Origin of the sequence: Mesorhizobium sp. B2-4-19 (assembly GCF_006441315.1) — a bacterium.
GTDB lineage: Bacteria > Pseudomonadota > Alphaproteobacteria > Rhizobiales > Rhizobiaceae > Mesorhizobium.
In genome coordinates this window covers 54,829-276,588 of the sequence record NZ_VFUV01000007.1, presented here as the reverse complement: position 1 = coordinate 276,588, position 221,760 = coordinate 54,829, and the positions used below count along the sequence as shown (strand labels likewise).

227 protein-coding genes and 2 tRNA genes (2 of these 229 cut by a window edge) are annotated in these 221,760 nt (G+C 64.4%); 112 read left to right on the top strand and 117 right to left on the bottom strand.

The annotated features are described in order from the left end of the window. Positions 1-28, bottom strand: partial view of a DUF262 domain-containing protein gene (locus FJ546_RS15290; RefSeq protein ID WP_140890095.1) — the beginning only. Its footprint begins 1,106 nt before the window's first position; 28 of the gene's 1,134 nt are visible here — the first part of the coding sequence; its start codon is at positions 26-28; its stop codon lies beyond the left edge, outside the window. Beyond that, on the bottom strand, positions 28-1,335 hold the full coding sequence (locus tag FJ546_RS15285; RefSeq protein ID WP_140890094.1) for a DNA methyltransferase: 1,308 nt from the start codon (positions 1,333-1,335) through the stop codon (positions 28-30). The genes FJ546_RS15290 and FJ546_RS15285 overlap by 1 nt, the downstream gene beginning before the upstream one ends. Before the next feature lie 258 nt (positions 1,336-1,593). Between FJ546_RS15285 and FJ546_RS31240 the strand changes: the two genes are divergently transcribed. Beyond that, positions 1,594-2,109, top strand: coding sequence for a hypothetical protein (locus tag FJ546_RS31240; RefSeq protein WP_181167943.1), 516 nt, complete (start codon positions 1,594-1,596; stop codon positions 2,107-2,109). A 363-nt stretch (positions 2,110-2,472) separates the two neighbouring features. On the opposite strand, the gene FJ546_RS15265 is transcribed toward FJ546_RS31240, so the two are convergent. The 3 genes from FJ546_RS15265 to FJ546_RS15255 form a co-directional block, all read right to left on the bottom strand. Beyond that, on the bottom strand, positions 2,473-4,113 hold the full coding sequence (locus FJ546_RS15265) for an ABC transporter substrate-binding protein (RefSeq protein ID WP_140890093.1): 1,641 nt from the start codon (positions 4,111-4,113) through the stop codon (positions 2,473-2,475). Between the two features lie 503 nt (positions 4,114-4,616). Further along, the gene (gene secB / locus FJ546_RS15260; protein ID WP_140890092.1) at positions 4,617-5,120 is read right to left on the bottom strand and encodes a protein-export chaperone SecB; all 504 of its coding nucleotides are present in this window, start codon (positions 5,118-5,120) and stop codon (positions 4,617-4,619) included. A 258-nt stretch (positions 5,121-5,378) separates the two neighbouring features. After that, positions 5,379-5,876, bottom strand: a complete 498-nt coding sequence (locus tag FJ546_RS15255; protein ID WP_140890091.1) for an FxsA family protein — start codon at positions 5,874-5,876, stop codon at positions 5,379-5,381. Positions 5,877-6,089: 213 nt separating this feature from the next. On the opposite strand from FJ546_RS15255, the gene FJ546_RS15250 reads away from it, so the two are divergent. The 4 genes from FJ546_RS15250 (at position 6,090) to FJ546_RS15235 (ending at position 8,939) form a co-directional block, all read left to right on the top strand. After that, positions 6,090-6,797 carry a Tim44/TimA family putative adaptor protein gene (locus FJ546_RS15250; protein ID WP_095775644.1) on the top strand — a complete coding sequence of 236 codons (708 nt, stop codon included), beginning with the start codon at positions 6,090-6,092 and terminating at the stop codon, positions 6,795-6,797. A gap of 126 nt (positions 6,798-6,923) precedes the next feature. Next, positions 6,924-8,024 (top strand): murein transglycosylase A, encoded by a 1,101-nt coding sequence (locus tag FJ546_RS15245; RefSeq protein WP_140890090.1) that lies wholly within the window; start codon positions 6,924-6,926, stop codon positions 8,022-8,024. Beyond that, positions 8,021-8,551 carry a Smr/MutS family protein gene (locus FJ546_RS15240; RefSeq protein WP_140890089.1) on the top strand — a complete coding sequence of 177 codons (531 nt, stop codon included), beginning with the start codon at positions 8,021-8,023 and terminating at the stop codon, positions 8,549-8,551. The genes FJ546_RS15245 and FJ546_RS15240 overlap by 4 nt, the downstream gene beginning before the upstream one ends. A gap of 19 nt (positions 8,552-8,570) precedes the next feature. Beyond that, on the top strand, positions 8,571-8,939 hold the full coding sequence (locus tag FJ546_RS15235) for a helix-turn-helix domain-containing protein (protein ID WP_019862229.1): 369 nt from the start codon (positions 8,571-8,573) through the stop codon (positions 8,937-8,939). A gap of 84 nt (positions 8,940-9,023) precedes the next feature. Here FJ546_RS15235 and FJ546_RS15230 read toward each other — a convergent pair whose 3' ends face one another. The 4 genes from FJ546_RS15230 to FJ546_RS15215 all read right to left on the bottom strand — a co-directional run bounded on the left by FJ546_RS15230 (position 9,024) and on the right by FJ546_RS15215 (position 12,086). Next, complete coding sequence (locus FJ546_RS15230) at positions 9,024-9,266, bottom strand: hypothetical protein (protein WP_140890088.1); 243 nt, start codon at positions 9,264-9,266, stop codon at positions 9,024-9,026. 167 nt (positions 9,267-9,433) lie between these two features. Beyond that, positions 9,434-10,048 carry a transglutaminase-like cysteine peptidase gene (locus FJ546_RS15225; protein WP_140890087.1) on the bottom strand — a complete coding sequence of 205 codons (615 nt, stop codon included), beginning with the start codon at positions 10,046-10,048 and terminating at the stop codon, positions 9,434-9,436. A 159-nt stretch (positions 10,049-10,207) separates the two neighbouring features. Beyond that, positions 10,208-11,485, bottom strand: a complete 1,278-nt coding sequence (locus tag FJ546_RS15220; protein ID WP_140890086.1) for a polyhydroxyalkanoate depolymerase — start codon at positions 11,483-11,485, stop codon at positions 10,208-10,210. A 232-nt stretch (positions 11,486-11,717) separates the two neighbouring features. Next, positions 11,718-12,086 (bottom strand): septal ring lytic transglycosylase RlpA family protein, encoded by a 369-nt coding sequence (locus FJ546_RS15215; protein ID WP_140890085.1) that lies wholly within the window; start codon positions 12,084-12,086, stop codon positions 11,718-11,720. Positions 12,087-12,395: 309 nt separating this feature from the next. On the opposite strand from FJ546_RS15215, the gene FJ546_RS31235 reads away from it, so the two are divergent. Further along, positions 12,396-12,572 carry a hypothetical protein gene (locus FJ546_RS31235; RefSeq protein ID WP_181167942.1) on the top strand — a complete coding sequence of 59 codons (177 nt, stop codon included), beginning with the start codon at positions 12,396-12,398 and terminating at the stop codon, positions 12,570-12,572. 71 nt (positions 12,573-12,643) lie between these two features. Here FJ546_RS31235 and FJ546_RS15205 read toward each other — a convergent pair whose 3' ends face one another. The 5 genes from FJ546_RS15205 to FJ546_RS15185 form a co-directional block, all read right to left on the bottom strand. Next, the gene (locus FJ546_RS15205; RefSeq protein WP_140890084.1) at positions 12,644-13,441 is read right to left on the bottom strand and encodes an ATP-binding cassette domain-containing protein; all 798 of its coding nucleotides are present in this window, start codon (positions 13,439-13,441) and stop codon (positions 12,644-12,646) included. A 7-nt stretch (positions 13,442-13,448) separates the two neighbouring features. Beyond that, positions 13,449-14,225, bottom strand: a complete 777-nt coding sequence (locus tag FJ546_RS15200; protein ID WP_140890083.1) for an ABC transporter permease subunit — start codon at positions 14,223-14,225, stop codon at positions 13,449-13,451. After that, positions 14,222-15,379 carry an FMNH2-dependent alkanesulfonate monooxygenase gene (gene ssuD, locus FJ546_RS15195; RefSeq protein WP_181167948.1) on the bottom strand — a complete coding sequence of 386 codons (1,158 nt, stop codon included), beginning with the start codon at positions 15,377-15,379 and terminating at the stop codon, positions 14,222-14,224. Before ssuD ends, FJ546_RS15200 begins: the two co-directional genes overlap by 4 nt. 91 nt (positions 15,380-15,470) lie before the next feature. After that, positions 15,471-16,442 carry a sulfonate ABC transporter substrate-binding protein gene (locus tag FJ546_RS15190; protein WP_140890081.1) on the bottom strand — a complete coding sequence of 324 codons (972 nt, stop codon included), beginning with the start codon at positions 16,440-16,442 and terminating at the stop codon, positions 15,471-15,473. A gap of 209 nt (positions 16,443-16,651) precedes the next feature. After that, the gene (locus tag FJ546_RS15185) at positions 16,652-17,689 is read right to left on the bottom strand and encodes a phosphatidylglycerol lysyltransferase domain-containing protein (RefSeq protein ID WP_140890080.1); all 1,038 of its coding nucleotides are present in this window, start codon (positions 17,687-17,689) and stop codon (positions 16,652-16,654) included. Between the two features lie 405 nt (positions 17,690-18,094). Here FJ546_RS15185 and FJ546_RS15180 point away from each other — a divergent pair, with 405 nt between their 5' ends. Continuing rightward, positions 18,095-19,264 carry an NAD(P)/FAD-dependent oxidoreductase gene (locus tag FJ546_RS15180; RefSeq protein WP_140890079.1) on the top strand — a complete coding sequence of 390 codons (1,170 nt, stop codon included), beginning with the start codon at positions 18,095-18,097 and terminating at the stop codon, positions 19,262-19,264. A 210-nt stretch (positions 19,265-19,474) separates the two neighbouring features. On the opposite strand, the gene FJ546_RS15175 is transcribed toward FJ546_RS15180, so the two are convergent. Then, entirely contained in the window at positions 19,475-21,478 is a 2,004-nt protein-coding gene (locus FJ546_RS15175; protein ID WP_140890078.1) for a PhoX family phosphatase, read from the bottom strand. Positions 21,479-21,751: 273 nt separating this feature from the next. On the opposite strand from FJ546_RS15175, the gene FJ546_RS31230 reads away from it, so the two are divergent. Next, positions 21,752-22,288, top strand: a complete 537-nt coding sequence (locus FJ546_RS31230) for a hypothetical protein (protein ID WP_181167941.1) — start codon at positions 21,752-21,754, stop codon at positions 22,286-22,288. A gap of 182 nt (positions 22,289-22,470) precedes the next feature. On the opposite strand, the gene FJ546_RS15165 is transcribed toward FJ546_RS31230, so the two are convergent. Both FJ546_RS15165 and FJ546_RS15160 read right to left on the bottom strand, forming a co-directional pair. Then, positions 22,471-23,133, bottom strand: coding sequence for a response regulator transcription factor (locus FJ546_RS15165; protein ID WP_140890076.1), 663 nt, complete (start codon positions 23,131-23,133; stop codon positions 22,471-22,473). After that, entirely contained in the window at positions 23,130-24,521 is a 1,392-nt protein-coding gene (locus FJ546_RS15160) for a sensor histidine kinase (protein WP_140890075.1), read from the bottom strand. Before FJ546_RS15160 ends, FJ546_RS15165 begins: the two co-directional genes overlap by 4 nt. A 171-nt stretch (positions 24,522-24,692) precedes the next feature. Between FJ546_RS15160 and FJ546_RS15155 the strand changes: the two genes are divergently transcribed. From FJ546_RS15155 to FJ546_RS15140, 4 genes are all read left to right on the top strand, one after another. Then, positions 24,693-25,031, top strand: coding sequence for a hypothetical protein (locus FJ546_RS15155; protein WP_140771065.1), 339 nt, complete (start codon positions 24,693-24,695; stop codon positions 25,029-25,031). 28 nt (positions 25,032-25,059) lie between these two features. Beyond that, the gene (locus FJ546_RS15150) at positions 25,060-25,770 is read left to right on the top strand and encodes a phosphatase PAP2 family protein (RefSeq protein WP_140890074.1); all 711 of its coding nucleotides are present in this window, start codon (positions 25,060-25,062) and stop codon (positions 25,768-25,770) included. 294 nt (positions 25,771-26,064) lie between these two features. Then, on the top strand, positions 26,065-26,343 hold the full coding sequence (locus tag FJ546_RS15145) for a helix-turn-helix transcriptional regulator (protein ID WP_010912541.1): 279 nt from the start codon (positions 26,065-26,067) through the stop codon (positions 26,341-26,343). 66 nt (positions 26,344-26,409) lie between these two features. Then, on the top strand, positions 26,410-28,146 hold the full coding sequence (locus FJ546_RS15140; RefSeq protein WP_140890073.1) for a SulP family inorganic anion transporter: 1,737 nt from the start codon (positions 26,410-26,412) through the stop codon (positions 28,144-28,146). Positions 28,147-28,200: 54 nt separating this feature from the next. Here the strand turns inward: FJ546_RS15140 and FJ546_RS15135 are convergent, their stop codons facing one another. From FJ546_RS15135 to FJ546_RS15125, 3 genes are read right to left on the bottom strand one after another with little or no spacing between them, the layout of a single operon-like run. Then, positions 28,201-28,827: a DNA-3-methyladenine glycosylase gene (locus tag FJ546_RS15135; protein WP_140890072.1), complete on the bottom strand. Its 627-nt coding sequence runs from the start codon at positions 28,825-28,827 to the stop codon at positions 28,201-28,203. After that, positions 28,806-29,198, bottom strand: a complete 393-nt coding sequence (locus tag FJ546_RS15130; protein WP_140890071.1) for a nuclear transport factor 2 family protein — start codon at positions 29,196-29,198, stop codon at positions 28,806-28,808. The genes FJ546_RS15135 and FJ546_RS15130 overlap by 22 nt, the downstream gene beginning before the upstream one ends. A gap of 53 nt (positions 29,199-29,251) precedes the next feature. After that, a complete protein-coding gene (locus FJ546_RS15125; protein WP_140890070.1) occupies positions 29,252-30,178 on the bottom strand; it encodes a LysR family transcriptional regulator in 927 nt (308 codons plus the stop codon). Positions 30,179-30,278: 100 nt separating this feature from the next. Here FJ546_RS15125 and FJ546_RS15120 point away from each other — a divergent pair, with 100 nt between their 5' ends. Next, on the top strand, positions 30,279-31,079 hold the full coding sequence (locus tag FJ546_RS15120) for an SDR family NAD(P)-dependent oxidoreductase (protein WP_140890069.1): 801 nt from the start codon (positions 30,279-30,281) through the stop codon (positions 31,077-31,079). A 117-nt stretch (positions 31,080-31,196) separates the two neighbouring features. Here FJ546_RS15120 and FJ546_RS15115 read toward each other — a convergent pair whose 3' ends face one another. Next, positions 31,197-32,051 carry a PQQ-binding-like beta-propeller repeat protein gene (locus FJ546_RS15115; protein WP_140890068.1) on the bottom strand — a complete coding sequence of 285 codons (855 nt, stop codon included), beginning with the start codon at positions 32,049-32,051 and terminating at the stop codon, positions 31,197-31,199. Positions 32,052-32,164: 113 nt separating this feature from the next. On the opposite strand from FJ546_RS15115, the gene FJ546_RS15110 reads away from it, so the two are divergent. After that, on the top strand, positions 32,165-32,965 hold the full coding sequence (locus FJ546_RS15110) for a helix-turn-helix transcriptional regulator (protein ID WP_140890067.1): 801 nt from the start codon (positions 32,165-32,167) through the stop codon (positions 32,963-32,965). Between the two features lie 8 nt (positions 32,966-32,973). Here FJ546_RS15110 and FJ546_RS15105 read toward each other — a convergent pair whose 3' ends face one another. Genes FJ546_RS15105 through FJ546_RS15095 form a run of 3 tightly spaced genes read right to left on the bottom strand, consistent with a single transcriptional unit; the run spans position 32,974 to position 35,244 of the window. Next, on the bottom strand, positions 32,974-33,774 hold the full coding sequence (locus FJ546_RS15105) for a lipo-like protein (protein WP_140890066.1): 801 nt from the start codon (positions 33,772-33,774) through the stop codon (positions 32,974-32,976). A 55-nt stretch (positions 33,775-33,829) separates the two neighbouring features. Continuing rightward, positions 33,830-34,774: a CHAD domain-containing protein gene (locus FJ546_RS15100; RefSeq protein WP_140890065.1), complete on the bottom strand. Its 945-nt coding sequence runs from the start codon at positions 34,772-34,774 to the stop codon at positions 33,830-33,832. Continuing rightward, a complete protein-coding gene (locus FJ546_RS15095; protein WP_140890064.1) occupies positions 34,771-35,244 on the bottom strand; it encodes a CYTH domain-containing protein in 474 nt (157 codons plus the stop codon). Before FJ546_RS15095 ends, FJ546_RS15100 begins: the two co-directional genes overlap by 4 nt. 90 nt (positions 35,245-35,334) lie before the next feature. Between FJ546_RS15095 and FJ546_RS15090 the strand changes: the two genes are divergently transcribed. The 4 genes from FJ546_RS15090 to FJ546_RS15075 are packed head-to-tail and all read left to right on the top strand — an operon-like array spanning position 35,335 to position 39,075. Next, positions 35,335-36,060, top strand: coding sequence for a CerR family C-terminal domain-containing protein (locus tag FJ546_RS15090; protein ID WP_140890063.1), 726 nt, complete (start codon positions 35,335-35,337; stop codon positions 36,058-36,060). Next, positions 36,057-37,010, top strand: coding sequence for an HlyD family efflux transporter periplasmic adaptor subunit (locus tag FJ546_RS15085; RefSeq protein ID WP_140890062.1), 954 nt, complete (start codon positions 36,057-36,059; stop codon positions 37,008-37,010). The genes FJ546_RS15090 and FJ546_RS15085 overlap by 4 nt, the downstream gene beginning before the upstream one ends. Next, entirely contained in the window at positions 37,007-37,927 is a 921-nt protein-coding gene (locus FJ546_RS15080; protein WP_140890061.1) for an ABC transporter ATP-binding protein, read from the top strand. The genes FJ546_RS15085 and FJ546_RS15080 overlap by 4 nt, the downstream gene beginning before the upstream one ends. 11 nt (positions 37,928-37,938) lie before the next feature. Then, the gene (locus FJ546_RS15075; RefSeq protein WP_140890060.1) at positions 37,939-39,075 is read left to right on the top strand and encodes an ABC transporter permease; all 1,137 of its coding nucleotides are present in this window, start codon (positions 37,939-37,941) and stop codon (positions 39,073-39,075) included. 111 nt (positions 39,076-39,186) lie between these two features. On the opposite strand, the gene FJ546_RS15070 is transcribed toward FJ546_RS15075, so the two are convergent. Together FJ546_RS15070 and FJ546_RS15065 are read right to left on the bottom strand one after the other, a co-directional pair. Next, the gene (locus FJ546_RS15070; protein WP_181167940.1) at positions 39,187-40,164 is read right to left on the bottom strand and encodes a threonine/serine dehydratase; all 978 of its coding nucleotides are present in this window, start codon (positions 40,162-40,164) and stop codon (positions 39,187-39,189) included. Positions 40,165-40,302: 138 nt separating this feature from the next. Next, positions 40,303-40,623, bottom strand: a complete 321-nt coding sequence (locus FJ546_RS15065; protein ID WP_019862259.1) for a hypothetical protein — start codon at positions 40,621-40,623, stop codon at positions 40,303-40,305. A gap of 174 nt (positions 40,624-40,797) precedes the next feature. Here FJ546_RS15065 and mbfA point away from each other — a divergent pair, with 174 nt between their 5' ends. Beyond that, the gene (mbfA, locus tag FJ546_RS15060) at positions 40,798-41,781 is read left to right on the top strand and encodes an iron exporter MbfA (protein ID WP_140890058.1); all 984 of its coding nucleotides are present in this window, start codon (positions 40,798-40,800) and stop codon (positions 41,779-41,781) included. 35 nt (positions 41,782-41,816) lie between these two features. Here mbfA and FJ546_RS15055 read toward each other — a convergent pair whose 3' ends face one another. Beyond that, positions 41,817-42,161, bottom strand: a complete 345-nt coding sequence (locus FJ546_RS15055) for an antibiotic biosynthesis monooxygenase (protein WP_140890057.1) — start codon at positions 42,159-42,161, stop codon at positions 41,817-41,819. Next, positions 42,158-42,490 carry an NIPSNAP family protein gene (locus FJ546_RS15050; protein WP_140890056.1) on the bottom strand — a complete coding sequence of 111 codons (333 nt, stop codon included), beginning with the start codon at positions 42,488-42,490 and terminating at the stop codon, positions 42,158-42,160. Before FJ546_RS15050 ends, FJ546_RS15055 begins: the two co-directional genes overlap by 4 nt. A 171-nt stretch (positions 42,491-42,661) precedes the next feature. On the opposite strand from FJ546_RS15050, the gene FJ546_RS15045 reads away from it, so the two are divergent. Next, positions 42,662-43,336, top strand: a complete 675-nt coding sequence (locus tag FJ546_RS15045) for a winged helix-turn-helix domain-containing protein (RefSeq protein WP_140890055.1) — start codon at positions 42,662-42,664, stop codon at positions 43,334-43,336. A 9-nt stretch (positions 43,337-43,345) separates the two neighbouring features. Here the strand turns inward: FJ546_RS15045 and ligD are convergent, their stop codons facing one another. The 3 genes from ligD to FJ546_RS15030 all read right to left on the bottom strand — a co-directional run bounded on the left by ligD (position 43,346) and on the right by FJ546_RS15030 (position 47,325). Beyond that, the gene (gene ligD / locus FJ546_RS15040; RefSeq protein ID WP_140890054.1) at positions 43,346-45,841 is read right to left on the bottom strand and encodes a DNA ligase D; all 2,496 of its coding nucleotides are present in this window, start codon (positions 45,839-45,841) and stop codon (positions 43,346-43,348) included. A gap of 12 nt (positions 45,842-45,853) precedes the next feature. Continuing rightward, positions 45,854-46,705 carry a Ku protein gene (locus FJ546_RS15035; RefSeq protein ID WP_140890053.1) on the bottom strand — a complete coding sequence of 284 codons (852 nt, stop codon included), beginning with the start codon at positions 46,703-46,705 and terminating at the stop codon, positions 45,854-45,856. 113 nt (positions 46,706-46,818) lie between these two features. Beyond that, positions 46,819-47,325, bottom strand: a complete 507-nt coding sequence (locus tag FJ546_RS15030) for a ferritin-like domain-containing protein (protein ID WP_140890052.1) — start codon at positions 47,323-47,325, stop codon at positions 46,819-46,821. Between the two features lie 398 nt (positions 47,326-47,723). Here FJ546_RS15030 and FJ546_RS15025 point away from each other — a divergent pair, with 398 nt between their 5' ends. Then, entirely contained in the window at positions 47,724-47,864 is a 141-nt protein-coding gene (locus FJ546_RS15025) for a hypothetical protein (RefSeq protein ID WP_140890051.1), read from the top strand. A 348-nt stretch (positions 47,865-48,212) separates the two neighbouring features. Here the strand turns inward: FJ546_RS15025 and FJ546_RS15015 are convergent, their stop codons facing one another. Further along, entirely contained in the window at positions 48,213-48,674 is a 462-nt protein-coding gene (locus FJ546_RS15015; RefSeq protein WP_140890050.1) for a RidA family protein, read from the bottom strand. Positions 48,675-48,895: 221 nt separating this feature from the next. Between FJ546_RS15015 and FJ546_RS15010 the strand changes: the two genes are divergently transcribed. Next, positions 48,896-49,264 carry a YciI family protein gene (locus FJ546_RS15010; protein WP_140890049.1) on the top strand — a complete coding sequence of 123 codons (369 nt, stop codon included), beginning with the start codon at positions 48,896-48,898 and terminating at the stop codon, positions 49,262-49,264. Between the two features lie 25 nt (positions 49,265-49,289). Further along, positions 49,290-50,534: an RNA polymerase sigma factor gene (locus tag FJ546_RS15005; RefSeq protein WP_140890048.1), complete on the top strand. Its 1,245-nt coding sequence runs from the start codon at positions 49,290-49,292 to the stop codon at positions 50,532-50,534. Between the two features lie 3 nt (positions 50,535-50,537). On the opposite strand, the gene FJ546_RS15000 is transcribed toward FJ546_RS15005, so the two are convergent. From FJ546_RS15000 to hrcA, 6 genes are all read right to left on the bottom strand, one after another. Beyond that, complete coding sequence (locus tag FJ546_RS15000) at positions 50,538-51,164, bottom strand: glutathione S-transferase family protein (protein WP_140890047.1); 627 nt, start codon at positions 51,162-51,164, stop codon at positions 50,538-50,540. A 141-nt stretch (positions 51,165-51,305) separates the two neighbouring features. Then, positions 51,306-52,286, bottom strand: a complete 981-nt coding sequence (gene cysK, locus FJ546_RS14995; RefSeq protein WP_140890046.1) for a cysteine synthase A — start codon at positions 52,284-52,286, stop codon at positions 51,306-51,308. A gap of 180 nt (positions 52,287-52,466) precedes the next feature. Continuing rightward, positions 52,467-53,084, bottom strand: coding sequence for a LysE family translocator (locus tag FJ546_RS14990; RefSeq protein ID WP_010912572.1), 618 nt, complete (start codon positions 53,082-53,084; stop codon positions 52,467-52,469). Between the two features lie 110 nt (positions 53,085-53,194). Beyond that, positions 53,195-54,562 carry a sorbosone dehydrogenase family protein gene (locus FJ546_RS14985; protein WP_140890045.1) on the bottom strand — a complete coding sequence of 456 codons (1,368 nt, stop codon included), beginning with the start codon at positions 54,560-54,562 and terminating at the stop codon, positions 53,195-53,197. 91 nt (positions 54,563-54,653) lie between these two features. Beyond that, on the bottom strand, positions 54,654-54,851 hold the full coding sequence (locus FJ546_RS14980; protein WP_013892036.1) for a hypothetical protein: 198 nt from the start codon (positions 54,849-54,851) through the stop codon (positions 54,654-54,656). Positions 54,852-55,024: 173 nt separating this feature from the next. Beyond that, positions 55,025-56,107 (bottom strand): heat-inducible transcriptional repressor HrcA, encoded by a 1,083-nt coding sequence (hrcA, locus tag FJ546_RS14975; protein ID WP_010912575.1) that lies wholly within the window; start codon positions 56,105-56,107, stop codon positions 55,025-55,027. A gap of 156 nt (positions 56,108-56,263) precedes the next feature. Here hrcA and rph point away from each other — a divergent pair, with 156 nt between their 5' ends. The 5 genes from rph to FJ546_RS14945 all read left to right on the top strand — a co-directional run bounded on the left by rph (position 56,264) and on the right by FJ546_RS14945 (position 59,738). After that, on the top strand, positions 56,264-56,980 hold the full coding sequence (gene rph / locus FJ546_RS14970; RefSeq protein WP_010912576.1) for a ribonuclease PH: 717 nt from the start codon (positions 56,264-56,266) through the stop codon (positions 56,978-56,980). 183 nt (positions 56,981-57,163) lie between these two features. Next, positions 57,164-57,574 (top strand): VOC family protein, encoded by a 411-nt coding sequence (locus FJ546_RS14960; protein ID WP_140890044.1) that lies wholly within the window; start codon positions 57,164-57,166, stop codon positions 57,572-57,574. After that, positions 57,574-58,236 (top strand): RdgB/HAM1 family non-canonical purine NTP pyrophosphatase, encoded by a 663-nt coding sequence (rdgB, locus tag FJ546_RS14955; RefSeq protein WP_140890043.1) that lies wholly within the window; start codon positions 57,574-57,576, stop codon positions 58,234-58,236. The genes FJ546_RS14960 and rdgB overlap by 1 nt, the downstream gene beginning before the upstream one ends. Then, positions 58,233-59,411 carry a radical SAM family heme chaperone HemW gene (hemW, locus tag FJ546_RS14950; RefSeq protein ID WP_181167938.1) on the top strand — a complete coding sequence of 393 codons (1,179 nt, stop codon included), beginning with the start codon at positions 58,233-58,235 and terminating at the stop codon, positions 59,409-59,411. Before rdgB ends, hemW begins: the two co-directional genes overlap by 4 nt. Before the next feature lie 3 nt (positions 59,412-59,414). Continuing rightward, positions 59,415-59,738, top strand: coding sequence for a low molecular weight protein tyrosine phosphatase family protein (locus FJ546_RS14945; RefSeq protein WP_140890042.1), 324 nt, complete (start codon positions 59,415-59,417; stop codon positions 59,736-59,738). A 64-nt stretch (positions 59,739-59,802) separates the two neighbouring features. Here the strand turns inward: FJ546_RS14945 and FJ546_RS14940 are convergent, their stop codons facing one another. Further along, the gene (locus FJ546_RS14940) at positions 59,803-59,991 is read right to left on the bottom strand and encodes a hypothetical protein (RefSeq protein WP_038650961.1); all 189 of its coding nucleotides are present in this window, start codon (positions 59,989-59,991) and stop codon (positions 59,803-59,805) included. Positions 59,992-59,998: 7 nt separating this feature from the next. Then, complete coding sequence (locus tag FJ546_RS14935; RefSeq protein WP_140890041.1) at positions 59,999-60,184, bottom strand: hypothetical protein; 186 nt, start codon at positions 60,182-60,184, stop codon at positions 59,999-60,001. Between the two features lie 154 nt (positions 60,185-60,338). Between FJ546_RS14935 and rsmI the strand changes: the two genes are divergently transcribed. Together rsmI and FJ546_RS14925 are read left to right on the top strand one after the other, a co-directional pair. Next, on the top strand, positions 60,339-61,268 hold the full coding sequence (rsmI, locus tag FJ546_RS14930) for a 16S rRNA (cytidine(1402)-2'-O)-methyltransferase (RefSeq protein ID WP_140890040.1): 930 nt from the start codon (positions 60,339-60,341) through the stop codon (positions 61,266-61,268). Continuing rightward, positions 61,261-61,638, top strand: a complete 378-nt coding sequence (locus FJ546_RS14925) for a YraN family protein (RefSeq protein WP_140890039.1) — start codon at positions 61,261-61,263, stop codon at positions 61,636-61,638. Before rsmI ends, FJ546_RS14925 begins: the two co-directional genes overlap by 8 nt. 147 nt (positions 61,639-61,785) lie before the next feature. Here FJ546_RS14925 and FJ546_RS14920 read toward each other — a convergent pair whose 3' ends face one another. Then, positions 61,786-62,592: an undecaprenyl-diphosphate phosphatase gene (locus FJ546_RS14920; RefSeq protein WP_140890038.1), complete on the bottom strand. Its 807-nt coding sequence runs from the start codon at positions 62,590-62,592 to the stop codon at positions 61,786-61,788. Between the two features lie 230 nt (positions 62,593-62,822). Here FJ546_RS14920 and FJ546_RS14915 point away from each other — a divergent pair, with 230 nt between their 5' ends. The 13 genes from FJ546_RS14915 (at position 62,823) to FJ546_RS14855 (ending at position 74,960) form a co-directional block, all read left to right on the top strand. Continuing rightward, positions 62,823-63,515 (top strand): glutathione S-transferase family protein, encoded by a 693-nt coding sequence (locus tag FJ546_RS14915; protein WP_010912586.1) that lies wholly within the window; start codon positions 62,823-62,825, stop codon positions 63,513-63,515. Continuing rightward, positions 63,496-64,650 (top strand): tRNA epoxyqueuosine(34) reductase QueG, encoded by a 1,155-nt coding sequence (queG, locus tag FJ546_RS14910; protein ID WP_140890037.1) that lies wholly within the window; start codon positions 63,496-63,498, stop codon positions 64,648-64,650. Before FJ546_RS14915 ends, queG begins: the two co-directional genes overlap by 20 nt. Further along, positions 64,647-65,567: an SDR family oxidoreductase gene (locus FJ546_RS14905; protein WP_140890036.1), complete on the top strand. Its 921-nt coding sequence runs from the start codon at positions 64,647-64,649 to the stop codon at positions 65,565-65,567. The genes queG and FJ546_RS14905 overlap by 4 nt, the downstream gene beginning before the upstream one ends. A 101-nt stretch (positions 65,568-65,668) precedes the next feature. After that, entirely contained in the window at positions 65,669-66,763 is a 1,095-nt protein-coding gene (mepA, locus tag FJ546_RS14900; protein ID WP_140890035.1) for a penicillin-insensitive murein endopeptidase, read from the top strand. A gap of 188 nt (positions 66,764-66,951) precedes the next feature. After that, the gene (locus FJ546_RS14895) at positions 66,952-67,977 is read left to right on the top strand and encodes a glucokinase (protein ID WP_140890034.1); all 1,026 of its coding nucleotides are present in this window, start codon (positions 66,952-66,954) and stop codon (positions 67,975-67,977) included. Between the two features lie 136 nt (positions 67,978-68,113). Further along, positions 68,114-69,973, top strand: coding sequence for an ABC transporter ATP-binding protein (locus FJ546_RS14890; RefSeq protein ID WP_140890033.1), 1,860 nt, complete (start codon positions 68,114-68,116; stop codon positions 69,971-69,973). After that, complete coding sequence (gene dapB / locus FJ546_RS14885) at positions 69,970-70,791, top strand: 4-hydroxy-tetrahydrodipicolinate reductase (protein ID WP_140890032.1); 822 nt, start codon at positions 69,970-69,972, stop codon at positions 70,789-70,791. Before FJ546_RS14890 ends, dapB begins: the two co-directional genes overlap by 4 nt. Before the next feature lie 41 nt (positions 70,792-70,832). Further along, positions 70,833-71,453, top strand: coding sequence for a 2,3-bisphosphoglycerate-dependent phosphoglycerate mutase (locus tag FJ546_RS14880; RefSeq protein ID WP_140890031.1), 621 nt, complete (start codon positions 70,833-70,835; stop codon positions 71,451-71,453). 142 nt (positions 71,454-71,595) lie between these two features. After that, positions 71,596-71,680: transfer RNA gene (locus tag FJ546_RS14875), tRNA-Leu, on the top strand. Between the two features lie 295 nt (positions 71,681-71,975). Beyond that, the gene (locus FJ546_RS14870) at positions 71,976-72,518 is read left to right on the top strand and encodes a cytochrome b (RefSeq protein WP_140890030.1); all 543 of its coding nucleotides are present in this window, start codon (positions 71,976-71,978) and stop codon (positions 72,516-72,518) included. 116 nt (positions 72,519-72,634) lie between these two features. Further along, positions 72,635-72,952 (top strand): hypothetical protein, encoded by a 318-nt coding sequence (locus FJ546_RS14865; protein WP_246686855.1) that lies wholly within the window; start codon positions 72,635-72,637, stop codon positions 72,950-72,952. After that, the gene (locus FJ546_RS14860) at positions 72,952-73,617 is read left to right on the top strand and encodes a response regulator transcription factor (protein ID WP_140890028.1); all 666 of its coding nucleotides are present in this window, start codon (positions 72,952-72,954) and stop codon (positions 73,615-73,617) included. The genes FJ546_RS14865 and FJ546_RS14860 overlap by 1 nt, the downstream gene beginning before the upstream one ends. Then, positions 73,617-74,960, top strand: coding sequence for a HAMP domain-containing sensor histidine kinase (locus FJ546_RS14855; protein ID WP_140890027.1), 1,344 nt, complete (start codon positions 73,617-73,619; stop codon positions 74,958-74,960). The genes FJ546_RS14860 and FJ546_RS14855 overlap by 1 nt, the downstream gene beginning before the upstream one ends. Before the next feature lie 7 nt (positions 74,961-74,967). Here FJ546_RS14855 and FJ546_RS14850 read toward each other — a convergent pair whose 3' ends face one another. From FJ546_RS14850 to FJ546_RS14840, 3 genes are read right to left on the bottom strand one after another with little or no spacing between them, the layout of a single operon-like run. Further along, positions 74,968-76,479: an RnfABCDGE type electron transport complex subunit D gene (locus FJ546_RS14850; protein ID WP_140890026.1), complete on the bottom strand. Its 1,512-nt coding sequence runs from the start codon at positions 76,477-76,479 to the stop codon at positions 74,968-74,970. Next, positions 76,476-77,198 carry an FAD:protein FMN transferase gene (locus FJ546_RS14845; protein ID WP_246686854.1) on the bottom strand — a complete coding sequence of 241 codons (723 nt, stop codon included), beginning with the start codon at positions 77,196-77,198 and terminating at the stop codon, positions 76,476-76,478. The genes FJ546_RS14850 and FJ546_RS14845 overlap by 4 nt, the downstream gene beginning before the upstream one ends. A gap of 24 nt (positions 77,199-77,222) precedes the next feature. Next, entirely contained in the window at positions 77,223-78,056 is an 834-nt protein-coding gene (locus tag FJ546_RS14840; RefSeq protein ID WP_140890024.1) for an FMN-binding protein, read from the bottom strand. A gap of 245 nt (positions 78,057-78,301) precedes the next feature. On the opposite strand from FJ546_RS14840, the gene FJ546_RS14835 reads away from it, so the two are divergent. Continuing rightward, on the top strand, positions 78,302-79,984 hold the full coding sequence (locus FJ546_RS14835) for a cyclic nucleotide-binding domain-containing thioredoxin-disulfide reductase (RefSeq protein WP_140890023.1): 1,683 nt from the start codon (positions 78,302-78,304) through the stop codon (positions 79,982-79,984). A gap of 62 nt (positions 79,985-80,046) precedes the next feature. Further along, the gene (locus tag FJ546_RS14830) at positions 80,047-80,355 is read left to right on the top strand and encodes a UBP-type zinc finger domain-containing protein (RefSeq protein WP_140890022.1); all 309 of its coding nucleotides are present in this window, start codon (positions 80,047-80,049) and stop codon (positions 80,353-80,355) included. Positions 80,356-80,446: 91 nt separating this feature from the next. Here FJ546_RS14830 and FJ546_RS14825 read toward each other — a convergent pair whose 3' ends face one another. Then, positions 80,447-80,929, bottom strand: a complete 483-nt coding sequence (locus FJ546_RS14825) for a DUF2127 domain-containing protein (protein ID WP_140890021.1) — start codon at positions 80,927-80,929, stop codon at positions 80,447-80,449. A 38-nt stretch (positions 80,930-80,967) separates the two neighbouring features. Between FJ546_RS14825 and FJ546_RS14820 the strand changes: the two genes are divergently transcribed. After that, on the top strand, positions 80,968-81,510 hold the full coding sequence (locus FJ546_RS14820; RefSeq protein WP_140890020.1) for a phosphatase PAP2 family protein: 543 nt from the start codon (positions 80,968-80,970) through the stop codon (positions 81,508-81,510). A gap of 71 nt (positions 81,511-81,581) precedes the next feature. Here FJ546_RS14820 and FJ546_RS14815 read toward each other — a convergent pair whose 3' ends face one another. The 3 genes from FJ546_RS14815 to FJ546_RS14805 all read right to left on the bottom strand — a co-directional run bounded on the left by FJ546_RS14815 (position 81,582) and on the right by FJ546_RS14805 (position 84,375). After that, positions 81,582-81,959, bottom strand: coding sequence for a YkvA family protein (locus FJ546_RS14815; RefSeq protein WP_140890019.1), 378 nt, complete (start codon positions 81,957-81,959; stop codon positions 81,582-81,584). Positions 81,960-82,083: 124 nt separating this feature from the next. Further along, complete coding sequence (locus FJ546_RS14810) at positions 82,084-82,263, bottom strand: hypothetical protein (protein WP_181167937.1); 180 nt, start codon at positions 82,261-82,263, stop codon at positions 82,084-82,086. Between the two features lie 96 nt (positions 82,264-82,359). Continuing rightward, positions 82,360-84,375, bottom strand: coding sequence for a transcriptional regulator (locus FJ546_RS14805; protein WP_181167936.1), 2,016 nt, complete (start codon positions 84,373-84,375; stop codon positions 82,360-82,362). A gap of 214 nt (positions 84,376-84,589) precedes the next feature. Between FJ546_RS14805 and FJ546_RS14800 the strand changes: the two genes are divergently transcribed. The 3 genes from FJ546_RS14800 (at position 84,590) to FJ546_RS14790 (ending at position 87,603) form a co-directional block, all read left to right on the top strand. Then, positions 84,590-85,678, top strand: coding sequence for a pyridoxal-phosphate dependent enzyme (locus FJ546_RS14800; protein WP_140890017.1), 1,089 nt, complete (start codon positions 84,590-84,592; stop codon positions 85,676-85,678). A gap of 13 nt (positions 85,679-85,691) precedes the next feature. Then, positions 85,692-87,179: an aspartate aminotransferase family protein gene (locus FJ546_RS14795; protein ID WP_140890016.1), complete on the top strand. Its 1,488-nt coding sequence runs from the start codon at positions 85,692-85,694 to the stop codon at positions 87,177-87,179. A gap of 67 nt (positions 87,180-87,246) precedes the next feature. Then, positions 87,247-87,603, top strand: coding sequence for a hypothetical protein (locus FJ546_RS14790; protein ID WP_140890015.1), 357 nt, complete (start codon positions 87,247-87,249; stop codon positions 87,601-87,603). 61 nt (positions 87,604-87,664) lie between these two features. Here FJ546_RS14790 and FJ546_RS14785 read toward each other — a convergent pair whose 3' ends face one another. Then, positions 87,665-89,179, bottom strand: coding sequence for a winged helix-turn-helix domain-containing protein (locus FJ546_RS14785; protein ID WP_181167935.1), 1,515 nt, complete (start codon positions 89,177-89,179; stop codon positions 87,665-87,667). A 231-nt stretch (positions 89,180-89,410) separates the two neighbouring features. Here FJ546_RS14785 and FJ546_RS14780 point away from each other — a divergent pair, with 231 nt between their 5' ends. The 4 genes from FJ546_RS14780 to FJ546_RS14765 all read left to right on the top strand — a co-directional run bounded on the left by FJ546_RS14780 (position 89,411) and on the right by FJ546_RS14765 (position 91,267). Next, on the top strand, positions 89,411-89,653 hold the full coding sequence (locus FJ546_RS14780) for a DUF1127 domain-containing protein (RefSeq protein ID WP_246686853.1): 243 nt from the start codon (positions 89,411-89,413) through the stop codon (positions 89,651-89,653). Positions 89,654-89,796: 143 nt separating this feature from the next. After that, positions 89,797-90,168, top strand: coding sequence for a hypothetical protein (locus tag FJ546_RS14775; RefSeq protein WP_140890012.1), 372 nt, complete (start codon positions 89,797-89,799; stop codon positions 90,166-90,168). 111 nt (positions 90,169-90,279) lie between these two features. Continuing rightward, a complete protein-coding gene (locus FJ546_RS14770; protein WP_140890011.1) occupies positions 90,280-90,906 on the top strand; it encodes a CDGSH iron-sulfur domain-containing protein in 627 nt (208 codons plus the stop codon). A 58-nt stretch (positions 90,907-90,964) separates the two neighbouring features. Then, positions 90,965-91,267: a cupredoxin family copper-binding protein gene (locus FJ546_RS14765; protein WP_140890010.1), complete on the top strand. Its 303-nt coding sequence runs from the start codon at positions 90,965-90,967 to the stop codon at positions 91,265-91,267. Positions 91,268-91,293: 26 nt separating this feature from the next. Here FJ546_RS14765 and FJ546_RS14760 read toward each other — a convergent pair whose 3' ends face one another. The 5 genes from FJ546_RS14760 to FJ546_RS14740 form a co-directional block, all read right to left on the bottom strand. Next, complete coding sequence (locus FJ546_RS14760) at positions 91,294-92,139, bottom strand: fumarylacetoacetate hydrolase family protein (protein WP_140890009.1); 846 nt, start codon at positions 92,137-92,139, stop codon at positions 91,294-91,296. Between the two features lie 191 nt (positions 92,140-92,330). Then, complete coding sequence (locus FJ546_RS14755; protein WP_140890008.1) at positions 92,331-93,062, bottom strand: SDR family oxidoreductase; 732 nt, start codon at positions 93,060-93,062, stop codon at positions 92,331-92,333. 190 nt (positions 93,063-93,252) lie between these two features. Further along, complete coding sequence (locus FJ546_RS14750; protein WP_140890007.1) at positions 93,253-95,625, bottom strand: aldehyde dehydrogenase family protein; 2,373 nt, start codon at positions 95,623-95,625, stop codon at positions 93,253-93,255. Between the two features lie 67 nt (positions 95,626-95,692). Then, the gene (gene deoC / locus FJ546_RS14745) at positions 95,693-96,739 is read right to left on the bottom strand and encodes a deoxyribose-phosphate aldolase (RefSeq protein WP_140890006.1); all 1,047 of its coding nucleotides are present in this window, start codon (positions 96,737-96,739) and stop codon (positions 95,693-95,695) included. Positions 96,740-96,922: 183 nt separating this feature from the next. Beyond that, positions 96,923-97,750 carry a ferredoxin--NADP reductase gene (locus FJ546_RS14740; protein WP_019862391.1) on the bottom strand — a complete coding sequence of 276 codons (828 nt, stop codon included), beginning with the start codon at positions 97,748-97,750 and terminating at the stop codon, positions 96,923-96,925. Positions 97,751-97,970: 220 nt separating this feature from the next. On the opposite strand from FJ546_RS14740, the gene FJ546_RS14735 reads away from it, so the two are divergent. The 4 genes from FJ546_RS14735 to FJ546_RS14720 all read left to right on the top strand — a co-directional run bounded on the left by FJ546_RS14735 (position 97,971) and on the right by FJ546_RS14720 (position 103,902). Continuing rightward, a complete protein-coding gene (locus FJ546_RS14735; protein ID WP_140890005.1) occupies positions 97,971-100,055 on the top strand; it encodes a hydantoinase/oxoprolinase family protein in 2,085 nt (694 codons plus the stop codon). Between the two features lie 16 nt (positions 100,056-100,071). Further along, positions 100,072-101,814 carry a hydantoinase B/oxoprolinase family protein gene (locus FJ546_RS14730; RefSeq protein WP_140890115.1) on the top strand — a complete coding sequence of 581 codons (1,743 nt, stop codon included), beginning with the start codon at positions 100,072-100,074 and terminating at the stop codon, positions 101,812-101,814. A 131-nt stretch (positions 101,815-101,945) separates the two neighbouring features. Continuing rightward, entirely contained in the window at positions 101,946-102,719 is a 774-nt protein-coding gene (locus tag FJ546_RS14725) for an ABC transporter substrate-binding protein (RefSeq protein ID WP_140890004.1), read from the top strand. Positions 102,720-102,771: 52 nt separating this feature from the next. After that, on the top strand, positions 102,772-103,902 hold the full coding sequence (locus FJ546_RS14720) for an aminomethyltransferase family protein (RefSeq protein WP_140890003.1): 1,131 nt from the start codon (positions 102,772-102,774) through the stop codon (positions 103,900-103,902). Between the two features lie 154 nt (positions 103,903-104,056). Here the strand turns inward: FJ546_RS14720 and FJ546_RS14715 are convergent, their stop codons facing one another. From FJ546_RS14715 to FJ546_RS14695, 5 genes are all read right to left on the bottom strand, one after another. Continuing rightward, positions 104,057-104,713: a methionine ABC transporter permease gene (locus FJ546_RS14715; RefSeq protein WP_140890002.1), complete on the bottom strand. Its 657-nt coding sequence runs from the start codon at positions 104,711-104,713 to the stop codon at positions 104,057-104,059. Next, the gene (locus FJ546_RS14710; protein WP_140890001.1) at positions 104,694-105,791 is read right to left on the bottom strand and encodes a methionine ABC transporter ATP-binding protein; all 1,098 of its coding nucleotides are present in this window, start codon (positions 105,789-105,791) and stop codon (positions 104,694-104,696) included. The genes FJ546_RS14715 and FJ546_RS14710 overlap by 20 nt, the downstream gene beginning before the upstream one ends. A 92-nt stretch (positions 105,792-105,883) precedes the next feature. Beyond that, positions 105,884-106,738 carry a MetQ/NlpA family lipoprotein gene (locus FJ546_RS14705; protein WP_140890000.1) on the bottom strand — a complete coding sequence of 285 codons (855 nt, stop codon included), beginning with the start codon at positions 106,736-106,738 and terminating at the stop codon, positions 105,884-105,886. 245 nt (positions 106,739-106,983) lie between these two features. Then, complete coding sequence (locus tag FJ546_RS14700; protein ID WP_140889999.1) at positions 106,984-108,471, bottom strand: aldehyde dehydrogenase; 1,488 nt, start codon at positions 108,469-108,471, stop codon at positions 106,984-106,986. Between the two features lie 55 nt (positions 108,472-108,526). Beyond that, complete coding sequence (locus FJ546_RS14695; RefSeq protein WP_140889998.1) at positions 108,527-109,975, bottom strand: APC family permease; 1,449 nt, start codon at positions 109,973-109,975, stop codon at positions 108,527-108,529. Between the two features lie 187 nt (positions 109,976-110,162). On the opposite strand from FJ546_RS14695, the gene FJ546_RS14690 reads away from it, so the two are divergent. The 6 genes from FJ546_RS14690 to FJ546_RS14665 are packed head-to-tail and all read left to right on the top strand — an operon-like array spanning position 110,163 to position 116,664. After that, positions 110,163-110,933: an IclR family transcriptional regulator gene (locus tag FJ546_RS14690; RefSeq protein WP_140889997.1), complete on the top strand. Its 771-nt coding sequence runs from the start codon at positions 110,163-110,165 to the stop codon at positions 110,931-110,933. Beyond that, positions 110,933-112,213 carry a Tm-1-like ATP-binding domain-containing protein gene (locus tag FJ546_RS14685; RefSeq protein WP_140889996.1) on the top strand — a complete coding sequence of 427 codons (1,281 nt, stop codon included), beginning with the start codon at positions 110,933-110,935 and terminating at the stop codon, positions 112,211-112,213. The genes FJ546_RS14690 and FJ546_RS14685 overlap by 1 nt, the downstream gene beginning before the upstream one ends. Then, entirely contained in the window at positions 112,210-112,878 is a 669-nt protein-coding gene (locus FJ546_RS14680) for an HAD-IA family hydrolase (RefSeq protein WP_140889995.1), read from the top strand. Before FJ546_RS14685 ends, FJ546_RS14680 begins: the two co-directional genes overlap by 4 nt. Positions 112,879-112,899: 21 nt before the next feature. Next, positions 112,900-114,249 (top strand): aminotransferase class III-fold pyridoxal phosphate-dependent enzyme, encoded by a 1,350-nt coding sequence (locus tag FJ546_RS14675; RefSeq protein ID WP_140889994.1) that lies wholly within the window; start codon positions 112,900-112,902, stop codon positions 114,247-114,249. A 37-nt stretch (positions 114,250-114,286) separates the two neighbouring features. Continuing rightward, entirely contained in the window at positions 114,287-115,594 is a 1,308-nt protein-coding gene (locus tag FJ546_RS14670; RefSeq protein WP_140889993.1) for an aminotransferase class III-fold pyridoxal phosphate-dependent enzyme, read from the top strand. Next, entirely contained in the window at positions 115,591-116,664 is a 1,074-nt protein-coding gene (locus FJ546_RS14665) for a phosphotransferase (RefSeq protein WP_140889992.1), read from the top strand. Before FJ546_RS14670 ends, FJ546_RS14665 begins: the two co-directional genes overlap by 4 nt. Here FJ546_RS14665 and hpaH read toward each other — a convergent pair. The 5 genes from hpaH to FJ546_RS14635 form a co-directional block, all read right to left on the bottom strand. Then, positions 116,629-117,435, bottom strand: a complete 807-nt coding sequence (hpaH, locus tag FJ546_RS14660) for a 2-oxo-hept-4-ene-1,7-dioate hydratase (protein ID WP_140889991.1) — start codon at positions 117,433-117,435, stop codon at positions 116,629-116,631. The genes FJ546_RS14665 and hpaH overlap by 36 nt on opposite strands. Continuing rightward, positions 117,432-118,301, bottom strand: coding sequence for a fumarylacetoacetate hydrolase family protein (locus FJ546_RS14655; RefSeq protein WP_140889990.1), 870 nt, complete (start codon positions 118,299-118,301; stop codon positions 117,432-117,434). Before FJ546_RS14655 ends, hpaH begins: the two co-directional genes overlap by 4 nt. 243 nt (positions 118,302-118,544) lie before the next feature. Continuing rightward, complete coding sequence (hpaD, locus tag FJ546_RS14645; RefSeq protein ID WP_140889989.1) at positions 118,545-119,525, bottom strand: 3,4-dihydroxyphenylacetate 2,3-dioxygenase; 981 nt, start codon at positions 119,523-119,525, stop codon at positions 118,545-118,547. Positions 119,526-119,540: 15 nt separating this feature from the next. Then, positions 119,541-121,058, bottom strand: a complete 1,518-nt coding sequence (gene hpaE, locus FJ546_RS14640) for a 5-carboxymethyl-2-hydroxymuconate semialdehyde dehydrogenase (RefSeq protein ID WP_140889988.1) — start codon at positions 121,056-121,058, stop codon at positions 119,541-119,543. A 12-nt stretch (positions 121,059-121,070) separates the two neighbouring features. Next, positions 121,071-121,457, bottom strand: coding sequence for a 5-carboxymethyl-2-hydroxymuconate Delta-isomerase (locus FJ546_RS14635; protein WP_140889987.1), 387 nt, complete (start codon positions 121,455-121,457; stop codon positions 121,071-121,073). A gap of 212 nt (positions 121,458-121,669) precedes the next feature. Here FJ546_RS14635 and hpaR point away from each other — a divergent pair, with 212 nt between their 5' ends. Beyond that, entirely contained in the window at positions 121,670-122,065 is a 396-nt protein-coding gene (hpaR, locus tag FJ546_RS14630; RefSeq protein WP_245438054.1) for a homoprotocatechuate degradation operon regulator HpaR, read from the top strand. Between the two features lie 31 nt (positions 122,066-122,096). Here hpaR and FJ546_RS14625 read toward each other — a convergent pair whose 3' ends face one another. Both FJ546_RS14625 and FJ546_RS14620 read right to left on the bottom strand, forming a co-directional pair. Further along, positions 122,097-122,606 carry a flavin reductase gene (locus tag FJ546_RS14625; RefSeq protein ID WP_027040919.1) on the bottom strand — a complete coding sequence of 170 codons (510 nt, stop codon included), beginning with the start codon at positions 122,604-122,606 and terminating at the stop codon, positions 122,097-122,099. A 6-nt stretch (positions 122,607-122,612) separates the two neighbouring features. Next, positions 122,613-124,157, bottom strand: coding sequence for a 4-hydroxyphenylacetate 3-hydroxylase N-terminal domain-containing protein (locus FJ546_RS14620; protein WP_140889986.1), 1,545 nt, complete (start codon positions 124,155-124,157; stop codon positions 122,613-122,615). 92 nt (positions 124,158-124,249) lie between these two features. Here FJ546_RS14620 and FJ546_RS14615 point away from each other — a divergent pair, with 92 nt between their 5' ends. The 8 genes from FJ546_RS14615 (at position 124,250) to FJ546_RS14575 (ending at position 133,357) form a co-directional block, all read left to right on the top strand. After that, positions 124,250-125,119, top strand: coding sequence for a helix-turn-helix domain-containing protein (locus tag FJ546_RS14615; protein ID WP_140889985.1), 870 nt, complete (start codon positions 124,250-124,252; stop codon positions 125,117-125,119). Positions 125,120-125,270: 151 nt separating this feature from the next. After that, positions 125,271-126,365: a transporter substrate-binding protein gene (locus FJ546_RS14610; RefSeq protein WP_140889984.1), complete on the top strand. Its 1,095-nt coding sequence runs from the start codon at positions 125,271-125,273 to the stop codon at positions 126,363-126,365. Further along, positions 126,362-126,976: an ANTAR domain-containing protein gene (locus FJ546_RS14605; protein ID WP_140889983.1), complete on the top strand. Its 615-nt coding sequence runs from the start codon at positions 126,362-126,364 to the stop codon at positions 126,974-126,976. The genes FJ546_RS14610 and FJ546_RS14605 overlap by 4 nt, the downstream gene beginning before the upstream one ends. Positions 126,977-126,995: 19 nt before the next feature. Beyond that, the gene (locus FJ546_RS14600) at positions 126,996-127,862 is read left to right on the top strand and encodes an ABC transporter permease (protein WP_172234600.1); all 867 of its coding nucleotides are present in this window, start codon (positions 126,996-126,998) and stop codon (positions 127,860-127,862) included. Next, complete coding sequence (locus tag FJ546_RS14595; protein ID WP_140889981.1) at positions 127,859-128,779, top strand: ABC transporter permease; 921 nt, start codon at positions 127,859-127,861, stop codon at positions 128,777-128,779. Before FJ546_RS14600 ends, FJ546_RS14595 begins: the two co-directional genes overlap by 4 nt. Before the next feature lie 34 nt (positions 128,780-128,813). Continuing rightward, positions 128,814-130,457 carry an ABC transporter substrate-binding protein gene (locus FJ546_RS14590; RefSeq protein WP_140889980.1) on the top strand — a complete coding sequence of 548 codons (1,644 nt, stop codon included), beginning with the start codon at positions 128,814-128,816 and terminating at the stop codon, positions 130,455-130,457. Then, positions 130,447-131,391: an acetamidase/formamidase family protein gene (locus tag FJ546_RS14585; RefSeq protein ID WP_140889979.1), complete on the top strand. Its 945-nt coding sequence runs from the start codon at positions 130,447-130,449 to the stop codon at positions 131,389-131,391. The genes FJ546_RS14590 and FJ546_RS14585 overlap by 11 nt, the downstream gene beginning before the upstream one ends. Before the next feature lie 208 nt (positions 131,392-131,599). Continuing rightward, positions 131,600-133,357 (top strand): ABC transporter ATP-binding protein, encoded by a 1,758-nt coding sequence (locus FJ546_RS14575; RefSeq protein ID WP_140890114.1) that lies wholly within the window; start codon positions 131,600-131,602, stop codon positions 133,355-133,357. Positions 133,358-133,369: 12 nt separating this feature from the next. Here the strand turns inward: FJ546_RS14575 and FJ546_RS14570 are convergent, their stop codons facing one another. The 3 genes from FJ546_RS14570 to FJ546_RS14560 form a co-directional block, all read right to left on the bottom strand. Then, positions 133,370-135,763 (bottom strand): glycoside hydrolase family 99-like domain-containing protein, encoded by a 2,394-nt coding sequence (locus tag FJ546_RS14570; protein WP_140889978.1) that lies wholly within the window; start codon positions 135,761-135,763, stop codon positions 133,370-133,372. Positions 135,764-136,019: 256 nt separating this feature from the next. After that, positions 136,020-137,306 carry a rhamnan synthesis F family protein gene (locus FJ546_RS14565; protein WP_181167933.1) on the bottom strand — a complete coding sequence of 429 codons (1,287 nt, stop codon included), beginning with the start codon at positions 137,304-137,306 and terminating at the stop codon, positions 136,020-136,022. A 22-nt stretch (positions 137,307-137,328) separates the two neighbouring features. After that, positions 137,329-138,204 carry a glycosyltransferase family 2 protein gene (locus FJ546_RS14560; RefSeq protein ID WP_246686851.1) on the bottom strand — a complete coding sequence of 292 codons (876 nt, stop codon included), beginning with the start codon at positions 138,202-138,204 and terminating at the stop codon, positions 137,329-137,331. Between the two features lie 361 nt (positions 138,205-138,565). Between FJ546_RS14560 and FJ546_RS14555 the strand changes: the two genes are divergently transcribed. The 5 genes from FJ546_RS14555 to FJ546_RS14535 are packed head-to-tail and all read left to right on the top strand — an operon-like array spanning position 138,566 to position 143,158. Beyond that, positions 138,566-139,774 (top strand): ABC transporter substrate-binding protein, encoded by a 1,209-nt coding sequence (locus FJ546_RS14555; RefSeq protein ID WP_140889975.1) that lies wholly within the window; start codon positions 138,566-138,568, stop codon positions 139,772-139,774. A 12-nt stretch (positions 139,775-139,786) separates the two neighbouring features. Beyond that, positions 139,787-140,566, top strand: a complete 780-nt coding sequence (locus FJ546_RS14550; protein ID WP_140889974.1) for an ABC transporter ATP-binding protein — start codon at positions 139,787-139,789, stop codon at positions 140,564-140,566. Then, positions 140,559-141,269, top strand: coding sequence for an ABC transporter ATP-binding protein (locus FJ546_RS14545; RefSeq protein WP_140889973.1), 711 nt, complete (start codon positions 140,559-140,561; stop codon positions 141,267-141,269). Before FJ546_RS14550 ends, FJ546_RS14545 begins: the two co-directional genes overlap by 8 nt. Before the next feature lie 7 nt (positions 141,270-141,276). Further along, positions 141,277-142,164 carry a branched-chain amino acid ABC transporter permease gene (locus FJ546_RS14540; protein WP_140889972.1) on the top strand — a complete coding sequence of 296 codons (888 nt, stop codon included), beginning with the start codon at positions 141,277-141,279 and terminating at the stop codon, positions 142,162-142,164. A gap of 22 nt (positions 142,165-142,186) precedes the next feature. Then, positions 142,187-143,158, top strand: coding sequence for a branched-chain amino acid ABC transporter permease (locus FJ546_RS14535; protein ID WP_140890113.1), 972 nt, complete (start codon positions 142,187-142,189; stop codon positions 143,156-143,158). A 76-nt stretch (positions 143,159-143,234) separates the two neighbouring features. Here FJ546_RS14535 and FJ546_RS14530 read toward each other — a convergent pair whose 3' ends face one another. From FJ546_RS14530 to FJ546_RS14495, 8 genes are all read right to left on the bottom strand, one after another. Next, on the bottom strand, positions 143,235-143,627 hold the full coding sequence (locus tag FJ546_RS14530; protein ID WP_140889971.1) for a lysozyme inhibitor LprI family protein: 393 nt from the start codon (positions 143,625-143,627) through the stop codon (positions 143,235-143,237). Between the two features lie 141 nt (positions 143,628-143,768). Beyond that, positions 143,769-144,749: a 2-dehydropantoate 2-reductase gene (locus FJ546_RS14525; protein WP_140889970.1), complete on the bottom strand. Its 981-nt coding sequence runs from the start codon at positions 144,747-144,749 to the stop codon at positions 143,769-143,771. A gap of 2 nt (positions 144,750-144,751) precedes the next feature. Then, entirely contained in the window at positions 144,752-146,278 is a 1,527-nt protein-coding gene (locus FJ546_RS14520) for an acyl--CoA ligase (protein ID WP_140889969.1), read from the bottom strand. Positions 146,279-146,380: 102 nt separating this feature from the next. Further along, on the bottom strand, positions 146,381-147,967 hold the full coding sequence (gene ggt, locus FJ546_RS14515) for a gamma-glutamyltransferase (RefSeq protein WP_140889968.1): 1,587 nt from the start codon (positions 147,965-147,967) through the stop codon (positions 146,381-146,383). Positions 147,968-148,015: 48 nt separating this feature from the next. Then, positions 148,016-148,816 carry an ABC transporter permease gene (locus FJ546_RS14510; RefSeq protein WP_140889967.1) on the bottom strand — a complete coding sequence of 267 codons (801 nt, stop codon included), beginning with the start codon at positions 148,814-148,816 and terminating at the stop codon, positions 148,016-148,018. After that, on the bottom strand, positions 148,813-149,736 hold the full coding sequence (locus FJ546_RS14505) for an ABC transporter permease (RefSeq protein ID WP_140889966.1): 924 nt from the start codon (positions 149,734-149,736) through the stop codon (positions 148,813-148,815). The genes FJ546_RS14510 and FJ546_RS14505 overlap by 4 nt, the downstream gene beginning before the upstream one ends. Next, on the bottom strand, positions 149,733-150,818 hold the full coding sequence (locus tag FJ546_RS14500) for an ABC transporter ATP-binding protein (RefSeq protein ID WP_140889965.1): 1,086 nt from the start codon (positions 150,816-150,818) through the stop codon (positions 149,733-149,735). The genes FJ546_RS14505 and FJ546_RS14500 overlap by 4 nt, the downstream gene beginning before the upstream one ends. 178 nt (positions 150,819-150,996) lie before the next feature. Beyond that, positions 150,997-152,037 carry an ABC transporter substrate-binding protein gene (locus tag FJ546_RS14495; protein WP_140889964.1) on the bottom strand — a complete coding sequence of 347 codons (1,041 nt, stop codon included), beginning with the start codon at positions 152,035-152,037 and terminating at the stop codon, positions 150,997-150,999. A 205-nt stretch (positions 152,038-152,242) separates the two neighbouring features. Between FJ546_RS14495 and FJ546_RS14490 the strand changes: the two genes are divergently transcribed. Beyond that, complete coding sequence (locus FJ546_RS14490) at positions 152,243-152,944, top strand: GntR family transcriptional regulator (protein WP_181167932.1); 702 nt, start codon at positions 152,243-152,245, stop codon at positions 152,942-152,944. Positions 152,945-152,973: 29 nt separating this feature from the next. On the opposite strand, the gene FJ546_RS14485 is transcribed toward FJ546_RS14490, so the two are convergent. Beyond that, positions 152,974-153,627: a glutathione S-transferase family protein gene (locus FJ546_RS14485; protein ID WP_140889962.1), complete on the bottom strand. Its 654-nt coding sequence runs from the start codon at positions 153,625-153,627 to the stop codon at positions 152,974-152,976. A 263-nt stretch (positions 153,628-153,890) separates the two neighbouring features. Here FJ546_RS14485 and FJ546_RS14480 point away from each other — a divergent pair, with 263 nt between their 5' ends. Continuing rightward, positions 153,891-154,448: an XRE family transcriptional regulator gene (locus FJ546_RS14480; RefSeq protein WP_140889961.1), complete on the top strand. Its 558-nt coding sequence runs from the start codon at positions 153,891-153,893 to the stop codon at positions 154,446-154,448. A 13-nt stretch (positions 154,449-154,461) separates the two neighbouring features. Beyond that, positions 154,462-154,986 carry a GNAT family N-acetyltransferase gene (locus FJ546_RS14475; RefSeq protein ID WP_140889960.1) on the top strand — a complete coding sequence of 175 codons (525 nt, stop codon included), beginning with the start codon at positions 154,462-154,464 and terminating at the stop codon, positions 154,984-154,986. 545 nt (positions 154,987-155,531) lie between these two features. Here the strand turns inward: FJ546_RS14475 and FJ546_RS14470 are convergent. Then, entirely contained in the window at positions 155,532-155,993 is a 462-nt protein-coding gene (locus FJ546_RS14470; RefSeq protein ID WP_140889959.1) for a cupin domain-containing protein, read from the bottom strand. A 108-nt stretch (positions 155,994-156,101) separates the two neighbouring features. Between FJ546_RS14470 and FJ546_RS14465 the strand changes: the two genes are divergently transcribed. Continuing rightward, the gene (locus tag FJ546_RS14465; RefSeq protein ID WP_140889958.1) at positions 156,102-157,649 is read left to right on the top strand and encodes a winged helix-turn-helix domain-containing tetratricopeptide repeat protein; all 1,548 of its coding nucleotides are present in this window, start codon (positions 156,102-156,104) and stop codon (positions 157,647-157,649) included. Positions 157,650-157,861: 212 nt separating this feature from the next. On the opposite strand, the gene FJ546_RS14460 is transcribed toward FJ546_RS14465, so the two are convergent. From FJ546_RS14460 to FJ546_RS14445, 4 genes are all read right to left on the bottom strand, one after another. Then, complete coding sequence (locus FJ546_RS14460) at positions 157,862-159,172, bottom strand: divalent metal cation transporter (protein ID WP_140889957.1); 1,311 nt, start codon at positions 159,170-159,172, stop codon at positions 157,862-157,864. 352 nt (positions 159,173-159,524) lie between these two features. Continuing rightward, positions 159,525-159,818: a helix-turn-helix transcriptional regulator gene (locus tag FJ546_RS14455; protein ID WP_140889956.1), complete on the bottom strand. Its 294-nt coding sequence runs from the start codon at positions 159,816-159,818 to the stop codon at positions 159,525-159,527. Positions 159,819-160,386: 568 nt separating this feature from the next. Continuing rightward, a tRNA-Arg gene (locus FJ546_RS14450) sits at positions 160,387-160,463 on the bottom strand. A 275-nt stretch (positions 160,464-160,738) separates the two neighbouring features. Next, complete coding sequence (locus FJ546_RS14445) at positions 160,739-162,226, bottom strand: HAMP domain-containing sensor histidine kinase (RefSeq protein ID WP_140889955.1); 1,488 nt, start codon at positions 162,224-162,226, stop codon at positions 160,739-160,741. A gap of 280 nt (positions 162,227-162,506) precedes the next feature. Here FJ546_RS14445 and rpmH point away from each other — a divergent pair, with 280 nt between their 5' ends. From rpmH to FJ546_RS14415, 6 genes are all read left to right on the top strand, one after another. Further along, a complete protein-coding gene (rpmH, locus tag FJ546_RS14440) occupies positions 162,507-162,641 on the top strand; it encodes a 50S ribosomal protein L34 (protein WP_008833937.1) in 135 nt (44 codons plus the stop codon). A gap of 14 nt (positions 162,642-162,655) precedes the next feature. After that, positions 162,656-163,009 carry a ribonuclease P protein component gene (gene rnpA / locus FJ546_RS14435; protein WP_027040889.1) on the top strand — a complete coding sequence of 118 codons (354 nt, stop codon included), beginning with the start codon at positions 162,656-162,658 and terminating at the stop codon, positions 163,007-163,009. A gap of 14 nt (positions 163,010-163,023) precedes the next feature. Next, a complete protein-coding gene (gene yidC / locus FJ546_RS14430; protein ID WP_140889954.1) occupies positions 163,024-164,838 on the top strand; it encodes a membrane protein insertase YidC in 1,815 nt (604 codons plus the stop codon). Between the two features lie 321 nt (positions 164,839-165,159). Next, complete coding sequence (locus FJ546_RS14425) at positions 165,160-165,378, top strand: hypothetical protein (RefSeq protein ID WP_140889953.1); 219 nt, start codon at positions 165,160-165,162, stop codon at positions 165,376-165,378. Between the two features lie 55 nt (positions 165,379-165,433). Beyond that, positions 165,434-167,404, top strand: coding sequence for a protein-L-isoaspartate(D-aspartate) O-methyltransferase (locus FJ546_RS14420; protein WP_140889952.1), 1,971 nt, complete (start codon positions 165,434-165,436; stop codon positions 167,402-167,404). Between the two features lie 214 nt (positions 167,405-167,618). After that, positions 167,619-168,179, top strand: coding sequence for a fasciclin domain-containing protein (locus FJ546_RS14415; RefSeq protein WP_140889951.1), 561 nt, complete (start codon positions 167,619-167,621; stop codon positions 168,177-168,179). A gap of 204 nt (positions 168,180-168,383) precedes the next feature. Here FJ546_RS14415 and FJ546_RS14410 read toward each other — a convergent pair whose 3' ends face one another. Genes FJ546_RS14410 through FJ546_RS14400 form a run of 3 tightly spaced genes read right to left on the bottom strand, consistent with a single transcriptional unit; the run spans position 168,384 to position 171,527 of the window. After that, entirely contained in the window at positions 168,384-169,931 is a 1,548-nt protein-coding gene (locus FJ546_RS14410; protein ID WP_140889950.1) for a DHA2 family efflux MFS transporter permease subunit, read from the bottom strand. Beyond that, entirely contained in the window at positions 169,928-171,223 is a 1,296-nt protein-coding gene (locus FJ546_RS14405; protein ID WP_140889949.1) for an HlyD family secretion protein, read from the bottom strand. The genes FJ546_RS14410 and FJ546_RS14405 overlap by 4 nt, the downstream gene beginning before the upstream one ends. Continuing rightward, on the bottom strand, positions 171,216-171,527 hold the full coding sequence (locus tag FJ546_RS14400) for a hypothetical protein (protein ID WP_140889948.1): 312 nt from the start codon (positions 171,525-171,527) through the stop codon (positions 171,216-171,218). Before FJ546_RS14400 ends, FJ546_RS14405 begins: the two co-directional genes overlap by 8 nt. Before the next feature lie 177 nt (positions 171,528-171,704). On the opposite strand from FJ546_RS14400, the gene FJ546_RS14395 reads away from it, so the two are divergent. The 3 genes from FJ546_RS14395 (at position 171,705) to yihA (ending at position 173,435) form a co-directional block, all read left to right on the top strand. Then, the gene (locus FJ546_RS14395) at positions 171,705-172,019 is read left to right on the top strand and encodes a hypothetical protein (protein WP_140889947.1); all 315 of its coding nucleotides are present in this window, start codon (positions 171,705-171,707) and stop codon (positions 172,017-172,019) included. 121 nt (positions 172,020-172,140) lie between these two features. After that, positions 172,141-172,779: a CatB-related O-acetyltransferase gene (locus FJ546_RS14390; protein ID WP_140889946.1), complete on the top strand. Its 639-nt coding sequence runs from the start codon at positions 172,141-172,143 to the stop codon at positions 172,777-172,779. Then, on the top strand, positions 172,776-173,435 hold the full coding sequence (gene yihA, locus FJ546_RS14385; RefSeq protein ID WP_019862432.1) for a ribosome biogenesis GTP-binding protein YihA/YsxC: 660 nt from the start codon (positions 172,776-172,778) through the stop codon (positions 173,433-173,435). The genes FJ546_RS14390 and yihA overlap by 4 nt, the downstream gene beginning before the upstream one ends. Here yihA and FJ546_RS14380 read toward each other — a convergent pair. Next, positions 173,432-174,166: a TetR/AcrR family transcriptional regulator gene (locus FJ546_RS14380; protein ID WP_140889945.1), complete on the bottom strand. Its 735-nt coding sequence runs from the start codon at positions 174,164-174,166 to the stop codon at positions 173,432-173,434. The genes yihA and FJ546_RS14380 overlap by 4 nt on opposite strands. Before the next feature lie 128 nt (positions 174,167-174,294). On the opposite strand from FJ546_RS14380, the gene FJ546_RS14375 reads away from it, so the two are divergent. Together FJ546_RS14375 and FJ546_RS14370 are read left to right on the top strand one after the other, a co-directional pair. Then, positions 174,295-175,482, top strand: a complete 1,188-nt coding sequence (locus FJ546_RS14375; RefSeq protein WP_140889944.1) for an HlyD family secretion protein — start codon at positions 174,295-174,297, stop codon at positions 175,480-175,482. A 72-nt stretch (positions 175,483-175,554) separates the two neighbouring features. Then, a complete protein-coding gene (locus FJ546_RS14370; RefSeq protein ID WP_140889943.1) occupies positions 175,555-177,150 on the top strand; it encodes a DHA2 family efflux MFS transporter permease subunit in 1,596 nt (531 codons plus the stop codon). Between the two features lie 120 nt (positions 177,151-177,270). Here FJ546_RS14370 and msrB read toward each other — a convergent pair whose 3' ends face one another. The 4 genes from msrB to FJ546_RS14350 form a co-directional block, all read right to left on the bottom strand. Next, complete coding sequence (msrB, locus tag FJ546_RS14365; protein ID WP_095773270.1) at positions 177,271-177,774, bottom strand: peptide-methionine (R)-S-oxide reductase MsrB; 504 nt, start codon at positions 177,772-177,774, stop codon at positions 177,271-177,273. 209 nt (positions 177,775-177,983) lie between these two features. Beyond that, complete coding sequence (locus tag FJ546_RS14360; protein ID WP_140889942.1) at positions 177,984-178,541, bottom strand: fasciclin domain-containing protein; 558 nt, start codon at positions 178,539-178,541, stop codon at positions 177,984-177,986. Positions 178,542-178,767: 226 nt separating this feature from the next. Further along, positions 178,768-179,490: an anti-sigma factor gene (locus FJ546_RS14355; protein ID WP_140889941.1), complete on the bottom strand. Its 723-nt coding sequence runs from the start codon at positions 179,488-179,490 to the stop codon at positions 178,768-178,770. After that, complete coding sequence (locus tag FJ546_RS14350; RefSeq protein WP_095788500.1) at positions 179,487-180,026, bottom strand: sigma-70 family RNA polymerase sigma factor; 540 nt, start codon at positions 180,024-180,026, stop codon at positions 179,487-179,489. The genes FJ546_RS14355 and FJ546_RS14350 overlap by 4 nt, the downstream gene beginning before the upstream one ends. Before the next feature lie 138 nt (positions 180,027-180,164). Here FJ546_RS14350 and FJ546_RS14345 point away from each other — a divergent pair, with 138 nt between their 5' ends. Then, the gene (locus FJ546_RS14345) at positions 180,165-181,661 is read left to right on the top strand and encodes an amidase (protein ID WP_140889940.1); all 1,497 of its coding nucleotides are present in this window, start codon (positions 180,165-180,167) and stop codon (positions 181,659-181,661) included. 162 nt (positions 181,662-181,823) lie between these two features. After that, positions 181,824-182,717 (top strand): acetylglutamate kinase, encoded by an 894-nt coding sequence (gene argB / locus FJ546_RS14340; RefSeq protein WP_038651183.1) that lies wholly within the window; start codon positions 181,824-181,826, stop codon positions 182,715-182,717. 31 nt (positions 182,718-182,748) lie between these two features. On the opposite strand, the gene FJ546_RS14335 is transcribed toward argB, so the two are convergent. From FJ546_RS14335 to FJ546_RS14325, 3 genes are all read right to left on the bottom strand, one after another. Continuing rightward, positions 182,749-183,147, bottom strand: a complete 399-nt coding sequence (locus FJ546_RS14335) for a RidA family protein (protein WP_140889939.1) — start codon at positions 183,145-183,147, stop codon at positions 182,749-182,751. Positions 183,148-183,311: 164 nt separating this feature from the next. Continuing rightward, positions 183,312-184,859 (bottom strand): magnesium-protoporphyrin IX monomethyl ester anaerobic oxidative cyclase, encoded by a 1,548-nt coding sequence (gene bchE, locus FJ546_RS14330; RefSeq protein WP_140889938.1) that lies wholly within the window; start codon positions 184,857-184,859, stop codon positions 183,312-183,314. Positions 184,860-184,969: 110 nt separating this feature from the next. Further along, positions 184,970-185,446, bottom strand: coding sequence for an Lrp/AsnC family transcriptional regulator (locus FJ546_RS14325; RefSeq protein WP_095788497.1), 477 nt, complete (start codon positions 185,444-185,446; stop codon positions 184,970-184,972). A gap of 139 nt (positions 185,447-185,585) precedes the next feature. Between FJ546_RS14325 and phhA the strand changes: the two genes are divergently transcribed. Next, positions 185,586-186,422: a phenylalanine 4-monooxygenase gene (gene phhA / locus FJ546_RS14320; RefSeq protein WP_140889937.1), complete on the top strand. Its 837-nt coding sequence runs from the start codon at positions 185,586-185,588 to the stop codon at positions 186,420-186,422. Positions 186,423-186,488: 66 nt separating this feature from the next. Here the strand turns inward: phhA and FJ546_RS14315 are convergent, their stop codons facing one another. Next, positions 186,489-186,893 (bottom strand): VOC family protein, encoded by a 405-nt coding sequence (locus tag FJ546_RS14315; protein ID WP_140889936.1) that lies wholly within the window; start codon positions 186,891-186,893, stop codon positions 186,489-186,491. Between the two features lie 102 nt (positions 186,894-186,995). On the opposite strand from FJ546_RS14315, the gene FJ546_RS14310 reads away from it, so the two are divergent. Then, a complete protein-coding gene (locus tag FJ546_RS14310; RefSeq protein ID WP_140889935.1) occupies positions 186,996-187,628 on the top strand; it encodes a TetR/AcrR family transcriptional regulator in 633 nt (210 codons plus the stop codon). A gap of 45 nt (positions 187,629-187,673) precedes the next feature. Here FJ546_RS14310 and FJ546_RS14305 read toward each other — a convergent pair whose 3' ends face one another. From FJ546_RS14305 to FJ546_RS14290, 4 genes are all read right to left on the bottom strand, one after another. Beyond that, a complete protein-coding gene (locus FJ546_RS14305; RefSeq protein WP_140889934.1) occupies positions 187,674-188,168 on the bottom strand; it encodes a MarR family transcriptional regulator in 495 nt (164 codons plus the stop codon). Positions 188,169-188,488: 320 nt separating this feature from the next. Then, on the bottom strand, positions 188,489-189,928 hold the full coding sequence (locus tag FJ546_RS14300) for a GMC family oxidoreductase (RefSeq protein ID WP_140889933.1): 1,440 nt from the start codon (positions 189,926-189,928) through the stop codon (positions 188,489-188,491). Next, positions 189,925-190,122, bottom strand: a complete 198-nt coding sequence (locus FJ546_RS14295) for a hypothetical protein (RefSeq protein ID WP_140889932.1) — start codon at positions 190,120-190,122, stop codon at positions 189,925-189,927. Before FJ546_RS14295 ends, FJ546_RS14300 begins: the two co-directional genes overlap by 4 nt. 185 nt (positions 190,123-190,307) lie before the next feature. Next, on the bottom strand, positions 190,308-191,069 hold the full coding sequence (locus FJ546_RS14290; protein WP_140889931.1) for a GGDEF domain-containing protein: 762 nt from the start codon (positions 191,067-191,069) through the stop codon (positions 190,308-190,310). A gap of 162 nt (positions 191,070-191,231) precedes the next feature. Between FJ546_RS14290 and FJ546_RS14285 the strand changes: the two genes are divergently transcribed. Next, positions 191,232-191,936, top strand: a complete 705-nt coding sequence (locus tag FJ546_RS14285) for a pyrimidine 5'-nucleotidase (protein ID WP_140889930.1) — start codon at positions 191,232-191,234, stop codon at positions 191,934-191,936. Between the two features lie 176 nt (positions 191,937-192,112). On the opposite strand, the gene FJ546_RS14280 is transcribed toward FJ546_RS14285, so the two are convergent. Continuing rightward, complete coding sequence (locus FJ546_RS14280; RefSeq protein WP_140889929.1) at positions 192,113-192,958, bottom strand: LOG family protein; 846 nt, start codon at positions 192,956-192,958, stop codon at positions 192,113-192,115. A gap of 225 nt (positions 192,959-193,183) precedes the next feature. Between FJ546_RS14280 and dapD the strand changes: the two genes are divergently transcribed. The 4 genes from dapD to FJ546_RS14260 all read left to right on the top strand — a co-directional run bounded on the left by dapD (position 193,184) and on the right by FJ546_RS14260 (position 195,744). After that, complete coding sequence (gene dapD, locus FJ546_RS14275) at positions 193,184-194,038, top strand: 2,3,4,5-tetrahydropyridine-2,6-dicarboxylate N-succinyltransferase (protein WP_140889928.1); 855 nt, start codon at positions 193,184-193,186, stop codon at positions 194,036-194,038. A gap of 72 nt (positions 194,039-194,110) precedes the next feature. Further along, entirely contained in the window at positions 194,111-194,473 is a 363-nt protein-coding gene (locus FJ546_RS14270; protein ID WP_140889927.1) for a DUF805 domain-containing protein, read from the top strand. Beyond that, positions 194,466-194,843, top strand: a complete 378-nt coding sequence (locus FJ546_RS14265; protein ID WP_181167931.1) for a DUF805 domain-containing protein — start codon at positions 194,466-194,468, stop codon at positions 194,841-194,843. Before FJ546_RS14270 ends, FJ546_RS14265 begins: the two co-directional genes overlap by 8 nt. A 127-nt stretch (positions 194,844-194,970) precedes the next feature. Beyond that, entirely contained in the window at positions 194,971-195,744 is a 774-nt protein-coding gene (locus tag FJ546_RS14260) for a hypothetical protein (RefSeq protein ID WP_140889926.1), read from the top strand. Here the strand turns inward: FJ546_RS14260 and FJ546_RS14255 are convergent. After that, entirely contained in the window at positions 195,647-196,717 is a 1,071-nt protein-coding gene (locus FJ546_RS14255) for a 2-dehydropantoate 2-reductase (protein ID WP_140889925.1), read from the bottom strand. The two genes, FJ546_RS14260 and FJ546_RS14255, sit on opposite strands and share 98 nt — an antisense overlap. A 125-nt stretch (positions 196,718-196,842) precedes the next feature. Between FJ546_RS14255 and dapE the strand changes: the two genes are divergently transcribed. Continuing rightward, a complete protein-coding gene (gene dapE / locus FJ546_RS14250; RefSeq protein WP_140889924.1) occupies positions 196,843-198,036 on the top strand; it encodes a succinyl-diaminopimelate desuccinylase in 1,194 nt (397 codons plus the stop codon). Positions 198,037-198,041: 5 nt separating this feature from the next. After that, on the top strand, positions 198,042-198,677 hold the full coding sequence (locus FJ546_RS14245) for a transporter (protein WP_140889923.1): 636 nt from the start codon (positions 198,042-198,044) through the stop codon (positions 198,675-198,677). An 85-nt stretch (positions 198,678-198,762) separates the two neighbouring features. Here FJ546_RS14245 and truA read toward each other — a convergent pair whose 3' ends face one another. The 4 genes from truA to def form a co-directional block, all read right to left on the bottom strand. Beyond that, the gene (truA, locus tag FJ546_RS14240) at positions 198,763-199,509 is read right to left on the bottom strand and encodes a tRNA pseudouridine(38-40) synthase TruA (protein WP_140889922.1); all 747 of its coding nucleotides are present in this window, start codon (positions 199,507-199,509) and stop codon (positions 198,763-198,765) included. A 118-nt stretch (positions 199,510-199,627) separates the two neighbouring features. Further along, entirely contained in the window at positions 199,628-200,134 is a 507-nt protein-coding gene (locus FJ546_RS14235) for an N-acetyltransferase (RefSeq protein WP_140889921.1), read from the bottom strand. Further along, on the bottom strand, positions 200,131-201,084 hold the full coding sequence (fmt, locus tag FJ546_RS14230; protein WP_140889920.1) for a methionyl-tRNA formyltransferase: 954 nt from the start codon (positions 201,082-201,084) through the stop codon (positions 200,131-200,133). Before fmt ends, FJ546_RS14235 begins: the two co-directional genes overlap by 4 nt. Positions 201,085-201,090: 6 nt before the next feature. Then, positions 201,091-201,621: a peptide deformylase gene (gene def / locus FJ546_RS14225; RefSeq protein ID WP_056573548.1), complete on the bottom strand. Its 531-nt coding sequence runs from the start codon at positions 201,619-201,621 to the stop codon at positions 201,091-201,093. A gap of 103 nt (positions 201,622-201,724) precedes the next feature. Here def and FJ546_RS14220 point away from each other — a divergent pair, with 103 nt between their 5' ends. Then, positions 201,725-202,996, top strand: coding sequence for a DNA recombination protein RmuC (locus FJ546_RS14220; RefSeq protein WP_140889919.1), 1,272 nt, complete (start codon positions 201,725-201,727; stop codon positions 202,994-202,996). 14 nt (positions 202,997-203,010) lie between these two features. On the opposite strand, the gene FJ546_RS14215 is transcribed toward FJ546_RS14220, so the two are convergent. From FJ546_RS14215 to FJ546_RS14200, 4 genes are all read right to left on the bottom strand, one after another. Further along, the gene (locus FJ546_RS14215; protein ID WP_140889918.1) at positions 203,011-203,823 is read right to left on the bottom strand and encodes a methyltransferase domain-containing protein; all 813 of its coding nucleotides are present in this window, start codon (positions 203,821-203,823) and stop codon (positions 203,011-203,013) included. A gap of 82 nt (positions 203,824-203,905) precedes the next feature. Continuing rightward, the gene (locus FJ546_RS14210; RefSeq protein WP_140889917.1) at positions 203,906-204,310 is read right to left on the bottom strand and encodes a GFA family protein; all 405 of its coding nucleotides are present in this window, start codon (positions 204,308-204,310) and stop codon (positions 203,906-203,908) included. Positions 204,311-204,385: 75 nt separating this feature from the next. Beyond that, a complete protein-coding gene (locus FJ546_RS14205) occupies positions 204,386-205,339 on the bottom strand; it encodes a cation diffusion facilitator family transporter (protein WP_140889916.1) in 954 nt (317 codons plus the stop codon). Between the two features lie 125 nt (positions 205,340-205,464). After that, positions 205,465-206,274, bottom strand: a complete 810-nt coding sequence (locus FJ546_RS14200) for a transglutaminase family protein (RefSeq protein WP_140889915.1) — start codon at positions 206,272-206,274, stop codon at positions 205,465-205,467. Positions 206,275-206,487: 213 nt separating this feature from the next. On the opposite strand from FJ546_RS14200, the gene FJ546_RS31915 reads away from it, so the two are divergent. Both FJ546_RS31915 and sugE read left to right on the top strand, forming a co-directional pair. Continuing rightward, a complete protein-coding gene (locus FJ546_RS31915) occupies positions 206,488-206,613 on the top strand; it encodes a hypothetical protein (protein ID WP_013891842.1) in 126 nt (41 codons plus the stop codon). Positions 206,614-206,812: 199 nt separating this feature from the next. Then, on the top strand, positions 206,813-207,127 hold the full coding sequence (gene sugE, locus FJ546_RS14190) for a quaternary ammonium compound efflux SMR transporter SugE (protein WP_127278272.1): 315 nt from the start codon (positions 206,813-206,815) through the stop codon (positions 207,125-207,127). A 113-nt stretch (positions 207,128-207,240) separates the two neighbouring features. On the opposite strand, the gene FJ546_RS14185 is transcribed toward sugE, so the two are convergent. Further along, entirely contained in the window at positions 207,241-207,669 is a 429-nt protein-coding gene (locus FJ546_RS14185) for a DUF6481 family protein (RefSeq protein WP_140889914.1), read from the bottom strand. Between the two features lie 221 nt (positions 207,670-207,890). Between FJ546_RS14185 and FJ546_RS14180 the strand changes: the two genes are divergently transcribed. From FJ546_RS14180 to FJ546_RS14155, 6 genes are all read left to right on the top strand, one after another. Beyond that, entirely contained in the window at positions 207,891-208,952 is a 1,062-nt protein-coding gene (locus FJ546_RS14180; protein ID WP_140889913.1) for an LLM class flavin-dependent oxidoreductase, read from the top strand. Positions 208,953-209,044: 92 nt separating this feature from the next. Continuing rightward, positions 209,045-210,214 carry an AI-2E family transporter gene (locus FJ546_RS14175; protein ID WP_140889912.1) on the top strand — a complete coding sequence of 390 codons (1,170 nt, stop codon included), beginning with the start codon at positions 209,045-209,047 and terminating at the stop codon, positions 210,212-210,214. A 71-nt stretch (positions 210,215-210,285) separates the two neighbouring features. After that, the gene (locus tag FJ546_RS14170) at positions 210,286-211,119 is read left to right on the top strand and encodes an arylamine N-acetyltransferase (RefSeq protein ID WP_140889911.1); all 834 of its coding nucleotides are present in this window, start codon (positions 210,286-210,288) and stop codon (positions 211,117-211,119) included. Further along, positions 211,116-212,117: an LLM class flavin-dependent oxidoreductase gene (locus tag FJ546_RS14165; protein ID WP_140889910.1), complete on the top strand. Its 1,002-nt coding sequence runs from the start codon at positions 211,116-211,118 to the stop codon at positions 212,115-212,117. Before FJ546_RS14170 ends, FJ546_RS14165 begins: the two co-directional genes overlap by 4 nt. Before the next feature lie 78 nt (positions 212,118-212,195). Further along, the gene (locus FJ546_RS14160; protein WP_140889909.1) at positions 212,196-212,990 is read left to right on the top strand and encodes an inositol monophosphatase family protein; all 795 of its coding nucleotides are present in this window, start codon (positions 212,196-212,198) and stop codon (positions 212,988-212,990) included. A 105-nt stretch (positions 212,991-213,095) separates the two neighbouring features. Next, on the top strand, positions 213,096-213,848 hold the full coding sequence (locus FJ546_RS14155; RefSeq protein WP_140889908.1) for a DUF5131 family protein: 753 nt from the start codon (positions 213,096-213,098) through the stop codon (positions 213,846-213,848). On the opposite strand, the gene FJ546_RS14150 is transcribed toward FJ546_RS14155, so the two are convergent. The 7 genes from FJ546_RS14150 to FJ546_RS14120 form a co-directional block, all read right to left on the bottom strand. Beyond that, positions 213,845-214,669, bottom strand: a complete 825-nt coding sequence (locus tag FJ546_RS14150; protein ID WP_246686850.1) for a three-Cys-motif partner protein TcmP — start codon at positions 214,667-214,669, stop codon at positions 213,845-213,847. The genes FJ546_RS14155 and FJ546_RS14150 overlap by 4 nt on opposite strands. 135 nt (positions 214,670-214,804) lie before the next feature. Next, a complete protein-coding gene (locus FJ546_RS14145) occupies positions 214,805-215,266 on the bottom strand; it encodes a MarR family transcriptional regulator (RefSeq protein ID WP_010912774.1) in 462 nt (153 codons plus the stop codon). Beyond that, complete coding sequence (locus tag FJ546_RS14140) at positions 215,263-215,847, bottom strand: amino acid synthesis family protein (RefSeq protein ID WP_140889906.1); 585 nt, start codon at positions 215,845-215,847, stop codon at positions 215,263-215,265. Before FJ546_RS14140 ends, FJ546_RS14145 begins: the two co-directional genes overlap by 4 nt. Then, complete coding sequence (locus FJ546_RS14135; protein ID WP_140889905.1) at positions 215,840-216,724, bottom strand: UPF0280 family protein; 885 nt, start codon at positions 216,722-216,724, stop codon at positions 215,840-215,842. Before FJ546_RS14135 ends, FJ546_RS14140 begins: the two co-directional genes overlap by 8 nt. Before the next feature lie 2 nt (positions 216,725-216,726). Continuing rightward, the gene (locus tag FJ546_RS14130) at positions 216,727-218,265 is read right to left on the bottom strand and encodes a 6-hydroxynicotinate reductase (RefSeq protein ID WP_140889904.1); all 1,539 of its coding nucleotides are present in this window, start codon (positions 218,263-218,265) and stop codon (positions 216,727-216,729) included. Then, positions 218,262-221,072: a molybdopterin-dependent oxidoreductase gene (locus FJ546_RS14125; protein ID WP_140889903.1), complete on the bottom strand. Its 2,811-nt coding sequence runs from the start codon at positions 221,070-221,072 to the stop codon at positions 218,262-218,264. Before FJ546_RS14125 ends, FJ546_RS14130 begins: the two co-directional genes overlap by 4 nt. Continuing rightward, positions 221,069-221,760, bottom strand: partial view of a xanthine dehydrogenase family protein subunit M gene (locus tag FJ546_RS14120; RefSeq protein WP_140889902.1) — the 3' portion only. 169 nt of this gene lie beyond the right edge of the window; 692 of the gene's 861 nt are visible here — the last part of the coding sequence; the start codon falls outside the window, past its right edge; it ends in the stop codon at positions 221,069-221,071. The genes FJ546_RS14125 and FJ546_RS14120 overlap by 4 nt, the downstream gene beginning before the upstream one ends.

Sequence of the window (221,760 nt, the reverse complement as noted above, 5' to 3'; positions counted from 1 at the left end):
CTGCAATTAAGTCCGGCTTATCGGTCATTAGGCAGCTTTCTCAAAACATAGGACCGCTTCTGTCGGAACTGATGGTCTACCATAAATCTTTGTGTGTCGATTCACGCGGGCCATCGAGCGACTGAAGCGAAAATCGTCCCTCCGCCCAAGCCGCAGGCCATGGCGACCACACATTTCAGTCACAATGGTCGGAAGATCGTTGTGCACGTCCTTATAATAAGAATCTTGCACGACTAGGCACACAATCCCACCTGGCCGCAGCGTGGACGAAATCCTACCGAAGGAACTGTCTATTTTGTCAAAGTAATCGAGGTGCGTGCTGTAATAGTAGGTCGATGACGCCTTTGAGTCGTGCTGCCGCACCCGATCCAAGAAACGATTGCAGGTCTCACCCCAGTCAGCGGATTGAGCTATTTTCTTAACCGGAACCCGGATGGAGCCGATCATATTGCGGCTAAGATCTTCGCGCGCCTCCGGCAAAATCGGCGCCAGAATCGCGAGCTCAACGCGCGTAGCGGCAGTGTAGTCGATCCTGGTGCAATATGGAGGCGAGGTCACAACAAGGTCCACACTATCAGGTTTCAAGCTAGCGCTGGTTGTATCCGCAACCTCGATGGCCCATCGGGGTGCTATTCCAGGTGTTTTTTCGCTGGCAGCAAGTTCATTGGCCATAGCACGCACATTGTCTATGAAGGCCGCAACTACTCCCACAGGGGGAACGGTGGTTTTTTGCTCCTCTGACTTCGGCTTGCGCATCCATGTCGGATTGGTTGATCGATGGACGCGGCTCAACGAACGACAAGCTGCGAAAAGTCCAAGATAGAGCGTAGCCGCAAGTCCAGAAATTCGGCCTATGGTTGCGCCATCAAGCGGAGCAATGCCACCAATAGTGCTTTCTCGGATCGCTGTCTCGATCTGGCGAATCGCTGTGGCAGTTTGAGGCGCAAACCATTCCTCCAGCGGGTCAGCGCCGGCTTCAATTGTAGGTCTAGGGCCTTGTCCGACCAACGCAAGCGCAAGAGGCAGCAAAGAGTCTGCTTCGCTGCAGGGGAGCATCCTTGCGCGAGCGATCACTACCATTACCGGATTAATATCGAGTCCAACTGCCTCATATCCAAGTCGTGATGCAACAAATGTGGTCGTGCCACTACCATTCCAAGGATCAAGTATTATCGAGGTGGGGGAAAGATTGGCACTCTCCAGGAGTCCCTTGACGAAAATTTCAGGATAGCCCGCATAGTAAGGGAAGAAACTCTCCCATCCAGTTTGCAGGCCCTTGTCGCGCTTTGGCGAACTGATTTGAAGTTTGCTGAACTGAAAAATCTTTAGCTCCATATGGCAATCGGGCCAACCAAAGACGCAGGCACGGAATCACAGCGAGTATCGTAGTCGCTGGCCTTTTTTTTAGGAATCCCTAGTTCGCCCAATTCTTGGCGTTGATGGCATATCTGTTCCTCATGTGTCTCCGAGGTCACTGGAAGGCGGTTCTTATCGCGCTACGCGGCAGCCCAGGGTTGGCGCATGCGCCCATTGCGACCAACTCTTTAAGATCACCCGGCCTTGAAGTATCCTCCGACATCGGGGAGACATCACATGCGCACCAACATCTCAGACACCGTCGCCTGTCTCGGCCTGGCCATCGGCGGCATCTTCGGCCTTGCCGGCACCTTCGTTGCCAGCGCTCCGCTCCGCGAATCCCTCTGGGCGATCGACGGCGTGGCGCTCGTCGTGGCCACCGCGTTGCTCACCATGAAATACCAGCGGCTCGGCAATGACTGCGTCGCCGCGGGCTTCCTGACCTTCCTCGCCGGCGAAAGCCTGCTTCTGGCCGGCAACGCGGCGGGGCTCGAGGCCAGCGTGCCTTCCTATGTTGGCGGCATCTCGCTCTGGGCGGCGGCCCTCATCATGGTCAGCGTGCCCTCCACTTTCGCGCTGTGGATGCGGTTCACCGCATTCGTCGCCGCCGCGCTGTTCTTCGCCTCTGTGGGCATGGTGCTGTGGGGCACGCCCCTGCTGCCAACCTCCTCGCCGCTGCCGGCGGCCGGCTATCCGTTCCTGGTGCTGACTTTTGTTGGGTGGATCTGGACGCTGGTGAGGGAGGGGCGGTAGACGCTGTCCGCCCGCCGTCAAAATCCGCGACAGGAAGACGAGCGTCGGCGCTGCCCCTCATCTGGCTGCCGCCATCTTCTCCCCGTAAACGGGGCGAAGGGGGCTGCTGTCGCCGCTTTCGCCAATCGCAGGCGTTGCAGGAAGGGCGCCGGCGTTGCGGCGGGCTCTCTCGCCCCGTTTACGGGGAGAGATGTCCGGCAGGACAGTGAGGGGCAGCGCCGACCTGCGATAGGTACGCGCTAGCCGGGGCTCTATCCTGACACGGTTTTGACTTCGCCGAGTGCGTCCCCCGCTCCGTCCCGGCTTCGCCGGGCCACCTCTCACCACTTCCGTGGGGGCGAGGAACCCAGGAATGGCGAAGTCTCACCCCTCCAACCAAACCTTCTCGAAGTGCTGCTCCAGCGCCTGGTGCTGCTCGCAGCCTTCCACGCCCTTGCGGTAGGTCCGGTACACCGAGCGCCAGTAGGGCTGGATGATGATGCCGCTGTCGCGCAGGTTCTTCTCGATGCCGGCCATGATCTCCTTGCGCGCCTTGGCGTCGGGGGTGGCGAGCGCCTTGTCGAGCAGCTCGTCGAATTCCTTGCTGGCATAGGCGCTTTCGTTCCAGGCCGCGCCCGATTTATACGCCAGCGACAGCACCTGCACGCCCAGCGGCCGTCCCAGCCATTCGGTGCAGGAGAAGGGGTATTTGCTCCAGTCGTTCCAGAAGGTGGCGGCCGGCAGCACGGTGCGCTTGATCTTGAGGCCGGCCTCGCGCATCTGGGCGGCGATCGCGTCGCCGGTGCTCTTCTGCCATTCGACGTCGACCGAGATCAGCTCGTATTCATGGTCCGGCTTGGCGGAGGCGGCGAGCAGCTTCTTGGCCTCCTCCACATCGCGCTTGGCCGGGCCGATATCGGCGTATTCGGGATGCATGGGGCCGACATGGTGGTTGTCGGCGGGCTTGCCGCGGCCGCCGAGGCCGAGCGCCAGCACGGCCGAATTGTCGACGGCGAGCTGGGCGGCGCGGCGCACCTTGATGTCGTCATAGGGCGCGTTGCCGATGTTGAAGCGGGCGACGATGGTCGAGCCGGTGGCGATCTCGGAATTCTTCAGCCCCATCTTGTCGGTCTGCGAGACGGCGTCGGAGGCGGTTTCGTGGTCGGTGTCGATCTCGCCGGATTCGAAGGCCGACAGCATGGCGTTGGGGTCGGAGCCGTAGTCGATCCACTGGATGCCATCCAGATAGAATTCGCCCTTCCACCAGGGCTTGTCCTTGCGCTTCACCGCGGCACCGGTCTCGGCGTCCCATTTCACCAGCTCGCAGGGGCCAGTGGTGATGGCCAGCGCCTTCAGGGGGTCGCCGTCGCCTTCATAGGAGCGGTGCATGATCAGCGCGGGGTAGTCGGCCATGCCGGCGATCAGCGAAATGTCGGGCTTGGGCAGGTTCAGCTTGATCGTGTAGTCGTCGACCTTCTCGATGCCGCCATCGACCGCCTTCTTGGTGTCGGCATTGACCAGCGCGCCCATGCGCGCGGCGACAGAATTGCCAGCCACACCCGCCTCGCACCAGCGGGTGAGGTTGTGGACGACATCGTCGGCGTTGAAGGCATCGCCGTTCGACCAGGTGATGCCCTTGCGCACATGCAGCGTCAGCGTCTTGGCGTCGTCGCTCATCTCCCATTTTTCGAGCAGCCAGGGCTCGAACGAAAAATCGGTGTTCCAGCGCACCAGATATTCGTTGCAGTGGCGGGCGACGTTGGACATTTCGACGCCGTCGAAGGTGCGCGGGTCCTTGAAACCCTTGACGTTCATGGCGACGCGCAAAGTGCCGCCCTTCTTCGGCTCGGCCGCGCGGGCCGGCGTCGGCGCGAGGCCGCCCAGGGCAAACGCGCCGGCGGCGCTGACGCCGAGACCGGCCATCAGCGCCAGATATTCGCGGCGGCTGATGCCGCCCTTTTTGAAATCGTCGGCGACGGGCTCGGCCTGCGGGTGCAGTTTGCGGTCGGTCAGCATGAATTTCATCGTCGTTCCCTTTGTCGTTGGTGCATGCCGCCCAAAAGTGCAGGGGTTTTGGGGTATGCACGGAAGCGGGCTCGTCCCGACGGATCGCCGACGCGGGGGCGGCTGCAACCGCCGGGTTTGCCTGAGGCGGCGATGATAGGGCGGGGTGACGTTGCGGAGTGTTCTGGAATCCGCATGAGTTGTGCACTGCTCCGCAGCGTGAGCCAGCTTCGTCATCCACGAGCGGAGCAGCCGCATAGCGGCGTCGCGGAGACCCCTGGAACTGCTCCGCAGCCCAAGGGATCCATGCCGCGACCTTGCCGACGGGCGCAGCGGAGCAGAATTCTGGACCGTGGCGACGCTTCCGGAGTCCCGCCATGGATTCCTTGGGCTGCGGAGCAGCTCCAGGGTCCGCGCCGCGTCGCTTCGCTCCTTGCTCCGCCAGGATGACGAAAGTGCGGGGCCGCAGCCAATAAAAAAGCCCGGCGCGAGGCCGGGCTTTTCAGAAACGAGGAGGAGAAGCCTCAGCTCACCTGGACCTTCGACGCGGCGGCCTGGTCCTCGGCGATCTTCTGCTGGAACATCTGCGCGAAGTCGATCGGATCGAGCATCAGCGGCGGGAAGCCGCCATTGCGGGTGGCCTCGGCGATGATCTGGCGGGCGAAGGGGAACAAAAGCCGCGGGCATTCGATGAACAGGATCGGCAGCATGTGCTCCTGCGGGAAGCCCGAAATGGCGAAGACGCCGCCATAGACCAGCTCGACATTGAACAGCACTTCCTGGTCGAAGGAGGCCTTGGCGTTCAGCGTCAGATTGACGTCGAACTGCTTGTCGGAGAGCGGGTTGGCGTTGACATTGACGTTGATGGCGATGCCGGGGGCCTTGTCGCGGCCGCGCAGCGAGTTCGGCGCGCCGGGGCTTTCGAAGGACAGGTCCTTCACATACTGGGCGAGCACGTTGAGCGACGGCTGCGTCGCGTTGCCGTTGCCGTTTGCTGCGCCGGTCGGCGCGTCATCATTGCTGGCCATGAGCCTTATATCCTTTTCCCCTGGGCAGCGTTGCTGACCGAATTGAAATCGGGCGTTCGCTACCATGGTCGGCATGACAAGACAAGGTTTGCCGCCTTGTGACGGGAGCGGACCCAGACTGCATCGAGATTCAGGTCAGGCCGAGGCGAAAAGGGTGGTTTCCGAGAACCGGAGCGGAGCGTACTTGAAGTACGTGAGCACCGGAAGCGCAGGAAGCCGCCCTTTGCAGACCGGCATCACCTGAATCTCGATGCAGTCTCAGTCGTCCTTCAGCCGCCGCCATGGCGAATTGTGGTCCGGGCCGCGCTTGAAATCGTCCTCGCGCGAATAGTCGCCGTCGTCGAGGTCGATGACCTTGTCGCGCGACCGGCGAAAACCGCCGCCGGAGAAATCGGTGGCGACGACGATGCGGCCCTTGAACCGGCGCCAGGCAAGGTCGCGCACCGGCGGCAGGAACAAGAGCAGGCCGATAATATCCGTGATGAAGCCTGGGATGATCAGAAGGATCGCCGCGACCACGATCATGGCGCCGTGGGCGAGATGGCGGCTGGGATCATGGCCGGCGTCCATCTCGGCGCGCACCCGCGCCATGACGCCGAAACCCTGGTGCCTGAGCAGAAGCACGCCGGCGATGCTCGAGGCCAGCACCAGGCCGACCGTCGCCAGCGCGCCGACCTCACGGCCGACGATGACGAAACCGGCGATTTCCAGCAGCGGCAGGGCGAGAAGAAACAGGGGAAGCAGCGAAATGCGCAAGTCTTGCCAGCCTTCCGGTCGTTGGTCGTTTCAATTGTTTTGGCCCTTGGCGGCCAATCGCCGCTGGCCCTGAGGCCGTTAGATAGGTATGCCTGCCTTTAATTTGAATGATTGCACCTTGCGTTCTATATGCTTTGAATGTTGAACGCTATGCGACCGCGGCCTGCTGGCCGGATGGTCCGGCCTACAGGCAGGGATTGATTGGCGGAAGATATGGGTTTCTTCGACTTCGGCACGATTTTCTTCCTGATCGCGGCGGTAGTGATCTTCTTCCAGCTGCGCAACGTGCTGGGCCGTCGGACCGGTAGCGAGCGGCCGCCCTTCGACCCCTACTCGGCGGCGCGCACCGAGAAGGACGCCACGCAGAAGCCTGAAAATGTCGTTTCGCTGCCGCGCAAGCGCCTGCCCGGCGAGCCGGCGCCGGCCGACGCCTATACGGCGATCGACGCCTTCGCCAAGCCCGACACCGATCTCAACAAGGGCCTGCGCGCGATCAAGGACAATGACCCGTCCTTCGATCCGAAGGGGTTCATCGACGGCGCCAAGATGGCCTATGAGATGATCGTCATGGCCTATGCCGACGGCGACCGCAAAACGCTGAAGAACCTGCTGTCGCGCGAGGTGTTCGACGGTTTCGTCGCGGCGATCGGCGAGCGCGAGGCCAAGTCGGAAAAGATCCAGTCCTCTTTCGTCGGCATCGACAAGGCCGACATCGTCTCGGCCGAGATGAAGGGCGGCGAGGCGCATGTCACGCTGCGCATCATCAGCGAGCTGATTTCGGCGACGCGCGACAAGGCCGGCACGGTCATCGACGGCGATCCGGAAACCGTGGCCGAGGTCAAGGATGTCTGGACCTTCGCCCGCGACACGCGCTCACGCGATCCGAACTGGAAGCTCGTCGCCACCGAAGAAGAAGACTGAGCCCCGATGCATGTCGCCCAAAAGTGCGAAGCGGTTTTGGGACAACGACTTGCATCGAAACCAAGACCCGAAGCGCGTCGCATGATTCTCTTCAAACACGACGCGCTTTAAGGCGACGGGGCTCCGGTGTCGCTATCGCCTCTCTTCATCGAAAAATCCTTTGACGACTTGCCCGGCTGGGGCGATGACGACCCCGTGCCGGCCTTCGAGGCTTTTCGCCGCTCCGCCTTCCATGCGCCGGTAAAACCCTATCGCAGCGGCGCGCTCGGCGTCGATTTCGGCGCCTTCGCCGCGGCCTATGCGCAAGCGCGCGCCGCGGCGCCCGCGAACCGCACGGAGGCGCGAACTTTCTTCGAGCGCCATTTTGTCCCCATGCAGGTCCGCGCCGAAAGCGGCGCCGGCCTCGTCACCGGCTTCTACGAGCCGCAGGTCGAGGCCTCGCCGGTGCGCACGGAGCGTTTCGTCGTGCCGCTATTGTCGCGGCCGGCCGATCTCGTCGATGTCGACGACGCCAATCGGCCCGACGGGATGGATCCCTATCTCGCCTTCGCGCGCCGGACGGCGGACGGACTGGCCGAGTATTTCGACCGTGGCGCGATCGAGCGCGGCGCGCTTGAGCGCCAAGGGCTGGAGATCGCCTGGCTGGCCGACAAGGTCGATGCCTTCTTCATCCATGTGCAAGGGGCCGCACGGCTCGCCATGACCGACGGCCGGCTGCGCCGCATCACCTACGCCGCCAAATCGGGCCAGCGCTTCACCGGACCCGGCAAGGTCTTGAGCGAGCTTAGCGAAATCCCGCTGGCCGAGGTGACGATGCAGTCGATCCGCGCCTGGTTCAAGGCGCATCCGCAGCGCATCGACGAGATCCTGCGGCGGAACCGCTCCTACATCTTCTTCCGCGAGGCTGAGGTGGAAGACGCCGCGCTCGGCCCGATCGCCGCCGCCAAGGTGCCGCTGACGCCGGGCCGCTCGGTCGCCGTCGACCGGCTGCTGCACACATTCGGCACGCCCTTCTACATCGTCGCGCCGACGCTGACCGCCTTCGACGCAAGACCGTTCCGCCGGCTGATGATCGCGCAGGACACCGGCTCGGCCATCACCGGGCCGGCGCGCGGCGATCTCTTCGCCGGTTCGGGCGATGCCGCCGGCGAGATCGCCGGCGTGGTGCGCAACGCCGCCGATTTCTATGCGCTGGTGCCGCGCGCGCTGGCCGGGGGCGCCAAATGAGCAAGCGTCCGGACAGGTTGAGCGAAGACGACCGGGTTCTGTGGAACCTGGTGGCGCGCACGACCAAGCCGCTCAAGGGAAAAACCTCTGTCGACATTCCCGACATCGCCATCGAGGCCAAGCCGGCGGTGCCGCAGCCGGCCCAACCCGCCGCCAGTGCGCCGGCTGCGGCAAAACCGAAAGTCCAGCATGTCACGCACCGGCTGGACGAGCCGACGCTGGACAAATTGTCGAAGGGCCGGCTGCCGATCGAGGGCCGCGTCGACCTGCATGGCATGACGCAGGACGAGGCCTATTCGCTGCTGTTCTCGTTCCTGCACCGGGCGCATGCCGGCGGCATCCGCTATGTCCTGGTCATCACCGGCAAGGGGTCGTCCTCCGGCGGCGACGGCGTGCTGCGGCGCGCGGTGCCGGCCTGGCTGTCGACGCCGGCCTTCCGGCCGCTGGTCTCCAGCCACGACCATGCCGCCCGCAACCATGGCGGCGCCGGCGCGCTCTATATCAGGCTGCGGCGGGCGCGCTCATGAGGATCGGGAGGCCGGGCGCATGACGCCGTTCGGCGAAAGGCTGCGGGCGCTGCGCCGCGAGCGCGGCGTCAGCCAGAAGGACATGGCCGCGGCGATCGGCGTCAGCGCAGCCTATCTCTCGGCGCTCGAGCATGGCAGGCGCGGCGCGCCGACCTGGACGCTGATCCAGAAGATCATCGGCTATTTCAACATCATCTGGGACGATGCCGAGGAGCTGGCGCGGCTGGCCGAAGCCTCTCATCCGCGTGTAAGACTCGATACGTCGGGCCTCAATCCCGCCGCCACCGAGCTCGCCAATCTGCTGGCCGAGAACATCGAGAAGCTCGACGAAGCGGAGCTGCGCCGCATCACCGCCTCGATCCGCGCCGCGCTTGGCCGACTGAAGTAACTGGTTCTACCGGAATTTCGCGACGGCCGGCCGGAGCGCAAAACAGGGTCTGCCGGCGGCAGCCGGCGGGCCACTGTGGTGGGATCAGGGCTTGCCGGCCGTGCTGCCGTTGGGGTTGCCGCCCTTGGTGCCCGGGTTGCCATGGTCGTGGCCATTGTTGCCGCCGCCCAGGCAGTCCGCCGCGCCGGCAGTGCCGCAACAACGGCCGGCCCAAAGATCATTGAGATTGGTGTGGGCGCAGCTGACCGTCTGGTCGGCCCTTGCGGATCCGCCCAGGGCCGAAACGGCAGCGACGGCGAGAAGGGTGTTACGCAGGAAGGCAGTCATTTGAAGTCTCCATGGTTGGGTTTCTGTCGTTCACGGCTGTGTGTCGCCGGGCGGACGGAAATGGTTCATGGAGAGGTGGAGAAATTTTCGAAGAGATGCGCGGCGGAAGCCTCCTCGCCTTCGTCATCCAGGGGTCTGCGCCGCCCCAACCAGGCGGCCGCAACCCGCTACTCCACCGACCCGACCAGCACCTGCTGACCACCGCGGATGGAGACCCAGCGGCCGGTATTGTCGATCGCCTGCCGCTTGAGGAAGCGGTAGCCGGTCTGGTCCCAGGCCTTGACCTTGTCGGTCAGATTGTCGAGCACGTAGTCGCCCTTGTCGGTGCGCACGGTCAGCACGGAATGGCCTTCGCCGTCGGGCTTGCGCACCACGGTGATGAGCAGATCGGCGAGCGAGATGCCCATGCGGGACAGCCGGCGGCGCTTTTCCAGAACATAGTCCTCGCAATCGCCGACACCCTTGTCGGGATAGGCCCAGACCTCGTCCTTGCCGTAAATGTCCATGTCGCTCATCGGCTTGACGGCGGCGTTGACCCTGGCGGTAATGCTGGCGAGCTTGCGCATCAACCCATTGGTCATTTTTGCCGGCGCCAGGTTGCTCGGACGGATCGAGCATTCGCCGGGGTGCTGCTTGCAGAAATCATAGTGGCCGATCGGCTGCGAGGTGATGCCCCCGGTCGCCATCGCTCCTGCAGCCATTGCCGGCCAGCTTCCCGTGGCTGCCAGACCGGCCGCAGCCACGCACAAACGCAGCCTTCTCGCCATTGTTGAGGAATTCATTGTCCCCGCTCACCCTGTTGTTAACGAAACGTTAAGGGCGATTGACAGTCCGTGTCAATTACGACGACGGACTGATTTGCGGCATGGTTACCCGCGGAGAGGGACAGCGTCTATTGTGCAACAGAATAGGCTCTGCAGCCGATTCTGCCCCGGAATGGCCTACCGCTTGGCGGTGCGGACCAGTTTCGGCTTCACCGCGACGCGGTTCTGGCGGCCATAGCTGGTGATGAAGTCGACGATGCGCGGCACGATTTCGGAGCGGAAGCGCGAGCCGTTGAAGACGCCGTAATGGCCGACCGCCGGCTGCATGTAATGCGCCTTCTTGTCGGCCGGAATGTTGACGCACAGATCCTGCGCCGCCTTGGTCTGGCCGAGGCCCGATATGTCGTCGTTCTCGCCCTCGACCGTGAACAAGGCGACGTTGCGGATATCAGACGGATCGATCCTGGTGCCGCGATGCATCATCTCGCCTTTGGGCAGGGCATGGCGCACGAACACGGTGTCGACGGTCTGCAGGTAGAACTCCGCTGTCAGGTCCATGACGGCCAGGTACTCGTCATAGAAGTCGCGGTGCTTCTCGGCATTGTCGCCGTCATGCTTCACAAGGTGCATGAAGAAGTCCTTGTGGGCGATGATGTGGCGGTCGAGATTCATGCTCATGAAGCCGGACAGCTGCAGGAAGCCCGGATAGACCTCGCGGCCGAAGCCGGGCACCGGCCAGGGCGCGCGCATGATGACATTGTCGCGGAACCAGTCGATGCCCTTTTCCTCGGCCAGGAGATTGACCGCGGTCGGGTTGCGGCGCGTGTCGATCGGGCCGCCCATCAGCGTCATGGTCGACGGCACGAAGGGATCGCCCTTCGCCTCCATCAGCGCCACCGCCGCCAGGACCGGCACGGAAGGCTGGCACACCGCCATCACATGGGTGTCGGGTCCCAGCGCATGGAACATCTCGATGATATAATCGATATAGTCGTCGAGATCGAAGCTGCCGTCGGCCAGCGGCACCATGCGGGCGTCGACCCAGTCGGTGATGTGGACATTGGCATAGGGCAGCATGGCTTCCACCGTGCCGCGCAGCAGCGTCGCATAGTGGCCCGACATCGGCGCCACGATCAGAAGCTTCGGATCCGGCTTGCGGCCGGCGGGAACGGCGCGCTCGAAACGGACGAGATTGCAGAACGGTTTCGACCAGACGGTCTTTTCGGTGACCTCGACCCTCTTCCAGTCGACGACGGTCTTGTCGAGACCGAAGGCGGGCTTGCCGTAGCGGCGCGTGCTGCGCTCGAACAGTTCGGCGCCCGCCGCGACCGAACGGCCCCATGGCGTGTGCGAGACCGGGTTCAGCGGGTTGGAATAGAACATCCGCATCGCATCGGCGTAGAGCCGGGCCGGCTGCAGCGCCGCATGGTTCAATTCGTAGAGATGGTAGAACATCGACAACCCCGCTGCTGCTGCGACCGAAGGGACGACGAGCAGCGCCGAGCCTCAAATGTCTCGCGGCGAAGTTAACAACTAATTGCTGCTATGCAATACGTCACGTGGCGTGACCAATGGTTCTTTCGTCCAAGGCGTTGCAAATCCAACCGGAACGGCCGAGCCGGCTCAATGTGCAGTGCCGAAATGTGTAGGAAATGTGTCCGGCCCTGCCGCCGGACACAGGCAAATTCTACACGCGCGCCATGCAGACCGAGGTATGGCCGGAACCGATGAAGCCGAGCTGGCCGGCGGCGCCCTTCGACAGGTCGAGTACGCGACCCCGGATGAATGGGCCGCGATCGTTGATGCGCACGACGACGCTGCGGCCATTGTTCTGGTTGGTGACCCGCAATTTGGTGCCGAACGGCAGCGTGCGGTGGGCGGCGGTCAACGCCGACGGGTTCATGCGCTCGCCCGATGCGGTGCGCGAGTGCAGCGCGTACCAGGAAGCACGGCCACACTGGCCGGCGGCGGCGGTTGCCGAAGTGGCGGAAGCACCGACCATCAGGCCAGCAGCGATCGTTACCGCGACAAGCGCGGTCTGGTTTAGGGTCTTCATATTTGAGGGATGGCTCCGTTTTTGACAGAGCCCAGCCGTTAGGTGCCAAATAAGGCAGGAAATGCGGCAAGCATCTGTCCGTTCCGTGGCGAGATCACACGTTTGGAGTCGGAAGGTAACAGTCTGTCAGGGGGTTTCCGGCGCGATTTGATTCATTTTCGACGATCTTCGGCCCGATATGCGAGATCGCTTGGACAAGATACCGGATTAATATCCAAGTAGAATTCGGTATGATTGGGCTCATTCCTTTGGCTCTTTCGTCACGGTCATGGCGCCGCGAACGATCGACTTGAAAAGTGAGATCCGTCAATGAGACTGACCAAAAATCTGCTGGCCTTGATTGTGCTGGCTGTCGGTGCGGTGTGGTCGCTGCAAGGCATCGGCGTGATCGGCGGCAGCTTCATGACCGGCCAGCCGCAATGGCTTTATATCGGTCTCGTCGCCATGCTGCTCGGCCTGGCCGGGCTGGTATGGGCGAACCGGTAGAGCTTCGGTGAGAGGTCGACAAGGTTGGCGCCCTTCCTCTCCCCGATCGACCTCCGATCCGCAAGACAGCCCTAGCCGAACAGCCGGTCCAGGATCGTGCCTTCGAGGCGGGCGAGCTCGGCCGAGCCGCGCCGGCGCGGCCTAGCCGCCGGTACCTCCAGGTCGAGCGCGATCCTGCCGGCGCTGATCACCACCACCCGGTCCGCGAGCGCGACCGCCTCGGCGACATCATGCGTGACCAGCACGGCGGTGAATTTCTGGGCGAGCCAGATGCGCTCCAGCAATTGCTGCATCTCGATGCGGGTCAGCGCGTCGAGCGCGCCGAGCGGCTCGTCGAGCGCCAGGATCTGCGGCTGGCCGACCAGCGCGCGGGCCAGCGCCACCCGCTGCTTCTGGCCGCCGGACAGCACCGAGGGCCATTCGTCGGCGCGGTCGGCCAGGCCAACCTCGCCTAGAATGTCGAGCGCGCGTTGCCTTGCGTCCTGGCCGGCAGCGATGCCGGTCAGCCCGATCTCGACATTTTTCACCACGCTGGCCCAGGGCAGCAGGCGCGGCTCCTGGAACATGAAGCGCGTGCGGCTGTGGCCCGCTTCCCCGGCGCCCAGCGTCAGCGATCCCGACGTCGGCTGGTCTAGCCCGGCCAGCAGCCTGAGCAGCGTGCTCTTGCCGCAGCCGCTCTTGCCGATGACGGCGACGAACTGCCCGGCCGGCACGTCAAGGTCGATGCCGTCGAGCACGATCTTGTCGCCGAAGCGTTTTTCCACGCCCTTGAAGGCGAAGGCGCGGCGGCCTTCGACAGAAATCGCCGGGCGCGCCGGCGCTGGCGCGGCGACGAAGGAACGGACGGAGGTCAGGCTGGCGGCTGGCATCGAAACCTCATCCGTTCTGGAAGGCGGGATGCCAGCCGAGCGACAGCCGCTCGAGCAGGCGGGCGAGGCTGTCGGCGAGCTTGCCGAGCAGCGCGTAGATCAGGATCGACAGCACGACGACATCGATCAGCAGGAATTCGCGCGCCTGCATGGCCATGTAGCCGAGGCCGGAACTGGCCGAGATGGTCTCGGCGACGATCAGCGTCAGCCACATGATGCCGAGCGCATAGCGCAGGCCGACGAAGATCGCCGGCAGCGCGCCGGGCAGGATGACGCGGAAGAACAGGGCGCGCCGGTCCATGCCGTAGACGCGGCCCATCTCGACCAGCTGCGGATCGACGCTCTGTATGCCGAGCAGCGTGTTGACGTAGATCGGAAAGAACACGCCGAGCGCCACCAGGAACAGCTTTGCTTCCTCGTCGATGCCGAACCACAGGATGACGAGCGGGATCAGCGCCAGATGCGGGATGTTGCGGATCATCTGCAGCGTGGTGTCGGTCAGGCCGCGACTGAGCCGCGACAGCCCGTTGGCAAGGCCGAGCGCGAAGCCGATCGAGCCGCCTATGGCAAAGCCAGCAAGCGCGCGCGCCGTCGAAACAGCGATGTTGCGGATCAGTTCACCCGAAAGCGTCAGCCGCCAGAAGGCCTCGGCGACAGCACTTGGCGCCGGCAGCACATTGGCCGGCATGACGCCTGCGCGCGATGCGGCTTCCCAGCCGGCGATCACCAGGACCGGCAGCATCCAGCCGATGGCATTTGCGTGGAGGCGCGCGGAAAAGTTCATGAGGAGGCCTGCAGGCGGGCAGCACCATGGAAGCCGACCGAGAATTCGTTGGCGATGTCGCGATGCGCCCGCTGCCGCCTGGTGCCGAGCCCGAGGCGCGGGAACAAGAGCTCGGCGACGCGGTAGGCTTCCTCCAGATGCGGGTAGCCCGAGCCGATGATGGTGTCGATGCCGATCGCCTGGTATTCGCGGACGCGCTGCGTGACCTGCTCCGGCGTGCCGACCAGCGCGGTGCCGGCGCCGCCGCGCACCAGGCCGACGCCGGCCCACAGGTTCGCCGAAACGACGAGCCCGTCGCGACGGCCCCCATGCAGTTCGGCCATGCGGCGCTGGCCGACCGAATCCATCTGGTTGAGGAAGCGGGCCTGCGCATTCTCGATCTGGGCATCGGTGACATGGCGGATCAGCCGGTCGGCGGCGCGCCAGGCTTCGTCCTCCGTTTCGCGCACGATGAAATGCAACCGGATGCCGAAGCGCAGTTTCCTGCCGCGCAGCGCCGCCTTCTTGCGCGCCGAAGCGAGCTTCTCGGCCACCTGCGCCGGCGGCTCGCCCCAGGTCAGATACATATCGACGAGGTCGGCGGCGAGATCCTGGCCGGCGTCGGACGATCCACCGAAATAGAGCGGCGGCCGCTCCTGCAGCGGCAGAAGGTCGAGGCGGCCGTTTTCGACGCGATAATATTTGCCGTCGAAATTGACGCGCTCGCCCGAGACGAGACCACGCCAGATGGTCAGGAATTCATGCGCCTGGGCATAGCGCTCATCATGCGGCAGGAAGACGCCGTCGCCGGCGAGCTCGGTCGGATTGCCGCCGACCACGACGTTGAGCCGCAGGCGGCCATTGCTCAGCCGGTCGAGTGCCGCGGTCTGCCGCGCGGCAAAGGTCGGCAGCGTCACCCCGGGCCGCAGAGCGACGAGGAACTTCAGCTTTTCGGTCAGCGTCGCAAGGCCTGTCGCGGTGATCCAGGAATCCTCGCAATTCTGTCCGGTCGGCAGCAGCACGCCGGGAAAACCGAGCCGGTCGACCGCCTGCGCGATCTCCTTGAAATAGCCGAACTCCGGCGGCCGCTGCTGCTCCTCGGAACCGAGATAGGAGCCGTCGCCATGCGTCGGGATGAACCAGAAGAAATCGAGCGGGCTGGCTGGCGTGGTCATGTCTGGCGCAGTCACGTGCGGATCTCCCTGGATACGTAGGCACAAACGGCAAAGGCGCCGGACGTTTCCGCCCGGCGCCGCACGAGAAGAATCAGTTGCCCGGCGCGGTCCACACGGCGTCCGAGATGCGGACCGCCTTCGGGATCAGGCCGAGCTTGTAGAAGCGGTCGGCGGTCGCCTGCTGGCCGGCGGTGATCTCGTCGGTAATCGGAAAGATGCCGAATTTGCTGCGGTTGGCGGCGATGGTCTGGGCGTCGAGCGGCACACCGGTCACCTCGTGCAGCGCCTCGGCCACCTTGTCGCGGTTCTGGTCGGCCCATTTCGCCGCCTCGCCAAGGGCGGCGATGGTGGTGGTGATGATTTCGGGATGCGCCTTGGCGAAATCCTTGTTGGCGAGGAAATAGGTGTTGACCTTGAGCACCTCGGCGGAGCGGGCCAGCACACGCGGCTGGTAGCGTGTTTCGGCAATGGCGAAGAACGGGTCCCAGACCGCCCAGGCGTCGATCTGGTCACTGGCGAAGGCGGCGGCCGCATCGGCGGGGCTGAGATAGACCGGCGTGATCTGATCGAAGGGAACGCCAGCCTTTTCCAGCGCGGCGACGAGCAGATTATGCGCAGAGGTGCCCTTGCCGACGCCGACGCGCTTGCCCTTGAGGTCGGCGACAGACTGGACCGGCGAGGCCGGCTTGACGAAGATCGCCTCGCCCTCGCCATTGGACGGCAGTGCCGCCGCATAGACGATGTTGGCGCCGGCCGACTGGCCGAAGATCGGCGGTGCGTCGCCGGTCCAGCCGGCGTCGATGGCGGCGACATTGAGCGCCTCGACCAGTAGCGGGCCGGCGGTGAATTCCACCCATTTGACGGTGACGCCCTTGTCGGCAAGCGCCTTCTCGATCACCTGCTGCTGCCGGGCGATCACCGGCAGGCCGGTCTTCTGATAGCCGATGTTGAGCTGCTTCAGCTCCTGCGCGGCGGCGCCGAACGACAGGCCGACGGTAGCGGCGAGCAGGCCGATGCCGAAAACGCGTCTGGTTAGATTGAAGCGCTTGGTCAGATTGAACATGATCCCTCTCCTTCGCTGCGGATCGGCGCCGGGAAAACGTCCTCGCCGGTTGGACGAGGGACAAGGCTAAGTAGATCTATAAATTTAGTAGAGGAATGATTTTGCGAATTGGCGCAATGGTGCGGAAATATCTTCCATCCCGGCATTCGTCGTTCGACGCGGCGCAGGAATGACGAATGAAAGGCTTTGGCCAGGGCCGCGCCGGGTCCCTAGATTGCTTTCACCAGCCGCAGCAGGCCCAGCATCTCGACATAGGTCCCCTTGCGGAAAGCGATGTAGACCGGCTCTTCCATGCCATGGAAGCGGCGCTTGAATGCCGCCTGGCCCTGCAGGTTGAACCTGCGGCGGTTGACCCATGGCGAAGAATAGGCGCGCTGAAAAGTGTTGCGCCAGAAATCGCTTTCGGCAAATCCGCTGGGGGTGACGTCGAGAAGCGGCGACAGGCCGAGCGTGACCACCGAAATGCCCTCTTCGCGAAACCGGTCGACGGCGAACTTGGTCAGGCCGATCTCGGCGTGCGGCGAGGCATCGATGTGCTTGCGCTTGAAGGCGGTGGTGTAGCCGATGACCTTGCCGTCGCGAAACAACGGATCGAAATCGAGCAGCGCGATGAGTTCGCCATCGGGGCCATGCAGGACGAAGCGGCGCATGTCTGTGCCGAGCTGATCGTAGAATGGGCGGTTGAGAAAACCCATCTCCCAGCGCTTGACGATGCGGTCGCCGCGCCAGTTCCCGGACAGCCGGGCGATTTCGTCGAGGAATACCGTCCGCTTGTCTTCCTCGAACGAAAAGCCCTTCTTCAAGAGCCAGCGCTCGGAATAGCGCACGGTCTCGTTGCGCTTGCCGGAAAAGTCGTGCTCGGGCAGGGCGAGGCGGGTGTCGATGCCCAGCCGGTTGATCATGTAGCCGAGCCCGGCCAGCACGCGCGCGGTCTCCTCGCCAATCTGCACGAACCATGGGTCGCCGGCGGTCTCGACGAAGCGCCTGATATAGTCGGGCCGCCGGGCCGGCGCCGCCACCGGATCGCCAAGCGCGAAATGATGCTTCATCTTGGTGCCGAAGGCGATGTAGCCGTCGGCGTCGCCAAAATAGGAAAGCTTGCGCTGTACGGCCGTCGAATAGGCGAGCGAGAAGTCGCCATGGCGACGGACCATCGCCAGCCGTTCGACATGCGTCAACGCCTGGCGCTCGACCTTGGGCGAGGCACCCTCGAGGATTTTGTCGAAATAGATCCGCAAGGAGGGCATGGTCCGGATTCCGCGTGCCGTCTGTGGCGCGACGTGCCTTTCGGCACGCCAGACGCACCACGGCGCCTTGATTTTTAACGGGAAGCCGAAATCGCGAGGTTTCGAATTCCTGTGTCGGTAACGAGATCCGCCAGCCCCTCGGAACTCGAATCAATCACATTGCCGCGACCTGATTATCGCCGATGCCGCTGATATGCCATATAGGGCTGCATGGTTTCGGACGGAAGCGGGCATTCCGTTCCATGTCGTTGGTTTAGCCGCATTTGCGCGATGGGAGTTGTTTGCGCACTGGCGGCGCAAGGCACTTGAGCGCATCGATCCGCTGTTTGGGTCTGCGCGCGATCAAACGGTTACAGCGTCCTGAGAGCTTGCAGGATGCGGCGGTTGAATGGATTTTGAGAGCGAATGGCTGATACGACACCCAGACCGAAGGGGGAGCAGGTGGCGGCGGTCGAGCCGGCGATTGTCATTGGCGCCGGTGCCGCCGGACTGGCTGCCGCGCAGGCCCTGATCAAGGCTGGCGTGCCGGTGGCGATCCTGGAGCAGGAGAGCCGGCTGGCCGAACCCTGGCATCGGCGGCACCCGCAGCTGCATCTCAACACCCATCGCGATCTCTCGGCGCTGCCCGGCCTTTCCTATCCTGGAGGCACGCCAGCCTTTCCACCCAGGAATGTCGTCATCCGCCATATGAACGATTTCCGCGAGGCGAACCAGTTGCCGGTGGAGTTCGGCGTCGCCGTCGAGACCCTCGTCTTCAGGGGCGACCATTGGCTGGTGCGCACCGGCGCCGGCTCGCGCCTGGCGCGTCATGTCATCGTCGCCACCGGCCGCGACAAGGAGCCCTTCACGCCGCAGTGGACGGGCATGCAGGCCTTCGCGGGCCGGATCATCCATTCGGCGGATTTTGGCGACGCCAAGTCCTATGCCGGCAAGAAGGTGCTGGTCGTCGGCGCCGGCAATTCGGGCTTCGATGCCCTCAATCATCTGGCCGGCGTGGATACGGCTTCTCTCTGGCTGTCGGCCCGCAATGGCCCCGCGCTTCTGCCCAAGCGCATCGGCAAGATCGCCGTGCACCGGCTTTCGCCGCTCATGGCGCGTTTGCCGATCCGCGTCGCCGACGCGGTGATGGCCGCGACGCAGCGCCTGGTTTTCGGCGATCTCACCAAATTCGGCATGCCGCCCGCGCCGTCGGGCGGCGCCAGCCGCCTGGCCTCGGACTACACCGCGATCGCCGCGGATGACGGCGCCGTCGACGCCATCAAGTCGGGCAAGATCACCGTGGTTCCGGCGATACGCGAATTCACCCGCGACGGGGTGATCCTGGCCAATGGTCGCCTGATCGATCCCGATATCGTCATTGCCGCCACGGGCTACCGCACCGGGCTGGAACGCATGGTCGGCAATCTCGGCGTCCTCGACGCCAAGGGTGTCCCGGTCTTCAATGGCGATGAAGCCGACCCGAAACTGCCCGGCCTGTGGTTCACCGGCATGCGGCCGAGCATTCGCGGCTGCTTCGCCAATGCCGTCATACTGGGCAAGGCCATCGCCAGGCGGATCGCCGGAGCCGGCCGTTAGAGCAATTTCAGGAAAAGTGTGAGCGGTTTTCCCGGGATAAGCGCGTAGCGCTTTCCCTCATAGACTGACTTCGACATGGCGGTCTCCTGACCGCGGAGGTAGGGCGCCATGTGTAAATTGCCAATCTTTCCCGGAGTTTGAATAGACTCCACGCCGCAGGAGGGACGGTCGCCAACCGAACCCCTCCCTCAAGATTCGCAAGGCCTGATATCACACTGCGATCTTGCCGCCGCCTTGCCTGGTGATGGCGACGACCGACGGCCGCACCGGCATTTCGGGCTTGAAGTCCGGCCAGCGCGTCGACGGATCCTCATAGTAGGACGGCCGGCCGAAACCTTCCCAATCCTCGCCGCCATCGCCCGGATGCTGGACGGCGACGAAGGCGGTCTGGTCGTCGGGCGCAAACAGCGGGCCGCACATTTCCGCGCCGATCGGCACGCGGAAGAACAGCTTCGAAGTTGCCCGCGCAGCCCCCTCCGTGTCGACCGCCCACAGGCCATCGGTGCGGCCGGTGGCCTTCGGGCCCTGGCCGTCGGTAGCGACCCACAGGCGCCCGGCCGAATCGACCGCGCAATTGTCGGGCATGCCGAACCAGCCATGAGCCGTCGTCGCCGTCGAGAAGGTGGCGCCGACATCGGCAACCGACGGATCGCCGCATTTCAAAAGCACTTCCCATTTGCCCTTGGTGGCCGTGAAATCGCCATCGGTCTCGGTGATCTCGATAATGTGGCCGAAGGCATTCTCGGCACGCGGATTGGCGGCATCGACCTGATCGGCCTTGCGCTTTGAATTGTTGGTCAGCATGACATAGACCTTGCCGTTGACACCATTGGGCTGGATGTCCTCTGGCCGGTCCATCTTGGTGGCGCCGAGCAGATCGGCGGCGCGCCGCGTCTCGATCAGCACGTCGGCCTGGCCGGCGAAGCCGTTCACGGCGGTCAGCGGCCCCTGGCCGAAGACGATCGGCAGCCAGTCCACCGTGCCGTCCTCGGCGAATTTGGCGACATGCAGCGTGCCCTCGTCGAGCAGGTCCTTGTTGGCGGCGTGGTCGTCGGCGCTGAACGTGCCCTTGGTGACGAATTTGTAGACATAGTCGAAGCGCTCGTCGTCGCCGAGATAGAAGACGACGCGGCCGTCCTTGGCGACGATGGATTCGGCGCCCTCATGCTTGAAGCGGCCCATGGCGGTGCGCTTCCTCGGCGTCGAATTCGGATCGTTGACGTCGACCTCGACGATCCAGCCGAAGCGATTGGGTTCGTTCGGCTCCTTGGCGAGGTTGAAGCGGTCGTAATGCGCGCCCCACTCGTAGGCGCCTTCCGGAATGCCGAGCCGCTTGTAGTTGGCGGCTTCCTTGTGGCCCTCGGGCAATTCGCCGGAGAAATAGCCGTGGATGTTCTCCTCGGCCATCACATAGGTGCCCCAAGGGGTGACGCCGCCGGCGCAGTTGTTGAAAGTACCGAAGACTTTCGTGCCGGACGGGTCGGCATTGGTCTTGACGCGGTTATGGCCGGCGACCGGGCCCGACAACGCCATCTCGGTGGTGGCGGTGATGCGGCGGTTGAGCTTGCCGTCGCGCACCACTTGCCATTTGCCGCCATAGTTGCGGATTTCGACGATGGTGCCGCCATGCGCCGCCATCTCGACATCGACCTGCTCCTTCGTGAGCGGCGCGACCTCGGCCTTCTTCTTCCCGTCCTTCTCGACGATCGCAACGATGCCCGGAAACATCAGATGCGGGTTGGTGTATTCGTGGTTGACGACGAGCAGGCCGTGCTCGGCCGAGCCGTCGATCGCGATGTAGCCGACATAGTCATTGTTGTAGCCGAACTGCCTGGCCTGCGCCTCGGCCGACTGTTTCGTCGGGTCGAACTCCGGCGAATCGGCAAACAGCGGATCGCCCCAGCGCAACAGCACGTCGGCGTCGTAGCCCGGCGCGACATGATGCTTGTCGTCGATGCCGGCCTCGAGCTCGTCGAATTGGAAGGCGGAACCTTCCGCGGCGCGGGCATCGTCGGCGGCGATCATGGCCAGCGGGCCGACGGTCGCGGCGATCGCCGAGACGGCGAGCGATCCCTTCAGGAATCCCCGGCGCGAGAACCGCGCCGCGATGATCTCGCCCATGGTGCGGTTGTCGGTGGGGTTGGTGGCCGGTCCTTCGTTTTCCTCGAGCAGGCTGGTGCGGAATCGGGCGTCGGGGGAGCGATGTTCGGTCACGATGGGCCTCTGGCTTTGGAGTGGGTGGAGCTTGTTGCCTGTTCGACCCCTACGCCAGGCCGATCACATTTTCGTGACATCATATAGGCCCGAAGGCTCAGGGCGAGGCGACTTGCCCGTGTGTACCTAGGACTTTGGTCCAATCTTGCGCTTGCAAAAGTCCTGGAGGACAAACGCAACGGTCGGAGGTCGCTTCCGGCCAATACATCTTTCGGCGATGTTGCTGGTTGCAACGTTGGGGTGGGCGCGCCGGCTCAATCGACGGAGATCAGGATGCGCGGATCGATCACGGCCCGGTGCTGCCGGCTGGCGCTCGTTTCGGCGGCGGCGCTGGCGCTGACCATCGTTCCCTATCGAATTGCCCTGCACGGCTCCGCCCCCGGAATCGACGCCGCATCAGCACAGGCCGGCGGCAACGGTGGCGGCGGTAATGGCGGCAACGGTGGCGGTGGTAACGGCGGCGGGGGCGGCAATGGCGGCGGTAATGGTGGCAACGGCGGCGGCGGTGGCGGTAACAGCGGCGGCAGCAGCAGCGATAACGGAAATGGAAACGGCGGCAATTCCGCAACGGCTGGCAGCGGTGACAACTCGCCGTCCGGCAAGGGTCAGAGCACCAAAGGCGCCGGCCATGTCAACGGCACGACCGGTGACAAGGTCGAGGTGAGCGGCAACAAGATCACGGTCACACATCCCGACGGCATCACCGAAAAGATCGAGAACGGCCGTTTCAAAATGAAGGATGCGCTGGGTCGCACGATCATCGACCGCCGGGCCACGCCGGCCGATGTCAGCCGTCTGAAAGCCTTGTGAAACTGGCCAGCAGGCAACGGCCGGTTTCACACGTCACCTCCGCCGCCCCGGCGGGGTGACCTTCCTTTGTCCAGCCCTTGCGCGGTCCGCAATGGCCTGGCTGTTGTTTGACGCAGTTCCCCGGGGGAAAGCGCCATGCGTTTTGCCCGGGAAAACCGTTTCACACTTTTCCTGGAGCTGCTCTAAGAGCGATTTCTGTCCCGGTCGCGGAACTCGCGCACCATGAGAGCCGCTTCAGTGCGGTTTCGCACATTGAGTTTGGACAGCACCCCGGTCATGTGGTGCTTGACCGTCTTCTCCTGCAGCTCCAGGCGCAAGGCAACCTCCTTGTTGCTGAGCCCTTCCGCCACCAGCCGCAGGATTTCCGCCTGCCGCTCGGTCAGTTGCCGCAGCCGGTCCGCCACGCCGTCGGCAGATTGCGGGGACTGGAGATCGGAAAGCAGCCGTGCCGACAGCGTCGGCGTAAGGTAACCCTCGCCGGCTGCCACATTGCGCAGGATGTCGGCGAGCGCGCGCGATCCGACGCCCTTGAGGATATAGCCCTGCACGCCTGCGTTCAGCGCCGTGGTTACATCGGCATTGGTCTCCGAAACCGTCAGCATGACGATCCTCTGCGCTGGATGGTCGGCAAGGATGCTGGCAACGGCGGACAGGCCGCCGCCCGGCATGGAGATGTCGAGCAGCAATATGTCAGGCTGCACCGTCGAGGCAATGCGTTCGGCATCCTGCGCTGTCGCGCCTTCGCCGACGATCTCGAAACCTCCGATCTCCGACAGGCTGCGCGTCACGCCTTCACGAAACAGCGGATGATCGTCGACGATAGCGATGCGGATAGCGCCAATCATGCTTGCTCCTCGATCGAAAGACTGATCACCAATCGCGTGCCTTGCGCTCCGGTCAAGGTCTCGAACTGGCCGCCAATGCTTTCGACCCGCTCCCTGAGACCGGCGAGACCCAACCCGTCGACCCGCGCCGGATCGAAACCCGGCCCGCTATCCGACACTTCGACAAAAAGCCTGCCATTCTTCATCCCGGCCCGCACCGTCTGATCCTTGGCCCGCCCGTGGCGATAGGCATTGTTCAGCCCTTCCTGCACGAAACGATAGATGCTGATCTTTTCGGAAGTGCCGAGATCAGGCAAATGCCTGGGCAGCGTGAGCAGCACGGACGTTCCCGTCCGGTGCTGATGTTCGTCGACCGCCATCCGCAATATGTCCGTTGCCGCGGCCGTTTCGATCTGCGGCAAGACCAGACCGGTGCAGATACCGCGAATTTCGCGCATCGCATCCTCCAGCGTCTTGCGGATCATCGCGACCTCGGTCGCGCGGTTTTCGCCCCAATGGCCGTCGCCGGAAAATACCGGGCTGTCCATGCGCAGCGCCGCCAGGGCCACGAGTTGCGCCGGTCCGTCATGCAGGTCGGCGCCGATCCGGCGCAAATATCGTTCGTTGAGCGCGGTGGCGCGCCGGGACGCCCGTTGCACACGCTGCCGCAAGGCGCTGTTTTGCGTCACCAGGCCTTGCAATTCCGACACCTGGCGGCGCAGCGCCCCGCGCTGATCGTCTATGGTGCGGCTGGCGCGCAGCACGATGCTCGACAGCAGCAGAAAAGCCGTCAGGGTGGTGCCGGCCACGATCAGCCAGCTCGACAGCAGGGCAGAGGCCAGCGTGGCCTTGAAATCGGTGGCGACCTCGAAGAATTCGGTGACGGCCACCACCTCGCCCGACCAGGGTTCGCGCACGGGATTGTAGATCTCCATCAACGGCACGCCCGCGGCCCGCTCCTTGCTTTCGGTTTCGTCGAACGTATCGAATTGGGCGGTGACGTTGCCCTTGAAGGCGGACCGCAGATCGTCGGTCAGATCAAAGCGGCGGCCGATCAAAGTTGCATCTTTCGCGTAGAGCACGGTGCCGTCTCGGCGCCAGAGCCTGAACGAGACCAGGCGCTTGCCGAGCGCGCCCTGGCCGAGCGTCTCGTCGAGCGCCTGCTTGACGGACTCGCTGAGCTGCTCGCTCTTGCGCAGGTCCGGCAGCAGCGGCGCGATCACGCTGTCGACATAGAGCGCCGTCGTGGCGGCCGAATTGCGGGTGACGCCGTCCCGGATCTGCGACGTCACCCAGGCACCCACCACCAGCATGACGGCCAGCAGGCCAAAGCCGCCGGCAACGAGGAATTGCAGGGCAAGGGAAAGCTCGCTCCAGCGCCGCGCCAAATTCTGCAGAATACGAATCATGGGCCCCTGATCGCCCTTAGATCGAACAAGCTGGGCGATATCGGCACATTGAGCCTCAGTCTTGCCGTTGCCAAGACCTTCGTTAGAACGAGGTCGCTTGACGTGTCGAGGCGCTTCGGAAACAAGGTCCGCGGCACATGCGGCGGCAGCCGCTTCGAGGGGGATGGGACGTTGAGTTTTTCGGGACTGCTGCAGCTTGGCTTTTCGACGGTGATCTTCCTTTTGGCGGCAACCGCCGCCAAGCAATGGGGACTGGCGCCGAGCCTGGGCAAGATCCTGTTGACGCTCGCGCTCTACTCGCTGGGCAATCTGATCATGCTGCGGCTGATCCGCGAATTCGGCATGTCGGTGTCGTTCAGCCTCTCGGCGGTCATCCAGCTGGTCTCGGTCAACGTCGTGGCGCTGGTGTTCTTCGGCGAGCGCGTCAACGCGCTGCAGGCCGCCGGCATCGTGCTGGCGATCGCCGCCGTGGCGCTGATCACGCTCGGGCCCTATCTGCAGGGGCGTTGATCGAGATGAAGATTGTGACACCGGCCCGATGAAAGACATCGCAAGCACCCTGCTCAACCGCATCGAATTCCCGGTGCTGCTGGCCGGCCTGATCATCGCCGGCGGCCTGTGGGGCTTCGTGGAGCTGATGGAGGTGGCGCGGGCATCCGCGCCGCACGCCTTCGACACCGAAATCCTGCTTGCCTTCCGCCAGGTTGGCCAACCGGCAATTCCGATCGGCCCATCGTGGCTGGAAGGCGCCATGCGCGATATCACCAGCCTCGGCAGCGGCAGCGTGGTGGTACTGATCACGACGGCAACGATCCTCTATTTGCTGTTGATCCGCCGGCCGGGGACGGCCCTTCTCATCTTCGTCGCCGTGGCCGGCGGCCAGGTGCTGTCGAACCTGCTGAAGGTCGGCGTCGACCGGCCGCGGCCCGAGCTTGTTTCGCATCTGGTCAGCGAGACGTCGCTTTCCTTCCCGAGCGGCCACGCCATGCTGTCGGCGGTGACCTATCTCACGCTCGGTTCGCTCGCGGCGCGCTTCCTGCATGGCAGGGCGACGAAGATCTACGTCTTGTCGCTGGCCGTGCTGACGACGGTGCTGGTCGGCGTCAGCCGCATCTATCTCGGCGTCCACTGGCCGTCCGACGTGCTGGCCGGCTGGTGCGCGGGCTTCGCCTGGGCGATGCTGTGCTGGCTGGCGGCGCGGGTGTTGCAGCGCCGCAAGGTGGTGAGCGACGATACCGACGGCGCCTGACTGCACCCTCGGGCTGCGCTCAGATCAATCGGTTGATGAGGTGTCCACCACAGCCTGCCAGAGCCAGAACCATCGAAAGCAGGCATGCCGATGTCATCAAGGTCTTGAAAATATTCAACCGCGTTACCCCCTGCCCAGATGGAAACACCCTAGCCTGCAATCCTCGGGAAGTATCGGAAAAAATGGACAATCAGGCGCAGGCGCTTATGCCTCAGACATTTATATTGATGCTTGAAACATCATGACAACGGTATTATACCTTATTCCTGCAGACTCAGACATGGGGTCCGGCCGATGATCACTGCCGCGCAGATGCGTGCCGCAAGGGCCTTGGCCGGCATCGACCAGAAGACGCTCGCCGAACGCGCAGGCGTTTCGCTTCCGACCATCCAGCGCATGGAAGCGAGCGATGGCGTGGTCCGGGGCGTGGTCGATACGCTGATGAAGGTCATCCAGGCGCTCGACGAGGCCGGGGTGGAGTTGATCGGCGAGAACCAGGCCAGCGAGCGCGGCGGCAGAGGCGTGCGCCTCAAACCCGCCGTGCCGCCAGATCCCAGGGCTGAGCCGGCATAAGTCGCGACGGCGACCGCCGACACTCCTGCCGACGATCCCGCCGCCTTCATGTGCGGAAGGCAGTCCATGGATCAGACACGGCAGGCAGTGCATCAACCGACCGATAAGTCGGCGTCGACTCGTGGGTCGGCCCGAGGGTCGGTAAGCCCGACATTTGCCGAATTGTTCACGCCCAAGCTGGTGACGGTCTGGCGCGAAGGCTACCACCTGCCGCAGTTCAAGGCCGACTTCATGGCCGGGCTGACCGTCGCCATCGTGGCGCTGCCGCTGTCGATGGCAATCGCCATCGCCTCCGGCGTGACGCCGGAGCGCGGCCTGTTCACAGCCATCGTCGGCGGCTTCATCATCTCGGCATTCGGCGGCAGCCGCTTCCAGATCGGCGGGCCGGCCGGCGCCTTCATCGTGCTGGTGGCGGCGACCGTCCGGCGCGAAGGCGTCGATGGATTGCTCCTGGCAACGATGATGGCCGGTGTCTTCCTGCTCGCCATCGGCTATCTCAGGCTTGGCACCTATATCAAATTCATCCCCTATCCGGTGACGGTCGGCTTCACCGCCGGCATCGCGATCATCATCTTCTCCGGCCAGATCGTCGAATTGTTCGGGCTTAGGCTTGCGGGGCCGGAGCCGGGACCGCTGCTGCCGAAATTAATGGCGATCGGGCAGGCCGCCGGCACGATAAACATCTCGGCGACGCTGGTGGCGGTGCTGACCATCGTCACCATTGTCGCGGTGAAGCGCTGGCGGCCGGGCTGGCCGGGCATGCTGATCGCCGTCGGGCTTGCCTCGTTGGTGGTGGCGCTGCTGGCGTTGCCGGCTGAAACCATCGGCACCCGCTATGGCGGCATTCCCCGCAGCCTGCCGTTTCCGACGCTGCCGACGCTCAGCATGGGCAAGATCGTCGCGGTGCTGCCGGACGCCTTTGCCTTTGCGCTGCTCGGCGCCATCGAATCGCTGCTGTCGGCCGTGGTTGCCGACGGCATGACCGGCCGGCGGCATCGTTCCAACTGCGAGCTGGTGGCGCAGGGTTTCGCCAACATCGCATCCGCATTGTTCGGCGGCATCTGCGTCACCGGCACCATCGCCCGCACCGCCACCAATGTGCGGGCCGGCGCGCATGGGCCGGTCTCGGGCATGCTGCATTCCCTGTTCCTGCTGGTCTTCATGCTGGTGGCGGCGCCGCTGGCCAGCTACATCCCCCTTGCCGCGCTTGCCGGCGTGCTGGCGGTGGTCTGCTGGAACATGTTCGAGAAACAGGCCTTCGCGACGCTGTTGCGCGCCTCGCGCGGCGACGCGCTGGTGCTGATGGCGACCTTCCTGATCGTCGTCTTCCGCGACCTGACCGAAGGCATCGTCGTCGGTTTCGCGCTGGGCTCGATCCTGTTCATCGACCGCATGGCCAAGTCGATCGCGGTCGAGGCGGATCTGGTGCAGGACGATGTCGCCGACATCGGCGGCCGCGCCTATGATGCCAGCGAGGCGAGCGACGTCGACACCGTCGTCTACCGCATCTCGGGCGCCTTCTTCTTCGGCGCCGCTTCCACCGTCGGCGGCGTGCTCGACCGCATTGCCGACCAGCGCAAGAATTTCATCCTCGACTGCTCGGCGGTGCCCTTCTTCGATTCGACGGCCGCCAATGTCATCGAAAGCGCGGCCCACAAGGCCAGGCGCGCCGGTGTGCGCTTCATCATATCGGGGGCCTCTGCGCAGATACGGCGCACCCTGATCAACCACGGCGTCAAGCGGCCGCTGGTGACCTATGCCGCTTCGATCAGCGATGCACGGACGCAACTGGCGGAGAAATGAGAGAGGCAGCCCCTTCGCAACCAGCATCCCTCAAGGGAGGAGGTCTGCCGGCCGTCATGGGTTGAGCGAGCTCGGACCGCTGACGAACGGGCTTCCCCTGACATAGAACCGCAGCAGCCGGTCCACATCCTTGGTAATGCCGATCCTGATGCCCTGCCCGATCTCGCCGGGTTTTTGGCCGTCCTTCGCCAGCCATACAGGCCCTTTCCGGCAGAGGTCGAGCCCGTCGAGCGACCGATCGATCCGCAGCGCCGCCGCCAGCCTGCCCGGCCCGCGCGCCAGGTCGCGCAAGCGCTCGACGCCGCGATTGCGCCGCATGATGGCGATGCCCTCGAGCGGTTCGAGCGCCCGGATCAGGACGCCGGTTCCGATTCCTTCCGCCTCGCTCGAGACATTCAGCATCATGGAGACGCCATAGGCGAGATAGACATAGGCGTGGCCGCGCTCGAGGAACAGCGAGCGGTTGCGCGGGGTCATCCCCCTGAAACCATGCCCGGCGGCGTCGCCGACGACATAGGCCTCGGTCTCGACGATGCGGCCGCTGACCATGCCCTCTGGCAAATCGCGCACCACCAGCTTGCCGATGAGGAAGCGGGCGAGCGCGACCGTCTCGCCCGGCAGCTCAGGACGGGCGATCGCCGGATGATCTTCCCCATGGCTCACGGCATGCGCTCGACCCATTGCGCGCGCGACGATCCCGGCTCGAGCGGATCGCTGAAATACTGGGTCTCGCGCACCACCTTGCCGTCGAGGAACTCCATGATGCTGACCGTGTAGGAGGGCCGCCCGTCATAGGTCAGGACATATTCGGTGACCCAGAGACCATCGGCGCCGGTGATCCGCCGCCCGCTGAAGCGCTTGCGGTTGGGCTGCGCGGCGCGGGAGGACTGGATGTTGCGCCGCCCGCGGATGCGCTCGCCCGATTGCGGATGGTCGAGCACCGCATCCTCCCGGTAGATCTCATGCCCCGCCTCGAAGTCACCGGCATCGGAGGCAGCCCAGTGACGATCCAGAGCCGTGGGGATGTCGCGGTCTTCCGCAATGTCTTCCATCGCAATCCTCCTCTTGATCACGCCGTCGATGGACCGTCGTGTTGGAATGCGCCTCACTCCATCGAAACCTTGGCTTGGCGCGAGACGTCCTCGCTACAGTGCATGAAATCAATGAATGCCCTGAATGCCGCCGAAAGCAGGCGCCCGCTGGGATAATAGAGGTAGAAGCCTGGAGACGGCGGACACCAGTCCGCCAATACCCGTACCAGGCGCCCTTGTGCCAGCTCCTGCGTAATGTTGCTTTCAAGCGTGCAGGCCAAGCCCATCCCGGCAAGCGCCGCCGCGACGGTCAGGCCTGCATCGTTCATCGTCAGGGGACCCGCTACCTCAACGTCCACCTGTTCTCCTGCCTTGCCAAACGGCCATTGATAAAGCACGCCGGACTCGGTCCATCGGTAATTGATGCAAGAATGCCCGACCAAGTCCTTCGGCATTCTTGGTATCGGATTGGACATGAAATATGTGGGTGACCCGACGATCGCGGTGCGAAAGTCCGGTGTAAGCCGGACCGCTACCATGTCCTGATGAAGCAATCCGCCAGGACGAACTCCCGCGTCGTAGCCGCTACCCACAATATCCGAAAGCTGGTCCTCGACGGTCAGTTCAACATGGATGGCGGGATAGGCGGTCGCGAAGGCGGGAAGCTTCGAAGCGACCAGCACCTCCGCCGCTACGCGGGGCAGGTTCAGGCGAATGGTGCCCGCCGGACGCTCGCTATAGATGCTCAAGCCATCGACGGCATCCTTGATTTCGGCAAATGCCACGGGCAGCCGGGCATACAGCGTTCGTCCGGCGTCGGTCAGGGATACACTGCGCGTTGTACGGTTGAGTAGTCTTGTCCCTACCCGTTCCTCCAGCGTGCGGATCGTATGGCTCAAGGCCGAACGGGAGAGATTGAGCTTTGAAGCCGCTCGCACGAAACTCCGCGTCTCGGCAACGGCGACGAACGCGATCAGTTCGGCAAAGTCGCTTCCTCTCATGATTGTTGCTTCCTGCTCAACAAGGCATGCCAATTATAGATCATTTTCCAACATATCCATCCCCACTACGTTTGAAACCGATCTCGAAAGGAGTTGGATGATGTTGGTAAAGTTGCAGGACAAGACGATCCTACGGAGCGACCCGGAAAGGTTCGCGGGCCGGGTCGTACTGGTCGCGGGTGCCGGAAGCGGAATCGGCCGGGCCGCCGCCCTCGCATTCGGGCGCCAGGGTGCTGAGGTGGCCTTGGTTGGAAGACGGGTGCCCGAACTTGAAGCGGTAGCGAGGGAGATCGCGGAAACGGGCGGAACGGCTATGGTCGCGCCGGCCGACGTCACGGATGAGCGCGCTGTGGAGAAAACGATCGGCACGGTCGTGGAAAAATTCGGCCGGCTGGATATCGCATTCAACAATGCAGGCATCACGGCCTACAAGCCGATCGAGGATCTGACCACGGATGACGTCGATCAGGTGCTTGCGACCAACGTCAAGGGTGTCTGGCTTCTCGTGAAGCACGAGGTTATCCAGATGCGCAAGCAGGGTCACGGCGGATCCATCATAAACACATCATCGGTCGCTGCGACTGGCGGCAACGTGAATCTCTCGATCTATGCCGCTAGCAAGGGTGCCTTGGATGCCATGGTTCGTGCGGTAGCACTCGAAATCGGCAGAGACGGTATTCGCATAAACAACGTCAGTCCGGGCGTTATCGATACCCCGATGACCAGCGTGTTGCCGCCCGAAGCGGTCACTGCGATCGGCGCGCATACTGCCCTCGGGCGCATCGGGCAACCGGACGATATTGCCGGTGCTGTCACCTGGCTGAGCAGTCCGGAGGCGTCGTACGTGACTGGCCAAAGCATCCTGGTGGACGGCGGCTACAACATCGGCGGCATGAGGTGACGGCTCGAGCGGTTCGTCTTTCACGGAAAGGACGAACCGCTCAGGCATCTGGTTTGACGCGAATGGACAGGGTCTCAAAAAGTTTCAAGGCGTCAGGCCTGGGTCATTGGCGAGCCCTCAGTCGAGCTTCAGCGCCGCGATTTCGCCCTCGTTCATCAGCGGCACGTAGAGGATCGACTTGCCGTCGGTGCCGATGTCGGCGCTGCCCGGCTTGAAATGCGCCACTGCTTCCGGCGCGCCGCCGGCCTTATAGCGGTAGAGCGTGCCGGTCATGTAGGCGGTGGCATAGATGGTGTCGCCAATAGCGATGACGCCGTCGAGGTCGGCGAATTTCTGCGCGCCTGGCAGCGGCGAAATCGCCTTGCTGGCGAGGTCGATGGCGAGCAGCCCGCCCGGCTCGGCAGTGCTGAAGTCGGGCCTGATGCCCTTGCCCCAGGAGGCGACGATCAGCCTGTCGCCGTCGGCGAAGACGCCGTTGGGCGAAGCCAGCAGCGCATCCCGGACGAACAGCTCCGGCCCGTCGCCGTCGACGCGATAGATCGTGTCGGCCAGCATGTCGCTGACATAGACCTTGCCTGTGTGGTCCGAGGTCATGTCGTTGAGGAAGACGGCATTCGGCACCACGATGCTGGCGATCAGCCTGCCGCTGGCGAGATCGACGACGCGGACCTTGGTGATGTCGGCGACATAGAGCTTGCCGCCCGATATCGCCATGCCCTTGGGCGCGTCCATGCCGTCGGTCCAGTGCTGGGTGATCGTCTTGCCGTCGAGGGACAGCACCGAGAGATAACCGTTGCCGTCGGCAACGCCGGGATTGCCTACGATGTTGGAGACGATGATGCGGTTGTTGGCGGCGTCGTAGAGCGCCGATTCCGGCTGTTCGAGGCCCGTGGCGCGCCAGAGCTCACCGGCCTGGGCGGCTGGTGCGGCGGCGATACCGATGGCGACGACAAAGGCTGAGAGGCGGTTCATGGCTGTTCTCCTGTGATGACAGGCCAGAGCTAGGATTTTCGATACTTTTCGGAAAGCCTGATTGCCGCTAGTATCGAATACCGATACGAAACCGCCGGCAAGAGGTGCATCCCATGAACGGTCCGATCTTCGAGGCGCTGAAGCGGACGCTGAAGGCCAAGGGCGTCACCTATCGCGGGCTTGCCGAACGCATGGGCGTTTCCGAGCCCACGGTGAAGCGCATCTTCCACGAGCGCAACTGCAAGCTCGACCGGCTGGTGGAAATCTGCACGGCCGCCGGCGTCGAGCTGGAAAACGTGCTCGGCTCGATGAACCGCGGGCCAGGGCCGGTCAACCACATCGCGCCCGAGATCGAGCGCCGGCTCGCCGGCCGGCCGGCGCTGCTGTTCATCTTCGTCATGCTGTCGGAAAAGTTCACGCCCGAAGGCATCATGCACTCGCAAGGCCTGAGCGAGGCCTCGATGTTCCTCTATCTGCGCGACCTCGAGGAACTCGGCCTGATCGCGCTCGGCCGGGGTCTTTCGGCAAGGTTGCTGGTCGAGACGCCGATCCAGTGGAATTTCGAAGGGCCGCTGAGGCCGCTGTTCGAGATGACCAACAAGAATTTCATCGGCTGGGCCATCACCCATATCGACAAGGAGGCGACTTTCGTCAGCTTCTCCAGGCGGATGCGGCCGGAGACGGCGGAGATGGTGCGGCGCGAGGCGGAGGAACTCGCCGAGCGCGCCAAGCTGCTCGCTCATCACGACCAGCATACGACGCCCGAGGACGGGCTCACCGGCTACAAATTCACGTTCGCCTTCGGGGCGACGCCGTTCCCTGCGATCATGCCGATCGGCCCGCACCCGCGCGATGCTGGTGCGCGCCCGCACGAGCAGCCCGCCGCGAAAGCACGGCGCCCGCTTCCAGCTTGAAAGGAATGCTATTCGGCCGCCTTCGTCTCGGCAGCCTTGTCGTCCCAGACCATCTGCCGGTAGTCGAAACCATATTCCAGCGTCGGCTTGACGATGCGGAAAAACGGCGACAGGTCGAAGTCGCGCGGCGTGTAGAGCGAGTGGTGGCGAATGTGCAGGATTTCCTTGCGCATATAGCTCGACTGCGCCGAAGCGCGGCCCGGCGCACGGGTGATCTCGGGCAGGATCGGGTAGTGGATCTGGCCATAGGCCTCGGCGATCAGCGAGGAGCAGATGGCCCGCGTCGGGTCGCCGGAGCCGAAGGCCAGCATGCGGCGGCGCCAGCGCACCGGCACCGGCGGCGTCGGGAAGAAGTAGCGCAACATGTCGAAAATGTTCTTGAGGTCGTATCTCAGGCCAAGCTTGCCGATCATGAAGGCGACGACATGATCGCGGTCCTCCGGAGTGAGCCCGCTCGCCCGGCAGATGCGGGTGTTGTAGCTGCGATAGCGCGACAGGGGTACCGCCACGCAGCCTGCGCCGAGCGTCACCTCGATCAGCCGCCGCCGCTCGGTTCCGTCCTCCGGTTCGGCCAGCGCGTCGCCGACATAGAAGGCCGCATGCGACCATGTCGACTGGGTGAGGTATTTGATCGCAGCCGAAATCTTCTGGTTGCCCTCGATCAGCAGGATGTCGCCCGGCTCCAGCGTGCGGCGCAGCGTCTCGGCGTCGGATGGGGTATAGGGCTCGTAGCCGGAGGATTCCTGCTGCAGCCGGCCGGCAAGCCAGCGGCCAAGTCGATCCAGAAGCGTGTCGCCGGGCTCGGTCATGGTAGGGCGTGACTAGCACGGGCCGGCGGGGGAGTGCCAGCGCGCCGGCGTTTGGTCAGCCGGCGGAAGCGCTCGTCTCGTCATGCGGCGTCGGGCCGGCCAGGTCGTCGCGCGCCTTGCGGGCCAGTTTGCGTGTCGCGCGCTTGGGGCTGTCGCCGAACAGCTCGGTTGCATCGGCGAGGCAAGTCTTCCGCGACTGCTTCTCCGAGCGCTTCAAGAGCTTGCCGAGAAGCTTTGTGTCCTCGAGCGGCCCCAGCGGCTCGTCGTCCGCCTCGAGCAGGGCGCGCATGACGAACAGATCATGCAGTTCGCCGAGCCGCTCGCCCAGTTCATCGACCGCCTTGCGCCGCGCCTTGATCGGCGTCGGCCACAGCCTGCCCAGCAGGGACAGGTGCATGCCATGCGTCTTGGCGGCCTTGCGCAAATCATGGAAATCATTGGCTTCGCCGCGCGCGCCGGCCTTGTCGAGCGCCTTTTTGGCGCGGCGCAGAGTGACGCGTGCGCCTTCGGCAAGCACGTCGGCCGCCTGTTCCGGCTGGTCGGGCAAGGCGAGGCTTTCGATCCGCTTCATGCCGTCTTCGCAGACAGCGGTCGCCGCGCCGATCGCTGCTTGGAGGCCGGCGCCTTCATGCAAATCGTGCTGACGGGCGACCAGCCTCTCGCGCACGGCGTCGAGCCCGCCATCGGCGCTCTCCTTGGGAAAAGCCGCCGCCAGCCGGTCGAGGGTCTCGATCAGCGCCGTTGCCTCGCGGGGAGCGGCAAGCAGCGCCGCCACGTTGCGATAGCATTGGTTCTCTGTCGTGCAGAATGTTTCGTCGCCGGAATGAACCAGCCGCAGCAAGGCACGCGCGCTCTTCAGCCGCTTGCGGCATTTGTGCAGCCCCTGTTCCGGCCGGCTGCGCGCCGCATCCAGATGCTGGAGCGCCTTGCCGATTTCCGCGGCAAGGATGCGCCTGACCTCGCCGGTCAGCGGCAGGCGCGGGTCGATGCGAAAGCTCATGCGGCGATCTCCGGTGTCCCCCCGAGGGCGAGCGACGCGTTGTAGAATTTCTGCTCGCCTGTCACTTCACGGCCGAGCCAGTCAGGCAGCATTTCGTCCGGCACATCTTCCGGAGTCTCGAGTTCGGCCACCACAAGTCCCGAGAGTGCACCGCCAAAGACATCGACTTCATAGAGATAGCCGCGGTGCCTAACATGGTGACGTGTCTTCTCGATGACACGTCCGATGGCGAAGTCCAGCATCTCCAGGGCATCCGCCAGAGGGATCGGATATTCGAATTCGTCGCGCTCGCGAGTGCCGCTGCCGAATTTGAGCGTCAGCTTGGCGGAAGCGCCGTCGCTGATGCGGATGCGGACGGTTCGCCCGGGCGCCGTGGCGAGATAGAACTGGAGGATGCCGATATCCGCCTCGGCCAGTTCCCGCCATGCGGTGCTGGAGACCAGGAACTTACGCTCGACTTCCTTGCCCATGGCCCCGCACTAAAGCGTTTGCCGCGGGCGATGGCAAGACAGCTCCGAACACAAGTTGACTTTAATCAATCGATTGATTAAAGTCTTGTCGTGATCAAATTGCCCGACGCCAAAAATTCCCGCCGCGAGACATCACCCGCGGAGCCTACCCGCGCCGCGCTCGTGCAGGCGGCGCTGACACTGTTCGGCCGGCAGGGTTTCGATGGCACCTCGACCCGCGAGATCGCGGCCGAGGCGCAGGCCAATATCGGCTCCATCGCCTATCATTTCGGTGGCAAGGAAGGCCTCCGCGCCGCCGTCGCCGACTATATCGTCGAGACTGTCCAGGCGGTTGCCGGCCAGGCACTGGCCGCCGGCCAGCCGCCAGCCAGTGGCCAGGCCGCGCCGGCGGGCGATCCCGAGGCGGCGCGCGCGCAGCTTTTCGCCGCGATAGAGGGGATCGTCGGTTTCGTCGTGGCGCAGCCGCACGCCGGCGAGATCGTGCAATTCTTGCTGCGCGAACTGCAGCATCCCACGGCTGCGCTCGACCGTGTCTATGACGGCGTGTTCGAGCCGACGCATCGCCGGCTATGCCATCTCTGGGAGCAGGCGACCGGCGAGCCAGCCGAAAGCGAGCGGACCCGGCTCACCGTGTTCACGCTGATCGGCCAGGTCGTCTATTTCCGCATCGGCCGCGAGGCGGTGAAGCGCCGCATGGGCTGGAACGACATCGGCGCCGCCGAGGCCGCCAAGGTCGTGGCGGTCACGACGGACAATCTCAGCGCCATACTGGCCGCCCGCATGGGATCAAAACCCAAAATGGGATCAAGACAATGAGTTTCCTCTGCTCCTTGCCGCTTGCCGCTCAACTCTTCGGCGCCTGTGCGCCCGCCGCTCCGCTCGCCGTCGGCTATGTCGAGGGCGATTATGTGCTGCTGGCGCCGATCGAGGTGGCGCAGGTCGAGACCGTCGCCGTCAAGCGCGGCGATCGCGTCACGCCGGGGACTACGGTGGTGACGCTGGAAAGCGCAGACGCCAGGATCGCGGTGGCGCAGGCCGAGGCAAGCCTCGCCCAGGCGCAGGCGCAGCTCGCCGATCTGCAGGTCGGCAAGCGGCCGGAAGAGATCGCCGCACTCAAGGCGCAGGTCGACATGGCCAAGGCGCAGGCCGACGACGCCAAGCGCAAATACGACCGCGCCGCCGATCTGTTCAAGCGCGGCACCGGCACCCAGGCCGACTACGACACCGCCTCGGCGACGCTGGAGACTGCCAACGCCCAGGTCGGCCAGGCGCAGGCCAATCTCGCAGTCGGCGGCCTGCCGGCGCGGTCCGAGACGATCAAGGCCGCCGAAAATCAGGTCAAGCAGGCGCAGGCAGCCCTGCGGCAGGCCGAGTGGCGGCTGTCCAAGCGCACGCTCGCCGCACCTTCGCCCGGCCGCGTCAACGACGTCATCCGCAATCCCGGCGACACAGCCGGCCCGACCGCGCCGGTCATCTCGATGCTGCCTGACGGCGCGGTGAAGCTCAGCGTCTACATACCGGAGGCCGCCTTCGCCTCGGTCAGGATCGGCAGCCTGCTCAGGGTCCATTGCGACGGCTGCGGCCCCGATGTGAAGGCGCGCGTCAGCTATGTCTCGCCCGATCCCGAATTCACCCCGCCGGTGATCTATTCGCTCGAGAACCGGCAGAAGCTGGTCTATCTGGTCGAGGCGCGGCCGGAGGGCGACGCCGGCCCGCTGCAGCCCGGCCAGATCGTCGATGTCGACCTTGCGGAAACGGCCAAATGAACGCCATCGACGTTCACGGCCTGGTCAAGCGGTTCGGCGACAAGACCGTCGTCGACCATGTGACGATGTCGGTCGCCGAGGGCGAGATCGTCGGCTTCCTCGGCCCCAACGGCTCGGGCAAGACCACCACCATCCGCATCATGTGCGGCCTGCTGACGCCGGACGAAGGCGAAGGCACGGTGCTGGGTTTCAACATCCGCACCGACTCGCTCAGCATCAAGCGCGAAGTCGGCTACATGACGCAGAAATTCTCGTTCTACGAGGATCTGACGATCGGCGAGAATCTCGAATTCGTGGCGCGGCTCTACCAGCTGAAACCGGTCGAGGACTATGTCGCCAGGACGCTTGATGAACTCGGCCTCACCTCGCGCCGCGACCAGCTGGCCGGCACGCTGTCCGGCGGCTGGAAGCAGCGGCTGGCGCTCGCCGCCTGCATCATGCACAAGCCGAAATTGCTGCTGCTCGACGAGCCGACGGCCGGCGTCGACCCGAAGGCGCGGCGCGAATTCTGGGACGAGATCCATCGCCTCGCCAGCGGCGGGCTGACCGTGCTGGTCTCGACCCATTACATGGACGAGGCCGAGCGCTGCCACCGCATCAGCTACATCTCCTACGGCAAGATGCTGGCCACCGGCACCGTTGAGGAGGTGGTGAAAAACGCCGGCCTGACGACGTTCGTGGTGCAGGGTCCGCGGCTGGCCAAGGTGGCCGAAGAGCTGCAGGGCCGCCCCGGTGTCGACCAGGTGGCGCCGTTCGGCGCCACGCTGCATGTCGTCGGTTCCGACAGGAAGAAGCTCGAGGCAGCCCTTGCCGATGTCGAGAAGGAGCACAAGGGCGTGACCGTGGCGCCAGGCGAAACCAGCCTGGAGGACGTCTTCATCCAGTTCATGTCGGGGTCGAAGGACAATATGGCATGAGACAATATGGCATGAACAGCGTCCTCTCCTTCGCCCGGCTCGGCGCGCTGCTGATCAAGGAATTCATCCAGATGCGGCGCGACCGCATCACCTTCGCCATGATGCTCGGCGTGCCGCTGCTGCAGCTCATTCTGTTCGGCTTTGCCATCAACAACGATCCGAAGGGCTTGCCGACGGCGCTGGTGGCGATGAGCAACGACCAGTATACGCGCGCCATGGTCTCGGCGCTGCAGGTGACGGGCTACTACCATTTCGACCATGTCACCGAGAGCGCCGAAGAGGCGGAGTTCCTGATGGCGCGCGGCGACGTTTCCTTCGTCGTCACCATCCCGGCCGACTTCGCCAGCCGGGTCGAGCGCGGCGACAGTCCGCAGATCCTGATCGAGGCCGACGCGACCGATCCCTCGGCCGCGAGCGGCGCCATTTCCACGCTGAGCACGGTGGCGAGCCAGGCGCTGCTGCGCGCGCAAGGCATGCAGGCGGCCGCCGCCGAGAATGCCAGGCAGCAGCTGCAGGTGGTGGTGCACCATCGCTACAATCCTGAAGGCATTTCGCAATACAACATCGTGCCCGGCCTGCTCGGCGTCATCCTGCAGATGACCATGGTGATGATGACGGCCATGGCGCTGACCCGCGAAACCGAGCGCGGCACGATGGAAAACCTGCTCGCCATGCCGTCCAGTCCCGCCGAGATCATGCTGGGCAAGGTGCTGCCCTTCCTCGTCGTCGGCGCGGTGCAGGTCGCGGTGGTGCTGGTGGCGGCGAAGCTTCTGTTCGATATCCCCTTCGTCGGCAGCCTGACGCTGCTGTTGTCGTCGGTGCTTGTCTTCGTGCTGTCGCTGGTGCTGCTCGGCTACACCATCTCGACCATGGCCCGCTCGCAGATGCAGGCCATGCAGCTCACCTTCTTTTTCTTCCTGCCGTCGCTGCTGTTGTCCGGCTTCATGTTCCCCTATCGCGGCATGCCGGGCTGGGCCCAGGCGCTGGGCGAAATCTTCCCGCTCACGCATTTCCTGCGCATCACCCGCGCGGTGATGCTGAAGGGCGCCGACTTCCATGCCATCGCCACCGAGATCGGCTGGCTGGCCGTGTTCGTGCTGGTGTTCGCGGGCGCCGCGCTTTTGCGGTTCAGGCGCACGCTGGACTGACCGGCGCTCGCAGGGAGGTCGCTGAAAGGCTACGCTACGTGCAGGCCTCTTGATTGGATGGCAGCCCGTCGGGCCGCGCCGACGGCGGACAGGGCTGAGAGGATAGGGCGATCAGGCGGCCGCCATGATCCCGGCATAGGTGCCGAAATCGACATTGCCGCCGGACAGCACCACGGCGACACTTTTGCCGGACAGTTCGATCTCGCCCGCCGACACTGCCGCAAGCGCCACGCAGCCGCCCGGCTCGACCACCAGCTTGAGATAGGCCATGGCATCGCGCATCGCCTGTGCGGTCGCCTTGTCGGAGACGGCGATGGCGCCGGCGAGGTTCCTGCGGTTGATTTCGAAGGTGATGGCGCCCGGCTCGGCGGTCAGGATCGCGTCGCAGATCGAGCTATGGCCTGGTTCGTTCGAAACCCGGGCGCCGGCGGCGAGCGAGCGGCGCGTGTCGTCGAAATGCTCGGGCTCGACGGCCCAGACCGCGGTGCCCGGCGAGGCATCCTTGACCGCCACCGAAATGCCGCTCGACAGGCCGCCGCCGCCGCAGGGGATGACGACGGCGTCGAGGCTGACGCCGAGCGCCTTGGCCTGCCGCATGAGTTCAAGGCCGATCGTGCCTTGCCCGGCAATGATGGCCGGATCGTCGAAGGGCGGCACCAGCACCATGCCCTGGTCGATATAGGGGCGAACCACGCTCATGCGGTCGTCGCGAAAGCGGTCGAAGGGCACCACCTCCGCCCCCATCCTGCGGACATTGCCGATCTTCATCGCCGGCGCGTCCGCCGGCATGGCGATGACCGCCTTGACGCCGAACATGGCGGCCGAAGCGGCGACCCCTTGCGCATGATTGCCGGAGGAGAAGGCGACGACGCCACGGCTGCGCTCTTCCTCGCTCAGCGACGACAGCTTGTTGTAGGCGCCGCGGAACTTGAACGAGCCGGTGCGCTGCAACGTCTCCGGCTTGAACAGGATGCGGCCGCCGAAGCGGCTGTTCAGCTCGGCCGATTCGATCAAGGGGGTTTCGACGATCAGGCCGGAAAGCCGCGCCGCGGCGGCGTGGATGTCGGCAATGCCGGGAGGGGTGGTCATGCGAAGTCCAGCAAAGAGGCATTCTCTTCTCATGATGCCCGCAAACGGCCGTGGCACACCATCGAAAAAATGTGACCGTTACAAAGTTGGTGGACTGTCTCCGCCGTTTCGGCGATGCCCCGCCGCATCTCGCCAGTTTCACCCTAGCAACGTCCGCTGCCTCTTGGTCCCGCCCAGCTTGCGCCAATTGTTGAAGCGGTGGGTGGCGGCGGCGAACGAGATCTTCATCTGCTGGGCGACCGAATAGCGCGATTTGCCTTCGTCGAACATGCGGTAGCAACACTCCACCCCTTCCTCGGTCAGCTTGCCGTCGGGGGCCTTGTTGTGTGGGTTGGCGGGATCGAATTTCTCGATCTGCTGCTCGACCAGGCCCTTCAGGCGCTGCAGATCGGCCTCGATGCTGGCGATGAGATCGAGAACGGGTTTCGGGTCGAAATGCTGGGGGTGCGGCTTCGTCATGAGGGACCTCATTCTTGTCTTAGGTTCAGCTATATAGGTTAATCTTTGCCAATAAGGAAGAAGCGTGGCCGCTCAAGGGCTTCAACAATTCTTGAAGCCGTGACCCTCAGCGCGATTGACCCGGAGCAGGGCAGGCCATAGTTTAGAACAATTCTAAACTAGGGTCTTTTGCTCATGCTTTCCCGTGTTTTCGGCTTCGGCCGCCGCTCCTTCGAATCGCTCTCCGAACAGGAAATCCTGGCGCTGGCCATTTCATCCGAGGAAGATGACGGGCGCATCTACCGGGCCTACGCCGACGGGCTGGCCGAAAGTTTTCCGCAATCGGCGAAAGTGTTCGAGGAGATGGCCGAGGAAGAGGACGGCCATCGCGACTCGCTGATCGAGCTCTTCCGCAAGCGCTTCGGCGAGCGCATCCCGCTGATCCGGCGCGAACATGTGAAGGGCTATTATGAGCGCAAGCCCGACTGGCTGGTGAGGCCGCTCGGCATCGAGCATGTGCGCAGCCAGGCCGAGGCCATGGAGCGGCAGGCCTACCTGTTCTACGTCGAAGCGGCAAAGCGCACGACCGATGCCTCGACGCGAAAGCTTCTCAATGACCTGGCGATAGCCGAACAGGGCCACGAGACGCTGGCGCAGCGGCTGGAGCAGAAGCACGTGCCCGGCGAGGTGAAGGATGAAGAGGCCGCCGCCGAGCAGCGCCAGTTCATCCTGACTTACGTGCAGCCGGGCCTGGCCGGCCTGATGGACGGTTCGGTGTCGACGCTGGCGCCGATCTTCGCCGCTGCCTTCGCCACGCATGACACCTGGCAGACCTTCCTGGTCGGGCTTGCCGCGTCGATCGGCGCCGGCATCTCAATGGGTTTTACGGAAGTCGCTTCCGACGACGGCAAGCTCTCCGGTCGCGGCTCGCCGATAAAACGCGGCATCACCACCGGCGTCATGACATCGGCCGGCGGCCTCGGCCACGCCTTGCCCTATCTCATTCCGCATTTCTGGACGGCGACGGCCGTTGCCGCCGTGGTGGTGTTCTTCGAACTTTGGGCCATCGCCTTCGTCCAGAACCGCTACATGCAGACCCCTTTCCTGCGCGCCGCCTTCCAGGTGGTGCTGGGCGGCGCGCTGGTGTTCGCGGCCGGCGTGCTGATCGGGAACGCGTGAGGGCGGTTCTCCCGCAAGGGGAGAAGGAAGAAGGCTCACCCATTCACCGCCCGGCTGTCCGCCGGCGCCTCCTCCCTCTCGGTCAGCCCATAATCCCTCACCACATGGGCGATCCGCAATCGGTAGCCGGCAAAGATGCCGCCGCGGCCGGCCTGCTGCGCCTGCCTGTGTTCTTCGGTGTTGCGCCAGGCCCTCACCGCGTCCTCGTCGCGCCAGAATGACAGCGATACGATGCGGTTCGGATCGGCGAGGCTCTGAAAACGTTCGATCGAGATGAAGCCGTCAATGCCGTCGAGCAAGGGACGCAGATTGGCGGCGATGGCGAGATAGGCATCGCGCCGGCCCTCAGCAGGCTGCACCTCGAAGATGACGGCGATCACGCCAGCACCAGCTCGGCGTGCGGCCCGGAGACGTGTTTCAAGAACATGCGGTCCTCCTTGAGGATGAATCGTTCTCGCTTGGCGAACTCATAGTTTGCCTTGCCGGCGGGATCGGCGGCAAGCCGGGCTCGATAGGCTTCATAGGCCGCCAGGCTTTCAATGTTGTAGGCGGCGTAGGCGGTCGTCGCCGAGCCTTCATGCGGGGCATAGTAGCCGATCAGATCGGCGCCGCAGCGCGGAATGGCCTGGCCCCAGTTGCGGGCATATTCCTCGAAGGCGGCCTTGCCGAACGGGTCGATCTCATAGCGGATGAAGCAGGTGATGGTCATGGTCGTCTCCTTGGGTTCCTGCATCGACGCTTCGAGCGCGGTCGAAACGTCATACGCATTGGTGTGCTAGGCATTTCCTGTCAGGAGCCATTGTCGCTTGCGTCGCCGGCGCCTTGATCTGACCGGAGAATAATGGCTATCTGACAAGAATGCTTCGATAAGGAACGAACTATGCGTGAAGGACCTGACATCGCCCGCATCGCCAGCCTGGTCGGCGACCCGGCCCGCGCCAACATGCTGAACGCCCTGATGGGCGGCACGGCGCTGACGGCGAGCGAACTGGCGCTGGAAGCCGGCGTGTCGCTGCCGACTGCCTCGTCGCATCTGTCGAAATTGATGGAGGGCGGGCTGCTGACCTTGGCCAGCCAGGGCCGCCACCGCTATTACGGCCTCGCCGGCCCGCAGGTGGCAGGCATGATCGAGGCCATCACCGGTGTCGCCGAGGCTGTAGGCCCCAAGCGCGTGCGGCCGGGTCCGCGTGACGGCGCCATGCGCGTCGCCCGCGTCTGCTACGACCATCTCGCCGGCGAGCAGGCGGTGGCGATGCTCGACCGCCTTGTCGAGAAGGACATATTGCTGCGCGACGACAGGGAGATCAGGCTCGGACCGTCGGCGCCATCGCATTTTGCGGCGATTGGCATCGATGTCGACGCCAAACCGCGCCGCCCGGTCTGCCGCGCCTGCCTGGACTGGAGCGTGCGCCGCTCGCACCTCGCCGGCACGCTGGGCGCGGCTATCCTCGACAAGATCCTTCTGGAAAAATGGGCGCGCCGCGAAAAGGACAGCCGCGCGGTGATTTTCTGGCCGTCCGGCAAGCAGGCCTTCGAGAAAGTCTTTTTGGCGTAAACCGGCGAGCTACCCCCGCTTCAACGCCTTGGCCTGCTTGAAGAAATCCACCCACGGATCGGCTTCCGCCAGCTGCTTCAGCGTCGTCTTGTCGCCGATCGGGAACGCGTTCGGCGCCAGGCCGGCCTCGATCTCGGCCCAGGTCACCGGCATCGACACGGTGGCTCCTTTCTTGGCGCGCGAGGAATAGGGCGCGACCGTCGTCGAGCCGCGGCCATTGCGCAGATAGTCGACGAAGATTTTCCCGGTCCGCGCCTTCTTCGAGAGTGTGGCTGTATAGCGGTCGGGGGCGCCCTGTTCGAGCGCCTTGGCGAAATCATGGGCGAAGGTCTTCACCGCCTCCCAATCGGCCGAGGGCTTCAGTGGCACCAGCACATGATAGCCCTTGCCGCCCGATGTCTTGACGAAGTTCGGCAGCGACAGCTCGTCGAGCTTGCCCCTTATATCGAGCGCCGCCTCGCGCACCGCTTTCACATCGACGCCTTCATCGGGGTCGAGATCGAAGATGATCTGGTCCGGCTGTTCAAGCTTGTCGACCGTGCAGCCCCAGATGTGGATCTCGACCACACCGTACTGGACGAGCGCCGCCACACCGTCGAAATCCCGCACGAACAGGATTTCCTCGCCATCCGTCGGGTCCTTCATCCGGGCTATTCTGTCGCTCATGCCCGCCGAGGCATGTTTCTGGAAGAAGCGCGGGCCGTCGACGCCGTCCGGCGCCCTTACCAGGCTGAGCGGCCGGTTGACGATGAACTGCTCCATGCGCGGCCAAACCTCGGCGTAATGGTCGAGCAGCCCCTGCTTGGAGATCTTTTCGTCGGGCCATAGCAGCTTGTCGGGATGGGAGAGTTTTACGCTGGTCGTCATCGTCCCGGCGGCGGTGCCGCTTGAGGCCGGCTTGGCCTTGCCTGTCGCTGCCTTGGGCTTTTCCTGCACAACGTCCTCCGCCGGCTTGTCCTCGCGCAGCCCCTGGAACGAGGCATGGCGTATTATACGGTCCGACGTCCAGCTGCGAAACTCCACTTCGCCGACAAGCTCCGGCTTGACCCAGACCAGGCCTTTGCCTTTCGGTACGGCCTTGTCGAAGGGCGAGGCCGTCGCCTTCAGCGCGTCCAGCTTCTTCTTCAGCGCGGTGGCGCCCTTGGCGGAGAAACCGGTGCCGACACGGCCGGCATACTGCAGTTTGCCGCCCTCGTAATAGCCGACCAGCAGCGAGCGCAGCCCGCGCCCGGTCTTGTCCGACGGCAGATAACCGCCGATGACGAATTCCTGCCGGGCCGTGCATTTCGACTTCACCCAGGTCGGGCCGCGCCCGCTGCGATAGGGCGCATCGGCGCGTTTGGACACAACGCCTTCCAGCCCCATGCGGCACGCATGCTCCAGTATTATCTTGCCGGGCTCGGAAAAATGGTCGGAGAAACGCACCGCCGGGTTCTCAGCCTGCTTGCCGAGCAGTTCCTGCAAGGCCTGCTTGCGCTCGACCAGCGGCTCGGCGCGCAAATCCTTGCCGTCGAGCCGCATCAGGTCGAACACGTAGTAGATGAAGCGGTTTGTCCGCTTCGCCGACAGATCCTGCTGCAGCAGCGCGAAGGACGAGACGCCGCTGTCGGCCAGCACGACGATCTCGCCGTCGATGATGGCGTCGCTACATTTCAGCCCGGCCAGCTCCGCGATGATCTCGCTTCCAAACTTGTCCGTCCAGTCGAGGCCAGTGCGGGTCAAGAGCCGCACTTCCGTGCCGGCGACCTGCGCCTGCATGCGATAGCCGTCGAATTTGACCTCATGCAGCCAGTCCTTGCCCGGCGGTGCATCCCGCTCCAGTGTCGCCAACTGCGGTTCGATGAAGTCGAGTTTGCGCGCCGCTGCCTTCGCCTTGCCGGCGGCCGGCTTGTTCGAATGCCAGACCTCGGGCTTTCGGCCCTTGGCGGTCTTGCCCTCGCCGACCTCTTCGATCGTCAGGCCCGACTTCACCGATTCCGGCTTCTCCTTCAAAATGTCCTCGCCCGGGCGTGCGGCGGCATCATCCGACTTGATCAGCAGCCAGTTGTCGCGCTTTTCGCCCGCACGCGGCTTCAGCCGCACCAGATGCCACAGCCCATGCAGCTTGTGGCCGTTGAGCTCGAAACTGATATGGCCCTTCTTCATCGCCTTGGCCGGGTCGGTCTCGGGCACCCAGGTCCCCTCGTCCCAGACGATGACCGAACCGCCGCCATACTCGCCCTTCGGGATGGTGCCCTCGAACGGCGCATAGTCGATCGGATGATCCTCGACATGGACGGCGAGCCGCTTCTCATGCGGATCGAGGCTCGGGCCCCGCGTGACCGCCCAGCTCCACAGCACGCCGCCATGCTCAAGGCGAAGGTCGTAATGCAGCCTTGTCGCCGCGTGCTTGTGGATGACGAAGATGCCGCCCGCTTCGCTCTTCTTGACACGCGCGACCTTGCCCGCCGGCTCCGACGTCTTCTTGAAGTCGCGCTTGGCATGATATTGTTCGAGGCCGGCCATTGCGTGGTCTCCTCAGGCCGATTTGCGCTTCGGCGCCGCTTTCGGCTTGGCGCGTTTGGCCGCCGGCTTGGCTTTCGCCGAGCCGGAATCCGACGACAGGCTCTTCTTCAGCGCGTCGAACAGATTGACGACATTGGAGGGCTTCGGCGCCGCCTTGGCCTTCGGCGCCTTGTGCCCCGCCTTCTTGGCGCGGATCAGCTCGAGCAGCGCGTCCTCATATTTGTCGTCGAATTTCGACGGATCGAATTTTGCCTTCTTCTTGTCGATGATCAGTTCGGCGAGATCCGTCATTTCCTGGTCGGTCCTCACCGCCTTGATCTCGCCGAACACGCTGTCGGGCTGGCGCACCGTATTGTCGTAGCGCAGCGTCGTCAGCACCATGCCCTTGCCGAGCGGTTCGATGACCACGGGGCGTTCGCGTTGATAGAGCACGATCCGCGCCAGCCCGGCCATCTTCTTGCCCGCCATGGCATCGCGGATGACGGCGAAGGCCTCTTCCGACACCTTGTCGGCCGGCGCGACATAATAGGGCGTGTCGAGATAGATCTGCTGGATCGAAGCCTTGTCGACGAAACCGTCGAGGCTCATCGTGTGCGAGGATTCGATCTGCACCGCCTCGATCTCGTCTTCCTCGATATGGACGAAATCGCCGTCGTCCAATTCATAGCCCTTGATCTCGTCGCCATCGTCCAAGGGCTTGCCGGTTTCGGCGTCGACATAGATGCGCTTCACCGTGTTGCCGGTCTTGCGGTTGAGGATGCGAAACGACACCCTTTCGGTATGGGTGACGACATTGGTCAGTTCGACCGCGCAGGTGACCAGCGACAGCTTCAGATAGCCCTTCCAGGCTGGACGCGGCGCCATGACAAACTCCTTGCAATGGGTTCAATCCAGAACGGGCAAAGCCCATTCCGGTTCCGACCGCGCGACAAGGCAAGCCGGCGCCGTTGCGGCGCCGATCTTGCCTGCCATCTCACCTATTCGGCAGCCTGGAGATTGATCTTGCTTTCCGCCATCTCGGTGAGCTTGCGATCGGTCGCTTGCTCTTCCTTGAGATTCTTCGCGAGTACATTGGCGCAATCGCTGCGGCCGAGTTGCTTGGCCCATGCTATCAGCGTGCCATAGCGGGTCATTTCGTAATGCTCGACTGCTTGCGCGGAGGCGATCAGGGCGGCGTCCAGGACTTCCTTGTCGGCGATGTCGCCGCTCACCTCGTCAGCTTCCTCGAGGATGCCGTCAATGGCCGGGCAGTTGATCGCCTTGGCCTTGACGCCATGCAGCTCAAAGACCTCTTCGACGCGTTCGATATGGCCCTTGGTCTGTTCAAGATGTTTTTCGAAGCCTGCTTTGAGCTGCGCGTCGGTGGCCTTGTCGATCATCTTCGGCAACGCCTTCTCGATCTGCTTCTCCGCGTAATAGATGTCGCGCAACGTGTGCACGAACAGGTCGTCCAGCGTTTTGATGTCCTTCGAAAAGAAGCCCATGGTTCTAGCCTTTCCATTTGCTCTTGCGGTGTTGGTGACGTGCCTGCGGCTTGCAGGCGATCGCGGGCCGGCCACGCCAGTCCCGACGGTCAACGTCCGCCCTATATGCGGGTTCCTTCCTTTCCTGCCTGAGCAAGGAAAATTCCATCAGCCAGCCGGAAGTTGAAACAGAACCGCGCCCAGGCGACATTCAAACGAAACATATGTGATGCAAAAGTCACACTGGCCGGAATGGCGACAAAAGGCGCGGAAACACCCCGAATCAGCCGCATTCCGGCCACGAAGCAATGGGTTTTCGACCGGATATTAACATCGTGTTCACCGACTATTCACGCCTTGATGCTATCCTTCACGCAATTCGGAAGGGACATCCGAAAATCGGGACAGGGACAGGGTAAATGAACTTCCTCACGCACCTCATCGGCTACGCCGCCGCCATCCGCGAATTCGTCGCGCCAACCTATCGGCCGGAGCGCTATTACATGCGCGGCCCTGGTCCGGCCTGCGCCCGTCGCGGCACGTCGCTGGGCGGCCACTGACCATGACGTTCGAGAGCCGCCACAACAGCCGCATCTGCAGGCCGGGCGCCACGACCCGCGCCGCTACTTATCGCTCCGAGCGCCCGGCTCTGAGCGACAGGCGTCGTGCGACATCGCCACGTCTTTGATCCCGCTCCCGGCTGGCCTGGTGTCCCAGGACACGAGCAGCCGAGCCCCGCGTGACCGATCTTTCCCAGTCAAGTCCGCCCCAATCACGTCCGGCCAAGCCCAGTCCTGTCGCTGAACCGTCTTTCGACGCCAGCCATCCGCAATCGTCTTCGACGGCGTCTGCGTGCTGTGCTCCGGCTTCGTGCGCATGGTGGTGAGGCAGGCACGCCATGGCTGAGATCAATCCGGCAGGGCCGCTATCGCGACAATTTCAATGACGATGTCGGCTTGAGCCAGCGCGGCAACGCCAATCACCTCCGAGGGCGGCGGGTTGTTGCAACTGCAGTGCTTCGGGCAATGCTCGGCAAAGAACGCGTCCAGAACGTCCAGGCGAAAATTGGGAGAGCTGAGAACGCCGCCGTCGGGAAATGGTCCTCTGACAAAGAAGGTCAGTTTGACGAGGTGTTCAAGCGCGGTGCCCAGCTCCTCCAGATCGGCTTTGATGTTGCCCAGAACCTCGAGCCACTGCGCCGCCGCATCGCCGGCGAAACGACCGCCCTGCTTGCCGGCCGGATCGTAGTCGGCGGCGGTCGCCGTGTTTCCACAAAGGTAGACAAATCCCTTCGCGCCGGTGACAACTGTCCCCTTGCCCCATGGCATCAACCGCCCGCTTTTGAATTTCTTGTGAGTCACGAGTTCCATTGCTCATCTCCCATCCCTGGTGTGACGTGCCTGGATAACAAAGCATAGTGCGGCGGGGCGTCATTGCCAGCCGCCGCGGGCCGCTTGGCGAAACCTGGTCCTTGCGAAAGCGCGTGACGAAGTCGAAAGTTTTTTGCCGCGCCCTGTCGAAATCGGTCGACGCCGCGCGACATACGTCTGGCCCCGCAAGGACGCGGCCTTCGAAACACGGGAGAAGACCCATGCGATACATGCTGATGATCAACAATAGCGAAGCCGCAATGGCGGCCATGCCGATCGAGAAGGCCCAGCAGATGAGCGCGGCCTATAGCGCCTATACCGATGCGTTGAAGCAATCCGGCGCGTGGCTGGCCGGCGAACGGCTGCGCCCGACCCAGGCGACCACCTCGGTGCGGATCGCCGACGGCAAGACCAACGTGATCGACGGCCCCTACGCCGACACCAAGGAGCAGCTTGCCGGCTTCTACATGATCGAGGCGGCCGACATCGATACCGCCATCGAATGGGCGGCGCGCTGTCCAGCGGCCAGCACCGGCACGGTCGAGTTGCGGCCGATCTGGGAAATGGCCGATTACATGCCCAAGCAATGACGACGTGCCAAGAAATGACCATGTGATGGACAGTCGCCCGGAGATCGCCCGGGCGGCCGCCGAGGCCGCCGCCCGGCAGAGCTATGGCAAGCTGGTCGCCTGGCTCGCGGCGCGCACGCGCGACGTGACCGCGGCCGAGGATGCGCTGGCGGACGCCTTTGCCGCCGCGCTCGAACGCTGGCCGAAATCAGGCGTGCCTGAAAAGCCGGAAGCCTGGCTGCTTGCCGTGGCGCGGCGGCGGCGAGTCGATGCGGTTCGCCGGCGGCTCACCCGCGAGGCGGCCCGCGATCATCTCAAGCTGATTGCCGAGGAGATGGAGGCGCGCATGACCGACGAAGAGCTGCCCGACGAACGGCTGCGGCTGATGTTTGCTTGCGCGCATCCGGCGATCGAACCGGGCGTGCGGGCGCCGCTGATCCTGCAGACCGTGCTGGGCTTCGATGCCGCGACGATCGCTTCGGCCTTCCTGGTCTCGCCAGCAACGATGGGCCAGCGCCTGGTGCGCGCCAAGACGCGCATCCGCGAAACCGGCATTCCGTTCCGTGTGCCGGAGCGGGCCGAACTCGGCGAGCGGCTGGGCGCGGTGCTGGAGGCGATCTACGCCGCCTTCGCCGAAGGCTGGTCCGATCCGGCCGGCACCGAGACGCAGCGCCGCAACCTCGCCACCGAAGGCATCTGGCTTGGCCGCCTGGTGGCGACGCTGATGCCGCAAGAGCCGGAAGCGCTTGGCCTGCTGGCGCTCATGCTGTTTGCCGAGGCCCGCCGCACCGCCCGGCGCAGTGCCGAAGGCGACTTCGTGCCGCTGGCCGAGCAGGACTGCGACCTGTGGGACCGTGCCCTGATCGACGAGGCGGAGATGCTTCTGTCCCATGCCGCGGCGGGCGGTGTGGTCGGCCGCTACCAGCTCGAGGCGGCTGTCCAGTCCGCCCACGCGGCGCGACGGCTGACCGGCCGCACCGACTGGCCGGCGATCCGCGCGCTCTACGACGCGCTGTTTTCGATCGTCGGTTCGCCGGTGGTGGCCATCAATCGCGCGGTGGCGCTTGCCGAGACGGAGGGCGCCGTGGCGGGGCTGGCGGCGCTTTATGTGCTGGGCGACGACAAGCGGCTCAATGAATATCAGCCCTATTGGGCGGCGCGGGCCGGCCTCCTGGCCAGGCTTGGCCAGGTACCGCAGGCAACCGAAGCCTATGACCGGGCGATCGGCCTCGAACGCGATCCGGCGGTGCGCCGCTTCCTGCAAGGCAAAAGGGCGGCGCTGCGAAACTGACCTTCAGCCCGGCCACATCTTGTGCGAGGTGTTGAGCGCCTTCAGCAGCGGATGGTCGCGCAGCCTGGCCCAGAGACGTTCAATATCGGGCCATGCCGCCCGCGCGCTGTCGATGTCGGGATGCCAGGCCACCAGCATGACGAGATAGATGTCGGCCAGCGACATCTGGTCGCCAACCAGCCAGTCGCGGTCCTTCAGAGCGCTGTCCAGAACGGCGAAGCCGCGGTCCATCTCGGCGATTGCCGCCTGCTTGACGGCCTTCGTGCCGTCGGCGTCGGTCGTGTAGCGATGGGCGTAGTAGAACCGCAGCACCGCCGGGTAGAGCACCGACGACATGAAGGCCATCCAGCGCAGGAAATCGGCGCGGGCGGGCGCATCGACCGCCGGCGCCAGGCGGGCCTGCGGATGGCGCTCGGCGAGCAGGATGCAGATCGCCGCCGATTCGGTCATCGAGCTTCCGTCCGGCAAGGTCAGCACCGGCACCTGGTTCAGTGGGCTGATGTCGAGGAAAGCCGGATCGGGCCGGTCGGACTTCGGCACGTCGACCTGTTCGAACGGCGCGTTGGCCAGCGCCAGCGCTGCCTCGACGACGAAGCCGCCGCTGCCGGGACGGGTATAAAGCTTGTACATGAATTTCTCCCCAGGTCCGTGCAAAGCGGACCGGGCGATATGACCCGGAAGCAGGGTTCTGCTCAAGCCGGGTCACAGGCGCCACGGGAGGATTTTTCAACGGGCCAGCCAACGCGCGGCGGCCCGTCGATGGGGGCTGACCTAGGCCCCCAGCCCCTCGAACAAGATCGTCGACAGGTAGCGTTCGGCGAAATCGGGGATGACCACGACCAGGGTCTTGCCCTTGTTCTCCGGCCGCGAGCCGACGACGATTGCCGCCTGCAGCGCCGCACCCGACGAGATGCCGACCGGCACGCCTTCGAGGCGGGCGACGAGGCGGGCATTGGCGACCGAATCCTCGTTGGAAACCTTGACGATCTCGTCATAGATCGTGGTGTCGAGGATCTTTGGCGCGAAGCCGGCGCCGATGCCCTGGATCTTGTGCGGGCCGGGCTGGCCCCCCGACAGCACTGGCGAGGCTTCCGGCTCGACGGCGACGACATGCACGGATGGTTTGAGCTTCTTCAGCACCTGGCCGACGCCGGTGATGGTGCCGCCGGTGCCGATGCCGGCGACGAAGATGTCGACCTCGCCCTGCGTGTCGTTCCAGATCTCCTGCGCTGTCGTCGTGCGGTGGATTTCCGGATTGGCGGGATTTTCGAACTGCTGCGGGATGACGGCATTGGGGATCGTCGCGGCCAGCTCGTCGGCCTTGGCGATGGCGCCCTTCATGCCTTTCGGGCCTTCGGTCAGCACCAGTTCGGCGCCGAGCAGCGCCAGCATCTTGCGGCGCTCGACCGACATCGTCTCGGGCATGGTCAGGATCAGCTTGTAGCCCTTGGCGGCGGCGGCGAAGGCGAGCGCGATGCCGGTATTGCCCGAGGTCGGCTCGATCAGCGTCGTCTTGCCGGGCGAAATCTTGCCGGCCGCCTCGAGCGCCTCGATCATCGCCACGCCGATGCGGTCCTTGACCGAGGCGATCGGGTTGAAGAATTCGAGCTTGGCGACGAGCTTGGCGACGACGCCCTTCTCCTTGGCGAGCTTGTCGAGCCGGACCAGGGGCGTGTCGCCGATCGTGTCGGTGATGGAACTGTAGATGCGGCCGCGGCCGGGGACGCGGGCGGAGGTGACGGGCTTGTTCATTGGTTTCGCTCCCAGGATTTCAGGCAAGTGGCATTGCAGCCGGCAAGATAAGGCTTTCAGCCGCGCAACATAAGCTGTCGGCCGGAAATATCCGAGTGGGGCCCGTGTCTAAAACGCCCTTGTCTCGGAAAAGCATTTCACCGGGAAGCCTGGTCCCGGAATGTTTTGGCTGAAAGCGTGCTACTGGCGGGCCGCGATCGCCGCCGCGGCGCCGACCATGAAGCCGGCGGCGGTGCGGTTCAGCAGCTTCAGCGCGCGCGGCGATTTCAGGAACCAGCGCGCCTTGGCGGCGAGCGCCAGGTAGGGAACCAGCACGACGAACAGCACGACCACCGTCAGCGCGGCGAGAATGCCGTAATCGGCCAGCGTAATGGTCTTCAGGTCGACGATGGTCGGCGTGATGGCGAGGTAGAAGATCATCGTCTTCGGATTGCCGAGCGTGACGGTGAGGCCGGCGACAAAGCTCGACACCAGCCCGCCCTTGCCCTTCCGGGCCTCGACCGTTTCGGGCGTGATGCCTGCGGTCCAGAAGCGCCAGCCCAGAAATGCCAGATAGGCAACGCCGGCCCATTTGATGGCCAGGAACACCATGCCGAAGGTCTGCGCCACAAAGGCGAGGCCGAGCACCACGGCGGTCAGGTAGGTGAGGTCGCCCAGCATCAGGCCAAAGGACATGGCCAGCGACGAGCGAAAACCGGAGCCGAGCGCCCGCGCGACAAGCGCGGTGACGCCGGGGCCGGGAATGGCGGCGGCGATGCCGAGGGCCGCGCTGTAGGCGAGGAAGCCGGTGAGGGTCATGGCAAGTGGTCCTGGATCAGGCGGCCTTTTCGCACGGAACGGGCCAGGATTGAATTCCCTGGCGGTCGGATTCTATTGCACCAGACACCGCGCCATCCGAGTAAGATCCCTCAGGAACGGCCGCCGTCATAGGTCACGCGCCAGATCGTACCGTTGCCGTCCTCGGTGACGATCAGCGCCCCGTCATGGGCCATCGCAACGCCGACCGGCCGGCCCCAGACCTCGCCGTTGGAGACGACGAAGCCGGTCATGAAATCCTCATATTCGCCGGTCGGCTTGCCATCCCTGAACAGCAGGCGGACGACCTTGTAGCCGGTCCTGTTGCCGCGATTCCACGAACCGTGCAGGGTGACGAAGGCATCACCCCGGTATTCCTTGGGAAAACCGCTGTCGGCGGGCAGGTCCTTGCGGTCGTAAAAGGCGATGTTGAGCGGCGCCGAATGCGCCTGCATCAGCACATCGGGAATAGTTGCCTTGCCGGTGAGGTCGGGCCGCGCGCCCTTGTGACGCGGGTCCTCGTGGTTGCCGATATAGTACCAGGGCCAGCCATAATACGCGCCGTCCTTGACCGAGGTGGCGTATTCGAACGGCACGTTGTCGCCCAGCGCGTCGCGTTCGTTGACGACGCACCACAGCGCCCCGGTCGCCGGCTGGATGGTCATGCCCGAGCAGTTGCGCAGGCCGGTGGCGACGATGCGGCCGTTCTTGCCGTCCGGATCGAAGGCCTGCACGTCGGCGCGCCCCTCTTCGGAACCCCAGCTTGCGCCGAGCGGCTGCGATGTCACCCACGCGTCGAGGCCGCCATCCGGCGCCTTGCCCATGTCCTCGGCGCCGTTCGAGCCGGAGCCGACCGACAGATAGAGCGTCTTGCCGTCAGGCGAGAAGACGATGTCGCGGGTCCAGTGATGGTTCGAGGGAATGTTGGCGACGATGATTTCCGGTTCGCCGGATGCCTTGAGGTCGCCACCGCGGTAGGCGAAGCGCACGATGCTGTCGCTGTTGGCGACATAGACCCATTGCGGATCATCGCCCGGCGGATAGAAGGCAATGCCATAGGGCTGGTTGAGATTGCCGGCGAAAATGCCGTGCTCGGCGGGCTTGGCGCTGTCCTTGGCCAGGCGATAGACGCGGACCTGGTTGGCTTCGCTGTCGGCGACGAACAGGTCGCCATTGGGTGCGACGCGCACGGCGCGCGGATTGTCGATGCCGGAGGCGATCAGTTCGGCTGAAAAACCCGGCGGCAATTGCGGCTTGGCGCCCGCCGGCATGTCGGCAAGGCCGGCGCTGTTCGACACCGACTTGGTGACGTAAGGCTTCGGCAGGTCTTCCGGCTTGATCAGGCGGCGCACGCCCGGTCTGTCGGCACGCCAGTCGCCGAAGGCGGCCGCGCCCTTCAGCACCGGCTGGTCCGCCTGCTGGGCGAATGCCGCGCTTGTGAGAAAGAGGGCGGGGATCACCAGTCCGGCCAATCGGATCATCTTGTCCTCCATCTGGTCGCGAAGGAAATCAACGGCCGGCTTGTCTCCGGGTTCCGCCTCACTCGACCTGACGAGGAAGCGAAAGTCCGGTTTATGTCCCGGCCGCGTAAAAATCGTCGTCGAGGCGTTTTTCCAGCGCGACGAGATCGGCCGGCAGCGGCAGGCCCATGGCGCGCATTTCCCGCAATTTCTCGCGCAATTGTTCCTGGATTTCGTGCTGGTCTTCCGGCTGGTTGACCATCTCCTCGAGCAGCAGGCTGATCCGGGCCTTGAATTCTTCGAGCGCCATTCTTTTTCTCCTTGCTGCCCGTTTCGATTTTAGCACTAAGGTCGAGATTCAAGTCAGGCCGAGCCGAAAATGGTCGATACCGAGAACCGGAGTGGAGCGTACTGGTCGTACGCGAGTACCGGAAGCGCAGGTATCAGCCATTTGCAGGCCGCCATCACCCGAATATCCACACCTTAGCGCAACATGCGCGATATCAACTGCGCTGTATAATCGACCATCGGCACGATGCGGGCGTAGTTCAGCCGGGTCGGGCCGATGACGCCGAGCGCGCCGACGACGCGGGCATCCTTGTCGCGATAGGGCGCGACCACCAGCGACGAGCCCGACAGCGAGAAAAGCTTGTTTTCAGAGCCGATGAAGATGCGCACGCCTGACCCCTGCTCGGCGAGGTCGAGCAGCTGGATCAGTCCGTCCTGCGTTTCCATGTCCTCGAACAGATGCCGCAGCAGCTCGATGTCGGCCTGGGCGGTGACGTTTTCGAGAAGGTTGGCGCGGCCGCGCACGATCAGCCGTGCCGGCAGGCCGCTTTCGGCGCCCGCCCATACCGCCAGCCCCTTCTCGACGAGGTCCTGCGACAGCGTGTCGAGGGCCGCTCTCGTCTCTTCCTTGATGCGGGCGATTTCGGTGCGCGCCTCGGCCAGCGTACGGCCGCGAATATGGGCGTTGAGGAAATTCGAAGCCTCGTGCAGCTGCGACACCGTGATGCCGGCCGGCAGCTCGACGACGCGGTTCTCGACGTCGCCGTTTTGCGACACCAGCACGGCGAGCGCCTTGGTCGGCTCGAGCTGGATGAATTCGATATGCTTCAGCGCCACCTCGTTCTTGGCGGCCAGCACAAGGCCGGCGCCGCGCGACATGCCCGACAGCATCTGGCTGGCCTCGGTCAGCATGTGCTCAAGCGTCGCGCCAGAGCCTGAGGCCCGCACCTGCGCCTCGATGGTGCGGCGCTCCTCGTCGGAGAGGTCGCCCAGTTCCATGAAGGCATCGACGAAGAAGCGCAGGCCGGCCTGGGTCGGCAGCCGGCCGGCCGAGATGTGCGGCGCGTAGATCAGGCCGAGATGCTCGAGGTCGCTCATCACATTGCGGATGGTGGCCGGCGACAGCGAGGACGGCAGGATGCGCGACAAGCTGCGCGAGCCGACGGGCTCGCCGTCCCTGAGATAGGAATCGACGATGCGCCGGAAGATGTCACGAGAGCGCATGTCGAGTGATTGAAGTGCGAGCGGCTGCGAACCCGGATCGATTGCCTTGGTCATTCGGCCAAAACCTCCTTCCTCAGGATATAGACTTCGGCACGGTGGGCGCAACCGGTCTCTGTATCGGATCGCCCGGTCCGTTTTCCTTTGCGCGCTGCCCCCCATGCGGCTAAAAGCCGGCCACGATTCCGAAAAATGACTGGGAAAGAAGCCCGAATGCGCCCCTCCAAACGCCAATTCGACGAAATGCGCGCCATCTCCTTCGAGCGCGGCGTCTCCAAGCACGCCGAAGGCTCGTGCCTGGTGAAGTTCGGCGACACCCATGTCCTGTGCACGGCGAGCCTCGAGGAGAAGGTGCCGGGCTGGATGCGCAATTCCGGCAAGGGCTGGGTGACGGCTGAATATGGCATGCTGCCGCGCTCGACCGGCGAGCGCATGCGCCGCGAGGCCTCCGCCGGCAAGCAGGGCGGCCGCACGCTGGAAATCCAGCGCCTGATCGGCCGCTCCTTGCGCGCCGTGGTCGATTTGCAGGCGCTGGGCGAACAGCAGATCACAGTCGATTGCGACGTCATCCAGGCCGATGGCGGCACCCGCACCGCCTCGATCACCGGCGGCTGGGTGGCGCTCTACGACTGCCTGCGCTGGATGGAAGCCCGGCAGATGGCCAGTGTTTCGAAGGTGCTGAAGGACCATGTCGCGGCGATTTCCTGCGGCATCCATGATGGCCAGCCGGTCATCGATCTCGATTATCTCGAGGATTCCGCGGCCGGCACCGACGCCAATTTCGTCATGACCGGCAAGGGCGGCATCGTCGAGATCCAGGGCACGGCCGAGGGCGAGCCTTTTTCGGAAGACCAGTTCGCCGAGTTGATGGGCCTGGCCAAGAAAGGCATCCAGCGGCTGGTGAGTTTGCAGCAGATGGCGGTGGCTTAGGGTTTCAATGCTGAGCCAAGGCACCCCCCTCTGGCCTGCCGGCCATCTCCCCCTCAAGGGGGGAGATTGGATGTCGGATCTGCCTTGGCTAACGATCAACGGCGCAAGAGGCGCGGCGGCGTCGAAGCTGCTGATCTCCCCCCTTGAGGGGGAGATGCCCGGCAGGGCAAAGGGGGGCGCCTCGTGATACCCTCGGCAATCCTGGAATCCGCCCTCTACGTCACAGACTTGCAGGTGGCGGAAGCCTTCTACACCGACATCCTCGGCCTCACACTCCTCGGCAAGGTCGACGGCCGCCATCTTTTCTTCCGCTGCGGACCCGGCGTGCTGCTCATCTTCAACGCCGAGGCAACAAAGATCCCGCCGGCGCCGGATGCCCGGCTGCCGGTGCCGCCGCACGGCGCGGTCGGCGAAGGTCATCTCTGCTTTGCGGCCAACGCGGATGAAATCGTCGGCTGGAAAGCGCATCTCGAGGCGAAGAAGATCGCCATCGAAAGCGAATTCGAATGGCCGCAAGGCGGCCGTTCGCTCTATATACGCGACCCCTCGGGCAATTCGATCGAGTTCGCCGAGCCGAGAATCTGGGGCCTTTGATGCATACACTTGATGGCAGGAAGATCGTCGTCGCCAGCCACAATGCCGGCAAGCTGCGCGAATTCGCCGACCTGATGGGACCGTTCGGCTTCGAGGCGAAGTCGGCCAAGGACTATGGCTTGCCGGAACCTGACGAGACCGGCACGACCTTCGAGGAAAACGCCTACATCAAGGCGCTGGCCGCGGCGAAGGCGACCGGCCTGCCGGCGTTGTCGGACGATTCCGGCCTCTGCGTCGACGCGCTCGACGGCGCGCCGGGCGTCTACACCGCCAACTGGGCCGAAACCCCTGACGGCAGCAGGGATTTCGCCATGGCCATGCAGCGCACCGAAGTGGCTTTGCAGGAAGTCGGCGCGGCCTCGGCCGAACAGCGCAAGGGGCGCTTCGTCGCCGTCATTTGCCTGGCCTTTCCCGACGGCGCGGCCGAATATTATCGCGGCGAGGCCGAAGGCACGCTGGTCTGGCCGCCGCGTGGTGAGCTCGGCTTCGGCTATGATCCGGTGTTTTTGCCCAATGGCTTCGACAAGACGTTTGGCGAGATGAGTGCTGAGGAAAAGCACGGCTGGAAACCGGGCCAGCCGACGGCGCTCTCACATCGCGCCCGCGCCTTCCAGAAATTCGCCCAAGCACGGTTGGATCTGCCGAGATTGGGCTCGGCATGACCGGACCTGGCGTGATCATGCCGCTCGACCGCAGCCCCGGCTTCGGCGTCTACATCCATTGGCCGTTCTGCGCGGCCAAATGCCCCTATTGCGACTTCAACAGCCATGTCCGCCACCAGCCGGTCGACCAGGAGCGCTTTGCCGCCGCCTTCGAGGCGGAACTGGCGACGATGCGTGAGCGGACCGGACCGCGCGAGGTGACCAGCATTTTCCTCGGCGGCGGCACGCCCTCGCTGATGAAGCCGGAGACGGTGGCCAGGGTTCTGGACGCCGTGGCGAAGAACTGGACGATGCCTGACGGCATCGAAGTGACGCTGGAGGCCAATCCGTCTTCGGTCGAGGCCGAACGCTTTCGCGGCTATCGCGCGGCCGGCGTCAACCGCGTCTCGCTCGGCGTGCAGGCGCTGAACGACAAGGATTTGCGCTTCCTCGGCCGGCTGCACAATGTCGACGAGGCGCTGCACGCCATCGGGCTCGCGCGCGAAATCTTCCCGCGCCTGTCCTTCGACCTGATCTACGCCCGGCCTGGCCAGACGCCGGAAGCCTGGGCAGCCGAGCTCGAACAGGCGATCAGCCACGCCGCCGACCATTTGTCGCTCTATCAGCTGACCATCGAGGAAGGCACGCCCTTCCACGCCCTGCATGCGGCAAAGAAATTCGCCATTCCCGACAATGACCACGCCGCCGACCTCTATGCGTTGACGCAGGAGATCACCTCGGCGCATGGCCTGCCGGCCTATGAGATTTCCAACCACGCCCGGTCGGGCGCGGAAAGCCGGCACAATCTGACCTATTGGCGCTATGGCGAATATGTCGGCGCCGGCCCCGGCGCGCATGGCCGCTTCGTCGAGAACGGCCGCCGCACGGTGACGATTGCCGAGCGGATGCCGGAGACCTGGGCCAACCTGGTCGAGGCCAAGGGCCATGGCGTCACCGGCGGCGAGATCCTGACACGTTCCGAAGAGGCCGACGAATTCCTGCTGATGGGGCTGAGGCTGGCCGAGGGCATCGACCTCTCACGCTACGAAGCCTTCTCCGGCCGCGGCCTGTCGAGCGCGCGGCTGTCGGTGCTGCAGGGCGAGGGGCTGGTGGCGCCGATCGGCAACGCACGCCTGCGCGCCACGCCGGCCGGCATGATCGTGCTCGATGCCGTGGTCGCGGATCTGGCGCGCTAACCTTTGAAAAACGTCCTCTTCGTCTGCAGCCAGAACCGCTTGCGCAGCCCGACCGCCGAGCAGGTGTTTTCAACGCGCCGGGACATCGAGGTCGCGTCGGCCGGCACCAATCATGACGCGGATACGCCGCTGACGCATGAGCTGGTCGCCTGGGCCGACATCATCTTCGTCATGGAAAAGGTGCACCGCACCAAACTGCAGAAGAAATTCAAGACGAGCCTGGAGAAGGCCCGGGTCATCTGCCTCGAAATACCGGATAATTATGAATTCATGGATATCGAGCTGATCGACCTTCTGAAGGCGCGCGTTTCCCGCTATCTGGGGTGAACCCCGGGTCCACGCCGCGTGGCTCCGCCCGCTATGACGAAGCGAGAGCAGTCACGGCCAGAGATCAGGCGTCGTGCTTGAAACGGCGCTTGCCGCGATCCTTCTCGGCATGCGCCTCTCCGTTGCGGGCCGGTTTGGCGTCGGCCTTTTCGCGGCGAACGCTGTGCTGGTCGTTCATCGGATGTGGCGGCACGCCTTCCCTGGCGCTTTTCGTTTCAAGACGGGTGATGAAGATATCGAAGCGATTGGGCATCGTCCGGTCAGTGCTCCGTCGTGCTGTCTGGCTGGTTGTCGGAAAGCCTGACATTCGTCGGCAGGGCGGTTGTCGCCCGCTCGGTCAGGCTGGTGTCGGTCTTGGCAGGCAGGCGCTTGTCCCCGGGGGCGGCAACGCGCTTGCGGCCGGCATAGTAAGGCTCGAAAGCGTCCTGTATCTTCAGGCTGTCCATCCTGTCCTCCTCCGGAATCAGGGGCTAAATCTGCCAATGCCGGTTTGGTTCCCTACTGTGGCGAAGGCATGGCGATCACCTTACATCGGCGTGAGCTTTTGCAAGCCGGCACCAGCCATGCCAAACAAGATTTGGCAGGCCAAAACAGGGCTGAATGGAGACGGCATCAGTGACGGACGAGACGGGCAAGCGCAGCTATGTGGTCGGGCAGACCGAGATCGCGGCCCGTCCACTCGAGCCGGCGCTCTATCTGGTGGCGACGCCGATCGGCAATCTCGCCGACATCACGCTGCGCGCGCTGGAGACGCTGGCCGCCGCCGATATCGTCGCCTGCGAGGACACGCGGGTGTCGCGCGTGCTGCTCGACCGCTACGGCATCCGCCGCCGCACCACGGCCTATCACGAGCATAATGCCGGCGAGGCCGGGCCGAAGCTGATCGCGGCGCTTCAGGCCGGCCAGAGCGTGGCGCTGATTTCCGATGCCGGCACGCCGCTGGTCTCCGATCCCGGCTACCGGCTGGTCGGCGAAGCGATCGACCACGGCATTCGCGTCGTGCCGATCCCCGGTCCGTCGGCGCCGCTGGCCGCGCTCACCGCGTCAGGCCTGCCGTCCGACGCCTTCCTGTTCGCCGGATTTTTGCCGGTGAAGACTGGGCAGCGGCTGACGCGGCTGGAGGCACTGAAGGCCGTGCCGGCGACGCTGATCTTCTTTGAATCGCCGCGCCGGCTGGCCGAATCGCTCGGCGCCATGGTCGAGGCGTTCGGCGGCGAGCGCAAAGCCGCCATCGGTCGCGAATTGACCAAGACCTTCGAGGAAATGCGGACCGGCACGCTGCGGGCGCTGGCCGACCACTATGCGGCGGCCAACACGCCGAAGGGCGAGATCGTCGTCTGCGTCGGGCCGGCCCAGGCCAAGGCGGACGAGCCCGCCGATATCGACCGCCTGCTTTTGTCGCTCGCCGGCGAAATGCCGGCCTCCAAAGCGGCCGCGGAGGCCGCGAAGATGACCGGCGGGCAGAAACAGGCGCTTTACCGGCGGCTGCTCGAACTCAAGGACACCTCAGGAGAAGGCGACGGTGGCTGAGCGACCGAGCGCCAGCCGCCGGAAAGCCTATCGGCGCGGCCATCGCGGCGAGTGGCTGGCGGCTGCCGCACTGATGCTGAAGGGCTACCGCATCCTCGCGCGCCGCCATCGCACCCGCTTTGGCGAGATCGACCTGATCGCGCGGCGCGGCGATCTCGTCCTGTTCGTCGAGGTCAAGGCGCGCCGCACGCTGATGGACGCGATGGAGGCGATCGGCCATGAGTCGGAGCGCCGCATCGAGGCCGCCGCCGACATCTGGCTCTCGCGCCAGGCGGATTATGGCAGATTGTCGATGCGCTTCGACATGGTCGCCGTGCTGCCCTGGCGCTGGCCGGTGCATGTCGAGAATGCGTTTTATGGACGGAATTAGAGGGGAGGCGCTCCTTGCTCCGCCCGTGGATGACGAAATCGAGGAGGTTGTTCGAGTCTCAAGCGTTGCTCGCCCTTCGCTGGCTCAGGGTGTTCGTCGTTCGGAAAGCCAAGCAATTGGCTTTCCGTCCGCTTCGCGGACCACTCCTCACCCCCAGATCATCAGCGCGACCAGCCCGACAATACCCACCACCAGCCGCCACCAGCCGAACAGCGAGTAGCCGTTACGCGAGACGTAATCGAGCAGGTAGCGCACCACGAATAGCGCGGTGATGAAGGCGGCGACGAAGCCGATGGCGATGATCGGCAGGTCGGCGGAGGTCAGCACGTTGCGGTTCTTGAACAGGTCGAAGGCAAAGGCGCCGACCATGGTCGGGATGGCGAGGAAGAACGAGAACTCCGCCGCCGACCGCTTGTCGACGCCCAGAAGCAGCGCGCCGACGATGGTCGAACCCGAGCGTGACGTCCCGGGGATCAGCGACAGGCACTGGAACAGGCCGATCTGCAGGTAAAGCCTGGTCGGGAAGCGCTCCACATCGCGATAGACCGGTTTCAGGTTCATGCGGTCCACCGCCAGCAGCACGACGCCGCCGATGATCAGCATGATGCAGATCAGCCTTGGCGATTCGAACAGCACCGTCTTGATGAAATCATGCGCCAGCGCGCCGATGATCGCCGCCGGCAGGAAAGCGATCAGGATGCCGATGACGAAATGCCGCGTCAGCCGGTCATGCGGCAGGTCGAGCAGCATCTGCCACAGGCGGCGGAAATAGACGCTCAGGATCGCCAGGATGGCGCCGAGCTGGATCAGGATCTCGAAGGCCTTGCCGGTTGAATTGAAGCCGAGGAAATGGCCGGCAAGCAGGATATGGCCGGTCGAGGACACCGGTATGAACTCGGTCAGGCCCTCCAGCAGGCCGAGCAGCAGGGCTTCGACGATGGTCTGGCTTTCCATGGCTACCTCGGCTTTGCGCGACGGCTAACTGAACGGCTTGCTTGTCATGGCGTTGAAGTGCCCCTATAGGTCGCAACACCCTGACGGCCCGCTAACCGGGCGGCCAAGACTTACCGGTGCGCCCGGCGATTCGCCAGTGTGGCAATCCGGAATTCGCCACACCTGGGACGAGCGCGATGCGCGAATTCCGGATTCTGAACGACACCAGTGCGCTTTATCATCGCGGAACCATGCTGACGCTTTTCCATCATCCCATGTTCGCCACCTGCCGCTTCGTCCGCCTTGCTTTCGGCGAGTATGGCGAGGAGCTGGCGCTGATCGAGGAAAAGCCGTGGACGCGGCGCAAGGAGTTTCTTGCGCTGAACCCGGCCGGCACGCTGCCGATCCTGCTCGCCGAAGGCGACGTGCCGATCGTCGGCGCGACGGTCATCTCGGAATATCTCGACGAAACCCGCGGTGTGCTCAAGCGCGACAAGCGGCTGTTCGCCGAAGACCCTATGCAGCGCGCCGAAATCCGCCGGCTGATCGACTGGTACCTCAACAAGGCCGAAAGCGAAGTCACCCGCCATCTGGTGCGCGAACGCGTGCTGAAGCCGATCATGCCGGAAACCGCCGGTGGCGGTTCGCCCGATTCGGGCGCGATCCGCGCGGCGCGCGCCAACATCCGCCAGCACATGAAATACACCAACTGGCTGGCCGGCACCCGCCATTGGCTGGCCGGCGGCCGAGTCACCTATGCCGATCTCGCCGCCGCAGCGACGCTGTCGGTGCTCGACTATCTCGGCGAGATCGACTGGCGCGAACATGCCGCGGCGCGCGAATGGTACACGCGGGTGAAGTCGCGGCCCTCCTTCCGGCCGCTCTTGACCGACCGCGTGCGCGGCCTGTCGCCGGTGTCGCACTATGCGGACCTCGACTTCTGACGCCGCAAAACTGCGCGCGCTGATCGACGCGGAGGCGCAGCGCGCCGGCTTCGATGCCATTGCCGTCACCACCCCCGATGCGATCCCGCTGGCGCCGGCTCGCCTGGCCGAGTTCGTCGCCGACGGCTTTCACGGCTCGATGGACTGGATCGCCGAGACGATTGCAAGGCGCGGCGAACCTGCCACGCTTTGGCCCGACGTGCGCTCGATCGTCGTGCTGGCAATGAACTATGGGCCGGACCATGACCCGCGTGTGCTGCAGGCCAGGCATGACCGGGCCGCCATCTCGGTCTATGCGCAGAACCGCGATTATCACGATGTGATGAAAGGCCGGCTGAAGGAAATCGCAGGCAAGATCGTCGCGCGCGCCGGCGGCGACGTGAAGGTGTTCGTCGACACCGCGCCGGTGATGGAAAAGCCGCTGGCGCAAGCCGCCGGTCTCGGCTGGCAGGGAAAACACACCAATCTGGTCAGCCGCGAGCACGGCTCCTGGCTGTTCCTCGGCACCATCTTCACGACGGCCGAATTGGTCCCCGACCACGCCGAGATCGACCATTGCGGCTCCTGCCGCGCCTGCCTCGACGCCTGCCCGACCGATGCTTTCCCGGCGCCCTACCGGCTCGACGCGCGGCGCTGCATCTCCTACCTCACCATCGAGAACAAGGGGCCGATCCCGCACGAATTCCGCGAAAAGATCGGCAACCGCATCTATGGCTGCGACGATTGCCTGGCCGCCTGCCCGTGGAACAAGTTCGCGCGCGCCGCATCGGAAGCAAAACTCGCCGCGCGCGACGATCTGCGCGAGCCGCCGATCGCCGATCTGCTCGAACTGGACGACGCCGCCTTCCGCGCCTTCTTCTCCGGCTCGCCGATCAAGCGCATCGGCCGCGACCGCTTCATCCGCAACGTGCTGATCGCCGCCGGCAATTCCGGCGATGCCGCCCTCGCCGTCCCGGTGCGTGCGCTGCTCGGCGATCCCTCGCCGCTGGTGCGGGGCGCGGCAATATGGGCGCTGGCGCGGCTGGTGCCCGACGCCGAATATGCCGAGCGGGCCGCGACCGGTCTGAAAACCGAGAACGATGCGGCGGTGCGCGAGGAATGGCGCCTGGCGCGGCCAGACAGGACGCATGCATGAGCGAAAAGCAGATCTTCATCTTCGGCGCAGGGTATTCGGGCAAGGCCTTTGCCCGCGCCAACAGGGATGCCGCCGCGATCCTTGGCACGACGCGGTCCGAAGAAAAATTCGCGGCCCTGCGCCAGGCCGGCATCGTCCCGCTGCTGTTCGATGGCGCGTTGACCGGCGAGATCGGCGAGGCGCTGCAAAAAACAACCCATCTGGTGATTTCGGTCGCGCCGGAAGAGGCCGGCGACCCCGTCTTGAATGCCGCCCGGGAAGCGATCGCGGGGATGCCGGCGCTCGAATGGATCGGCTATCTCTCGACCGTCGGCGTCTATGGCGACCATGGCGGCGCCTGGGTCGACGAAACGGCCGCATGCCGGCCGGTGTCGAAACGCTCCGTCATGCGGGTCGAGGCTGAGCAGGCCTGGCTGAAGCTCGGCGGGGAAATCGGCAAGCCGGTGGCGATCCTGCGCCTGTCCGGCATTTACGGTCCTGGCCGCAATGCGCTGGTCAATCTGGAAAACGGCACCGCGCGGCGGCTGGTCAAGCCCGATCAGGTGTTCAACCGCATCCATTGCGACGATATTGCCGGGGCGTTGTGGCAACTCAGCGAGGGCAACAAGGGCGGCATCTTCAACGTCACCGATGATGAGCCGGCGCCGCCGCAGGATGTCGTTGCCTATGCCGCGTCGCTGATGGGCGTCGAGCCGCCGCGCGAAATTCCTTTCGACACCGCCCAACTTTCGCCCATGGCGCGGTCCTTCTATGGCGAGAACAAGCGTGTCGCCAATGCGGCGATCAAGGCGGCGGGCTATCGCTTTCGCTTTCCCGACTACCGCGCCGCCTTCGACCATATGTGGGCAAGCGGCGACTGGCGCGACGGCGAAGCGCGCAGCCCGATGAAGGGCCAGGCAATTCCAGGAAAGGCGTGAAACGGTTTTTCCTCAGGAATTGCGCGAAGCGGTAGGGCGATCGAAGCAGGCTGCGTTGCGTGCTATGATTCGGCCTTGGGATGCGGTGGGGATCCGGTTTCATGAAGACAGCGGCACGGCCGGTTATGGCCAAGAAATCACTGCTGGCGGCAGCACTTGGCCTGTTCGCCCTGACCGCTGTGGCCGCGCAGCCGGCGGCGGCCGAGGAACGGGCAAAAGACCTGTTCGGCGCCGAAAAACTGCCGACCGCGACCGCTCCGCAATCCTTCGGCTTCTATTCCAAGGGCTGCTTCGCCGGCGGCGTCGCCATCCCCATGGACGGCCCGACCTGGCAGGTCATGCGGCCCTCGCGCAACCGTCGCTGGGGTCACCCGGCAATGATCGCGCTGATCGAGAAACTGTCGCGCGACGCCGCCGCCGACGGCTGGCCGGGCCTTCTGATCGGCGACATTTCGCAGCCGCGCGGCGGCCCGATGATGACAGGCCATGCCTCGCACCAGATCGGGCTCGATGCCGACATCTGGCTGACGCCGATGCCTGACCGCGCCATGACCAGGGCGCAGCGCGAATCGATGAGCGCCACCTTGATGGTGGACGAGAGGACACATCTGGTGAAGGACGCGCTGTGGACGCCGCGGCACACCGCACTTCTGAAGCGGGCGGCGAGCTACCCTGAGGTGGAACGTATCCTGGTCAATCCGGGGATCAAGAAAAAGCTCTGCGACACCGTCAAGGGCGACCGCAGCTGGCTGCGCAAGGTCCGGCCGTTCTGGGGTCACGACTATCATTTCCATATGCGCATCGGCTGCCAGCCCGGCTCGCCCGGCTGCAAGGCGCAGGAGGCGACGCCGGATGATGACGGCTGCGGCAAGCCGCTGGCCTGGTGGTTCACCGAAGAACCATGGCGGCCGAACAAGGACCCGGATGCGCCGAAGGCCCGCGACGTGATGACGATGGCCAACCTTCCGAAGGAATGCCGCGCCGTGCTCGACGCGCCGGGCCCGGTGTCGGCCGAGGCGGCGACCTATCATGGCGGCGCCGTGCCGGTCGCGGTCGCCGCACCCGAACCGGAGGTGCCATCGCAGCCCGCCGCCATGGCCAGTGGCAGCGGCGATCTGCCAGACGCGGCAAATGCTTTCGCCGCGACACCGAGGATGGGCGCGCCGGTGCCACGGCCACGGCCGCCCGCGAACTGATTGCCCTCCGCGCCACCGGCCGGCTCAATCGGTTTAGCCAGCTGTTTTCGGGAAATAGTGGCCGTTTGGCCGCAGAACCCCTCTCCGTGCGCGGACGGGTTCGAAAACCGTTTCCCTTTTCAAACTCATGCGCTAGTCAACGGAGGAACGGCGAGACGCCGTCAGGGGCGCCGGAGACGGACGAGAGCATGCCAAGCGTAAGCGATACCGACACGTCGTTGCGGTTTCCGATCCTGATCGGCGACATTGGCGGCACCAATGCGCGCTTTTCGATCGTGCTTGACGCCAATTCCGAACCGACCGAGCCGCAGATCGTCCAGACCGCCAATTTCAACACGATCGACGAGGCAATCCAGGCGGCGGTGCTCGACCGCTCGTCGGTCCGCCCCAATTCGGCGGTGCTGGCGGTGGCCGGTCCGGTCGACGGCGACGAGATCGAGCTCACCAATTGCCCGTGGATCGTCAAGCCGAAGCAGATGTTCGCCAATGTCGGCTTGAGCGACATCGTCGTGCTCAACGATTTCGAGGCGCAGGCGCTGGCTGTCGTGGCGCTCGGCGAAGAGCATATGGAAAAGATCGGCGGCGGCACGCCTGAGCCCAATGCCGGCCGCGTCGTGCTCGGGCCTGGAACCGGTCTCGGCGTCGCCGGGCTGGTCTATGCGCTACACCACTGGATCCCGGTGCCCGGCGAGGGCGGCCATATGGACATCGGCCCGCGCACGGCGCGCGATTTCGAGGTTTTCCCACACATAGAGAAGCTCGAGGGCCGCATTTCCGGCGAACAGATCCTGTGCGGGCGCGGCCTCGTCAACGTCTACCGGGCTGTCGCCAAGGCGGACGGCAAGCCGGCGCCCTTCACCACGCCGGCCGAGATCACCGGCGCCGCGCTGGCCAAGACCGATCCGGTGGCGCAGGAAGCGCTGGAGACCTTCGTTACTTGCCTTGGGCGCACCGCCGGCGATCTTGCCCTGGTGTTCATGAGCCGAGGCGGCGTGTTTTTGACCGGCGGCATCGCGCAGAAAATCGTGCCGGCGCTCAACGAGGGTAATTTCCGCGCCGCCTTCGAGGACAAGGCGCCGCACAGCGCGCTGATGCGCACCATGCCCGTCTATGTCATCACCCATCCGCTGGCGGCCCTTCTCGGCCTTGCCGCCTATGCCAGGAACCCGTCGCTGTTCGGCGTCCAGACGGACGGCCGGCGCTGGCAGGCCTGAACCCCCCAGCGCGAAGCGTCGGGGCGCCCGCGACGAAGTTAATCAGCCGCGGGCATAGGCAAGCCGGCCGCATGGCGCTAAGAGGAGTGCCGAATTGCAGCCCGGTCCCAGGCGAAAAACCCACGAAGCTCCCGATTTGACACTTCAAGCTCCAAACAAGCAGAAGGCCAGCGTTGGCGAAGTCAACGCCGTGCTGCGCCGCATCCTCTCCGAAAATGGCCGCGATCATCGCTGGTCCTATGTCGTCGCCGTCTCCTGCATGCTGCTGGTGTCGGGCACGACCGCCTTCACGGCCTGGATCATGAGCCCGATCGTCAACCAGATCTTCTACGAACGGCGCGGCGACCTGGTGGTGTGGATTTGCGCCGGGATCATGGGGGCCTTCCTGGTGCGCGGTTTCGCCGGCTACGGCCAGGCGGTGGCCCTGGCCACGATCGGCAACAATCTGGTGGCGCGCTACCAGAAACGCATCTTCGACCATCTGATGAAGCTCGGCGTCGGCTTCTTCAACGATACGCGCTCCGGCCGGCTGGCGGCGCAAGTCAACGAGAATGTCGGCGGCATCCGCGACCTCTTGTCGATCACGCTGACATCCATAACCCGCGACGCGGTGACCCTGGTCGGCCTTGTCGGCATCATGATCTACCAGGATCCGGTTCTATCGCTGAGTTCGCTGCTGATCGGACCGCCGCTGATCTGGGCGGTCGTCTACCTGACGCGTCGGGTGCGGCGTATCACGCGGGAATCCGTGCTGATCAATTCCCGGCTGATCGGCGCCGTCCAGGAAGCCACGCAAGGCATCGCCATCGTCAAGGCCTTCACCATGGAGGACCAGCTGGCGAGCCGCATCGGCGCCTTGGCCGACACGGCCGAACAGCGCTCGAACAAGATCGCCCGCGTCTCGGAGCGGCTGGCGCCGATTTCCGACATGCTGGCCGGCCTCGCCGTCACCTCCGTCATCGCCTATTCCGGCTACCGGGCACTCGTTCTCGGCCAGCCGCCGGGCGCGGTGTTTTCCTTCATCACCGCGCTGATCCTGGCCTACGATCCGGCACGGCGCCTGGCGCGCATGCAGGTCGGCATGGAGCGCGCGCTGGTCAATGCCCGCATGATCTACGAACTGCTCGACCTCGAGCCGCAACAGGGCGACGCGCCGGATGCCGTCGAGGCACACTTCACATCGGGCGAAGTGCGCTTCAACAACGTGTCCTTCCGCTATGTCGAGGAGACGCCGGTGCTGCAGGAGCTGAGCTTCGTCGCCGCGGCCGGCAAGATGACCGCCATTGTCGGCGCCTCGGGCGCCGGCAAGACGACGCTGGTGGCGCTGCTGCAGCGTTTCTACGACGTAGAGTCCGGCACCATCGAGGTCGATGGCCAGGACATTTCCAAGGTGACCAAACAGTCGCTGCGCGGCTCGATCGCCTATGTCTCGCAGTCGCCCTATCTGTTCGAAGGCACGATCCGCGACAACATCCGCTATGGCCGCATCTCGGCCACCGACGCCGAGATCGAGCGCGCGGCAAGCCAGGCGGCGGCCGACGAGTTCATCCGCCAGCAGCCGCAAGGCTACGACACGCCGGTCGGCGAGAACGGCGCGACGCTGTCCGGCGGCCAGCGCCAGCGCGTCTCGATCGCCCGCGCCATCGTGCGCCAGGCGCCGATCCTGCTGCTCGACGAGGCGACCTCTGCGCTCGACAACGAGGCGGAGGCCCGCGTCCAGGAAGCGCTGAACCATGTCATGGAAGGACGCACCACCATCGTCATCGCCCACCGCCTGTCGACGGTGGTCAATGCCGACCACATCGTCGTCATGGAACAGGGCCGGGTGGTCGAGGAAGGCACGCATGCCGCGCTGATGGCCGACCCGCACAGTGTCTATGCACGGTTCCACCGGGTACAGGGCAAGAAGGGTCTGGGGCTTGTCGATGACAGCAAGCCGATCCAAACTCCGGTCCGGGCCGCGCGTGCGAAAAAGACGGCGGTGAGGAGCACATGAGCGATCAAGGCGATATGGGCCTTGTGGTGGTGGGGGCAGCCGGCCGCATGGGCCAGACGCTGATCCGCGCCATCCACACCATTCCGGGCGCCCGCGTCATTGGCGCGGTCGAGCGCGCGGATTCGCCCCATCTCGGCAAGGATGCCGGCGAGCTCGCAGGCATAGGCATCATCAACGTGCCGATCGGCGATGATCCGCTGCCGGTTTTCGCCAAGGCCGACGGCGTGCTCGACTTCACCACGCCGGACTCGTCCGTCGAATTCGCCGGCTACGCGGCGCAGGCGCGCATCGTCCATGTCATCGGCACCACCGGCTGTTCGGCCGACGACAATGCCAGGATCGCGGCCGCGGCGCGCCACGCGACGATCGTCAAGTCGGGCAATATGAGCCTCGGCGTCAATCTCCTGGCGGTGCTGGTCGAACAGGCGGCACACGCGCTCGACGCCGACGATTTCGACATCGAGATTTTGGAAATGCACCACAAGCACAAGGTCGACGCGCCTTCGGGCACGGCACTGCTGCTCGGCGAGGCGGCCGCCGCCGGGCGCGGCATTGCGCTCGCCGGCAATGACGTGCGTTCACGCGACGGCCATACAGGCGTGCGAAAGAGCGGGTCTATCGGCTTCGCCACGCTGCGCGGCGGCTCGGTGGTCGGCGACCACAGCGTCATCCTCGCCGGCACCGGCGAGCGCATCACGCTGTCCCACCATGCCGAGGACCGCGCCATCTTCGCGCGCGGCGCCGTCAAGGCGGCGCTGTGGGCCCGTGGCAAGAAGCCAGGACTCTATTCGATGCGGGACGTGCTCGGCCTGAGCTGAAGCGGCCAATCTGCCAATTTTGCCAATCTGAAGGAGCAAACATGTCGAGAACCCTCGTGCTCGTGCGCCATGGCCAGAGCGAATGGAATTTGAAAAACCTGTTCACCGGCTGGCGTGACGTCGACCTGACCGAGCAGGGTCACGCCGAGGCCAAGGCCGCCGGGCAAAAACTCAAGGCGCGCGGCCTGAAGTTCGACATCGCCTTCACCTCGGCGCTGAGCCGGGCGCAAAAGACCTGCCAGCATATTCTCGACGCCGTCGGCCAGAGCGATCTCAAGACCATGCGCGACCAGGCGCTCAACGAGCGCGACTATGGCGACCTTTCCGGCCTCAACAAGGACGATGCCCGCAAGAAATGGGGCGAGGAGCAGGTGCATGTCTGGCGCCGCTCCTACGACGTGCCGCCGCCCGGCGGCGAAAGCCTGAAGGACACCGGCGCCCGCGTCTGGCCTTACTACCTGCACGACCTGCAGCCCCACGTGCTGCGCGGCGGCACCGTGCTGGTCGCGGCGCACGGCAATTCGCTGCGCGCGCTGATCATGGCGCTGGACGGCAAGTCGGGCGAAGAGATCGTCAAGCTGGAACTCGGCACCGGCGTGCCGGTCGTCTACCGGCTGAACGCCGATTCGACCGTGGCGTCGAAGGAAGTGCTGGAGGGCTGAGGCTTGCTGAGCCGGCAAGCGGAAGTCCAGGCCTCGGCTGGAACATGGCGCTTTTGCCAAAACTGTGTTTCCAGCTTTCGGCGGCATGGTCCAAAAAGCGCGTTGACAGCAATCGCTTGCCCGCTTACATGAGCCCGCACCAGCCCAGATGGCGGAATTGGTAGACGCGCACGGTTCAGGTCCGTGTTCCGCAAGGAGTGGAGGTTCGAGTCCTCTTCTGGGCACCAAATTCCCGTTTCGAACCGTTCGATGGTTCAGAGACCCAAAAGAAAAAGCCCGGTTCGTCCGGGCTTTTTCTTTGTCCGGCATATCGACGTTGTCCGGTGCCCGACTGTCAGCGAACTGACAGGTTCCTCCAGCCAATGTCTCGCCAGGTCGCGATCGCCAAAGCCCGGGTTCCAGAACCGCTCTCGTCGGGGGAATCGTCACGGCCCCCTCGATTGCCGTCGAAGGGGACCGACCCGACAAAGCTTTGACATGATCGCGGCTAGTTTAGAAACATTCGAAATTGGACAGCCCTGCATGAACCCTACCTACACAAGCGCACAGAAGGCCATTCATTGGGCCGTGTTTCTGCTGGTTATCGGCCTTTACGGCCTGACTTATGTCGCGGATATCTTTCCACGCAACGACCCCGGCCGGGCAGTCGTCTGGTGGTTCCACATCTCGTTCGGGATGCTGCTGTTCGCGCTGGTCGTCATCCGCATTGGCCTGCGCCTGATCCTGGGAACCCCGGGGCTGCCTCGGGAAATGTCGGAGCTGGAACGATGGGTGGCCAAGGTCGCGCATCTCGTGCTTTACGCGCTGCTTGTCGCCATTCCGGTTCTTGGTATCCTGGTGACCTGGTACAGGGGCGACGCCTTGAGTTTCTTCGGCCTCTTCACCATCCCGGCTCCGGTCTCCGCGGACAGCGCCACGGCCCGAACCATAAGGGAACTGCACAGCCTCTGCGCCAATCTGATCCTTATCCTTGCCGGTCTGCACGCGGCGGCTGCGCTCTGGCATCACTATGTCCGCAGGGACGACGTGCTCAAGCGTATGCTGCCGGGGACAAGTGGCCCCTGATTGCAAGGCAACGTCGGCGGGCGATGCCCTTTGTCGTGTTTGTGGGCCAGAAGACTGGCCAGGTGACGAGCCGGATTGAAACACAAGGTCTGCTGCATGGCCCTTGGATGAAACCGATGCTGAAACATTTGGCGACGGCAAGCCTGGTCGGGCTTGTCCTGCTTCGACCGTTCCACGCCCGTGCGGACGAGGATGACGACGGCGATCACGACCGGGCGCGAGACCTTTACGAGCGCGGCGAAATAAAGGGCCTGGCCAATATCCTTGGTGTGGTTCACGCCGATGCTCCCGGCGACATCGTGGCCGTCGATTTCATCCGGATAGGCGACCGCTGGGTCTACCGCTTCCAGGTCGTCGCCTCTGACGGACGCCGCAGGATCGTCGACGTCGATGCCGGCGCCGGCGTGCTGATGCGCGGCAGGGGCGGTGATTGATGAAGATACTGCTTGCCGAAGACGAGCCGCGCATCGCGAGCGACATCGCGGCAGTGCTCAAGGCCGCGGGGATGGCCGTCGATACCGTGCGCGACGGAGAGGCCGCGTGGTTCGCGGGCGACGTCGAGAATTACGACGCGGCGATCCTCGATCTCGGATTGCCGAAACTCGATGGCCTGACGGTGCTGAAGCGCTGGCGGGCCAACACGCGCCGCTTTCCCGTCCTGATCCTGACGGCACGGGGCCTTTGGACCGAGCGCGTCGAAGGCATCAATGCGGGCGCCGACGACTACCTCCCCAAGCCGTTCGAAATGGACGAGCTGCTGGCGCGGCTGCGCGCGATCCTTCGTCGTTCGACAGGCCAGGCGGCACCGGTGCTGAAATCCGGACCGCTGGTCCTCGACACGCGCCAGATGCGCATTTCGCTGCGCGGCGTTCCCGTCGCATTGTCGCCGCTGGAATACCGGCTGATGGCGTTCCTGATGCATCATGCCGGGCGCGTGGTGGCGCCGACCGAACTCGCCGAGCATCTCTACGATTCCGGCAATGATCGCGATCCGAACACAATCGAGGTCATTGTCGCGCGCCTGCGCCGCAAGCTCGGCAACGACGTCATCGAGACTCGGCGCGGATTCGGATATTTCGTACCCGACGAGTCGTCCTGATGGGCAATTCGATCCGCTTCAGGCTCTGGTCGGCGGCCACCATTTCGATCCTCGTCGCCCTTGCCATTGCCGGGGTCGGGCTGCGCTATCTGTTCGAGCTGAATGTCGAGCGGCGGATCGTCGGCGAACTGACCGCCGATCTCAATGAACTGATCGGCGCGACCAGCTTCGCGGCCAACGGCCAGCTTTCGGTCGCCCCGGGCCTGACGGACCCGCGCTTCACCAATCCGTTGTCGGGTCATTACTGGCAGGTGGAAGACCTGGCCAGCCATGGCCTGGTGCGCTCGCGTTCGTTGTGGGACGCAACGCTTGCGTTGCCCGGCCAAGGCGCGAGCGGCGAACTGAGAACGACCGAGGAGCTCAAGGGGCCTGGCGGCGAACTCACCGTGGCCGTTATGCGCACCATAACCGATGCCGACGGCCGGTCGTTTCGCGCCATCGTGGCGGAAGATCATCGCAGCGTCACAGTGTCGGTGCGCGAATATGTACGCGATCTCGTCCCGGCGCTCATCCTGCTCGCCGCCGCCCTCATGGTGGCTTTTTTCGTGCAGATCACCGTTGGCCTCGCGCCGCTGGAAAGCCTGCGGGACGCCGTTCGGAACGTGATCGCGCAGCGGACGGCACGACTGGATGTGGCGGCGCCGAGCGAGGTGCAGCCGCTCGCCGACGAAATCAACCGCCTTCTGAATGCGCAGGAGAAGGCCCTTGTACGCGCCCGGTCGCGCGCCACCGACCTGGCGCATGGTCTCAAGACGCCACTGCAGGTGCTGTCAGCCGACATCCGGGCCCTGCGCGGCAAGGGCGAAACCGAGCTGGCCGACGAGATCGAGAAGAGCGCTGGAGCGATTCGGCGTCATGTCGAGCGCGAACTCGCGCGCGCCCGTCTGGCGCCCGGCGTTTCCGGCAAGGCGTCGTGCCGCGTCAGGGATGCCGCGGCCGGCGTCATCGCCGTCATCAAGCGCACGCCGGGCGGCAAGCAGCTCTCGTTCCGGATCGACGTCGCGGAGGATTTCATGGCGCCGGTCGACGAGGGCGACCTTTCGGAAATCCTCGGCAATCTGGTCGAGAACGCGGCGCGCTTCGCAAGATCCTCGGTCCGGGTCAATGCGTGGGCAACCGGCGGCGAGGTGTCCATCGCCGTCGCCGACGACGGCCCGGGAATCCCCGATGCGGACCGGGAATCCGCCCTGTCACGCGGGGTGCAGTTGGACAGCAAGGGCGGCAGCAGCGGGCTGGGCCTGGCCATCGTCGCGGACATTGTCGAAGCCTATGGCGGACGGCTGACGATGACCAACGCCGACCCCGGCCTGGCCGTGACCATCACCCTCCCTCGGCAGGGTTGATCGACGCTCAGGCAAAGCCGGGGAAATAGTCGACCTTTATCTTCGAGCGGCGAATACCCATGCCCAGCAGCGTGTCGCGCAGCGCTTTGACCATGGCCTGGGGGCCGGAAATGTAGAAGGTCCGCTCCAGATAATCGGGGATGGCCAGGCGCACCAGGCGCGCGTCGATATAGCCTGGATACTGGCCCCGCTCGGCCCCCCGGGCCACGGCAAGCACCGTCCTTATGCCCAGTTCCCGTCTCGCCGCGCCGAGCACATCGCGATAGGCGATGTCCTGCTGGGTCTCGGCTCCGTAGAGGACGACGATCGGCCGCCTTTCACGGCTGTCGATGAGATATTGCAGCATCGAGCGGAATGGCGTGATGCCGATGCCGCCGGCCAGGAAGGCAATCTTTGTTTGGCGATTGGCCGGCAAGGTGAAGTCGCCGGCCAGCTGGGAGGCGTGGATCGTGCTGCCCGGCTTCATGGCGCCCAGCATTTGCTTGAAGGCGCTCGATTGCGGATAGAACTTGACGCCGAGCCGTATGGATTGCTCCGTGGGCGCCGACGCCACCGTGAAATAGCGGCGGTTGCCACGATTGTCCGATCGGTCGAGCCCAAGTGTCCATTCCAGATACTGTCCAGCCTGGAAGGCAAGCTTTCGCGGTGACCTGAAGATGAAATCATAGCTGTCGACCGCCGATTGCTCGATGCGCTCCAGCGTCAACACGAAGCGCCCCCTCGGGCTCACGGCGTAGGCAAACAGATTGCCGGTCAGAAGCGCCAGTTCCGGCGTGAAATAGAACGAGCCGACATGGATGTTCGGCGCGAACAGGAAGCCGACGATGGCGGCGAAGGCGATGCGCGGCCACCGTGTGGTCGGCGCGGTCAGCGGCTCGGTCAGCATCACGAAGGCGAAGAACGGCAGCGGCGACGAGCCCAGCGTCTGCGTCAGCGCGGCGGCGTATTGCGACGGCTCGGTGGTTGCCAGGATTGTCGCCAGCGCGACGACACCGAAGGTGGCGACCAGATCGAGCCGGCGCAGCTTGCGCACCATGAGCAGGCCGCCGAAAAGCACGACGGGAAGCAATGGCAGATTGCCGCCGACCCACCAGCTGGCCGGCTGGTCGAGCAGCAGCGCGGTCAGCGCCACGCCCAGCGCCGCGGGATTGAAAAGGTGTTTCCCGCCGATGGCGAGGATGAACTTGGATGAAATCGCCCAGACGCAGGCGAACACCACCGCGCATATCCCCTTGAGGTCCGTGGCGGCCACCGGATCGAGGATGAGCGCTAGGATGAGGGCGGTGATGTAGACCGACTCGGTGTTGGCCGGAACCTTGAAGACGGCGGCAAAGACCCTGTTGGTGATCCAGCAGGCGGCCAGCATCAGCCCCGTCGTGAAGGCGAGCATGACCGGATCATGCGGCACCAGTTTGAGAAAACCGAGCACGAGGGCCGTGCCCAGCAGGGCGATCAGGTAATAGAGGACCAGCCGGTACATGGTCTGATGGTCGAGAAGCCGGTCGATGGTCTTGATCATGGCTGGCAAAAAGCTCCGAAGCCGCTCGTCGGCGTGGCCCGACGGTTGCTGTCGACGACGTAACCTTCGAGGCCAGGCGCCTGTTCGAGAAAGAGAATGCCCTGCCGCCCCATGGCGAAGGCGGCGGTGGCGAAACGGTCGGCCTCGAACACATCCGTGCCGATGACGGTCAGGCTGACGATTTCGGTGATCGGATCGCCGGCCCCGAGCGGATTGTAGATGTGCTGCCCGCGCGCATAGGTGCCGGAGGTGGCGACGCCGTGTCCTCGCGGATAGACGATCTTGATGATCTCTTCGGCATTGAAGGGATTGCGGATGCCGACGCTCCAGTCGAGACCCGAGGCATTTCGGCCGCAGGACTGGATGTCGCCGCCCGCCTCGATGAAGAAATCGCCGACGCCGGCCCGGCGAACGATCCCGGCGGCATTGCGGATGGCCCAGCCCTTGACGATGCCGGACGGGTCCAGCGATCCGTCGGGCTTGCGGATGTCGAAATATCCGTCCGTCTGGTCTTTCGTCTGTGCGGCAAGCGCCATCACTTCCGTCATTTCGGCGCTCCAGTCGCGGATCGGAAGATCACCCCGGTTGATGGCCGAAATCTCGCTGTCGGTCCGGTAGGTGCTGAAGCGGCGGTCGATGTGCTCGAAATAATCGAAGACCGTGTCGACAAGTGTCGCGGCCGAGGCACCGGCGATGTCGACGGTGACGGGCATGCCCATCAAGATCCTCGTATCGCGCACGGATCAGGATGCTGCTTTTTTCAAGGCGCCGCCAAGCGACTGGATGAAGGCCTTGCTGGTCAGCGTGGCGCCCGAAATAATGTCGACATTGGCCCTCTGCGCACGGATCGCCTCGTCACGCAGCATCGGCAGCGCCTGCCTGTTGATGCTGATCGAGGTGCGGCGGTCATTCGGGTATTTCAGCACCTTGAGCGCCGTGAGACGGCCGCCTTGGATGGAAGCCTGAATCTGGATGAGGCCGTAATAGGCATCGGCGGCAGGACCGGTGTAGGTACCGTCGGCAAAGCCGTGCCCCGCCGGCTTGGTGCCGGGGCTCACGGCCAGCTTCATGGCGGCCTTGAAGACGCGCGCGGGTGCTTGCGGATAGTCCGGCCTCGGCTGGGGAATCGGAATATAGACGGCCGGGGTTATGGTGAAGGATGCCGTCCGTGGCGCGGCATCGGCGACAGTTTGAGCTGGCGCCTGTTCTGGCTGGGCTGCGGGTGCATGAGAAAGCTGCGGAAGGCTGGCTGAGAGCGGCGGCTTGGTCGCCTGCTGCATTGGCGCGGGCGCGGAGATCGCGGCGGTGATTTCGCCGCCGACCGATGCCGGGGTGGTCGCGGGAGGATCGAGCCGCACACTCTGCTGGCGGATCCCGGGCGATGGCGGTGCAGGCGGTGGAATGGGATCAGTTTGAACGGGGCTGGCCGGAGCAGGGGGCTGCGCCACACTGTCCTCGGCGGCATTGGCGGAACCCGCCGTGTCGATCATGTCGCCGGCAGGACCCGTGCCTGCCTGGTCCCATACATAGGCGCCAGAGGACGCGATCACGAAAAGTGACAGGGCAATCTGTTTCATGGGCTCGTTTCACCTTGAATCCCGTGCCGGCGAATCGACTTCGCGGCAATTCGGAAGCAATGTCTCACGATCCAGCTGACAATTGGCTGTCAGGCGCGGACCCCGTCGACAGCACCGATCCTTGAACGTTTCGTCGTCGTCCCGGAACGAATGGGACGACGGCGGCCGTCAACCAAACCTGCCCTGGCGGCTAGGCGCGAACAAACCACTTCAAACCGGGTCGCTGCTTCGCTACGCTTGCGGCCATGTCTCAATCCAGCACCGCGATCTTCGGCGCCCGTCGCGACCAGGCGTTTCCCACACTGAGCGAGGCGGACATCGACCACATGCGCCGTTTCGGCGAGGCCAGCGCCTATGCGGCCGGCGAGCACATCATCAGGGCTGGCGATGTCGCGCCGGGCCTGATCGTCGTGCTGTCGGGCAAGGTCGATATCATCCAGGATGGTCTTGGCCGGCGCGAGACGATCGTCAGCCACGGCCCGGGCAGTTTCGTCGGCGAGCTGGCGCAGCTTTCGGCCCGTCCCTCATTGGTCAATGCCGAGGCCGCCGAGCCGGTCGAGGCCTTCGTCATTCCCTCGCGGCGGGTGCGCGACCTGATGGTGCAGGAGGCCAATCTCGGCGAGCGCATCATGCGGGCGCTGATCCTGCGCCGCGTCGGGCTGCTGGAAAGCGCCACCAGCGGGCCGATCATCATCGGACCGCTCGGCAACGTCGATGTGCTGCGGCTGCAGGGCTTCCTGGCCCGCAGCGGCCAGCCGCACCGCGTGCTCGATTCCGGCGGCGACCCGTGCGCCAAAACCCTGGTCGAGCGCTTCGATGTCGATCCGCACCATTTGCCTGTCGTGCTGTGCCCGAACGGCAGGCTGCTGATGAATCCGAGCGAGAAGGACCTCGCCCGCTGCATCGGCCTGCTCAGGCCGATCGATGCCGATACGCTGTATGACGTCGCCATTGTCGGCGCCGGGCCGGCGGGGCTGGCGGCGGCGGTCTATGCGGCCTCCGAAGGGCTGTCGACCATCGTGCTCGATTGCCGGGCCTTCGGCGGGCAGGCCGGCGCCTCCTCGCGCATCGAGAACTATCTCGGTTTCCCCACCGGCATCACCGGCATGGCGCTGATGGCGCGCGCCTACAACCAGGCGCAGAAATTCGGCGTCGAAATGGTGATCCCGGACGAGGCGAAGCTGTTGAGCGCGGCGACCGACCATTCGGGCGCCGGCTACCTGCTCGATGTCGGCGACGGCGAAACGGTGCGCACGCGCAGCGTGGTTATCGCCAGCGGCGCGCGCTACCGGCGGCTCGACGTCGCCAATTTGTCGCAGTTCGAGGGGACGTCCGTGCACTATTGGGCCTCGCCCATCGAAGGCCGGCTTTGCGCCGGGCAGGAGGTCGCGCTGGTCGGCGCCGGCAATTCGGCCGGGCAGGCGGCGGTCTATCTGGCCAGCCATGCGCGCAAGGTGGCGTTGCTGGCGCGCGGCGGCAGCCTCGATGCCTCGATGTCGCGTTACCTGGTCGAGCGCATCAAGGCGCAGCCGAACATCGAGGTGCTGACCGAGACCGAAATCGAGGCGCTGGAGGGCGAGGAGGGCAATCTTGCCACTGTCCGCTGGCGCAACCGCGTCAGCGGCGAAGAGACGACACGCCCGATCCGCCACCTCTTCCTGTTCATCGGCGCCGACCCGAACACCGACTGGCTGGCGCAATGCAATGTGGCGCTGGATGCCAAGGGCTTCATCCGCACCGGATCGGAACTCGGACCGCAACATGGCCTGATGGAAACCAGCCGCAGCGGCGTGTTTGCCATCGGCGACGTGCGTTGCGGCTCGGTCAAGCGCGTCGCGGCGGCCGTCGGCGAGGGCGCCCAGGTGGTCGCGGCATTGCATGCCTATCTTGCGCGGGACGGCAGCCCGCCGTCGCGACTCAAAGCATGATCCCGAAAAGTCGGTTTTCCGAAAGATCATGCTTCAACGAAAAGACAGTTCAGGAGAGAGTGATGGCGGACGAATGCAGGCATGCGGCCGGGATCAAGGATGTGACGCCGAGCGCGCTCGGCTGCGAGGAATGCCTGAAGAGCGGCTCGTGGTGGGTGCATCTGCGGCTCTGCCGCACCTGCGGCCATGTCGGCTGCTGCGACGACTCGCCCAACCGCCACGCAACCAAACATTTTCACGCCACCAGCCATCCCGTCATCGAGGGCTATGATCCGCCGGAAGGCTGGGGCTGGTGCTATGTCGACGAGGTCTTTCTCGACCTCGGCGACCGCACGACGCCGCAGAAAGGTCCGATCCCGCGCTTTTATTGAGGCGCCGTGCCACGCAGCAGGACCGGAAGACAATGGTCGACGCGGCCCGGGGTTCCGCCGGCAAAGCAGGGCGCGCCTTGCGGTCAGGCCGTCATGCCGGCTTGTGCTGTCGCACGATCCTCCACTCATGCCAGATCAACACCATGACGACCGCATCGAAGACGGTCAGGACCAGCAGGCCGAATGAGTGGGTGTACGAGTAGCGGTAGACTTGATAGATCATGAACAGGCCCAAAGCCGCGAGCGAGGCCGGGTAAGACCAGAGCTTGCCTCGCAAAAGCCCGACAACCAAGGCAAGCTTTATCAGGCCGTGGCTCAGCAGGTAGAAGGCGTAGAACTCTTTGCTGGCGATCGAAAAATGGCTTGCCATCTGCGACAGATGTCCAGCTATGAAGTCGTTCGGATCTTCGATCAATTCTTCCGCGGTGAGGGCATTGACCCAGGAGGCAATGGCATCGGTGGTGACGACATAGAGCAGAAGCCCACCGACGCATTCGATCAGGGCATGCGCGCCCTTCAGCCATACGCTGACTTCGAAGATCTGATGGATGCGGTGTTCATCGACAGGCTTCAACAATCCACCTCACAACAACCTAAGGAAACCCACGCCGAATGGATGTAGCTTTAACACACTGGATAAATGCCGCCGCCGGTATCAGCCCTTTTCTTGATAAAACGATGATCGGCGTATCACAAATCGGCGTTCCTGTGATGGTGCTGGCTGTTGTCCTGCAATGGTGGGCGAAGGTCGGCCGTTACCATGTTCGCCACGCGGCCGTGTCGGCCGGTCTGGCGTTCTTGCTCGGTCTTGCGATCAACCAGTTCATTCTTCTGTTCGTGCATCGGATACGGCCCTACGATGCCGGCGTGACGCATCTGTTGATTGCGCCCAGTGCTGACTGGTCGTTCCCATCCGATCACGCGACAGCCAGCATTGCGATTGTTGCTGCATTTGCGATGCAAGGTCTCTCGCGCCGGACGATCGCACTTTTCGTCATGGCATTCCTGATCTGCGGGTCGAGAATCTTCATCGGGACGCACTATCTGACCGACGTCGTCGGCGGGGCCATCACCGGGATCCTGGGTGCCGTCGTGGTGCGACTGGCTTACCGCGAGAACTCCCGGCTGGACAATCTGGTGACCAAAATTCTTTAGCCGGGCGCTGCTCAAGGACGCGTTCGGGAACGCGATCGGGCTGTTTCCAGGCGAAGGGACGCGGCTCAGGATCAGCCTGCGAAGTACCGATACCCCAGCCATCCCGCCAGCGCCACCGACGCGACCCAGATACAGGCGATGATCAGCGCCGCGCCGCGGCTCACCGGCCTGTCGACGGCGAGGGCGGCGGCCTCCCTGTGTTCTGTCATGACCTCGGGCGGTATCATCTTGACCACGGCAAGGATGCCCAAGGGCACCAGGATCGCATCGTCGAGGTAGCCAACCACAGGGATGAAATCGGGAATCAGGTCGATTGGTGACAAGGCGTAGCCCGCGACGCACACGGCAAGCGCCTTGGCATACCACGGCGTTCGCGGATCGCGCGCGGCAAGGTAGAGCGCATGCACGTCGCGCTTGATCGCCCGGGCCCATTCGCTCAATGTTGCCATTGGATGACCTTAGCGCCAAAGGATGACGCGCCCAATAGCGCACGCTGGGCGCCTGGCAGGATGGTTGGCGGCCCTCGACATGCGCGGTCGTCCAACAGGCCTTCGCGGCCGGCTGTTGTGCCGCCTATCGCACGGACCCGGTGACCGTGCGGTCGACATCGGGAACGGATCTGCGTTCGTTGCCGGCAAGCGCGGCTATGAGCAGCAGGCTGGCCACCACCGGAACGAACAGGACGGCGACACGGGCCTGTACATGAAGAATGGCGCGCCATTCGGTGCTGCGCTTGTCGGGGCTGTCGCTCATCATACTCACTTTGCCATGGACCCCCCGAGGGGTCACATAGAGGCGAACTGTTAAGCAACTCCTTCCGACTTCGTTAACGGGGCTGCAAGCGCGAAATCAGCTGAGCCCGATGCGCCTTGCGCCTTGCCGGAACAGCGCCTCGGCGTCCGGATCGAAGCGGAACGTGCCGATGAAATCGTCGGCGCGGTAGTCCGGCAACGTCTTGCGGATCGCGGCGGCAAAGCCGCGCGCCTCGTCCAGCCGGCCGGCCAGCGCCAGGCAGTGCGCGGCAATCGCCAGGATGATGGTATGGGCGTTGGGCCGCGCCGCCGCCTTCAGCGCCCACTCGGCCGCCTCTTCGAATTGGCCGAGCCGGACATGCGACATGGCGCGCGACCCCAGCATGCCGAACAGCAGCGGGTCGAAGGGACTGAGATGACGCGAATGGTCGGACGAGCTTATCGCCGCCCGCGGGTCGCCCGACTGCGAGTGGACGAAGGACAGCGCGTAATGGCCAAGCGCGAAATTCGGGCTGAGATCCACGGCCCGTTCCAGTTCGGAGAGCGACCCGTCATGCTCGCCGCGCAGCCACAGCGCCCGGCCCATCGCCCAGTGCGCGGCCGGATTGTGATCGTCGACCAAGAGGCTGTGGCCGGCGCTCTCATAGGCCAGCGCGCTTTCGCGGTCGCGGTCGCTCCAGCGCTGGAAGGCATTTTGCCAGTGGGTGAAGGACAGGCCGGCATAGGCGCGGGCAAAGGTCGGGTCGAGCTGCAGGGCCTTGTCGAAGAAACGCCGCGCCTGCTCGTTCTCGGCCTGGGTGAAGCGGTACATGTGCCAGAGGCCGCGATGATAGGCTTCCCAGGCGTTGAGCGAGTTGGGCGCCTTCAGCATGGCGCGGTTGCGCTCCACCGTTTCGATCTCGGCCGAGATCGACGACACGATGCTGTCGCCGATATCGTCGAGCACGGCAAAAATGTCGTCGGGCCGACGCTCGAAAGTCTCGGCCCAGGCGATCCTGGCCGTGCGCACCTCGACCAGTTCGACGCTGACGATCAGGCGGCCGATCAGGCTGCGCACCGTGCCGGTGGCGACATAGTCGACGCCAAGCTTTCTGCCGGCCTCCTCGGGTGCGATGGCTTTCTCGGCCAGCGCGAACACCGATCCGCGTGCGATGACGAAGAAATCCCTGAGCTTGGCAAGCCGGGTGATGATGTCGTGGGTGAAACCGTCGGCCAGCCCGCCGCGTGCGCCGCTTTCGTCGGCAAACGGCATCACCGCCAGCGAAGCGTGGCTGGGTTCGACCGGGCCGGCCGATGGGGCCGCCAATTGCGGAAGTGTGGACGGGCCGGCCGGTTGTGCCTTGAGCGAGGTGCCTGACTGTTGGTCACGGATCGCCCGCCAGGCCTGGCGAAGCGGCGCAAAATCCAGCTCTTCCGACTGAAACAACCGCTCCGCCGAAGCCAGATGCTGCTCGGCCGCGCCGATCTCGCCGCGCCGGGTGAGGCTAGCCAGCAGCGCTGCGTGTGCACGCGTGTCGAACGGCGCCAGCTCTGCCCATCGGTCGAGATGGCCGACCGTCTCGTCGCAATCCGCCGGCAGGTTTTCGACAAGCCGTTCCAGCACCGCGGCGTGGGACGCTTGAAAACGCCGGCGCTGGGCGACCAGCCAGCTGTCGAAAAGCGGGCTCCGCTCGAGTGCCAGCCCGTCGAGCAGATCGCCGGCGAAGTGTTTTGCCAGCCCCTGCAGCCGCTCCACATCAAACGTGGCGATCCCTTGCGCGGCGGCATGGCTGAGTTCCAGCGCATCGACATGGCAGCCTTCGAGATCGAGCGCGACCGTATCGCCCTGCGTTATGACCCGACGCCGGTCCGGCGTGTCGAGGGCGGCGCGCAGCTTGCTCAGGCACCAGCGCAACTCGCCACGGGGGTCGTTGGGCACATCCCACAGCAACTCGCACAGGCGGCTGCGGCCCACGGCGTGCGGCGCCAGCGCCAGATAGGCCAGGAGCGCGCGCAGCTTGCGCGATGCCGGCAGCGCCACGGGCACGCCGTCACGCAGGATTTCCAGCGGTCCGAGCAGGCGCACGGACAGGATCGGCCTGTCGCCTTCCAGTCTCGATGGTGCGGATTCCACGTGCGTTTCCACGCCTGCTCCCACGCTGGCCCGTCGGCCCTTGCTGTATCACCAAACGTGACACGGCGCATCCGGGGCGAATCGCGCGCCGGGTATCGTCATTGCCGCATCGTCGGCATGTCAGTCCTAGCGCGGCCATGTCTCGAAACCTCGCCGCCCAAGCCGCCGGTTTGTAACCGGCCTGTGAAGACGAACACGATCGAGGAGTTCAAACATGTTGAATCGACAGAAAATCAGAACCACCGCCGGGCGCGGTCGCCTGTTCGACAGCATTCTCGACACTGTCGGCGACACGCCGGTGATCCGCATCAACAATCTGGCACCGGCCCATGCGACGATCTACGTCAAGGCCGAGTTCTTCAACCCCGCCGCCTCGGTGAAGGACCGGCTGGCGCTCAACATCATCGAGGAGGGCGAACGCAGCGGCGCGCTGAAGCCCGGCCAGACCGTGGTCGAGGCGACCAGCGGCAACACCGGCATCGGGCTGGCCATGGTCTGCGCGCAGAAGGGCTATCCGCTGGTCGTCACCATGGCCGATAGCTTTTCGGTCGAGCGCCGCAAGCTGATGCGCATGCTGGGCGCCAAGGTCGTGCTGACGCCGCGCGCCGAAAAGGGTTTTGGCATGTACAAGAAGGCGGTGGAGCTGGCCGAGGCCAATGGCTGGTTCCTCGCCCGCCAGTTCGAGACAACCGCCAACGCAGCGATCCACGAAGCCACCACGGCGCGCGAGATCGTCAATGATTTCGCCGGCTCGCGGCTCGACTGCTTCGTCACCGGCTATGGCACCGGCGGCACCGTCGTCGGCGTGGCGCGCGTGCTGCGCCGCGAGCGGCCGGAGACCCGCATCGTGCTCTCCGAACCGGCCAATGCCCAGCTGATCGGCAGCGGCAAGGCGCAGCAGCGTGGTGCTCATGGCGCACCCGCCGCCAGCCATCCGGCCTTCGAGCCGCATCCGATCCAGGGCTGGACGCCGGACTTCATCCCCAACGTGCTGCAGGAAGCGATCGACGCCAGCCTCTACGACGAGGTGATGCCGATCGCCGGGCCGGAAGGCATCAAATGGGCCAAGACCCTGGCCCAGAAGGAAGGCATCTTCACCGGTATCTCCGGCGGCGCCACCTTCGCCGTGGCGCGGCAAGTCGCGGAAAAGGCGCCTGCCGGATCGGTGATCCTGTGCATGCTGCCCGACACTGGCGAGCGCTACATGTCGACGCCGCTGTTCGACGGCATCGAGGCCGAGATGGATGCCGAGGAAATGGCGCTGTCGCGCTCGACCCCCGGCTGCCAGTTCCCGGCGGCTTGACGGGAGACCGGCCATGGACATCGTGCAGGAAACCCTCGGCATGGCCGCCGAGGAAACGCTCGACCCCGCCGACTGGGCCGCTGTCCAGGCCCTGTCGCACCAGGTCATCGACGATGCCGTCGATTATCTCAGCGATGTCAGGGACCGCCCGGCCTGGCGGGAGACGCCGTCGGAGGTGCGAGAGGCCTTCGCGGCACCCTTGCCGCGATCGCCGGCGCCGCTGGCCGCTGTCTATGACGAGGTCTCGCGCACGGTGATGTCCTATCCGATGGGCAACATCCATCCGCGCTTCTGGGCCTGGTACATGGGGTCGAGCAACTTCACCGGCGCGCTCGGCGACTTCCTGGCGGCAATCCAGGGCTCCAATCTCGGCGGCGGCAACCACGCCGCCGGGCTGATGGACAGCCAGGTGGTGAACTGGTGCAAGCAGATGCTGGGCTTTCCCGCTTCCGCCTCCGGCACGCTGGTCAGCGGCGGCTCGATGGCCAACATCATCGGCCTGACCGTGGCGCGCAACACCAAGGCCGGCATCGACGTGCGCGAGCACGGCGTCGCCGCGATCGAAAAGCCGCTGCGCTTTTATGGCTCGGACCAGATCCATTCCTGCCATCGCAAGGCGATGGAAGCACTCGGCCTCGGCAACCGGGCGCTGCGCCGCATCCCGACGGATGCCGGCCAGCGCATCGACATACCGGCCTTGCGCGCGGCGATCGTTGAAGATCGCGAAGCCGGCTTCAAGCCGGCCTGCGTCATCGGCAATGCCGGCACCGTCAACACCGGCGCGATCGACGATCTGCAAGCCCTAGCCAAGCTCGCGCATGAGGAAGGCCTATGGTTCCATGTCGATGGCTGCATCGGCGCGCTGATCGCGATCGCGCCCGACAATGCGCATCGCGTTGCCGGCATCGAATGGGCGGATTCCGTCGCGCTCGATCCGCACAAATGGCTGCACGCGCCGTTCGAGGTCGGCTGCGCCCTGGTCAGGGATGCCGTCGCGCATCGCCGGACCTTCGCGGTGACGCCGGAATATCTGGAATCGACGCCGCGCGGCCTGGCCTCGGGCGAATGGCTGCACGATTACGGCCTGCAGACCTCGCGCGGCTTTCGTGCGCTGAAAGTCTGGATGGCGCTGAAGGAACATGGCGTCGACAAATTCGGCCGCCTGATCGACCAGAACATCGCGCAAGCCTCCTATCTCGCCGCAGTCATCGAGGCCGAGCCGCTGCTGGAGCTGGCCATGCCGCCGACCATCAACATCGTCTGCTTCCGCTACCAGCCCGGCGTCACCGGCGAGGCGCTGAAGGCGCTCAACACCGAAATCATGCTGGGGCTGCAGGAACAGGGCATCGCCGTCCTGTCCGATACCACCGTGCATGGCGAACACTGGCTGCGCGTGGCGATCGCCAACCACCGCACGAGGCGTGAGGATATCGATCTTCTCGTTGGCGAAACGGTGCGGCTGGGGCGGCAGATCACGGCGGAAGGTCCTTCCGTGAAATAGTTCCAAAAGCGAGCGACAGGCATGGGCGGCCATGCGATTCTGCGGCGGTGATTCGGGAGGTCCGACGGTGACGCTGTTTCGTATGGCCGTGCTCGCGGCGCTGGTCTGCGCCAATGCGGCCGAGGCCGCCGACATGGCCTTCTTCGTCAAGAACCTGCGCAAGGAAGCGGTTGCGGTCGAGCTGTTCAGCCGCGACCGCGAGACGGTCTGGCCGGGCAACGGCAAGGTGTTCCTGATCGACCCGAAATCCCAGAAATCGGTGCCGCTGTCCTGCAATCAGGGTGAGCGCATCTGCTATGGCGCCTGGGTCGACGGCAATGACAAGATCTCGGCCGGCGTCGGGCCTGACAACGACCAGCGTTGCGATACCTGCTGCTTCATCTGCGTGGAACACACGACCGAGACGATCGACCTGGTGCCGTGATTGGCCGAGGCATCACCAGAACAATTCCGGGAAATTGTGAAACGGTGTCCGTCCGGAAACGCTAGGGAAGACCGGCCTTGCGAAAACCATCGACGAAATGATCGCGCATTGCGGTATCACGGAATGGCTCCGTCCACACCCAGTAGCTGGTCGTGAAATGCGGGTTGCCGATGAGGAACAATTCGACCTCGGCGCGCGCCTCGTCGAGCCGGCCGAGTTGCGCCAGGCTCGCCGCCAGGAAGCGGCGTGAGCTCGTCCGGTAGGTCTCTTCCCGACGCAAGGTCTCGACGGCGGCTTCGTAGTCGCGCGCCGCATATTGCGCCTCGCCGAGCGTCAGATAGTACCAGCTTGCCGGATAGGGATTGAGCCGGAACGCCTTGCGGATATGCTCAAGGCCTTTCTCGACCTTTCCGGCCAGCACCGCGATGTCGGACAAGGTCGCCCAGGCGTCGGCCTCGTTCGGGTCGAGTTCGAACGCTTTGGCGAATTCGGCATCCGACTCTTCGAAACTGTGCTCATAGGCGAGCAGATTGCCGAGCACCCAACGGCAGCCGGCATCATTGGGATCGATCGCCACCGCCTTGCGCGCCAGGTCCAGGGCGATGCGACGGTTGGGTTCGACCGGCTCACCCCAATGCACCCATCCCATCCAGTGGTTCATGGCAAGCCAGCGATGGGCCTCGGCGTAGTCCGGATCGAGGGACACCGCGCGCGTCAGCAGCAGATGCGCTTCCCGTGCCGTCTGCGGCGATTCGTCGATCAGCTTGCGCGCCCGCACGCACAGATCGTAGGCCTCGAGATTTGTCGGCCGGTTGCGTGGCGGCGGCGCCCGCAGCCGTCCGAGCAGCGCCTCCACGATCTTGGCCGTGGCCTCGTCCTGAACGGCAAAGATATCGTCCAGGCCGCGATCGAAGCGTTCGGCCCACAGATGCTCGCCGCTTATCGCGTCGACCAGCTGGGCGTTGATGCGCACGCGCCCCGCGGCGCGTCTGGCGCTGCCTTCCAGGAGGTAGCGCACGCCAAGTTCCTCGGCGATCGCGCGCACGTCCATCGCCTTGCCCTTGTAGGCAAAGGTCGAGTTGCGCGCGATGACGAACAGCCCCGGGGCCCTGGACAGGTCGGTGATCAGATCTTCGGTCAACCCGTCGGCGAAGGCCTCCTGCTCGGGGTCGTTGCTGAGGTTGACGAAAGGCAGCACCGCTATCGATGGTTTGTCCGGCAGCGGCAAGGGTTTTCGCTTCACGCGATCAAGCTGTTCGATGGCGCCTGTGAAGCGGTAGCCGACGCGCGGAACCGTCGATATCCATTCGCCGCCATCGGCGGGCGAACCAAGCAGCTTGCGCAGCTGCGCGATCTGGACGGTGAGGTTGCCTTCCTCGACCGCCGTCCCCGGCCACGCCGCGTCCATCAGCTCGGCTTTCTCCAGGATTTCGCCGGGCCGTCCGACGAGCGCGGCAAGCAATTTCAGCCCGCGATAGCCGACGGCAACGGGATCGTCGTTCCGAAGCAGCGTTCCCGCACCCGGATCAAGCACGAACGGACCAAAGGCAAAGCGCGATCCCTGCATAGGGCGCATCTATAGAGCAATTCCGGGAAAAGTGTGAGGCGGTTTCACCGGGAAAAAGCGCGCGGTGCCTTCCCCAGGGAATGACGCCAAAACAACGCGTTAGGGCCTGTTTGGAACTTTTGAGAACTATTTGGCAGGGCTTAATTACGGCGCCCTCCATATCCTGCAGAATTCAACCTCGTTCAGATCGAAGGCCGCCCATTCTCAAGCCTGTGGGCGCCAAACCACATGGAGGTCGTCATGACCAATATTCTTGCATCGGCTCCCCATCGGGCAGTGCGGCGGGGAATGGGGCAGGCATCGCGCCGGCGCTATAGCCTTTCCACCCTGCGGAACGCCATCGCGGCCTGGCGCGAACGGAGCCGCTTTCGCTGGGACCTCAAGCGGATCTCGGAAGTCAACCCGCATCTGATCGACGATATCGGCCTGACCAGACGGCAGGTCGATGAAGAGATCGCCAAGCTGCCTTTCTGGCAACGATAGGCGAAAGGCGCAATGACCCCGGTCCGTCGGTTTGCGCGTGCGATTATATCAGGGATTGTCGTCATCCCCCTTTAGCACCGGCACCCGTCATGGCATGATGAACCCATCGGCCGTGGGGGTCGATTCTTCATCGGGGGTTTTCCATGTCTTTCATACCAGCGCGCCGGCTTGCCGCCGCGTTTTCTCTCGCCATCCTGTTTGCACCAGCCGCCCATGCCGGCGACGTCACCTTCGCCGTCAAGAACAGCCATCCCAACGCCATGCGCCTCGAGCTCTACAGCCAGGACCGCGACTATGTCTGGCCGGGCAACGGCAAGGACTTCTACCTCGACGACGGCGAGACCAAGTCGCTGCCGATCTCCTGCAACGAAGGCGAATCCGTCTGCTACGGCGCCTGGGTCGATGGCGACGAGGGCACCTATTGGGGCGTCGGTCCCGGCAACAAGGAAAAATGCGAGGATTGCTGCTACACCTGCAGCGGCGGCGAGACCGAGGAGATCAATCTCGTCCCCTGACCGGTTTGCCAGCTTGACGGTCTTCCCCGTGGGAGCCATAGCCTGTGCCTATACCCAAAGCGCGCCGCGTCTGTTCAGCCGCGACGCGCTCCAGGCAAGAGGAGCACGGCAATGGCAGGCACGGTCGAGGGCGGAAAGATCGACGTCGGCTTTTCCGGCAAGCGCTGCATCCACTCGCGCAATTGCGTGCTCGGCGACCCGCATGTCTTCGTGCCCAACGCGCCGGGGCAATGGATCCATCCCGACGCGGCCAGTGTCGAGAAGATCGTCGCCATAGCCGAAAGCTGTCCGTCCGGCGCCATCACCTATGTCAGGAAGGATGGCGGGCCGCAGGAACAGCCGCCGGTGGTCAACACCGTGCGGCTGCGCGAAAACGGCCCGCTCGCCCTGCACGCCGAGATCGTGCTCGACGGCGAAACCTTCTATCGCGCCACGCTGTGCCGCTGCGGCGCGTCGGAAAACAAGCCGTTCTGCGACGGCAGCCACGGCAAGGCCGGCTTCACCGCCACCGGCGAACCGGCGCTGAAGGACGCGCCGGCGCTTGAAGCGCGCAATGGCCCGCTGAAAGTGACGCCGACCGCCAACGGCCCGCTCAAGCTCGAAGGCAATGTCGAGATCGTCACCGGCACCGGCCACACGATCGACCGCACGCAGCGCACCTTCCTCTGCCGCTGCGGCCACTCGGCCAACAAGCCGTTTTGTGACAATACGCATAAGAAGATCGGCTTCGTGGGATAAAAGGCCGTTCGCCAGCGTTAGTGTAGGATGAGGGTTCGCGTTCAGGAGGAAATCCATCATGCGCACCATTATCGTTCTTGCTCTGCTTGCCTTTGCCATGCCCGCCTTTGCCGCCAATCATGCGGTCCAGATCAAGGGCATGAAATTTAACCCGGCGAAAATCTCGGCCGCCGTTGGCGATACCATCACTTTCACCAATGCCGACTCGATGACGCACACCGCCACCGCGCTCGACGGCTCCTTCGACACCGGCCATCTCGCCGCCGGCAAGAGCGCCAAGGTCAAGGTATCGGCTGCCGGCGCACATCCGTTCCATTGTACGATCCACAGCTCGATGAAGGGCATCGTCACGGCCAAATAGCGACATCCTCGCCAGAGGGGCCGCGCCTACAAATCCGCCTTGAACGTCTGCTTCTGCTGGCCCAGACCTTCGATGCCCAGTTCCACCACGTCGCCGGCCTTCAGGAACACCTGTGGCTTCATGCCGAGGCCCACGCCGGGCGGGGTGCCTGTCGAAATAATGTCGCCGGGGTGCAGCGACATGAACTGGCTGAGATAGGACACCAGATATTTGACGCCGTAGACCATGGTCTTGGTCGAGCCGTTCTGCATGGTCTTGCCGTTGACGGTCAGCCACATCTTCAGGTTCTGCGGATCGGCGACTTCGTCCTTGGTCACCAGCCAGGGGCCGGTCGGGCCGAACGTGTCGCAGCTCTTGCCCTTGGTCCACTGGCCCTGGCGCTCGGCCTGGAAGGCGCGCTCGGAGACGTCATGCGCAACGGCATAGCCGGCGACATAATCCAGCGCATCGGCCTCGGCGACATATTTGGCCGTCTTGCCGATAACCACGGCGAGCTCGACTTCCCAGTCGGTCTTTTCAGAACCGCGCGGGATCAGCACGTCGTCATCCGGACCGACAATGGCCGAGCTTGCCTTCATGAAGATGATCGGCTCCGGCGGCACGGTGGCGCCGGTTTCGGCGGCGTGGTCGGAGTAGTTGAGGCCGATGCAGATGAATTTTCCGGTGCCGGCGACGCAGGGCCCGAGGCGAGGCTTGCCGGAAACCACCGGCAGCGACTTCGGATCAAGCTTGCCCAGCATCTCCAGCGAGGCCGGATGAAGCGTGGTGCCGGCAATGTCGGCGACATGGGCGGAGAGATCGCGGATCGTTCCATCCGCATCGAGCAGGCCGGGGCGTTCGCTCCCCGCCTCGCCATAGCGCAGCAGTTTCATCTAGTCCTTCTCCTGGTTGCGGCCTCGCGGCCTTTTGCAAATTCTCCGCCGAGGCGATGGCTCCCCGAACAGCCGGGCGGACCGTACCCATCGACCTTATCCCAGGCAAGCACGGACAGCGGTTGGGCGTCCCGGCACGCTGGATTTTCAGACTTCCCGATCCACGGCAAAAATTAGGGCGGAGCCCAATCTCAGATCGACCAGCCGCCGTCGATATTATAGGCCTGCCCGGACGTGTAGGTCGCGCCGGCCAGGTAGACGGCGAGATCGGCAATTTCCTCCGGTGTGCCGAGCCGGCCCATCGGCTGGCGGGCGATGAAGGCGGCGCGGGCCGCCTCATAGTCGCCTTGCGCGTGCATGCGGTCCTGCAGCGACGGGCTCTCGACCGTGCCGGGGCAGATGGCGTTGCAGCGTATGCCCTTGCCGACATAGTCGGCGGCGACCGCCTTGGTCAGGCCGATGACAGCGGCCTTGGTGACGCCATAGGCAAAGCGGTTCGGCACGCCTTTGCCAGCGCCGGCGACGGAAGACATGTTGACGATCGATCCGTCGCCGCGCTCCAGCATGCCGGGCAGCACGGCTCGGATGGTGCGGATCATGGCGCGGACATTGAGGTTGAAAGCGAAATCGAGATCGGCATCCTTCATCTCCAGGATCGAGCCGGAATGGACGAAGCCGGCGCAGTTGAACAGCACGTCGACGCGGCCGATCTCGGCGAAGGCGGCGTTGACCGCCTCGTCGTTGAGCACATCCAACTTGCGGGTCTTGATCCCTGGCGTCTTGGCGAGTTCGGCGAGAAGCGTCTCGTTGATGTCGGTGGCGTGGACGGTGGCCCCAGTCTTGGCGAAGGCCAGCGCGCTCGCCTTGCCGATGCCTTGCGCCGCCGCCGTGATGACAACGACCTTGCCTGCCAGATCCGCCATGCCTTTTTTCCTCGCCTGCTTGGGTCAACTGCCTTTATCGGCGGCCGGCCGAAGCGTCATGTGCCAGTCAGGCTGGATTGTGCGGCCTGTGTCGCAGCCAGTTCACTGATAAAGATGTTTTTTCTCGTTAAAGAACATATGTCCGGTCGTCAAGCCCGAACATGATCACCATTGCGACAGTCCGGAAATGTCAGTCGCCGTAAGGCACCCAGACATTCTTGACCTCGACGGCGCGGCGCAGGAAAGCATCGCCGGCCGCCTCGTCGGATGCCCAGTCGAGGCCGCGGCCATTGCCGCTCCAGACGCGCTTGAGGTTGCCAATGGACTCGGCTTCCGCCTTGGCGCAGGTCTCTGCATCGGCGAACACCCAGAGCCCGTCAACATCGTCATGCTTGGCCAGCACGCCGGCAAGTTCGGCGCTGCGGCCGGTGACGATGTTGATGGCGCCGGCCGGAACGTCGGAATATTCGATCACCTGATAGAGATCGGTGGCGAGCAGCGGATAGCGTTCCGAAGGCACCGCGACCACCGTATTGCCCATGGCCAGCGCCGGCGCGACCAGCGAGATCAGGCCAAGCAGCGGTGAAGCGTCCGGCGCGACGATGCCGACGACGCCGACCGGCTCATGCAGCGCCAGCGTCACCGCGCGGGCCGGCGGCTGGTGCACGCGCCCCTCGAACTTGTCGGCAAGACCGGCATAGAGGAACAGCCGTTCGATCGATTGGTCGACTTCCTCGCGCGCCGCCTTGGGCGTAGCCCCGGTGAGTTCGGTGAGGCGGGTGGCGAATTCACCCGCACGGCCGGAAAGATTCTCGGCCAGGTAATAAAGCACCTGGGAGCGATTGTAGGCGGTGGCTTCCGGCCAGCCTTTGCAGGCGCGGGCGGCCGAAACAGCGTCACGGATGTCCTTGCGGTTGCCAAAGCCGACTTCACCGGCCAGCTTGCCGTTGGCGGTAGCGACGGCCAGGGAATAATTGCCGTCAGGCCGCACCTGCTTGCCGCCGATGAACAGTTTTGCCGTGCGGTCGATAGTCGCGCCGTCAGCCTGCTCGACCGGCTGCGCGGAGACCACCGCCGGCTTGATGACCGGGCCGAGCGGCAGTTTTGCCGCGAGATATTCGAGCATGCCTTCGCGCCCGCCCTCGCGGCCGAAGCCGCTTTCGCGGTAGCCGCCGAAGCCGCAGGCGGCGTCGAACATGTTGGTGCCGTTGACCCAGACGACGCCAGCCTTCAGCTGCGGCGCGACATGGAGCGCCAGGTTGACATTCTCGCTCCACACGCTCGCCGCGAGCCCGTAGCGCGTGTTGTTGGCAAGCTCGATCGCTTCCTCGGTGTTGCGGAAGGTCATGGTCGCCAGAACTGGCCCAAACACCTCTTCCTGCGCCAGGATGTTAGCCGGCGAAACACCGGTGGCGAGTGTCGGCAGGTGATAGTAGCCGGTGGCCGGCAGCGCCGCATCCGGCTGCCAGCAGACAGCGCCCTGCTTCGCGCCTTCGGCGACCAGACCCTTGACACGATCGAGCTGCGTCGGATCGACCAGCGGGCCGATATCGGTGTTCTTGTCGAGCGGACTGCCGACGCGCAGCCGGCTCATCCGCGTCTTGACCTTGGCGATCAGGGCTTCGGCAATGCCTTCCTGCACCAGGAGCCGCGATCCGGCGCAGCAGACCTGGCCCTGGTTGAACCAGATACCGTCGACCAGGCCTTCGACGGCGCTGTCGAGATCGGCATCCTCGAAGACGATGAAGGCCGATTTGCCGCCGAGCTCCAGCGACAGTTTTTTGCCCGATCCGGCGGTGGCTTTCCTGATGATCTTGCCGACTTCCGAAGAGCCGGTGAAGGCGATCTTCTGGATGCCGGGATGGTTGACGATGGCGGCACCCGCTTCCGGTCCGCCCTGCACGATGTTGACGACGCCCTTCGGCACGCCGGCACGCTCGCAGATCTCAGCGAACAGGATGGCGGTGAGCGGCGTGAACTCCGCCGGCTTCAGCACCACCGTGCAGCCGGCGGCCAGTGCCGGCGCGATCTTCCAGGCCAGCATCAGCAGCGGGAAATTCCACGGGATGATCTGGCCGACGACGCCGACGCCCTTGTGCCCGGGAAAATCCTTGTCCAGCGCCTGCGCCCAGCCGGCGTGATGGATGAAATGGCGGATCGCCAGGGGCACGTCGATGTCGCGGCTTTCGCGGATCGGCTTGCCGTTGTCGATGGACTCGAGCACCGCGAACAGGCGCTGATGCCGCTGCATGGCACGGCCGATGGCATAAAGCACTTTGGCGCGCTGGTAGCCTGAACTGGCACTCCATTTGGGCAGCGCCTTGGTGGCGGCCGCAACCGCGGCGTCGATATCGGCGGCACTGGCGTCGGAGACCTTGGCCAGCAGCTTGCCGGAAGACGGCTCGCTGGTGTCGAAAGTCTTGCCGCCGGAAGCGGCTTTCCAGCCGCCGTCGATGAACAGCGCCTTGCCAAAATCGCGCGCGGCAAGCCACGCATCGGCCTCGTTGCGGGCTTCCGGCGCCGGGCCGTATTCCATGGCGTGATAGCGGTCGAGAATATTCATGGGGTGCCTCCTTCACCCTTCCCCTTGGCGGGGAGGGTCGATCGGCCAAGCCGATCGGGGTGGGTGCTCAAGCCATTGCGTGGCGGTGATTGGCCGAATAGTGCCCGGTCAGATGATGCTCGAGCTGCCGCTCGATGTCGGTCAAAAGGCTCGAAGCGCCGAAGCGGAACAGCTCCGGCTCCAGCCATGGCCGGCCGAGCTCTTCCTTCATCAGCACCAGCCAGTCGAGCGAAGCCTTTGCCGTGGATATGCCGCCGGCCGGCTTGAAGCCGATGAGATAGCCGGTTTCCTCGAAATAGGCCCTGATGGCGCGCACCATGGCGAGGCCAACGGGCAGCGTGGCGTTGACGCTTTCCTTGCCGGTCGAGGTCTTGATGAAATCGGCGCCCGCCATCATCGCCACCATCGAGGCCAGCATGACATTACGCAAAGTGGCGAGATCGCCGGTGCCCAGAATGACCTTCAGATGCGCATCGCCGCAGGCGGCGCGCATCGACACGATCTCGTTGTAGAGCTCCCGCCACTTGGCGCCGAACACCAGCCCGCGCGGAATGACGACGTCGATCTCGTCGGCGCCGTCCCGCACCGAAGCCTCGATTTCCTGCAGCCGGGTCGACAGGGGTGCCAGGCCATGCGGAAAGGCGGTGGAAACGGCGGCGACGTGGATGCCGGTGCCGCGCACGGCATCGACGGCCGTGGCGACGAAGGGATGGTAGACGCAGACGGCAGCCGGCCGGATGGTTTCACCTGCGATGCCGAGGCCTTCGACGATGTCGCGGCGGAAGGGATTGATCGCCTTGGCGCAGAGCCGGCGCACGCGCTCCTCGGTGTCGTTGGAGTTGAGCGTGGTCAGATCCATGCAGGCGACGGCGCGCAGCAGCCAGGCCGCCTGGTTGTCAGCCTTGATCGAGCGCCGCTTGGTCAGGCTGGCGACACGGCGTTCCAGTGCCGAGCGGTTGACGCTGCGCACCGATTCCATGAAGCCGAGGTCGAGTTTCATGCCGGGATTGCGCGCAATGCGATGGTCCAGCGGTAGGGGGGTGTTGGCGGCGGCGCGGGCCGGCAGCGGCGTCACCTTGGTGCCAAGATCGGCTTCGCGGATTGTGCTGCTCATCTCCTGCCCTTTCATTCAGCGACTTGCGCTTATGTCTTGGTGCGCGTCGTTTCCCGACAAGATAGCCCGTGAAGCCACGCTTCACGAGTCCTCAAGCGAGGGATAGCTGAAAAAGGCCGCAAAAGCAGCTGGTTTTTGACCACATGGTCAAAATGCAGGTTTTGAGGTGTCGGCGTGCGGCTCTCAGCCGACGAAAGCGCGCTCGACGACGAAGGTCGCGGGATGGCTGAGCGAGCCTTCCTGGAAGCCGAGGCTTTCGGCGAGTTCCTTGACGTCCTTCAGCATATGCATCGAGCCGCAGATCATGATGCGGTCCGTTTCCGGATTGAGCTTCTCGATGCCGAGATCGGCGTAGAACTTGCCGGAGCCGATCAGCGCGGTGATGCGGCCCATGCGGGCCGATTCTTCGCGGGTCGTCGAATTGTAGAGCGTGACGCGCCCGGTGGTCAGTTCGCCGATCAGCGGATCGCTTTCCAGCGCCGCCACCAATTCCTGGCCGTAGGTCAGCTCGGCATTGTCGCGGCAGGTATGGGTCAGGATCAACTGGTCGAATTTCTCATAGGTGTCGGGGTCGCGCAGCAGGCTGGCGAAGGGAGCGATGCCGGTGCCGGTCGAGATCATGAACAGCCGCTTGGCTGGGGTCAGCGCGTCGACCACCAGCGTGCCGGTCGACTTCTGGCGCATGATGACGGTGTCGCCGACCTGGATCTTCTGCAGTTCCGAGGTCAGCGGGCCGTCCGGCACCTTGATCGAGAAGAATTCCAGCTCCTCGTCCCAGGCCGGGCTCGCCACCGAATAGGCGCGGAACACCGGCTTCTCCGCATTGGGCAGGCCGATCATGACGAATTCGCCGGAGCGGAAGCGCAGCGACTGCGGCCGGGTGATGCGGAACGAGAACAGCCGGTCGGTGTAGTGCTTCACCGAGACGACCGTTTCGGCATAGACATTGGCCGGTATAGGAAACTGCAGCGGGCGGGCGCCGGCGGTGTTGAAGGCGGATGTGGTGTTCATCAAATCCAACTTTCTGGCCCAACCGGGGACGCGGGCGCCAAACCTTTTCCTGCGCGCCCAGACCATTCAGGTCCCGGCGTGCTGCTCGCACACTCCAAAGCGGTAAGCTCTTGTGTCCCGAATTTATTAGTATACAAACGATATTTGCGTCAAGATACCGCCGCGAAACACCTTTCCAAACTGTGCCATATCCGTAGTCCCAGCATTTCGGGTTTCGACAATGAAAGAGAATTTTTCGGTGCAGCCGCCGGATTCCCTGGGCAGCGTCGTGGCCGGCATCGATGTCGGCGGGACCTTCACCGACCTGCTTCTGATCGACGGCAAGCACGGCGGTAAGGTGCATATCGCCAAGACGCCGACGACGGTCGACAACCAGGCCTTCGGCGTGGTTTCGGCACTTGGCGCCACCGGATTTGCGATCGACGGCATCGACCTCATCGTGCATGGCACGACGACCACCACCAATGCCGTGCTCGAGCGCCGGCTGGCCAAGACCGGCATGATCACCACGCGCGGCTTTCGCGACGTGATCGAGCTTGGCCGGCGCACGCGGCCGCAACCCTATGGCATGACCGGCACTTTCGTCCCCGTCATCCCGCGCAATCTCAGGCTCGAAGTGTCGGAACGCGTCGAGGCTTCCGGCGCGGTGCGCACGCCGCTCGACGAGGCCGGGATGCGCGAGGCAGTGAAGGCGCTGATCGCGGCCGGCTGCGAATCCCTCGTCATCCATTTCCTGCATTCCTACGCCAACCCTTCGCATGAGCGGCGCGCCGCTCAGATCGCCGCCGAGCTCTGGCCGAATGGCTACATCACCACGGGCCATGCGCTGCTGTCGGAAGCGCGCGAATTCGAGCGTGGGGTGACGGCTTCCGTCAACGCCTCCGTGCAGCCGATTCTCGAGCGCTATGTCGAGCGGCTGCGCAAGGAATTGGCCGCCAAAGGCTATGCGCGCGACTTCCTCATCATGAACGGCAATGGCGGCATGATCTCGGCCCGCTTCGTCACACGTGAATCGGCCAAGACGGTGATGTCCGGCCCGGCCTCGGGCGTCATCGCAGCCGCCTATACGGGCAAGCGTGCCGGCTTCGAGAACCTCGTCACCTACGACATGGGGGGCACCTCGACCGACGTGGCGCTGATCCGCAACGCCGAGCCGGCGGTCTCCAACGAGATCGAGATCGAATACGCCATGCCGATCCATGTGCCGATGGTGGCGGTGCACACGGTCGGCGCCGGCGGCGGCTCGATCGCCCGCGTCGACGCGGCCGGCCTGATCCAGATCGGCCCGGAAAGCGCCGGCGCCAATCCCGGCCCGATCTGCTATGGCCGCGGCGGCCTGGAGCCGACCATCACCGACGCCAATCTGGTGCTTGGCCGGCTGGCGCCGAAGAAGCTGCTGGCCGTCGAAAACCCGGTCACAGTGGAGCGCGTCACCGGCATCTTCGAGGACAAGATCGGCAAGGCGACCGGCCTGTCCGGTGTCGAGGCGGCGGGTGCGGTGCTCAGGCTCGGCAACATGAAGATGGCCGGCGCCATCCGCATGGTCTCGGTGTCGCGCGGCCATGACCCGCGCGATTTCGCGCTGTTTGCCTTCGGCGGCGCCGGGCCACTGCATGCGACGGCGCTGGCGCGCGAACTCGGCCTGCCCCGCGTGCTGGTGCCGGCACGGCCCGGCATCACCAACGCGCTCGGCTGCGTCGTTGCCGATCTGCGCCATGACTTCGTCAACACCATCAACCAGCCGGTCGCGGTTCTGGACGAAAGCCAGCTTCACCAGGTATTGGAACGGCACCGAAACGAAGGCGAGGAGCTGATCGGCAAGGAAGCGGTGAAGCCGGAGACGATCCGCGTCACCCACTCCGCCGACATGCAGTTCGTCGGCCAGACCCACATCATCAATGTGCCGCTGCCGTCCTCGTCCGTGACCCGGCAGGAGCTGCAGGCCCTGTTCGAAAAGGCCTATTTCGCCCGCTTCAAGGTCGAGCTGCCGGAAATCCGCGCCAACCTCGTCAACCTCAACACTTCGGTCACCGGCGTGCGCCCGGCGATCGACCTGTCGCGGCTGATCGACCCGGCCGGGCGCGCCGGGACGCTGGACGAGGCGCGCCGCGAGATCCGGCCGGTCTGGTATGCGGGCCAGTGGCACGACACGCCGGTCTATGTCAGGGAAAAGCTGCCGCTCGATGCCGTCATCGACGGCCCGGCGATCCTCGAACAGATGGACGCCACCACCGTGCTCGAACCCGGCGACCGCGCAAGGTCGGACGCCGACGGCAACATCATCATCGACATTGGCGAGGCCTGAGATGCCTGACATTGATATGGCAAAGCTCGACGCCATCACGCTTTCGGTCCTCCAGGCAGCCTTGCAGCAGGTGTGCGACGAGATGGACCTGACATTCTCTCGCGCTGCCTTCTCGCCGGTCATTGCGGAAGCCAATGATCGTTCCGACGGGATTTATTCCGCCATCGACGGCTCGCTGATCGCACAGGGAAGCCAGGGCCTGCCGGTGTTCGTCGGCGTCATGCAATATTCGACGAAAACGGTGATCGAGATGATCGCCGATGGCCGTTGCCTGGCCCCTGAGCTGGGCGACATCTACATCGTCAACGACCCCTATCTCGGCGGCACGCATCTGATGGATGTGCGCTTCGCCATGCCGGTCTACCGGGGCGGGAAGATCTTCTGCTGGCTGTCCAACACCGGCCACTGGCCCGACATTGGTGGCTCGGTGCCCGGCGGCTTCTCGGCCTCGGCGACGGCGGTCGAACAGGAAGGCCTGCGGCTGCCGCCCGTCAAACTGTTCAAGAAGGGCGCGCTTGATCCCGAAATCTACGCCATCATCTGCTCCAACATCCGCGTCGCCGACCAGCGCATCGGCGACATCAGGGCGCAGGCCGCCGCGCTGCTGATCGGCCAGGATCGGCTCAATGGAATCCTGGATCGTTACGGGGACGAAACCGTTGTCGAGGCGATCGCCGAACTGCGCCGCCGGGCCGCCGAGCAGATGCGCGCCAACATAGCGGCTATTCCCGACGGCACCTATCGCTCGAAGGCCTTTGTCGATTCCGACGGCGTGGTCAACGAGCCGCTGACCATCGCGCTTGCGGTGGAAAAACAAGGCGACACGCTGATCTTCGATTTCGCCGGCTCGTCCAAGCCTTGCGCCGGGCCGATGAACAGCGTGCTGGCGACCACTTTGTCCTCGGTCTATCTCGCCATGCGTCACATTTTTCCGGATGTGCCGATCAGCGCCGGTGCCTTCGAACCGTTGATCGTCAAGCGGCCGGAAGGCACCTTCCTCGACGCCAAATATCCGCGTCCGGTGTCGGGCTGCGCGGCGGAAGTCTCGCAGCGCATCGCCGAGGCGGTGTTCGCGGCCATGGTGCAGGCATTGCCCGACAAGGTGACGGCCGCACCCGCCGGCTCCAGCGGCAATTTCGCGCTCGGCGGCAACGATCCGGCGCGCGGCCGCGACTACGTCATGTACCAGATCTCCGGCGGCGGCTATGGCGGCAATTCGGGCCATGACGGGCTGACCAATGGCTGCTCGACCATCGGCATTTCAAAATCGCCCCCGGTCGAGATCATGGAGCAGGCCTTTCCGGTGCTCTATCGCCACTACGCCTTGCGCGAAGGCTCGGGCGGCGCCGGCAAGCATCGCGGCGGTTTCGGCCTCGCCTATGAGGTCGAGATCCTGCGTGGCGATGCGCGGGCCTCCTTCGTCATGGATCACGGCCGTTTCGGCCCGCAAGGCGCGCTCGGCGGCAAGGACGGCGAGCCCAACAGCGTGACCGTCTTCCGTGGCGGCGTCGAACACGTGCCGCCGCATCTGTCCAAGGAACAGGACATTCCGCTCAAGGCCGGCGACCGCGTGCGCGTTGGCACGCCCGGCGGCGGCGGCTATGGCAATCCGCGCGAACGCGATGCCGATCTCGTGCTTCGCGATGTCGCGCTGGGGTACTACACCTCAGAGGAAGCCAGCCAAAAATTCGGCGTTGTCCTGTGGGCAGGCGATCTCGCCGTTGACCGGGAGGCGACGGCCAAGCACCGCGCCGGCTAACACACTCGCCATGGCGCACCACCGCCGCCATGGCGCGCCACCGCGCCGTGATCGCCGCAGCACATGTCGTTTCCGTCTCCGCTGAGGGCACGAAAGCCCGTAGACTTCGCTGGTCAACGGAGATCTGGAACATGCGTCTTTTCGGTCGCTTCGTGCTTGCCGCTTCCGTCGCCCTTGGCCTTGCCGCCGGTGCTGCCAGCGCCCAGGACAAGCTCAGGATCGGCACAGAGGGCGCCTATCCGCCCTTCAACTATGCCAATGCCGACGGCACGCTGGGCGGCTTCGACATCGATCTCGGCAAGGCGCTGTGCGCGCAGATGAAGGCCGAGTGCGAATTCACCGTCCAGGATTTCGACGGCTCTATTCCCGCGCTGCAAGCCGGCAAGTTCGATGCGATCATCAACATCACCATCACGCCGGAGCGGGCCGAGAAGGTCGAGTTCACCGACAAATATTACCAGACGCCGCCGGCCATTGCCGTGCCGAAGGACTCGACCATCGCGGGCACCTCACCCGACGATCTGAAAGGCAAGGCGCTCGGCGTGCAGACCGCCACCATCCACCAGAAATTCGCCGAGCAGAAATATGCGGGCTCCACCGTCAAGGCCTACCCGACCGGCGACGACGCCCGCACCGACATGGCCAATGGCCGCCTCGATGCGATGATGGATGGCTCCATCATCCTGACCGAATGGCTGAAGAAGCCCGATGGCGCCTGCTGCAAGCTGCTCGGCACGCTGACGGCCGATCCGGCCATTCACGGACCCGGCGTCGGTATCGCCCTGCAGAAGGGCAACAAGAAACTCGCCGACAAGTTCAATGCTGCGATCGATGCCTTGCGCGCCAATGGAAAGTACAAGGAAATCAACGACAAATACTTCACGTTCGACGCTTACGGTGGCTGAGACCGAAACGATTGCCTCCCGGCAGCGCTGCTTGGCACTGCCGTTTTCGTGAATGATGGAGACCTTCTTGGCTGAGCGGCGTTCCCCCTTCTACAGCAGCATCGTCGGATTGGGCGCGACCATGGGTCGGGTCGGTGGCGATTTCATCTCGGCCAAATATTATTCCGGCATCGCCGACGAGCACCTGAACACGCGCGCCAATGTCGGCGTGCAGGATCTCAGCACCATGGGCAAGATGGACATCAAGGGGCCGGAGGCCGAGGCGCTGGTCAATCATGTCATCGTCAACGACGCCGCGGCGATGAAGCCGGGCCAGGTGCGCTACTCCACGGTCTGCCGCGCGGATGGCGGCATCATGGACGACCTCACCGTGTTCCGTCTGGCGCCTGAGCATTTCATGCTGGTCACCGGCTCGGTCAATCGCCTGAAGATGCTGCCCTGGCTGCAACACAATGCGCAGGGCCGAAAGGCCTACGTCACCGACATCACCGCCGCCATTGCCTTCCCGACCATCCAGGGTCCGCGTTCGCGGGAACTGTTGAAGACGATGATCTCGGATGCCGATCTGGACGGTCTCAAGCGCTGGGCGTTCACGTCGGGCCATGTCAACGGCACGCGCGTCCTGATCTCGCGCACCGGCGTGACCGGCGAACTCGGCTTCGAACTCTTCGTGCCGTCCGACGAGACCGCCTCGGTCTGGGACACGCTGATGCGGGCCGGCAAGGACTTCGGCCTGAAACCCTATGGCGTGCTGGCGATGTTCACGCTCGGCCTGGAAAAGGCCTATCCGGCGCATGGCATCGACATGGACGAGACCCGCACGCCGTTCCATGTCGGCCTCGACCGCTGGATCAAGTTCGACAAGGGCGATTTCATCGGCCGCGACGCGCTGCTCAAAATCCGCGACAAGGGCCTCGACGAGCGCTGGACGGGACTGATCCTCGACGGCGACAAACCGGCGGCGGCGGACGCCAGGGTTTTGGCCGATGGCGAGGATGCCGGTGTCGTCACTTACAGCGACCACGGCTATTCCCTCGGCAAGGTGCTGGCGACCGCGCATCTGCGGCTGCCCTTCACGGCCATAGGCACCGAACTCAGCATCGAAATAGGCGGCAAGCCGACCCGCGCGGTGGTGGCGCCGATGCCGTTTTTTGACCCGGAAGGGGCGAGGTTGCGGGGTTAGCTTGACTTGCGTCGACGGGCCGCATGCTTCGGTAGTTAGCCGGAACGCCCATTGCTTCGTCATCCTCGGGTCTCCGCGACGCTGCTTCGCGGCTGCTCCGCCAGTGGATGACGAAATCGGCGAGCCTCGCCCCATTCCTCGCGAGTCTACCGGTTCACCCCCGCCGATGCAGCCGCGCCACCAATCGATCCCCCGCCCACTGGATCCCACACACCAGGATGATCAGCACGATCACCACGGCGACCATCACCGAGGTCTCGAACCGCTGATAGCCATAGCGGATGGCGAGGTCGCCGAGGCCGCCTGCACCGATGGCGCCGGCCATGGCCGAGGCGCCGATCAGCGTCACCAGCGTCACCGTGAAGCCGGCGACGATGCCGGGCAGCGCCTCGGGCACCAGCACCTCGCGGATGATCGTCCAGCGGTTGCCGCCCATGGCGCGCGCCGCCTCGATCAGGCCGTGGTCGACCTCGCGCAGCGACACTTCGGCAATGCGCGCGTAGTAGGGCGTGGCGGCGATCGACAGCGGCACGATCGCCGCCCAGGTGCCGATCGAAGTGCCGACGATCAGCCGCGTCAGCGGGATCAGCGCCACCAGAAGGATGATGAACGGCACCGAGCGGAAGCCGTTGATGATTGCGCCGAGCACGCGGTTCACCCACAGGTTTTCGGCGATGCCGCCGCGTTCGGTGGCGATCAGGGCAAGGCCAAGCGGCAGGCCGAAGACCAGCGAGATCAGGCCGGAGGCGGCCGTCATCAGCACCGTCTCCCAGATCGACCGCAGCAGAAGCTCAAACAGGATTGGCGACATGGCCAAGCACCTCCACCCGCGCCTGGCGGGCCTTCAGGAATGTGATGACGGCAGCGAGGTGGCTTGCATCGCTGCCAGGGACAGAGAGAAACAGCGTCCCCACCGGCTGCTGCTGGATATGGTCGATGCCGCCATGGACGAGGCGGAAGGCGCCGGGAACAGCAATGGCAAGGTCGGACAGCAGCGGGCCACTTGCCGCCTCGCCGGCCACGTCGACGCGCAAGATCGTCTCCGTGCCGGCCGCCGGTACCAGCAGGGCTGCCAGTTCGCTCGGCAGTTGCGGCCGGATGGCGCCGAGCAGGCTTTTGGTGATGTCCGATTGCGGGTCGGCGAACACCGACCAGACCGGGCCTTGCTCGACGATGCGCCCGGCGTCGATCCCCGCCACACGGTCGGCGATCGAGCGGATCACTTCCATCTCATGGGTGATCAGCAGGATGGTCAGTCCAAGCTGCCGGTTGATGTCTTTCAGCAGCGCGAGGATCGAGCGCGTCGTCTCCGGGTCGAGCGCCGATGTCGCTTCGTCCGACAACAGCAGCGCCGGCCGCGCGGCCAGCGCCCGGGCGATGCCGACGCGCTGCTTCTGGCCGCCTGACAGCGATGCCGGATAGGCCCGGGCTTTCTCCGACAGGCCGACGAGCTCAAGCAGCTCCGCCGCCCGCGCCAGCCGCTCGGCCTTCGGCCGGCCCTCGATCTTCAGCGGCAGCGCCACATTGTCCTCGACCGTCTTGGCCGACAGCAGGTTGAAATGCTGGAAGATCATGCCGATGCGCCGCCGCAACGGCTGCAGGTCGCGCTCGCCGAGCCGGCTGATCTCGCGGCCCTCGATGAAGACCTCGCCGGAATCGGGCCGCTCCAGCCCGTTCAGGCAGCGGATCAGCGTCGACTTGCCGGCGCCGCTGCGGCCGATAATGCCGAGGATCTCGCCCTTGCGCACCGTCAGTGAGACGCCGTCGATTGCCGGCGTGGCACCGAAGCGGCGCCTCAGGTCGACAAGGCGCACAACGTCTTGCGACAGGTCGGGTCTGGCGTGGGTCGGATCGGCGATCTCCCTGGATGCCGTGATATGCTGGTTCATGCGGTTTCCTGTCCTCGCCATCGAAAACGCAAGTGCGGCCCGCGCTCAGGCGCGGACCGCATTGGCTCTCGAACCGGGCGCCCGGTCGCGGATCAATAGGCGCTGAGGCCGGTGCCCTTGTAGACCTTGTCGAACTCGGCCTTCACCGCGTCGTTCTGGTAGGAGGCCACCAGCGTCTTCACCCAGGCCGCGTTTTCATTGCCGACCTTGACAGCGATGAAGTTGCGGTAGGGATTGTCAGCTATGGGCTCCTGCGCGATGCGGTTTTCCGGCGTCAGGCCGCTTTTCAGCGCCCAGTCGGTGTTGACCACGGCGGCATCGAGATCCTCGACCGAGCGGCCGACGATGCCGGCGTCGAGTTCCTTGATCTCGACCTTCTTGGGGTTCTCCGCGATGTCGGCCGTGGTGGCCAGAATGCCAGTGCCGTCCTTCAGCTTGATCACGCCCTCGTTCTGCAGCACACGCAGCGCCCGGCCTTCATTGGACGGGTCGTTCGGCACGCCGATGACAGCGCTCTCCGGCAAGTCGGCGACCGCCTTGTACTTCTTGGAGTAGAGGCCGATCGGCCAGACGCCGGTATAGCCGACGCGCACGATGTGATAGCCTTGAGTCTTGATCTGGTTGTCGAGATAGGGCTGGTGCTGGAAGGCGTTGGCGTCGATCTCGCCGCGCTCCAGCGCCTCGTTGGGCTGCGTGTAATCGTTGAATACCACGGTCTCGATGGTCAGGCCGTTTTCGGCGGCCTCGGCGATCACGACGCGCCAGACATCCTCGTCCTCGCCGCTGATGATGCCGACCTTGATCGCCTTCTTGTCCTCGGCGAAGGACGCATGCGGCGCCATCAGGCTGCCGACCGCAACGGCCGACGCGAACAGCAGAGCCAGGCCGCTGCGGCGGTTGATGGTTGACCAGGGGGAAGATGGCAAAGTGTTGTTGACGTCGGACATGATTGATCTCTGCGGTTGTGAAGTCATGGCAGCAAGGCGGATTGCCCAGGCTTGGTCACATCGTCAGAAATTCTATCGATTTTATCAAAGAACGCGTTTCGCCGTTCTCGGCGAAGCCGGGAATATTCTCTCAAAAATTTGAAGGGCGGGAGCACAAGACGCCGTTGGATCGACCGCGGCGATGTCGCGCTGCGTTCCGAGGGGCAATCGGGAGTGGTTAGATTCTCAGAGAGCCCGGCGGGTGCTCACAGCGCGATCCAGGCGGTCTTCAGCTCCAGGTATTTCTCCAGCGCATGCAGCGACTTGTCGCGGCCGAAACCGGACTGCTTGACGCCGCCGAGCGGCACGGTGATGTCGGCGCCGCCATAGGTATTGACGTGGACGACGCCGGCGTGGATGGCGCGCACCATGCGGTGCGCGGTGGAGAGGTTGGCGGTCCACACCGCAGAAGCGAGCCCGTAGACGGTGGAATTGGCAAGTCGCACGGCCTCTTCCTCGGTATCGAAACGCATGACGCCGAGCACCGGCCCGAACACCTCCTCGCGGGCAAGCTGCATGTTCTGAGTGACGTTCTCGAAGATCGTCGGCGCCATGTAGCTGCCGCCGGTCTCGGCCAGGATGCGTTCGCCGCCGGTGACCAGGCGTGCGCCTTCGATTTGCGCCCGGGCGACGAAGCCGAGGTTCTTGTCCAGCTGTTCCGCGCTCGACACCGCGCCGATGTCGCTCAAGAGATCGAGCGGATCGCCGACCTTCAGCCGCATGGTCGCCGAGACAAGCTCGTCCATGAAGCGGTCATAGACCGATGCCTGGACGAGCAGGCGCGAGCCGGCGACGCAGACCTGGCCGGAATTGCGAAAGATGCCGTTGGCCGAGACCACCGCCGCCTGCTTCAAATCCGAGGCGTCGGCGAAGACGATGTTGGGCGACTTGCCGCCGAGTTCGAGGAAGACGCGCTTCAGATTGGAGCGGGCGGAATAGTCGAGCAGCCGACGGCCGACCGGCCCCGAGCCGGTGAAGGCGATGGCGTCGACATCCACATGCAGGCCGAGCGCCTCGCCGGTGACCGCGCCCCGGCCGGTGACGACGTTGAGCACGCCGGCGGGCATGCCGGCCTCGGTAGCCAGCTCCGCCAGCCGCAACAGCGTCAGCGAGGCGATCTCCGGCGGCTTGACCAACACGCAATTGCCGGCGGCAAGCGCGGGCGCGATCTTCCAGGCGCCGATCATCAGCGGGAAATTCCACGGCACGATGACACCGACGACGCCGAGCGGCTCCTTGTGGATCAGCCCGAGCACGTTCTCGGCCGTCGGCGCGATCTCGCCATAGACCTTGTCGATCGCCTCGGCGTAGTAGCGGATGGCGCCGGCGGCCGACAGCGGCTCGGCCTTGTAGGCCATGCCGATCTCGGTGCCATTGTCGCGCACGCCGAGCACCGCCAGTTCGTCGGCATGCTTTTCGACCAATTCGGCGAGCCTGCCCAGCACCTTCTTGCGGAAGGCGGGGGCGGCGCGCGACCACGACCCCCTCTCGAACGCATTGCGCGCCGATGTCACCGCGCGGTCGACATCGGCGGCATTGCCGTCGGCGATGCTGGCGAAAACGCGACCGTCGATCGGCGAGACAACCGGCAGCGTCGCGCCACTTGTTCCCGTTGACTGTGCGCCATCGATGAACAGGCCGCGCGCGCCGATCGCCGTGTGGCGCAGCGTGTCGATGGTATTTTGACTGATCATGATCTTCTCATTTCAGGTGGGCTGGGCGGCTTGCTACGCCGCCCAGATATTTCGCTCAATCCTTCAGCGGCAGGCCGAGGCCCTCGAAGGCGACCGGGTCGCGGCCCCGCAAGGCGCCGGCCAGCAGCAGGCCGACCACTGCGGCGATCAGCACCAGCCCCGGCAGGAACACGCCGAGGAAGCCGCCGGCGCCGGACAGGCTGCCGAAATTGATGACGATCAGATAGATGATGACGACGAAGGCGATGAAGGTCAGCCCGGGCAGGATGGTGGTCTTCACCGCGTTCTCCTGCGCCGACGGGTTGGCGCGGAAGTACATCACCACGGCAAGCGAGGCGACCGCCATCATGACAATGACGCCGAGCGTCGCGACATTGGTCAGCCAGGAAAACAACGCCAGCACCGGATCGAGGCCGAGCACGGCGAACAGCCCGACGACAACGGCCGCCAGCACACTCTGGATCACCGAGGCGACATGCGGGCTCTGATGCGCCGAATGCGTCACGCCGATCGACTGCGGCAACAGCTTCTCGCGGCCCGAGACATAGATATAGCGGGCAACCGCATTGTGGAACGCCAGCACGCCTGCAAACAGGCTCGACACGAACAGGATGCTCATGGCGTGCGTCAGCAGCGTTCCGGCATAGCGGTCGGACAAGCCGAACAGGAAGGTCGTCGGATCCTGCAGGCCCTGCAGCGCCGGCAGCAATTTGTCGACGCCGGCACCGACCGCCATCAGCCAGGCGGTGACCATGTAGAACACGCCGATCAAAAGCACCGAGAAATAGGTGGCGCGCGGAATGGTGACCTTGGGATCGCGGGCTTCCTCGGCATAGATCGTCGTCGCCTCGAAGCCGATGAAGGCGGCGAAGCAGAACAGGATGGCGATGGCCGGCGCGCCCGATGTGATCTGGCCCCAGCTGAACGGCGCGGCCGACAGGCCGCTGTCACCGCCGGTCTTGAGGATCGTCAGATCGAGGATCAGCACCACGGCGTATTCGCACAGCACCAGCACCGTCAGGATCTTGGCCGACAGGTCGACCTGGCGGTAGCCGAGCACGGCGACGATGGCGATGGCGATGAAGCTCCACACCCACCAGGGCAGGTTGATGCCCCAGCCGGCGAACAGGCCGGAGGTGGCTGCACCGAGCAGGCCCATGACGCCGATCTGCATGGCATTGTAGGACAGGATGGCGATCAGCGCCGTGGCGCCGCCGGCGAGACCGCCCAGGCCGCGCGCGGCATAGGCATAGAAGGCGCCGGCATTGCCGACATGGCGCGACATGGCGACATAGCCGACCGCGAACAGGAGCAGCAGCACCGTCACGATCAGGTAAGTGCCGGCAAAGCCCGCGCCATTGCCCATCAGCATGCCGAGCGGGGTGCCGCCGGCGACCGCCGTAAGGGGTGCGGCCGCCGAGATCACCATGAAGGTGATGGCGCCGACGCCGAGACTGTTCTTGCGCAGCCTGTTGGCCGGCGCCTGTTCCGAAACTGCTGTCATTGGTCCCTCCTGTTTGCAAACCGGTTTGGCTTGCCGGCCGAATGGCCTGTCCCTTATGCTCTGGATGCTGGTTCATTATTCGAACCGTTATTTTGAATATAGACTTGCAAACCAAGCGGCTTGCTGTCAAGTTAATTCACACGTTAATTGATTGCCCCTGCTGGGAGGCAAATGCCGGGAGGATGCATTGGGTACGGTCGGCAAGGCGATTTCACTTCTGGAGCTGTTCACCGTGGCCGAACCCGAGCTCGGGCTGACCGATCTGGCGCGCCGCTCGGGCTTCGACAAAGCAACGACGCGGCGGCTGCTGGTGGCGCTTACGGGCCATGGCTTCGTCGAGCAGGACGCCGCCACGCGGCGCTACAGGCTCGGTGCCGGCCTGTCGCGGCTGGCGCGCATCCGCGAGGCGCGCTTCCCATTCCTGCGGACCGCGGTGCCGCTGGCGCGGGATCTGGCCAGCGCCACGGCCGAGACCGTGCATCTGTCGGAATTCGGCATCGACAGGCTGGTCACCGTCCATGTCGAGCATCCGGCCTGGGCGAACCGCGTCAACATCGATATCGGCCAGCTTCTGCCCCTGCATTCGACCGCGTCGGGCATCGCCTATCTGGCCTTTGCCAGGGCGGAAGTCGTCAAGGCATGCCTGGCGGGTCCTATCGAGGCCTTTACGGCGCACACGCTGATCGAGCCCGTCGCCATTTCCCGTTCCATGGCCGAGGCGCGCGAGCGCGGCTACTCGATCTGCGATCAGGGCCTGGAAGAAGGCGTCATATCCGTCGCGGCGGCAATCCTGGCGGCGGATGGCTTCGCGCTCGGCACCATCGCGGTGGCCGCGCCGAAGGCCAGGACGACGACGGCCGACATCACGCAACGCGGACTTGCGGTCATGGCAGCGGCACGGGAGATTTCGATGCGCCTCAATGGCGACAATCTGCAAAGTCTGAGGAGGCAGGCCTGATGTCCGCTGAGACCACGCCCCGCATCCTGGTCATCGGCACCGGCGACACCAAGGCCGACGAATTGCTGTTCATGAAAGCCTGCATCGAGGCATCGGGCGGCAGCGCCGTGATGATGGATGTCAGTGTGCTGGGCAATCCGCCCTACAGCCCCGATCACGACAAGCACGCCGTGGCCCGCGCCGTCGACGTGACGATCGAGGACATCGTCGCGAGCGGTGACGAGAACACCGCCATGACGCTGATGGCGGGCGGGGCCGTGCAACTGGTGCGCCAGCTGCACCGCAATGGCGAGATCGACGCCTTCATCGCCATAGGTGGCTCGATGGGCACCGATCTGGCGCTCGACGTCGCACTTTCCCTGCCGCTCGGCGTGCCGAAATTCGTCGTCTCCACCATCGCCTATTCGCACCTGATCCCGCCCGAACGGGTCGCGCCGGACCTGATGATGATCCTCTGGGCCGGCGGGCTCTACGGCCTTAACTCGATCTGCAGACTGGTCCTGTCGCAGGCCTGCGGCGCGGTGGTCGGCGCGGCCAGGATCGTGCTGGAGAGCCGCGCCTCGGCCCCGGCGATCGGCCCGACCATCGGCATGACCTCGCTCGGCAGCTCCTGCCTGCGCTACATGAAGACGCTGAAGCCGGCGCTGGAACGCCGCGGCTATGACGTCGCCGTCTTCCACACCACAGGCATGGGCGGCCGCGCCTTCGAATCGATCGCCGGCCAGGAGCATTTCTGCGCCGTCTTCGACTTCAGCCTGCAGGAGATCACCAACCATCTGGCCGGTTCCGTCGTCTCCTCCGGCAGCGACCGGCTGGAAAATGCCGGCGCCCGCGGCATTCCGCAGATCGCCGCCCCTGGCGCGGTCGACATGGTCGACCTGCCGACCTGGCAGCATTTGCCGGCTAAATTCTCGCAAAGGCCGTTTCACGCCCATAACAGGCTGATCGCCTCGATCACCGTCGATGCCGAAGACCGCCGCGAGGTCGCCAGGACCATTGCCGCCAAGCTCGGCGCCTCGAAAGGGCGCTCCGCCCTCATCCTGCCTTCCCAGGGCATCCAGGAGTGGGACATGCAGGGCGAGCCGCTCTACGAGCCGGAAGCCCTCACCGCCTTCGTCGACGAGATGCGCAAGGCGATTTCCCCCGAAGTCGAGTTCCACGAGATCGACGCCCATATCAACAGCGACGATTTTGTCGCCAAGGCACTGGAGATCTTCGACCGCTGGGTCGGGGAAGGCATCGTACCGCGCGGCATGCCGGCCAAGGGGGTGGCAGCGTGAGCGCTGTTCCGGCCCAGGCGCTCGTCCTCGATTTCGGCGGCGTCGTCACGCGCACGCTGTTCGAGACCCATGCCCTGACCGAACAAGCGCTCGGCTTGAGGCCGGGAACGCTGCAATGGCGCGGCCCGTTCGATCCAGCCAGCGATCCCCTGTGGCGCTCGATGCAGGCCGACGAGATCAGCGAGCGTGACTATTGGCGCACCCGCACCAGTGAGGTCGGGCGTCTCGTCGGAGAGGACTGGCAGGCAATGGAAGCCTTCGTCCAGCGCGCACGCGGGGCCGAGCCGGAAAAGGTGGTGCGGCCCGAAGCCGAACATGCCATCCGCGCCGTTCATGCCGCCGGCTTTCGCCTGGCGATCCTGTCCAACGAACTCGACCTGTTCTACGGTGCCGACTTCCGCCGGCGGCTGCCGCTGCTCGGCCTGTTCGACGTGATCGTCGACGCCACCTATACCGGCATCCTCAAGCCCGACGCGCGCGCCTATGGTTTCGTCACCGAGGCGTTAGGCCTGACTGCCGAGGCTTGTGTCTTCGTCGACGATCAGCAGCGCAATGTCGATGGCGGCCGTGCCGCCGGCATGCGCACGGTGCATTTCGACGTTGCCCGGCCAGCGCTTTCCTATGCCGAAGCCCTTGCCCATTTCGACCTCGTCCCAGTTGCCTGAGACCATTTGCGGAGCCTTGTGATGCGCGACATCAATTTCCTCACCGAGACCAATGCCAAGCCGATCTGGCATCCGATGGCGCATCCTGCCGAGATGCGGGCCAATCCGCCCAAGGTGATCATGAAGGGCGAGGGCGTCACCGTCACCGATATCGATGGCAGGAGCGTGCTCGACGCGGTCGGCGGCCTGTGGAACGTCAATCTCGGCTACAGCTGCGACCCGATCAAGAAGGCGATCGCCGACCAGCTCGGCGCGCTGCCTTACTATTCAGGCTTTCGCGGCACCTCGACCGGGCCGTCGATCGAGCTCGCCTACGAACTCGCCGAATGGTTCGCACCGGAAGGCATGGTGCGGACCTTCTTCACCTCGGGCGGCTCGGATTCGGTCGAGACAGCACTGCGGCTGGCGAGGCAATACTGGAAGATCCGCGGCCAGGGCGATCGCACCAAGTTCCTCGCCTTGAAGAAGGGTTATCACGGCACGCATTTCGGCGGCGCTTCGGTCAACGGCAACGCCAATTTCCGCCGCAACTACGAGCCACTGCTGCCCGGCGTTTTTCACATCCCGGCACCCTGGACCTTCCGCAACCCGTTCGACGAGACCGACCCGGCGCGGCTGGCCAAACTCTGCGCCAAGGCGCTGGAGGACGAGATCGCCTTCCAGGGCGGCGACACCATCGCTGCTTTCATCATGGAGCCGGTGCTCGGCGCCGGCGGCGTCATCGTTCCACACGAAAGCTTCATGCCGCTGGTACGCGAGATCTGCGACCGCCACGAAATCCTGTTGATCGCCGACGAGGTGGTGACAGGCTTCGGCCGCACCGGCGCCTGGTCGGGCTCGCGGCTGACCGGTGTGAAGCCGGATTTCATGACCATCGCCAAGGCGATCACCTCGGGCTATTTCCCGCTCGGCGCGACCTTGATCGGCGCCAAGGTTGCCGATGTCTTCGAGGCTGACAAGACCAGTTTCGGCTCGATCGGCCATGGCTACACCTATTCCGGGCATCCTGCCGGCTGCGCGGCGGGATTGGCGGCACTTGCCGAGACCAAACGCCTTCGCCTGAACGAGAACGCGGCCGCGCGCGGCGTCGAGCTTGGGGCGGTGCTGGAAGGGCTGAAGGCCAGGCACGCCATCGTCGGCGATGTCCGGTACGAGGGGCTGATGGCGGCACTGGAACTGGTCTCGGACCGAGCGACCAAGAAGCCGACCGACAGGAAGACCATGGCCGTGGTTTCGGAGGCGGCCTACGAGGCCGGCGTCATGCTGCGCGTCTCCGGCAACAACATCATCCTGTCGCCGCCTCTCATCATCAGCGCCGCCGATGTCGCCAAGATAGGCGAAGCGCTGGACGCCGGCCTGTCGAAGGTCTGACGAAGCGGCTGATATAACGGAGTTTTGATACATGCAGATGGCTCAATCCCGGAAGAAACCGGCTGGAGAAACGCTGATTGGCCGGCGTGGCCGCCTGCTCGGCGCGAAATCGCAATTGTTCTATGACGAGCCGGTCCACCTGGTGCGCGGTGAAGGCGCCTGGCTCTACGACGCCGACGGCCGCCAATATCTCGATGCTTACAACAATGTCGCCCATGTCGGTCACTGCCACCCGCATGTGGTCGAGGCGCTGTGCCGGCAGGCAAGCCTGCTCAACACCCACACGCGCTATCTCCACACCGCCATCCTCGACTATGTCGAGCGGCTGACCGCGACATTCGATGCCGGCCTGTCCACCGCCATCCTGACCTGCACCGGCAGCGAGGCCAACGACATCGCGCTGCGCATGGCGCAGGCGACGTCAGGCCAGATGGGTATCATCGCCACCGACGCCACCTATCACGGCAACACGTCCGCCGTTTCGCAGCTCTCAACGCGCATGCCTCCGGTCGGCGGCCGGGCTCCCTATGTCCGGCTGGTGCCGGCGCCCGACAGTTATCGCCATCCCGACGCCATGGCCAACGGCAAGGCGTTCAGCGAGGCGGTGCGCGAAGCCATCGCCTCGCTGGCAAAGGACGGTATCGGCCTTTCCGGCATGATCCTCTGCCCGCTGCTCGCCAATGAAGGTTTCCCGACGCTCCCCACCGGATTCTTCGACGAAGCCGTGGCGGCGGTGCACGAGGCCGGCGGTCTGGTCATCGCCGACGAGGTGCAGCCCGGCTTCGGCCGCACCGGCAGCCATTTCTGGGGCCATCAGCGCGCCGGCTTCGTTCCCGACATCGTCACCATGGGCAAGCCGATGGGCAATGGCCATCCGGTCGCCGCCGTCGTCACCACCACCGAAATCCTGGCGACGTTCCGCAACGCCTTCCGCTATTTCAACACCTTTGGCGGCAACCCGGTTTCCTGTGCGGTCGCCAATGCCGTCCTCGATGTCCTGGAAGACGAAAACCTCGTCGCCAATGCGCGCGACGTCGGCGCCTATGCGCTCGGCCTGCTGCGGCCGCTGGCCGATCGGCATGGCTGCATCGGGGAGATCAGGGGCGCCGGCCTGTTCTTCGGCGCCGAGCTGGTCCGCGACCGCGAGACGCGCGAGCCCGCACCCGACATCGCCGGGCGCGTCATCAACGCGATGCGCGACCGTGGCGTGCTGATGGGCAAGACCGGCATCCACGGCAATGTGCTCAAGATCCGCCCGCCCATGCCGTTTTCACGCGCCCATGCCGAGCTTTTGATCGGCACGCTCGACGAAGTCCTTGGTGAGGTCGGCGGAGGGACGGCGTGAACGCGGTTTTCGAGCGAGCCGAGCCTGAGACGCCAGCGGATGTTACCGCGCTTGCCCGGCATGCGCTCGCTTATTGGGGCGTCCGCGACGGCGAGCCGGAGCTGCTGAAATACCGCGAGAACGCGGTCTTCCGCGTCTCTCTGCCGGACGGCCAGCCGGCCGCCATGCGCATCCATCGGCTTGGCTATCACACGGACGCCGCGCTGCGCTCGGAACTGCAATGGATGAGCTTTCTGCAATCCGCCGGTATCGCCACGCCGTCTCCGGTGCCGACCCCGGCCGGCGATCTGTTCGTGCTTGTCGGCACGGTTGCCTCAGGGCCACCCCGACAGGCCGATTGCCTGAGCTGGCTCGAAGGCCGCGCCGTCGGCGCGCGGGGCGTGCCCCTGGCCTACACCCCTGAACAGGCAAGGCAGGTCTTCACCGCGATCGGCGGAACCATCGCGCGCATGCACAATATCAGCGCCAGCTGGACGCCGCCCGCCGGTTTTGCCCGCCATGCCTGGGATTTCGACGGCTTCTTCGGCCCGAACCCGACCTGGGGCCGCTTCGAGACCTCGCCCTTTCTCGATGGTCCGCGCCGCGAGCTTGTTCTGCAGGCACGGGACAAGGCCGCAAAGGCGCTTTCGGAGCATGAGCGCAGCCCTCGCAACTTCGGCATCATCCATGCCGATCTGGTGCGCGAGAACGTGCTGATCCATGACGGTGCGGTTCGCATCATCGACTTCGACGATTGCGGCTTTGGCTGGCATATGTACGACCTTGCCGTCGCCCTGTATCAGAACCGCGATGAGGCGATCTATCCGCTGATCGAGGCATCGCTGCTCGAGGGCTACCGGCAGGAGCGGGACCTGACCGAGCAGGATGTCGCCGCGCTACCGCTGTTCGCAGCGCTGCGGTCATTCGCGTTTCTGGGCTGGGTGCAGAGCCGCGTCGAGGGCGACATCACCAGGGAGGTCGGCCTGCGGATGTCCAACATCGCGGCCGATGTGGTAATCGCCTATCTGCGCGGCGAAGAGGGACCGATAGCGCCCTCAGCCCTTGGCGAAATGAATGCTGACCGTGCCTGAACTGCCGAAATCGGCGACGATCGTGTCGCCGGGCCGCGCTTCCACAGGACGCACGAACGAGCCCGACAGCACCACTTCGCCGGTGGCGATCGACATGCCGTAGCGGGCGAGCCGGTCGGCCAGCCAGGCGATGCCCATGGCCGGGTGGTTGAGCACGCCGGCGCCGAGCCCGGTTTCCTCGACCTCGGCATTGCGCGAGACGATGGCGCCGATCCAGCGCATGTCGGCCTCATCGGGCCGCTGCGGCCGCCCGCCGATGACGATGCCGGCATTGGCGGCGTTGTCGGAGATCGTGTCGAAGAAGCTGCGCGCCTTCTTCGTCTCGGCATTGACGCGTTCGATGCGCGTGTCGAGGATTTCCAACGCCGGCGTGATGTAGTCGGTGGCATTGAGCACGTCGAAGAGGGTCACCCCTGGCCCTTTGAGCGGCGCTTTCATGACGAAGGCGATCTCGGCCTCGACGCGCGGCTGGATGAAGCGGCCAGCCGGAACCGTCGCGCCGTCGTTGAAGAACATGTCGTCGAACAGCACGCCGGAATCCGGCGTGTCGATGGCCAGCGCATATTGCATCGCCTTGGAGGTCAGGCCGATCTTCCAGCCCTTCGGCTTCAGCCCGGCATCGATCTTGCGCGTCACCAGCGCCGCCTGGACGCGATAGGCGTCCTCCATGGTCGCTTGCGGGTAATCGAGGCTGAGCAGTCGGATCTGGCGGCGCGAGCGCTCGGCCTCGAACAGCCGGTTCGCGGCGTCTTCCACTTGTTCCGGGGTCATGAGGCTGCCTCGTCGACGACGCTGTTGCGCAGCACGCCGATGCCGTCGGCCTCGACCTCGATCACGTCGCCCGGCTTCAGCCAGACCGGCGGATCGAAACGCGCGCCGGCGCCGGTCGGCGTGCCGGTGACGATGATATCGCCTGGCGCCAGCGTGGTGAAGGTCGAGACGTAGTTGATGATCTTGCGGAAGGAAAAGATCATGCGGCTGGTGCGGTCCTGCTGGCGCAGCTCTCCATTGACCCGGGTGGAGAGCGCGATGTCGGCGATCTGCGCCTCGCCGGTGAATGGCACCAGCCACGGGCCGATCGAACCGGTGCGGTCGAAATTCTTGCCTTGCGTGACGTTGAACTTGCCATGCCGGACCCAGTCGCGGATGGTGCCTTCGTTGCACAGCGACAGTGCCGCGATATGGCCGAGCGCGTCGGTCTCCGCGATGCGCCGGCCGCCCTTGCCGATGACGATGACGATCTCGCCCTCATAGTCGAGCTGTGGCGATTCCGGCGGCCGCACCAGCGGCGCGCCATGGCCGACGAAGGAGCGGGGAAAGCGGATGAACAATGACGGATTGGCCGGTGCCACTTGCCCGTCCTTGTACTCCTCGTTGCGGTCCGGATAGTTGACGCCGACGCAGATGATCTTTTCCGGCGATGGGACCGGGATGTCGTAGGCGATGGCGTCGAGCGGAAAATCGGCGGCAAACCCCTCCGCCTCTTCCGCCAGCCGCCGCAAGGCGCCGGCCTCGATCACCTCGCGCAATGTCGGCCACTGGCTGTAACGGTCCGACAGGTCGACGACGCCCTTGCCAGTGACGGCGCCATAGCGCGTCTTGCCGCCGGCGGTGAAGGTGGCGAGCCGGCCGCTCATGCTGCGGCTCCGCCGATGGTGATGCGGAATATCGGCGAGGTTGGAGCCCTACGGCGCCCCCCTCTGTCCTGCCGGACATCTCCCCCTCTTGGGGGGAGATTGGACATTGTCTCTGCTTTCGCCAATTTCCAACGTCGTCTGAAACGCGCCGGCCGCAAGGCCAGCCAATCTCCCCCCTTGAGTGGGAGATGTCCGGCAGGACAGAGGGGGGCGACAACGAAAGCTGACATCAACTCAAAATCCCTACGGTGCCACAATCGGCGAAGCCGTCAGATCCGGCTGGCGGGCATCGGCACCGGCGAAACTGCTGCCTTCCTCGAACCAGCTTTTCGGCGCCGGCGCGCCCCACAGTGTCTGGCGCTGCGGGTCCTTGAGGTCCCATTTGATCGGCTCGAGGTCCGGATCGACCGTCTGGTAGTCCGAACAATAGATCTCGATGCGGTGGTTGTCGGGGTCGCGCACATAGAGGAAGAAGGCATTGGAAATGCCGTGCCGGCCGGGGCCGCGCTCGATGTTCGCGAGATAGCCGGTCGTCGCCATCAGATCGAGCAGGTCGATGATGTTGAGCGGCGTCGGCACCCAGAAGGCGACATGGTGCAGGCGCGGCCCGACGCCATTGGTGAAGGCGATGTCGTGGACGCCGCCCTTGCGGTGCGTCCAGGCCGCCCACAGCTTACCGCTCGAGGCATCCTCGGTGTATTCGGTGACCCGGAAGCCGAGCTCGTTGTAGAAGGTGACGGACTCGTCGACATTGGGCGAGAAGCAGTTGAAGTGGTCGATGCGCAGCGGCTTCACGCCGCGATAGAGCGCGTATTTCTGGTGGATCGGTGGCAGCCTTGCCATCTCGGCATAGAATTCGAGCGGAATGCCGTGCGGATCGCGCGTGCGGAAGGTGCGCGACTGGTAGGGCCGCTCGACCCAGTCCACCGGCAGGCCCTTGCCCTTGAAGAAGTGCGCCGCCTTGTCGAGATCCTCGTCCGAAAACACCTTGAAGCCGAGGTCGCGGGCGTCCGGCGTCGTCGCCTTGCGCAGCACGATGCAGTGATGGCCACGCTCCTCCATGGCGCGCAGATAGATGGCGCCCGACGTCTCGTCGGTGACCTGCAGGCCGAGCGTGTCGACATAGAAGGCGCGCGATCTGGCCAGATCGGTCACCGCCAGTTCGACATGGCTGAGGCGCACAATGTTGAAGGCCGGATAGAGGTTGGGCTTGGGCAAGGGCATTCTGATCTCCTCCGGTCAGCCGCCGAGTTTCTGGATCGCGTGTGCTGTCGTGGCGAAGGCGATGTTCTTCGTCTCCATGTAGAAATCGAAGGAATGGTCGCCGCCGTCACGGCCGATGCCGGAATTCTTGACGCCGCCGAACGGCGTCGGCAGATGCCGCACATTCTCCGAATTGACCCAGATCATGCCGGCATCGAGCGCGTCGGTGAAGCGAAAGGCGCGGGTCACGTCAGAGGTCCAGAGATAGCCGGTCAGGCCGTATTGCGTGTCGTTGGCCAGCGTCAGCGCCTCGGCCTCGTCCTTGAAAGCGATTGCCGTCAGCACCGGCCCGAAAATCTCCTCCTGGGCTATGCGCATCCGGTTGGTGGCGCCGGTAAACAGCGTCGGGCTGACATAGCAGCCGCCGCCGGGGCCAGCGAACTTGCCGCCACCGGCGGCCACCACGCCACCCTCTGATTTGCCGATCTCGATATAGGACAGCACCTTCTCCTCATGCACCGGATGGATCAGCGGCCCGACCACGGTCTTGGGGTCGAGCGGATGGCCTATTCTGATGCGCTTGGCCTTCTCCGCCACCAGATCGGTGAACTGGTCGTAAACCGAGGCCTCGACCAGCAACCGTGACGACGAGGTGCAGCGTTCGCCGTTGAGCGAATAGATCATGAACACCGCCGCATCGGCCGCGCGTTCGAGGTCGGCATCGGCAAAGACGATCACCGGGTTCTTGCCGCCGAGCTCGAAATGCACGCGCTTCAGGGTGTCGGCGCCCTGTTTCATGATCATCGAGCCGGTGCGGCTCTCGCCGACGAAGCCGATCGCCTTGATGTCGGGGTGCTCGGTCAGCGCCTTGCCGGCATGTTCGCCAAGCCCGTTGACCAGGTTCCAGACGCCTTTCGGCAGACCGGCCTCCTCGGCGATCTCGACCAACAGGCGCGCCGTCAGCGGCGACAACTCAGCCGGCTTATGAACGACCGTACAGCCTGCCGCCAGCGCCGGCGCGATCTTCCAGGTCGACAGCATGAACGGCGTGTTCCAGGGCGTGATGATGCCGACCGGACCGATCGGCACCCGCGTCGTCATATTGATCTGGCCTGTCGTCCGCAGTGTCTCGCCGTCGCGCGCTTCCGGCGCGCGGTCGGCGAAGAAACGGAAATTCTCCGCGCCGCGCAACGCCGCCTTGGCCATGAATTTCAGTGCCTGGCCGGTGTCCATGCATTCGACGAAGGCGATTTCCTCGGCGCGCGCCTCGATCGCGTCGGCAATTCTGTGCAGCAGCTTCTTGCGCGCTTCGCCAAGCATGGCCGCCCAGGCCGGGAAGGCCGCCTTGGCCGCCTTGGCGGCGCGGTCGATGTCGGCACTGCTGCCGCGCGCGACCTTGGCCAGCGGCTTCAAGTCGACGGGCGACAGCGTCTCGAAGGTCGAGCCGTCAGCGGCCGACACTGCTTCGCCGCCGATCTGGTTCAGCACGCCGTCGCTCTTGAAACGGGCCAGATAGGCCTCGGCCTTCTTCAGATTGCCTTCGAGGTCGGACATGTCAGCTTTCCGTCACTTGCCGCGCAGCCGCGGGTGGATTGCATTCCTCTTCCAGCTCAGCGCCGGATCGATTTCCCGGATCTCCAGGGACAGGGCGAAATGCGGGGTCTCGAACAGCGGCGCCAGATATTCGCTCACCGCCTTGAAGACGGCATCGCCCGTGCGTTTCTTGTCCTCGGCGCTGCGGCCCGCCCCGACGCGAAACGACATGTCGAGAAAGGCGTTTTCCGGCAGATTGTCGGCTATGGCGTAGGCCTCGGCGCGAAAGGCCCGCACCCGCACCGCGCCGGTCTCGAACAGCCCGGTGTCGAGCACGGTGCGCAGCACCAGCGCGCACAATTCGGCCATGTCGACCTTGGCATCGAGATTGGCTGAATACTCGATGGAGAAGTGAGGCACCGCGTCTCGTCCCTGGAACATTGCCTTGTTGTAGTTAACGCGTTAATTACATGCGATGTCGCCGAAGTCAAGCCTTGCGTCTGGCCCGAGGCGACGATACGGGATGACGGGCTTTGACGGCCAGCGCTGCCGGGCAAAGCCTGCCGCCGATCGCAAGCCAGCGCTGGAGAGAATTTCACTTGCTGCCCGAGAACACCCGCCGCTCCTTGCCAATGGCGCTCCTTCATGCCCGCGAAGTGGTGATGGCGCGGTTTCGCCCGATGCTCGCCGCGCATGACGTGACCGAACAGCAATGGCGGGTGTTGCGCGTGCTGAGCGAGGCCGGCCCGGTCGAGGCGACCGAGCTTGCCGATCGCGCCTCGGTGCTGCCGCCCAGCCTGACGCGCATCATCAAGGCGCTCGAGGGCCGAAAGTTCATCACCCGAAACAAAGCGGAAGGCGACGGCCGCCGCGTCATCCTGACCATCGCCCCGGCCGGCTCTGCCCTGATCGACGCCCTGTCCCCCGAACGCCGCGTCATCTACGACGACATCGAGCGGCGGTTTGGCCATGAGCGGCTGGAGCAGCTGCTCGATCTGCTGGAGGCGCTGATCGACGGCGAGAGCTGAGCGCTCTCCGTCCCGCGCCGTTCGCCCCGCCTCACCCGCCAAAACTGCCGAGCCGTGTCGGCTGCGTGTAGTTGCGGTCGACATAGAGCAGCGCCGAGCCACCGCTGCCGTGCCGCACGTCGATGACGCGGCCGATCATGACATTGTGCGTGCCGACGATATGCACGTCCTCGATCTCGCAATCGAAATTGACGATCGCGTCCGACAGCGCCGGCGTGCCCGAGGTCAGCGTCTGCCAGCGCGCCGCCGAATAGCGGGCCTCCATGTCCCTTGTCGCGCCGGCGAACTTTCCCGCCAGGTGCATGTGGTCATGCGTCAGCACATTGACGCAGAAGCGCCGGTTGGCGAGGAACATGGCGGCCTGCGTTGAACGCCCGTTCATGCAGACCAGCAGCGTCGGCGGCTCGTCTGAAACGCTGCACATGGCGGTGGCGGTGAAGCCGCCGCGCCCGGCCGGACCATCGGTCGTGACGATGTTGACCGGCGCGCAGACCCTTGCCATGGCGTCGCGGAAATCGGTTTTCGAGATCTGCGTGGCCATCCGAGTTCATCCAGCCGTCGAGGTCAGCGGCTGCAGCCAGGTGTCATCAGTCCAGCCATTCTCGTCATAGTCGGCCATGCAGGTGTCGACCAGTTCCTCCATCGCCTTCAGCCGCCCGCTGCGTTCGGCGCCCTTCAGCACCTGCAACCGCACCTCTTCCGGTGCGCCGGCATAGTTGAGCTCATAGAGCGCGTGGCGGCCGCCGAACTCGGTGCCGGTCGCGTCCCACAGCAGCTTCATGATCTTGATGCGCTCGACATGGCCCATATCGTTGGAGCCGCGCACATATTGCGCCAGGTACTTGTCGATCTCGGGATTGTTGAAGTCGCGCACCGATGACGGCAAATAGATCAGCCCCGATGCGATCACCCGGCGCACCGTGTCGATGACGCGCGGATAGGCTTCCGACATGAAGGTGCGATAGGCGAGGGCGGCATCGAGATTGGGCAGCACCGCGCCATTCGCCCACGGGATCGGATTGTAGGCCATGGCATTGGAAAAGCTCCAGAACATGTGCCTGAGCGCAATCACCTCGCCAAGTGCCGCCTGATTGCCGCGAAAGGCGTCGCCGCCGGTGGCGCGCAGCGCCTTGGCGAGCAGACCGGCGAGGAAGTCGAGCTTGACGGCGAAGCGCGTGCAGCCCTGGAAGCAATAGCCATGCATGAAGCCCGACGCCGGGTGGAACGACAGGATCTTCTGCGCGTCGCGCAGCACCAGCACGTCCTCCCAGGGGATGAAGACATTGTCGAGCACCAGGATGGCGTCGTTCTCGTCGAAGCGCGACGACAGCGGATAGTCGAAGGGTGCCGCCATCGTATTGGCCGTCTGTTCATAGGAGACGCGGCAGAACATCTTTATCCCCGGCGCGTTCATCGGCACGATGAACATCACCGACAGCGACGGATCCTCGGTGACCGTCGCCGAGCCCTGCGCCAGGAAATTGTAGTGCGTCAGCGCCGAGGACGTCGCCACCACCTTGGCGCCGGAGACATGGATGCCGGCATCCGTCTCTTTGGTGATATGGACGAACACGTCCTTCACCTGTTCGGCCGGCTTGTGGCGGTCGATCGGCGGGTTGACGATGGCATGGTTCATGAACAACACGGCGTCCTGCGCCCGTTTGTGCCAAGCGCGGGCATTGTCCTTGAACGGGCCGTACCAGTCGGCATTGGCGCCGAGCGTGTTCATCAGTGCCGCCTTGTAGTCGGGCGTGCGCCCCATCCAGCCGTACGACATGCGCGACCACTGCGCGATCGCCGTCTGCTGGGCGGCGAGATCGGCGGCGGAATGGGCGACGCGGAAATATTTGTGGGTGTAGCCGCCCGAACCGGTGTCGGTCGGCGAGGTCAGCGCCGCTTGCCGCGCCGGGTCGTGCAAGGCATCGTAGAGGCGGGCGAGCGAGCGGACCGAATTGCGCATCGCCGGATGCGTGGTGACGTCGGCCACACGCTCGCCATTGATGTAGACCTCGCGCCCGTCGCGCAGGCTCTCCAGATATTCGGCCCCGGTGAACGGGCGTTTCGTGTCGGCCCGGAAATCTTCCGATCGCATCATCATCCTCCCTTAACGTGTTAACGATAGCGCTGGCCGTTACAAAGGTTTATGGACAAAAGCACGAATCCGCTTGGACTTTTTCCACTGGCATGAGCGAAACTGGTATTCCCGATTTCTTCGTCTATGGCGAGCCGGTGCGGCCGCTCGATGTCGGCTTCCTGCATGTCGAGACAGTGCTGGCGCGCAGCAACATCCATCTCGGTCAGGTCGCTGCGCACAAGCATCCGCAGATGGGTCAGATCACCTACTGGACCAGCGGCTCCGGCACCTACCGCATCGAGGACCGCTCCTGGGACTTTTCGGCGCCGGCCGTCAGCTTCGTGCCGAGCACCATCGTGCATGGCTTCTCGATCGGCCCCGGCACCGACGCCATCGTCGTCTCGGTCGCCGACGATGCGCTCGCCGCCCTGGCCGGCCACAGCCTGCTGCCGCTCGACAGGCCGGTCTTTGCCGACGGCCTGCCGCGACACGCCGCATGGAAAAACCTGGCGACGGTGCTGGAGATGATCGCCGCCGAATATGCCGAGGCGCAGGCCGGCAATGACAAGGTCCTGCCGTCGCTGATTGCCGTCGCGCTCTCCCACATCGCGCGTCTCGCGCCGGCGACTGTCGCCGCCACCCAATCTTCCGATGCGTCGCTGGCCATGGGCCTGCGCCGGCTTGTCGATGCGCATTTCCGCGACAACTGGCCGGTCGAGCGCTACGTCGAGACGCTGGCCACGACGCCGCATCTCCTCGACAAGGCTGCCCATGCGGTGCTGGGCAGCGGCGTCAAGCGCGTCGTCAGCGAGCGGCGGCTGCTGGAAGCCAAGCGGCTCTTGCTGTTCACCGTGCGCACGGTCGAGGACATCGCTTACGAGATCGGCTTCGACGACCCCGCCTATTTCTCAAGGTTCTTCCGCGAACGGATAGGCGAAGCGCCTGCCGCCTGGCGGCGGAAGCAGTTGCGGCAGGGCTGAGGCAAACCCGCGCACTTTCCCGCTTGACTGACCAGCCGGACCGAATACCCTAGGACAAAATACCGGCTCTGATCGCCGGGCGGCAAGAATGCCTCGTATGCCTCGCCCCTGCAGCGCTGGCTGCGGGGCATTTTCATTTCTGGGGTCCTGTTTGAAACGGCGCATCGAGATCGGTATCCTCTATTCCCGTTCGGGGAGCTATCAGCTCGTCTCCGATGCATGCCGCATGGGTGCCATTCGGGCGATCGCCGACATCAATGCCGACCGCGGCTCAGGCATAGAGCTGGTGCCGGTCGAGCGCGATCCGCAAAGCAATGCCGACCGCTATGCGACGCTTTGCGAAGACATCTTCAAGACCAGCAGCGCGCGCCATGTCGTCGGCTGCGTCACCTCCTGGAGCCGCAAGGAGACCATTCCGGTGCTGGAGAAGGCCGGCGGCATGCTCTGGTATGCATGCCCCTATGAAGGCTTCGAGGCCAACGAGCATGTCGTCTACATGCACGCTTGTCCCAACCAGCATCTGGTGCCGCTGATGGCCCATGTCGTGCCGCGCTTCGGCGCCAACGGCTTCCTGCTCGGCTCGAACTATATCTGGGGCTGGGAGATGAACCGCGTGGCGCGCGACCTGATCGCCGACGCCGGCGGCAAGGTGCTGGGCGAACGCTATCTGCGCATCGGCGAGACCGACGTGTCGCGCCTCATCGGAGAAATCCGGGCGACGCGGCCGAGCTTCATCCTCAACAATCTGATAGGCACCTCGTCCTACGCCTTCCTCGCCGCCTATCGCGATTTGGGCGACGAGGATGCTGCCTTCCGTCCGGAAAATTGCCCCGTCATCTCCTGCAACCTCACCGAGGGCGAACTGCCGGCGATCGGCGAGATGGGAAGAGGGCATCTGTCCGTCGGCCCGTATTTCGCGCCGCGGCCGGCGGCCTTCGCCTCGTCCTTCGAGGCCTCGGCCTATGCCTCGGTGCAGGTGATGGCCGACGTGCTCGCGCGCGATCCCGAAGCTGGACCCGCGGAATTCTCCAAGGCTTTCGCCGAACGGCGCTTCTCCACCCGGCTCGGGCCGATTGTCATCGACGCCAACACCCAACACGCGACGCTGCCTGTCATCATCGGCCGGATCGCCGACGGGTTCTTCGAGGTCGTCAGCCGTGAGGATGAGGTCGTGCCGGATCCCTATCTGTCGCGCTACGATCCTGCCAGGACGTTCGGGCGTCCGCGCCTGCGGGTGGTGTCGTGACCAGGACGCGCATTCCCAACCTCGGCGGCGCCAGGGCCTTCATCCTGCATCGCCCGCATCCGACGGTTCAGGCCATCACCAGGCAATTGTCGGCGATCGGCCTGATCGCGCTCGACTGCTGGCCGGAACTGCCGCCGGAGGCGCTGGCCGCCGATTTCGTCTTCTTCGATGCAGATCTCGGTTTCGACGAGCAATTCCCCTGGAAAGCCGGTGAAGCGCCGATGCCGCTGGTGGCGCTGATCGGTTCCGAGGCGCCGGGCCGCATCGAGTGGGCGCTCTCTCACAAGGCCGACGCGCAACTCTTGAAGCCGGTCGGCACCGCCGGCGTCTACAGCGCATTGCTGATCGCAAGGCAGAGTTTCGAGGCGCGTAAACACTTAGCCGGCGAAATTGCATCGCTGCGCCAGCGTGTCGCCGAGCGGCAGACCATCGTGCGCGCGGTGGCGGCGTTGTCGAAAGGCTCGGACGACGAGCGCGCCTATGCGCAGCTGCGCTCGCTGGCGATGAGCTGGCAGATCAGCGTCGAGGATGCCGCGCGCCGGATCGTGGCGATGACCGATGAGGAAGCAACGGGCGAGGAAGGTGGCGATGACCAGTCCCATCGCGCCTGACCTCCCGGCCACGGTGCGCATGCCGGCCAAGCCGCGCGCCGGTGTCTGGCGCCGGCTGGTCAAACGTCGCCTGGCGCTGCTCGGCCTGGTCATCGTCGCCATTGTCGTCGCCGGCGCCGTGCTGGCACCGTGGCTGACCGGCTATGATCCCAACGAGCAGATGTTCGACGGCCTGACCATAGAAGGCTCGCCGCTGCCGCCGGATGCCAAATTCTGGCTCGGTACCGACCTGCTCGGCCGAGACCTTCTGACCCGCATTCTCTATGGCGCCCGCACCTCGCTGATCATCGGCATCGTCGCCAATGGGGTGGCGCTGTTCATCGGCACGCTGGTCGGCGTCACCGCCGGCTATTTCCGCGGCTGGATCGGCAGTGCGCTGATGCGTTTCACCGATCTGATGATGGCGTTTCCGGCGCTGCTGCTCGCCATCTGCCTGGCGGCGGTTTTCCAACCGAGCCTGTGGATCGTCGCCATGGTCATCGCGCTGGTCAATTGGGTGCAGACCGCGCGCGTCATCTACACCGAAACCTCCTCGCTTGCCGAGCGCGAATTCATCGACGCCGAGCGCACCATCGGCGCCGGCGCGCCGCGCATCCTGTTTCGCCACATCCTGCCGCATCTCCTGCCGACCATCATCGTCTGGGGCACGCTCGGTATTTCGACGACGGTGCTGCTCGAAGCGACGCTCTCCTTTCTTGGCATCGGCGTGCAGCCGCCGACAGCGTCCTGGGGCAACATCATCTTTGAGAACCAGACCTATTTTCAGGCCGCACCCTGGCTGGTGTTCTTCCCCGGAGCGGCGATCCTGGCGCTGGCGCTCGCCTTCAACCTGATCGGCGACGCGCTGCGCGACATCCTCGATCCAACGCAAAGGGGCCGGGCATGATCGCCTATCTCGGCCGCCGGCTGATCCAGTCGCTGCTCATCCTGCTCGGGGTCTCGCTGATCACCTTCGCGCTGCTCTATCTCTTGCCGGCCGACCCGGTGCGCCAGATCGCCGGCCGCAGCGCCACGCCGCAAACCGTCGAGAACATCCGCCAGCAGCTCGGCCTCGACCAGCCCTTTGTCGTCCAGTACTGGCACTATCTGACCAGGCTCGTCAGCGGCGATCTCGGCCGCTCCTACATCCAGCGCTCCGAAGTCGCCGAACTCATCGTCTCGCGGCTGCCGGCCAGCCTGCTTTTGATGGTCGGCGCCATCCTGTGCGAATTGCTGATCGGGCTGAGCATGGGCCTCATCGCCGCCGTCAAGCGCGGCACGGCGACCGACCAGACCTTGATGGTCGCCTCCTTCGTCGGCGTTTCGGCGCCGCAATTCGTCGTCGGGCTTTTGCTGCTTTACGTCTTTGCCGTCAGGCTCAGCTGGTTTCCGATCGGCGGCTACGGCACCTGGCGCCATCTGGTGCTGCCGTCGCTGACCATGGGCATCCTCGGCGCAGGCTGGTACGCGCGCATGATGCGCTCGTCGATGATCGACGTGCTGCGCCAGGATTATGTGCGCACCGCGCGCGCGAAAGGCCTGGCGCGCGGCGCCATCATTTTCCGCCATGCGCTGCCCAACGCCATCCTGCCGGTCATCGCCATGATCGGCATCGATATCGGCATCTTCATGGGCGGCATCGTCGTCGTCGAAAGCGTGTTCGGCTGGCCCGGCATCGGTCAGCTCGCCTGGCAGGCCATCCAGCGCGTCGACATCCCCATCATCATGGGCGTCACGCTGGTCTCGGCCTTCGCCATCGTGCTCGGCAACCTCTTGGCCGACATCATCGCGCCCTTCATCGATCCCCGCATCAAGCTCAGATGAAACCAAGAAAACAATCAGAGAAAGGGAACACCAAATGAAAAGATTTCTGGCCACCACCGTGGCGGCATCGGCGCTGGCGCTGATGCTCGGCATGGCAAGCGCCCGCGCCGAGGACACGATCGATCCCAACGCCAAGCAGGGCGGCGCCATCACCATCACCTACAAGGACGATGTCGCCACCCTCGATCCGGCGATCGGTTATGACTGGCAGAACTGGTCGATGATCAAGAGCTTGTTCGACGGGCTGATGGACTACGAGCCGGGCACCACCAACCTCAAGCCCGACCTTGCCGAAAGTTACGAGATCTCGCCAGACGGCAAGACCTTCACCTTCAAGCTGCGGCACGGCGTGAAATTCCACAATGGCCGCGAGATGACCGCCGACGACGTGAAATATTCGCTCGATCGCGTCACCAATCCGAAGACGCAGAGCCCCGGCGCCGGCTTCTTCGGCTCGATCAAGGGCTATGACGATGTCGCCGCCGGCAAGGCCGAAAGCCTGTCCGGCATCACCGTCGTCGATCCCTATACGGTCAAGTTCGAGCTGACCCGCCCCGACGCCACCTTCCTGCATGTGATGGCCATCAACTTCTCGCATGTCGTGCCGAAGGAGGAGGTCGAGAAATACGGCGCGGATTTCGGCAAGCATCCGGTCGGCACCGGTGCCTTCAAGCTCGCCGAGTGGACGCTCGGCCAGCGCATCGTCTTCGAGCGCAATGCGGACTACTGGCACAAGGGCCTGCCGCATCTCGACAAGATCACCTTCGAGATCGGCCAGGAGCCGATCGTGGCGCTGCTGCGCTTGCAGAAGGGCGAGATCGACGTGCCCGGCGACGGCATTCCGCCGGCAAAATTCCAGGAGGTGATGGCCGATCCCGAGCAGAAGGCGCGCGTCGTCGAAGGCGGCCAGTTGCACACCGGCTATGTCACCATGAACACCACCATGGCGCCGTTCGACAATGTAAAGGTGCGCCAGGCCGTCAACATGGCGATCAACAAGGCGCGCGTCATCCAGATCATCAACGGCCGCGCCGTGCCGGCCAACCAGCCGCTGCCGCCATCGATGCCTGGCTACGACAAGGAGTACAAGGGTTACCCCTATGACGTCGCCAAGGCCAAGGCACTGCTGGCCGAGGCCGGCCATCCCGATGGCTTCGACACGCAATTGTTCGCCATGAACACCGACCCGAACCCGCGCATCGCACAGGCGATCCAGCAGGATCTGGCGGCGATCGGCATCAAGGCCAGCATCCAGTCGCTCGCCCAGGCGAACGTCATCGCCGCCGGCGGCGACAAGGCCGGTGCGCCGATGATCTGGTCGGGTGGCATGGCCTGGATCGCCGACTTCCCCGATCCGTCCAACTTCTACGGTCCGATCCTCGGCTGCGCCGGTGCGGTACCGGGCGGCTGGAACTGGTCGTGGTATTGCAACAAGGACCTCGACGCCAAGGCGGCCGAGGCCGACTCCGTGGTTGACCCGGCCAAGGCCGTGGAGCGCGACAAGATGTGGAGCGCCATCTACGACAAGATCATGGAGGACGCACCCTGGGCGCCGGTGTTCAACGAGCAGCGCTTCACCATGAAATCGGCCCGCATGGGCGGTGCCGACAACCTCTATGTCGACCCGGTCCATATTCCGATCAACTATGACAATGTGTACGTAAAAGATGTGCAATAGTTGCGACTACACCATCCATGGGCGCCATCATCATTTCGGCTGGGACAATTCCTTTGCTCCGGCCGAGCGGGTGGCGCCCGGATCGACCATCGAGTTCCAGTGCCTGGATTCCTCCGGCGGCCAGCTGAACCCCGACAGCACGGTCGCCGACATCGCCAAGCTGGACTTCGCCGGCATCAACCCGGTGACCGGGCCGATCTTCGTCGAAGGTGCCGAGCCCGGTGACGCGCTGAAGGTGACGATCGAGCTGTTCAAACCGTCCGGCTTCGGCTGGACGGGGAACATTCCGGGCTTCGGCCTGCTCGCGGACGACTTCAAGGAGCCGGCGCTGAACATCTGGAAATACGACGCCGCCTCGCTCGAGCCGGCGCTGTTCGGCAAGAACGCGCGCGTGCCGCTGAAGCCTTTTGCCGGCACCATCGGCAATGCGCCAGCCGAGATGGGCCTCCACTCGGTGGTGCCGCCGCGGCGCGTCGGCGGCAATCTCGACATCCGCGATCTCGCCGCCGGCACCACGCTGTACCTGCCGGTGGAAGTGGCCGGCGCGCTGTTCTCGGTCGGCGATACGCACGCCGCGCAAGGCGACGGCGAGGTCTGCGGCACGGCGATCGAAAGCCCGATGGACGTCGTGCTCAAGCTCGACCTGGTCAAGGACGCCAGGCTGAAGACGCCGCGCTTCACCACCCCTGGCCCGGTGACGCGTCACCTCGACGCCAAGGGTTATGAAGTGACGACGGGTATCGGCCCCGACCTGATGGCCGGCGCCAGGGAAGCGGTTGCCCAGATGGTCGACCTGCTTGCCGGGCGCTATCAGATCGACCCGGTCGAGGCCTATATGCTCGCCTCGGTCTGCGGCGATCTCAGGATCAGCGAAATCGTCGACATACCGAACTGGGTGGTGTCGTTCTATTTTCCCCGTTGCGTGTTTGAATGAGGTTGGGTCAGCGCCGCACCCCCCTCTGCCCTGCCGGGCATCTCCCCCTCAAGGGGGGAGATCGGATGTCACCTCGGTCTTCGCCAACCATCATCGTCATCAAGAAGGCGAGTCGGCGAAGCTGCCAATCTCCCCCCTTGAGGGGGAGATGTCCGGCAGGACAGAGGGGGGCATGCCGCAACAAACTTCTCAGAATCCTGTCCTCACAATGACCCCAGACCGCATCCTCACCATAACCAACCTCTCCGTCTCCGTGCGCGGCGAGGAGGGCTCCCGCGAGGTCGTCTCCAACCTCTCCCTGACGCTCTCCCGCGGCGAGACGCTATGCATCGCCGGCGAGTCCGGCTCGGGCAAATCGATGACCGCGCTGGCCATCATGCAGCTCCTGCCGCAGCCCGCGGCGCGCATCTCCGCCGGCACGGTCCATTTGGGCGAGACCGAGCTGACCGCCCTCGACGAGCGCCGGATGCGCCGCTTTCGCGGCGACCGCATCGCCATGATCTTCCAGGAGCCGATGACCTCGCTCAATCCGGTGCTGTCGATCGGCCGGCAGCTCACAGAATCCATCGAGGCGCATACCAGCCTCTCGCCGGCCGAGGCCCGCCAGCGCGCCATCGAAGCGCTGAAGGCGGTGCGCATTTCGGAAGCCGAAAGCCGGCTAAGGCAGTTCCCGCACGAGCTGTCCGGCGGCATGCGCCAGCGGGTCATGATCGCCATGGCCCTGGCGCTCGAGCCCGACGTGCTGATCGCCGACGAGCCGACGACCGCACTCGACGTCACCGTGCAGGGCGAGGTGCTGGAACTGCTGCGTGACCTGCAGCGCCAGCATGGCACCAGCGTCATCCTCATCACCCACGACATGGGCGTGGTCGCCGAAATGGCCGATCGCGTCATCGTCATGCGGCATGGCCGCATGGTCGAGGAGGGCAGGACATCGGACATCTTCGCCCGGCCCCAGGCGGATTATACGCGCGAACTGCTGGCCGCCGTGCCGCGCATCGGCAGCGGCGTCGGGCGGCAGAAATCAAGGCATGTGGAGACGGCAACGCCGGCCAGCGTCGCCTTGGTCCAAGACCTGCATGTCCGCTTCGACCTGCGCGGTGGCGTCTTCGGCCGGGTCACCCGCCGGGTCCATGCGGTCGAGGGCGTCAGCTTCTCGATCGCGCCCAACGAGACGCTGGCGCTGGTCGGTGAATCCGGCTGCGGCAAGTCGACTACCGCCAAGGCGCTGGCCGGGCTGGTACCTTACAGCGGCGACATCATCGTTGGCGGGCGCAATTTGTCGGGCCTCGGCCGCGACGAACGCAAGGCGGTGCGCCGCGACGTGCAGATGATTTTCCAGGACCCTTTCGCCTCGCTCGATCCGCGCATGCGCGTCGGCGATCTCGTCGCCGAGCCGCTGGTCATCCATGGCATCGCCTCTAGGGAAGAGCGCAGCCAGCGCGTCGCGGCACTGTTCGAGCGCGTCGGCTTGTCGGCCGATCAGATGGAGCTTTATCCGCACGAATTCTCCGGCGGCCAGCGCCAGCGCGTCTGCATTGCCCGCGCGCTCGCCTTGCGGCCGAAGCTGATCATCGCCGACGAAAGCGTTTCGGCGCTCGACGTCTCGGTGCAGGCGCGCGTGCTCGATTTGTTGAAGGAATTGCAGCGCGAATTCGGCGTCGCCTATCTCTTCATCTCGCATGACATGGCGGTGGTCGAGAACATCTCCGACCGCGTCGCCGTCATGTATCTCGGCCAGATCGTCGAAATGGGCACGCGCGACCAGATCTTTTCCAACCCGCGCCATCCCTATACCAGGCGGCTGATCGAAGCCGTGCCTGTGCCCGATCCAGCGCGGCGCAGAAGCCGCTTCGCCCGCCTCGACCAGGAAATCCCGAGCGCCACCCGCAAGATCGGCGAGGCGCCGCTGAAACTGGCGTTGCAGGATGTCGGCAACGGCCACCTCGTGGCTGCGGACAGGTAGCGGGCGGTAATTTTAGTTCGGCATGATGATCGGGACAGCGGGCGGCTGACCTGCAACCTTCCGCATGGTCGACAGCAGGCGCGGAAAGACCTGGTCGGTGGAAAAATGCCGCCGCGCCTTGGCGCCCGCCTGCCTGCCGAGCTGCATCCGCAGCGGCTGGTTCCGGATCAGTTTCAGCGTGGCATTGGCCATTGCGGCCGGATCGGTCCGTTCGACGATGATGCCGGCATCGTCCTCGACGAAATCCGGCGCCCCGCCGCTGCCTGCGAAGCAGATCACCGGCAGCTCGGCGAATGCCGCCTCCAGCATGACGCGGCCGAACGGCTCTTCGCGGGATGTCAGAAGAAACAGATCGGCAGCCCGAAGATAGCCGCGCACATCGTCGACATCGCCCAGAAACGTAACTTTTTCGTCCAACCCGTCCGCCCGCATCCTGTCGAGGTGCTGCGACCAGGTGCCGAGAGCCTCATCCTGTTCCCACTCCGGAAACGAGCCGAGCCAGTAGAAATGATAGTCCTCGACCCCACGGGCCCGAAGAATTCGGGCCACCTCGATAAACAGATCGGCACCCTTGCGGAATGGCATTGCGAGGCCGGATCCCAGGACGATGGTCTTGTCCGCGGGCCAGCCGGCCAGCCGGCGCCGTTCAAGACGTTGGATTTCCGCTTGCCCGGGATCGGCGCCGGGCTGCGGAACCGCGCTTGGAATGACGTCGATGGCGTTCGTTTCGACCTTGTGCTCGGCCACCAGATAGTCCCGGACGCTTGGCGAACACGCAACGAATCTCCGCGTGTGGGAAACGACATCCTCCATGTCGTCCTTGGCGTATCGGGCGACGCTCGTTGCCAATTCCCTGGCATGCGTCAGGATAGGAATGTCCAGTTCACCAAGCAGCGCATGCGCACGGCCGGTGGCCAGGCTGTTGCAATAGATGAGGTCCGGTCTGCCACCGTACCAATCAGCGATGCGGGCCAGCTTCGTGGCGGTCGTCTCGATTGGCGAAACCAGATCGTCCAGAAGGGCGGTATCGACGATGCGCCGGAACTGTTCGAGCCGTTCACCGCCTGCCAGGCACAGCACCTTGATCTCCAGCTGCGTGTGCGATTGCAGCCATTGGACAATGTCGATCAACGAAGCCTGCGCTCCGCCGAGAGCCGCATCGTGCGAAACGAACAGAACGCGCCAGGACGCATCCCTGGGGAATTTGCCGGCCGCTGCCGGAGCCGACAGGACGTTCCGCGTCTCTTGCAGATAGGCGTAGCCATAGCGGGCGTCAGGCTCGAGATAGGCGCCCTCCGCCCACTCGTTCCAGGCATTGACGAAGATCAGGCGGCTGTCGAAATCGGCGAAACGATCGTGTGTATCGGCGACCGCGTTGGCGAGCCATTCTGCATAGCGGGAGGGCGATGCGTTCACCAGGATGTGGGCTGCCTCCATCCGCCGTGCGGTGTTGTCCCAGGAAGGGCAAAGTCCGCGAAACAGCGTGTAGGGAACCTGCGGGTAGGCGCGGCTGCGATTGAGGAGCTCCGTCCAGTCGAAGATCTTTCCCCTGAAGCCGCTCTTGAGCGTTGGAATTCTGCCGCTGATTTCGCGAAATTTCCCAAGATTCGGCGGGAATTCGACGGCGGCGTCGAATCCGAATTCGGCGGGATCGTCCTTGTCGAACGACTGCGGATAGGCAAGAAAAATCTCGCCGATGCCGGCTTCCCGGCAATAGGCTCTCCAGCGTTGTGCTGTTTCAGCGGCCGATGGAAACAATCCGGGCCGGTAAACCATCAGGAGTGGCTTGCCGCCGATGCGGATGTATCGCCGGTCGCGAAAATAGTGGGCTACATATTCGATGAAGGCCAGGTCGTCTTCGGGTGAATGCGATTGCGCAATCAGCACCTCCTGTTCGCGCCCATCCCAACGGCGGCTCCAGGGTTCATTTGCCCAATTGATGCAGAAGCCCAGTTCGTGCGCGTCGTTTTCGACGAATTGCGTGAGCGGCATCTCGAGGACGCGCTTGCCGTTGAACCAGTAGAAGTGAAAACAGAACCCCGAGACGCCATACTGAAGGGCAATCTCGATCTGTTCCTCCTGGATGTCCTTCACCCTCAGGTCGTAGAAGCCGAGGTCCGCCGGCCGCCTGGGCTGATAATGATCATCGAACTGCGGCGCCGCGCGCGTCACATTCGTCCATTCCGTGAAACCCTTTCCCCAAAAGGCGTCATTTTCAGGAATCGGATGAAACTGTGGTAGGTAGAAGGCAATGAGGCGCGCCTTCAATGCGGCGGGTCGCCTCTCGCTGGATCGCGGCACGTAGGTGTCGGGTCTCTGGATGGCGCCGGCATTTGTGCCCGGAGCACGTCGGGGGCTGCGCCCTTCGATCTTGCCGAAACGAATGTAGTGATCCAACGGATTCATCGACGCGGCAGCCACGTCGGGATTTTTCGTCAGATAGTATTCGTTGTCGAAGTTCGGACTCGGGTTTCGGGACTCCGAGACACCGCGCCTGATGTAATGCAGGATCGGATCTTTCCCGCTCCGGGCTATATCCGGATTTTGAGCCAGATACCACGACGCATCGAACAGGCCGCTGGCTCGAATTCGTTGCCGCAGGCGAAATCTCTTCCATCGGCTTCTGCTGGTGAGCGATCTTACCAAGATCAAGAATTCGGATCTATCCAATCGGGTCTGCCTCGCGGGAATCCGTCGTCATGTGACCATCCGAGGCAACGCCTATCTTTGTGCAGATCATTCCAAGAACACGCTCGAGGGCATGCTGCAATGTGCCGTCTTGTTGACCTGCCTCTTCGGGAAAGGCTGCCAAGGGCAGATCGAGCCGTCGCAGCGGTTCCAGCGCGCCGCGACGAACCCAGAACATCGTCCCGGCAAAGAAATCGAGAGGAGAACTGGAGGGCATCCCCATTGCCTCCAGCAGATTGAGGGCCATCGCCCTGTTCTCGCCCCACGCAGCCTTCTCCCCCTTCCATCCATTGGGCAGCCGAAAGCGTCCGGATCCAATCATCTGGGTGTCGGGAGAACGCTCGAAGTTGGCGATGATGCGGTCGACCACGCCGCGGGATCCGATCAGGTCGAACGCACTCGCCTGGCGCCAGATCTCGCCGAGAACCATGCGCGGCCCGCTCTGCCCCGACTTCTTGCCATGCAGCTTGCAGATAAGATCGAAGCGATCGAGCTTTCCTTCGCGAAGCAATTGGATGAAGGGGCCGACGTCGCGGCCACGATTTTCGTAGACCGTGATCTCGGCACCCGGAAATCTTGCCTGAACGCGTTGCGCGAGTGCCGCGTCAGGCCGGGTCAGCGTGAGAAAAAGCTGGAATTCACGACCGGTCGCTTCCAGCAACGCCTCGAACTCGGGCCAGAGATCGGGGTAATGCAGGTGAAGCGCCACGGCAATCTTCGGCTCGGCGGTGGGCCGGCGTGCGGGGGCTTCGGCTGGCGGACCATCAAAGTGCCGCGACAGGGTCTTCTGCAGATTGTCGCTCGCGGTGCCAAAGCCCCAACCGGCAAGACTGCCGAGGGCGCGGGCCAATTCACGCCCTTGCGGTCCCGAGACGTGCAGGAGAGGCTGCAAGACCAGGCCTTCGCCGAGCGGCAGCTGAAATCGCTTGTGGCGACGGGGCCGACGCAGCAGCGCGCCAATATCTCCGATGGCTAAGGGCCGAACACTCGCCGCGACGACGCCGCCTCTATCAAATTGCAGCACCAGGCCGCCTTGGCTGCTTGTGAGCAGATAGGACGTGCGCGTGGTGACCGGCACGTAGACGATTCTGCCCGCATGTCCTGGGCGGCGAACATCGAGCCGGAGAAACGGCATCGACCTCTCTGTCGGCCAAAGCTCGATGACATAGCGTCCCGGCGCGGGGATGTGGATTTCGCCAACGGCACTGCTTGGGTCGACGCCTTCGCCTTTTCGCGGCTCGCGGGACAGGACATCAGGCAAGGCAACGCTCGTGTCGGCAGCGTCAGGCGACATAGCCGCCGTTCCGATTCGCGCGCGATCGGTCAAGGATGCTGTCGAATATGCCAATCAGTCGGCCCAGGGAATTGATCAATCTGTTGCGATTAAGCGTCAGGCAATAGAAGCCTATTTTCGTCAAGTAACGGAGTATGTCCACAAATGGGCTATAGGCGATGCCGTATTTCTTGCGCAAGTGGATCTCCGATCGCATCTTCGAGCGATACCGGAAAATACGCGCCCGGGTTGATTGCGCAACCGACGTGCCAATGTCGTGGACAGCATGCGCGCCACTGACAAGGATCATGGGCTCGTCACGCTGCAGCAGACGATATGAAAGGTCGTCATCCTCGAAATACAGGAAAATATCCTCGTCAAACCCGCCGGTATCGAGGAAGAGCGTTCGTTTGATCATGAACACGCCGCCATTGACGAAGCGGACGCAACAATCTCCCCAGACCTGCCGGATGCGTGTGGGCAGCGACATGCCGGAAAGGCGATCGATCTCACTCTCCTCGCGAAACCAGAGCCGGCCATCCACCGTATTGGTGCGCGGCACGAAGACGGAGCAATTTGGATAGCGTTCAGCCGCCTGCATGAGCGCATCGACGGCGTCAGCCCCAAGACGCACGTCGGGGTTGACGAACAGCAGATACTCACCCGTCGCCGCAGCCGCCCCGATGTTGCAGGCGCGCCCGAAGCCGAGGTTTACAGGATTGTCGATACGATGAACGGCAAGGCCGGACAGCGCGGTGGAAAGATCGTCGGTACTTGCATTGTCGACGCATACGATCTCCACCCCTGGAGGCAGGCGAGCGAGCGCCCCCCGCACGGTATGCGCGCTGTTATGCGTCACAGTAATGGCAGTTATCGACCTGTTCATTGCCAAAGCCATCCTGATACCTCAGTTGGCTTCCCCCGTGGAGCTAGTGATACGCAATCTAAGCGCTGTGACTCCCGTGGTCGAGTCAATACTCCCGACTAAGTTCATGGGGCATGGACGCGCGGTCTCGCCAAGCCGCCGGTCACGGTTCACACGGTCTTGCTGCTTCCGAGGTTTCCTGGCGTGATGGCCAATCGCCTTGGCTGCCCTCGAGGCGGTAAACTCCCGGCGAGGAAGGCTGCTTCGAACCAGAAATGCGCAACGGCCCCTTGCCGTTCATCCCCATCTTGCTCATGTTCAATACCGCTTGCTGGTGATCGTCCGGGGGAACGGTCGGATTCATCCTGGGAGGAAGTCGACAATGAAGGTATGCTATTTCGTTTCCGCCGCGCTTCTTGCCGCGGCCGCTATCCCCGCCTCGGCCGCCGAAATTTCCGATGGAAAAGTCAAGATCGGCATCCTCAATGATCAATCCGGCGTCTATGCCGATTTCGGCGGCAAATGGTCGGTCGAGGCAGCCAAGATGGCGGTCGAGGATTTCGGCGGCAAGGTACAGGGCGCGCCGATCGAGATCATCAGCGCCGACCACCAGAACAAGCCTGACATCGCCTCCAACATCGCGCGGCAATGGTACGACACCGAACAGGTCGATGCCATCATGGAGCTGACGACCTCATCGGTCGCGCTCGCCGTCCAGGGGATCTCCAAGGAAAAGAAGAGGATCGACATCGTTACCGGCGCGGCAACGACCGATCTCACCGGCAAGCAATGCTCGCCCTACGGCTTCCACTGGGCCTATGACACCCATTCGCAGGCGGTGGGAACCGGGGGCTCCCTCGTGCAGCAGGGCGGTGACAGCTGGTTCTTCGTCACCGTCGACTATGCGTTCGGCTATTCGCTCAAGGAGCAGACCGCCAAATTCGTCGAGAGCCACGGCGGCAAGGTGCTGGGCGAAGTGCGTTATCCCCTGGGGTCGACCGATTATTCATCCTTCCTGCTGCAGGCGCAGTCGTCGGGCGCCAAGGTCATCGGGCTGGCCAATGCCGGCCTCGACACGTCCAACTCCATCAAGCAGGCGGCCGAATTCGGCATTGTCCAGGGCGGCCAGCGCCTTGCGGCGCTTCTGTTCACGCTGGCCGAGGTGCATGGGCTGGGCCTTCAGGCCGCGCAGGGCGTCGTGCTGACCGAGGGCTACTATTGGGATCGAGACGACAAGAGCCGCAAATTCGGACAGCGCTTTTTCAAACGCACCAACCGCATGCCGAACATGGTCCAGGCCGCGACCTATTCGGCGGTGACGCAGTATCTGAAGGCGATCGACAAGGCCGGCACGGACGGGACCGAGGCCGTCGCCAAGCAATTGCATTCGATGCCGGTTGACGACGCCGTGACGACCAACGGCAAGGTGCAGGCGGACGGCAACATGGTCCACGACATGTATCTCTACCAGGTCAAGGCGCCCAGCGAGAGCACCAAGGACTGGGATTATTACAAATATCTCGCAACCATCCCCGGCAACGAGGCCTTCCTGAGCGAGAAGGAAAGCGGCTGTCCAACCGCGGCCCAGTGATCGGCGCGGCCCGTGGTGCCGTCTGATCTCAACGCCAACGAGCCGCCGGTGGTGCTCTCCGCCCGCGGGCTGCGGCGCGATTTTGCCGGCTTCGTCGCCGTCAGGAATGTCGATCTCGATGTCCGCCATCGCAACATCCATGCGCTGATCGGGCCTAACGGCGCCGGCAAGACGACCGTTTTCAACCTGCTCACCAAGTTCCTGGCGCCGACCAGCGGCAGGATCGAACTGCTCGGCCACGACATCACCCGCACGCCACCGGCAAAGGTGGCGCGCATGGGGCTGGTGCGCTCGTTCCAGATATCGGCGATCTTTCCGCACCTTAGCGTGCTCGACAATGTTCGCGTCGCATTGCAGCGGCCCAGTGGGCTCGGCGTCCAGTTCTGGCGTTCCCTGGCAGCCCTCGATCGGTTGACGCCGCGAGCCGTCGAACTGTTGCGCTCCGTTGGTCTCGACGACGCCAGGAACAGGCTGGCCGGCGATCTTTCCTATGGAAGGAAGCGCGCGCTGGAGATCGCCACGACCCTGGCCCTCGACCCGAAGGTGCTGCTGTTGGACGAGCCGATGGCCGGCATGGGGCATGAGGACGTGGCCATGGTTTCCGACCTCATCCGTTCGGTGGCGAGCGAGCGCGCGGTGCTGATGGTCGAGCACAATCTGACTGTTGTCGCCGATCTCTGCGACTGGATAACCGTCATGCAGCGCGGCGAGGTGCTTGCCGCCGGCGACTACGCGACGGTCAGCCGCGACGAGCGGGTGAAGGTCGCTTACATGGGCACCGCCGATGACTAGTGCCGCCCCCCTGCTTGCGGTCCGCGGCCTCAACGCCTGGTATGGCGAGGGCCATGCGCTGCACGGCGTCGATCTGGAGGTGTTTGCCGGCGAGACGGTCACGCTGCTCGGCCGCAACGGCGTCGGCAAGACGACGACGCTGCGCGCCATCATGGGGCTGATCCGCACGCGGACCGGAGAGGTCGTTTTCGACGGCGCGGATCTGATGCGCCTGCCGCTGCACCGCACCGCGCATCAAGGCATCGGCTTCGTGCCGGAGGAGCGCGGCATTTTCGCGACGCTGACGGTCGACGAGAATCTGGTGCTGCCGCCGGTCGTCGCCGAGGGCGGCATGAGCGTCGCGGAGATATTCGACCTCTTCCCCAATCTGAAGGAGCGCCGCAACAGTCCGGGCACGAGGCTGTCGGGCGGCGAACAGCAGATGCTGGCGATCGCCCGCATGCTGCGAACCGGCGTCAAGATGCTGCTTCTCGACGAGCCGACCGAGGGTCTGGCTCCCGTCATCGTGCAGCGCATCGGCGAGTTGCTGGTGACGTTGAAGAAGCGCGGCATGACGATCCTGCTGGTCGAGCAGAATTTCCGCTTCGCCAGCCGTGTCGCCGATCGCTTCTACTTGATGGAACACGGCAAGGTCGTCGCCGGGTTCCCGGTCGGCGAACTGACGAACCGCATGAGGCAGCTCCACGACGTTCTGGGTGTATGAGGACGCCATGACGATGATCTTCGGAATCCCCGTCCAGGCACTGCTTGGCCAATTGCTGGTGGGGCTGATCAACGGCTCCTTCTACGCCATGCTGAGCCTGGGTCTGGCCGTCATTTTCGGCTTGCTGCGCGTCATCAATTTCGCCCATGGCGCCCAGTATATGCTCGGCGCCTTCGTCGGCTACCTGCTACTCACCTATCTCGGCATCGGCTACTGGCCCGCGCTGATCCTCGCGCCGCTGACGGTCGGCCTCTTCGGCATCGTGGTAGAGCGCCTGGCGCTGTCGCGGCTTTACGACACCGATCCGCTCTACGGCCTGCTTTTCACCTTCGGTCTCGCGCTCGTGCTCGAAGGCATATTCCGCTATTACTACGGCGTGTCGGGAAACCCTTACGCCGTGCCGCCGCTGCTTGCGGGCGGCACCAATCTCGGCTTCATGTTCCTGCCCAACTATCGCGGCTGGGTCGTGGTCGCCTCGCTGATCGTCTGCTTCGGAACCTGGGCGCTGATCGAGAAGACCAGGCTCGGCTCCTATCTGCGCGCGGCAACCGAGAATCCCCGTCTCGTTCAGGCCTTCGGCGTCAACGTACCGTTGCTGCTGACACTGACCTACGGTCTCGGTTCCGCCCTTGCCGGGCTTGCCGGCATTCTGGCCGCCCCCGTCTATCAGGTGAGCCCGCTGATGGGATCGGATCTCATCATCGTCGTCTTCGCGGTCGTCGTGATCGGCGGCATGGGGTCGATTCTCGGCGCGATCGTCACCGGCTACATGCTCGGCCTCGCCGAGGGCCTGACCAAGGTCTTCTATCCCGAGGCCTCCAACCTCGTGGTCTTCGTCATCATGGCGATCGTGCTTCTGGTCCGGCCGGCCGGTCTGTTCGGAAGGGATGCCTGACATGTCGGAAGGGACATCCGACATGGCCGGGCCGTCGCGTCGCGAGACATCGGCCGGAACCCCGGCATGGCCCGAATGGACGCTGGTCGGGCTCGCCATTGCGGCGCTGCTGGTTGCGCCCTTCCTGGTTTATCCGATCTTCCTGATGAAGATGCTGTGTTTCGCGCTGCTGGCCTGCGCGTTCAATCTCCTGCTCGGCTACACCGGCCTGCTGTCGTTCGGCCACGCCACCTTCTTTGGCGGCGCCGCCTATTTCACCGCGCATGCCGTCAAGGTGTGGGGCTGGCCGCCGGAAGCCGGCATCCTGCTCGGCATGGCCGGCGCCGCGCTGCTCGGCCTGGTCATGGGCTTCTTCGCCATTCGCCGGCAAGGCATCTATTTCGCCATGATCACCCTGGCGCTGTCGCAGATGTTCTTCTTCTTCTGCGTGCAGGCGCCTTTCACCGAGGGTGAGGACGGCATTCAGGGCGTGCCGCGCGGCATGCTGTTCGGCGTCCTCGACCTGAACGTCTCGCTGAACATTTACTACTTCGTGCTCGCGGTATTCCTGATCGGCGTTTTCGCCATCTGGCGCATCGTCAATTCACCCTTCGGCATGATCCTGCGCTCGATCCGGGAAAACGAGAGCCGCGCCATTTCGCTGGGCTATTCCGTCGCCAACTACAAGCTCGGCGCCTTCGTCATGTCGGCGGCGCTGGCCGGGCTGGCAGGCTCCCTCAAGGCGATCGTCTTCCAGTTCGCCACGCTCACCGACGTCACCTGGCAGATGTCGGGCGAGGTGATCCTGATGACGCTTCTGGGCGGCATCGGCACCATGGTCGGGCCGATCGTCGGCGCCAGCCTCGTCGTCGGGCTGGAGAACACGCTTGCCACCTCCGGTTTCCCGGTGACCATCGCCACCGGGCTGATCTTCATGGTGTGCGTGCTGGTCTTCCGGCGCGGCATTGTCGGGGAGATTTATGCGCGGCTGCTCAAGCGACAGGGCAAGCACTGATCAGTTCCAGATCGACCGGGCGCGATTGACCGGGCCGCGCCAGGGCGCCGGCCAACGATAACCCCCGGTTGAGTGGCTACTGGCTTTGCTGCACACGCTTTTCGAGTTCGGCGGTGCGCGCGCTCAGATCGTCCAGTTCAAACCCTTGAGATGTGAAGAAGGCGGCTTCTCCGTTGTCGGGATCGGCGGCAAGACGGTGCGTTTCCCGCAGATGATGCTTCAGCCAGGCGCGCTGCTCGCGCTGCAACCGGGCACGTTGAGGGCCATGCTCACGACGCATCAAGGTGTTGTACGCGGCGTTCAACCTGGCATCGTACTTGTCGATCTCGACTTTCCCGCAATCCAGCATTTTCCCCGTGTAGCCGCCGGACTGGCCGACGCATGCTTTCATTTCATCATCGCTCCGTGCCATCGCGGGATAAGCCGTTGTCATGGCCAAAATTCCGAGGAAGCAGGCATATCGGAGCATGGAGCCGGTTCCTTGAAACCAAAGGCTGGATGCGGGTCAGGGCATCTCTGTTTCGCCACGCCCTTTGGGATCGGCAACAAGGGCGCCCACGATATGTTGGGCAGGCCGCGAAGGCGTCAAGGTTTGGCCCGTCGCGCCCCATCACCCATAACACCCGCGCTCGACCGCCAGCCGTCGCACCAGCGCCGACACCGCATCAATCGCCGGCGTCGGCTTGTCCGTTAGCCGGCCAAGCTCCTGTACCGCGCTCACCAGCGCGTCGATTTCCATCGGTCGCCCGCGTTCCAGGTCCTGCAGCATCGAGGTCTTGTGCTCGCCGACATCGCCGGCGCCCTTGATGCGGCGGTCGACGCCGACCGGAAAGCGCACGCCGAGGCTTTCGCCGATTGCTTGCGCCTCCAGCATCATGGTGCGGGCAAGCGCGCGGGTGCCTTCGTCGGCGACGATTCCCGCCAGCGTGGATCCGGTCAGCGCCGAGATCGGGTTGAAGGAGAGATTGCCCCACAGCTTCACCCAGATTTCGCTGCGTATGTCGTCGCGCACCGGCGCCTGCAGGCCGGCCTTGACCATTTCCTCCGCCAGTCGCGTCACCCGTTCGCTGCGTTCGCCCGAGGGTTCGCCGAGCGAGAACCGCTTGCCCTCGACATGGCGGATGAGGCCGGGCGCGTCGACCTCGGCGGCGGGATAGACGACCGAGCCGATGACGCGCTCCGGCCCGATCCGCTGCCAGATAGCCCCTCCGGGATCGACCGCTCTCAGCCTTGTGCCTTCGAGCGGCCCGCCCAGTTGATGGAAATACCACCACGGCACGCCGTTCTGCATGGTGACGACGGATGTGTGGTCCCCGAGCAGCGGCGCGATCTGGTCCAGCGCCGGGGTTAGCGAATGGGCCTTCAGCGCCAGCACGACAGTGTCCTGCACGCCGAGCTCCTCGGCCTTGGCGGCGGCTCTTACCGGCGCCACCGATTCCTCGCCGTCCTCGATCAGGCGCAGGCCGTTTGCCTGGATCGCTTCCAGATGCGCGCCGCGCGCGACGATCGACAGCTCGGTGCGGCCGGCGATCGCCAGCTTGGCGGCGAGATAGCCGCCGATCGCACCGGCGCCGAAAATGGTGATCTTCATCGTCAAAGCCCGAGTTTGGCGGCGAGCCCGATGCGCTGCAGCTTGCCGGTCGCGCCCTTGGGGATCTCGTCCAGGATCAGGATCTTGCGCGGCACCTTGAAGTCGGCGAGCCGCGTCGCGGCATGGCTGCGGATGTCGCTCTCGGTGGCGCTCATGCCTTCGCGCAGCACCACGGCCGCCGCCACCTCCTCGCCAAGCTTGTCATGCGGCATGGCGAAGGTGACGACCTGCGCCACCGCAGGATGGTCCATCAGCACGTCGTCGACCTCGAGCGGCGAGATCTTTTCGCCGCCGCGGTTGATGATCTCCTTGAGCCGGCCGGTGACGCGGAGATAGAAGTCCTCGTCGAGCACGCCCTGGTCGCCGGTGTGGAACCAGCCATGCGCGAAGGCCGTGGCATTGGCATCCGGGTTCTTCTCATAGCCTGCGGTGACATTGGGTCCGCGAATGACGATCTCGCCGGTCTCGCCGGCTTCCATCAGCCGCCCGTCCGGCGCCATCACCGCCACCTCCGGTCCGGCGCCGGCGCCGACGCTGCCTGGCTTGCGCAGGCCCGGCGGCAGCCGGTTCGACGCCATCTGGTGGGCGGCCTCGGTCATCCCGTAGGATTCGATCACCGGGCAGCCGAAGGTCGCTTCCAGTTCCGCCATCACTTGCGCCGGCAGCGACGCCGAGGACGAGCGGATGAAGCGCAGGCGTGCCGCCGCCAGCACCTCTTCATTGCGCGCCGCCCGCGGCAGGATCGCCTGGTGCATGGTCGGCACCGCCGTGTACCAGCTTGGCTTGGCGTCGCCCAGCCACTGGAAGAAGCGCAGCGCGTTGAAACCCGGCGTGCAATAGATGCTGCCGCCCGCTGCCAGCGACGACAGCACCGCCGCGATCAGGCCGTGGATATGGAACAGCGGCATGATGTTGAGGCAGCGGTCATCGGCGCCCAGGCCGAGCGTGGCGCCGATATGGCGCGCCGAGGCGGCGATGTTGGCATGGCTGAGCGGCACCAGCTTGGGGCGCGATGTCGTGCCCGACGTGTGCAGCAGCAGCGCGATGTCGCCATCCCCTGCCATGTCGGGCGCAGCCTGCGGACCGATCGCCGCGCCCTCGATGGTGAAGGAGCCGGCAGGCATGCCCGGGGAAACGATAAGCCGCAGCACGCCGATGCCGAGACGTTCGGCTACCGCCACCGCCGGACCGCTCTCGTTCTCCGCGACGAGGATCGCCTTGGCGCCGATGTCGGTGAGGTAAAAATCGAGCTCGTCGGCGCGATAGGCGGGATTGAGCGGCGCCGTCGACGCGGCGGCCGCCACCGCGACGAAGGCGGCGGCCATCTCCGGTCCGTTCGGCAGCACGATCGCCACCCGGTCGCCCCGGCCGATGCCGAGCGCATGCAGCCGTTCGGCCGTGCTTGCGATCAGGCGGCGCAGGCCGCCATGGGTCAGCGTCGCCCTGTCGGGCGCCAGGATCGCCGGGGCGTCATCGGCGCCGGCGGCGAGACGGCGGGAAAGGTCTTTTGAATTCGTGCTCATGGTCATCGACTATGTTTCAAACGACTGCTTCTAGAAAGCCCTTGGAATGGTTCCGACCCCGGACAATTGTCCACGACCGGAAGCCGGTTCTCCAATCCCCGATCGCCCTCAATATCCCAGCGCCATCCCATCCTTGCGCGCATCGGAGGCGCCGGTGAGCGTGCCTTTCTCCCAGTCGATCAGCACCGCCTGCCCGCCGCCAAGCGGATGCTGCGGTTCGACGACGCGATGGCCGCGCTTGTGCAAGCCTTCGACCGCCTCGACGGGAACGTTGCGCTCGGCCTCCACGGTATCATCATTGTAGAACACACGCGGCGCATCCAGCGCCTGCTGCGGATCCATGCCGAAGTCGATCATGTTGGTCAAAAGATGGACATGGCCGAAAGGCTGGTAGCCGCCGCCCATGACGCCGAACGGCATCACCACGCGGCCGTTCTTCGTCGCCATGCCGGGCATGATCGTGTGCATCGGCCGCTTGCCGGGCGCGATCGCGTTCGGGTGCGCCGGGTCGAGGCGGAAGCTCGATCCACGGTTCTGCAGCACGACACCGGTCTTCGGGCCGACGACGCCGCTGCCGAAGGAATAGTAGGTCGAGTTGATGAAGGAGACCGCATTGCGGTCACGGTCGACGATCGAGATGTAGACCGTGTCGCTGCCGGGCAGCTCCAGGCGCGGCAGATGCGTCATGGCGCGGTCGCGGTGGATCTCGGCGCGCAGCCGGTCGGCATAGGCGCCGGACAGAAGCTGCCGCACCGGCACATCAACCTGGTCCTGGTCGGCGACGAAGCGGTCGCGGTCCTGATAGGCCAAGCGTCCGGCCTCGATCTCCAGATGCAGGCGCTCGGCGCCGTTGGGGTCGAGTCCGCCGAGCTTGAAGCCCGACAGCACGTTAAGCATGAGCAGCGCCGTCAGCCCCTGATTGTTCGGCGGCATCTGGTGGATCTCATAGCCGCCATAGGTGGTCCCGACCGGCGTCACATAGTCGCCTTTGGTCGCAGCGAAATCCTCGTGGCTATGCAGCCCGCCCAGTTCATTGAGCCGGCGCACCATGTCGTCGGCAACGGCGCCCTCGTAGAAGCCGGCGCGGCCTTTCCTTGCGATCACCCGCAGGGTGGCGGCGAGTTCCGGCTGGCGGTGGACATCGCCGGCCTTCGGCGCCTGGCCGCCCGGCAGGAAGATGCGCGCGGCATGCTCGTCGGCCGACAGGTCGGTTTCCGGATCGGCCCAGTCGAAGGCGACGCGGTCATGCACGACATAGCCGTTCTCGGCATAGTGGATGGCCGGCGCCAGCACTTCGGCCATGCTCTTGCGGCCATGGTCTTCCAACAGACGGCTCCAGGCATCGACGGCGCCCGGCACGGTCACCGCGTGCGGGCCCTGTTTCGGGAGTTCGTTGAAACCCTTGTCCAGGTACCAGTCGACGGTCGCCTTGGCGGGCGCGCGGCCCGAACCGTTGAAGGCCAGCACGTCGCCTTGTCCCTTCGGGCAATAGAGGACAAAGCAATCGCCGCCGATGCCGGTCGATTGCGGCTCGACGACGCCCTGCACGGCGGCGGCGCAGACGGCGGCGTCCATGGCATTGCCGCCGGCGCGCAGCATGTCGATCGCGGCAAGGGTCGCAAGCGGATGCGAGGTCGCGGCAACTGCCTGCGTGGCACGAACCGGCGAGCGGCCGGGAAACTGGAAATCACGCATTCTGTCTGGATATCCCCTGGTCACTTGAAGCGAAATGGTCTGATGAAATCAATGCCGCCGCCCGAAGATCTGCGCGACCGACAGCAAGAGTATCGACAGCACGATCAGGCAGGTCGAGATGGCGGCGATGGTCGGGTCTATCTGGTCGCGCAGCGCGTTGAACATGCGCCGGGTCAGCGTGGTGGTCTCGCCGCCCGAGATGAACAGCGAAACCACCACTTCGTCGAAGGAGGTGATGAAGGCGAACAGCCCGCCCGAGACGATCGAGAAGCGGATCTGCGGCATCGTCACCTGCCAGAAGGCGGCGACGCGCCCGGCACCCAGGCTGCGTGCCACACGCTCCTGGTTCATGTCGTATGAGCGCAGGCCCGACAGCACGGTCAGCACCACCAGCGGCAAGGCCTGCACCGTATGCGCGATGACCAGGCCGGTCAGCGTGTTGTTGAGGCCGATGCGGGCGTAGAGGAAGAAGGTGCCGATGCCGATCAGGATCACCGGGATGATCAGCGCTGCGGTGAGCAGCGCGTTGATGGTGCCGTTGAAGCGCAGCGTGCCCCGGTTGATCGCATAGGCGGCGGCGGTGCCGAGCGGCGTCGCCACCAGCACGGTCATGACAGCCACCTTGACCGAGACGATGGTCGCATCGCGCCATTCGACCGACTGGAAATAGGTTTCGTACCAGCGCAGCGACCATTGCTGCGGCGGGAACTGCAGCAGCGTCGAATCCGAAAACGACATGATGACGATGATCACCGACGGCGCGATCAGGAACAGCAGCACCAGGCCGCCCAGAGCGTAGAGCCACAGGCGTTGCCGGTGCGAGATTGGCAGGCCGACATCCGCGCTCATCGCGAACTCCACACACCGGTGGCGCGCGCGCCGAGCAGCCATTGGAAAAGGCCGAGAAGCGCCAGCGTGACCACCAGCAGCACCACCCCGAGCGCGGCACCCGCGCCCCAGTTCGAATAGAGGCTGGTGGTCTGCTCCATGCGCATCGCCCACATGATCACCTTGCCGCCGCCCATCAGCGCCGGGGTGACGAAGAAGCCGAGGCACAGCACGAAGACGATGACCACGCCCGAGGCGAGGCCCGGCAGCGACAGCGGAAAGAAGATCTCCCGGAAGGTGGCGACCGGACCGGCGCCGAGGTTCATGCCGGCGCGCAGGCAGTCGGTGTCGATGGTCTTCATCGAGGCGTAGAGCGGCAGCACCAGGAACGGCAGCAGGATGTGCGTCATGCCGATGACGACGCCGGACAGATTGTTGGCGAGCGACAGCGGCTGGCTGATCACGCCGAGGTCGATCAGCCAGCTGTTGATCAGGCCCTTGCGCTGCAGGATCACCAGCCACGCATAGGTGCGCACCAGCACCGACGTCCAGAACGGCAGGATGACGAAGATCAGGCAGATCGATGCCGCCCGCCGCGGCAGCTGCGACAGCATGTAGGCGAGGGGATAGCCCAGCAGCACGCAGGCGCCGGTGACGATGAAGGCGACCTTGAAGGTGGTGACGAAGGTCTTGATGTAGGAGGCCTGCTCGAAGAACCGCTCATAGTTGGAGGCGCTCAAGGCTCCGCTCTCGTCGTACAGCGACAGCCAGAACAGCCAGCCGATCGGCACGATGATGATGGCGAAGACGAGGAGCAGGCTCGGCGACAAAAGCGCCAGCAGCCGCAGCGACTCGCGCCGCGCGTCGGCCCGCAGCGCCTGCGTGTTGAGGTCCCGGCCCGCGCCGGCTGGTTCTCTCAGGAGGGCGGATGGCGCGCTCATCCCTCTGCCGCCACCAGGATGGTGTCCTGCGCATCGAGGCCGAGGCGGATCGGCTGGCCGGCCGCCGGCAGCCTGGCCAGCACATCGCTGCGGCAGTAGTCGCGCAGCGTCAGCTGGCGGCCGTCGTGCAGCAGCGCGTAGCAGACGAAACTGTCACCCTGGTAGATGATGTCGCCGACCGTGGCATCGAGCACATTGATACCGCTCGACGGTTCGGCCGCCGTGACCAGCCGCAGCTTTTCCGGCCGCACCACCATCAGATGCTGGCCGGGGGCCGGTGCCGCCCCCGCCATTTGTATGCGCCTGTCCTCATACCAGACCGAACCGTTGCGGCATTCGACGGGAATGAAATTCGATTCGCCGATGAAGCCGGCGACGAATTGCGTCCTCGGCGCGGCGTAGAGCGTCTCGGGCTTGTCGAGCTGCTCGATGCGTCCGGCATTCATGACGGCGATGCGGTCCGACATGGTGATGGCTTCGCGCTGGTCGTGCGTGACATAGACCGTCGTCATGCCAAGCCGCCGGTGCAGCGCGCGCAGCTCGATCTGCATATGCTCGCGCAGGCCCTTGTCGAGCGCCGACAGGGGTTCGTCCATCAGCACGATGCGCGGTTCGAAGACGATGGCGCGCGCCAAGGCCACGCGCTGGCGCTGGCCGCCGGAAAGCTGGTCGACACGCCGGTCGCCCAGACCCTTGAGCTTCACCAGTTCCAATGCTTTTTCGACGCGCTCGGCGGTCTCGGTGGCCGCCACGCCGCGCTGCTTCAGCGGAAAGGCGATGTTGTGAAAAACGTTCATATGCGGAAACAGCGCGTAGTTCTGGAACACCATGCCGATGTTGCGCCTGTGCGGCGGCGTGGTGATGATTTCGTCGTCGCCGACCCTGATGGATCCGCCATTGGCCCGCACGAAACCGGCAAGGATCATCAGCAGCGTCGTCTTTCCGGAGCCGGAAGGCCCGAGCAGCGTCAGGAACTCGCCGGCCTCGACATCGAGGTTAAGGTCGCGCAGCACCGATACGCTGCCAAATCGTTTCTCGATCCGGCGCATGCTGATCGGCAGCGCGGATGGCGCAATGGACAAGATCTTTCTCTCCTCAAAGCAATTCCAGGAAAAGGGTGAAGCGGTTTTCCGTCCGGAATTGCGTGAAAACAAAGAGATAGAGTGGTTCGACGTTTCGGAGAAACGGTAACTACTCTAGCCGGCAAACAAGGGATGGCGAGGCAGTTTGTGCTGCCCCGCCATGAGCTATGGCCGCGGCCTATTGCTGGATCAGGTTGTTGAACTTCTCGGTCGCCTCCACCAGGGTGTCGCGCCAGAACTCGGCATCCTGCAGCACCTGCTTCTTGACGTTTTCGGGCGCCGAGTTGATGTCCTTGATCCGTTCCGGCGGAATCTTGCCGGTCTCGAAGGCCTTTTCGTTCACCGGCCCATTGTCGACATAGAGCGGCAGATTGGCCTGCAATTGCGGGCTCACGAACATCGCCAGCGCCTTCATCGCCGCTTCCTTGTTCTTGGCGCCCTTGGGGATGACCATGCAGTCGGCGGTCAGCACGCCCTGGTCGAAGGAGAAGCTGACAGGCGCGCCTTGCTTCTTCAGCGTGCCGGCGCGGCCGTTCCAGATGCTCGCCATGTCGACCTCGCCGTCCTTGACCAACTGCATGGCCTGGGCGCCGGAGGTCCACCAGGCGTCGACATGGCCACGGATCTTGTCGACCGATTTCAGTGCGCCGTCGATGTCGACCGGATAGACCTTGTCGATCGGCAGGCCGGAGGCGAGAGCGGCGACGCTCAGCGTCTCGGTCGCCTGGCTGCTGGAGAGCGCGCGCCGCCCCGGGAATTTTTCCACGTTCCAGAAATCGGCCCAGGTCTTGGGGCCTTTGTCGCCGAACACATCGGTCCGGTAGATGAGCACGACGGAGGTGTAGGAAATGCCGACCCAGTCGTCATGGACCAGCTTCGGGTTGATGCCGCTCTTGTCGATAATGCCGTAATCGAGCTTCTCGAACAGCCCTTCCTTCGAGCCGCGGGCGCATTCGTCGGCGCCGAGCTCGGTGATGTCCCACTTCACCGCATTGCCGGTCACCTGCAGGCGCACGTCGTCGAGGCCGTTGGTGGTGTCCTGCTTGATGGTGATGCCGAGTGCTTTGGCGGTCGGATCGAAGAACGCCTTGGTCTGCGCCTCCTGATAGGTGCCGCCCCACGAGGCGACGGTGATCGTATCGGCGGCGAAGGCGGGCGCCGCTGCCGATGCCATGAGGCCCGCGACCGCGGCAATCCCAACGCTACTGATGGTTTTCATGTCGATTCTCCAGCCGGTGTTCCCAATTGTTTTGATTTGGAATGCGATTTTGTATACAATTTTGAGTGTAGCCTAGGGATCGACGATGTCAACACCGTCCGAAGCCGGCTGACAGGCACGATGGAGCTGCGCCGCCAAGGCGTGGCAAATTGCGCCGACTGCGAATAGAGATAGGCAAATATCGATTGCCGGTGGGGACGGATCTTTGAGCAAGCAAACCAAGAACACGCTGCGCGACTCGGTCTACACTTCGCTGAAGGCGATGATCGTGACCGGCCAGATTCCACCGGGCTCGCGCGTCACCGAGAACGACATAGCCGCAAAGCTCAATGTCAGCCGCACGCCGGTGCGCGAGGCCTTCAACCGCCTCGAGCGCGACGGCCTCGTCACCGGCCGCCCGCGCCAGGGCTATGTCGTCACCGAGTTCGACATCAACATGTTCCGTGAGGCCTTCGCCATCCGCGAACTGCTGGACGGCCATGCGACCGAACTGGCCGCGGCCGCCGCGACCGACAAGGACAAAGCGCGGCTGCGCGCCATGCTGGCCGAATGCGAGCGGTTGGCCGCCATTCCCGACCGCACCACAAAGGAAAAATTCCAGGAGCTGGAGGTCGGCATCGACCTGCACCGCGTCATCGCCGAGATCAGCGGCAATGCCATGCTGCATGGCATGCTGTGCGGCATCCTCGACAAGTGCCAGCATTATGTCTGGACCGAACTCTTGTGGCTCGACGAATGGAAGATCGCCCGCGACGAGCATGGCGAGATCGTCGAAGCGATCTGCGCCGGCGATGCCGCCCGAGCCGGCGCCCTGGCCCGCGCCCATGTGCGCGGCTCACGCGAAAACGTGCTGCGCCTGCTGCAGGCGAAGTCGGACTACCAGAGTTTTCTCGCCAAGGCGTCCTGAGGAGACCAAAGCGCGAGGCATGAATCCGTTCAGGCGCGGCGCGCTTTGGCGGACGCCTCGACCCACGCTCGCGTGGCCTGACAGCTTTCCATCGCCCGCCCGAAGGCGTCGCGTTCGCTGAGCCGGGCCATGTAGGTTTGCTCGGCGGCACCGAGGGCGACTCCGCCAAATCCGCGGGCCAGCTGCAATGCGTAGAACACCGAGATGTCGGCGGCGGTGAACCTGTCGCCGGCCAGATATGGCGAAAGCGCCAGCTGCCGGCTCACCAGTCCCAGCCGGGTCTCGAACACGCGGAGAGCCTGGCGGGCGCTCCAGTTCCTTCGCTCTGCCTCGGGTGCAAAATTGCGGGCGCCGCCGACGAAATAAATCGGGGCCGCGAGGCCGGCTTCGCCGAGGTGGAGGAACTGCTGGTACGCGGGGAATGCAGGATCTTGCGCGCCTGGCGCGAGCGGCGTCGGCCCATAACGCGCCATCAAGTACTCCATGATCGCAATCGACTCGACCATGACGACGTCGCCGTCCCGAATAGCCGGGATGAACCCGCCAGGGTTGATGGCCAGGAACTCCGTGTCGTCCTGGATGCCGGCCGCCAGGTCCACGGGCCGCAACCGGTAAGCGAGCCCCATCTCCTCCAGCAGCCAGACAACCCGAAAGCCTCTGCCTTCCCCGAAGACCGTGATCATGCGTACGCCTTCAAACTGATTGCACCTGGCAAGCAGTCAATTATCAGCGGACTGATCCTGTTTTGCAAGCGGTCGAGCAGCGCTCGCAGACGCGATTTTTCAAACCCTTCAAACAATGCAACGGCCATGGCGACGCTCCGAATCAATCGAGCCCCATGGAACCAGCCACCCCGCAATCCCGAAAGACCGTTAACCTGAGTTCGGAACCCTGCCGTTAGCGCCCGCCGCTTGCAATTTCCCTAATCTGGGATATTGTCCCGAATATGAACGCATCCACATCCCACGTGAAAGCCTTGGCCGACCATCTTCGCCTGCTTCGGGCAGATCGTGGACTTACCCTTCAGGAGCTCGCGGCAAACAGCGGGGTCAGTCGGGCGACGCTGTCGCGGATCGAGAATGGCGAAGTCAGCCCCACGGCGGAAACGCTTGGTCGTCTGGCATCGGCTTTCACGCTGCCGCTTTCCCAGCTTCTGGCGCCGCTCGAGCCGGACTTTCCCCCGCTTGTCCGCCGCGCTGACCAAAGCATATGGTCGGATCAGGAGAAGGGCTTCACTCGCCGTGCTCTTTCGCCGCCCAGCGGACGACTGAAGCTCGAAATGATCGAGTGCGAGATCGCGCCCAACCAGCGCATCGTCTACGAGCGGCCCGCCCTTCCGGGGCACGAACACCACCTTGTGCTTTTGGCGGGCGCGCTCGTTTTGATCGCCGATGGCGTTCGGCACGACCTGCGTCCCGGTGACTGCCTGCGCTATCGGCTGCGCGGCGCCTCTTCCTTTGAGACCGGCGAACAATCGGCCCGCTACATTATCGCCATGACCTAAGGAACCGCCATACATGGAAACGCAGATCATTGAACTCGACGGCCTCGCCATCGAGAAAAGGCTGGGGGAGCTTTCCAGGGTTCTCGCAGACAGCGTGGCCGATGGAGCGGCGATCAGCTTCATGGCGCCCATGCCCTACGAGGACGCGGCTCGGTTCTGGTCGGGCGATGTTCAGCGTGAGGTCGCCGCGGGACGCAGAGTGCTTTTCGGAGCGGAGCGGCGCGGCGAGATCGTCGGAACCGTCCAGCTTCTCACCGCCATGCCGCCCAACCAGCCGCATCGTTGCGAGATCGCAAAGATGATCGTCCATCCGCAAGCACGCAGGCTCGGCATCGGGCGAGCCCTGATGAATGAAGCGCTGAATCGCGCGCGTGAACTGGGCAAAACCCTCGTAACCCTCGACACGCGAACCGGGGACGCCGCGGAGCCGCTATACGCTTCCGTCGGCTTCGAGGCGGCCGGTGTGATCCCTGACTTCGCTTGGGACCCGGACGGCAAGGCGCTGCACGCGACGACCTACATGTTCAGGCGGATATAGCCGGGCGCCAGCGGGTCTGAGTCTCGCCGGCATGAGCGCTGTGATCGGCGGAATGCTGGTTGCCGCGCAAGGTCATGGTTACGCGCGTCTGTCCGAGGAGCTGAACCGCGATTCGCTTGGCATAACGAACGGCGGGCATCCTGAATGCCCGACGCTCCGGCCGGGCTGTGGGCGCGCGCGGCGTCGCCGGCCAGAGGCACGCGCCCGGTCCCGACGGTTGGGTGGGCGCGTCCGCCTTGAAGCTGCAGCTACGGAAAGCCAACGGATCTCGGCGGTGGTCGGACGCGACCGGTGTCGCCGGTCCATGCGTGGCCGGGTGAACCTTAAGCGCGGTCAAGTTGTGTTAAGCTGGGTAAGCCTGGCGCGTCCGATCTTTTTCTGAAGCACAGCAGAGGCACGATCGCTGAAGACTTGGTGGATGAGATGTGCAGGCTATGTTGGATGGCCAGGCCGATGCCGGCCATCGCGGCCTTCTCGATGTGGCTGAGGGCACTCAGTTGACGTCGGAAAACCGGCGGCTGGAGATGTTGCGGCCCTGATCGATCTCACGGTCTTGTCGTCAAAGTCGAGAGCTGATCCGTGTCATAGCGGTTTCGCAGATCGGCGAGCGCCTTTGGGTCCGGCGCACCCTGCGCAGCGAGTTTCGCGAGCTCTTCGAAATAGTGCTCATGCCCGGGCGGAGAGACTGTCATCAGCACGCGGGCCGGTTTCTCGCTGACATTCGTGATGTTGTGTGGCACGCATGGCGGGATGAACAGATAGGTTCCAGGCGTTGCGCGGAGCGTTTTTTCGCCGACATGCCACTCACACTCGCCCTCAAGCAGGTAGAAGGTCTCCTCCTGCACCCGGTGAACATGCCGCCCGGTGGCGAACCCCGCCGGGATCGTCCAGTCGAACATGCTCGTGTGCTTGGTATGTTCGCCGGTGACGAGGAAGACCATAGGATGACCACGCAGCATGACTCCGTTCTTCTCATCGGGCATGCGAATGACGGCATCGGCGCTCATGTGATCCTCCATCGACCATGTGCTGACTTTTGCAAGCACTTGCGTAAGATCGGTGCTCCGTGCCGGGAAGTCGTGAATCCGTTCCTAAAAATCTGCTAAAAGCGTTGAATGACAATCGGGCGCGACATCTACCAGTTCGGCCCGTTCCGCCTCGACCCGGCGGCGGGCATTCTCTACCGAGGGACCGAGCCGACCATGCTTGGGCGGCGCGCCGTCGCGCTGCTGCGCCAACTGCTCGAAAACGCGGGCGTACCGGTGTCAAAGGACGTGCTGGTCGAGGCCGGCTGGGGCGGATTGGCGGTTGCCGATAACAATCTGACGGTTCAGATCGCAGCCTTGCGCCGGGTGCTGGCGCAGGCGGCGGATGCCGAGAGCTGGATCGAGACGTTGCCGCGGCGCGGCTATCGCTATGTCGGACCTGCCGTTGCGGCCAGTGATCCTGCCCCTGCCGGTTCGGCACTGACATTGCCCGACAAGCCATCCGTCGCGGTTCTGCCGTTCTCGAACCTGAGCGGCGATCCAGAGCAGAACTACTTCGCCGAAGGGATGGTCGACGACATCATCACGGGCCTCGCACGCATTAAGTGGCTGTTCGTCATCGCGCGAAACTCGACCTTCGCCTACAAGGGTCGTGCCGTGGACGTGAAGCAGGTCGGTCGCGAACTTGGCGTGCGCTATGTGCTCGAAGGCAGCGTGCGAAAGGCGGGCTGCAACGTGCGTGTGACCGGCCAGATGATCGATGCATCGACCGGCGCTCATGTGTGGGCCGAACGCTACGACCGCAGCTCCGACGATATCTTCGCGCTTCAGGATGAGATAGCGCTGTCGGCCGTTGGCGCAATTGCACCAAGCATACGGCGTGCCGAAATCGACAGGGTGAAGCGCAAGCGTCCCGACAGTCTCGATGCCTACGATCTCGTGCTCCGGGCCCAGCTCGATGTCGATTCCGGCATGCCTGAGCAGATCACGCGAGCGCTTGTGTTGCTCGAACGTGCGATCGAACTCGATCCCGCCTACGCTCTGGCGCACGGCAGCGCGGCGATGTGCCACCATTGCCTCTTCCTCCGCGCCGGCTTGCAGGAAGCCAACCGTGCCGCTTCGATCCGCCACGCCCGTTCCGCGATTCTCCACGGACAGGACGATGCGGCGGCGCTGACGCTCGCGGCGTTTTCCATTGGCATGGATGGGCACGACCGCGACGCTGCTTTCACCGCGCTGGAAGCCGCACTCGCCATCAGTCCATCGTCGGCGCTGACCTACATCCTTGGCAGCGTCATTCTCGGGTGGGCCGGCGACGCCGAACGGGCCATCGAATGGAGCGAGCGCGGCATGCGGCTCAGCCCGTTCGATCCATGGGCCTTCGCCGCGTTCGACGCGCAGGCGATGAGCCATCTGCTGCGCGGCCGCTATGAGGAATCCTGCCGTGCGGCCTACAAGTCAGTTCAGGCCAATCCCGCGCACAGCATCACTTATGTGCAATTGGCCGCGGCACTCGTGAAACTCGGACGGCTGGAAGAAGCCAAGGCAGCCGCCGCGAGGGTACTCGAACTGCATCCAGCATTCCGCTATGGCCGCCAGTTCGCCGGGGTGAATTGTGCCCCGGCGCTTGCGGCAACTCTTGGCGATGCGCTGCGGAACGCCGGGCTCCCGGAGTAGCGTGCTGCTTCGGATCGGGGACGCGGTGACGATGTCTACACGCGAATAGCCTGGCCTGCATTGTTTCGGCGATACAGGAAACGCAGGCTGGGCTGTGCTCATCCGGGACGGGCGCTTCGGTCGCATACCGACGCCAGCATCGACACAGAGGTCGGCGGACGGGCGCGGCGGAGAAAAGTCGTGCCTGTGGGCGACGCTCCCTGCGCGGCTTCTCAAACTACCAATTGGAGTGCAAGGCCGACCACTGACAAGGCCATTGCCACGGTCGCCAGCCAACCCATGCTCCGTAGCCAGCCCTGGATGGGAAACTCGCCCATGATTTCGGATCGACCCGTCATCAGCATCATGACGACCATTACCGGGACGGCGCATACGCCGTTAATCACAGCGCTCCAATATAGGGCCTTGATAGGATCGATCGGCGTGAAGATGATCCCCATTCCGAGCAGGGCCGCCGCAGCCAAGACCGCGTAAAATGCCTTTGCCTCCTTAGGCTTGCGCTCCAGTCCCACCGGCCAGCGACACGCTTCGCCCACTGCAAATGCAGCCGAACCCGCGAGAACCGGCACAGCGAGCAGACCGGTGCCGATGATACCCATCGCGAAGACCACAAACGCGAATTTACCGGCAACCGGCTCGAGGGCCTTGGCTGCATCAGTGGAGGAGTTGATATCAGTTACTCCCGCCTTATTCAGTGTGGCGGCCGTTGTAGCGATGATGGCAATCGCTATCAGGTTCGAGAATGCCATACCTACGAGGGTATCGGCACGGATGCGCTGGAGGGCGCTGGAAGCTTGCCACGGCGCCCATTTCAGCGGCTTGGCCTTTGGGTCGATCGCCTCCTCTTCGACCTCCTGGGACGCTTGCCAGAAGAACAGATAGGGGGAAATCGTGGTGCCAAGGATGGCCAGCAGCGTTGTGAAAAAACGGCCGTCCCATTCCAGGTGCGGGACGAGGATCCCTTTGAGCGCCTCGGCCCATGGAATCTGCGCCATGAAAGCGGCCGCAACGTAGGCGAAGAGGCTCAGCGTCGTCCACTTCAGGACCGTCACATACCGGCTGTAGTCGAGAAATACGATTGCCACGACACATGCCAAGCCGAAAGCAACCACGTAGAGCGAACCGGGACCACCCACCAGTGACCGGAGCGCATCGGCCATTGCGCTGAGGTCCGCGCCGATGTTGATCACATTGGCTGCAAACAGCAGCACGACCACAAAATACAGCAGTCCTGGGGGATAGTGCCGGGAGAGATTGCCGGAGATACCTCGCCCTGTCGTCCGGCCAATCCGTGCTGCTATCTCCTGGATCGCGGCCATGAGCGGGAAGGTGAAGATCATCGTCCAGCCGATATTGAACCCGAGTTGAGCTCCCGCCTGGCTGTAGGTGCCAATACCTGAAGGATCGTCGTCCGAGGCGCCCGTTATGAAGCCCGGCCCGATTGTGCGCAGAAATCGCTGAAAAGGCCCTTTCGCCTGCATGTTGCTCTGGTTCTCACCCACTTCCGCGCTGATGTCACCCATTGAGCTGCTCCAAAAACGCAATCCCCATGCATGACTGCGGATCGATCCCAACTCGGCATGAAACCAGTGGTTCCGGGCTTATCCGCTGGCTATCGGCGATCGCCTTGCGGAGCCTGCTCCCTGCGATGCCCAAATCCCAGGCGACTCGAGCTAGAAGCTTCTGCATGCTCAACTCAATCCCCATCCCGTGAACCTTTGCGGTCGGACCTCACCAGCAATTGGCCGTAGTTGGCCCAAGTTGTTCGCAGTCCTTCGTCCTCAGGCTTGGAACCCCAGGCGCACAAGATCGATGGCAGAGCGAAGGTCGTAGCCCTCTGGCTCGACAAGCGACAGCGAGGTACGCGACCCTCCCTCATGCTTTTCTCTGCCGGCGGCGCCACGTTCTATTGTCGGACGGGAGGCCGCTAGCACCTTCAGAGCGGGCTAGCGTTGGCCTCCCTTCGACATTGAAGACGATTCCGGCGTCCTCCAATGCCTTGCGCATGGCCTCGATGTTGTAGGGACGCGGCTTCCTAAAACCGTTCTCAAAATCGCTGATCGTGACTTCGCTAAGATTGGCCTTTGCGGCGAGACGCACTCGCGACCAGTTCAATAGGGCTCGCGCGGCTCTTGTTTGCTCTGCTGAGAGTAGGTCTCGGCTGTCCATAAGGACTCGAACATTCGATATGGCTAAAATGTTCCCTTGTGACCTTGCTAAGGAAGAAAATGGTGGGCGTTTTTCAGCTGGGCCATCGTTTTTCAGAGCTTATGTGACTGCTGGAAGCCGGCGACCTCGAACTTAGATATCCTCTTCGGATTGTTTGCGTTCTGCGACGGGGCGCCTGCGTGTTTTCCGTCAGCAACCCATCCGGATTAAAGGCTGAGCCCGGAGCAGAGGCGGAGTGCAAGGGGTCGGCCTTCCTTGGACGGCAATTTTCCAGCGCGATTGTACGACGGCATTTGCGCAGCCTGCCTCTTTTTCGAGTTGAGGAAATAGCTTCCAGATCGATTTCGAGGGCACTGGACCTTTGCTACGGAAGGATGGCAATAGGCCGAAAAAGTGATGCTCATGTGCTCGGATTTAGAAGTCGCCGTTTGTCGGAAACGGGGAATGTTAGCGGGGATTCGGTAGGGGAAAATTCATCTGCCGTGGCATCGGCGGAGCGCTTCTGGACTCTCGTGAGGCTTCCGACGGAGCCATCCGATCCAAATACCTAACGATATGGAAGAGTTAGTGGCGCGCCCGAAGAGATTCGAACTCCTGACCCCCAGATTCGTAGTCTGGTGCTCTATCCAGCTGAGCTACGGGCGCGCATCAGGCCATGTTTTCAACGGCCCCACGATCCGATCCCAGGGACCGGCCGCGAATGTGTGCAGTTCCCTAACGACTGAATTTGGGAAAAGCAAGCCGATCCGGCAAAAGTTTTGTCGTGGGTGCGTCATCCGGTGACGACGGCCCCGATCCCGGGGCTTTGAAGCTGCCGCGAAGCCGGTCTCACTCAGGCCGAGTGGGGAAAAGTCGCGGCGAAGGTCATAGAAAGCGTCAGGCTCGAAGGGCAGAAGCCACGGAAAACAGCGCCGAGGCCGTCACGCCGGGCGGCGCAGGCTGCCGCGGGCCTGGTCGAGCCGCACCGGCTGGTCGGGGATGGTTACGGCGAAAGTGGTGCGCCCGCCGATCGATTCGACCAGCTCCACCGTGCCGCCATGCGCCCGGATCAGTTCGTGGGCGATCGCCAGGCCAAGGCCGGTGCCGCCGCTGCGCGCCGAGCCGCGGAACGCCGCGAACAGGTTTTCGCGCGCCTTCGGCGGCAGGCCGGGGCCGGTATCGGTGACGGCGATGCGGCTGACGCTGCCCATGCGCTCGGCCGATACGGCCAGCCGCCGCACCACGGCGCTCTCTGTATCGGCCGCCATCGCCTGCACCGCGTTGCGGCACAGATTGGTGAGCACCCGAAACAGTTGGTCGGAATCGGCGTCCACCTCGAAAGCCGCCTCGACGGCGTTGATGAACTCGATGCCATCCTCGATGTCGAGCAGGCCGTGCACGTCCTCGACAAGCTGGCGCAGCCGCACTCGGCGGCGCGAAGGCGGCGGCTCCTGCGTGCGGCCATAGTGCAGCACGCCTTCCGAATAGGAGACGGCCCGGTCGAGCGCGCGCAAAAGCTTCGGCGCGAAGGCCTGCACGGTTGGATCCCTGACCTGGCGCAGGCGGTCCGACATCAGCTGCGCCGAGGCCAGGATGTTGCGCATGTCGTGGTTGATCTTCGACACCGCCAGGCCGAGATCGGCAAGGTGTTTCTGCTCCGAAAGCATCTTTTGCAGCCGCTCCTGCATCTGCGACAGCTCGCGTTCGGCAACGCCGATCTCATCGGAGCGGGCGGCGGGATGGATGATGCGCCCGGGATCGTCGGGCGCTTCGGAGAAGGACAGCATCGAGCGCGTCATGGTGCGGATCGGCCCGATCATGATCAGGTCGATCGCGGCATAGACCAGCATGGCGGTGAACAGCGAGATCAGCAGCGAGACGAAGGCGACGTTGCGCGAATAGATGAGCATGGCCTTGCGCAGCGAGTAGTCCGGCATGATCAGTTCGAATTCCTTGTCGCTGTCGCCGACCGGTCCGAAGACGCGCAGCATCCTGTCGCCGCCGAAAAACAGCGTATCGAGCGCGCCGGTCATGCCCTTGACCATGCCGACGCTGGCGAGGTCGATATGTTCGTCGACCTGCGGCGGCATGTCGGCCACCACCAGAAGCCGCGACACGCCGCCGTCGCGCACCGCGATCGCCTTGGCGCCGATCGCCATCAGCACGTCATTCTGGGCCGTACGCGACAGCGAGGTCGACTCGCCCTGCACCAGCACGATCGACACGGCCGCGGCCGTGCTCAGCCTCTCCTTGAGCCAGCTCAGCCGATAGCTCGCGATCCAGGGCAGGAAGATGAGCACTTCGGCCAGAAGCACGAAAACGATGGTCAGCAGCAGCAGTTTCGTCGACAGGCCGCGCGACAGGGGTACCGTGCGGACGGCGGCGGGCGCCGTTCCGTTCCCTTCACCCGCTTGGCTGGTTTCGCTCATGCGTTCCTGTCTTCACAATCACTTGATCGGCCAAGATTAGGCGATTAAGGCATTTTTGCCAATTTCATCCTTTGGCCGGAACATTAAATTACCGTCATAAAGCCTGCGTCCACGCCGCGCCGGCGCCGGATTGACTTCCAAAAGCCTTCTTTCTATAAGCCCGCTCACGCTCGGGCCATTCGTCCCGGCGCGGTTTCGATCGCGCCAAAGCCGGCCCGGCAAAGCTCCTGTTACAGAGTGACAGAATCAAGAAGGGCCGCACCCCGCGGTATTAAAACAAATGAAGCGTACCTACCAACCGTCCAAACTCGTCCGCAAACGCCGGCACGGTTTCCGTGCCCGCATGGCCACCAAGGGTGGTCGTGGCGTCGTCGCAGCTCGTCGCAACCGCGGCCGCAAGCGGCTCAGCGCCTAAGCGAGACGATATCGTTGCCCGCAACCGGCAAGCCAGTGGGGCAAAATCCCAAGCGGCTTCTGAAACGCGCGGAATTCCTGGCCGTCCGTCGTGGTGAAAAGCGACGCGGACGGTTTTTCCTCGTCGAGGTCCTCGACCGCGGCGATGGCGGGGTGCCGCGCGTCGGCTACACCGTCACCAAGAAGGTCGGCAACGCTGTTGTGCGCAACCGCGTCAGGCGGCGGCTGAAAGAGGCCGTCCGCGTCCATGCCGCAGATGACATGGTGCCCGGCAATGATTATGTCATCGTCGGGCGCGATGATGCGCTGCGCGCCCCCTTCGGCCAGTTGAAGGCCGAACTCTCCCGCCGACTTCGCGGAACACGATAGGCCAAGGGCTCTCGATGGAAAACAACCGGAACCTCTTCATCACCATCGCGCTGTCGGTGCTGATCCTGACCTTGTGGCAGGTTTTCTACATGAATCCGCGCGTGGAGCAGCAGCGCGAGGCCGCCAAGATCGAGCAGCAGCGGGTGGAAGAGCAGAAGAAGGCGGCCGAGGCCGCCAATCCGGGTGCTGGAACACCGGCTCCGGCGCCGGGCACCATCCCCAACGCGCCCGGCGGTGACACCGTCACCGCGGCCGGCCGCGATCAGGCGCTGGCCGCCGCTTCCAAGCGCGTCAAGATCGACACGCCGAGCCTCGAGGGCTCGATCAACCTGACCGGCGCCCGCCTCGACGACCTCAAGCTCAAGCACTACACCGAGACCGTCGACAAGAATTCGCCCGAGATCGAACTGCTCAACCCGCAGGCGCTGCCTACCGGCTATTTCGCCGAGATCGGCTTCGTCGGCAACGACAAGACCGGCGCGGTGCCGGGTGCCGAAACGCTGTGGAATGTCGACGGCAATCCGACGCTGAGCCCGTCGACGCCGGTGACGCTCACCTACACCAATGACAAGGGCCTGACCTTCAAGCGCACCTTCTCCGTCGACGCCAACTACATGTTCACGGTCACCGACACGGTGCAGAATTCCGGCACCAGCGCAGTTTCGCTGTTCAACTACGGCCGCGTCACCCGCTACGACAAGCCGGCCGTCGCCAGCACCTATGTGCTGCATGAGGGCCTGATCGGCTTCACCGGCACCGAAGGCTTGCAGGAACACAAATACGCGTCCATCGAGAAGGACAAGCAGTACCAGCCGGGCAAGTCGAGCGACGGCTGGCTCGGCATCACCGACAAATATTGGGCCGTCACGCTTGTGCCGACCGAGAAGCAGCCGTTCCAGCCGCGCTATGCCTATTTCGAGGATGGCCGCCACCGCTATCAGTCCGACTTCCTGACCGACGCGATCAATGTCGAGGCCGGCCAGTCTGCAACCGTCGAGACCGAGGTCTTCGCCGGCGCCAAGGAAGTCGCCAAGATCAACGCCTATGCCGAAGACCGCCACATCAAGCGGTTCGACCTTCTGATCGACTGGGGTTGGTTCCACTTCATCACCAAGCCGATGTTCTGGCTGATCGACACGCTCTACAAATTCCTCGGCAATTTCGGCCTGGCGATCCTCGCCACCACCGTCATCGTCAAGGCCATCTTCTTCCCGCTCGCCAACAAGTCCTACGCGTCGATGGCGAACATGAAGAAGGTGCAGCCCAAGATGCTGGAGATCCGCGAGAAATACGCGGACGACAAGATGAAGCAGCAGCAGGCGATGATGGAGCTTTACAAGACCGAGAAGATCAATCCGCTTGCCGGCTGCTGGCCGGTGGCGCTGCAGATCCCGGTCTTCTTCTCGCTCTACAAGGTGCTCTACATCACCATCGAGATGCGCCACGCGCCGTTCTTCGGCTGGATCCAGGATCTGGCGGCGCCCGACCCGACCTCGATCTTCAACCTTTTCGGCCTGATCCCGGTCACGCTGCCGCACATGCTGATGATCGGTGTCTGGCCGCTGATCATGGGCGTCACCATGTTCCTGCAGATGCGCATGAACCCGACGCCGCCGGATCCGACGCAGGCCGCGATCTTCACCTGGATGCCTGTTATCTTCACCTTCATGATGGCGGGCTTCCCGGCCGGCCTCGTCATCTACTGGGCCTGGAACAACACGCTGTCGATCCTCCAGCAGGGTGTGATCATGAAGCGCCAGGGCGCCAAGATCGAGCTATGGGACAATCTGATGGCCCTGTTCAAAAAGAAACCGTCGCCGGCGGAATAGCCGGCGCCTTTTTTGGCAAAAGAGCCCGCCGGTAGACTGAACCGTAAGTGGGCGGTTTAGACAGGGGCGGATTTGACGGCTGGGTCCTGTGTTCCACAGGGCTCAGCCTTTTAGTTTCAGTGATGCTGCGTGCGACGGCGTGGTCCGGCACGCGATAGGGACCAGGGACCGAACCGGCCCCGCATGGAACTTATCCTGCGTTCAAGAGTTCGCGCAAAAGGCTAAAGCTCCCGCGTGGGAGGATCAGGTCGACGCGCCTGTCCAAATTCAAGGCAGTGCAGCGGATCGACCTCATCATGCTACTTGCAGTGAGGCATTACGATGAGCAGCAACATTCACCCCAAGACACGCAAGCCCTCCGACAAGGATTTGAAGCAGAATCCCGGAATTGGCGCCTCCAGGGGCACGATCAAGGGTGGCAGTCTTCTCGAAGAGGACGAGGAACTGGACGGCGAGAATACTTTCAAGGGAGATGTCGATAACGACACCACGCCGCAAGGCGGGGTCAATCCCCGGCAGACCGGGCGAACCAACGAATAGGAGCCGGCACGACCGGCGTCGAGCGTGCAGAGGATCGCCCTGATTGGAGGCTGTCATGCTGGATTTCGAGCACGCCAGGCATCGGATGGTGGAGGCGCATATCGCGCGCCGCGGTGTGCATGACAAGCGGGTTCTGGATGCGTTGCGCCGGGTCGCGCGGGAGCAATTCGTCGACGAGGGTTTTGAGGAATTCGCCTATGAGGACAGCCCGCTGCCGATCGGCAGCGGGCAGACGATCTCGCAACCCTTCATCGTGGCGAAAATGGCTGAGATGGCCGAGATCGAGGCGACCGATCGCGTGCTGGAAATCGGCACCGGCTCGGGCTACGCGGCAGCCGTACTGGCCGAACTTGCTGAACACGTTTTCACCGTCGAGCGGCATCGCTCGCTCGCACAACAGGCGGAACGGCGGCTCAATGCCGCCGGTTACCGAAACATCGAAGTCAGAGTCGGCGACGGCACGAAAGGCTGGCGGGAAAAAGCTCCCTTCGACGCTATCGTCGTCGCGGCCGCCGGCAACTCCATTCCCCTCGGCTTGCAGGAGCAGTTGGAGATCGGCGGCAGGCTGATCATTCCGGTCGGTGACGACCCTTACTCGCAGCGCCTCGTTCGGCTCACGCGGATTGCGGCAAACAGGTTCGAGGAGGAGGATCTCGGTGGTGTCATGTTCGTGCCGTTGATCGGCGAGCATGGCGGGCACGAGGAAAACGCGCCGTCGGCGCGCGAGGTACGCCCTCCCCCATTGCCGCGGCAAATCGCGCGAGCGGCCGAAGATTTGCCGGCGATCGACGATCCGGCCTTCGGCGCAATGTTCGACCGGTTCGGCAGCCGGCGTGTCGTCCTGCTCGGGGAAGCCAGCCACGGCACTTCGGAATTCTATCGTGCCCGCGCGGCTGTCACCCGACGCCTCCTCCAGCGACACGGGTTCACCATCGTGGCCGTCGAGGCGGACTGGCCGGATGCGGCACAGATCAACCGGTATGTTCGCGCGGAGGAACGGCAGTCGGAGGCGCAGCCGTTCTTCCAGCGCTTCCCGACCTGGATGTGGCGTAACTCCGAGGTGTCCGAATTCATCGGCTGGCTGCGTGAGTACAATCAGGACGTGCCCGATCATGCGAAAGCAGGCTTCTACGGACTCGATCTCTACAATATGAGCGGCTCTATCGCCACGGTGCTTGCCTACCTGGACAAGGTCGATCCCGAAGCGGCTGCCGTCGCGCGCGAGCGCTATGGCTGTCTGATGCCCTGGCAGAACGAGCCCTCCACCTACGGGCGCGCGGCGCTGCGGCCGGGCTACCGAACCTGCGAAGAGGCCGTAGTGAGACAGTGCATGGATCTGTTCGAGCGATCCATGGCCGAAGGCGACGGCGCTCTCCTCGACGCCAAACAGAGTGCACGTCTGGTCGCATCGGCCGAGCGGTACTACCGCGTAATGTATTATGGCGGCGCCGAGACCTGGAACCTCCGCGATCGGCACATGTTCGAGACGCTCGACCAGCTTCTCGAAGCGCATGGACCGGATTCGAAGGCCGTGGTGTGGGCGCATAACTCGCATATCGGCGACGCGCGGCATACCGACATGGGTACTGTCCGCGACGAGCTGAACATCGGCCAGCTCTGCCGGGAACGCTTCGGTGCGCGGACGGCGCTGATCGGCTTCGGAACAGATACCGGTACTGTCGCCTGTGCCTCGGATTGGGACGGTGAGATGGAGGTGAAGGACGTGAATCCTTCGCTGCCGAACAGCTTCGAGCGGCTGTGTCACGACAGCGGCAAACCGTCATTTCTGCTGGATTTTGGGCGCCATGGCCGGCTCGGCGACGATTTGGCGACGCCGAGGCCGGAACGCTATATCGGCGTCATCTACCGGCCGGAGACCGAACGGTTCAGCCATTACATGGACTCGTCCGTCTCCCGCCAGTTCGACGCCTTCGTCTGGTTCGATCGAACGTCCGCGGTTACGCCGCTCACAATGTCGGCCGACAGCACCGGCAAGGTACCGGATACATTTCCGTTCGGCATCTGAATGGCGGGGACTCCATGCCAGTGCGCATTGGCGGGTCAGGCTGTCGTCAACCGCACGGCCTGTCGAAAAAGCCTGGTTCGTGGCTTTTTCCTTTCGGTAGGCATCCGTTCACGTTCCCGTGATCGGCGAAACTGCAAGCGGTCGCGGAGCGTGACTGCGTGTGCATTTCCAAAGGCTATCAATTCCGATCAGCCCTCACCCGGAGGAAGACCACATGCGCTTGCCGTCATTCAGGATCATCGCCGTTTCCGCGCTCGTCGCAGGCGTGGCGATTGCCGCCCCCGCCTACGCCAAGAACCCCGTTGTCGGTGGGGCGCCGATGTACACCACCAAGAACATCGTCGAGAACGCCGTCAATTCGAAGGACCACACCACGCTCGTCGCCGCCGTCAAGGCCGCCGGCCTGGTCGAGACGCTGCAGGGCGCCGGTCCGTTCACCGTCTTCGCGCCGACCGACGAGGCCTTCGCGGCACTGCCGGCCGGCACGGTCGACACGCTGCTCAAGCCCGAGAACAAGGACAAGCTCACCAAGGTGCTGACCGCGCATGTCGTGGCCGGCAAGATTTCAGGCGCCGAGATGATGAAGCAGGCCAAGGCGATGGGCGGCAAATACGAGATGAAGACCGTCTCCGGCGACACGCTCACCGCCGAGATCAAGAAAGGCAAGCTCTACATCGTGGACGAGTCCGGCGGCGAGGCGAAGGTGACCATCGCCGACGTCAACCAGTCGAACGGCGTCATCCATGTCGTCAACAAGGTGCTGTTGCCGAAGTAGCGGCTTCCGGCGAAAGGGGGCAGCGGCAGGTCGTTGGGGCTTTCTTGGCCTGTCATCCCCGCCTCATGACGAGGTGCCAAGTTTCTTGGGGAAGTCGTTATCGGCGAGGCCGGGGTCCTGTACGTCCCTTGCAGGGCCCCGGTTTCTTCTTGCGTATCGTGAGACGCTGGCTTCAGCGATCGAACTTCGACCGTTTCCGGCGCATCACTCCATCACCGCACTATGGTCGACCTTGGCCGGCGTGCCTGGCTTGCGCAGCAAGAGCACCAACGGGATGGCGGCCAGCGACAGGATCATCATCAGCTTGAAGTCGTTCATGTAGCTGATGACAGTCGCCTGCAGCGTCACCACGCCGTCAAGTGCTGCGCGACCGGCGGCGGTGTAGGGGTTCATCGCCTGCGCGATTGCCGGATTGCCGAATGCCTGGTTGAAGGGCGTCACATAGGTGGCGATGTTGGCATGGTTGATCTGCACGTTCTGCGTCAGGAGCGCGGTGACCACCGAGATGCCGACGCTGGAACCGATGTTGCGCGACAAATTGTAGAGCCCGGTGCCTTCCGCCCGCCGTTCCGGCGCCAGCGTGGCGAAGGTTATGGTGGTCAGCGGCACGAAGAGGAAGCCGAGCCCCGCGCCCTGGATGAAGCCGGTGCTGATGATCGTCCATTGCGAGACATCGGGGGTCCAGCCGGTCATGTCATACATCGCCCAGGCGGTGATCGCGAGGCCGATGAACAGCAACCATCGTGTGTCCACCTTGCCGACCAGCCTGCCGACCAGGAACATGCACGCCATCGTGCCGAGGCCGCGCGGGCCCATGACGATGCCGGCCGTCACCACGGGGTAGCCCATCAGCGTCTGCAGATAGGGCGTCATCAGCGCCAGCGAGGCCAAGTAGGTGATGCCGACGATGAAGATGAAGATCATGCCGACGGCGAAATTCCGGTCCAGGAACAGTCTCGGATTGACGAAGGTGTTGCGGGCGGTGAAGGTGTGGACGAGGAAGATGTAGAAGGCCGATGCGCAGATCACCGCCTCGACGATGATCTCGGATGACGAGAACCAGTTGAGCTGCTCGCCGCGATCGAGAAACATCTGCAGGGCGGCGATGGTGACGCTGAGCATGCCGAAACCCAGCCAATCCAGCCTTGCCTTGAAGTCCAGCTTGGTTTCCAGGACGTACAGCGACACGCCGACGAAAGCCAGCGCGCCGATCGGCACGTTGATGTAGAACACCCAGCGCCAGCTGACATTTTCGGTCAGCCAGCCGCCGATGACCGGACCCAGCACCGGCCCGACCATCACCGAAATGCCGAACAGGGCCATGGCGGAGCCGCGCTCTTCCACGCTGTAGATATCGAGCAGGATGCTCTGTGACAGCGGCACTAGGGCCGCGCCGAACAGGCCCTGCAGCAGGCGGAAGCCGACGATCTGCGGCAGCGACTGCGCGAAACCGCACAGCACCGAGGCGACGACGAAGCCGGTGATCGAGGTCAGGAGGATGCGCTTGCGGCCGAAGCGGTTGGCAAGATAGCCCGAGGGCGGCGTCATCACCGCCGCCGCCACGATGTAGGAGGTCAGAACCCAGTTGATCTGGTCGGCGCTGGCCGAGACGCTGCCCTGGATATAGGGCAGCGCGACATTGGCGATGGTGGTGTCCAGCGCCTGCATGATGACGGCCAGGATCACGCAAGCCGTGATGGCGCCGCGATTGGCGACCACCGGCGTGGCAGCTGTCGCGAACGCGCTGGTCATGACTTTTGTCCGAACCGGTCGATGAGGTTGGTGACGAAGTCCGGCAGGCCGCGCGCATGGCCGGTCTCGACGTCGACCACCACGCTCATGCCGCCGCGCAGCGGCGGCTTGCCCTTGGTGTCATCGACCGTCACGCGCATCGGGATGCGCTGCACGACCTTGACCCAGTTGCCGGTGGTGTTCTGCGCCGGCAGCAGTGAGAAGCTTGACGACGAGGCCGGGCTGATCGAGGCAACCGTGCCGTGCCAGACGGCGCCCGGATAGGTGTCGACGCTGATCGTCGCCGTCTGTCCCGGCCGCACATAGGTCAGCTCGGTTTCCTTCGGCTCCGCCTCGATCCACAGATCGGTCGATGAAACCAGGCTGAAGGCCGGTTGCGAGGCCGGCAGATATCTGCCGACCTGAAGCGCGTCGACATTGGTGACGACACCGTCGAACGGCGCCTTGACCACGGAATCGGCGAGGTTGCGCTGCGCATCGTCGACGCCCGACTGGGCCTGCAGGTAGAACGGGTTCTTCTCCACCGGCTGGTCGGCGTTGCCGCCCTGCTGGGCAAGGGTGGCCTGTGCCTGCGCCTTGGCGACGGACACTTTCTGGCGCGCCGCGACGAGGTCGTGCTGGGCGCTGTCGAAAGACGCCTTGGAGGCGGTGGAGGTCTTGAGCAGGTCCTGTTGCCGCTGGAAGGCGGCCTCGTAATAGGGAATGTCGGCTTGCGCCTGTTCGATCTGCGCCAGCGACTGCTGGTAGCTCGCCTGCAGGGTCAGCACCTGGTTGCGCACGGTCCCGAGCTGGGCCTGGGCCGCGGCGAGAGCGGTTTCGAAGGAGGCCGGCCGCAGGCGGAACAGCACGTCGCCCTTCTTCACCGCCTGGTTCTCGCGCACGTCGATCTCCTGCACGGTGCCGGAGACATCGGTGGACACGCCGAGCGACTGCGCCTGGATATAGGCATTGTCGGTCGTCATCACCTGGCCGCCGGTGACGTAGTAATAGGCGCCGACGGCGAGTGCGACAGGAAGCAGCGCAAACAGCACCGGCCGCTTCAGGCTGCGCTTCGGCTTGGCCGGAGCGGAAGGGGCAAGGGCGGCAGGCGCCTGTTGAGGCTGCGGCTCCTTGGCCGGCGCCTCGAGCGCCGCCGGCGCTAGCGCAGCCGGGGCTTCCAGCTCGTCATTGCCGATGACGGCATTGGCACGCCTCTGTTCGCGCTCGCTGTCCAGCCGGATGATCTGGTCGCCGGTGCGACCCGTGGCAGGGTCGTCTTCGGCAGGCTTCTTGGGGGATGTCGATTCAGCCATGGACTTTCTCCCGGTCGCCGGCTGGCTGGGTGCGAGCCGCGAGCAGATTGGATTTGATCAAGCGTGGGGTTTGCAGCCGATGCTGCGGCGTTGCGGACGAAAGACCGGCGAAGGCCTCGTCTCGTGTTTTCCGGCCGTTGCCGCGCATGATGGTCCGGCGGATGCCTTCACGCAGGCGCAGATAAGCCGGCACCCGCGATTGGGCTCGGCTCAGCCCCGACGCCGGCAAACGCTGCCCGAACCGCGTTCGAAGCAGGCGCGCAACGTTGTGCAGCATGAAGCTGATATGGGGCGAGGACGACATGGGAAGAGGTCGGGATCTACGGACAAGTTTTCGTGAGCATGCTTATTATCATCATGCACATAATCCCGCTGGACGGCGCGTGCAAGACGGACTAAGCCGCCCGGACAAAAAATCGCATGGGCCACGACACCGAAGAGGCGCCCCGGCGGCACGAATTTTCCGGCAAGGATTTCGACGATGAACTGGATCAGGATCGCAGCCGTGACGGCTCTCGTCGGGTGTCCCGGCATCGCGGTTGCAAAGGAGGCGGTGAGCTGCGGCGGCGCCGCCATGCTGGGTGGCGCGCAGCTGAACTGCAGCCACGTCGAACCCGCGGCATCGCCGCAATTCTGCACGTTCAGCTGGGCTCTCCACACCATGGCGGGCGATCAGAAGGTCGTCGAAGGCACGTTCCTGCTACCGCCAGGTGCGGCCAACGTTACCGTCTACCAGGGCGGCGGTTTCGACAGCGCGCTGTCCAATCCGATCGTGATCTGCCGCGGCAACAAATGAGCCTGGCACGCACGGAAGACTCGCTCCCCGGCCGATTGGTGCTATAGGGCGGATCACGTTATTTTGACCAGGCGCCTCCCCCAGCGGATGCGTTTGTCTGCCAATTCCCGGACGAACCGACATGGACGGACCCAGCCCCAACATCAAGCACCCGATCCCGATGCACACGCGCGTCGGCTTCCTGAAGCCGCTGGTGACGGAGCCGAACATCGAGATCGGCGACTTCACCTATTATGACGACCCGGACGGACCGGACAAATTCGCGCAGAAATGCGTGCTGCACCACTATCCCTTCATCGGCGACAAGCTCATCATCGGCAAGTTCTGCGCCATCGCCGAAGGCGCGCGCTTCATCATGAACGGCGCCAACCACGCAATGTCCGGCTTTTCCACCTATCCGTTCAACATTTTCGGCCATGGCTGGGAAAAGGGTTTTGACCCGGCGACATGGTCGAAGGAGGTGCGCGGCGACACGGTGGTCGGCAGCGATGTCTGGATCGGCATGGAGGCGGTGATCCTGCCCGGCGTGGAAATCGGCCATGGCGCCATCATCGCCGCCAAATCGGTTGTGACGCACGATGTGCCGCCCTATGCCATTGTCGCCGGCAACGCCGCCAAGGTGGTGAAGATGCGTTTCGACGACAGGACGATCAGGCGGCTGCTGGCACTGGCATGGTGGCATTGGCCGGTGGACAAGATCGGCCGCAACCTCGATGCCATCAGGGGCGCCGACATCTCTCTTCTGGAGGCAGCAGCTTGAACGCTCTGAACAGCACTGTGATCACCACCGACCTGTTCACGCGCGGGTGGATTTTCATCCGCGGCGTGCCGGCCATGAAGTTCCTGCCGCCGGAAGGGCCGCCGGAAATCGCCTTTGCCGGCCGCTCCAATGTCGGCAAATCGTCGCTGATCAACGCGCTGGTCAACCAGAAGGGGCTGGCGCGCACCTCCAACACGCCGGGGCGCACGCAGGAACTCAATTATTTCGTACCGGACGGATTTTCGGGCGAGGGCGCCGACCTGCCGCCGATGGCGCTGGTCGACATGCCGGGCTACGGCTACGCCACCGCGCCCAAGGAGAAGGTCGACGAGTGGACCAAGCTGGTCTTCGACTATCTCAAGGGCCGGGTGACGTTGAAGCGGGTCTATGTGCTGATCGACGCTCGCCACGGCATCAAGGCCAAGGACGACGAGGTGCTGTCGCTGCTCGACAAGGCGGCGGTGTCCTACCAGATCGTGCTGACCAAGACCGACAAGATCAAGGTCGCCGGCGTACCGCGGCTGATCGAGGAGACGCTGCAAAAGATCAAGAAGCGGCCAGCGGCGTTTCCGTTCGTCCTGGCGACGTCATCGGAAAAGGGCGAGGGGCTGGAGGAATTGCAGGCCGCGATCGTGCTTGCCGCCAATGGCGGCTAGGCCTTTGACTCCAGCGCAATCATCTGGTGGCTTTCTTCCTCGGCGAGCCGTTCGGTGCCGTAGTTCTTCAGGAACATGCCGACGCCCGACCTGACGATGTGGTCGATCTCTTCCTGGCTCGGAGCCTTGGTGCGGTAGGCGAAGATGCACTGCCGGAAGAGGCCGGCCAGGCACAGTTCGGTGAACTGGTAGGCGGCAAGATCGACATCGTCGATCTTGAGCAGGCCGCGTTCGATGGCGGCATTGAGAAACGCCACCACCTTGTCATGGCCGCGTTTGGGGCCGCGTTCATAAAACCGCGCGCCCATGTCGGGTATCCTGTCGGAGGCGCCGATCACCGTGCGCTGCGCCTGGATGACCTTGGCCGAGGTGATCTTCATCGACAGCACCGTGCCGAACTTCACCAGCGTCTGGCGCAGATCGTCGGCGCGGTCGAGCATGTCGTACATATTCTTGAAGATGGTGCCGCGCTCTTCCTCGATCAGCGCCTCGAACAGCTCTTCCTTGTTGGCGAAGTAGACATAGATGGTGCCCTTCGACACGCCCGCTTCGCGCGTGATGTCGTTCATCGAGGCGGCCTCGAAGCCCTTGTCTATGAAGACACGGCGGGCGCCGTCGATGATCTGGCTGCGCTTGATCGGATCCTGTCCGGCCGCCGGCCTGCCGCGGCGCAGGCTCTCCAGCAGGTCATTGCATTTATCGGTTTCGACGTCAGGCGTTGTCTCGGCCATAAAAGTCACACCTCGAAAATAATTCGAACCAACCGGTTCGATTGCCCCTTGATATGGTCCTCTTTTCACGCTATGTCAACGGCCGGATCGAACCGAACGGTTCAGTATTATTACTTTAGAGAGATGTCATGTCCTCGAACGCGCCCAGCACTGCCGAAGTCCGCCCTTTCCCCAACGCCAAGGTCGCTCCGGCGACCGAAGCACCGGAAATTCCCGTCCTGCCGGTGGCACCGCCGCCGGCGGCTGAAGTTCCGGCCAAGAAGAAGCGCTCGGTGCGTTCCTTCCTGCTGCCGATCATCGGCCTTGCCCTCCTGAGCGGCGGCGCCTGGTACGGCTACGACTACTGGACCACGGGCCGCTTCATGATCTCGACCGACGATGCCTATGTCCAGGCCGACATGGCGTTCGTTTCGCCCAAGATCTCCGGCTATGTCGACCAGGTCAAGGTCAGCGAGAACCAGCTGGTCAAGGCCGGCGACCCGCTGTTGACGATCGACGATGGCGACTACAAGATCGCCGTCGCCCAGACCGAGGCGCAGATCGCCACGCTGGCCAAGACACTCGACCGCATCGACGCGCAGACCAAGGCAGCACAAGCGTCCCTGCAGCAGGCCCAGGCGCAGAAGGTCGCCGACCGGGCCGCGGCCGACAACGCCGCCCGTGCCCAGCAGCGCGCCGCGCAGCTGGTCAAGACCCATGTCGGCACGCAGGCGCAACTGGACGACGCGCAGACCGCGCTCGACCAAGCCAATGCCGCGCTGGTTGGCGCCGATGCGCAGATCGCCGCCGCACAGGCCAATATCGGCGTGTTCGAGGCGCAGCGCGCCGAGTCCGCGAGCACGCTCGCTTCGCTGCAGCTCAGCCGCGACAAGGCCGCGCGCGACCTGTCGTTCACCGTGCTCAAGGCGCCTTACGACGGCGTCGTCGGCAACCGTTCCGTCGAGCAGGGCGACCTCGTCAGCCCCGGCCAGAAGCTCGCCGTCGTCGTACCGTTGGACAAGCTCTACATCGTCGCCAACTTCAAGGAGACGCAGCTTGCCCGGCTGGTTCCCGGCGAAAAGGTCAACATCTCGGTCGACGCCATAGACGGGCATCCCATCCAGGGAACCGTCTCGTCGCTCGCTCCGGCCTCGGGCGCGGTTTTCTCGCTGCTGCCGCCGGAGAATGCCACCGGCAACTTCACCAAGGTTGTGCAGCGCGTCCCGGTCCGCATCGACGTGCCGGCCGATGCCCTGAAAACCGGCAAGCTGCGTGCTGGCTTGAGCGTTGTCGTCAACGTTGACAGCCGCACCGCACCTGCCGCGACGACCAACTAAGCACTCTCGGAGGGCGGCTCGGCGGCTGATGAAGCGCTGAGCCGCCCGGCCGGCCTCAAGGAGGCCCATGCAATGGCAACCGCTACCATCACCGCAGGATCTGCGCCGGCAAGACCGGCGGTCCCTGATACAATCTCCACACGCCGCGTCATCGCCTTCCTGGCGATGGTGTTCGGCATGTTCATGGCGATCCTGGACATCCAGATCGTCTCGGCTTCGCTCGCCGAAATCCAGGCGGGCCTCAGCGCCAGCTCCGACGAAATTCCGTGGGTGCAGACGGCCTATCTGATCGCCGAGGTGGTCATGATCCCGCTGTCGGGCTTCCTCAGCCGGATGCTGTCGACGCGCGTGCTGTTCACCATCGCCGCCGCCGGCTTCACCGCGGCCAGCGCGCTCGCCGCGACCGCCACCAACATCGACCAGATGATCGTCTACCGCGCCGTGCAGGGCTTCATCGGCGGCGGCATGATCCCGAGCGTCTTTGCCGCGGCTTTCACCATCTTCCCGCCCTCCAGGCGCGCCGTCGTCTCGCCGATGATCGGTCTGGTGGCGACGCTGGCGCCGACCATCGGCCCGACCGTCGGCGGCTATATCAGTCACGCCTTTTCATGGCACTGGCTGTTCCTGGTCAATGTCGTGCCCGGCATCCTGGTGGCGACCGCCGCCTGGTCGCTGATCGATTTCGACAAGCCCAATCTCAAGCTGTTCAACAAGTTCGACTGGTGGGGTCTCGCCGGCATGGCGGCCTTCCTCGGCTGCATGGAATATGTGCTGGAAGAGGGTCCGAACAATGACTGGCTGCAGGACCAGGGCGTGTTCATCTGCGCCATCGTCATGAGCGTCGGCGCGGTGATCTTCTTCTGGCGCGTCTTCACCGCCGAGGAGCCGATCGTCGATCTGCGGGCCTTCAGCAACGTCAACTTTGCCTTCGGCTCGCTGTTTTCCTTCGTCATCGGCATCGGCCTCTACGGCCTGACCTATCTCTATCCGGTCTTCCTCGGCCGTATCCGCGGCTATGATTCGATGATGATCGGCGAGGCGCTGTTCGTCAGCGGCCTGGCGATGTTCGTCACCGCGCCGATCTCGGGCATCCTGTCGAGCAAGATGGATTTGCGGTTGATGATGATGATCGGCTTCTTCGGCTTCGCCACCGGTACCTGGTGGATGACGCATCTGACCGCCGACTGGGATTTCTACGAGCTGCTCATCCCGCAGATCCTGCGCGGCTGTTCGATGATGCTGTGCATGGTGCCCATCAACAACATCGCGCTCGGCACCTTGCCGCCCGACCGGCTGAAGAACGCCTCCGGCCTGTTCAACCTCACCCGCAACCTCGGCGGCGCCGTCGGCCTTGCCCTCATCAACACCGTGCTGATCGACCGCAACGCCTTCCACTATGCGAGGCTCGCCGAGCATGTGCAGTGGGGCAGTGCCGCCGCGCAGACCAAGCTGCAGAACATGACGCTCAACTTCGAGCAGACATCAGGCCTCGACGCGGCGAGTGCGGCACTCTCCAAGCTGTCGGGCATGGTCCAGCAGCAGGCGGCACTGCTGTCCTTCATGGACGTGTTCTACATGCTGACGGTGCTGTTCGCGACGCTCGGCCTGTTCACCATGCTGATCAACAAGCCGGCCGCACCCGGTGGTGGTGGGGGCGGCGGGCATTAAGACAAACACAGACGTGGGCAGCGGTTTCGGGAAGCTCCTCCAGTCCACGCCCGAAAGCTCTGACCGCGCAAAAAACTCCGGGCCGCAAGACCCGGAGTTTTTCGTTTCGGTCGAATCGCGTCAGGCCGTGGCCGGCTTGAAGGTCAGCGCCACGCCGTTGATGCAGTGGCGCAGGCCGGTCGGCGCCGGACCGTCGTCGAAGACATGGCCGAGATGGCCGCCGCAGCGGCGGCAATGCACCTCGGTGCGCGTCATGCCGAGCGACCTGTCCTCGGTCTTGCCGATGCCATTGGCGATCTCCTGCCAGAAGCTCGGCCAGCCGGTGCCGGAATCGAATTTCGTCTCAGAGGGATAGACCGGCAGGTCGCAGCCTGCGCAGGCGAAGATGCCCTTGCGGTGCTCGTTGAGCAGCGGGCTGGTGCCCGGATATTCCGTGCCTTGCTTGCGCAGCACGTCGAAAGCGGCGGGCGACAGTATCGCTTTCCACTCGTCGTCCGTCTTGGTGATCTCGAACTTCTCGGCCGCCAGCGCGGGCTGCGGAGTGCCCATGCGCAGCATGGTTGCGGCGGCCCCGACGACGCCAATGGCGGCGGCACCGCTCAAAAGAAAGTCGCGACGGTTCATGACCAGTTCCTCCGGTTGTTCTTTTGCCAAAGTATACCGCCACGCCAAAATCAAAAGCCGGTGACGGTTGCCCTCAAACGACACTCCGCACCGTTCCATGGTTGACCATGGACGGCGCGGAGCGTGCGCGTCGATTGCGGATCACGGGAGCGGGACGACGCAATCGGCGGAGAGCTCTTGCCGCAGGTTCGTCCGCGGCAAGCCCCTTGTTACATCTTCGGCAAAAGAACCTTGTCGATGACGTGGATGACGCCGTTGGACTGCTCGACATCGGCGATCGTCACATTGCTAACATTGCCGTTCTCGTCGGTGACGGTGACCTTGCCGCCCTCGGCCTTCAGCGACAGCTCGCAGCCGCCGACCGTCTTGACCTTGTGCGTGCCGCCGTCAGCCTTGGCCATCGAGGCCACATCCGCCGCCATCGCCTTGGCGCCGAAGACATGGCAGATCAGGACCTTGGTCAGCTTGTCCTTGTTCTCGGGCTTGAGCAGCGTGTCGACCGTGCCGGCCGGCAGTGCCGCGAAGGCCTCGTCGGTCGGCGCGAAGACGGTGAACGGGCCGGCGCCCTGCAGCGTCTCGACCAGGCCGGCGGCCTTGACGGCGGCGACCAGCGTGGTGTGATCCTTTGAATTCACGGCGTTCTCGACGATGTTCTTCTGGGCATACATGGCGGCGCCGCCAACCATCGGGTTTTCGGCATAGGCCGCGGTGGCAAGCGCGGAAACAGTGATCGTACCGGCAAGAAAAAGGGTGGCGTATCTACGCATGATGTTCAAACTCCTCGAGTTTCTCTTCCCATTTTTGGGAACGCGAGGAGATACGGAACACAAACGCGCGAGTTTCAGAATATTTTTGAAGTTTTGATTTTTTCGCTCGGGCAATGACATCTGCCTGGCGTACCTTCTTGCCGGCAAACGCACCTATTCTACGCACGTGTTACATAAGATATATTGGGATCATTCCGGAGACGGCTTCGCCGCGAGATGCAGCAGGTCAGATGCCCTTCAGGTCGCCGGCGGCAACCACCGGTCCAGTCGGTTGACCCGTCGGCGAGCCGCCGGCCGGTTCCAGGCTGACGGCCAGCACCGCGCCCTGCGCCAGCTTCTGCTGCGTGGCGGGTGAGACCCCGATATGCGCAGTCGCGCCGGCCGGGATGACGCCCATCGAGACCGGAGCGTTCTTGCCCTCGATCATCCAAAGTTCGAAGTCCTTGCCGGAAGCGAGCATGCCGGAAACATGCGAAAGGCTGACCTCATGCCGCTCGGAATCATAAACGGCGAGATATTTTACGTCGCTGCCGTCGGCCGCCAGCGAGGCGACAAGCCGCGCCTGCGGCTGTTCAGCCGGCCGGTTGACATAGGGCACGGCAATATAGAGCGCCAGCGCCGCGACCGCCGCCACGGCAAGGCCGCGCCAAAAGGCGAGGCTGGACCACAGGCCGGCGCGTGCCTCGGCCGATGTGGCCGCGGTCGATGCTAACAGCCGGCGGTCGACAGCAGCCTTCACCGAAGGCGGCGGCTCGACCTCCGCATAGGCTGATGCCAACGGCGAGAGGCGTATCTCCCAGCCATCGACGAGCCGCGCGAAATCGGTCTCGGTGTCGATGCGCCTGGACGCGATCTGCCGCTCCTCCACCGGCAGAACGCCGAGAACGTATTCGGCGGCGAACAGGTCGTCGCCTCCACGTTCCGGTCCATTGTCCTCTGCCAGTGTCATCTTTCCAGACATTCTCTCAGTTTCATCAGGCTGCGGCGCAGCCAGGTCCGCATCGTGTTCAGCGGCACACCGTGGCGCTCCGCCAGTTCGGCATAGCTTTCGCCCTTGAGATAAGCGCCCCGGACGGCCGCCGCCCGGTCCTTCTCCAGCTCCTCGAGACAATGATGGATGCGTACGGATTCGTCGCCCGCCACCACCATCGCTTCAGGTCCCGGTGCCGGATCGGCCACGTCAAGCGCGGCATCGATATCGGCGGCAGGCTTGCGCCGCGCCCTGACGCGGTCGATCGCGTGGTTGCGGGCGATTGCCACCAGCCAGGAGATCGGGCTCAGATCGGAGACGGCAAAACGATCCGCCTTCGTCCATATCTTGACGAAGACTTCCTGCAGCGCTTCTTCAGCATCTCCCCGGTCGTTCAATACACGAAGGCACACACCGAAAAGTTTCGCGCTGGTCTGCCGGTAGAGCAGATCGAACGCGGCCCGATCCTTCATCGAAGTCCGGACGATCAGCTTGGTGATGTCCTGCGGCGTCATGCGCGCCAAGTTAGGCGGTTGCGTTGTATTTGCAACGCTGGAAATATTCGGTGCACCTAAAGTCCGGCGTCCAGGCGCAGGCTTCGATTGCCAAGGGATCAGCCGCTGGCTAGCTTGGTGGGGAACGGGGAAGCGCCGATGTCGGTCGAACGGATCCTGTGGCAAGAAGACGCGACCGGCCTCGCCGGTCTGGTGCGCAAGGGCGAGCTGTTGGCGATCGAGCTGACCGACGCGGCGATCGCGCGCGCCGAGGCCACAAGGCCCGAAATCAATGCCACGGCCGAGCCGCTCTACGAGGCCGCGCGGGCACGGGCGAAAACCATGGACCGCTCGCTGCCGCTGGCCGGCGTGCCCTTTGCCATCAAGGACCTCGGCATCGCCGTCAAGGGTGTGCCATCGCATGGCGGCAGCCGCATTCCGGCCTCGGTGCCCGACGTCAACTCAGTTATGACCGACCGCTACCTCGCCGCCGGGCTGATCCCGATCGTCACTTCGACATCGCCGGAGCACGGGCTGCGGCTGATGACCGAATCCAAGGCCTTCGGCATCACCCGCAATCCCTGGAACACCGGCCACACCAGCGGCGGCTCGTCGGGTGGCGCGGCGGCCCTCGTCGCTGCCGGCGTGGTGCCGGTGGCGCATGCCTCCGATGGCGGGGGCTCGATCCGCGTGCCTTCCGCCTGCACGGGCTTGGTCGGCCTCAAGACCTCGCGCGGCCGCATCCCGCTGACGCCGCTGGTCAGCGAAAGCTGGTACGGCATGGTGGTCGATCATGCCGTCACTCGCTCGGTGCGCGATAGCGCGCTGCTGCTCGACCTCACCCACGGTCCCGACTCCCTGTCGCCCTATGCGGCGCTGCCGCCGAAGGGCACATTCGCCGCCGCTGCCGCGCGTGATCCGGGCAAGCTCAGCCTGGCCGTCTACCGCAAGTCGCCGCTTGGCCTGCCGATCTCGGCCGAAACGATGAAAGCGCTGGACACCGCCGTGGCGCTTGCGCGCGAGGGCGGCCACACCGTCGTGGAGATCGACCTGCCCTTCATCGGCCGCGATTTCATGGCCGATTTCTGCAGGACGGTTGCTTCCGCCGTCGCCGGCATGCTGCGGGTCGAAGCGCTGCGCGTCGGCCGTCCCGTTACCGGCGACGTCGAGCGTGCCACGCGGGTGCTCGGCCGGTTGGGCGAAATGGTCTCGGCCGGCGAGATCTATGCCGGCCTGCAGCGGCTACACGCCGCCTCGCGCCGGATGATCGAGGAAACCGCGCACTATGATGCGGTGCTGATGCCTGTTATCGCGCATCCGCCGCTCGCCTGCGGCGCTATGGATCCAAAAGGCGCCGACGAGCTGATCGAAGACCTGCTCGACAAGCTTCATCTCACGCCTTTGCTGAAGCTCAAGCCACTGTTCGGCCAGCTGATGGACAAGAGCCTTCTGTTCACGCACTGGCCGGCGATCCACAATGTCAGCGGCCAGCCGTCGATCGCGCTGCCCGTCCATGTCACCGAGGCCGGCCTGCCGCTTGGTATCCAGGCCGCCGGGCGGCCGGGCGACGAGGAGACGCTTTTGTCCTTCGCCGCGCAGATGGAGAAGCTTTCGGGCTGGCTGAAACGGCGGGCGCCGCTGATGGTGCCGTCATGATGACGAGGCCGTGAACGCGGCGAATATGACAGCAATGCCATTTGCCCCCCGCGCCAATTCCCGCTAAGACGCCGCCGTCTTTACCTGATGCATGCCGCCCAAAAGTGCCCGGCGGTTTTGGGGCAACGACATGCATAAACCAAAAAGCCAGGGAACCGCCCGATGACGGACATCGCCGCCACCGCCGAAATGCAGGCCGCCCTGCTGTCTCGCGCTTTGCCCTACATGCAGCGCTACGAACACAAGACCGTCGTGGTGAAATATGGCGGCCACGCCATGGGCGACATCGAACTCGGCAAGGCCTTCGCCCGCGACATCGCGCTGCTGAAGCAATCGGGCGTCAACCCGATCGTCGTTCATGGCGGCGGGCCGCAGATCGGCGCCATGCTGACCAAGATGGGCATCGAATCCAAGTTCGAGGGCGGCTTGCGCGTCACCGACCAGAAGACGGTCGAGATCGTCGAGATGGTGCTGGCCGGCTCGATCAACAAGGAGATCGTCGCGCTGATCAACGCCGAGGGCGAATGGGCGATCGGCCTGTGCGGCAAGGACGGCAACATGGTCTTCGCCGAAAAGGCGCGCAAGACCATGATCGACCCCGATTCCAACATCGAGCGCGTGCTCGATCTCGGCTTCGTCGGCGAGCCGGTCGAGGTCGACCGCACGCTGCTTGACCTCCTGGCCCGCTCCGAAATGATCCCGGTGCTGGCGCCGGTGGCACCCGGCCGCGACGGCCATACCTACAACATCAACGCCGACACTTTCGCCGGCGCCATCGCCGGCGCCTGCAAGGCCTCGCGTCTTTTGTTCCTCACCGACGTGCCCGGCGTGCTCGACAAGAACAAGAAGCTGATCGACGAATTGACCGTCGCCGAGGCCAGGGCGCTGATCAAGGACGGCACGGTCTCCGGCGGCATGATCCCCAAGGTCGAGACCTGCATCGAGGCGATCGAGCGCGGCGTCGAAGGCGTCGTCATCCTCAACGGCAAGACGCCGCATGCGGTGCTGCTCGAACTCTTCACCGAACACGGCGCCGGCACGCTGATCGTGCCTTGAGCGGCACGCTCGCCGCTCGCGGCTCAGCCGATCAGGCGGGTTGCGGAAGGCGCGCGATGACCTTTATCTCGAAATCGAAGCCCGCCAGCCAGTTCACGCCCACCGCGGTCCAGTTCGTGTAGGGCGGTTCGCCGAACACCTTCAGTCGGACGGCGTCGACCGCCTGCCACTGCGCGGCGGGATCGGTGTGGAACGTGGTGACGTCGACAATGTCGTCGAACGTGCAGTCTGCGGCCTTCAGTACGGCCGCGAGGTTGTCGAAGGCAAGCTGGACCTGCTTTTCGAAGACAGGCTCGGGTGACCCGTCCTCGCGGCTGCCCACTTGCCCAGAGACGAACAGAAGGTCTCCCGAGCGGATCGCCGCCGAATAGCGGTTGATGTCATAGAGAGCCTGCCGGCCGGCAGGGAAGATCGCGTCACGTTTGGTCATTTTCACTCCGTTCAAACAAAGGCAAGCCGATCTCCCGACGATCGCGACCTGCGCTCCACTGTCCGGGGCAATTTACATACGCCCGGTATGGCGGATGTGGGTGCATACGCGGCGTATGTCAATATACATACGCCGCGTATTTTTGTGAGAGAGCGGCAAGCCGGTCAGGCGCCCGGCGAAATCGCGGCGCCAGCTTCGGCCGGCTTGCGCGGCGGTCGCGCGACGGCCATCGATTCTTCCTCGGCGTCCTGCGGCGCGCCCCAGAATTCGGCAAGCGTCGGGCCGTCCTTCACCCTGATGTCTCGGACCAGGAAACCCCAGACCTCGCGAAACCAGACCCGGCGGCCCATCTTGGTGTACCAGCGCATCGAATGCCGCTGCTCGGGGTCGGGGTGGAACAGGATGCGCGCCAGCGCCTTCGGCCGCGATTGCACGGCGAGTTCGATCAGCTTGACGCTGAAGAACAGCATCCACGGCTTCAGCCGCGTCATCTGCAGCACCTGGTGCTTGTAGTCCCACAGCCGGGCATCCTTCTGGATGACCTTGCGGTCGCGCGCGATGCGGAAGAACGGCGTCCAGCGATGCGGCGTCACATAGAGCGCCTGGATCTGGTCGGGGTCATAGGCGATGAGCTGGCGAAAGCCGCGCCACAGGTCGCGAAACCCCTCATCCTCGAAGCCGGCCACCCACGTCGCCATCGACAATATGCCGTGCTTTCGCAGCAGCCTTATCGCCTCGCGGTCGGACGAGGTGCTGCCGCCCTTGCGGATCAATTGAAGCGTCCGCTCGTCGGTGTTTTCCATGCCGAGCAGCCAGCGGATGACACCAGCCTTGCGGTAGAGATGCAGGATGTCGGCGTCGCGCACGATGTCGTCGGCACGCGTCGAGCCGACGATCAGCACCGCCACGTTCTCGGCGATCAGTGCGTCGAGAAAGGCCCGCCATGCCTTCTTCGAAACCGTCGGGTTCTCGTCGGCGAGATTGACCAGCTCGACGCCGTGTTCGCGGTGCAGCCAGGCGATCTCTTGCGCGAACTTTTTGGGATCGCGATGCCGCCAGCGGGTCCAGAAGCCGCGCTGGCCACAATAGTTGCACCGATGCGGACAGCCGCGCGAAAACTGCATCACCACGGCGCGCTTGCCGCCCCAGTAACTGTAGCGGCGGTGGTCGATCAGCTCCCAGCCGACGCGGTAGGCGTCGAGGTCGGCAATGGTCATGGCAGCCTGCGTGGCGAAGGGCCGGCGCAGATCGTCGCGAAATGCGATGCCGGCGACGCTCGCCGGCGGCTGGTGCATTTCCAGCGCCTCGACCAGGGCCACGACGGTCGCCTCGCCCTCGCCGCGCACGATGAAGTCGAAGACGTCGGTCGCCGCCAGTATGTCGCGCCAGTGGTAGGTCGGGAAGACGCCGCCATGGATGATGATCGTCGCCGGCTCGCGCTCCTTGATCATTTTGGCGATCAGCAAGGCGGTCGGGTGCGCCGAGGTCGAGCCGGAATGGCCGATCAGGACGAAGTCCGGGATGTCGTCCAAGGCGTCGTCCACCACCCTGTCGAGCGGCATCGGCCCGAACTCGGCATCGACGAGGCGTACGTCATGGCCCGCATCTATGAGCGGGCCGCCGATCGCCAGCAGCCCAAGCGGCGGCAGATGATCGTCCGGCACCCGGCTGCCGATAGCGGTGTGCGGCGGATTGATCAGGACGATTTTCATGGCGGACCTCACAGAGATGGTCCGCGCATGCTGGCCGGCGATCTAGCCGCCAGATTGGCCCGTTTCAGCAGTTTGCGTGCAGCTTTTCCGCAGGAGCGCTGGAGATGGCGCTACTTCCTGAGATGCGCGAGCGGCACGTGGCCGGGGCCCTTGATGTTCTGCAGCACGAGCTGGGTGTGGACGTCGCGCACGCCGTCGAGCCGCATCAGCCGATGCATGACGAAGGCGTTGAGCTCGTCGACCGAAGGCACCATCACATGCAGCAGGAAGTCGTGGTCGCCGGTCATCGTCCAGCACGAGGACACCTCGTCCATGCGCTGCACCGCGGCAATGAACTTTTCCGGCGAGCCGTCGCTGTGGCTGACCAGGCGCACCTGGATGAACACCTCGACCATCAGGCCGACCGCGCGACGGCTGATCACCGCGGCAAAGCCCTTGATGATGCCGGCATCCTGCAGCGCCTCGAAGCGCCGCGCGCATGGCGTCGTCGACAGGCCGATCTCTTGCGCCAGTTCGGAGACGGGCTTGCGCCCGTCGCGTTGCAGCACATCGAGCATCTTGATCTCGAAGTCGTCAAACTGAGGCATTTTCACTCCTCCGATGCGGATTGTGAGTGAATGTTATCCCGAATATCGCTGATGAGCCATCATCGGAACCAAATTGCCTCGGCAAATCCGGTTAGCCTCCAGACACGTCTGCCATTGCCGATTTGCGAGGAGAAAAACCATGACGACGATGAGTGTTGCCGAATATGCCCGCGATTGCGCGGCGCAGGGGTTGCGCGGCGACTATTCGGTCTGCCGTGCCGATTTCACCGTGGCCCAGGACTATGACTACAGCGACGAGGAACAGGCGGTGTGGCGCACATTGTGCGACCGCCAGACCAAGCTGACGCGCAAGCTCGCCCATCATTCCTATCTCGACGGTGTCGACAAACTCGGCCTACTCGACCGCATTCCCGACTTCGAGGACGTCAGCACCAAGCTGCGCAAGCTGACCGGCTGGGAGATCGTTGCGGTGCCGGGTCTTATTCCCGCCGCGCCCTTCTTCGATCATCTCGCCAACCGCCGCTTCCCGGTCACCAACTGGCTGCGCACCAGGCAGGAGCTCGACTACATCGTCGAGCCGGACATGTTCCATGATTTCTTCGGCCACGTGCCGGTGCTGTCGCAGCCGGTCTTCGCCGACTTCATGCAGATGTATGGCAAGAAGGCCGGCGACATCATCGCGCTCGGCGGTGACGAGATGATCACCCGGCTCTACTGGTACACGGCCGAATACGGCCTGATGCAGGAGGCCGGCCAGCCGCTGAAGGCCTTTGGCGCCGGCCTGATGTCGTCCTTCACCGAATTGCAGTTCGCCGTCGAGGGCAAGGACGCCCACCATGTGCCTTTCGATCTCGAAACGGTGATGCGCACCGGCTACGAGATCGACAAGTTCCAGCGCGCCTATTTCGTGCTGCCATCCTTCGACGCCTTGCGCGACGCTTTCCAGACGGCCGATTTCGAGGCTATCGTCGCGCGCCGCAAGGACCAGCCGGCACTCGACCCGGCAACGGTCTAAAACATAAAGCGCGTCGCATAAATCTGTCTCAACGCGACGCGCTTTGGACGCTTTGATCCCGCTGGGCTATTGCATGGCGGCGGGGTTCATCCACAGGAGCTCCCAGACGTTGCCGTCAGGGTCTTCGATGTGGCGGTTGAACATGAAGCCGAGGTCCTGCGCGGGGTTGGGATCGGCGCGGCCACCGGCCGCAGCGCCCTTCTCGATCGTGGCATTGACCTCGTCCTTGCTGCTGGCGGTGAGCGCGATCAGCATCTGGCTGTCACGCCTGGCGTCGCCGATCTGGCGGGTTGTGAACTGGCCGTAATGCTGGTGCGTCAGCAACATCACCCCGATCGCGTCGGAGAACATGATCGAACTGGCCTGGTCGTTCGAGAACTGCGGATTGAGCGTGCCGCCGATCGCGAGATAGAAATTGGTCGCTGCCTGCAGATCGCGCACCGGCAGATTTATGAAGATCATCTTGGTCATCGGTCTAAGCCTTGCCTTCGTTGACAGGTACTAGTCAGTCCAGTACCGTTCCACGACTATCACGAGAGAACGGTACCGTCTAGTACTGGCTGGGAGGGCGCAATGAAAATCGACGGTGAGACCAGATCGGCTCGCAAGGATCGTGAGATCATCCAGGCGGCCACGGCGGCGTTCATCAGCAAGGGATATGACGGGACCAGCATGGAGGAAATCGCCACCAGGGCGGGGGCTTCCAAGCAGACCGTCTACAAGCATTTCACCGACAAGGAGACGCTGTTCGGCGAAGTCGTTCTATCAACCGCTACCCAGGTCAACGACATCATCGAGTCCGTGACGACGCTGCTTTCCGAGGCGAAATTCATGGAAGGCGGCCTGCAGCAGCTTGCCCGACAGCTGATAGCGGTTCTCATGGATGAAGAGTTGTTGAAGCTGCGGCGCTTGATCATCGCCAACGCGGATCGAATGCCGCAGCTTGGCCGCGCCTGGTACGAAAAAGGTTTTGAGCGCATGCTTGCCTCGACGGCGTCCTGCTTTCAAAAACTCACCAGTCGAGGACTGATACAAACCAGTGATCCCTATCTGGCAGCCAGCCATCTTTTTGGAATGCTTCTTTGGATCCCCATGAATGAAGCCATGTTCACGGGCAGCAACCGGCGCTCCAAGGCCGAACTGGAACGGCACGCGGATGCCTCGGTGGAGGCATTTCTGGCCGTCTACGGGGTCCAGCCGAAATAGTGCCGTTCCTCGCCGACTTTTGCGCCGCCGACACACCGCACCCTATCATCCAGGGGTGTCCGGCCCTTCGGCCTTCAGCCGCGCAAGCTGGGCGCGCTGCAGGTCGAGCGCGGCGTTGACGAAGCGCGATATGGTCGCGAGCTCGGCGTCGCTGAAGGTGGCGATCACCTTCTCGCCGTCCTTGGCGACGGCGCCGTAATAGCGCGCCGACAGCTCGCGCGTCGCCTCGGTCGCCTCAATCACCACCTTGCGCCTGTCCTCGAGACTGCGCGTGCGCGTCAGCAGCCCGCGCGCCCCCAGCCGGTCGATCAGCGCCGTCACGGCGGCCGGCGTCAGCCCGGTCGCGGTCGCGATCGCGCCGGCTGATTGCGGGCCGCCATGGAGCAGCCCGAGGCAATGGCGCTCGGCCATGTTCAGCCCGAGCCGCGTCCCCACCGCCTCGTCATAGGCCTGCGTGGCATCCTGCCATTGCATCACGGCAACGCCGATCGCGGCCGCCATTTCGTCGCGATACCCGCTTGACGAATTTATTTCGACCATCTAACTATCAATCCGTCTAACATTTAGACCATCGCAGCAATATGCGGCGGCAGCGCCGACAAGGCAAGGGCCGGCCGCCACAAGGAGTGAAGAATGAGCTCGATCCAACACCGTACCCCTCTCTCGCATGAGGACGAATTCAAATACGCCAAGCTGGCGATGGAATGGTACGGCTGGGGTCCCCCATCGGCCTTGGCATCCTGCTCGTCGCGCTGGCCGCCGCGGCGGTACTGGTGCGCATCGCCATCCACGGCTTCTGAGCTGGAGCATGATGCCGCGCATCTGCCGGCGCCATCACTGGCGCCGGCTACCGTGGAATGTCAGACAGCGACCACCTTACTCAGATGATCTCCCAGCCGGCAGGCCAGCGCGGTGATCGTCGTCGTCGGGTTGGCTTGACCGGATGTGCAGAACACCGAGGAGCCGCCGACATAGAGATTGTCCATGCCGTGCACCTTGCAGTTGGCGTCCACCACACTGCTGGTGATGTCGGTGCCCATGCGTGTGCCGCCCATATGATGGTGGCCGGCGGTCTCCTCGTCGGTTGGATAATCCTCGCCATTGGCAATCCAGTCCATGAGGCGGACCCGGCCGAGATCCTTCTCGATGAGCGTCGTGCCGAACAGCTTCAGGCCTTCGACAAGCGTGCGGCGTTCGAGCTCCGATTTCTTCCAGTGCAGTTCGATGCGCGGCACGCCGGCATGGTCGACATCGGTCTTGGACAGCTCGATCCGGTTGGAGGCCAGCGGCGCCTGTTCCCAGGCGACGTAGAGCTGGGCCGCGCAGCGCAGGTTCTGGCTGAGCCGATAGGCGACCCATTCGGCCATGTCGGGCGCCGTGCAGGCGAGGTCGGCAATCACATGCTTGACGCCGGCATAGGGCGTCTCGATCAGCCTGATGCCGAAATTCATGATCCGCAGGCGCTCCATCGCGGCAAGCGTCGGCGAGAAGAAGGCCTCGTTGACGGCATCCACCTCGAACTCGCGATAGTCGGCGAGAATGGCATTGCCGCCCTCGAAGGTCGGGTGTTCCATCCAGTAGCGGCCAAGTGCCGTGGCGTTCGGGACGACGCCGCCATTGGCACGCTGGTTCGACCACAGAAGCAGCCGCGAATTCTCCAACCCGCCGGTGCAGACGATAAAATAGTCGGCGCTGAAGGCGCCCGCGTCCTGGCCGTTGGACCATAGTTTGGCGCCGGTCACCCGTTTGCCGTCGCCGGCAAGCTCGGTGGCATAGGTGTTGAGCACGACGGCGATGTTGCGGCTCTTGTCGAACTCGTCGGCGAATTTCTCGCCGAAGCGCACTGCCGGGCTCTTGATCAGCTGCACCCAGCGAATGTCGTTCGAGATCGGCACATCAGGCCGGAAATCGGGAAGTTCGAGGATATCGTGCACCTCGGGCAGATAGGGCTCGATGTCGGCGCGGCGGATCGGCCAGCCTGTGTCCGGTGCCCAGGCCTTCGGCTCGAAATCCTGCTTGTCGAGCACGCGGCACCAGCCGGCCCAATGGTTGGAGCTGCCGCCCATATACCGCAGCCGGGTGATGTCGAGGTCGAAATAGAAATCGCCGACCGTGGTGCCGCGGTAGAAATCCTGCGACTCGTCGCTGAACTCCCGCGAGCCGGCCTCCAGCACCACGACGGGGATGCCGGCGGCGCCCAGCTTGCGGGCAATGGTGGTGCCGGCCGGACCCGAACCGAGGATGCAGACCTTGGGTTTGAAGTTGGCGGCGCGATATGCCTCATGGCTGTCGAAGATCATGCCAGGTCGCTCCGCTTCAGGATCCAACCATTGACCTCGACGATCTCATTCGGGTCGGCCGGTGTTGGATCGGCCCTTGAAGGACCGGCACGGGCCGCGTCGGCTTCAGGCAGCTTGCGGAACAAGGACAGGGCAGGCAGGACGATCAGCGCCTGCACGAGCGTGCGGCGCGACATTTTTTTGAAGAAACTCATGCCAGGTCTCTCGGATAAGGGCCTCGATGCGCGCATGACATTCCCCAAACGGCACACGCATCGTCACAGACGCCAATATCGTGCCAAGTCCGGCCCCAAGGCGTGAAAAGGCGGGCAAGCACTACAACCGAATGCAAACAGGGTTAGAAATTCCTTAACGGGCGAGGTGTGCCGGACCGGCCGGCTCACGCGGCCGCGGAAATGTCCGTATCGAGGATCGTCAGGTTGCGGCCGCCATGTTTGGCCTGGTAGAGCCGCCGGTCCGCGGCGCGCATCAGCTCCGATACGTTGACGTCCTCGCCGCACACGGTGCCGCCGATGCTGACGGTCAGCGGAATGGTCCGTTCGTCAACGGGCCGGAAGCGGATCAGCTCGACCTCTCGGCGAATGCGCTCCGCGACACGCTTGGCTTCCTGCTCGGTGGCGCCGACCAGAAAGGCGCCGAACTCCTCGCCGCCGATGCGGCCAAGCACGTCGCCGCTGCGCACGCCGCGCTCGATGGCGCTGGCGATCAGCAGCAGCGCGTCGTCACCGGTCAGGTGGCCGAAACTGTCATTGATCTTCTTGAAATGGTCGGCGTCAATGATCAGCAGCGCGCCGCGGTCGGACTTGCGCCGCGAGCCGTCCAACGCGGCAAAGAAACTTTCCCGGTTGAGCATGCCGGTCATGTCGTCGCGGCTGGCCTTCTCCGACAGGCGGCGGTGCGCGGCTGCAAGCTGGGCGTGTGCCCGGGCCAGTTCGCGGTGCGCGTTCTTCAACCTGTCGCTCTGCCAGAAGGTGCTGGCGCAGGCCACCCATGCAAGCACCAGCGGACAGAGCGTCGAACTCAGCCAGATCGTTCGGCTGATCGGGAATCCCAAGGCCGGAACGATGATCAGCGTTAGAAGAAGCGAGGCGGCGACGGAGGCGAAAGCGATAGCGGCGGATTTCAGAATGATGCTGTTCATCACGGGCTCCCCACAGGACTGTCTCTGTGCCAGCAAGCCCTGAAGGCCACCTTTCCCGGTTGCTTAAAATTTGAATCTTGCGGCCATTTCTGCCACCAAAAGCGCGTGGAAGTTGTGGATAAAGTCCCTTTCAGAATCCGCGTTTCATGCCATAAGGAGCGCATGACCACGCAGCCTGACCCCGCCCGCTTCGCCCATGTCACCGACTGGGTGTTCGACCTCGACAACACGCTCTATCCGCATCATTCGAATCTGTTCTCGCAGATCGACGTCAAGATGACCGCCTATGTCGGGGAGCTGCTGTCGCTGCCGCGCGAGGAGGCGCGCAAGCTGCAGAAGGAGCTTTATCGCGAATATGGCACGACGCTGAACGGGTTGATGACGCGCCATGGCATCGATCCCGACGATTTCCTCGAGAAGGTGCATGACATCGACTATTCATGGCTGGTGCCCGACCCTGTCCTGGGGACCGCCATCCGCCAGCTTCCCGGCCGCAAGTTCATCTTCACCAATGGCGACCGCCGGCATGCCGAGCGCACCGCGCGCCAGCTCGGCATCCTCGACCATTTCGACGACATCTTCGATATCGTCGCCGCCGGCCTCAATCCCAAGCCCGCGCGCCAGACCTACGAGAAGTTCGCCGAGCTGCATGCCGTTACCGGCCACAATGCGGTGATGTTCGAGGACCTTGCCCGCAACCTGGAGGTGCCGAAGGCGCTGGGCATGACCACCGTGCTCGTCGTGCCGCGCAATTTCGAGCCGACCTTCGCCGAGATCTGGGAACGCGACCCCGCGCAGGAAGACGACGTCGATTTCGTCACTGACGATCTGGCGGGGTTTTTGACCGCGATTGTGGAGAGGGAGTAGGGGAATTGAAGAACTGAAGAATTGGGGAATTGATCGGGAATGCGGGGGCCACGATCCTCCTCAATTCCTCAATTCCTCAATTCCTCAATTCCTCAATTCCTCAATTCCTCAATTCCTCAATTCCTCAATTCCTCAATTCTCCAGTTCCCCAGTTCCCCAGTTCCCCAACTCCAGCCCTACTCCCCTAACTTATAGAACCGGCTGACAATCCCCCAGGCCTCGTCCGCGGTGTCGACGAAATCGATGATGTCCTGGTCGCCGGGGCTGATCGTGCCTTGCTCGGCGAGGAAGTCGAGGTTGATCGCGCGTTTCCAGAACGATTTGCCGAACAGGATCACCGGCACGCGCTCCATGCGTCCGGTCTGGATCAGCGTCAGCGTCTCGAAGAACTCGTCCATCGTGCCGAAGCCGCCGGGAAACACCGCCACCGCCTTGGCGCGCATGACGAAATGCATCTTGCGGATGGCGAAATAGTGGAAGTTGAAACACAGCTCCGGCGTCACATAGACGTTCGGCGCCTGCTCATGCGGCAGCACGATGTTGAGCCCGATCGACGGCGCGCCGACATCGTCGGCGCCGCGGTTTCCCGCTTCCATCACGCCGGGGCCGCCGCCGGTTACCACGACATATTCGCGGTAGTATGAGGTGGCCGATTGCTGCGAGCACAGGCGGGCGAATTTGCGCGCTTCCTCGTAATATTTGCTGTTTTCCTCGAGGTTCTTCTTCTGCGTCTCGTTCTTGGCCGCCCAGGCCACGCCGCCGGGTTCCGGCAGGCGCGCGCCGCCGAACAGGATCACCGTCGAACGGATGCCGCGCTCGGCCAGGATCATTTCCGGCTTCAAGAGTTCGAGCTGCAGCCGCACCGCGCGCAATTCACGCCGCGTCATGAAGTCGGGGTCGTTCCAGGCAAGCCGATAGGTCTCGGCCCGCGTCTGCGGCGTGTCCGGCACGCTTTTCGACCGCTCCAGATCCTCGTCCGAATGCGGCAGCGGCGTCCACCCCGCCTTTTCCATAGGTGTCATCAAATTACCCGTCCAAATTTCCTTGACTGCGCCGTCCCATGACGCAGGTGCGATTGACCCTCACCGAGCCTTAACATAAGCAGGTTCCGCAAACGTGTCCGGCGGTTTTGCGACAAGAGCCTGCTACATGCAAAGACCCAGGCAGGCGAAGCACGCCAAGGGTCCACGCGACTTCAAAACAGGTTAAGGCGCAGCCCCTTAACAGCTTGGTAATGGAGCGAATTCATGTCGAAGCCCGATCTGGCGAGCCTCGAAAAGACCATCGAGAAGGCCTTCGACGAACGCGATACGATTTCGACCGCGACCCGCGGCGAGACGCGCGACGCCATCCAGGCCGCGCTCGACCTGCTCGACCGCGGGACGGCGCGCGTCGCCGAGCGCCAGGCCGACGGCAAGTGGCACGTCAACCAGTGGCTGAAGAAGGCCGTGCTGCTCTCCTTCCGGCTCAACCCGATGGAGATCATCAAGGGTGGCCCCGGCCAGGCCGTCTGGTGGGACAAGGTGCCGTCCAAGTTCGATGGCTGGAGTGCGGTCGATTTCGAGAAGGCAGGCTTCCGCGCCGTGCCGTCGTCGATCGTGCGCCGTTCCGCCTATGTCGCTCCGGGCGCCGTGCTGATGCCATCCTTCGTCAATGTCGGCGCCTATGTCGATACGGGGACCATGGTCGATACCTGGGCCTCGGTCGGCTCCTGCGCCCAGATCGGCAAGAACGTGCATCTGTCGGGTGGCGTCGGCATCGGCGGCGTGCTGGAGCCGATGCAGGCCGGCCCCACCATCATCGAGGACAATTGCTTCATCGGCGCGCGTTCGGAAGTCGTCGAGGGCTGCATCGTGCGCGAAGGCTCGGTGCTCGGCATGGGCGTGTTCATCGGCCAGTCGACCAAGATCGTCGACCGCGCCACCGGTGAGATATTCTACGGCGAAGTGCCGCCCAATTCGGTGGTCGTCGCCGGCTCGCTGCCGGGCAAGCCTTTTCCGAACAACGAGCCCGGCCCCGGCCTCTACTGCGCCGTCATCGTCAAACGCGTCGACGCCAAGACCCGGTCGAAGACCTCGATCAACGAATTGTTGCGCGATTGATCTTTCCGCAAAGCGGGCGCACCTTCCGCCGGCGCGACAATCCGTCGCGCTGGTTCAACATGGAGGGGTGACATGGACTGGAAATATCTGCTCACAAGTTTCGACGGCCGCATCAACCGCGCCAAATTCTGGGCCGGCATCGGCGTGTTCATCGTTATCGGCATCGTCGCCTTCATTCTCGACTCGATCCTTGGCACGCGTTTCACCACCAGCAGCGGCGCTCAGGTCGGCATCATCGGCATCCTCTTCGCGCTGGCATCGATCTATTTCGCTATTGCCCTCTACGCGAAACGCTGGCACGACCGCGACAAGTCGGGCTGGTGGACGCTGATTGGCCTCGTACCTGTCATCGGCGGCATCTGGCTGCTGGTCGAACTCGGTATCCTCCAAGGCACCAGCGGTGCCAATCAATACGGACAGGACCCGCTTGCCTGACAGTTCAAATCTCACCTGGCTTTTCTTCAAGACTTCAGGCCGCGTCAGCCGCGCGGCCTATTTTCTTGGCGGCCTGCTCGTCGCCATCATCCAGGCCTTCCCGCTCTACCGCTTCACGCTGGTGCCGGAAGGCTCGGCCGAGGGCAATATGTGGTCGTTCATCTTCTTCATCGCCTTCATTGCCTCGCTATGGTCGAACATCGCGCTGGCGGTGAAGCGGCTGCACGACCTCGACAAGCCGGGCATTGCCGCGCTGATCCTGTTTGTACCGGTCGTCTCGATCGTCGCCTTTCTTGTGTTGTGCCTGTTTCCAGGACAGCCTGGGCCCAACCGCTATGGCCGACGCACCAACGAGCCGGCACAACCCTAGAGCCGGATGATTTCAGGTCGAATCGACCTGAAATCTGAATCCGTCTCTAAATCAAAGAGATAGAGCATGATGTCGTCCGAAAACCGCTTCACACTTTTCGGCATCATGCTCTGAGGGCCGATCGGACATGCGCTACCGTACGCTTGATCCGAAACTGATCATCGAGACCGCCGAACGACTCGAGGAGCGCGTTGCGGAACGGTTTCCCCAGGCCGGGCTGCGCGGCGTCGCCGGCGAACTGGTGTCGCTGTCACGCGATCTGGCCAAGGCGGCAAAGGCGCTCGAAGCGCCGATCTGGTGGCTGCGCGGCCTGATCGCCGCCGTCTTCGTCGCCGGTGTGCTGGTGTTCCTGTTCGTCGGCACGATCCTGCCCCTGGACCGCATCTCCGGAAACGACGATGCCCTGCAATCGGTGCAAGGCATTGAGGCGTCGATCAACACCTGCATTCTCGCGGTGCTCGGCCTGCTGGCGCTGATCCGCACCGAGGAGCGCATAAAGCGCAAGCGGGTGTTTCGCCAGCTGCACGGCCTGCGCTCGCTGATCCATGTCATCGACATGCACCAGCTGACCAAGGATCCGGCCGCACTTTCGGCCGATTTCAAGCCGACCGCGCACTCCCCGGCCCGCATCACCAATGCCGCCGACCTTGCCCGCTATCTGGATTATTGCTCGGAAATGCTGTCGATTACCGGCAAGATAGCCGCACTCTTCGCCCAGTCGGTCAATGACGACGTCGTTATCGACGGCGTCAATGATATCGAGAATTTGAGCTCGAACCTGTCGCGCAAAATCTGGCAGAAGATCACGCTGATCGAGAGGCCCCCGGCGGCACAACCTGTTCCGGCGCCAGGCCGGGCGGGCCAAGCCGCGCCGCTTCCGCCGCGCGCACCAAAGCGGTAACGCTTTTCAAGAACGGCGCCGGCGTGCCCGTTTTTTCGGCGAGGCCGAGCACCGCGCCTTGCAGCTCGCCGATTTCCGTGCGCCGGCCGCGCTGCAGATCGTCCCACATCGACGAGCGCGCCTGAGGGTCGATCGCCAGCATGCGCCGCGCCAGCAGTTTGAACAGCCAGTCCGGCAGCCGCAGCACTTTCGGCAGCAGCGCCGGCCGCGGTCCGGCGATCCGCGCCGGCGCGATGCCGGAGGCTTTCATCGCCCGCAGCGCCTCGTCGATCTGGCCGGCCAGGATCAGCCGCCAGCGCCGATCGGCGAGTTCGCTCGCCAGCGGCAGGTCCGACAACGCCACCAGCGCGTTGTTGAGGTTCATCAAAAGCTTGCCCCACAGCACGGCCTTCATGTCGCCATGCGTCTCGACCGCCAGCCCTTCAACGTCGAGAAGACTGGCGACATCGAGAAGACCGGCGACGTCGAGAAGGCCGGCAGGGCCGCCATCCTCGATCATCACCTTGCCGTCGCTGGCGCGGTGGACGCGCAGCGGCAGCTCGTCGTCAGGCGATTGCACCACATTGAACGGCACCATGCCGGCCAGCACGGTGCGCTGGCCGGACCCGGCGCGCAGACTGTCGGCATTGTCGACGCCGTTCTGCAGGCTGACAACCACCGCGTCGGGTCGGGCATGGGCCTCGATCAGCGCCGCCATCTCCCGCGTCGCGCCGCTCTTGACGGTCACCAGGATCACATCCGCCTGCGGCAGAGCGACGGCGGGATCGGCGGTGATCCCGAGCGCGTCGGGCTTGACCAGGCGATCGCGGCCTTCAAGGTCGCTGACGCGCAATCCGCCTTGCCGCAGCGCTGCCTCGATGCGCGGCCGGGCCAGCAGGACAACCGGCCGCCCGGCAAGCGCCAGACAGCCGCCGACATAGCAGCCGATGCTGCCGGCACCGGCGATGACGATCCGTTTTTCCTCGGCTGCCATCTCTTGCTCCACACCGGCCCGACTATACGACATGAAAACCATAATGTCGGCGGCATCGTCTGCCATTGCGCTGGCTCCTATGTCTGTCCGTGACAGGCCCTCAGCTTTCGACTATCGCTTTTGCCATGACGCTGCCGACCGACCCCGCCGCAAACCTCGCCGCCCTTATCCGTTGCGCCTCCGTGACACCAGCCGAAGGCGGTGCGCTGGGCGCGCTGGAAACGATGCTGAAACCGCTCGGCTTCCTGGTCGACCGGCCGGTCTTTTCGGAAGACGGCACGCCCGACATCGAGAACCTCTATGCAAGGCGGTCCGGCAACGGACCGCATCTGATGTTCGCCGGCCATACCGATGTCGTGCCGGTAGGCGACGAGGCCGCCTGGACGCATCCGCCTTTCGCCGCCGAGATCGCCGATGGCGAGATGTATGGCCGTGGCGCCGTCGACATGAAGGGCGGCATTGCCTGCTTCGTCGCGGCGATAGCGCGCCATGTCGAGAAGCATGGCGGCCCCAAGGGCTCGGTCTCGCTGCTGATCACCGGTGACGAGGAAGGCCCGGCCATCAACGGCACGGTCAAGCTGCTCGAATGGGCGGCTTCCAGGGGCGAGAAATGGGATGCCTCGATCGTCGGCGAGCCGACCAATCCCGATGCGCTCGGCGACATGATCAAGATCGGCCGGCGCGGTTCGCTGTCCGGTTCGGTCACCGTCAACGGCCGCCAGGGCCATGCCGCCTATCCGCAGCTTGCCGACAATCCGGTGCGCGGGCTGATCAGCCTGGTCGACGCCTTGCTGCATCCCGTCTTCGACAAGGGAACCAGGGATTTCCAGCCGACCAATCTGGAGGTCACCTCCATCGATATCGGCAATCCGGCCACCAATGTGATCCCCGCGAAGGCGACCGCGACCTTCAACATCCGCTTCAACGACACCTGGACGGCCGAGACCGTTCAGGCCGAAATCCACAACCGGCTCGACCAGGCGGCCAAGCGCAAGAAGTACCGGCCGGGCAAGAAGACGCCGGTCGACTACGACCTTGTCTGGCGCGACCGGCCAAGCCATGTCTTCCTGACCCGCGACGACAAGTTGGTCGACACACTTGCCGGCTCGATCAAGGCGGCGATCGGCAAGGAGCCGACACTGTCGACCTCCGGCGGCACGTCGGATGCGCGTTTCATCAAGGATTACTGCCCGGTGGTCGAGTTCGGTCTGGTCGGCAAGACCATGCATATGGTCGACGAGCGCGTCGCCCTTGCCGATCTCGAAACGCTGACGCGGATCTACGAGCGCTTCATCGAAGACTGGTTCGGACAGGGCTGAGCAGCATGCTTTCGGCGGATGAAACCCAAGCTTCGTTGACCGGTGCCTGGCGGCTTATGCTCGGCAAGGCCGACGGCCTGCGCCTGCTCGACCTGTCGGCCGACGGTTTCTGGAATTCCTTCTTCGCCATTGTCGTTGCCGCGCCGGCGCTGATCGTGGGCTGGGTCGGCATCGCCAACGAGATCGGCGATCCCAACGCCTTCGTGGGCCGTTTCGGCATGCTGCTGCGCCTGGCGACGGTCGACATCGGCTCCTGGGTGCTGCCGCTGGTCGTGCTTGCCCTGGTCGCGCCGCGCGCTGGCATTGGCGGGCGCTTCGTCCACTATGTCGTCGCCAGCAACTGGGCCTCGGCCATCACTGCCTGGCTTATGCTGCCCTCGGCGCTGATCAGGCTTTTCCTGTCGTCGGCAAGCCAGGTCTCGAGCCTTGTGTCGCTGCTGCTGTTCGCCTTGTCGATGGCGCTGACCTGGCGCATGACCAATGCCACGATCGGCAAGGGCGCGGCGGTCGGCACCGCCGTTTTCGTCGGCATGTTCATCGCTTCGCTGCTGGTGCTGTTCGGGCTGCAGATGCTGCTTGGCATCACCGTGCCGGACAATATCGGGGCCCAGAGCCTTTCCGGACCGTTTCCGGGGTTGTAGCCTGCCGGGCTCTGAATAGGGCCTGCCGGTTCCTTTCGGAATAGAGTCTTCGGACTCTATTCCGAACAGAGCTTCTGGACGCTGTTCAGGGATAATCGACGCCAATGAGAAAAAGCCCGTCGGGCGGCGCCACCTGGCCGCAGGCGGCGCGGTCGCGCGCTTCGAGCGCTGCCTTGAGGTCGGCCTCGGTCCAGCCGCCATCGCCGACGCGCTTGAGCGAGCCGACCATGGAGCGCACCTGGTTGTGCAGGAAGGAACGGGCCGAGGCTCTCACCTCGATCATGTCGCCCGCCCGGCTCACATCGAGCCGTTCCAGCGTCCGAACCGGGCTGTTGGCCTGGCACTGGGTCGAACGGAAGGTGGTGAAGTCATGCCGGCCGAGCAGGAGTTTCGCGGCCTCGTGCATGGCGCCGGCATCGAGCCGCTTCGGCACCCACCACACCTTGCCCTTTTCCAGCGCCGCGGGCGCGCGGCGGTTGAGGATGCGGTAGAGATAGTGGCGGCCGGTGGCCGAGAAGCGCGCGTCGAAATCGTCGGGAACGATCGCCGCCTTCAGGATGACGACATGCGCGCCGGCTGCCTGCAGGTGGGCGTTGACGGCATCGCGCACCTTGTCGCCAGGCCATGGCTTGGCCAGGTTGACATGCGCCACCTGAGCGCTCGCATGCACGCCGGCATCGGTGCGGCCGGCGGCGCGCAACCGCACCGCCTCGCCGCAGAATTTCTCGATCGCCCGCTCGATCGCCTGCTGCACCGAAGGCTGGTCGGCCTGGTGCTGCCAGCCGGCAAACAGGCTGCCGTCATATTCGATGTCGAGGCGAAAACGCGGCATTTGCGGCTAGAGCTCTCGCCTTGAGCAATTCCAGGAAAAGTGTGAAACGGTTTCCGTCCGGAATTGCGTTAAAACAAACAGGTAGAGCAAGTCACCGTTCCATGAACGGTGGACTGCTCTACGCGGCGAGAGCGGCGAAGGCGGAAGCGTAGACCAGCCTGCCGGCCTCCGGAGCGTCGCCCCAGGCCAGCGCCTGCAGCGCCTCGCCTTGATATTCGCTCTCGAACTTCTCGGCTCGCGCATGGCTGTAACCGAACCGGCCGTAATAGGCCGGGTCGCCCAGCACCACGGCCAGCGTCTCGCCGGCATCCCTGAGGCGGATATGCGCCTCGCGGATCAGCGCGCCGCCAATGCCGCTGCCGTGAAACGAAGGCTCCACCGCCAGCGGCGCCAGCGCCACGGCTGCGAAGCTCTTGCCGCCATTCTGGACGAACAGCCGGGAAAACAGGATATGGCCGACCACCTGGCCGTCTTCTTCCGCCACCAGTTCGACGACGGCGTCGCCGCCGGTCACCAGCGCGTCGACCAGCCCGGCCTCCGCCTGCTGGCGGAAGGCGTGTTCCTCGACGAGGCGAATTGCCTCGCGATCCCGCGGCGTTGCCGCGCGTATCGACATCATGCTCATGAGAATTTCATTCCTTTTACGATCTTGGCTCCGCGCAGGAATTCCGACGCGGCGGCGGGCTTTCCGCCCGCGCGTTGAACTTCGACCAGCCTGATCGCGCCTGCCCCGCAGGCGACCGTCAGCCGGTCATCGAGAATTCCTCCCGACTCGCCCAAACCTTCCGAAAGCGACAGGCCTTCGGACAGCGTCGAGCGAAGCAGTTTCAGCCGTTCCATGCGGCCGCCAATGTCTATTTCGGACCAGGCGCCGGGAAAGGGCGACAGGCCGCGAAGATGGTTGTGGACCTCGGCCGCTGGCCGCGTCCAGTCTACGCGCGTCTCGGATTTATCGATTTTTCTGGCGTAAGTCACCCCTTCCGCCACTTGCGCGCTAAATGTCAGGGTGTTCCCTTCCAGCCGCGCCAGCGCTTCCACCATCAGGGCGGCACCGACGCGCATCAACCGATCATGCAGATCGCCGGCTGTCATATCGGGTTCGATGGTGCATTTTTCAAGCAATCCCACCGGTCCGGTGTCGAGACCCTCTTCCATGCGCATAACCATCATGCCGCTTTCCAGGTCACCCGCCATGATGGCGCGCTGGATGGGGGCGGCACCGCGCCAGCGCGGCAAGAGCGATGCGTGGCCGTTGATGCAGCCAAGCCGGGGCGCGTCAAGAATTGGCTTCGGCAGCAGCAAACCATAGGCGACGACCACCGCTATGTCGGCCCGCAGGGCGCTGAACGCCGCCTGCTCGGCCTCGTCCTTGAGGGATGTCGGCGTGCGCACCGCGATGCCCAGCCGCTCGGCCTCGCGCTGCACCGGCGACGGCGTCAGCTCCAGCCCGCGCCGGCCGGCGGCGCGCGGCGGCTGTGTGTAGACGGCGGAAATCTCATGTCCGGCCTCGGCGATCGCGCGCAACGTCGGCACCGAGAACTCCGGCGTGCCCAGGAAGATGACGCGCAGGGGCATGTTCCCCTATCCCACCAGCTTGCCCGGCGCCTTGTCCTTGGCGAGCTTCTTGAACTTCTTCACCACCATGTCGCGCTTCAGCTTCGAGATATGGTCGATGAACAGCACGCCGTTGAGATGGTCGATCTCGTGCTGCAGGCAGGTCGCCATCAGCCCCTCGGCCTCCATCTCCTGCAATTTGCCGTCGCGGTCGAGATATTTCACGCGAACGGAAGCCGGGCGTTCCACTTCGGCGTAATAGTCGGGAATCGACAGGCAGCCTTCCTCGTAGACCGAGCGCTGATCGGCACTTTCCAGGATCTCCGGGTTGATGAAGACATGCGGCGCCGGCGTTTCGTCTTCCTTGGCGAGGTCGATCACCAGCATGCGCAGCGGCTCGCCGATCTGGATTGCCGCCAGTCCGATGCCGGGCGCGTCATACATGGTCGCCAGCATGTCGTCGGCCAGTTTGCGCAAAGGCGCGTCGACGCGCTCCACCGGCTTGGAAACCTGGCGCAGGATGGGATCGGGAAGGATGATGAGCGGCTTGATCGGCATGGCGTCCCACGTAAGACGTCCAGCGAAATGCGTCAACCGGCGGACCTGAGTATCGTTCACGTTTTGATCTGTGCCAGCCGGCCGAATCGGCTATGCTGTCCACATGAATGATCTGAGCACCATCCTTTCGCAGCCCGTCGCCCGGCTTGGCGCATCGACAATCACGCTGGGCCACGCCCTGGCCTTCGGCGCCTTGCTGTTCCTCGGCCTGTTCGTGGCGCTGGTCGTCGCGCTGTGGCGGTCGGCCAAGGCGCGCGCCGTCGCTGCCGCGGAAGCCGCCGACCATGCCCGCGACGCCGAGGCGCGGATGGCCGGCATCTTGCAAAGCCAGGCCGAGATGCAGGGCCGCATGGGCGCCATTGCCGAAGTGTTCGGCGCGCGCCAGGCGGAGCTGACGCAGTCGATCGGCCAGCGCCTCGACGCCATGACCGGCCGCATCGGCCAGACCATGACCGAGCAGACCAAATCGACGCATGAAAGCCTGGCGAAACTGCAGGAGCGGCTGGCCATCATCGATGTCGCGCAAGGCAACATCCAGTCGCTCGCCGGCCAGGTCGTGCAGCTGCAGGCGATCCTCTCCAACAAGCAGACGCGCGGCGCCTTCGGCCAGTCGCGCATGGAGGCGATCGTCGCCGACGGCCTGCCGCATGGCGCCTATGAATTCCAGGCGACGCTGTCGAACGGCAGCCGGCCCGACTGCCTGGTGAAGATGCCGAACGGCGCGCCCTCGCTGGCCATCGACGCAAAGTTTCCGCTGGAGGCCTGGAACGCAATCCGCGCGGCCGACGGCGCCGACCTGCAGAAGGTCGCGTCCCAGGCCTTCCGCCGCGACATCGAGATCCATGTTCGCGATATTTCGGAAAAATACCTGATCCAGGGCGAGACGCAGGACACCGCCTTCATGTTCGTGCCGTCGGAATCGGTGTTCGCCGAGATCCACGAGAATTTCGAGGCGATCGTCCACAAGGCGCACCGCGCCCGCGTCGTCATCGTCTCGCCGTCGCTGCTGATGCTGTCGATCCAGGTCATCCAGGCGATCCTCAAGGATGCCCGCATGCGCGAACAGGCGCATCTGATCCAGGGCGAGGTCATCCGGCTGATGGAGGATGTCGCGCGCGTCGACGAGCGCGTGCGCAAGCTGCAGGTGCATTTCGGCCAATCGGCCAAGGACATCGACGATATCCTGGTCTCGACATCGAAAGTGACCAAGCGCGGCCAGAAGATCGAGGCGCTGGAGTTCGGCGCGCAGGCCGATGGCGATGCCGGCCCGGAGACGCCGTCACGGGCACCGGCGGCGAAACTCGAGCCCGGACCGCGCGCTGCCGACTCAAAGACCGGGCAGCTCAGGCTGCGGGTCGTCGAAGGCGACGACTAGCCAGCAATTCCGGCCTAGGCCACGGCCACGATGACGTGGGCCTGGATTTTGGCGGCAACCGCGCCGCCGCCATATCTGGCCGCAATCGCGGACGCGGCGTAATCCGTTGCAGCGTCCAGTTCTCCGGGATCCCTGGCCTCGATTTCGGTGCGAAGCACCGTTCCCTGGCAGTAGGCCACGGCCGGCAGGCGCGGCGAGGGGGCGCGGCTTTCTTCAGCCCTCGTTTCGATCGCCACGCCGGAGAAGCCGGCCTCTTCCAGCTCGCCGCGGATCAGCGCCGTATCGTGGTAGCCATGCGGCGTGCGGGCCAGAAAGCGCGGCGGATCGTTCGGAAACATCCTTGCCAGCGCATTGGTCACATCATCGGCGAAGACATTTTCCTCGATGCGGTCCCATACGTTGAACAGGAAATGCCCGCCGGGCTTCAGCACCCGCCTGGCCTCGCGGTAGGCGGATGGGCGGCTGGGAAAGAACATCGCGCCGAACTGGCAGCAAACGAGATCGAAGGCGGCGTCCTCGAACGGTAGCGCCATGGCATCGGCCTGGCGCCATTGCATGCGACTGTCGCGAGCCTGTCGCGAAGCGGCGTAGTCGAGCATCGGCTGGTTGAGGTCGGTCACGACATAGGTTGCGTCGGCGGACAGTTTTGGCGCCAAGGCACGGGTGACGACCCCGGTGCCCGCGGCGACTTCCAGGACGGCTTTGGGCGAGAAGGACGCTGCCCGCCGTGCAAGGTCCGCGGCGAATGGCTCGAAAATCAACGGCACCATATAGCGGTCGTAGTTTTCCGGGATCGAGCCGGCAAACAGTTTATCCGTTTCCAACATGGCTATTTCCCGCCCCTTGATGGTGAGCGAGGCTAGCACAGAATTGCTTGTCCTGGGGCGGTTTTCGACCGGGAGGGCGGAGCTACTGCTCCACCACGATGCTCATGCCCTCGAATTCGGGAAGCCAGTGCAGGGCCGACCGGTGCCATTTCTGTTGTGTCGGCACCAGATCCTCGCGTTGCCGCGCGGTGCCCGCCCTGATTCCATAGACCTTCGGGCCGTCGCCAACCGAAGTCGCGAAAAGATGCGAACCGCAGTCGCCGCAAAAGCCCTGGGCGCGCTTGGCCCCGCTCGATCCGGTCTTGATATAGAGTTTTGGCGTGCCCCTGGTGATCCGGTAGTGATCCTCGGGCGCGGGAACGGTGACGCGAAAAGCCGTGCCGGTCAGCTGCTGGCAGTCCGTGCAATGGCAGATCGAGGTCTTCGCCGGGTCGACCTCGGCCTCATAGGTGATGGCGCCGCAATGGCACCCGCCGTCGATCTTCATGGTCGTTCTCCGAAATCCGTCGCCTGATCTTAGCAAGGCAATGCGACGGGGCAACGGTGCAGCGCTGGTCCAGGACTAGTTCGATGCCGTTTCGATCAGCTTGCGCCGCTGCTCCCAGGTACCCGTGGTCTGCGGCTTGACGAACAGCCGCGTGATCTCCGGCATCTCCTTCTTCAGCCGTGCCTCGATGCGCTCGACACAGGCTTCGATCTCCGGCGCCGACAGATGGTCCTCGAATTCGATGCTGAGCCCGGCAACGATCTCTTGCGGTCCCATATGGACGGTCAGGACACCGTTCGCGCGCTGCACCGCCGGATCCTGCTGCACGATCGCCAGCACCTTTTTCTGCACTTCGGGCGACGCCGGCTCGCCGATCAGCAGCCCCTTGCTTTCGCGGGCGAGGAAAATCGCCGTGGCGCCGAGAATGAGCGCGATGCCGATCGAGGCGGCGCCGTCGAGTTCCGGCATCTCCAGCAGCTCCGCCGCCAATATGCCGGCAAAGGCGACGATCAGGCCGACAAGCGCGGCGCTGTCCTCGAACAGGACGGTATAGACGCTCGGGTCCTTGCTCGACTGCAGGGCCTGCAACCAGCTCTGTTTGCCTTTCTCTCGGCGGAATTCCTTCAGCGCCACCAGCCAGGAGCTGCCCTCGAACAGGAAGGACAAGCCGAGAACGACATAGTTCACCTTGACGTTGGCGACAGGCTCCGGCGCCATGATGTGGATGATGCCCTCGTAGAACGACACGCCGGCGCCCAGCGCGAAGACCAGGAGGGCAACGATGAAGCTCCAGAAATAGAGTTCGCGGCCATGCCCAAGCGGATGCGTGCGGTCGGCCGGGCGCGCGGCACGGTGCATGCCGTAGAGCAGCAGACCGCCATTGCCGGTATCGACCAGCGAATGCACACCTTCCGACAGCATCGCCGAGCTGCCGGTGAAGAAGGCGGCGGCGAATTTGGTCAGCGCGATCGCCAGATTGCCGGCAAGCGCCGCATAGATGACCATTTTGGAGCCGCCGTGCCCGGCCATGCGATTTGGTCCTCGTTCGACGTGCCCAGTCTAACGGCCGGACGGCCGCAGCTCCACCATAACGCGCCAACTGCCGGGTCGTTCAAGACGCGATTTGTTTGGGACCGGCCGGCGGGAGACGGCGACTATTCGACGATCTCGTCGGTCCACACCTTGAAGCCGGCCAGTGTCCCCGGTCCGAAAATATGGGTCAGCGGCACATCCCCGGCGTCGCGCCCGGAAGCGATCAGGATACGGCCGATGCGCGGCGCATTATTGCGCGGGTCGAAGACATGCCAGCGGCCGCCGAGATAGACTTCCATCCAGGCGGCGAAATCCATGCTCGACCACGGCTTCGCCATGCCGATATCGCTGATGTAGCCGGTGCAGTAGCGCGTCGGGATGTTGAGCGCCCGGCAGAAGGTGACGGCAAGATGCGCGAAATCGCGGCACACGCCGCTCTGCTCGCGATAGGCTTCAGCCGCGGTGCGCGTCGGCCGCGCATTGCCGTAGTTGAAGACGATGTGGTTGTGGACGAAATCGCACACCGCCTGCACGCGAGGGATGCCGAGCGGCGTATGGCCGAACAGCCGCCAGGCTTCGTTGGCCAAAAGGTCGCTTTCGCAAAACCGGCTGGGCAGCAGGAACAGCAGCGTCTCGGCCGGCAGGTCGCGCACCTCGTGCTGCCAGGCCATCAGCTCGCCCATCTCGAATGTGCCGGCGTCGCGGATCACCGCATCCGTACCGAAGGTGAACCGCCCGGCCGGCGCGACGAACCGGTTGCACCAATTGCCGAAACTGTCGCGATAACCCACAACCGGAACTGGCGGGCTGGAGGTCAGGAAATCCGGGCGCTCGAGGTCGGAGGCGCGGGAATAGTGGACATTGAGCATCGCGATGAGCGGCGTCTCCTGCGGGAAGTCGAAACTCATCTCGCAGCCGATATGGATCCGCATTGTCGTCCTGACCGGCCTGCCCGACGATCACCCGGGCGAAGGCGCGGGTCGATGCTGCAGTGCGAAAACGAGAATGGCACGGACGGTCATGGTTTACGAGCAAATTAGAAACCGGTTGAAAGCAGTCGGCCGGCGGTTGCGACAGATACTGCCCCCTTGCAGCAAAGCGTTTCTCTTGTTTCACTTCATTCCCCGCAACTGGAGGAACGAATCATGGCTAAAGGTGCGATGAAGGCAGGCAAGGAAGCCCGCAAGCCGAAGAAGGATGCCAAGAAGCCGGCACCCGCTCCCGCCCTGAAGGCGCCGCCGGTCAAGGCGATGCGCATCAAGGAAAAGTAAGCCTCGGCAAGTCAGGCGCGGCAAAATCCACCGGCGTCAGACAATGCCGCCGGGTTGATCGGGCGTTTGGACAACCTATATCGATGGTGCGGGGACGACCCCGCGCCTCCCCAACAATTCGGTCGGGACGACCCGCCATAGTGATCGGTATCTGAGGATCGGATCCTGTCTCCGGCCCGATGCTGGATGGAGCGTTCCGATGTCGTGGACTTTTCTGTTTTTCGCTGGCCTCTTCGAAATCGGCTGGGCGATCGGCCTCAAATACACCGACGGATTTACCAGGCTGGTTCCGACCGTGCTCACGGTCGCCTCGATGATCGTCAGTCTTACCTTGCTTGGCCTGGCGCTGAAGGCGCTTCCCGTCGGCACCGCCTATGCGGTGTGGACCGGCATCGGCACGGTCGGCACGGCCCTGCTCGGCATCTGGCTGCTCGGCGAGCCCGCCACCGCGATCCGCCTCGGCTGCATCGCGCTGATCGTCTGCGGCATTATGGGGCTGAAATTCGCTGCCTGAAAGCGGCGTGGGACAGCGATATGCGTCCAACAAGAAAAGCGCCGCACAAACACCTTCAGGGCCGCTGCAAGGCGACCCTGATTCAATGTTCGAACTTGGCTGCGCCGAAGCTGCTAGCGGGCGGAAAAGCCCGGAGGCGTTCTGCCCGTGCGCTGCTTGCGCGCCGCATAGCGCGCGTCGCGCTTGGCCTTGCGTTCGGCTTCGTCGGCCAGCAAACGGGCGATGCGCTCGTTTTCTTCGGCTTCCCGAATTTTGGCCTCGGCCTGCGCCGCCTCCTCGGCCGCGATGCGTGCCGCTTCGGCCGCTGCCTCGCGCTCGGCCTTCTCGACCGCCTCGCGTGCCAGCTTTTCCTGCTTCAGCCTTGCCTTCTCGGCTTCGCGGATCTCACGAGCCTGGAGGATTGCCTTGCGTTCGGCCTGTCGCGCCAGCACCGCAGGATCATCTGCCGCCGGCTTTGACTTGAAGCGCTCCAGAAGCGCCTTCTTTGCCTCGTTCGCGGCGTTGCGCCGCTCGAAAATGTCTTTTTCCCTGTAGATAGCCAAGTCCACTTCCCTGAAGTCAATTCGCGAGGCTTACATACGCGCGAATGCCGAGAGTTCAAGCGCCAAAACGGTATGCCAGCCATGAAATTCCGTGATGTTGCAGCCGGGAGACGCCTTTTGCTGCCCAAACCGACATGCACTGTTCACCGTCCACGCCTCTGGCGGCAAGGCCGTTCGCTCGCTACGTCTAGCCGCAAAACCCAACAGCAGGATGACATCAAATGGAACTCGGTCTCTACACTTTCGCCGACGTCGGCCCGCAGCCCGGCCCGGACGCCATCGGGCCACATGAGCGCTTGCGCAACCTGATCGAGGAGGTCGAACTCGCCGACCAGGTCGGTCTCGACGTCTTCGGTCTCGGCGAGCATCACCGGCCCGATTATGCCGCCTCCGCGCCGGTCGTGGCGCTCGCCGCTGCCGCCGAGCGCTCGAAGCGCATCAAGCTGACCAGCGCGGTCACGGTCTTGTCCTCCGACGATCCGGTGCGCGTCTTCCAGCAGTTCGCCACGCTCGATCTTCTCTCGGGCGGCCGTGCCGAGATCATGGCCGGGCGCGGTTCGTTCATCGAATCCTTCCCGCTGTTCGGCTACAATCTGGAAGACTATGACGAGCTCTTTGCAGAAAAGCTGGATCTGCTGCTCGCCATCCGTGACAGCGTCAAGGTCACCTGGTCCGGCAATCTGCGTGCGCCGATCAACGATCGCGGTGTCTATCCCCGGCCCTTCCAGGACAGGCTGCCAGTCTGGATCGCGATTGGTGGGACGCCGCAGTCCGCCGCCCGCGCGGGTGCGCTCGGCCTGCCGCTGGCGCTTGCCATCATCGGCGGCGAGCCGGCGCGCTTCGCGCCGCTGTTCGACCTCTACCGCGAGGCTGCCAGGCGCGCCGGCAGCGACCCGACGGGTCTCGCCACCAGCATCAACGTGCACGGCTTCATCGCCGACACCACCGAACAGGCGGCCGACGATTTCTACGGCCCGCAGGCCGAGGTGATGAACCGCATCGGCCGCGAGCGTGGCTGGGGCCCGACATCGCGGGCGCATTTCGACCAGTCGCGTGGCCCCGACGGCGCCCTGTTCGTAGGCAGTCCAGAGCAGGTGGCCGAGAAGATCGTCGCCCAGCACGGGATCTTCAACAATGACCGCTTCCTGCTGCAGATGGCGATCGGCACCATGCCGCATGCCAAGATCATGAAGGCGATCGAACTCTACGGCACCAAAGTGGCCCCGATCGTGCGCAAGGAAACGGCGAAGTCCGCGCCGGCGGTGGCAGCGCCCGTCGCATAAGGGGCCTTGCCGGCTAAAGGAACCTTGCTGGCGCGCCGGCGTTTTTTCGTCAACGGACTGCACCAGATACGGTGCACCGCTGAGGGTCCATGATGAAAGCCGAACCCGCCGCTCCGGGCGCAGGCGTTGCCGAAAGCCCGGATCCGCGCGTCGAAGCCCGTGCGGATACCCATCTGATGCGCTCGCTGCTGGTCGGCATCTTCATCTTCATGACCGTCTATGCGCTCTATTTCGGCCGCGCCTTCTTCATGCCGGTCATGCTCGCTTTCCTGCTGGCGCTGACATTGACGCCGATCGTGCGGCTGCTGCGCAAGCGCGGCATTCCCGAAGCGGTTTCGGCGACGCTCCTGGTGCTTTTGTCCATCTGCGTGTTCGCCAGCGCCGGCTATTTGCTCTCAGGTCCTGTCATCGATCTCCTCAACAACACCTCGTCGATCGGCCAGCAGCTCACCGAGCGGCTGGCGCAATTGCGGCGTCCGCTGGAAAGGATCATGCAGGTCTCGCATCAGATCGAGCAGATGACCGAGACCTCGCAGGAGCCTGGCGTCCAGAAGGTGGCCGTCGCCCAGTCGGGCATCCTGTCGTCGGCCGCAAGCAACATCCTGGCGGCGGGTACAAGCCTCACCATCATCTTCGTGCTGTCGCTGTTCCTGCTCGCCTCGGGCACGATGTTCTACGAGAAGATCATCCAGTCCTTCGCCAGCCTCACCGAGAAGAAGCGGGCGCTGCGCGTCGTCTATGACGTCGAGCGCGAAATCTCGCACTATCTGCTCACCGTCACCATCATCAATGCGGGTCTCGGCACCGTCATCGGCCTGGGCCTGTGGGCGCTCGGCATGCCCAACCCGCTGGTCTGGGGTGTCGCCGCCGCATTGTTCAACTTCCTGCCCTATGTCGGCGCGCTGCTGACCATCGTGCTGGTGGCGGTGATGGCGCTGATCAGCTTCGACACCATCTCCTACGCGCTTCTGGCGCCGGCCTTCGTGCTTTTGTGCGATGTCGTGGAAGGCCAGTTCGTGACACCGATGGTGGTCGGCAGGCGCCTGGAAATAAACGCGGTGGCGATCTTCATCGCCATTGCCTTCTGGTCGTGGCTGTGGGGTTTCGTCGGCGCATTGATGGCGGTGCCGCTGCTGGTCGTCATCAAGGTGTTCTGCGACCATTTCGAAGGGCTTGGCCATGTCGGCAATTTCCTCGCCGCGCAGCAAACCGCCGTGGTCGAGGACGAACCCGTCGAGGAGAACGGCCAGGCGGCGGCATAGAAGGCGGACGTTGTTTGCGGCGGCCGTATCGAATGCCTATATCCGGCCGATCAACGCCCGGTGCCTTCCTTATGAGCGATGCCCTTGCCTTCGACCTCGACGCGTATCTCGCGCGCATCGGTTACGCCGGTCCGCGCGACGCGTCGCTGGATACGCTGAAGATGCTGCATTTCGCGCATCCACAGGCGATCCCCTTCGAGAACATCGATCCGTTTCTTGGCCGCCCGGTCCGGCTCGACCTCGCCGCGCTGCAGGACAAGATCGTCCTTGGCGGGCGCGGTGGTTATTGCTTCGAGCACAACCTCCTCTTCATGCATGCGCTGCGGGCGCTGGGGTTCGAGGTCGACGGCCTGGCCGCGCGCGTGCTCTGGGGCCAGAGCGAGGACGCCATCACCGCGCGCAGCCACATGCTTTTGCGCGTCGAGCTCGATGGCCGTACCTACATCGCCGATGTCGGCTTCGGCGGCCTGACCCTGACGGCGCCGCTGCTGCTGGATCCCGGCCCGGAACAGAAAACCCCGCACGAGCCATTCCGCATCGTCGAGGCCGGCGATCATTTTCGCCTGCAGGCCGCCATCGGCGGCGACTGGCGCTCGCTCTACCGCTTCGACCTGCAGCCGCAATACGAGGTCGACTATTCCGTCACCAATTACTTCCTGTCGACCAGCCCGACATCGCATTTCCTCACCTCCGTCATTGCGGCGCGCGCCATGCCGGACCGGCGTTACGCGCTGCGCGGTGTCAGGCTGTCGATCCATCACCTTGGCGGCCGCACCGAGCAGACGGAAATAGCCACCGCCGCCGAACTCGCCGACACGCTGCAAGGCCTGCTCGGCATCATCATTCCCGACCGCACGGCTTTCGAGGCCAAAGTGCGTGAGAAGATCGTGGAGACCACCGCATGACCGAATTGTCCGTTCTCGACCTGTCGCCGATCGTCGAAGGCAGCGATGCCTCGCAATCGCTTGCCAACTCGCTCGACCTCGCCCGCCACGCCGAGCGGCTGGGCTACAAGCGCTACTGGCTGGCCGAGCACCACAACATGCCGGGCATTGCGAGCGCCGCCACATCCGTGGTCATCGCCCATGTCGCCGGCGGCACCAAAACCATCCGCGTCGGCGCCGGCGGCATCATGCTGCCCAACCATGCGCCGCTGGTGATCGCCGAGCAGTTCGGCACGCTGGCCGCCCTGTTTCCCGGCCGCATCGATCTCGGCCTTGGCCGGGCGCCCGGCACCGACATGAACACCGCGCGCGCCTTGCGCCGCAACCTCGAGGCCGGCGTCGACAACTTCCCGCAGGATGTCGTCGAACTGATGGGCTATTTCCTGCCGGCGGAGGAAGGCCAGCGCCTCAGGGCCGTGCCGGGCGAAGGCCAGACCGTTCCGATCTGGATTCTCGGCTCCAGCCTCTACGGCGCGCAGCTCGCCGCCATGCTCGGCCTGCCCTACGCCTTCGCCTCGCATTTCGCGCCGGCCGAGCTCGATCATGCGCTGGACATCTATCGCTCGCGCTTCCAGCCGTCCGAACAGCTCGACAGGCCGCATGTGATGCTCGGCCTCAACGTCTTTGCCGCGTCCACCGATGCCGAGGCGCGGCTGCTGTTCACCTCGCTGCAGCAGGCCTTCGTCAATCTGCGCACCGGCCGGCCCGGACGGTTGCCGCCGCCGGTCGATAACTATGACCGCGATCTCGATCCGATGGCCAAGACCATGCTCGGCCAGGCGCTGTCCTGCGCCGTCGTCGGTTCTCCCGAAACGGTCCGTCAGGGCATCGACGCCTTCGTGCGCCGCACCGGCGCCGACGAGCTGATGGTCACCGCGCAGATCTTCGATCACGCGGCGCGGGTGCGGTCGTTCGAGATCCTGGCAGACGCTCACAAATCGCTGTCGCAAGCCGCCTGACATTTATCCGCCGGGTGCTTTTGCCGGCGGCGATGCTCTGCTAAGTGGGGGCGCATCCCCAGCGGGAGCGAGCCTTCCGTGACCCAAGATCTTGACGCCCGCACGCAGTTTGCCATCGATCTGGCGCGGCGGGCCGGCGAGCTCGGGCTCGAATATTTCCGCGATCTGGAAAGCCTGACCATCGAGAGCAAGGGCCATCAGGACCTGGTCTCGCAAGCCGACCGCGAGGTCGAGCTGTTCATCCGTGCGGCGATCGCCAAGGACTATCCGCAGGACGGCATCGTCGGCGAGGAACACGCTTCTGTCGCCGGCTCGAGCAGCTATGCCTGGGTCATCGATCCCATCGACGGCACCGCCAATTTCGTGCGCGGCATTCCGGCCTGGTGCGTGGTGATCGCTTGCGCAAGGGACGGGGAGACGGTCGTCGGCGTCATCCGCGAACCATCGATCGGCGAGACGTTCCATGGCAGGCGCGGCGGCGGCGCCTTCATCAACGGCAGGCCGATCAAGGCAAGTGCCGCGACCAGCCTGGAAGAAGGGTCGGTGGGGACCGGGTTCTCGAACCGGGCCGAGGCCGAGAACATCGCGGTGCTGATCAAGAAGATCCTCGCCGAAGGCGGTGTCTTCTTCCGCAACGCGTCCGGCGCCCTGATGCTGGCCTATGTGGCCTCGGGCCGGCTGCTTGGCTATGTCGAGGAACACATGAACGCCTGGGACTGCCTGGCCGGCATGCTGCTGATCGAGGAGGCCGGCGGCACCGTCCTGCAGGCGGATCCCAAGACGGTGCTGCAGAGCGGCACGCAGGTCATCGCCGGCGGCAAGGGCGTCTTTTCGAAGCTGCAGGCGCTTTGTTCCGGTGTGTTCAAGCCCTGATTCTTGGCCATGGCTGGGCGGCCGGAACCTCGCTCAGCCTTCAGAACACGATAACGGAAGCTTCATCACCTTGAATTAACCATCAACGTGAAGGAGAGTCTTCCTATGGCCGAGACTTCAATCGAATGGACCGACGCAACTTGGAACCCGGTGGCCGGCTGCACGATCGTGACCGCTGGCTGCACGAACTGCTACGCGATGCGCATGGCGGCGCGGCTGGAAGCCATGGGTATGAACAAATACCAGGGGCTGACGCGCAAGACGGGCGGTCGAGCAAAGTGGACCGGCAAAGTCATCACCGATCCGAGGTCGCTGTCGATTCCTGCAACTTGGTCGAAACCACGCCGCGTCTTCGTAAACTCGATGTCTGATCTCTTCCATGTCGATGTGCCGGCCGATTTTATTCGGCAGGTGTGGACTGTGATGCAAGAGACGCCGCGACATACTTACCAGATTCTAACGAAGCGCCCGGAAGTCATGGCGAAGGTCCTGACACGCGGCGATTTTCCCGTTCTGCCGAATGTCTGGCTCGGGACCAGCGTCGAAGATCATCGAGTGCTGGGTCGACTTGATGATCTTCGCCGAGTGCCAGCAGCAATTCGATTCGTTTCTCTAGAGCCGTTGATTGGGTCTGTAGCCGGTGCCAATCTCGCCGATATTCATTGGGCGATCGTAGGCGGTGAAAGCGGACCCGGGGCACGGTATATGGATCCTCACTGGGTCGACGAGATTGAAACGATGTGCAGACGCGCGGGCACTGCATTCTTCTTCAAACAGTGGGGAGGCAACAACAAGAAAGCCGCTGGCCGGGTGCTCAACGGTCGCATCTATGATGAAATGCCGGCAGCTACAGTCTAGAAAAGGCTGCCTTGCTTCTGCTTGTTGGCGGCGACCTTCCAGAATGCCAGAGCGAGTTCATGCTTGGCGGCTAGCAGGAGCCAATATAGCGGCTGGTTGCCGGGTCCGGTGATTAGTTTGGGTTCCAAAGAGGGCCACACGCCAAGTCGCCCAACAAGTTCGGACCAATATCGCAAAATTGCCTGGCGTGTTGCCGTGACGCTTCCAGCTTTGATGGAATCACGCCAGCCAGGAATGAAGGCATCGAATACCGCCGAGTCGCCAGACGAGTAGTTGTCGAGATTCCGCTGCAGGTCCATCTGGCTTACATGTACGAGCATGTCGATATGCCGTAGGCCTGACAACGTCCGGATCATCTCGAAGTTGAGTGTCTGCAGGTTGTAAGGATCCAGGTATGCGAAATTCAAACCATGAGGGTTCAGAACGCTGACAAACGTCTTGATGGTGGCAACAGCATCGCCTGTGAAAGCCACGACTGGAGCGTTTAATGCGCGTAACCGCTTTTCGCAGGCCTCAACCCGTTCGGCTTCAATGTCGCCGATATATACCGCAGAGAATGGTGTGTTGCTGTCGACGCTCTTTTTCCAGGCGGCAACAGCGCCGCCATCGATGAATTCCTTAACGCCGCGAATCTTACATCTGCCCGGCCCACAAAACGGATCAATCAGCGTCGCGCCAGCCTTTCCCGGGTCGAGCCATCTCGACCGGACACCACGGCTGATATCGACATAGCGACATAGATATTCGTGCTTGGTTTTGGCCCAGGCGCCTACTTCCTCTACTGGCGATCCGTCGTCGCCTGCGATAAGCTGCCCCACCATTGCCCCCGGTTTTGTTCGATCCAATCACCTTTAGTGTCGATCGACAAGCGATGAGCAACCTCACCTTGCTGGGGAAAGCCACCTCTCTCCCATGCGGCAGGGAATCCAGCTTGCAACGCCAGGCTATCTTGGAACCTACGCCAGCTTGGCCAGCAGCTTCATGAAGGTGGCGATCTCCTTGGCCGAGAGCGGCGCCAGCGTCTCCCTGGTGATCTCGCGCGCCAGCGGGATCAGGCGTTCGATCGCGTCGCGGCCTTCCGCGGTCAGATTGACCAGCAGCCGCCTTTTGTCGACCTCATGCTTGGAGAGTTCGACCAGGCCGCGCGCCTTCAACCGGTCGATCACGCCCTTCACCGTCGCCGCATCCATGGCGATCAGCGTGCCGAGCTGGTTCTGCGAGGTCTCGCCGACGTCGCGCAGCTTGGCCAGTGCCGCGAATTGCGGCGGCGTCAGGTCGCCGATATGCGCGGCGAAGATCGAGACATGGCGCTGGTGCGCCTTGCGCAGGATGAAGCCGACCTGCTCCTGCAGGAGGTAATCCTGCTCCTCGGGCTCTTCGACCTCGACCAGCTTGAGCAGATTGTCCTCGCCGCTCACCGCAGCCCGTCCCAGGCCTTGATGCCGTCGGCCGCGAGGCCGCCCATGCGGTTGTGGATGCGCGGGCCGCAGGTCATGGCGAGGCAGAACAGGATTTCGTCGGGACGCGGCCCGTCGCTGATGCCGATTTCCATGGCGTCGAAATGGCTGCGCACATAGGCGGCGTTGATGTGGCCGAGCGGCACGTCGAGCTTCGAGCCGAAGGCGCCGACCTTCTTGGCCGACGGCACGATCGCCTTGGCGTCGCCAAGCCGCTCGCGCATGGCGTAGCCGCCCGGCACGTGCCAGAGCGCGCCGTGCTCCAGCTCGCCCGCCGTGCCGACAATGGCGCCCTTGCCGTAGCCGTCGATCTGTTTGACGTCGCCGCCCAATGCGGCGATCAGCCTGTCGGAAAGCAGCAGGCCGAGAGGCTTCAGATCGTCCATGGCGCTCTGCAGATCCTCGACATAGCGCCCGGCGAATGGGTTCTTGACCACGGCCATGGCCGCCGCACGCCGGCGCGGCACGTCCGCGACCGGACCGCCCTCATGAAAGATCTCTTCGCTCAGCACCGCGATCTTGCGGATCGGAAACTCAGGCATGGGCAACGTCCTCCCTCGGATTTTTGTTGGGCGCGGCAAGCGCCACCGAACCACTGATGCGGGCCTCGCCGCCAAGAAAAAGCGCCGATCCGGCAACCAGGCCGCGCCGGCGAAAATCTTCGGCGACGGCAAGGCCATTGTCCAGCGCCCGCGCCACCTCGCCAGGCGCAAGCGTGCCGACGCCCTGCGTCACCAGCCGCGCGCCAAGGTCGCTGTCGGGCGACAGTTCACATGCGGGAATGCGCTTGATGGCGGGATTGCCGGGCAGGTCCACCGCATTGGCAATGAGCGTCGCCGCCGCATCGGCCTCGGCGCCGGTCCGCGCCAGCACGGTGACGGCGTCGGCAACGCCAAGCGAGAAGGAACGGCCGCGCCAGCCGCTGGTGGCGACGCCGCGAACGCCATCCTCCGCGCGGATCATGATCCGGTCGGCCATGCCGTAGCCGGTGCCGGCGACCGCCAGACCGATCGACCGGCCCGCGCCGATGTGGAGGGCGCTGTCGCCGCCATTGTTGACATAGGCGCGCTCGAGCCTGCGGCCGGCGAGCAATGCGGCGAGCATTTCGTCGGCTACCGATCCTGCGACGGCGGCCATTGGCGTTATGAAACATTCCGCGAGCGGCATGACAGCCGCTTCCATGCGGCGCGCCGTCGGGCCCTCAAAGGCGCGCGGCGCCAGGAAAAATGCCGGGAGCCGCAATTCGGGAAGCTCCCTGACCAGCTCGATCAGGATCGTCTGGAAGCGCGCGACGGCTTGCTCATAGGCCAGGCGGCATTCCTGCGCTTCGCCAAAGGCCTCGACGATCAGATCGATCGGCCCATGGTTGAGATGCAGCCGCTTGCCGTCCTGCAGCCAATGTGCCTGCGGGCCGTCCATCGTCAGGCTCCGTTCGATGCGGCGCGCCGTAACTGCGCCAGCGGCGGCCATGGATTGTCGGACGGCGCACCGGTGCCGTGGCGCGGGTTGAGGTACTCGCCGCCCTTGGCGACGACATCCCCGACGCTGCGGATTTCGGCTTCGTAGCCGCCGAGCCTGATATAATCGTCGCGGCGCAAGGTGAACTCGATCGGCGCCACCAGCGCCGGCGTCGGCACATAGCCGAAGGCGCCTTCCGGCACCCTGGTGACATCGACCATCAGGGTGATGCCGCCGCCCGGCCAGACATAGACCGGCGCGCCGCCGACCGTCACGTAGGTCTTCAGGCCTTGCACCGAGCGGGTGAGATTGACCGGGTTTTCGGTGACGCCGGCGCGCAGCGAGCCGCCGGCGCCGCCGATGAACAGCACGGTGCACAGCGCCGGCTCGCAATTGTCCTCGATCAGATTGACCGACTTCTGCAACCGCTCCGGAAACGGCATCTCGACCGGCTTCAATTCGTCGTCGAGTTCGTAATAGGCGAACTGCTCGCCGGTGGTCGAAACCATCAACAGCGACAGGCCCGGCCGCGCGCCCTTCTTGGCGTTCCAGTCACCGAGGATCGACAGCGGGTCGGAAATCGAGGTGCCGCCCCAGCCGAGGCCGGGTTCGGAGACCTTGAAATAGCGGCCTGGCGTCGAACGGCGTCCGATGATTTTGATGCCCGTGTCCTGCCAGCCCAACACCTTGCCGGCCTGATGCTCGGAGACGACGCCGGTGATGTGGTCGTCGACCACCACCACCTCGTCGACCAGCCCGCGCCATTGCGTGGCGAACATGCCGATGGTGGCCGAGCCGCAGCCGACGCGCATGCGGTGTTCCTGCTTGCCGTCGATGACAGGCGGTTTGCCGGCTTCCACGATGATGGTGGCGCCGCCATCGATGGTCAGTTCCACCGGCTTGCGGCTGCACAGGTTGAGCAGCGCGTCGCAGGTTGCCCGGCCTTCCGCCTTGGAGCCGCCGGTCAGATGATGCACGCCGCCCAGCGACAGCATCTGCGAGCCATATTCGCCCGTCGTGACATGGCCGATCGCCTCGCCTTGCGAGCGCACGATTGCCGTTTCGGGTCCGATATGACGGTCGGTGTCGATCTTCACCTTGACGCCGCAATACGAAAAAATGCCTTCGGTGACGACGGTGACGAGATCGACGCCTTCGACCTGCTGGCTGACGATGAACGGCGCCGGCTTGTAGTCGGGATAGGTGGTGCCCGCGCCGATTGCCGTGACGAAGCGGCGGCCGGTGTTGACCAGTTCGCCGTCCCATGCCTCGCCGTCGGCGACGAAGGGCACGATAGCCGCGCCGGCTTCGGCCGCGTGGTCGAGAATGGTCAGCGGGTCCATGCGCACGATCCGGCCGCCGGCATTGCCGTAGCGGTCGCAGGCGCCGGTGCGGCCATCGGCTATGTAGCACATGACCGGGCAGGCATCGCAGCGTATCTTCTCCGCCACCAGCTTCTCGCCGGGATCATGGGTCTCAAAACGCTCGGCAAGCTCACTCATGCGCGTGCCTCCTTTTCGCGGATGGCGGCGCGGATGCGCGTCGGCGTCGCCGGAACCTTGGTGACCAGCACGCCGGTGGCATGGCGGATGGCGTTGAGGATCGCGGGCGCGGTCGGGATCAGCACATGCTCGCCCAGGCCCTTGGCGCCGAACGGCCCTTCGGGATCGGGAACCTCGACCAGGATGGTTTCGATCGGCGGCACGTCGCCGATGGTCGGGATGAGATAGTCATGCAGATTCTCGGTGCGGCCGGGAATGTACTCTTCCATCAGCGCCATGCCGATGCCTTGCGCGATGCCGCCCTCGATCTGGCCCTCGACCAGCAGCGGGTTGATCGCCTTGCCGACATCATGCGCGGCGGTGATCTTGATCAGCCTGACCGTGCCGAGCTTGAGATCGACCTCGAGTTCGGCGATCTGCGCGCCATAGCCATAGACGGCGTAGGGCTTGCCCTGGCCCTTGGCATCGAGCGGCAGTGTCGGCGGGTCGTAGGTCTCCTCGGCGCGGAAGACGAAGCCCTCGGCATCCATGTCGAGCGAGGCGAGATCGATGCGGCGCGCGGCCTCGCCCTCACGGATGACGATCGCCGCGCCGTCCAGTTGCAGGGTTGCCTTTTCGGAGACATTGGCAAAGCGCAGGATCTTCTCGCGCAAAGCGCGGCCGGCCTTCTCGGCGGCTTTGCCGGTCACGAAGGTCTGGCGCGAGGCCGAGGTCTTGCCGGCGTCGGGGCTGATTGCCGTATCGGCGCTCTTCAGCCGGAATCTTTCCAGCGGCAGGCCAAGCGCGTCGGCACAGATCTGCGTGATGACGGTGTTGGAACCCTGGCCGATGTCGACGGCGCCCTGGTGCAGGATGACAGTGCCGTCAGCCGCGATGCCGACCCGGATGGTCGACGGATTGGGCAGCGAGGTGTTGCCGCAGCCGTACCAGCAGGACGCCACGCCGACGCCGCGCTTTTTATCGCCGTTGGCATTGTTGAAAGCATCCGCGTCGGCTTCCGCCCGCGCCCAATGCGGCCGCAAGGCCTCGAGGCATTCGGCAATGCCGACGCCGGATTCCAACGTCTGGCCGGTAATCGTTTCGGATCCGTTCCGAAGGCAGTTTCTCAGGCGGAAATCGAGGCGGTCGATGCCGAGCTTGCCGGCCAGCTCATCGTAAAGCGTCTCCTGCATGATCGTCGCCTGCGGCACGCCGAAGCCGCGGAAGGCGCCGGAGATCGGGCCGTGGGTGTGGATGGCGCGGCCCTCGGCGCGGTAGTTCGGCGTCGCGTAGGGACCGGAAGCATGCACTGGCACGCGGTTGGCGACGGTTGGCCCCCAGCTGGCATAGGCGCCGGTGTTGAAATCGCCTGAAAAGATCATGCCGGTGACATGGCCGTCGGCATCGGCGCCGATGGTCGCCTTCATCTCTGCGGGGTGGCGCTTGGTCGTCGACATCATCGATTCGTTGCGCGTGTATGCCAAGGCGGCCGGACGGCCGGTCTTCAACGCCACGAGGCCGATCAGCGGCTGCAGCGAAACGTCGAGTTTCGAGCCGAAGCCGCCGCCGGTCGCGGTCGGCACGATGCGCACCTTGTCGACGGGCAGGCCGAGCACCTTCGCCGTGTCGTCGCGGTCCATGTAGGGCGCCTGGGTGCAGGCGACGACGACCAGCGTGTCGGCGTCCATATAGGCATGGCCGGCCTCGGGCTCGATATAGGCGTGCTCGACATAGGAGGTGTCGATCGCACCGGAAACCGTAACGGCGGCGCCGGCAAGCGCCGCCTCGGGGTCGCCGCGCTCGACGAAACCGGAGGTCAGCAGGTTCGAAGGGCGGTTCCGATGGATCAGCGCGGCACCCTCAGCCTGTGCTTCGCTGGGCTGCAGGACATGCGGCAGTTCGGTCCAGCGGATCGGAAGATCCGACAGGTCCAGATCGAAAATTGCCTCGCGCTCGCCGGCGACCAGCGCCACCGCCTCGCCGCGCAGCCGCGCAAACCCTTCGGCGAGCGCCGGCTGGTCGGCAAACGGACCGATGACGCCGAAACAGTTTTTGCCGGGAATGTCGGCCGCCGTGAAGACGCCAATGATGCCGGGGTGCTTCCTTGCCCAGCCGTCGAGATCGCCGAAGGCGAAGCCGGCGTGATAATGCGGCGAGCGGACCACCAGCACGGCAAGCGCATCGGCCGGGAAGGAATCGCCACCGAATTTCTCGGCTCCCGTCACCTTTGGCACACCGTCCAGCCTGACGGGCGACGCGCCGATCGCATGGCCGGACTGGGGCAGACGGAAATCGAGGCTTGCCACTTGCGAGGAGGCCTCCATCACCGCCGCGATGATCTTCCGGTAGCCGGTGCAGCGGCACAGAATCCCGCCCAGCGCATCCTGCACCTCGATTTCGGTTGGTCTCGGCGTCGTGTCCAGCAGTGCTGTCGCCGCCACCAGCAGCGCCGGCGTGCAGATGCCGCATTGTGCCGCGCCATGGGCGAGGAAAGAGGCTTGCAGCGCCGACAATCGGCCGTTGGCCAGCCCTTCGACCGTCGTCACCGATGCGCCTGCCACCGAGGCCGCCGGCATCAGGCAGGCGCAGACGGGATCGCCGTCGACCAGCACCGTGCAGGCGCCGCAATCGCCGGCATCGCAGCCGACCTTGGTGCCGGTGAGCCGCAACTCGTCGCGCAGCACCTGGGACAGCCGGCGCAGCGGCGGCACGTTGACCGAGACGGCGGCGCCATTGACCGCGAAGGCGATGTCGGCGCGGCCGAGACCGGCCTGGACTACGCCCAATTCCGTCCGAGCTTCATCCACTTCGGGCAGAACCTGGCTCATGCCGCCACCATATGATCGTTCATCGGTCCGGCGGCCGCCAGCACGGCCCGGGCAACAATCTCGCGCACCGCGTCGAGCCGGTACTCGGCGCTGCCGCGCACATCGGCGATCGGCGACAGTTCGGTTATCGGCGCGGACCGGATGGCGCCGGCGAGCCCGCCATCTGCCGGTAGCCCGCATATCGCGGCCTCGACGCCGGCCAGCCGTTTGGCGACAGCCGAACATGATCCCACGGCAATCGCCGCTTCAACGACCGTGCCGTTCTCCACGACAAGGCGCGCCGCCACCATGGCGATGGAAATGACGAGATAGCGCCGCGCGCCGAGCTTGACGAAAGCCGATGCACCGGCGGCGGCTGGCTTCGGCACGCGGATGGCGGTCACCATTTCGCCAGGCTGCAGGGCCGTGCGGCGATTGCCGAGAATGAAATCCGGCAAGGGCAGATGCCGCGTCGCGGCCGCCGAACGCAGTTCGACCTCGGCATCGAGCGCGAGCAGGCCCGGCACGCCATCGGCGGCCGGCGAGGCGTTGCAGAGATTGCCGGCGACCGAGCCGACGTTCTGGATCTGCGGCGAACCGACTTCGCGCGCGGCCTGTTTCAGCGCATCGAAAGCCGGCGGCAAGGGGCGGCGGATGAGGTCGGTCCAGGTCGTGCGCGCGCCGATGACAAAGTGGTCATCCGTCTCGG

Excerpts from the sequence above, each read along its gene's own strand:
- FJ546_RS15285 (WP_140890094.1), bottom strand. The coding sequence starts at position 1,335 with ATGGAGCTAAAGATTTTTCAGTTCAGCAAACTTCAAATCAGTTCGCCA.
- FJ546_RS31240 (WP_181167943.1), top strand. The coding sequence starts at position 1,594 with ATGCGCACCAACATCTCAGACACCGTCGCCTGTCTCGGCCTGGCCATC.
- FJ546_RS15265 (WP_140890093.1), bottom strand. The coding sequence starts at position 4,113 with ATGAAATTCATGCTGACCGACCGCAAACTGCACCCGCAGGCCGAGCCC.
- secB (WP_140890092.1), bottom strand. The coding sequence starts at position 5,120 with ATGGCCAGCAATGATGACGCGCCGACCGGCGCAGCAAACGGCAACGGC.
- FJ546_RS15250 (WP_095775644.1), top strand. The coding sequence starts at position 6,090 with ATGGGTTTCTTCGACTTCGGCACGATTTTCTTCCTGATCGCGGCGGTA.
- FJ546_RS15240 (WP_140890089.1), top strand. The coding sequence starts at position 8,021 with ATGAGCAAGCGTCCGGACAGGTTGAGCGAAGACGACCGGGTTCTGTGG.
- FJ546_RS15235 (WP_019862229.1), top strand. The coding sequence starts at position 8,571 with ATGACGCCGTTCGGCGAAAGGCTGCGGGCGCTGCGCCGCGAGCGCGGC.
- FJ546_RS15230 (WP_140890088.1), bottom strand. The coding sequence starts at position 9,266 with ATGACTGCCTTCCTGCGTAACACCCTTCTCGCCGTCGCTGCCGTTTCG.
- FJ546_RS15225 (WP_140890087.1), bottom strand. The coding sequence starts at position 10,048 with ATGAATTCCTCAACAATGGCGAGAAGGCTGCGTTTGTGCGTGGCTGCG.
- FJ546_RS15220 (WP_140890086.1), bottom strand. The coding sequence starts at position 11,485 with ATGTTCTACCATCTCTACGAATTGAACCATGCGGCGCTGCAGCCGGCC.
- FJ546_RS15215 (WP_140890085.1), bottom strand. The coding sequence starts at position 12,086 with ATGAAGACCCTAAACCAGACCGCGCTTGTCGCGGTAACGATCGCTGCT.
- FJ546_RS31235 (WP_181167942.1), top strand. The coding sequence starts at position 12,396 with ATGAGACTGACCAAAAATCTGCTGGCCTTGATTGTGCTGGCTGTCGGT.
- FJ546_RS15205 (WP_140890084.1), bottom strand. The coding sequence starts at position 13,441 with ATGCCAGCCGCCAGCCTGACCTCCGTCCGTTCCTTCGTCGCCGCGCCA.
- FJ546_RS15200 (WP_140890083.1), bottom strand. The coding sequence starts at position 14,225 with ATGAACTTTTCCGCGCGCCTCCACGCAAATGCCATCGGCTGGATGCTG.
- ssuD (WP_181167948.1), bottom strand. The coding sequence starts at position 15,379 with ATGACCACGCCAGCCAGCCCGCTCGATTTCTTCTGGTTCATCCCGACG.
- FJ546_RS15190 (WP_140890081.1), bottom strand. The coding sequence starts at position 16,442 with ATGTTCAATCTGACCAAGCGCTTCAATCTAACCAGACGCGTTTTCGGC.
- FJ546_RS15185 (WP_140890080.1), bottom strand. The coding sequence starts at position 17,689 with ATGCCCTCCTTGCGGATCTATTTCGACAAAATCCTCGAGGGTGCCTCG.
- FJ546_RS15180 (WP_140890079.1), top strand. The coding sequence starts at position 18,095 with ATGGCTGATACGACACCCAGACCGAAGGGGGAGCAGGTGGCGGCGGTC.
- FJ546_RS31230 (WP_181167941.1), top strand. The coding sequence starts at position 21,752 with ATGCGCGGATCGATCACGGCCCGGTGCTGCCGGCTGGCGCTCGTTTCG.
- FJ546_RS15165 (WP_140890076.1), bottom strand. The coding sequence starts at position 23,133 with ATGATTGGCGCTATCCGCATCGCTATCGTCGACGATCATCCGCTGTTT.
- FJ546_RS15160 (WP_140890075.1), bottom strand. The coding sequence starts at position 24,521 with ATGATTCGTATTCTGCAGAATTTGGCGCGGCGCTGGAGCGAGCTTTCC.
- FJ546_RS15150 (WP_140890074.1), top strand. The coding sequence starts at position 25,060 with ATGAAAGACATCGCAAGCACCCTGCTCAACCGCATCGAATTCCCGGTG.
- FJ546_RS15145 (WP_010912541.1), top strand. The coding sequence starts at position 26,065 with ATGATCACTGCCGCGCAGATGCGTGCCGCAAGGGCCTTGGCCGGCATC.
- FJ546_RS15140 (WP_140890073.1), top strand. The coding sequence starts at position 26,410 with ATGGATCAGACACGGCAGGCAGTGCATCAACCGACCGATAAGTCGGCG.
- FJ546_RS15135 (WP_140890072.1), bottom strand. The coding sequence starts at position 28,827 with ATGGGTCGAGCGCATGCCGTGAGCCATGGGGAAGATCATCCGGCGATC.
- FJ546_RS15130 (WP_140890071.1), bottom strand. The coding sequence starts at position 29,198 with ATGGAAGACATTGCGGAAGACCGCGACATCCCCACGGCTCTGGATCGT.
- FJ546_RS15125 (WP_140890070.1), bottom strand. The coding sequence starts at position 30,178 with ATGAGAGGAAGCGACTTTGCCGAACTGATCGCGTTCGTCGCCGTTGCC.
- FJ546_RS15120 (WP_140890069.1), top strand. The coding sequence starts at position 30,279 with ATGTTGGTAAAGTTGCAGGACAAGACGATCCTACGGAGCGACCCGGAA.
- FJ546_RS15115 (WP_140890068.1), bottom strand. The coding sequence starts at position 32,051 with ATGAACCGCCTCTCAGCCTTTGTCGTCGCCATCGGTATCGCCGCCGCA.
- FJ546_RS15110 (WP_140890067.1), top strand. The coding sequence starts at position 32,165 with ATGAACGGTCCGATCTTCGAGGCGCTGAAGCGGACGCTGAAGGCCAAG.
- FJ546_RS15105 (WP_140890066.1), bottom strand. The coding sequence starts at position 33,774 with ATGACCGAGCCCGGCGACACGCTTCTGGATCGACTTGGCCGCTGGCTT.
- FJ546_RS15100 (WP_140890065.1), bottom strand. The coding sequence starts at position 34,774 with ATGAGCTTTCGCATCGACCCGCGCCTGCCGCTGACCGGCGAGGTCAGG.
- FJ546_RS15095 (WP_140890064.1), bottom strand. The coding sequence starts at position 35,244 with ATGGGCAAGGAAGTCGAGCGTAAGTTCCTGGTCTCCAGCACCGCATGG.
- FJ546_RS15085 (WP_140890062.1), top strand. The coding sequence starts at position 36,057 with ATGAGTTTCCTCTGCTCCTTGCCGCTTGCCGCTCAACTCTTCGGCGCC.
- FJ546_RS15080 (WP_140890061.1), top strand. The coding sequence starts at position 37,007 with ATGAACGCCATCGACGTTCACGGCCTGGTCAAGCGGTTCGGCGACAAG.
- FJ546_RS15075 (WP_140890060.1), top strand. The coding sequence starts at position 37,939 with ATGAACAGCGTCCTCTCCTTCGCCCGGCTCGGCGCGCTGCTGATCAAG.
- FJ546_RS15070 (WP_181167940.1), bottom strand. The coding sequence starts at position 40,164 with ATGACCACCCCTCCCGGCATTGCCGACATCCACGCCGCCGCGGCGCGG.
- FJ546_RS15065 (WP_019862259.1), bottom strand. The coding sequence starts at position 40,623 with ATGACGAAGCCGCACCCCCAGCATTTCGACCCGAAACCCGTTCTCGAT.
- mbfA (WP_140890058.1), top strand. The coding sequence starts at position 40,798 with ATGCTTTCCCGTGTTTTCGGCTTCGGCCGCCGCTCCTTCGAATCGCTC.
- FJ546_RS15050 (WP_140890056.1), bottom strand. The coding sequence starts at position 42,490 with ATGACCATCACCTGCTTCATCCGCTATGAGATCGACCCGTTCGGCAAG.
- FJ546_RS15045 (WP_140890055.1), top strand. The coding sequence starts at position 42,662 with ATGCGTGAAGGACCTGACATCGCCCGCATCGCCAGCCTGGTCGGCGAC.
- ligD (WP_140890054.1), bottom strand. The coding sequence starts at position 45,841 with ATGGCCGGCCTCGAACAATATCATGCCAAGCGCGACTTCAAGAAGACG.
- FJ546_RS15035 (WP_140890053.1), bottom strand. The coding sequence starts at position 46,705 with ATGGCGCCGCGTCCAGCCTGGAAGGGCTATCTGAAGCTGTCGCTGGTC.
- FJ546_RS15030 (WP_140890052.1), bottom strand. The coding sequence starts at position 47,325 with ATGGGCTTCTTTTCGAAGGACATCAAAACGCTGGACGACCTGTTCGTG.
- FJ546_RS15025 (WP_140890051.1), top strand. The coding sequence starts at position 47,724 with ATGAACTTCCTCACGCACCTCATCGGCTACGCCGCCGCCATCCGCGAA.
- FJ546_RS15015 (WP_140890050.1), bottom strand. The coding sequence starts at position 48,674 with ATGGAACTCGTGACTCACAAGAAATTCAAAAGCGGGCGGTTGATGCCA.
- FJ546_RS15010 (WP_140890049.1), top strand. The coding sequence starts at position 48,896 with ATGCGATACATGCTGATGATCAACAATAGCGAAGCCGCAATGGCGGCC.
- FJ546_RS15005 (WP_140890048.1), top strand. The coding sequence starts at position 49,290 with ATGGACAGTCGCCCGGAGATCGCCCGGGCGGCCGCCGAGGCCGCCGCC.
- FJ546_RS15000 (WP_140890047.1), bottom strand. The coding sequence starts at position 51,164 with ATGTACAAGCTTTATACCCGTCCCGGCAGCGGCGGCTTCGTCGTCGAG.
- cysK (WP_140890046.1), bottom strand. The coding sequence starts at position 52,286 with ATGAACAAGCCCGTCACCTCCGCCCGCGTCCCCGGCCGCGGCCGCATC.
- FJ546_RS14990 (WP_010912572.1), bottom strand. The coding sequence starts at position 53,084 with ATGACCCTCACCGGCTTCCTCGCCTACAGCGCGGCCCTCGGCATCGCC.
- FJ546_RS14985 (WP_140890045.1), bottom strand. The coding sequence starts at position 54,562 with ATGATCCGATTGGCCGGACTGGTGATCCCCGCCCTCTTTCTCACAAGC.
- FJ546_RS14980 (WP_013892036.1), bottom strand. The coding sequence starts at position 54,851 with ATGGCGCTCGAAGAATTCAAGGCCCGGATCAGCCTGCTGCTCGAGGAG.
- hrcA (WP_010912575.1), bottom strand. The coding sequence starts at position 56,107 with ATGACCAAGGCAATCGATCCGGGTTCGCAGCCGCTCGCACTTCAATCA.
- rph (WP_010912576.1), top strand. The coding sequence starts at position 56,264 with ATGCGCCCCTCCAAACGCCAATTCGACGAAATGCGCGCCATCTCCTTC.
- rdgB (WP_140890043.1), top strand. The coding sequence starts at position 57,574 with ATGCATACACTTGATGGCAGGAAGATCGTCGTCGCCAGCCACAATGCC.
- hemW (WP_181167938.1), top strand. The coding sequence starts at position 58,233 with ATGACCGGACCTGGCGTGATCATGCCGCTCGACCGCAGCCCCGGCTTC.
- FJ546_RS14940 (WP_038650961.1), bottom strand. The coding sequence starts at position 59,991 with ATGCCCAATCGCTTCGATATCTTCATCACCCGTCTTGAAACGAAAAGC.
- FJ546_RS14935 (WP_140890041.1), bottom strand. The coding sequence starts at position 60,184 with ATGGACAGCCTGAAGATACAGGACGCTTTCGAGCCTTACTATGCCGGC.
- rsmI (WP_140890040.1), top strand. The coding sequence starts at position 60,339 with ATGGAGACGGCATCAGTGACGGACGAGACGGGCAAGCGCAGCTATGTG.
- FJ546_RS14920 (WP_140890038.1), bottom strand. The coding sequence starts at position 62,592 with ATGGAAAGCCAGACCATCGTCGAAGCCCTGCTGCTCGGCCTGCTGGAG.
- FJ546_RS14915 (WP_010912586.1), top strand. The coding sequence starts at position 62,823 with ATGCTGACGCTTTTCCATCATCCCATGTTCGCCACCTGCCGCTTCGTC.
- queG (WP_140890037.1), top strand. The coding sequence starts at position 63,496 with ATGCGGACCTCGACTTCTGACGCCGCAAAACTGCGCGCGCTGATCGAC.
- FJ546_RS14905 (WP_140890036.1), top strand. The coding sequence starts at position 64,647 with ATGAGCGAAAAGCAGATCTTCATCTTCGGCGCAGGGTATTCGGGCAAG.
- mepA (WP_140890035.1), top strand. The coding sequence starts at position 65,669 with ATGAAGACAGCGGCACGGCCGGTTATGGCCAAGAAATCACTGCTGGCG.
- FJ546_RS14895 (WP_140890034.1), top strand. The coding sequence starts at position 66,952 with ATGCCAAGCGTAAGCGATACCGACACGTCGTTGCGGTTTCCGATCCTG.
- dapB (WP_140890032.1), top strand. The coding sequence starts at position 69,970 with ATGAGCGATCAAGGCGATATGGGCCTTGTGGTGGTGGGGGCAGCCGGC.
- FJ546_RS14880 (WP_140890031.1), top strand. The coding sequence starts at position 70,833 with ATGTCGAGAACCCTCGTGCTCGTGCGCCATGGCCAGAGCGAATGGAAT.
- FJ546_RS14870 (WP_140890030.1), top strand. The coding sequence starts at position 71,976 with ATGAACCCTACCTACACAAGCGCACAGAAGGCCATTCATTGGGCCGTG.
- FJ546_RS14865 (WP_246686855.1), top strand. The coding sequence starts at position 72,635 with ATGCTGAAACATTTGGCGACGGCAAGCCTGGTCGGGCTTGTCCTGCTT.
- FJ546_RS14860 (WP_140890028.1), top strand. The coding sequence starts at position 72,952 with ATGAAGATACTGCTTGCCGAAGACGAGCCGCGCATCGCGAGCGACATC.
- FJ546_RS14855 (WP_140890027.1), top strand. The coding sequence starts at position 73,617 with ATGGGCAATTCGATCCGCTTCAGGCTCTGGTCGGCGGCCACCATTTCG.
- FJ546_RS14850 (WP_140890026.1), bottom strand. The coding sequence starts at position 76,479 with ATGATCAAGACCATCGACCGGCTTCTCGACCATCAGACCATGTACCGG.
- FJ546_RS14845 (WP_246686854.1), bottom strand. The coding sequence starts at position 77,198 with ATGGGCATGCCCGTCACCGTCGACATCGCCGGTGCCTCGGCCGCGACA.
- FJ546_RS14840 (WP_140890024.1), bottom strand. The coding sequence starts at position 78,056 with ATGAAACAGATTGCCCTGTCACTTTTCGTGATCGCGTCCTCTGGCGCC.
- FJ546_RS14835 (WP_140890023.1), top strand. The coding sequence starts at position 78,302 with ATGTCTCAATCCAGCACCGCGATCTTCGGCGCCCGTCGCGACCAGGCG.
- FJ546_RS14830 (WP_140890022.1), top strand. The coding sequence starts at position 80,047 with ATGGCGGACGAATGCAGGCATGCGGCCGGGATCAAGGATGTGACGCCG.
- FJ546_RS14820 (WP_140890020.1), top strand. The coding sequence starts at position 80,968 with ATGGATGTAGCTTTAACACACTGGATAAATGCCGCCGCCGGTATCAGC.
- FJ546_RS14815 (WP_140890019.1), bottom strand. The coding sequence starts at position 81,959 with ATGGCAACATTGAGCGAATGGGCCCGGGCGATCAAGCGCGACGTGCAT.
- FJ546_RS14810 (WP_181167937.1), bottom strand. The coding sequence starts at position 82,263 with ATGAGCGACAGCCCCGACAAGCGCAGCACCGAATGGCGCGCCATTCTT.
- FJ546_RS14800 (WP_140890017.1), top strand. The coding sequence starts at position 84,590 with ATGTTGAATCGACAGAAAATCAGAACCACCGCCGGGCGCGGTCGCCTG.
- FJ546_RS14795 (WP_140890016.1), top strand. The coding sequence starts at position 85,692 with ATGGACATCGTGCAGGAAACCCTCGGCATGGCCGCCGAGGAAACGCTC.
- FJ546_RS14785 (WP_181167935.1), bottom strand. The coding sequence starts at position 89,179 with ATGCGCCCTATGCAGGGATCGCGCTTTGCCTTTGGTCCGTTCGTGCTT.
- FJ546_RS14780 (WP_246686853.1), top strand. The coding sequence starts at position 89,411 with ATGACCAATATTCTTGCATCGGCTCCCCATCGGGCAGTGCGGCGGGGA.
- FJ546_RS14775 (WP_140890012.1), top strand. The coding sequence starts at position 89,797 with ATGTCTTTCATACCAGCGCGCCGGCTTGCCGCCGCGTTTTCTCTCGCC.
- FJ546_RS14770 (WP_140890011.1), top strand. The coding sequence starts at position 90,280 with ATGGCAGGCACGGTCGAGGGCGGAAAGATCGACGTCGGCTTTTCCGGC.
- FJ546_RS14765 (WP_140890010.1), top strand. The coding sequence starts at position 90,965 with ATGCGCACCATTATCGTTCTTGCTCTGCTTGCCTTTGCCATGCCCGCC.
- FJ546_RS14760 (WP_140890009.1), bottom strand. The coding sequence starts at position 92,139 with ATGAAACTGCTGCGCTATGGCGAGGCGGGGAGCGAACGCCCCGGCCTG.
- FJ546_RS14755 (WP_140890008.1), bottom strand. The coding sequence starts at position 93,062 with ATGGCGGATCTGGCAGGCAAGGTCGTTGTCATCACGGCGGCGGCGCAA.
- FJ546_RS14750 (WP_140890007.1), bottom strand. The coding sequence starts at position 95,625 with ATGAATATTCTCGACCGCTATCACGCCATGGAATACGGCCCGGCGCCG.
- deoC (WP_140890006.1), bottom strand. The coding sequence starts at position 96,739 with ATGAGCAGCACAATCCGCGAAGCCGATCTTGGCACCAAGGTGACGCCG.
- FJ546_RS14740 (WP_019862391.1), bottom strand. The coding sequence starts at position 97,750 with ATGAACACCACATCCGCCTTCAACACCGCCGGCGCCCGCCCGCTGCAG.
- FJ546_RS14735 (WP_140890005.1), top strand. The coding sequence starts at position 97,971 with ATGAAAGAGAATTTTTCGGTGCAGCCGCCGGATTCCCTGGGCAGCGTC.
- FJ546_RS14730 (WP_140890115.1), top strand. The coding sequence starts at position 100,072 with ATGGCAAAGCTCGACGCCATCACGCTTTCGGTCCTCCAGGCAGCCTTG.
- FJ546_RS14725 (WP_140890004.1), top strand. The coding sequence starts at position 101,946 with ATGCGTCTTTTCGGTCGCTTCGTGCTTGCCGCTTCCGTCGCCCTTGGC.
- FJ546_RS14720 (WP_140890003.1), top strand. The coding sequence starts at position 102,772 with ATGATGGAGACCTTCTTGGCTGAGCGGCGTTCCCCCTTCTACAGCAGC.
- FJ546_RS14715 (WP_140890002.1), bottom strand. The coding sequence starts at position 104,713 with ATGTCGCCAATCCTGTTTGAGCTTCTGCTGCGGTCGATCTGGGAGACG.
- FJ546_RS14710 (WP_140890001.1), bottom strand. The coding sequence starts at position 105,791 with ATGAACCAGCATATCACGGCATCCAGGGAGATCGCCGATCCGACCCAC.
- FJ546_RS14705 (WP_140890000.1), bottom strand. The coding sequence starts at position 106,738 with ATGTCCGACGTCAACAACACTTTGCCATCTTCCCCCTGGTCAACCATC.
- FJ546_RS14700 (WP_140889999.1), bottom strand. The coding sequence starts at position 108,471 with ATGATCAGTCAAAATACCATCGACACGCTGCGCCACACGGCGATCGGC.
- FJ546_RS14695 (WP_140889998.1), bottom strand. The coding sequence starts at position 109,975 with ATGACAGCAGTTTCGGAACAGGCGCCGGCCAACAGGCTGCGCAAGAAC.
- FJ546_RS14685 (WP_140889996.1), top strand. The coding sequence starts at position 110,933 with ATGTCCGCTGAGACCACGCCCCGCATCCTGGTCATCGGCACCGGCGAC.
- FJ546_RS14675 (WP_140889994.1), top strand. The coding sequence starts at position 112,900 with ATGCGCGACATCAATTTCCTCACCGAGACCAATGCCAAGCCGATCTGG.
- FJ546_RS14670 (WP_140889993.1), top strand. The coding sequence starts at position 114,287 with ATGGCTCAATCCCGGAAGAAACCGGCTGGAGAAACGCTGATTGGCCGG.
- hpaH (WP_140889991.1), bottom strand. The coding sequence starts at position 117,435 with ATGACCCCGGAACAAGTGGAAGACGCCGCGAACCGGCTGTTCGAGGCC.
- FJ546_RS14655 (WP_140889990.1), bottom strand. The coding sequence starts at position 118,301 with ATGAGCGGCCGGCTCGCCACCTTCACCGCCGGCGGCAAGACGCGCTAT.
- hpaD (WP_140889989.1), bottom strand. The coding sequence starts at position 119,525 with ATGCCCTTGCCCAAGCCCAACCTCTATCCGGCCTTCAACATTGTGCGC.
- hpaE (WP_140889988.1), bottom strand. The coding sequence starts at position 121,058 with ATGTCCGACCTCGAAGGCAATCTGAAGAAGGCCGAGGCCTATCTGGCC.
- hpaR (WP_245438054.1), top strand. The coding sequence starts at position 121,670 with ATGGCGCTCCTTCATGCCCGCGAAGTGGTGATGGCGCGGTTTCGCCCG.
- FJ546_RS14625 (WP_027040919.1), bottom strand. The coding sequence starts at position 122,606 with ATGGCCACGCAGATCTCGAAAACCGATTTCCGCGACGCCATGGCAAGG.
- FJ546_RS14620 (WP_140889986.1), bottom strand. The coding sequence starts at position 124,157 with ATGCGATCGGAAGATTTCCGGGCCGACACGAAACGCCCGTTCACCGGG.
- FJ546_RS14615 (WP_140889985.1), top strand. The coding sequence starts at position 124,250 with ATGAGCGAAACTGGTATTCCCGATTTCTTCGTCTATGGCGAGCCGGTG.
- FJ546_RS14600 (WP_172234600.1), top strand. The coding sequence starts at position 126,996 with ATGCCGGCCAAGCCGCGCGCCGGTGTCTGGCGCCGGCTGGTCAAACGT.
- FJ546_RS14595 (WP_140889981.1), top strand. The coding sequence starts at position 127,859 with ATGATCGCCTATCTCGGCCGCCGGCTGATCCAGTCGCTGCTCATCCTG.
- FJ546_RS14590 (WP_140889980.1), top strand. The coding sequence starts at position 128,814 with ATGAAAAGATTTCTGGCCACCACCGTGGCGGCATCGGCGCTGGCGCTG.
- FJ546_RS14585 (WP_140889979.1), top strand. The coding sequence starts at position 130,447 with ATGTGCAATAGTTGCGACTACACCATCCATGGGCGCCATCATCATTTC.
- FJ546_RS14575 (WP_140890114.1), top strand. The coding sequence starts at position 131,600 with ATGACCCCAGACCGCATCCTCACCATAACCAACCTCTCCGTCTCCGTG.
- FJ546_RS14570 (WP_140889978.1), bottom strand. The coding sequence starts at position 135,763 with ATGAATCCGTTGGATCACTACATTCGTTTCGGCAAGATCGAAGGGCGC.
- FJ546_RS14560 (WP_246686851.1), bottom strand. The coding sequence starts at position 138,204 with ATGAACAGGTCGATAACTGCCATTACTGTGACGCATAACAGCGCGCAT.
- FJ546_RS14555 (WP_140889975.1), top strand. The coding sequence starts at position 138,566 with ATGAAGGTATGCTATTTCGTTTCCGCCGCGCTTCTTGCCGCGGCCGCT.
- FJ546_RS14545 (WP_140889973.1), top strand. The coding sequence starts at position 140,559 with ATGACTAGTGCCGCCCCCCTGCTTGCGGTCCGCGGCCTCAACGCCTGG.
- FJ546_RS14540 (WP_140889972.1), top strand. The coding sequence starts at position 141,277 with ATGACGATGATCTTCGGAATCCCCGTCCAGGCACTGCTTGGCCAATTG.
- FJ546_RS14535 (WP_140890113.1), top strand. The coding sequence starts at position 142,187 with ATGGCCGGGCCGTCGCGTCGCGAGACATCGGCCGGAACCCCGGCATGG.
- FJ546_RS14530 (WP_140889971.1), bottom strand. The coding sequence starts at position 143,627 with ATGCTCCGATATGCCTGCTTCCTCGGAATTTTGGCCATGACAACGGCT.
- FJ546_RS14525 (WP_140889970.1), bottom strand. The coding sequence starts at position 144,749 with ATGAAGATCACCATTTTCGGCGCCGGTGCGATCGGCGGCTATCTCGCC.
- FJ546_RS14520 (WP_140889969.1), bottom strand. The coding sequence starts at position 146,278 with ATGACCATGAGCACGAATTCAAAAGACCTTTCCCGCCGTCTCGCCGCC.
- ggt (WP_140889968.1), bottom strand. The coding sequence starts at position 147,967 with ATGCGTGATTTCCAGTTTCCCGGCCGCTCGCCGGTTCGTGCCACGCAG.
- FJ546_RS14510 (WP_140889967.1), bottom strand. The coding sequence starts at position 148,816 with ATGAGCGCGGATGTCGGCCTGCCAATCTCGCACCGGCAACGCCTGTGG.
- FJ546_RS14505 (WP_140889966.1), bottom strand. The coding sequence starts at position 149,736 with ATGAGCGCGCCATCCGCCCTCCTGAGAGAACCAGCCGGCGCGGGCCGG.
- FJ546_RS14495 (WP_140889964.1), bottom strand. The coding sequence starts at position 152,037 with ATGAAAACCATCAGTAGCGTTGGGATTGCCGCGGTCGCGGGCCTCATG.
- FJ546_RS14485 (WP_140889962.1), bottom strand. The coding sequence starts at position 153,627 with ATGATCACGGTCTTCGGGGAAGGCAGAGGCTTTCGGGTTGTCTGGCTG.
- FJ546_RS14480 (WP_140889961.1), top strand. The coding sequence starts at position 153,891 with ATGAACGCATCCACATCCCACGTGAAAGCCTTGGCCGACCATCTTCGC.
- FJ546_RS14475 (WP_140889960.1), top strand. The coding sequence starts at position 154,462 with ATGGAAACGCAGATCATTGAACTCGACGGCCTCGCCATCGAGAAAAGG.
- FJ546_RS14470 (WP_140889959.1), bottom strand. The coding sequence starts at position 155,993 with ATGAGCGCCGATGCCGTCATTCGCATGCCCGATGAGAAGAACGGAGTC.
- FJ546_RS14465 (WP_140889958.1), top strand. The coding sequence starts at position 156,102 with ATGACAATCGGGCGCGACATCTACCAGTTCGGCCCGTTCCGCCTCGAC.
- FJ546_RS14460 (WP_140889957.1), bottom strand. The coding sequence starts at position 159,172 with ATGGGTGACATCAGCGCGGAAGTGGGTGAGAACCAGAGCAACATGCAG.
- FJ546_RS14455 (WP_140889956.1), bottom strand. The coding sequence starts at position 159,818 with ATGGACAGCCGAGACCTACTCTCAGCAGAGCAAACAAGAGCCGCGCGA.
- FJ546_RS14445 (WP_140889955.1), bottom strand. The coding sequence starts at position 162,226 with ATGAGCGAAACCAGCCAAGCGGGTGAAGGGAACGGAACGGCGCCCGCC.
- rpmH (WP_008833937.1), top strand. The coding sequence starts at position 162,507 with ATGAAGCGTACCTACCAACCGTCCAAACTCGTCCGCAAACGCCGGCAC.
- yidC (WP_140889954.1), top strand. The coding sequence starts at position 163,024 with ATGGAAAACAACCGGAACCTCTTCATCACCATCGCGCTGTCGGTGCTG.
- FJ546_RS14425 (WP_140889953.1), top strand. The coding sequence starts at position 165,160 with ATGAGCAGCAACATTCACCCCAAGACACGCAAGCCCTCCGACAAGGAT.
- FJ546_RS14420 (WP_140889952.1), top strand. The coding sequence starts at position 165,434 with ATGCTGGATTTCGAGCACGCCAGGCATCGGATGGTGGAGGCGCATATC.
- FJ546_RS14415 (WP_140889951.1), top strand. The coding sequence starts at position 167,619 with ATGCGCTTGCCGTCATTCAGGATCATCGCCGTTTCCGCGCTCGTCGCA.
- FJ546_RS14410 (WP_140889950.1), bottom strand. The coding sequence starts at position 169,931 with ATGACCAGCGCGTTCGCGACAGCTGCCACGCCGGTGGTCGCCAATCGC.
- FJ546_RS14405 (WP_140889949.1), bottom strand. The coding sequence starts at position 171,223 with ATGGCTGAATCGACATCCCCCAAGAAGCCTGCCGAAGACGACCCTGCC.
- FJ546_RS14400 (WP_140889948.1), bottom strand. The coding sequence starts at position 171,527 with ATGTCGTCCTCGCCCCATATCAGCTTCATGCTGCACAACGTTGCGCGC.
- FJ546_RS14395 (WP_140889947.1), top strand. The coding sequence starts at position 171,705 with ATGAACTGGATCAGGATCGCAGCCGTGACGGCTCTCGTCGGGTGTCCC.
- FJ546_RS14390 (WP_140889946.1), top strand. The coding sequence starts at position 172,141 with ATGGACGGACCCAGCCCCAACATCAAGCACCCGATCCCGATGCACACG.
- FJ546_RS14380 (WP_140889945.1), bottom strand. The coding sequence starts at position 174,166 with ATGGCCGAGACAACGCCTGACGTCGAAACCGATAAATGCAATGACCTG.
- FJ546_RS14375 (WP_140889944.1), top strand. The coding sequence starts at position 174,295 with ATGTCCTCGAACGCGCCCAGCACTGCCGAAGTCCGCCCTTTCCCCAAC.
- FJ546_RS14370 (WP_140889943.1), top strand. The coding sequence starts at position 175,555 with ATGGCAACCGCTACCATCACCGCAGGATCTGCGCCGGCAAGACCGGCG.
- msrB (WP_095773270.1), bottom strand. The coding sequence starts at position 177,774 with ATGAACCGTCGCGACTTTCTTTTGAGCGGTGCCGCCGCCATTGGCGTC.
- FJ546_RS14360 (WP_140889942.1), bottom strand. The coding sequence starts at position 178,541 with ATGCGTAGATACGCCACCCTTTTTCTTGCCGGTACGATCACTGTTTCC.
- FJ546_RS14355 (WP_140889941.1), bottom strand. The coding sequence starts at position 179,490 with ATGACACTGGCAGAGGACAATGGACCGGAACGTGGAGGCGACGACCTG.
- FJ546_RS14350 (WP_095788500.1), bottom strand. The coding sequence starts at position 180,026 with ATGACGCCGCAGGACATCACCAAGCTGATCGTCCGGACTTCGATGAAG.
- FJ546_RS14345 (WP_140889940.1), top strand. The coding sequence starts at position 180,165 with ATGTCGGTCGAACGGATCCTGTGGCAAGAAGACGCGACCGGCCTCGCC.
- argB (WP_038651183.1), top strand. The coding sequence starts at position 181,824 with ATGACGGACATCGCCGCCACCGCCGAAATGCAGGCCGCCCTGCTGTCT.
- FJ546_RS14335 (WP_140889939.1), bottom strand. The coding sequence starts at position 183,147 with ATGACCAAACGTGACGCGATCTTCCCTGCCGGCCGGCAGGCTCTCTAT.
- bchE (WP_140889938.1), bottom strand. The coding sequence starts at position 184,859 with ATGAAAATCGTCCTGATCAATCCGCCGCACACCGCTATCGGCAGCCGG.
- FJ546_RS14325 (WP_095788497.1), bottom strand. The coding sequence starts at position 185,446 with ATGCCTCAGTTTGACGACTTCGAGATCAAGATGCTCGATGTGCTGCAA.
- phhA (WP_140889937.1), top strand. The coding sequence starts at position 185,586 with ATGACGACGATGAGTGTTGCCGAATATGCCCGCGATTGCGCGGCGCAG.
- FJ546_RS14315 (WP_140889936.1), bottom strand. The coding sequence starts at position 186,893 with ATGACCAAGATGATCTTCATAAATCTGCCGGTGCGCGATCTGCAGGCA.
- FJ546_RS14310 (WP_140889935.1), top strand. The coding sequence starts at position 186,996 with ATGAAAATCGACGGTGAGACCAGATCGGCTCGCAAGGATCGTGAGATC.
- FJ546_RS14305 (WP_140889934.1), bottom strand. The coding sequence starts at position 188,168 with ATGGTCGAAATAAATTCGTCAAGCGGGTATCGCGACGAAATGGCGGCC.
- FJ546_RS14300 (WP_140889933.1), bottom strand. The coding sequence starts at position 189,928 with ATGATCTTCGACAGCCATGAGGCATATCGCGCCGCCAACTTCAAACCC.
- FJ546_RS14295 (WP_140889932.1), bottom strand. The coding sequence starts at position 190,122 with ATGAGTTTCTTCAAAAAAATGTCGCGCCGCACGCTCGTGCAGGCGCTG.
- FJ546_RS14290 (WP_140889931.1), bottom strand. The coding sequence starts at position 191,069 with ATGAACAGCATCATTCTGAAATCCGCCGCTATCGCTTTCGCCTCCGTC.
- FJ546_RS14285 (WP_140889930.1), top strand. The coding sequence starts at position 191,232 with ATGACCACGCAGCCTGACCCCGCCCGCTTCGCCCATGTCACCGACTGG.
- FJ546_RS14280 (WP_140889929.1), bottom strand. The coding sequence starts at position 192,958 with ATGACACCTATGGAAAAGGCGGGGTGGACGCCGCTGCCGCATTCGGAC.
- dapD (WP_140889928.1), top strand. The coding sequence starts at position 193,184 with ATGTCGAAGCCCGATCTGGCGAGCCTCGAAAAGACCATCGAGAAGGCC.
- FJ546_RS14270 (WP_140889927.1), top strand. The coding sequence starts at position 194,111 with ATGGACTGGAAATATCTGCTCACAAGTTTCGACGGCCGCATCAACCGC.
- FJ546_RS14260 (WP_140889926.1), top strand. The coding sequence starts at position 194,971 with ATGCGCTACCGTACGCTTGATCCGAAACTGATCATCGAGACCGCCGAA.
- FJ546_RS14255 (WP_140889925.1), bottom strand. The coding sequence starts at position 196,717 with ATGGCAGCCGAGGAAAAACGGATCGTCATCGCCGGTGCCGGCAGCATC.
- dapE (WP_140889924.1), top strand. The coding sequence starts at position 196,843 with ATGACGCTGCCGACCGACCCCGCCGCAAACCTCGCCGCCCTTATCCGT.
- FJ546_RS14245 (WP_140889923.1), top strand. The coding sequence starts at position 198,042 with ATGCTTTCGGCGGATGAAACCCAAGCTTCGTTGACCGGTGCCTGGCGG.
- truA (WP_140889922.1), bottom strand. The coding sequence starts at position 199,509 with ATGCCGCGTTTTCGCCTCGACATCGAATATGACGGCAGCCTGTTTGCC.
- FJ546_RS14235 (WP_140889921.1), bottom strand. The coding sequence starts at position 200,134 with ATGAGCATGATGTCGATACGCGCGGCAACGCCGCGGGATCGCGAGGCA.
- fmt (WP_140889920.1), bottom strand. The coding sequence starts at position 201,084 with ATGCCCCTGCGCGTCATCTTCCTGGGCACGCCGGAGTTCTCGGTGCCG.
- def (WP_056573548.1), bottom strand. The coding sequence starts at position 201,621 with ATGCCGATCAAGCCGCTCATCATCCTTCCCGATCCCATCCTGCGCCAG.
- FJ546_RS14220 (WP_140889919.1), top strand. The coding sequence starts at position 201,725 with ATGAATGATCTGAGCACCATCCTTTCGCAGCCCGTCGCCCGGCTTGGC.
- FJ546_RS14215 (WP_140889918.1), bottom strand. The coding sequence starts at position 203,823 with ATGTTGGAAACGGATAAACTGTTTGCCGGCTCGATCCCGGAAAACTAC.
- FJ546_RS14210 (WP_140889917.1), bottom strand. The coding sequence starts at position 204,310 with ATGAAGATCGACGGCGGGTGCCATTGCGGCGCCATCACCTATGAGGCC.
- FJ546_RS14205 (WP_140889916.1), bottom strand. The coding sequence starts at position 205,339 with ATGGCCGGGCACGGCGGCTCCAAAATGGTCATCTATGCGGCGCTTGCC.
- FJ546_RS14200 (WP_140889915.1), bottom strand. The coding sequence starts at position 206,274 with ATGCGGATCCATATCGGCTGCGAGATGAGTTTCGACTTCCCGCAGGAG.
- FJ546_RS31915 (WP_013891842.1), top strand. The coding sequence starts at position 206,488 with ATGGCTAAAGGTGCGATGAAGGCAGGCAAGGAAGCCCGCAAGCCGAAG.
- sugE (WP_127278272.1), top strand. The coding sequence starts at position 206,813 with ATGTCGTGGACTTTTCTGTTTTTCGCTGGCCTCTTCGAAATCGGCTGG.
- FJ546_RS14180 (WP_140889913.1), top strand. The coding sequence starts at position 207,891 with ATGGAACTCGGTCTCTACACTTTCGCCGACGTCGGCCCGCAGCCCGGC.
- FJ546_RS14175 (WP_140889912.1), top strand. The coding sequence starts at position 209,045 with ATGAAAGCCGAACCCGCCGCTCCGGGCGCAGGCGTTGCCGAAAGCCCG.
- FJ546_RS14170 (WP_140889911.1), top strand. The coding sequence starts at position 210,286 with ATGAGCGATGCCCTTGCCTTCGACCTCGACGCGTATCTCGCGCGCATC.
- FJ546_RS14165 (WP_140889910.1), top strand. The coding sequence starts at position 211,116 with ATGACCGAATTGTCCGTTCTCGACCTGTCGCCGATCGTCGAAGGCAGC.
- FJ546_RS14155 (WP_140889908.1), top strand. The coding sequence starts at position 213,096 with ATGGCCGAGACTTCAATCGAATGGACCGACGCAACTTGGAACCCGGTG.
- FJ546_RS14150 (WP_246686850.1), bottom strand. The coding sequence starts at position 214,669 with ATGGTGGGGCAGCTTATCGCAGGCGACGACGGATCGCCAGTAGAGGAA.
- FJ546_RS14140 (WP_140889906.1), bottom strand. The coding sequence starts at position 215,847 with ATGCCTGAGTTTCCGATCCGCAAGATCGCGGTGCTGAGCGAAGAGATC.
- FJ546_RS14135 (WP_140889905.1), bottom strand. The coding sequence starts at position 216,724 with ATGGACGGCCCGCAGGCACATTGGCTGCAGGACGGCAAGCGGCTGCAT.
- FJ546_RS14130 (WP_140889904.1), bottom strand. The coding sequence starts at position 218,265 with ATGAGTGAGCTTGCCGAGCGTTTTGAGACCCATGATCCCGGCGAGAAG.
- FJ546_RS14125 (WP_140889903.1), bottom strand. The coding sequence starts at position 221,072 with ATGAGCCAGGTTCTGCCCGAAGTGGATGAAGCTCGGACGGAATTGGGC.